The organism is Enterococcus wangshanyuanii, assembly GCF_002197645.1.
Classification (GTDB): domain Bacteria; phylum Bacillota; class Bacilli; order Lactobacillales; family Enterococcaceae; genus Enterococcus_L; species Enterococcus_L wangshanyuanii.
In genome coordinates this window covers 1,211,104-1,441,789 of the sequence record NZ_CP021874.1, presented here as the reverse complement: position 1 = coordinate 1,441,789, position 230,686 = coordinate 1,211,104, and the positions used below count along the sequence as shown (strand labels likewise).

The 230,686-nt window shown below is 37.9% G+C and carries 218 protein-coding genes, 2 tRNA genes, 1 other RNA gene, 2 pseudogenes, 1 riboswitch and 2 other annotated features (2 of these 226 running past the window's edge); of the genes and pseudogenes, 181 read left to right on the top strand and 42 right to left on the bottom strand.

Features of this window, described 5'->3' with window-relative positions; all coding sequences use genetic code 11:
- Both CC204_RS06915 and CC204_RS06910 read right to left on the bottom strand, forming a co-directional pair.
- Nucleotides 1-114, bottom strand: partial view of a metal ABC transporter ATP-binding protein gene (locus tag CC204_RS06915; protein ID WP_088269510.1) — the 5' portion only. The gene continues 642 nt to the left of window position 1, outside the view; 114 of the gene's 756 nt are visible here — the first part of the coding sequence; the start codon lies at nucleotides 112-114; its stop codon lies beyond the left edge, outside the window.
- Nucleotides 115-246: 132 nt separating this feature from the next.
- Nucleotides 247-1,440: a serine hydrolase domain-containing protein gene (locus CC204_RS06910; RefSeq protein ID WP_088269509.1), complete on the bottom strand. Its 1,194-nt coding sequence runs from the start codon at nucleotides 1,438-1,440 to the stop codon at nucleotides 247-249.
- A gap of 244 nt (nucleotides 1,441-1,684) precedes the next feature.
- Between CC204_RS06910 and CC204_RS06905 the strand changes: the two genes are divergently transcribed.
- The 5 genes from CC204_RS06905 to mnmA all read left to right on the top strand — a co-directional run bounded on the left by CC204_RS06905 (nucleotide 1,685) and on the right by mnmA (nucleotide 6,604).
- On the top strand, nucleotides 1,685-2,650 hold the full coding sequence (locus tag CC204_RS06905; RefSeq protein ID WP_088269508.1) for a ribose-phosphate diphosphokinase: 966 nt from the start codon (nucleotides 1,685-1,687) through the stop codon (nucleotides 2,648-2,650).
- A gap of 128 nt (nucleotides 2,651-2,778) precedes the next feature.
- Nucleotides 2,779-3,630, top strand: coding sequence for an EamA family transporter RarD (gene rarD, locus CC204_RS06900; RefSeq protein WP_229677497.1), 852 nt, complete (start codon nucleotides 2,779-2,781; stop codon nucleotides 3,628-3,630).
- Nucleotides 3,631-3,713: 83 nt separating this feature from the next.
- Nucleotides 3,714-4,862: a cysteine desulfurase family protein gene (locus tag CC204_RS06895; protein ID WP_088269506.1), complete on the top strand. Its 1,149-nt coding sequence runs from the start codon at nucleotides 3,714-3,716 to the stop codon at nucleotides 4,860-4,862.
- A gap of 79 nt (nucleotides 4,863-4,941) precedes the next feature.
- A complete protein-coding gene (locus CC204_RS06890) occupies nucleotides 4,942-5,283 on the top strand; it encodes a DUF1831 domain-containing protein (protein ID WP_088269505.1) in 342 nt (113 codons plus the stop codon).
- A 196-nt stretch (nucleotides 5,284-5,479) separates the two neighbouring features.
- Entirely contained in the window at nucleotides 5,480-6,604 is a 1,125-nt protein-coding gene (gene mnmA, locus CC204_RS06885; protein ID WP_088269504.1) for a tRNA 2-thiouridine(34) synthase MnmA, read from the top strand.
- Between the two features lie 213 nt (nucleotides 6,605-6,817).
- Here mnmA and CC204_RS06880 read toward each other — a convergent pair whose 3' ends face one another.
- Nucleotides 6,818-7,225, bottom strand: a complete 408-nt coding sequence (locus CC204_RS06880; RefSeq protein WP_088269503.1) for a hypothetical protein — start codon at nucleotides 7,223-7,225, stop codon at nucleotides 6,818-6,820.
- A gap of 215 nt (nucleotides 7,226-7,440) precedes the next feature.
- Between CC204_RS06880 and CC204_RS06875 the strand changes: the two genes are divergently transcribed.
- Nucleotides 7,441-7,806 carry a DUF1033 family protein gene (locus CC204_RS06875; protein WP_088269502.1) on the top strand — a complete coding sequence of 122 codons (366 nt, stop codon included), beginning with the start codon at nucleotides 7,441-7,443 and terminating at the stop codon, nucleotides 7,804-7,806.
- A 52-nt stretch (nucleotides 7,807-7,858) separates the two neighbouring features.
- Here the strand turns inward: CC204_RS06875 and CC204_RS06870 are convergent, their stop codons facing one another.
- Entirely contained in the window at nucleotides 7,859-8,566 is a 708-nt protein-coding gene (locus tag CC204_RS06870) for a DsbA family oxidoreductase (protein ID WP_088271675.1), read from the bottom strand.
- A gap of 177 nt (nucleotides 8,567-8,743) precedes the next feature.
- Between CC204_RS06870 and CC204_RS06865 the strand changes: the two genes are divergently transcribed.
- Nucleotides 8,744-10,828: a DNA topoisomerase III gene (locus CC204_RS06865; RefSeq protein WP_088269501.1), complete on the top strand. Its 2,085-nt coding sequence runs from the start codon at nucleotides 8,744-8,746 to the stop codon at nucleotides 10,826-10,828.
- A 64-nt stretch (nucleotides 10,829-10,892) separates the two neighbouring features.
- On the opposite strand, the gene CC204_RS06860 is transcribed toward CC204_RS06865, so the two are convergent.
- Entirely contained in the window at nucleotides 10,893-11,207 is a 315-nt protein-coding gene (locus CC204_RS06860; RefSeq protein WP_088269500.1) for a DUF1700 domain-containing protein, read from the bottom strand.
- A 144-nt stretch (nucleotides 11,208-11,351) separates the two neighbouring features.
- Between CC204_RS06860 and CC204_RS06855 the strand changes: the two genes are divergently transcribed.
- From CC204_RS06855 to CC204_RS06840, 4 genes are all read left to right on the top strand, one after another.
- Nucleotides 11,352-12,038, top strand: coding sequence for a response regulator transcription factor (locus CC204_RS06855; RefSeq protein ID WP_088269499.1), 687 nt, complete (start codon nucleotides 11,352-11,354; stop codon nucleotides 12,036-12,038).
- On the top strand, nucleotides 12,031-13,050 hold the full coding sequence (locus CC204_RS06850) for a sensor histidine kinase (RefSeq protein ID WP_088269498.1): 1,020 nt from the start codon (nucleotides 12,031-12,033) through the stop codon (nucleotides 13,048-13,050). Before CC204_RS06855 ends, CC204_RS06850 begins: the two co-directional genes overlap by 8 nt.
- Nucleotides 13,051-13,157: 107 nt before the next feature.
- Nucleotides 13,158-13,916, top strand: coding sequence for an ABC transporter ATP-binding protein (locus CC204_RS06845; protein ID WP_088269497.1), 759 nt, complete (start codon nucleotides 13,158-13,160; stop codon nucleotides 13,914-13,916).
- 2 nt (nucleotides 13,917-13,918) lie between these two features.
- Nucleotides 13,919-15,913 carry an FtsX-like permease family protein gene (locus tag CC204_RS06840; protein WP_088269496.1) on the top strand — a complete coding sequence of 665 codons (1,995 nt, stop codon included), beginning with the start codon at nucleotides 13,919-13,921 and terminating at the stop codon, nucleotides 15,911-15,913.
- Nucleotides 15,914-16,019: 106 nt separating this feature from the next.
- On the opposite strand, the gene CC204_RS06835 is transcribed toward CC204_RS06840, so the two are convergent.
- Nucleotides 16,020-18,743, bottom strand: coding sequence for a serine hydrolase (locus CC204_RS06835; RefSeq protein ID WP_088269495.1), 2,724 nt, complete (start codon nucleotides 18,741-18,743; stop codon nucleotides 16,020-16,022).
- 255 nt (nucleotides 18,744-18,998) lie between these two features.
- Here CC204_RS06835 and CC204_RS06830 point away from each other — a divergent pair, with 255 nt between their 5' ends.
- The 9 genes from CC204_RS06830 to cydC all read left to right on the top strand — a co-directional run bounded on the left by CC204_RS06830 (nucleotide 18,999) and on the right by cydC (nucleotide 27,951).
- Nucleotides 18,999-19,319 carry a hypothetical protein gene (locus CC204_RS06830; RefSeq protein ID WP_088269494.1) on the top strand — a complete coding sequence of 107 codons (321 nt, stop codon included), beginning with the start codon at nucleotides 18,999-19,001 and terminating at the stop codon, nucleotides 19,317-19,319.
- A gap of 26 nt (nucleotides 19,320-19,345) precedes the next feature.
- On the top strand, nucleotides 19,346-19,768 hold the full coding sequence (locus CC204_RS06825; protein WP_088269493.1) for a VOC family protein: 423 nt from the start codon (nucleotides 19,346-19,348) through the stop codon (nucleotides 19,766-19,768).
- A 353-nt stretch (nucleotides 19,769-20,121) separates the two neighbouring features.
- Nucleotides 20,122-20,667 (top strand): NADPH-dependent FMN reductase, encoded by a 546-nt coding sequence (locus tag CC204_RS06820; RefSeq protein ID WP_088269492.1) that lies wholly within the window; start codon nucleotides 20,122-20,124, stop codon nucleotides 20,665-20,667.
- Between the two features lie 143 nt (nucleotides 20,668-20,810).
- The gene (locus CC204_RS06815; protein WP_088269491.1) at nucleotides 20,811-21,287 is read left to right on the top strand and encodes a nucleoside deaminase; all 477 of its coding nucleotides are present in this window, start codon (nucleotides 20,811-20,813) and stop codon (nucleotides 21,285-21,287) included.
- A gap of 15 nt (nucleotides 21,288-21,302) precedes the next feature.
- A complete protein-coding gene (locus tag CC204_RS06810; protein ID WP_088269490.1) occupies nucleotides 21,303-21,593 on the top strand; it encodes a hypothetical protein in 291 nt (96 codons plus the stop codon).
- A gap of 439 nt (nucleotides 21,594-22,032) precedes the next feature.
- On the top strand, nucleotides 22,033-23,448 hold the full coding sequence (locus CC204_RS06805) for a cytochrome ubiquinol oxidase subunit I (RefSeq protein ID WP_088269489.1): 1,416 nt from the start codon (nucleotides 22,033-22,035) through the stop codon (nucleotides 23,446-23,448).
- A complete protein-coding gene (gene cydB / locus CC204_RS06800; protein WP_088269488.1) occupies nucleotides 23,445-24,470 on the top strand; it encodes a cytochrome d ubiquinol oxidase subunit II in 1,026 nt (341 codons plus the stop codon). Before CC204_RS06805 ends, cydB begins: the two co-directional genes overlap by 4 nt.
- Nucleotides 24,467-26,194 carry a thiol reductant ABC exporter subunit CydD gene (gene cydD, locus CC204_RS06795; RefSeq protein WP_088269487.1) on the top strand — a complete coding sequence of 576 codons (1,728 nt, stop codon included), beginning with the start codon at nucleotides 24,467-24,469 and terminating at the stop codon, nucleotides 26,192-26,194. The genes cydB and cydD overlap by 4 nt, the downstream gene beginning before the upstream one ends.
- Nucleotides 26,194-27,951: a thiol reductant ABC exporter subunit CydC gene (cydC, locus tag CC204_RS06790; RefSeq protein ID WP_162288328.1), complete on the top strand. Its 1,758-nt coding sequence runs from the start codon at nucleotides 26,194-26,196 to the stop codon at nucleotides 27,949-27,951. The genes cydD and cydC overlap by 1 nt, the downstream gene beginning before the upstream one ends.
- Nucleotides 27,952-28,275: 324 nt before the next feature.
- Here the strand turns inward: cydC and CC204_RS06785 are convergent, their stop codons facing one another.
- On the bottom strand, nucleotides 28,276-29,256 hold the full coding sequence (locus CC204_RS06785) for a polyprenyl synthetase family protein (RefSeq protein WP_088269485.1): 981 nt from the start codon (nucleotides 29,254-29,256) through the stop codon (nucleotides 28,276-28,278).
- A gap of 126 nt (nucleotides 29,257-29,382) precedes the next feature.
- Between CC204_RS06785 and CC204_RS06780 the strand changes: the two genes are divergently transcribed.
- From CC204_RS06780 to rlmN, 7 genes are all read left to right on the top strand, one after another.
- Entirely contained in the window at nucleotides 29,383-30,288 is a 906-nt protein-coding gene (locus CC204_RS06780; protein WP_088269484.1) for a prenyltransferase, read from the top strand.
- A 32-nt stretch (nucleotides 30,289-30,320) separates the two neighbouring features.
- The gene (locus CC204_RS06775) at nucleotides 30,321-31,532 is read left to right on the top strand and encodes an NAD(P)/FAD-dependent oxidoreductase (RefSeq protein ID WP_088269483.1); all 1,212 of its coding nucleotides are present in this window, start codon (nucleotides 30,321-30,323) and stop codon (nucleotides 31,530-31,532) included.
- A gap of 179 nt (nucleotides 31,533-31,711) precedes the next feature.
- Entirely contained in the window at nucleotides 31,712-34,087 is a 2,376-nt protein-coding gene (locus CC204_RS06770; protein WP_088269482.1) for a DNA translocase FtsK, read from the top strand.
- A 223-nt stretch (nucleotides 34,088-34,310) separates the two neighbouring features.
- Nucleotides 34,311-35,012: a GntR family transcriptional regulator gene (locus tag CC204_RS06765; protein ID WP_088269481.1), complete on the top strand. Its 702-nt coding sequence runs from the start codon at nucleotides 34,311-34,313 to the stop codon at nucleotides 35,010-35,012.
- A gap of 148 nt (nucleotides 35,013-35,160) precedes the next feature.
- Nucleotides 35,161-35,910 carry an ABC transporter ATP-binding protein gene (locus tag CC204_RS06760; RefSeq protein WP_088269480.1) on the top strand — a complete coding sequence of 250 codons (750 nt, stop codon included), beginning with the start codon at nucleotides 35,161-35,163 and terminating at the stop codon, nucleotides 35,908-35,910.
- On the top strand, nucleotides 35,900-37,723 hold the full coding sequence (locus CC204_RS06755) for an ABC transporter permease (protein ID WP_088269479.1): 1,824 nt from the start codon (nucleotides 35,900-35,902) through the stop codon (nucleotides 37,721-37,723). The genes CC204_RS06760 and CC204_RS06755 overlap by 11 nt, the downstream gene beginning before the upstream one ends.
- 130 nt (nucleotides 37,724-37,853) lie before the next feature.
- Nucleotides 37,854-38,936, top strand: coding sequence for a dual-specificity RNA methyltransferase RlmN (rlmN, locus tag CC204_RS06750; protein WP_088269478.1), 1,083 nt, complete (start codon nucleotides 37,854-37,856; stop codon nucleotides 38,934-38,936).
- Between the two features lie 88 nt (nucleotides 38,937-39,024).
- Here the strand turns inward: rlmN and CC204_RS06745 are convergent, their stop codons facing one another.
- From CC204_RS06745 to CC204_RS06735, 3 genes are all read right to left on the bottom strand, one after another.
- Nucleotides 39,025-39,948, bottom strand: coding sequence for a LysR family transcriptional regulator (locus CC204_RS06745; RefSeq protein WP_088269477.1), 924 nt, complete (start codon nucleotides 39,946-39,948; stop codon nucleotides 39,025-39,027).
- A 102-nt stretch (nucleotides 39,949-40,050) separates the two neighbouring features.
- Nucleotides 40,051-40,818 (bottom strand): DeoR/GlpR family DNA-binding transcription regulator, encoded by a 768-nt coding sequence (locus CC204_RS06740; protein ID WP_088269476.1) that lies wholly within the window; start codon nucleotides 40,816-40,818, stop codon nucleotides 40,051-40,053.
- Between the two features lie 16 nt (nucleotides 40,819-40,834).
- Nucleotides 40,835-41,599, bottom strand: a complete 765-nt coding sequence (locus CC204_RS06735; protein ID WP_088269475.1) for a hypothetical protein — start codon at nucleotides 41,597-41,599, stop codon at nucleotides 40,835-40,837.
- Between the two features lie 185 nt (nucleotides 41,600-41,784).
- Between CC204_RS06735 and ulaG the strand changes: the two genes are divergently transcribed.
- The 17 genes from ulaG (at nucleotide 41,785) to CC204_RS06650 (ending at nucleotide 55,846) form a co-directional block, all read left to right on the top strand.
- Nucleotides 41,785-42,849 carry an L-ascorbate 6-phosphate lactonase gene (ulaG, locus tag CC204_RS06730; RefSeq protein ID WP_088269474.1) on the top strand — a complete coding sequence of 355 codons (1,065 nt, stop codon included), beginning with the start codon at nucleotides 41,785-41,787 and terminating at the stop codon, nucleotides 42,847-42,849.
- Between the two features lie 21 nt (nucleotides 42,850-42,870).
- Nucleotides 42,871-43,329 (top strand): PTS sugar transporter subunit IIA, encoded by a 459-nt coding sequence (locus tag CC204_RS06725; protein WP_088269473.1) that lies wholly within the window; start codon nucleotides 42,871-42,873, stop codon nucleotides 43,327-43,329.
- A gap of 14 nt (nucleotides 43,330-43,343) precedes the next feature.
- Nucleotides 43,344-44,822, top strand: coding sequence for a PTS ascorbate transporter subunit IIC (locus CC204_RS06720; RefSeq protein WP_088269472.1), 1,479 nt, complete (start codon nucleotides 43,344-43,346; stop codon nucleotides 44,820-44,822).
- 21 nt (nucleotides 44,823-44,843) lie between these two features.
- Nucleotides 44,844-45,143 carry a PTS sugar transporter subunit IIB gene (locus tag CC204_RS06715; protein WP_088269471.1) on the top strand — a complete coding sequence of 100 codons (300 nt, stop codon included), beginning with the start codon at nucleotides 44,844-44,846 and terminating at the stop codon, nucleotides 45,141-45,143.
- A 102-nt stretch (nucleotides 45,144-45,245) separates the two neighbouring features.
- Nucleotides 45,246-45,884, top strand: coding sequence for a 3-keto-L-gulonate-6-phosphate decarboxylase UlaD (locus CC204_RS06710; RefSeq protein WP_088269470.1), 639 nt, complete (start codon nucleotides 45,246-45,248; stop codon nucleotides 45,882-45,884).
- Between the two features lie 4 nt (nucleotides 45,885-45,888).
- Nucleotides 45,889-46,740 carry an L-ribulose-5-phosphate 3-epimerase gene (locus CC204_RS06705; RefSeq protein WP_088269469.1) on the top strand — a complete coding sequence of 284 codons (852 nt, stop codon included), beginning with the start codon at nucleotides 45,889-45,891 and terminating at the stop codon, nucleotides 46,738-46,740.
- 1 nt (nucleotide 46,741) lies between these two features.
- The gene (locus CC204_RS06700; protein ID WP_088269468.1) at nucleotides 46,742-47,449 is read left to right on the top strand and encodes an L-ribulose-5-phosphate 4-epimerase; all 708 of its coding nucleotides are present in this window, start codon (nucleotides 46,742-46,744) and stop codon (nucleotides 47,447-47,449) included.
- 189 nt (nucleotides 47,450-47,638) lie between these two features.
- Nucleotides 47,639-48,967 carry an APC family permease gene (locus CC204_RS06695; protein WP_088269467.1) on the top strand — a complete coding sequence of 443 codons (1,329 nt, stop codon included), beginning with the start codon at nucleotides 47,639-47,641 and terminating at the stop codon, nucleotides 48,965-48,967.
- Nucleotides 48,968-49,642: 675 nt separating this feature from the next.
- Nucleotides 49,643-50,608, top strand: a complete 966-nt coding sequence (gene comGA, locus CC204_RS06690; protein WP_088269466.1) for a competence type IV pilus ATPase ComGA — start codon at nucleotides 49,643-49,645, stop codon at nucleotides 50,606-50,608.
- A gap of 1 nt (nucleotide 50,609) precedes the next feature.
- A complete protein-coding gene (gene comGB, locus CC204_RS06685; RefSeq protein WP_227011239.1) occupies nucleotides 50,610-51,608 on the top strand; it encodes a competence type IV pilus assembly protein ComGB in 999 nt (332 codons plus the stop codon).
- Nucleotides 51,605-51,889: a competence type IV pilus major pilin ComGC gene (gene comGC, locus CC204_RS06680; protein ID WP_088269464.1), complete on the top strand. Its 285-nt coding sequence runs from the start codon at nucleotides 51,605-51,607 to the stop codon at nucleotides 51,887-51,889. Before comGB ends, comGC begins: the two co-directional genes overlap by 4 nt.
- Nucleotides 51,886-52,329, top strand: a complete 444-nt coding sequence (gene comGD, locus CC204_RS06675; RefSeq protein ID WP_088269463.1) for a competence type IV pilus minor pilin ComGD — start codon at nucleotides 51,886-51,888, stop codon at nucleotides 52,327-52,329. Before comGC ends, comGD begins: the two co-directional genes overlap by 4 nt.
- Complete coding sequence (gene comGE, locus CC204_RS06670) at nucleotides 52,304-52,627, top strand: competence type IV pilus minor pilin ComGE (RefSeq protein WP_088269462.1); 324 nt, start codon at nucleotides 52,304-52,306, stop codon at nucleotides 52,625-52,627. The genes comGD and comGE overlap by 26 nt, the downstream gene beginning before the upstream one ends.
- Nucleotides 52,593-53,060, top strand: a complete 468-nt coding sequence (gene comGF, locus CC204_RS06665) for a competence type IV pilus minor pilin ComGF (RefSeq protein ID WP_088269461.1) — start codon at nucleotides 52,593-52,595, stop codon at nucleotides 53,058-53,060. Before comGE ends, comGF begins: the two co-directional genes overlap by 35 nt.
- Nucleotides 53,017-53,394, top strand: a complete 378-nt coding sequence (gene comGG, locus CC204_RS06660; RefSeq protein WP_227011238.1) for a competence type IV pilus minor pilin ComGG — start codon at nucleotides 53,017-53,019, stop codon at nucleotides 53,392-53,394. Before comGF ends, comGG begins: the two co-directional genes overlap by 44 nt.
- Nucleotides 53,395-53,624: 230 nt before the next feature.
- The gene (locus CC204_RS06655) at nucleotides 53,625-54,632 is read left to right on the top strand and encodes a class I SAM-dependent methyltransferase (protein WP_088269460.1); all 1,008 of its coding nucleotides are present in this window, start codon (nucleotides 53,625-53,627) and stop codon (nucleotides 54,630-54,632) included.
- 26 nt (nucleotides 54,633-54,658) lie between these two features.
- Nucleotides 54,659-55,846: an acetate kinase gene (locus CC204_RS06650; RefSeq protein WP_088269459.1), complete on the top strand. Its 1,188-nt coding sequence runs from the start codon at nucleotides 54,659-54,661 to the stop codon at nucleotides 55,844-55,846.
- A gap of 69 nt (nucleotides 55,847-55,915) precedes the next feature.
- Here the strand turns inward: CC204_RS06650 and CC204_RS06645 are convergent, their stop codons facing one another.
- The 4 genes from CC204_RS06645 to CC204_RS06630 all read right to left on the bottom strand — a co-directional run bounded on the left by CC204_RS06645 (nucleotide 55,916) and on the right by CC204_RS06630 (nucleotide 58,492).
- Nucleotides 55,916-56,392 (bottom strand): universal stress protein, encoded by a 477-nt coding sequence (locus CC204_RS06645; RefSeq protein WP_088269458.1) that lies wholly within the window; start codon nucleotides 56,390-56,392, stop codon nucleotides 55,916-55,918.
- A gap of 208 nt (nucleotides 56,393-56,600) precedes the next feature.
- Nucleotides 56,601-56,879, bottom strand: a complete 279-nt coding sequence (locus CC204_RS06640) for a hypothetical protein (protein WP_088269457.1) — start codon at nucleotides 56,877-56,879, stop codon at nucleotides 56,601-56,603.
- 67 nt (nucleotides 56,880-56,946) lie between these two features.
- Nucleotides 56,947-57,140: non-coding RNA, 6S RNA (ssrS, locus tag CC204_RS06635), on the bottom strand.
- A 62-nt stretch (nucleotides 57,141-57,202) separates the two neighbouring features.
- Nucleotides 57,203-58,492, bottom strand: coding sequence for a replication-associated recombination protein A (locus tag CC204_RS06630; protein WP_088269456.1), 1,290 nt, complete (start codon nucleotides 58,490-58,492; stop codon nucleotides 57,203-57,205).
- 176 nt (nucleotides 58,493-58,668) lie between these two features.
- On the opposite strand from CC204_RS06630, the pseudogene CC204_RS06625 reads away from it, so the two are divergent.
- The 27 genes and pseudogenes from CC204_RS06625 to CC204_RS06495 all read left to right on the top strand — a co-directional run bounded on the left by CC204_RS06625 (nucleotide 58,669) and on the right by CC204_RS06495 (nucleotide 86,666).
- A pseudogene (locus tag CC204_RS06625) lies at nucleotides 58,669-59,338 on the top strand (DNA-3-methyladenine glycosylase).
- Complete coding sequence (locus tag CC204_RS06620; protein ID WP_088269455.1) at nucleotides 59,304-59,789, top strand: DUF3013 family protein; 486 nt, start codon at nucleotides 59,304-59,306, stop codon at nucleotides 59,787-59,789. Before CC204_RS06625 ends, CC204_RS06620 begins: the two are co-directional and overlap by 35 nt.
- A gap of 12 nt (nucleotides 59,790-59,801) precedes the next feature.
- Nucleotides 59,802-60,749 (top strand): 50S ribosomal protein L11 methyltransferase, encoded by a 948-nt coding sequence (gene prmA, locus CC204_RS06615; RefSeq protein WP_088269454.1) that lies wholly within the window; start codon nucleotides 59,802-59,804, stop codon nucleotides 60,747-60,749.
- 1 nt (nucleotide 60,750) lies between these two features.
- The gene (locus CC204_RS06610; protein ID WP_088269453.1) at nucleotides 60,751-61,500 is read left to right on the top strand and encodes a 16S rRNA (uracil(1498)-N(3))-methyltransferase; all 750 of its coding nucleotides are present in this window, start codon (nucleotides 60,751-60,753) and stop codon (nucleotides 61,498-61,500) included.
- Nucleotides 61,501-61,517: 17 nt separating this feature from the next.
- Nucleotides 61,518-62,168, top strand: coding sequence for a deoxyribose-phosphate aldolase (locus CC204_RS06605; protein WP_088269452.1), 651 nt, complete (start codon nucleotides 61,518-61,520; stop codon nucleotides 62,166-62,168).
- Nucleotides 62,169-62,322: 154 nt separating this feature from the next.
- Nucleotides 62,323-64,536 (top strand): RelA/SpoT family protein, encoded by a 2,214-nt coding sequence (locus CC204_RS06600; RefSeq protein WP_088269451.1) that lies wholly within the window; start codon nucleotides 62,323-62,325, stop codon nucleotides 64,534-64,536.
- Nucleotides 64,537-64,547: 11 nt separating this feature from the next.
- Nucleotides 64,548-64,994: a D-aminoacyl-tRNA deacylase gene (gene dtd, locus CC204_RS06595; RefSeq protein ID WP_088269450.1), complete on the top strand. Its 447-nt coding sequence runs from the start codon at nucleotides 64,548-64,550 to the stop codon at nucleotides 64,992-64,994.
- Between the two features lie 78 nt (nucleotides 64,995-65,072).
- Nucleotides 65,073-65,280, top strand: a binding site (T-box leader).
- A gap of 482 nt (nucleotides 65,281-65,762) precedes the next feature.
- A complete protein-coding gene (hisS, locus tag CC204_RS06590; RefSeq protein ID WP_088269449.1) occupies nucleotides 65,763-67,064 on the top strand; it encodes a histidine--tRNA ligase in 1,302 nt (433 codons plus the stop codon).
- A 30-nt stretch (nucleotides 67,065-67,094) separates the two neighbouring features.
- Nucleotides 67,095-68,864, top strand: coding sequence for an aspartate--tRNA ligase (aspS, locus tag CC204_RS06585; RefSeq protein WP_088269448.1), 1,770 nt, complete (start codon nucleotides 67,095-67,097; stop codon nucleotides 68,862-68,864).
- Nucleotides 68,865-69,014: 150 nt separating this feature from the next.
- Nucleotides 69,015-69,782 (top strand): ankyrin repeat domain-containing protein, encoded by a 768-nt coding sequence (locus CC204_RS06580; RefSeq protein ID WP_088269447.1) that lies wholly within the window; start codon nucleotides 69,015-69,017, stop codon nucleotides 69,780-69,782.
- 108 nt (nucleotides 69,783-69,890) lie between these two features.
- Entirely contained in the window at nucleotides 69,891-70,766 is an 876-nt protein-coding gene (locus CC204_RS06575) for a YitT family protein (RefSeq protein WP_088269446.1), read from the top strand.
- A gap of 299 nt (nucleotides 70,767-71,065) precedes the next feature.
- Complete coding sequence (locus CC204_RS06570; protein ID WP_088269445.1) at nucleotides 71,066-72,103, top strand: sugar-binding transcriptional regulator; 1,038 nt, start codon at nucleotides 71,066-71,068, stop codon at nucleotides 72,101-72,103.
- Between the two features lie 40 nt (nucleotides 72,104-72,143).
- Complete coding sequence (gene gap / locus CC204_RS06565; RefSeq protein ID WP_086329496.1) at nucleotides 72,144-73,145, top strand: type I glyceraldehyde-3-phosphate dehydrogenase; 1,002 nt, start codon at nucleotides 72,144-72,146, stop codon at nucleotides 73,143-73,145.
- A gap of 117 nt (nucleotides 73,146-73,262) precedes the next feature.
- Nucleotides 73,263-74,453, top strand: a complete 1,191-nt coding sequence (locus CC204_RS06560; protein WP_088269444.1) for a phosphoglycerate kinase — start codon at nucleotides 73,263-73,265, stop codon at nucleotides 74,451-74,453.
- Between the two features lie 99 nt (nucleotides 74,454-74,552).
- Nucleotides 74,553-75,308 carry a triose-phosphate isomerase gene (gene tpiA / locus CC204_RS06555; protein ID WP_088269443.1) on the top strand — a complete coding sequence of 252 codons (756 nt, stop codon included), beginning with the start codon at nucleotides 74,553-74,555 and terminating at the stop codon, nucleotides 75,306-75,308.
- Nucleotides 75,309-75,467: 159 nt separating this feature from the next.
- Nucleotides 75,468-76,766 (top strand): phosphopyruvate hydratase, encoded by a 1,299-nt coding sequence (eno, locus tag CC204_RS06550; protein ID WP_069661790.1) that lies wholly within the window; start codon nucleotides 75,468-75,470, stop codon nucleotides 76,764-76,766.
- Between the two features lie 191 nt (nucleotides 76,767-76,957).
- The gene (locus CC204_RS06545; protein WP_088269442.1) at nucleotides 76,958-77,668 is read left to right on the top strand and encodes a DUF975 family protein; all 711 of its coding nucleotides are present in this window, start codon (nucleotides 76,958-76,960) and stop codon (nucleotides 77,666-77,668) included.
- A gap of 164 nt (nucleotides 77,669-77,832) precedes the next feature.
- Nucleotides 77,833-78,264, top strand: a complete 432-nt coding sequence (locus tag CC204_RS06540; protein WP_088269441.1) for a nucleoside 2-deoxyribosyltransferase — start codon at nucleotides 77,833-77,835, stop codon at nucleotides 78,262-78,264.
- A gap of 161 nt (nucleotides 78,265-78,425) precedes the next feature.
- Nucleotides 78,426-79,391, top strand: a complete 966-nt coding sequence (locus tag CC204_RS06535) for a DUF4822 domain-containing protein (RefSeq protein WP_088269440.1) — start codon at nucleotides 78,426-78,428, stop codon at nucleotides 79,389-79,391.
- Nucleotides 79,392-79,444: 53 nt separating this feature from the next.
- Entirely contained in the window at nucleotides 79,445-80,929 is a 1,485-nt protein-coding gene (locus CC204_RS06530; protein WP_088269439.1) for a sensor histidine kinase, read from the top strand.
- Complete coding sequence (locus CC204_RS06525) at nucleotides 80,922-81,623, top strand: response regulator transcription factor (protein WP_088269438.1); 702 nt, start codon at nucleotides 80,922-80,924, stop codon at nucleotides 81,621-81,623. Before CC204_RS06530 ends, CC204_RS06525 begins: the two co-directional genes overlap by 8 nt.
- A 20-nt stretch (nucleotides 81,624-81,643) precedes the next feature.
- The gene (locus CC204_RS06520; protein WP_088269437.1) at nucleotides 81,644-82,693 is read left to right on the top strand and encodes a hypothetical protein; all 1,050 of its coding nucleotides are present in this window, start codon (nucleotides 81,644-81,646) and stop codon (nucleotides 82,691-82,693) included.
- An 85-nt stretch (nucleotides 82,694-82,778) separates the two neighbouring features.
- The gene (locus tag CC204_RS06515) at nucleotides 82,779-83,066 is read left to right on the top strand and encodes an SHOCT domain-containing protein (RefSeq protein ID WP_088269436.1); all 288 of its coding nucleotides are present in this window, start codon (nucleotides 82,779-82,781) and stop codon (nucleotides 83,064-83,066) included.
- 360 nt (nucleotides 83,067-83,426) lie between these two features.
- The gene (locus CC204_RS06510; RefSeq protein WP_088269435.1) at nucleotides 83,427-84,626 is read left to right on the top strand and encodes an MFS transporter; all 1,200 of its coding nucleotides are present in this window, start codon (nucleotides 83,427-83,429) and stop codon (nucleotides 84,624-84,626) included.
- A 36-nt stretch (nucleotides 84,627-84,662) separates the two neighbouring features.
- Nucleotides 84,663-85,829 carry an amidohydrolase gene (locus tag CC204_RS06505; RefSeq protein ID WP_088269434.1) on the top strand — a complete coding sequence of 389 codons (1,167 nt, stop codon included), beginning with the start codon at nucleotides 84,663-84,665 and terminating at the stop codon, nucleotides 85,827-85,829.
- Nucleotides 85,830-86,022: 193 nt separating this feature from the next.
- The gene (locus CC204_RS06500; RefSeq protein WP_157894246.1) at nucleotides 86,023-86,274 is read left to right on the top strand and encodes a hypothetical protein; all 252 of its coding nucleotides are present in this window, start codon (nucleotides 86,023-86,025) and stop codon (nucleotides 86,272-86,274) included.
- A gap of 35 nt (nucleotides 86,275-86,309) precedes the next feature.
- On the top strand, nucleotides 86,310-86,666 hold the full coding sequence (locus CC204_RS06495; RefSeq protein WP_088269432.1) for a DUF2200 domain-containing protein: 357 nt from the start codon (nucleotides 86,310-86,312) through the stop codon (nucleotides 86,664-86,666).
- A 188-nt stretch (nucleotides 86,667-86,854) separates the two neighbouring features.
- On the opposite strand, the gene galE is transcribed toward CC204_RS06495, so the two are convergent.
- Nucleotides 86,855-87,844: a UDP-glucose 4-epimerase GalE gene (galE, locus tag CC204_RS06490; RefSeq protein WP_088269431.1), complete on the bottom strand. Its 990-nt coding sequence runs from the start codon at nucleotides 87,842-87,844 to the stop codon at nucleotides 86,855-86,857.
- Between the two features lie 172 nt (nucleotides 87,845-88,016).
- Here galE and CC204_RS06485 point away from each other — a divergent pair, with 172 nt between their 5' ends.
- From CC204_RS06485 to CC204_RS06450, 8 genes are all read left to right on the top strand, one after another.
- Nucleotides 88,017-89,528 carry a hypothetical protein gene (locus tag CC204_RS06485; protein WP_088269430.1) on the top strand — a complete coding sequence of 504 codons (1,512 nt, stop codon included), beginning with the start codon at nucleotides 88,017-88,019 and terminating at the stop codon, nucleotides 89,526-89,528.
- A gap of 20 nt (nucleotides 89,529-89,548) precedes the next feature.
- The gene (locus CC204_RS06480) at nucleotides 89,549-90,238 is read left to right on the top strand and encodes an enhanced serine sensitivity protein SseB C-terminal domain-containing protein (RefSeq protein ID WP_157894245.1); all 690 of its coding nucleotides are present in this window, start codon (nucleotides 89,549-89,551) and stop codon (nucleotides 90,236-90,238) included.
- A complete protein-coding gene (locus tag CC204_RS06475; protein ID WP_088269428.1) occupies nucleotides 90,235-90,546 on the top strand; it encodes a hypothetical protein in 312 nt (103 codons plus the stop codon). Before CC204_RS06480 ends, CC204_RS06475 begins: the two co-directional genes overlap by 4 nt.
- Nucleotides 90,547-91,100: 554 nt before the next feature.
- Entirely contained in the window at nucleotides 91,101-92,405 is a 1,305-nt protein-coding gene (locus CC204_RS06470) for a PTS sugar transporter subunit IIC (protein ID WP_088269427.1), read from the top strand.
- A 79-nt stretch (nucleotides 92,406-92,484) separates the two neighbouring features.
- On the top strand, nucleotides 92,485-92,766 hold the full coding sequence (locus tag CC204_RS06465) for a hypothetical protein (RefSeq protein WP_088269426.1): 282 nt from the start codon (nucleotides 92,485-92,487) through the stop codon (nucleotides 92,764-92,766).
- The gene (locus CC204_RS06460) at nucleotides 92,766-93,860 is read left to right on the top strand and encodes a DUF871 domain-containing protein (protein ID WP_088269425.1); all 1,095 of its coding nucleotides are present in this window, start codon (nucleotides 92,766-92,768) and stop codon (nucleotides 93,858-93,860) included. Before CC204_RS06465 ends, CC204_RS06460 begins: the two co-directional genes overlap by 1 nt.
- Before the next feature lie 49 nt (nucleotides 93,861-93,909).
- Nucleotides 93,910-95,037, top strand: a complete 1,128-nt coding sequence (gene anmK, locus CC204_RS06455) for an anhydro-N-acetylmuramic acid kinase AnmK (RefSeq protein WP_088269424.1) — start codon at nucleotides 93,910-93,912, stop codon at nucleotides 95,035-95,037.
- A 57-nt stretch (nucleotides 95,038-95,094) separates the two neighbouring features.
- Nucleotides 95,095-95,946, top strand: a complete 852-nt coding sequence (locus CC204_RS06450; RefSeq protein WP_088269423.1) for a MurR/RpiR family transcriptional regulator — start codon at nucleotides 95,095-95,097, stop codon at nucleotides 95,944-95,946.
- Nucleotides 95,947-96,079: 133 nt separating this feature from the next.
- Here the strand turns inward: CC204_RS06450 and CC204_RS06445 are convergent, their stop codons facing one another.
- Complete coding sequence (locus CC204_RS06445) at nucleotides 96,080-97,108, bottom strand: lactonase family protein (protein WP_088269422.1); 1,029 nt, start codon at nucleotides 97,106-97,108, stop codon at nucleotides 96,080-96,082.
- Between the two features lie 188 nt (nucleotides 97,109-97,296).
- On the opposite strand from CC204_RS06445, the gene clpX reads away from it, so the two are divergent.
- Together clpX and yihA are read left to right on the top strand one after the other, a co-directional pair.
- Nucleotides 97,297-98,547, top strand: a complete 1,251-nt coding sequence (gene clpX, locus CC204_RS06440) for an ATP-dependent Clp protease ATP-binding subunit ClpX (protein WP_088269421.1) — start codon at nucleotides 97,297-97,299, stop codon at nucleotides 98,545-98,547.
- Between the two features lie 119 nt (nucleotides 98,548-98,666).
- Nucleotides 98,667-99,248, top strand: coding sequence for a ribosome biogenesis GTP-binding protein YihA/YsxC (yihA, locus tag CC204_RS06435; protein WP_088269420.1), 582 nt, complete (start codon nucleotides 98,667-98,669; stop codon nucleotides 99,246-99,248).
- A gap of 39 nt (nucleotides 99,249-99,287) precedes the next feature.
- Here yihA and CC204_RS21350 read toward each other — a convergent pair whose 3' ends face one another.
- Nucleotides 99,288-99,437, bottom strand: a complete 150-nt coding sequence (locus tag CC204_RS21350) for an SPJ_0845 family protein (RefSeq protein ID WP_088269419.1) — start codon at nucleotides 99,435-99,437, stop codon at nucleotides 99,288-99,290.
- Nucleotides 99,438-99,637: 200 nt separating this feature from the next.
- Here CC204_RS21350 and yidD point away from each other — a divergent pair, with 200 nt between their 5' ends.
- The 15 genes from yidD (at nucleotide 99,638) to CC204_RS06355 (ending at nucleotide 109,715) form a co-directional block, all read left to right on the top strand.
- On the top strand, nucleotides 99,638-99,925 hold the full coding sequence (gene yidD, locus CC204_RS06425) for a membrane protein insertion efficiency factor YidD (RefSeq protein WP_088269418.1): 288 nt from the start codon (nucleotides 99,638-99,640) through the stop codon (nucleotides 99,923-99,925).
- Nucleotides 99,926-99,944: 19 nt separating this feature from the next.
- A complete protein-coding gene (locus CC204_RS06420) occupies nucleotides 99,945-100,826 on the top strand; it encodes an ROK family protein (protein ID WP_088269417.1) in 882 nt (293 codons plus the stop codon).
- A gap of 304 nt (nucleotides 100,827-101,130) precedes the next feature.
- Nucleotides 101,131-102,297 carry an ABC transporter substrate-binding protein gene (locus CC204_RS06415; RefSeq protein WP_088269416.1) on the top strand — a complete coding sequence of 389 codons (1,167 nt, stop codon included), beginning with the start codon at nucleotides 101,131-101,133 and terminating at the stop codon, nucleotides 102,295-102,297.
- A 107-nt stretch (nucleotides 102,298-102,404) separates the two neighbouring features.
- Nucleotides 102,405-103,283 (top strand): branched-chain amino acid ABC transporter permease, encoded by an 879-nt coding sequence (locus CC204_RS06410; protein WP_087641262.1) that lies wholly within the window; start codon nucleotides 102,405-102,407, stop codon nucleotides 103,281-103,283.
- Nucleotides 103,284-103,293: 10 nt separating this feature from the next.
- Nucleotides 103,294-104,262: a branched-chain amino acid ABC transporter permease gene (locus tag CC204_RS06405; RefSeq protein ID WP_088269415.1), complete on the top strand. Its 969-nt coding sequence runs from the start codon at nucleotides 103,294-103,296 to the stop codon at nucleotides 104,260-104,262.
- Entirely contained in the window at nucleotides 104,243-105,019 is a 777-nt protein-coding gene (locus CC204_RS06400; RefSeq protein ID WP_088269414.1) for an ABC transporter ATP-binding protein, read from the top strand. The genes CC204_RS06405 and CC204_RS06400 overlap by 20 nt, the downstream gene beginning before the upstream one ends.
- On the top strand, nucleotides 105,019-105,720 hold the full coding sequence (locus tag CC204_RS06395) for an ABC transporter ATP-binding protein (protein ID WP_088269413.1): 702 nt from the start codon (nucleotides 105,019-105,021) through the stop codon (nucleotides 105,718-105,720). The genes CC204_RS06400 and CC204_RS06395 overlap by 1 nt, the downstream gene beginning before the upstream one ends.
- Before the next feature lie 4 nt (nucleotides 105,721-105,724).
- On the top strand, nucleotides 105,725-106,378 hold the full coding sequence (locus tag CC204_RS06390) for a CBS domain-containing protein (protein WP_088269412.1): 654 nt from the start codon (nucleotides 105,725-105,727) through the stop codon (nucleotides 106,376-106,378).
- A gap of 243 nt (nucleotides 106,379-106,621) precedes the next feature.
- Nucleotides 106,622-107,200: a hypothetical protein gene (locus tag CC204_RS06385; protein WP_088269411.1), complete on the top strand. Its 579-nt coding sequence runs from the start codon at nucleotides 106,622-106,624 to the stop codon at nucleotides 107,198-107,200.
- A 1-nt stretch (nucleotide 107,201) separates the two neighbouring features.
- Nucleotides 107,202-107,960 (top strand): class D sortase, encoded by a 759-nt coding sequence (locus CC204_RS06380; RefSeq protein ID WP_088269410.1) that lies wholly within the window; start codon nucleotides 107,202-107,204, stop codon nucleotides 107,958-107,960.
- Nucleotides 107,961-107,978: 18 nt separating this feature from the next.
- Entirely contained in the window at nucleotides 107,979-108,833 is an 855-nt protein-coding gene (locus tag CC204_RS06375) for a hypothetical protein (RefSeq protein ID WP_088269409.1), read from the top strand.
- 84 nt (nucleotides 108,834-108,917) lie between these two features.
- On the top strand, nucleotides 108,918-109,151 hold the full coding sequence (locus CC204_RS06370; RefSeq protein WP_087641270.1) for a DUF2969 domain-containing protein: 234 nt from the start codon (nucleotides 108,918-108,920) through the stop codon (nucleotides 109,149-109,151).
- A 90-nt stretch (nucleotides 109,152-109,241) separates the two neighbouring features.
- Nucleotides 109,242-109,322 (top strand) — tRNA-Tyr (locus tag CC204_RS06365).
- 10 nt (nucleotides 109,323-109,332) lie between these two features.
- Nucleotides 109,333-109,404 (top strand) — tRNA-Gln (locus CC204_RS06360).
- 125 nt (nucleotides 109,405-109,529) lie between these two features.
- Nucleotides 109,530-109,715 (top strand): hypothetical protein, encoded by a 186-nt coding sequence (locus CC204_RS06355; RefSeq protein ID WP_088269408.1) that lies wholly within the window; start codon nucleotides 109,530-109,532, stop codon nucleotides 109,713-109,715.
- Nucleotides 109,716-110,096: 381 nt separating this feature from the next.
- Here the strand turns inward: CC204_RS06355 and CC204_RS06350 are convergent, their stop codons facing one another.
- Nucleotides 110,097-110,705, bottom strand: coding sequence for a TetR/AcrR family transcriptional regulator (locus CC204_RS06350; protein WP_088269407.1), 609 nt, complete (start codon nucleotides 110,703-110,705; stop codon nucleotides 110,097-110,099).
- 193 nt (nucleotides 110,706-110,898) lie between these two features.
- Here CC204_RS06350 and CC204_RS06345 point away from each other — a divergent pair, with 193 nt between their 5' ends.
- Complete coding sequence (locus tag CC204_RS06345) at nucleotides 110,899-115,146, top strand: 2-hydroxyacyl-CoA dehydratase (RefSeq protein WP_088269406.1); 4,248 nt, start codon at nucleotides 110,899-110,901, stop codon at nucleotides 115,144-115,146.
- A gap of 336 nt (nucleotides 115,147-115,482) precedes the next feature.
- Nucleotides 115,483-116,190: a GntR family transcriptional regulator gene (locus CC204_RS06340; RefSeq protein WP_088269405.1), complete on the top strand. Its 708-nt coding sequence runs from the start codon at nucleotides 115,483-115,485 to the stop codon at nucleotides 116,188-116,190.
- Between the two features lie 59 nt (nucleotides 116,191-116,249).
- Here the strand turns inward: CC204_RS06340 and CC204_RS06335 are convergent, their stop codons facing one another.
- The 4 genes from CC204_RS06335 to CC204_RS06320 all read right to left on the bottom strand — a co-directional run bounded on the left by CC204_RS06335 (nucleotide 116,250) and on the right by CC204_RS06320 (nucleotide 118,654).
- Nucleotides 116,250-116,756 carry a QueT transporter family protein gene (locus CC204_RS06335; RefSeq protein WP_088269404.1) on the bottom strand — a complete coding sequence of 169 codons (507 nt, stop codon included), beginning with the start codon at nucleotides 116,754-116,756 and terminating at the stop codon, nucleotides 116,250-116,252.
- Nucleotides 116,757-116,930: 174 nt separating this feature from the next.
- Nucleotides 116,931-117,695: a 3-oxoacyl-ACP reductase gene (locus tag CC204_RS06330; RefSeq protein WP_088269403.1), complete on the bottom strand. Its 765-nt coding sequence runs from the start codon at nucleotides 117,693-117,695 to the stop codon at nucleotides 116,931-116,933.
- Nucleotides 117,696-117,768: 73 nt separating this feature from the next.
- Entirely contained in the window at nucleotides 117,769-118,005 is a 237-nt protein-coding gene (locus CC204_RS06325; RefSeq protein ID WP_088269402.1) for a DUF2829 domain-containing protein, read from the bottom strand.
- On the bottom strand, nucleotides 117,995-118,654 hold the full coding sequence (locus tag CC204_RS06320) for a YigZ family protein (protein WP_088269401.1): 660 nt from the start codon (nucleotides 118,652-118,654) through the stop codon (nucleotides 117,995-117,997). Before CC204_RS06320 ends, CC204_RS06325 begins: the two co-directional genes overlap by 11 nt.
- Before the next feature lie 211 nt (nucleotides 118,655-118,865).
- On the opposite strand from CC204_RS06320, the gene CC204_RS06315 reads away from it, so the two are divergent.
- The 24 genes from CC204_RS06315 to CC204_RS06200 all read left to right on the top strand — a co-directional run bounded on the left by CC204_RS06315 (nucleotide 118,866) and on the right by CC204_RS06200 (nucleotide 143,480).
- Nucleotides 118,866-119,108 (top strand): DUF7662 domain-containing protein, encoded by a 243-nt coding sequence (locus tag CC204_RS06315; RefSeq protein ID WP_227011259.1) that lies wholly within the window; start codon nucleotides 118,866-118,868, stop codon nucleotides 119,106-119,108.
- Nucleotides 119,109-119,226: 118 nt separating this feature from the next.
- The gene (locus CC204_RS06310) at nucleotides 119,227-119,550 is read left to right on the top strand and encodes a PTS sugar transporter subunit IIB (protein WP_087641556.1); all 324 of its coding nucleotides are present in this window, start codon (nucleotides 119,227-119,229) and stop codon (nucleotides 119,548-119,550) included.
- A gap of 164 nt (nucleotides 119,551-119,714) precedes the next feature.
- Nucleotides 119,715-121,034 carry an ATP-dependent helicase ComFA gene (locus CC204_RS06305; RefSeq protein ID WP_088269400.1) on the top strand — a complete coding sequence of 440 codons (1,320 nt, stop codon included), beginning with the start codon at nucleotides 119,715-119,717 and terminating at the stop codon, nucleotides 121,032-121,034.
- Nucleotides 121,024-121,710, top strand: coding sequence for a ComF family protein (locus CC204_RS06300; protein ID WP_088269399.1), 687 nt, complete (start codon nucleotides 121,024-121,026; stop codon nucleotides 121,708-121,710). The genes CC204_RS06305 and CC204_RS06300 overlap by 11 nt, the downstream gene beginning before the upstream one ends.
- Before the next feature lie 137 nt (nucleotides 121,711-121,847).
- The gene (hpf, locus tag CC204_RS06295) at nucleotides 121,848-122,399 is read left to right on the top strand and encodes a ribosome hibernation-promoting factor, HPF/YfiA family (protein WP_088269398.1); all 552 of its coding nucleotides are present in this window, start codon (nucleotides 121,848-121,850) and stop codon (nucleotides 122,397-122,399) included.
- 244 nt (nucleotides 122,400-122,643) lie between these two features.
- On the top strand, nucleotides 122,644-125,175 hold the full coding sequence (secA, locus tag CC204_RS06290; RefSeq protein WP_088269397.1) for a preprotein translocase subunit SecA: 2,532 nt from the start codon (nucleotides 122,644-122,646) through the stop codon (nucleotides 125,173-125,175).
- A 75-nt stretch (nucleotides 125,176-125,250) separates the two neighbouring features.
- Nucleotides 125,251-126,352, top strand: a protein-coding gene (prfB, locus tag CC204_RS06285; RefSeq protein WP_120308901.1) for a peptide chain release factor 2 whose coding sequence is annotated in 2 segments (ribosomal slippage) — nucleotides 125,251-125,322 and nucleotides 125,324-126,352 — 1,101 coding nt in all. Because the reading frame shifts where the segments join, the coding sequence is not laid out codon by codon here.
- Nucleotides 126,353-126,459: 107 nt separating this feature from the next.
- Entirely contained in the window at nucleotides 126,460-127,146 is a 687-nt protein-coding gene (ftsE, locus tag CC204_RS06280; protein ID WP_087641284.1) for a cell division ATP-binding protein FtsE, read from the top strand.
- On the top strand, nucleotides 127,139-128,023 hold the full coding sequence (gene ftsX / locus CC204_RS06275; RefSeq protein ID WP_087641285.1) for a permease-like cell division protein FtsX: 885 nt from the start codon (nucleotides 127,139-127,141) through the stop codon (nucleotides 128,021-128,023). The genes ftsE and ftsX overlap by 8 nt, the downstream gene beginning before the upstream one ends.
- A gap of 103 nt (nucleotides 128,024-128,126) precedes the next feature.
- A complete protein-coding gene (gene cls, locus CC204_RS06270) occupies nucleotides 128,127-129,575 on the top strand; it encodes a cardiolipin synthase (protein WP_088269395.1) in 1,449 nt (482 codons plus the stop codon).
- A gap of 173 nt (nucleotides 129,576-129,748) precedes the next feature.
- Complete coding sequence (locus tag CC204_RS06265; RefSeq protein WP_088269394.1) at nucleotides 129,749-130,603, top strand: phosphate ABC transporter substrate-binding protein PstS; 855 nt, start codon at nucleotides 129,749-129,751, stop codon at nucleotides 130,601-130,603.
- Nucleotides 130,604-131,186: 583 nt separating this feature from the next.
- Nucleotides 131,187-132,107, top strand: coding sequence for a phosphate ABC transporter permease subunit PstC (pstC, locus tag CC204_RS06260; protein WP_088269393.1), 921 nt, complete (start codon nucleotides 131,187-131,189; stop codon nucleotides 132,105-132,107).
- Nucleotides 132,107-132,991, top strand: a complete 885-nt coding sequence (pstA, locus tag CC204_RS06255; RefSeq protein WP_087641289.1) for a phosphate ABC transporter permease PstA — start codon at nucleotides 132,107-132,109, stop codon at nucleotides 132,989-132,991. The genes pstC and pstA overlap by 1 nt, the downstream gene beginning before the upstream one ends.
- 16 nt (nucleotides 132,992-133,007) lie before the next feature.
- Nucleotides 133,008-133,808 (top strand): phosphate ABC transporter ATP-binding protein PstB, encoded by an 801-nt coding sequence (pstB, locus tag CC204_RS06250; RefSeq protein ID WP_087641290.1) that lies wholly within the window; start codon nucleotides 133,008-133,010, stop codon nucleotides 133,806-133,808.
- 10 nt (nucleotides 133,809-133,818) lie between these two features.
- Entirely contained in the window at nucleotides 133,819-134,577 is a 759-nt protein-coding gene (pstB, locus tag CC204_RS06245) for a phosphate ABC transporter ATP-binding protein PstB (RefSeq protein ID WP_069661845.1), read from the top strand.
- A 17-nt stretch (nucleotides 134,578-134,594) separates the two neighbouring features.
- Nucleotides 134,595-135,266 carry a phosphate signaling complex protein PhoU gene (gene phoU / locus CC204_RS06240; RefSeq protein ID WP_087641291.1) on the top strand — a complete coding sequence of 224 codons (672 nt, stop codon included), beginning with the start codon at nucleotides 134,595-134,597 and terminating at the stop codon, nucleotides 135,264-135,266.
- Between the two features lie 203 nt (nucleotides 135,267-135,469).
- Nucleotides 135,470-136,855: a hexose-6-phosphate:phosphate antiporter gene (gene uhpT / locus CC204_RS06235; RefSeq protein ID WP_088269392.1), complete on the top strand. Its 1,386-nt coding sequence runs from the start codon at nucleotides 135,470-135,472 to the stop codon at nucleotides 136,853-136,855.
- 15 nt (nucleotides 136,856-136,870) lie between these two features.
- A complete protein-coding gene (locus tag CC204_RS06230) occupies nucleotides 136,871-137,632 on the top strand; it encodes a tyrosine-protein phosphatase (RefSeq protein WP_088269391.1) in 762 nt (253 codons plus the stop codon).
- 67 nt (nucleotides 137,633-137,699) lie between these two features.
- The gene (locus tag CC204_RS06225; RefSeq protein ID WP_088271673.1) at nucleotides 137,700-138,638 is read left to right on the top strand and encodes a sugar-binding transcriptional regulator; all 939 of its coding nucleotides are present in this window, start codon (nucleotides 137,700-137,702) and stop codon (nucleotides 138,636-138,638) included.
- Between the two features lie 102 nt (nucleotides 138,639-138,740).
- Nucleotides 138,741-139,412, top strand: a complete 672-nt coding sequence (gene deoC, locus CC204_RS06220; protein ID WP_088269390.1) for a deoxyribose-phosphate aldolase — start codon at nucleotides 138,741-138,743, stop codon at nucleotides 139,410-139,412.
- Nucleotides 139,413-139,449: 37 nt separating this feature from the next.
- Entirely contained in the window at nucleotides 139,450-140,751 is a 1,302-nt protein-coding gene (locus CC204_RS06215) for a pyrimidine-nucleoside phosphorylase (protein WP_088269389.1), read from the top strand.
- 273 nt (nucleotides 140,752-141,024) lie between these two features.
- Nucleotides 141,025-142,623 (top strand): daptomycin-sensing surface protein LiaX, encoded by a 1,599-nt coding sequence (gene liaX / locus CC204_RS06210; RefSeq protein WP_088269388.1) that lies wholly within the window; start codon nucleotides 141,025-141,027, stop codon nucleotides 142,621-142,623.
- Between the two features lie 168 nt (nucleotides 142,624-142,791).
- On the top strand, nucleotides 142,792-143,115 hold the full coding sequence (locus CC204_RS06205) for a PspC domain-containing protein (RefSeq protein ID WP_087641297.1): 324 nt from the start codon (nucleotides 142,792-142,794) through the stop codon (nucleotides 143,113-143,115).
- On the top strand, nucleotides 143,115-143,480 hold the full coding sequence (locus tag CC204_RS06200; protein WP_088269387.1) for a phage holin family protein: 366 nt from the start codon (nucleotides 143,115-143,117) through the stop codon (nucleotides 143,478-143,480). Before CC204_RS06205 ends, CC204_RS06200 begins: the two co-directional genes overlap by 1 nt.
- 35 nt (nucleotides 143,481-143,515) lie before the next feature.
- On the opposite strand, the gene CC204_RS06195 is transcribed toward CC204_RS06200, so the two are convergent.
- Entirely contained in the window at nucleotides 143,516-144,484 is a 969-nt protein-coding gene (locus CC204_RS06195; protein ID WP_088269386.1) for a GIY-YIG nuclease family protein, read from the bottom strand.
- A 201-nt stretch (nucleotides 144,485-144,685) separates the two neighbouring features.
- Here CC204_RS06195 and hprK point away from each other — a divergent pair, with 201 nt between their 5' ends.
- The 6 genes from hprK (at nucleotide 144,686) to CC204_RS06165 (ending at nucleotide 150,056) form a co-directional block, all read left to right on the top strand.
- Nucleotides 144,686-145,624: an HPr(Ser) kinase/phosphatase gene (hprK, locus tag CC204_RS06190; protein WP_088269385.1), complete on the top strand. Its 939-nt coding sequence runs from the start codon at nucleotides 144,686-144,688 to the stop codon at nucleotides 145,622-145,624.
- Nucleotides 145,625-145,911: 287 nt separating this feature from the next.
- On the top strand, nucleotides 145,912-146,742 hold the full coding sequence (gene lgt, locus CC204_RS06185) for a prolipoprotein diacylglyceryl transferase (protein WP_088269384.1): 831 nt from the start codon (nucleotides 145,912-145,914) through the stop codon (nucleotides 146,740-146,742).
- Nucleotides 146,743-146,878: 136 nt separating this feature from the next.
- Nucleotides 146,879-147,895: an NAD(P)H-dependent glycerol-3-phosphate dehydrogenase gene (locus CC204_RS06180; RefSeq protein ID WP_088269383.1), complete on the top strand. Its 1,017-nt coding sequence runs from the start codon at nucleotides 146,879-146,881 to the stop codon at nucleotides 147,893-147,895.
- 18 nt (nucleotides 147,896-147,913) lie between these two features.
- Nucleotides 147,914-148,810, top strand: coding sequence for a UTP--glucose-1-phosphate uridylyltransferase GalU (gene galU / locus CC204_RS06175; protein WP_088269382.1), 897 nt, complete (start codon nucleotides 147,914-147,916; stop codon nucleotides 148,808-148,810).
- Between the two features lie 196 nt (nucleotides 148,811-149,006).
- Complete coding sequence (locus tag CC204_RS06170; protein WP_087641304.1) at nucleotides 149,007-149,447, top strand: DUF948 domain-containing protein; 441 nt, start codon at nucleotides 149,007-149,009, stop codon at nucleotides 149,445-149,447.
- A 21-nt stretch (nucleotides 149,448-149,468) separates the two neighbouring features.
- Nucleotides 149,469-150,056, top strand: coding sequence for a YtxH domain-containing protein (locus CC204_RS06165; protein ID WP_088269381.1), 588 nt, complete (start codon nucleotides 149,469-149,471; stop codon nucleotides 150,054-150,056).
- 44 nt (nucleotides 150,057-150,100) lie between these two features.
- Here the strand turns inward: CC204_RS06165 and CC204_RS06160 are convergent, their stop codons facing one another.
- Nucleotides 150,101-151,201: an aminopeptidase P family protein gene (locus CC204_RS06160; protein ID WP_088269380.1), complete on the bottom strand. Its 1,101-nt coding sequence runs from the start codon at nucleotides 151,199-151,201 to the stop codon at nucleotides 150,101-150,103.
- Nucleotides 151,202-151,414: 213 nt separating this feature from the next.
- Here CC204_RS06160 and ccpA point away from each other — a divergent pair, with 213 nt between their 5' ends.
- Nucleotides 151,415-152,416, top strand: a complete 1,002-nt coding sequence (gene ccpA, locus CC204_RS06155; protein WP_088269379.1) for a catabolite control protein A — start codon at nucleotides 151,415-151,417, stop codon at nucleotides 152,414-152,416.
- Nucleotides 152,417-152,470: 54 nt separating this feature from the next.
- Here the strand turns inward: ccpA and CC204_RS06150 are convergent, their stop codons facing one another.
- Nucleotides 152,471-154,912: a transglycosylase domain-containing protein gene (locus CC204_RS06150; protein WP_088269378.1), complete on the bottom strand. Its 2,442-nt coding sequence runs from the start codon at nucleotides 154,910-154,912 to the stop codon at nucleotides 152,471-152,473.
- Between the two features lie 182 nt (nucleotides 154,913-155,094).
- Nucleotides 155,095-155,436, bottom strand: coding sequence for an iron chaperone (locus CC204_RS06145; protein WP_088269377.1), 342 nt, complete (start codon nucleotides 155,434-155,436; stop codon nucleotides 155,095-155,097).
- 137 nt (nucleotides 155,437-155,573) lie between these two features.
- Between CC204_RS06145 and CC204_RS06140 the strand changes: the two genes are divergently transcribed.
- The 19 genes from CC204_RS06140 to lpdA all read left to right on the top strand — a co-directional run bounded on the left by CC204_RS06140 (nucleotide 155,574) and on the right by lpdA (nucleotide 179,633).
- Nucleotides 155,574-156,245, top strand: coding sequence for a YdeI/OmpD-associated family protein (locus CC204_RS06140; protein WP_088269376.1), 672 nt, complete (start codon nucleotides 155,574-155,576; stop codon nucleotides 156,243-156,245).
- 16 nt (nucleotides 156,246-156,261) lie between these two features.
- Nucleotides 156,262-156,714: a DUF1801 domain-containing protein gene (locus tag CC204_RS06135; RefSeq protein WP_088269375.1), complete on the top strand. Its 453-nt coding sequence runs from the start codon at nucleotides 156,262-156,264 to the stop codon at nucleotides 156,712-156,714.
- 729 nt (nucleotides 156,715-157,443) lie between these two features.
- Nucleotides 157,444-158,337 (top strand): deoxyribonuclease IV, encoded by an 894-nt coding sequence (locus tag CC204_RS06130; RefSeq protein WP_088269374.1) that lies wholly within the window; start codon nucleotides 157,444-157,446, stop codon nucleotides 158,335-158,337.
- Nucleotides 158,338-158,593: 256 nt separating this feature from the next.
- Nucleotides 158,594-158,815 carry a YneF family protein gene (locus tag CC204_RS06125; protein WP_010764461.1) on the top strand — a complete coding sequence of 74 codons (222 nt, stop codon included), beginning with the start codon at nucleotides 158,594-158,596 and terminating at the stop codon, nucleotides 158,813-158,815.
- 165 nt (nucleotides 158,816-158,980) lie between these two features.
- Nucleotides 158,981-160,732 carry an ABC transporter ATP-binding protein gene (locus CC204_RS06120; RefSeq protein ID WP_088269373.1) on the top strand — a complete coding sequence of 584 codons (1,752 nt, stop codon included), beginning with the start codon at nucleotides 158,981-158,983 and terminating at the stop codon, nucleotides 160,730-160,732.
- Complete coding sequence (locus tag CC204_RS06115) at nucleotides 160,732-162,516, top strand: ABC transporter ATP-binding protein (RefSeq protein ID WP_088269371.1); 1,785 nt, start codon at nucleotides 160,732-160,734, stop codon at nucleotides 162,514-162,516. Before CC204_RS06120 ends, CC204_RS06115 begins: the two co-directional genes overlap by 1 nt.
- Nucleotides 162,517-162,734: 218 nt before the next feature.
- Nucleotides 162,735-163,667: a thioredoxin-disulfide reductase gene (trxB, locus tag CC204_RS06110; RefSeq protein WP_088269369.1), complete on the top strand. Its 933-nt coding sequence runs from the start codon at nucleotides 162,735-162,737 to the stop codon at nucleotides 163,665-163,667.
- A gap of 273 nt (nucleotides 163,668-163,940) precedes the next feature.
- Nucleotides 163,941-164,951, top strand: a complete 1,011-nt coding sequence (locus CC204_RS06105; protein ID WP_088269367.1) for a LacI family DNA-binding transcriptional regulator — start codon at nucleotides 163,941-163,943, stop codon at nucleotides 164,949-164,951.
- A gap of 65 nt (nucleotides 164,952-165,016) precedes the next feature.
- The gene (locus tag CC204_RS06100; protein WP_088269366.1) at nucleotides 165,017-165,331 is read left to right on the top strand and encodes a PTS sugar transporter subunit IIB; all 315 of its coding nucleotides are present in this window, start codon (nucleotides 165,017-165,019) and stop codon (nucleotides 165,329-165,331) included.
- A gap of 66 nt (nucleotides 165,332-165,397) precedes the next feature.
- Nucleotides 165,398-166,732, top strand: a complete 1,335-nt coding sequence (locus tag CC204_RS06095; protein WP_088269364.1) for a PTS sugar transporter subunit IIC — start codon at nucleotides 165,398-165,400, stop codon at nucleotides 166,730-166,732.
- Nucleotides 166,733-166,758: 26 nt separating this feature from the next.
- The gene (locus CC204_RS06090) at nucleotides 166,759-167,859 is read left to right on the top strand and encodes a DUF871 domain-containing protein (protein WP_088269362.1); all 1,101 of its coding nucleotides are present in this window, start codon (nucleotides 166,759-166,761) and stop codon (nucleotides 167,857-167,859) included.
- The gene (locus CC204_RS06085) at nucleotides 167,852-169,864 is read left to right on the top strand and encodes an alpha-amylase family protein (RefSeq protein ID WP_088269360.1); all 2,013 of its coding nucleotides are present in this window, start codon (nucleotides 167,852-167,854) and stop codon (nucleotides 169,862-169,864) included. Before CC204_RS06090 ends, CC204_RS06085 begins: the two co-directional genes overlap by 8 nt.
- 15 nt (nucleotides 169,865-169,879) lie before the next feature.
- On the top strand, nucleotides 169,880-170,224 hold the full coding sequence (locus tag CC204_RS06080; protein WP_088269358.1) for a PTS sugar transporter subunit IIA: 345 nt from the start codon (nucleotides 169,880-169,882) through the stop codon (nucleotides 170,222-170,224).
- A complete protein-coding gene (locus tag CC204_RS06075) occupies nucleotides 170,221-170,475 on the top strand; it encodes a SemiSWEET family sugar transporter (RefSeq protein WP_088269356.1) in 255 nt (84 codons plus the stop codon). Before CC204_RS06080 ends, CC204_RS06075 begins: the two co-directional genes overlap by 4 nt.
- Before the next feature lie 79 nt (nucleotides 170,476-170,554).
- Nucleotides 170,555-170,722: riboswitch (M-box (ykoK) riboswitch) on the top strand.
- 463 nt (nucleotides 170,723-171,185) lie between these two features.
- Entirely contained in the window at nucleotides 171,186-173,798 is a 2,613-nt protein-coding gene (gene mgtA / locus CC204_RS06065; RefSeq protein WP_088269354.1) for a magnesium-translocating P-type ATPase, read from the top strand.
- A gap of 549 nt (nucleotides 173,799-174,347) precedes the next feature.
- Nucleotides 174,348-175,463 (top strand): pyruvate dehydrogenase (acetyl-transferring) E1 component subunit alpha, encoded by a 1,116-nt coding sequence (gene pdhA / locus CC204_RS06060; protein WP_088269352.1) that lies wholly within the window; start codon nucleotides 174,348-174,350, stop codon nucleotides 175,461-175,463.
- Between the two features lie 2 nt (nucleotides 175,464-175,465).
- Nucleotides 175,466-176,443, top strand: a complete 978-nt coding sequence (locus CC204_RS06055) for an alpha-ketoacid dehydrogenase subunit beta (RefSeq protein WP_069661883.1) — start codon at nucleotides 175,466-175,468, stop codon at nucleotides 176,441-176,443.
- 135 nt (nucleotides 176,444-176,578) lie between these two features.
- Nucleotides 176,579-178,219, top strand: a complete 1,641-nt coding sequence (locus CC204_RS06050; protein ID WP_088269350.1) for a dihydrolipoyllysine-residue acetyltransferase — start codon at nucleotides 176,579-176,581, stop codon at nucleotides 178,217-178,219.
- 7 nt (nucleotides 178,220-178,226) lie between these two features.
- Nucleotides 178,227-179,633 (top strand): dihydrolipoyl dehydrogenase, encoded by a 1,407-nt coding sequence (gene lpdA / locus CC204_RS06045; protein ID WP_088269349.1) that lies wholly within the window; start codon nucleotides 178,227-178,229, stop codon nucleotides 179,631-179,633.
- A 127-nt stretch (nucleotides 179,634-179,760) separates the two neighbouring features.
- Here lpdA and CC204_RS06040 read toward each other — a convergent pair whose 3' ends face one another.
- Nucleotides 179,761-180,075, bottom strand: coding sequence for a YerC/YecD family TrpR-related protein (locus CC204_RS06040; RefSeq protein ID WP_088269347.1), 315 nt, complete (start codon nucleotides 180,073-180,075; stop codon nucleotides 179,761-179,763).
- Between the two features lie 505 nt (nucleotides 180,076-180,580).
- Entirely contained in the window at nucleotides 180,581-181,849 is a 1,269-nt protein-coding gene (gene tyrS / locus CC204_RS06035) for a tyrosine--tRNA ligase (RefSeq protein ID WP_088269345.1), read from the bottom strand.
- A 52-nt stretch (nucleotides 181,850-181,901) separates the two neighbouring features.
- Nucleotides 181,902-182,104: a binding site (T-box leader), on the bottom strand.
- Between the two features lie 115 nt (nucleotides 182,105-182,219).
- Here tyrS and CC204_RS21805 point away from each other — a divergent pair.
- The 4 genes from CC204_RS21805 (at nucleotide 182,220) to nhaC (ending at nucleotide 187,254) form a co-directional block, all read left to right on the top strand.
- Nucleotides 182,220-182,294: a pinensin family lanthipeptide gene (locus CC204_RS21805; RefSeq protein WP_188634489.1), complete on the top strand. Its 75-nt coding sequence runs from the start codon at nucleotides 182,220-182,222 to the stop codon at nucleotides 182,292-182,294.
- 174 nt (nucleotides 182,295-182,468) lie between these two features.
- A complete protein-coding gene (gene tyrP / locus CC204_RS06030) occupies nucleotides 182,469-183,872 on the top strand; it encodes a tyrosine-tyramine antiporter (protein ID WP_088269343.1) in 1,404 nt (467 codons plus the stop codon).
- A 68-nt stretch (nucleotides 183,873-183,940) separates the two neighbouring features.
- Nucleotides 183,941-185,794, top strand: coding sequence for a tyrosine decarboxylase (gene tdc / locus CC204_RS06025; protein WP_088269341.1), 1,854 nt, complete (start codon nucleotides 183,941-183,943; stop codon nucleotides 185,792-185,794).
- An 86-nt stretch (nucleotides 185,795-185,880) separates the two neighbouring features.
- Nucleotides 185,881-187,254 carry a Na+/H+ antiporter NhaC gene (gene nhaC / locus CC204_RS06020; protein WP_373285308.1) on the top strand — a complete coding sequence of 458 codons (1,374 nt, stop codon included), beginning with the start codon at nucleotides 185,881-185,883 and terminating at the stop codon, nucleotides 187,252-187,254.
- Nucleotides 187,255-187,343: 89 nt separating this feature from the next.
- Here the strand turns inward: nhaC and CC204_RS06015 are convergent, their stop codons facing one another.
- Complete coding sequence (locus tag CC204_RS06015; RefSeq protein WP_188634483.1) at nucleotides 187,344-187,772, bottom strand: helix-turn-helix domain-containing protein; 429 nt, start codon at nucleotides 187,770-187,772, stop codon at nucleotides 187,344-187,346.
- Between the two features lie 123 nt (nucleotides 187,773-187,895).
- On the opposite strand from CC204_RS06015, the gene CC204_RS06010 reads away from it, so the two are divergent.
- Entirely contained in the window at nucleotides 187,896-189,089 is a 1,194-nt protein-coding gene (locus CC204_RS06010; RefSeq protein WP_088269337.1) for a serine/threonine-protein kinase, read from the top strand.
- 101 nt (nucleotides 189,090-189,190) lie between these two features.
- Entirely contained in the window at nucleotides 189,191-189,706 is a 516-nt protein-coding gene (locus tag CC204_RS06005; protein WP_088269335.1) for a DUF5067 domain-containing protein, read from the top strand.
- 240 nt (nucleotides 189,707-189,946) lie between these two features.
- Here CC204_RS06005 and CC204_RS06000 read toward each other — a convergent pair whose 3' ends face one another.
- On the bottom strand, nucleotides 189,947-190,984 hold the full coding sequence (locus tag CC204_RS06000) for an AI-2E family transporter (RefSeq protein WP_088269334.1): 1,038 nt from the start codon (nucleotides 190,982-190,984) through the stop codon (nucleotides 189,947-189,949).
- 214 nt (nucleotides 190,985-191,198) lie between these two features.
- On the opposite strand from CC204_RS06000, the gene CC204_RS05995 reads away from it, so the two are divergent.
- From CC204_RS05995 to CC204_RS05985, 3 genes are all read left to right on the top strand, one after another.
- Nucleotides 191,199-191,648 (top strand): MepB family protein, encoded by a 450-nt coding sequence (locus CC204_RS05995; protein WP_088269332.1) that lies wholly within the window; start codon nucleotides 191,199-191,201, stop codon nucleotides 191,646-191,648.
- A 96-nt stretch (nucleotides 191,649-191,744) separates the two neighbouring features.
- A complete protein-coding gene (locus CC204_RS05990; protein ID WP_088269330.1) occupies nucleotides 191,745-193,043 on the top strand; it encodes a Y-family DNA polymerase in 1,299 nt (432 codons plus the stop codon).
- Nucleotides 193,040-193,381, top strand: a complete 342-nt coding sequence (locus CC204_RS05985) for a hypothetical protein (RefSeq protein ID WP_088269328.1) — start codon at nucleotides 193,040-193,042, stop codon at nucleotides 193,379-193,381. Before CC204_RS05990 ends, CC204_RS05985 begins: the two co-directional genes overlap by 4 nt.
- 118 nt (nucleotides 193,382-193,499) lie before the next feature.
- Here the strand turns inward: CC204_RS05985 and CC204_RS05980 are convergent, their stop codons facing one another.
- Nucleotides 193,500-194,717, bottom strand: coding sequence for a YdcF family protein (locus tag CC204_RS05980; protein ID WP_088269326.1), 1,218 nt, complete (start codon nucleotides 194,715-194,717; stop codon nucleotides 193,500-193,502).
- Nucleotides 194,718-194,844: 127 nt separating this feature from the next.
- Entirely contained in the window at nucleotides 194,845-196,692 is a 1,848-nt protein-coding gene (locus CC204_RS05975) for a sensor histidine kinase (protein ID WP_088269324.1), read from the bottom strand.
- 109 nt (nucleotides 196,693-196,801) lie between these two features.
- Here CC204_RS05975 and CC204_RS05970 point away from each other — a divergent pair, with 109 nt between their 5' ends.
- The gene (locus CC204_RS05970) at nucleotides 196,802-197,530 is read left to right on the top strand and encodes a response regulator transcription factor (protein WP_088269322.1); all 729 of its coding nucleotides are present in this window, start codon (nucleotides 196,802-196,804) and stop codon (nucleotides 197,528-197,530) included.
- Between the two features lie 101 nt (nucleotides 197,531-197,631).
- Here the strand turns inward: CC204_RS05970 and citG are convergent, their stop codons facing one another.
- The 3 genes from citG to CC204_RS05955 all read right to left on the bottom strand — a co-directional run bounded on the left by citG (nucleotide 197,632) and on the right by CC204_RS05955 (nucleotide 200,661).
- The gene (gene citG / locus CC204_RS05965; RefSeq protein ID WP_088269320.1) at nucleotides 197,632-198,519 is read right to left on the bottom strand and encodes a triphosphoribosyl-dephospho-CoA synthase CitG; all 888 of its coding nucleotides are present in this window, start codon (nucleotides 198,517-198,519) and stop codon (nucleotides 197,632-197,634) included.
- A complete protein-coding gene (locus CC204_RS05960; protein WP_088269318.1) occupies nucleotides 198,503-199,207 on the bottom strand; it encodes a GntR family transcriptional regulator in 705 nt (234 codons plus the stop codon). The genes citG and CC204_RS05960 overlap by 17 nt, the downstream gene beginning before the upstream one ends.
- Nucleotides 199,208-199,317: 110 nt before the next feature.
- Nucleotides 199,318-200,661, bottom strand: a complete 1,344-nt coding sequence (locus CC204_RS05955; RefSeq protein WP_088269316.1) for a CitMHS family transporter — start codon at nucleotides 200,659-200,661, stop codon at nucleotides 199,318-199,320.
- Nucleotides 200,662-201,055: 394 nt separating this feature from the next.
- Here CC204_RS05955 and CC204_RS05950 point away from each other — a divergent pair, with 394 nt between their 5' ends.
- From CC204_RS05950 to icd, 13 genes are all read left to right on the top strand, one after another.
- Entirely contained in the window at nucleotides 201,056-201,385 is a 330-nt protein-coding gene (locus tag CC204_RS05950; protein ID WP_088269315.1) for an RNA-binding protein, read from the top strand.
- A 143-nt stretch (nucleotides 201,386-201,528) separates the two neighbouring features.
- Nucleotides 201,529-201,930, top strand: coding sequence for an acetyl-CoA carboxylase biotin carboxyl carrier protein subunit (locus CC204_RS05945; protein WP_088269313.1), 402 nt, complete (start codon nucleotides 201,529-201,531; stop codon nucleotides 201,928-201,930).
- A gap of 43 nt (nucleotides 201,931-201,973) precedes the next feature.
- A complete protein-coding gene (locus tag CC204_RS05940; RefSeq protein ID WP_087641346.1) occupies nucleotides 201,974-203,089 on the top strand; it encodes a sodium ion-translocating decarboxylase subunit beta in 1,116 nt (371 codons plus the stop codon).
- A gap of 33 nt (nucleotides 203,090-203,122) precedes the next feature.
- Nucleotides 203,123-203,248 carry an OadG-related small transporter subunit gene (locus tag CC204_RS21680; RefSeq protein ID WP_087641347.1) on the top strand — a complete coding sequence of 42 codons (126 nt, stop codon included), beginning with the start codon at nucleotides 203,123-203,125 and terminating at the stop codon, nucleotides 203,246-203,248.
- Nucleotides 203,249-203,261: 13 nt separating this feature from the next.
- Nucleotides 203,262-204,257 (top strand): [citrate (pro-3S)-lyase] ligase, encoded by a 996-nt coding sequence (gene citC, locus CC204_RS05930; protein WP_088269311.1) that lies wholly within the window; start codon nucleotides 203,262-203,264, stop codon nucleotides 204,255-204,257.
- Nucleotides 204,258-204,270: 13 nt separating this feature from the next.
- Nucleotides 204,271-204,579: a citrate lyase acyl carrier protein gene (gene citD, locus CC204_RS05925; protein ID WP_088269310.1), complete on the top strand. Its 309-nt coding sequence runs from the start codon at nucleotides 204,271-204,273 to the stop codon at nucleotides 204,577-204,579.
- Nucleotides 204,567-205,454, top strand: coding sequence for a citrate (pro-3S)-lyase subunit beta (gene citE, locus CC204_RS05920; RefSeq protein WP_088269308.1), 888 nt, complete (start codon nucleotides 204,567-204,569; stop codon nucleotides 205,452-205,454). Before citD ends, citE begins: the two co-directional genes overlap by 13 nt.
- A gap of 1 nt (nucleotide 205,455) precedes the next feature.
- On the top strand, nucleotides 205,456-206,985 hold the full coding sequence (gene citF, locus CC204_RS05915; protein ID WP_088269306.1) for a citrate lyase subunit alpha: 1,530 nt from the start codon (nucleotides 205,456-205,458) through the stop codon (nucleotides 206,983-206,985).
- Complete coding sequence (gene citX, locus CC204_RS05910) at nucleotides 206,978-207,520, top strand: citrate lyase holo-[acyl-carrier protein] synthase (RefSeq protein ID WP_227011237.1); 543 nt, start codon at nucleotides 206,978-206,980, stop codon at nucleotides 207,518-207,520. The genes citF and citX overlap by 8 nt, the downstream gene beginning before the upstream one ends.
- The gene (locus CC204_RS05905) at nucleotides 207,517-208,908 is read left to right on the top strand and encodes an oxaloacetate decarboxylase subunit alpha (RefSeq protein ID WP_088269302.1); all 1,392 of its coding nucleotides are present in this window, start codon (nucleotides 207,517-207,519) and stop codon (nucleotides 208,906-208,908) included. The genes citX and CC204_RS05905 overlap by 4 nt, the downstream gene beginning before the upstream one ends.
- Nucleotides 208,909-209,520: 612 nt before the next feature.
- Nucleotides 209,521-212,247, top strand: coding sequence for an aconitate hydratase AcnA (gene acnA / locus CC204_RS05900; protein WP_088271671.1), 2,727 nt, complete (start codon nucleotides 209,521-209,523; stop codon nucleotides 212,245-212,247).
- Between the two features lie 428 nt (nucleotides 212,248-212,675).
- Nucleotides 212,676-213,821: a citrate synthase gene (locus CC204_RS05895; RefSeq protein ID WP_088269301.1), complete on the top strand. Its 1,146-nt coding sequence runs from the start codon at nucleotides 212,676-212,678 to the stop codon at nucleotides 213,819-213,821.
- On the top strand, nucleotides 213,818-215,095 hold the full coding sequence (gene icd, locus CC204_RS05890; protein ID WP_088269299.1) for an NADP-dependent isocitrate dehydrogenase: 1,278 nt from the start codon (nucleotides 213,818-213,820) through the stop codon (nucleotides 215,093-215,095). Before CC204_RS05895 ends, icd begins: the two co-directional genes overlap by 4 nt.
- 46 nt (nucleotides 215,096-215,141) lie before the next feature.
- Here icd and CC204_RS05885 read toward each other — a convergent pair whose 3' ends face one another.
- The 4 genes from CC204_RS05885 to CC204_RS05870 form a co-directional block, all read right to left on the bottom strand.
- On the bottom strand, nucleotides 215,142-215,342 hold the full coding sequence (locus CC204_RS05885) for a cold-shock protein (RefSeq protein ID WP_010760878.1): 201 nt from the start codon (nucleotides 215,340-215,342) through the stop codon (nucleotides 215,142-215,144).
- A gap of 471 nt (nucleotides 215,343-215,813) precedes the next feature.
- On the bottom strand, nucleotides 215,814-216,944 hold the full coding sequence (locus CC204_RS05880) for a baeRF6 domain-containing protein (protein ID WP_088269297.1): 1,131 nt from the start codon (nucleotides 216,942-216,944) through the stop codon (nucleotides 215,814-215,816).
- A 721-nt stretch (nucleotides 216,945-217,665) separates the two neighbouring features.
- Nucleotides 217,666-218,343, bottom strand: a complete 678-nt coding sequence (locus CC204_RS05875; RefSeq protein ID WP_088269295.1) for an ImmA/IrrE family metallo-endopeptidase — start codon at nucleotides 218,341-218,343, stop codon at nucleotides 217,666-217,668.
- A gap of 4 nt (nucleotides 218,344-218,347) precedes the next feature.
- A complete protein-coding gene (locus CC204_RS05870) occupies nucleotides 218,348-218,725 on the bottom strand; it encodes a helix-turn-helix domain-containing protein (protein ID WP_088269294.1) in 378 nt (125 codons plus the stop codon).
- Nucleotides 218,726-219,022: 297 nt separating this feature from the next.
- Between CC204_RS05870 and CC204_RS05865 the strand changes: the two genes are divergently transcribed.
- From CC204_RS05865 to CC204_RS05855, 3 genes are all read left to right on the top strand, one after another.
- Nucleotides 219,023-219,202, top strand: a complete 180-nt coding sequence (locus tag CC204_RS05865) for a hypothetical protein (protein ID WP_088269293.1) — start codon at nucleotides 219,023-219,025, stop codon at nucleotides 219,200-219,202.
- A gap of 18 nt (nucleotides 219,203-219,220) precedes the next feature.
- Complete coding sequence (locus tag CC204_RS05860; RefSeq protein WP_088269291.1) at nucleotides 219,221-219,643, top strand: ArpU family phage packaging/lysis transcriptional regulator; 423 nt, start codon at nucleotides 219,221-219,223, stop codon at nucleotides 219,641-219,643.
- A gap of 152 nt (nucleotides 219,644-219,795) precedes the next feature.
- A complete protein-coding gene (locus CC204_RS05855) occupies nucleotides 219,796-220,179 on the top strand; it encodes a phage holin family protein (protein ID WP_088271670.1) in 384 nt (127 codons plus the stop codon).
- Between the two features lie 46 nt (nucleotides 220,180-220,225).
- Here CC204_RS05855 and CC204_RS05850 read toward each other — a convergent pair whose 3' ends face one another.
- The gene (locus tag CC204_RS05850; protein ID WP_088269289.1) at nucleotides 220,226-221,665 is read right to left on the bottom strand and encodes an MFS transporter; all 1,440 of its coding nucleotides are present in this window, start codon (nucleotides 221,663-221,665) and stop codon (nucleotides 220,226-220,228) included.
- 376 nt (nucleotides 221,666-222,041) lie between these two features.
- On the opposite strand from CC204_RS05850, the gene CC204_RS05845 reads away from it, so the two are divergent.
- The 4 genes from CC204_RS05845 (at nucleotide 222,042) to CC204_RS05830 (ending at nucleotide 225,847) form a co-directional block, all read left to right on the top strand.
- Nucleotides 222,042-223,364 carry a DRTGG domain-containing protein gene (locus CC204_RS05845; RefSeq protein WP_088269287.1) on the top strand — a complete coding sequence of 441 codons (1,323 nt, stop codon included), beginning with the start codon at nucleotides 222,042-222,044 and terminating at the stop codon, nucleotides 223,362-223,364.
- An 11-nt stretch (nucleotides 223,365-223,375) separates the two neighbouring features.
- Entirely contained in the window at nucleotides 223,376-224,332 is a 957-nt protein-coding gene (locus tag CC204_RS05840) for a DHH family phosphoesterase (protein WP_088269285.1), read from the top strand.
- 197 nt (nucleotides 224,333-224,529) lie between these two features.
- Entirely contained in the window at nucleotides 224,530-225,372 is an 843-nt protein-coding gene (locus tag CC204_RS05835) for a histidine phosphatase family protein (protein WP_088269283.1), read from the top strand.
- 130 nt (nucleotides 225,373-225,502) lie between these two features.
- A complete protein-coding gene (locus CC204_RS05830; protein ID WP_088269281.1) occupies nucleotides 225,503-225,847 on the top strand; it encodes a zinc ribbon domain-containing protein YjdM in 345 nt (114 codons plus the stop codon).
- Nucleotides 225,848-226,204: 357 nt separating this feature from the next.
- Here the strand turns inward: CC204_RS05830 and CC204_RS05825 are convergent, their stop codons facing one another.
- Together CC204_RS05825 and CC204_RS05820 are read right to left on the bottom strand one after the other, a co-directional pair.
- Complete coding sequence (locus CC204_RS05825) at nucleotides 226,205-226,624, bottom strand: cytidine deaminase family protein (RefSeq protein ID WP_088269279.1); 420 nt, start codon at nucleotides 226,622-226,624, stop codon at nucleotides 226,205-226,207.
- Nucleotides 226,625-226,759: 135 nt separating this feature from the next.
- Nucleotides 226,760-227,083 carry a hypothetical protein gene (locus CC204_RS05820; RefSeq protein ID WP_088269277.1) on the bottom strand — a complete coding sequence of 108 codons (324 nt, stop codon included), beginning with the start codon at nucleotides 227,081-227,083 and terminating at the stop codon, nucleotides 226,760-226,762.
- Nucleotides 227,084-227,260: 177 nt separating this feature from the next.
- On the opposite strand from CC204_RS05820, the pseudogene CC204_RS05815 reads away from it, so the two are divergent.
- The 3 genes and pseudogenes from CC204_RS05815 to CC204_RS05805 all read left to right on the top strand — a co-directional run.
- A pseudogene (locus CC204_RS05815) lies at nucleotides 227,261-228,436 on the top strand (VanZ family protein).
- A gap of 66 nt (nucleotides 228,437-228,502) precedes the next feature.
- Nucleotides 228,503-229,855, top strand: coding sequence for a DEAD/DEAH box helicase (locus CC204_RS05810; RefSeq protein ID WP_088269275.1), 1,353 nt, complete (start codon nucleotides 228,503-228,505; stop codon nucleotides 229,853-229,855).
- 161 nt (nucleotides 229,856-230,016) lie between these two features.
- Nucleotides 230,017-230,686 carry the 5' portion of a DUF7278 family profilin-like fold-containing protein gene (locus tag CC204_RS05805; protein WP_088269273.1) on the top strand. 434 nt of this gene lie beyond the right edge of the window, so only the first 670 of its 1,104 coding nucleotides appear in the window; it begins with the start codon at nucleotides 230,017-230,019; its stop codon lies off the right edge, out of view.

Below are 230,686 nucleotides of genomic sequence, written 5' to 3'. Positions count from 1 at the left end.
GATACCGGTAATTTTTCCGGCAGAAAGTTGTAATGAAATGTCCAGCAAAGCTTTTTGCCCTTGATAGCTGACAGTCAAATGCTGAACTGTAATGTTATTGTTAGTTATAGACATAAAAAAACCTCCTTTTTAGGTTTGCCTTAAAAATAGTATAAGACAAAGCTAAAATGAAAGCAAGTAATTTTTAGGTGAACCTAAAAAACTAGAAAACAATGACTGTTTTCTAGTTCGAAAGTTTATTAATGATCAGGCTTCATAGGGGCCAAGCAGATTAAATATGGCATTACTCAAATCTGAATTTGTTTTATCTTTTGGATGTTGATTTGATAAAAGAATTACCGCATCTTGTTGATCTTTAGAGAATAGGGCATTAGATTCAAAGCCAGCCTCTGATCCATGTCCTTTGATGTAAGTGGAAAAATTGTATAGGCCGCCCATGTATTTTGATTCAGTTTCAGGTGTCCATACCTTCGCGATGAGTGGTTGATCGATCAAATGACCTTCGAATAGGTTCGCATAAAAACGATAAAGATCACCAACAGTCATTGCTACATTACCTGTACCGACTTCTTGATCAAAGGTTAGGTGATTATCCGTGATTTCATTTCCCAAATCGTTGCCGTCGATTTTTTCATACGCATAAGTACGATTGAACGAATTTAGAAAATCATCGTAAAAAGAAGTGTGAGTCAATTGGATTTTTTGAACAAAAGCCTGCTCAAATAGCTCACGATAAGTTTGATTGGTCACACGCTCTAAAATCCCTGCCAAGATTCGGTAATTGACGCCGTCATATTTATATTTGTCGTAATCACCCATTCGAGCATGAGTGATTGAGAAGCGGAGAAAATCATCTTCAGACATCATCTCTGTAGGATATTCATTTTGGTACAAACCAGAACGCATAGCCAGTAGCTGTCGAATCGTTATTTTATGACTTCCAGGTACAGTAGGGTAAAACTCATCTAAGGTTTGCTCTAAGGCTAAATGACCAGATTGGACTTGTTGTAAAATCAACACAGAAGTCATTGCTTTTTGGATAGAACCAATTTGGAAGGTTGACTGATACGTATTCGGTGTATTTTCAGAGACATTTGCAGAGCCGAATCCTTTTTGCAAAATGATCTGACCTTTATGAACAACAAGAGCCGTACCAACAAAGTTTTTATCGATCAATTGTTGATTTAATCGGTCAGCAAGTTCAGAAGTGGGTTCGACCGTCTGATCAAAGTCTTCTATTCTTCTGGCATCTGTAGTTAGAGAAGTGGAAGTTTGAGTAGACGGAAGTGTTGTTTCGCTTGTATTACTTTTAGAAATAGAATGAGATTGATGCTGAAAAAATAGCAGATATATTTCCAAGCCTACAACTATGAAAAGTAGTAAAATAACGAGCATAGGTAGCCATGAGTTTGATCCTTTGTGATGTTTTGAATGCCGCATAAGCGAATCACCTCCAATATAGTTCTTATTTTACTGACGAGGAAAAGAAACGCAATGTGATTCTGTGTGAATCAACGAACAATTTTGTAAGTATTCTGTAATAAAAAAAGAGACAATATAAAAACACTTATTTTCTAACTAGAAAGAAAAAGATTCATGATTTTTTATCAAATCAATGGTAGAATGGAAAGCGAAGCTTTGAGTGGAAACACAGAGTAAAAATATCGAGAGTGCGGAGGAAATCATGACCCAAAAATACCAGGATAAAACATTACGTATATTTAGTTTGAATGCCAATCGTCCTTTAGCTGAAAAAATAGCTGAGGTTGTCGGGACTGAATTAGGAAAGAGTACGGTTCGTCAATTTAGTGATGGAGAGATTCAAATCAATATTGAAGAGAGTATTCGTGGGGACCATGTCTTTCTGATTCAATCAACCAATTTACCGGTAAATGATCATCTGATGGAACTGTTGATCATGATCGACGCGTTAAAACGTGCTAGTGCAAAAACAATCAATGTTGTTTTACCTTATTATGGCTATGCCAGACAAGACCGCACAGCGAAACCAAGAGAACCGATCACAGCTAAATTAGTCGCGAATTTATTGGAAGAAGCAGGAGCAACCAGAGTATTGACGCTTGATTTACATACGGTTCAAGTCCAAGGATTTTTTGATATTCCAGTGGACAATCTATTCACCATGCCATTATTTGCGCATAATTATCGCAAGCAAGGTAAAACTGGAGAAGACATCGTAATCGTTTCGCCAAAAAATAGTGGGGTCCAGCGAGCTCGAAGTTTATCTGAATATCTTGATGCGACATTAGCGATCGTTGATCAAGACGAGGTTGATGGCATCCGTTCAGGTTATGTGATCGGTGAAGTCAAAGATAAGACGTGTATCTTAGTTGATGATATTCTAAATACAGGAGAAACGTTGACGACTGCCGCCGAAATTCTTAAGAAAAATGGCGCAAAAGCTATTTATGCCTGCGCGTCTCATGGGTTGCTTTCCAAAGGGGCAAAACAAACACTGGACAATTCTCCGATCGAGCAGATTTGTGTAACGGATTCAGTTTTTATCTCTGAAGATCGCAGACCAGCTGCTCTGGATATTGTTTCTTGTGCAGCATTGATGGGAGAGGCAGTGAAACGCATCCACGAAAATACGCCGATGAGTCCACTGTTTCGTTTAGAAGAAAAATAATCATTATCTGTTTTTACGAAAGAAGTTCAGCTGTGTATTTATACTGAGCTTCTTTTTATTGAATAAGAAAGGGAGTTGTTTTGTTGAAAGAGGAAAAAAGAGGTGTTTTATTAGGCGTTATCGCATATATGTTTTGGGGTGTTATTCCGATTTACTGGAAGCTGATGCCGATGGTCGATCCACTGGATATTTTATGCTATCGAATCGTTTGGTCATTTTTATTTATGCTGATTTATATATTTGCTACAAAAAAATGGACCTTGTTTTTGACTGAGGTCAAGAGTGTTCTTAAAGAGAAGAAAAAATTATTTGCCATTATATGTGCCGCTATTTTGATTTCATTAAATTGGTTTACATTTATTTATACAGTGAGTCAAGGACACGTTACTCAAGCTAGCTTAGGCTATTATATGAATCCTTTAGTGAATGTGCTGCTTGCGACATTGATTCTAAAGGAAAAGTTGAACCGTTCAGGTATGATAGCCTGCGGACTAGCATTGACAGGTGTTATCTTATTAACTGTTCAAACCGGTCAGCTGCCGCTTGCTCCTTTGGTCATGGCGGTGACCTTCAGCTTTTATGGATTGATCAAAAAAGGGGTGACTGTTAGTTCTTATACAGGTTTGACGATCGAGACCTTTGTTATTTTGCCACTTGCGTTGATTTATCTTGTCTTTTTTTCTAAGCAAGGATTTATGAACTACGAAGTATCCACGAACATGTTGTTAGTCGGAGCAGGAGTGGTCACGGCAATTCCACTACTTCTTTTTGCCGAAGCTGCGAAAAAGATTTCCTATATCATTTTAGGCTTTATCCAATATGTCGGCCCAACATTGATGCTGTTATCCGCACTATTTTTATACCATGAGCCTTATTCAGCAGAACAATTTATGGCGTTTGGCTGTATTTGGCTAGGGATCGCAGTGTTCACATACGGAAATATTTATGCGTATCGAAAGGAAAAACAATTTACAAAATAAAGAGTATGACAGTAAATTTGGAGGAATGGGTGGACTTATGTTAAACTAATGCCATTAAAAGTGGCTCAGAAAGGACGAATTCAATGACTTCAATCTATTTAGACCATGCTGCAACAACGCCGATGCACCCAAGTGTCATTGAAGTAATGACAACTGAAATGACAAACACCTTTGGCAATCCATCAAGTATTCATACTTTTGGTCGTCAAGCGCATCGCAAAATTGAAAATGTACGACAAATAATCGCAGAAAGTCTTCATGTCAAACCGCACGAAATTATTTTTAACAGTGGCGGTACAGAAGGCGATAACACCGCAATCATAGAAACGGCGTTATCTAAAAAAGAGCAAGGGATGCATCTGATCACAACGGCAATTGAACATCCAGCAGTATTAGAAACAATGAGATATTTAGAAACGCTAGGATTTGAAGTGACATATCTTCCTGTCGATGAAAAGGGTCATTTATCTGTAGACAAGCTTCAACAAGAATTACGAGAAGACACAACACTAGTTTCTGTGATGTATGGCAACAATGAAATCGGCAATCTTTTACCGATCAAAGAAATTGGTATTTTATTAAAAGCGCATCCAGCTGTTTTTCATACAGATGCGGTTCAAGCATATGGGTCAGAACAAATAGCTCCTCATGAGCTTGGGATCGATCTACTTAGTATTTCAGCACATAAAATCAATGGTCCAAAAGGCGTAGGTTTTCTATATAAAAATGATGCTCTTTCTCTACCTGCTTTTTTACATGGTGGCGAACAAGAAGAAAAACGCAGAGCAGGGACAGAAAATGTGGCGGGGATCGTTGGTTTGGGAAAAGCGGTCGAGCTTTTGACAGAGAACGAAAAAGCACAGCGTCATGATGCATATAGAAGCTACCAAGAGTTGATTTTAGCAAAACTGGATCAAGCAGCGATTCCTTATCAAATCAATGGTGCACCTGAAAATAAATTAGCACATATTTTGAATCTACATTTCCCTAATGTGTCAAGTGATTTGTTACTGATGCATTTAGACCTTCAAGGGGTAGCGATTTCTACTGGATCAGCCTGCACTGCAGGGACAGTCGAACCTTCTCATGTATTGGAAGCAATGTATGGGAAAGGCCATCCAGCCATCAAAGAATCAGTAAGGATCAGTTTTGGTTTAGGTACGAATAAAGAACAAATCGAAGAATTTACTGATATTCTGATTCGAACGATTCAAAGACTTACATCAAGCTGAAAGAAAAGCTGATTAATGGTAGAAAAAAGTGACTATAACAATTATAATAGAAGAAACAATGAATAAATGAGGTGGAAAAATGGCATTTGCTGCTAAAGCAACTGTAGAAGGCTGCGAAGTCTATTACAAAGTGAATGAACAAGCAAAAAAATATACATTAAAAGATAATGGATTTGTTGAAACAAATTCAGGTAATTTTCAATTGGTTCGTCCATTGGATGCAACACCCCAAAGTAAAGAGGGGTTCAAGTTGAAAATTACGATCGCTAGCGACTTAAAAACATTGAAAATGTCTGTTACAACAGCTAACGGCTTGAAATCAATGAATATTTTCAAAGGCGATGCACATGCAATGAGTCAGGAGAAATTCTATTTCTTGATGGATGGTATGATCAGCCGCGGAGTGTTTGAAAAAGTTTAAATTAGAACGGTCTTAAACATAGTCTATGACTATTTTTAGGACTGTTTTTGTTTATTCGCAGGTTTTTAATTAAATGAGAAGAATCACTCAATACCTTTACATCTTCCAAAATCCTAGTATAATAAGTATCACTGAAAAGTTACGACCTTCAAATCGTGGATGATTTCAGAATCTAAATTGAAATGATGGTGATCAAATGACAGATAACAGCAAAACTCGTGTTGTTGTAGGCATGAGCGGCGGTGTAGATTCATCTGTTACAGCATTGCTTTTAAAAGAGCAAGGCTATGATGTCGTGGGTATCTTTATGAAAAACTGGGATGACACAGACGAAAATGGTGTATGTACAGCAACAGAAGACTACAAAGATGTAGCAAAAGTTGCCGATCAAATTGGTATTCCTTATTATTCAGTCAACTTTGAAAAGGAATATTGGGATCGAGTGTTTGAATACTTTTTAGCGGAATATCGCCGCGGCCGCACACCGAATCCGGATGTGATGTGTAACAAAGAAATCAAATTCAAAGCCTTTTTGGATTATGCAATGCAACTAGGAGCAGACTATGTAGCAACTGGTCATTATGCCCAAGTCGAACGCAAAGAAGACGGCACAGTACGCATGTTGCGCGGTGTCGATAATAATAAAGATCAAACCTATTTCTTGAGTCAACTGTCTCAAGCACAACTTTCTAAAACAATGTTCCCGTTAGGCGGCATGGAAAAATCAGAAGTTCGTGCGATCGCTGAAAGAGCGAACTTGGCAACTGCTAAGAAAAAAGATTCGACTGGTGTATGCTTCATCGGTGAAAAAAACTTCAAACAATTTTTAAGTAACTATCTGCCAGCGAAAAAAGGAGATATGGTTACATTAGATGGTGAGATCAAAGGCCAACACGATGGTTTGATGTATTACACGATCGGTCAACGCCAAGGCTTAGGGATCGGCGGGGGCAAAGGTTCACAAGAGCCGTGGTTTGTGATCGGTAAAGATCTTGAAACGAATACCTTGTATGTTGGTCAAGGTTTTCATCATGAACGCTTATACGCGACTCATTTAGATGCAAGTGAAATTCATTTCACTGTAGATACAGAGATGCCGAAAGAATTTGAATGTACAGCGAAATTCCGTTATCGCCAACAAGATGTACCAGTCAAGGTTGTTTTAACTGGTGATGGAACAACAGCGAAAGTCATTTTTTCAGAACCCGTTCGTGCAATCACTCCTGGTCAAGCCGTTGTCTTTTATGATGGGATGGAATGTCTGGGCGGCGGTCTGATCGACCAAGCATATCAAGAAGAAAAAGTTTTACAATATATATAGTAGGTTGAGACAAAAGTCGTTAAGGTTTGAGCAATTGGAGCAAAAGAAAAATAATACGTTTTTTGTAATGATTGCATTTTGAGAAATTGCCGAAGTAACCTGACTTTTAACCGTTTTTATCAAGTTTTAGAGCGAAACTGGGTCGTAACTCGTAGAGTTACGACCCAGTTCTTTTTAAAATGAATAAATGGTGGAAGCAGAAATAATTTCCGCTTATTTCTTGGAGTTTATCCCATCCTGACTGTTGCTATTACGAAAATAAGCTCTAGATTCCGGGGACACGATCAAATAAACAAATGAGCTGAATTCTGCTACACGAAAAGCAAGCATAATCATTTTTGGGAACATTCGCACCATGATCGGTGGATAAAAATACATCAAAAAAATGAAGGGAATAAATAAGCAAGAGAGGATATAGCCTTTCTTTCCGCCAGTCAAAAGACCAGCGATCACGATGATATAAACGATGAACACTAAAATCTGGTACCAAACATCTGCTCCAAAGGTTCCATCCCCTTCGACAACAGCTTTCAACGCCATGATCAGGCTAATAATGATCAAAATATTATTGTAAAGAAGTAAATAAAGAGCAATTGAATTCCAAAATACAGGTTTTTTCATAATAAACGATCCTTTCCATAGTATTCCTATTTTAGCAAATGCTTTTTCCATCCGCAATTAGATAAAAAGGAAAAATTTGACGTTATTCTCCTTTAACTTATGTTAAAATAAAAAATGAGCGTTTAAACAACAAACATTTCACAAGCACTTAAGTTGAAAGATTTCTTTTAAGTGACTAGAATAGCACTTGTAGAAAGAATTGGAGTGATTAGCGGATGTACCAAGTGATTACCATGTACGGTGATAATGAGCCGTGGTGGTTTTTTGAAGACTGGCAGGAAGATATCGAAGAAGAGAAAAGCTTTGATTGTCTGGAAGATGCAGAGCGTTACTACATAAAAAAATGGCGGGAACTTTCATCTACCCACGAATACATAAATACTAAAGTAAATTATTTGGCTGCGTTTTGGAATGAGGGCGATGAACGCTGGTGTGAAGAGTGTGATGAAGATTTACAGCAATATAGAGGGTTAGCCTTATTGAAAGACCATCAGGCGGTGACGTTTGAAAGCGGCGATGATTTTCATGAACGTCATAATGATTGTGGAAAACCTAGATGCTGTAAAACAAGCCTAGTCTAAAAAAAGAGTTGAAAAGTGGCAGATTGCTCTGTCCTTTCAACTCTTTTATTGTTTAATCACAGACCCATTTGCCATCTTCCATAGTACAAGAAGCACCAGTTGGCTGGTCCTGATCTAAGATTTCAATGACTGGACCTTCTTTTTCTTTGATTGTTTGGATCGCTTGGATGATCTGTTCAAACGGCTGGGCACCATTGATCAAGTACTTTCCATTAACGATCAACGCTGGAACACCTGATAATTGATAGCGATCGGCTAATTGAAAATCAGCTTCAACTAAAGCTAATGTTGCAGGATCATCAAATGCTTTTTGCCATTGATCAAAATCTAAAGAGCTTGCTTGAACAAGAGCGGAGATGACTGTAAGATCTTCAATATTTTGATTGTCGACAAATAACGCGTTTTGTAATGCATCGAAAAGTTCCCAGTAGCCTTCCTGTCCTGCAATGACACCAGCTGCTTTGGCAGCGACCAACCCATGTTTTGAAGTTGGGAAAAGAAAATCAGCCTGTTCCATGCCTTTGATATTAAAACGGTGCAGGTCATCATTTTGATTGGCATGCGCCCAGTGAGAAAGGATTTCTTGTTTGGCTTGCTCTCTAGAACCGAACATTTGAGCAAGATGTTCCGGCTCCCAAGCAAGCGGGAAGGAACGGTGAATGATTTTTATATCGGGAAGCTCTTTTTGAACCTCTCTCATGCGATAAGACATGGGAAAACAAAAACTGCAAATAACGTCGTGAAAAAATTCAATTGTGATCATAGTTTCTCCTTTTTTATACTTACTAATAGTAAGTATATCTCTTTATTCGTTACATTTCAATAAAAAGATTTCCAGAGACCGCAATGGTTGAAGAGAATATGTTAAAATAAAACCATTGAAATTTACAAATAAACGGACATCTATATAAAAGTCAAAGAAAAGTGAGTGAAAAAAATGGCGAATAAACAACTAATCATTGCTGAAAAACCTAGTGTAGCTAAAGATTTGAGCAAAGTGCTAGGGGCAAATCAAAAAAATAAAAGCTATTATGAAGGACCAACTGTCATCGTAACTTGGGCATTAGGTCATTTATTAGGCTTAAAAATGCCGGAGGATATCAATAAAGAATGGCAAAGCTGGCAAATGGAAACTTTGCCGATGGTGCCAAAAAATCTAGGGATCAAGCCTTTGCCAAAAACCGGCCATCAATTAAAAGCAATCAAACAATTAGCCAATCGTAAAGATGTTTCAGAAGCTGTGATCGCAACGGATGCCGGACGTGAAGGTGAACTTGTGGCTCGGTGGATCTTGGAATATGTTCATTTCAATAAGCCGGTCAAACGACTATGGATCTCTTCTCAAACAGATAAAGCAATCAAAGACGGCTTCAAAAAATTACGACCTGCTAAAGAATACGATAATTTATACTATTCTGCATTAGCTCGTGCTAAAGCAGACTGGTTAGTTGGATTGAACGTAACTAGAGCGTTGACTGTTAAATATCAGGACAGCTTATCGGCAGGACGTGTTCAAACACCGACATTGTCTTTAGTACGACAACAAGAAAAGAAAATCGAAAGTTTCCGTCCACAAGCTTATTTTTCTGTAGACCTACATGTGCAAAAAGAAAAAGCAAAATTAGTACAAAGTAATCCATACAGTTTTAAAGAACGTAATGACGTAGAAGCATTTGTCAAAAAGCTTAGTGAAACCAAAGGAAAAGTAACGGATATCCAGGAAAAAAGTAAGACAGAACAAGCACCATTGCCTTATGATTTAACAGAAATCCAACGAGAAGCGAACCAACGTTATCAATTTTCAGCTAAGAAAACATTGTCCCTTGTCCAAAGCCTATATGAATTTCATAAAATCGTCACTTATCCAAGAACAGATAGTAAATACTTGACCACAGATATGAAAGCGACGATGAAAGAGAGGCTGCAAGCAGTCAGTGATTTCGCACCAGAAGTGAAAACATATATCAAAAATGGTGCTCAAGTCAAATTGACGAAAGTCTTTCAAAATGAGAAGGTGACAGACCACCACGCATTGATTCCAACAGAGCAACGCCCGCGCTATGAAAAATTAAGTGGGGATGAACAAAAAATCTACAATATGATCGTTACACGCTTTCTAGGAATGTTCGCAGAGCCGCACCGAACAAAGCAAACGAAAATAACCGTGAGTTTTGGCAAAGAGCAATTTATTTTCCGTCAAAGCAAAGTTGAAGAAGCAGGCTGGAAGCAAGAAAAAGAAGAAGTTGTACCATCTGTTGACTGGAAGCTGGGTATGGTTATTTCACCTAATTTCACGATCAATAAAGAATTAACAAGTCCGCCCAAACCTTTAACGGAAGGAAGCTTGCTAGGTTTGATGGAAAAACACAGCCTAGGCACACCAGCTACTCGTGCTGAAATCATTGAAAAGCTGATCAAATCAGAATTAATGGAGCGCACAACAAGTGGTTTGATGGTTTCATCAAAAGGAAAGCAATTACTTGAGCTAGTCAATCCCTCGTTGGTAACACCTGAATTAACGGAAAAATGGGAAAAAGAACTTGAAGCGATCGCAAAGGGCAAACAAAGCAGCAAGGTTTTCTTGAATGAAATCGAGCAAGATACGAAAAAGCTGGTCAGCGAAATCAAACAGAGTCAAAGCAAATACCAGGACTTTTCAATTACGCAGAAAAAATGTCCGGATTGCGGCTCGAACTTGCGTGAGAAAAATACCAAAGATGGTAAAATCTATGTTTGTACCAACCAAGAGTGCAGCTATCGCAGAAGAAAAGATCCCAAGGTATCGAATCATCGTTGCTCTCAATGTCATCGCAAAATGGAGATCATCGAAGGAAAAAATGGTGCCTATTTCAAATGCAAATACTGCTCGATCACTGAAAAAATGCAAGACAAAAAAGAACGCAGTAAAAAATTGAGCAAACATGAAGAACGCAAATTAATGAAAAAATATACACAAAAAGAAGAACCAGAAGAAAGTGCATTGGCTCAAGCGCTAAAAGCAGCGATGCAAAATAATGAGTAAACAATAAAAAATAAACCTAGAGAACAGTTCTAAGAACGATCTCTAGGCCTATTTTTTTTAAAGCTCATTTATACAAACTTTGTTGATGAAAAGCAAAATACTGGATAAACAATGCTTTCACTTTGCTGGTAGCGATTTTGGCAAAGGGTAAAATCACAGTAAAGCTAAGTGTTGCAAGAGCTGCTCCTAAAACGATGCGCCAAAGCGTAAATTCCTGTAACTGTAGGAAATGTGCACCAATGACTAAAAACGGTGAAGCAATAAAAGAGTAGACGATGACCCACAAAGAGAAAATCAGTGCAATCAGTGCAATACCGAATCCAACTAAAATCAAATCTAAAAATAATAACCCAACCAGTGCTGCCCCATTTATTTTCATATAAACCTCCTGAATATCATTTGATAACCTAAGTATGACAGAAGGATCAATGGAAAACCCCCGACCTGAGACTGATTTTTTATTAATAGGAAATAATGCTAAAATAGGGAATAGAAATGAGTAGAAGGATTATGGAGGATAGGTATGAACCAGAAAATATTCATTATTGAAGACGATCCAGTGATCACAAAGGTACTGGAAGAGCATTTGACTCAATGGGGCTTTAGTTGTTGCAGTGTAGCGGATTTTCAGCGTGTCGATCAAGAGATTCAAGCGTTTGAAGCAGATCTTGTTTTGCTTGATATTTCATTACCGTTTTATAACGGTTTTTATTGGTGTCAGGAAATTCGTAAAGATTCAGAGGTCCCAATTATTTTTCTTTCATCTGCTAATGATAATATGAATATGGTCATGGCAATGAATCTTGGTGGAGATGATTTTATTCCTAAGCCATTTGATCTTTCTGTTTTAGTGGCGAAAATCCAGGCTTTACTCCGTCGTAGCTATCAGTTTGGTCAACATCAACAGGAGTATCACTATACAGAATATGAACTAAATCCGCAGGAGAATGTTGTCAAACGGCGTGATGAGTCCGTTTTACTCACACCAAACGAAAGTAAAATATTATTATTGTTATTTCAGCATGTCGGTAAAATCGTTCCTCGCGAAGAAATCATGGAAAAGCTCTGGGAGGGCGATGAGTTTGTCGATAGTAATACATTAGCTGTCAATATGACCCGTTTGCGAAAGAAGTTATCGGCTATTGGCTTGGATAAAGCGATTCAAACGGTAAAAAACAAAGGCTATTTATTGGAGGATACCGATGAGTAAATTTTTCGACGAGCTTCAGTTGTTTCGATCTTTTTTAAAAGAGCGTATTTTACTTTATGGCGGGTATCTACTCTTATGTCTGATTTTTTTATGCACCTTTTATCTCTGGGAACTTCCTTTAGAACCATTTTTTGACGGAGCAGCATTTACCTTTGTCTTGCTATTTCTTGTATCCATTGGTCGTTTTTTCCGCTATCGTCGTGTACATAGAGAATTATTACGTATAAAAAAAAATCCGGACTTTCATCCCAGTCAGCTTTCTTTATTGCCTAAAGGTAGTTGGTCATTACTTGAAGCTGATTACCGTAATTTGTTTTTAGCCGCTGTTGCACAAAAGGAAAGAGCAGAAGTAACTAGTGAAGAATTAAATCATCAATTGATCGATTATTACAGCATGTGGAGTCATCAAATCAAAACACCGCTTGCCGCCTTAGATCTTCTTGTCCAGGCCCAAGCTGAGCCTTCCTCAGCAATGAAGGCCGAGCTGTTTAAAATCGAGGAATATCTCAATATGATGCTGCAGTATTTAAGAATGAACCATGTAAATAACGATTTGGTTATAAAAACACTGGATTTAGATCACTTGATCCATTTGACTGTAAAGAAATATGCGAGCTTTTTTATACAAAAAAATTTAACGATCACAATAGCTTCAAACCTAAAAACGGTGATCAGTGATGAAAAGTGGCTGATCTTTATCCTCGAGCAGTTATTGTTCAATGCAATCAAGTATACGTCAAGTCAAGGGGAAATCAGCATTTACTTTGAAGGTGAATCTTTGGTGATCGAAGACTCCGGTATTGGCATCTTACCAGAAGATATACCACGTGTTTTTGAACAAGGATATACAGGGTTTAATGGACGGGAACATCAGAAAGCGACTGGGCTAGGACTTTATATGAGTGAGCAGATCGCTCAAAACATTGGGTTAGTCTTAACGATCGAATCTGAAATCGGTACTGGAACGAAAGTATTTATCCGTTTTCCACAGGAGCAGTTTCAAGTTGAATAACATAACCAAACTTACCATATCGTAAGTTTGGTTTTTTATCTGTAAGTAGCATCCTTTCTTACCCTGCCTTATGATAGAGCTAAGGAATGAACAGGAGGAAATGACGAATGAAGTTATTAGATGTCAAAAATATAAAGAAAACCTATCAGACACGGTTTGGTGGGAATCAGGTAGAAGCGCTGAAGCAGATCAATTTTTCTGTTGAAAAGGGAGAATATGTAGCGATCATGGGCGAATCAGGATCTGGGAAAAGTACGCTTTTGAATCTCTTAGCCACGTTAGATCAACCGACTTCTGGAGAAATCTTATTGAATGGAAGCAGTCTTTCAGCTATTAAGGAGAACGATTCAGCAGCGTTTCGTAGAGATCACCTAGGGTTTGTCTTTCAAGATTTTAATTTACTAGATACGTTTACAGCACGGGACAATATCTTTTTGCCTTTAGTTTTGGCAAAGGTTTCGGTTGCCGAGATGGAAAAGCGGATAGCGCCTTTAGCGGCTAAGCTAGGTTTGGTTGGTTTGCTGGATAAATATCCTTATGAATTGTCTGGTGGACAAAAACAGCGAGTTGCTGCAGCTAGAGCAATCATTACGAGGCCGGATATTATTTTAGCAGATGAACCAACTGGTGCACTAGATTCAAAAACTTCCGCTCAATTGTTAGCAATGTTTCAGCAGCTGAATGATGATGGACAAACCATTTTGATGGTGACTCATAGTTCTGTCGCAGCAAGTCATGCCAATCGGATCTTGTTTATCAAAGATGGTCAGGTGTTTAATCAGCTACATCGTGGACATCAAACGAACGATCAATTTCTAACGATGATTTCGGAAACGATGACCGCATTATTAACGAAGGAGGTCTAAGGATGTTCTATGTTAATTTGGCGATAACCAATTTGAAAAAAAATAGAAAAGTTTATCTTCCTTTTTTACTATCAATGATCTTTTTAGTTGTAATCAATGTGATCCTGCAAGTTTTAGTGAAAAACAAAGGGATGAATACTTTACCATCAGCTGAATCAGCGAAACAACTTTTTGGCTTTGGGCAATATGTAATCTTGATTTTTACGATTATCTTTTCTCTATACACAAATAGTTTCTTGTTAAAGCAACGGAAAAAAGAACTAGGACTGTATAACATTTTAGGAATGGGCAAAAAAGAGTTAAGACAGATGCTATTTTGTGAAACTGTTCTATCCTATTTTATCACTATCATCTGTGGAACGATCATTGGGTCTGTGTTTGCTAAATTCTGTTTTTTAGCATTAAAGAAAATGACGCAACTAGGAGAGCAATTTATCTATGATTTTTCCTTCCAAAGTATTCTCTATGTCATTGGATTATTTTTTATTATTTATACTCTACTTTTTTCGTGGAATGTTTTACAGCTGCGTTTAGCTAATCCGATTGAACTGCTTCAGGGCTCACAATATGGTGAAAAAGAGCCTAAAACAAAATGGCTAACGGCTATCATCGGACTTCTTTGTATAGGAAGTGGTTATTATATATCTGTTACGATCCAATCACCGATCAGTGCGATTTATCTCTTTTTTATTGCGGTTGTACTTGTCATTATTGGAACCTATGCCTTGTTTACGGCCAGCAGTATTGCCATTTTGAAAGTATTGAAGAAAAACAAACGCTACTATTATCGACCCAATCATTTTATTTCTGTCTCAAGTATGATTTATCGAATGAAACAAAATGCGGCTGGTCTAGCAAGTATTTGTATTCTTTGCACGATGGTACTAGTGACGATAGCGACGACAGCCAGCTTATATTTTGGTATGGAAAATGTATTGCAAAATCGTAATCCATTTGATATGACTATTGGGGCTAAAGGCCAACAATTTACCAAAGCACAAATGGAAAGTATCAATAACGAACTTGTCCATCTGGCAGAGGAACAGGATGTTAAATTGCATGATAATAAATTATTACAGGTAGATAACAGTGTACTATTGTCTAAAAAAGCAACAGGCATCTATGAAGGATTTGTTGGTGAAATGGGGGAGACAGCTTTCGTTGATTCTGCTATGTTTACCTTTATTACTGAGGCGGAATATAATCGATTAACGGAGGAAAAAATAGCTTTAGCGGATAATGAAATTGCAGTCTATATGTTGACTGGAACCTATAAACAAACAGCGATCACTATTGCTGATCATACGTATAAGATCAAGAAACAGATCGACAAGATCGAATTTTTACAGCAGAGTGATTACGGTTTAGTCGATACATTCTTTATGATTTTCAAAGATGAGGAACAGATTGCAGCGTTGATCAGTTCATTACCTGAAAAAAGTGCAAAAGGTGTAAGTTATTCTCTTTATGCAAACCTTGAAGGAAGCCAAGAGAATCGTTTAGCATTTGGAACTGCTGCACGGGAATTATTAAAACGGCAATCAACAGAGCTTGATTTTTCTTCAATCGACTTAGACAGAGAAGATTCTCTTTCATTCATTGGCGGCTTTCTTTTTATGGGGATCATTTTTGGGTTAACATTTACGCTAGCAGCAGGAATCATCATCTACTATAAACAAGTGTCAGAAGGGACTGAAGATCAAGGCCGTTACGATATCATGCAGCGTGTGGGGATGAGTCATCAAGAAGTACAGCAGACGATTCGTAGTCAAATCTTGATGGTTTTCTTTTTTCCGATTGGCTTAGCAGCACTGCACTTAGCGTTTGCTTTTCCGCTGATGCGAAAATTATTAGTTTTATTTGGATTGACTGACTGGAAATTTTTCATGCTTGTGTGCTTTATTACAGTCTTTAGCTTTTTCCTACTTTATTTACTGATGTACTGGCAAACGTCGAAAGTGTATTATCAGATCGTTGAACGAAAAGTCAGAGGTTAAGTACCTATTGCATTCATTTAGTCGAATAAAAAAAGAAGAACCTTTGATTATCAATCAAAAATAATCAAAGGTTCTTTTTTAGTTGTCGATTTTATGTTGCAGTGAGTTATTTCATGATGGCATAAATCTCTTTTGAGAGAATCGAGATCGTTTCATAAGAGACGTAATTTTTTGTCATTACACTAAGAATATACGGTTTCTTTGCATAGACGATCGCAACATCATGGCGATACTCGTCTACATCGCCAATTTTATGTCCGACTTTCACAGGTAAATATTTAGGAATTCTTTGATCATCGTAGACAGTATCTTGTAAATATTGGTTGGCAACTCCGCCGAGTTTATAAATGGCTTGAATCAGTTGCGCGTTTTGTTTGGCACTAGCCCGTAATGTCCAGCTAGTCCAGTTTCTACCGGTCAGGGCGTTTATTTCATTCAGGAAAGGTTTGTCGTATTGATTCGCTGAATAATAACCTAAGAAATTAGCGCCGACATTATCGGAATATTTTATTGTATTTCTCAGTGCTGTTTGGACCGTATAAAATTGGTAATCAGCATATTTAGGCATGATACCTGCTCCGTCGGGAGAATATGCACCGCGAAATGAATTCACTTGGGAAGTGTAAAGCAGCGGCTGCGATAATTTCATTGCACCTGAATTTATTTTTTTCTGTGTATAGTAAATACCTGGGAGTTTGCCTGTACTTGCTGCAACAAACTCAATATTGGGATTGATGGAAGCAGAACCTGTTCCGTTGGCCGGCATAACATAAATACCTAAGCTGCTGCTGTTGTATTTTGTATTCAATAAATGCTGTACTTTTTTTAGTTTATCTGCATAATCATTTTGCTGGTAGCTTTTCGATAGTGAAGGGACATATTTTCCCTTTTGGATAAGCTTGACTTCAAGTGCTTCCATGCGATAACCGTAAGCAGAAGTGCCGGCCTTTTCCCCATTTTTCGTCCAGCCTAGCCAGCCAAAGGATTGCACATGGGCGCGATAATAAATATCATAATATTTTTTTAGGTCACCAGTTAGCCGAAGTTGAACAGCTTCGATCTGAAGATTTCTACCTGTCGTTCCAGAAAGAGCGCCATTTGCAACGAATCCTTGCCAGCCAATATTTTTAATATGACTATTATATTGGATCGATCCGCTTAAATCGGAGTTGGGGATACTAAACTTAAGACCTTCCAATTGGCGTTTTTGCCCTGTTGTACCAATGATCTTTCCGCTATTATCAGGAGGCTGCCAACCAATACCTCCTACATGAGCTTGAGTCGTTAATTTAGGTGTTTTGATCGCAGGTTTCTTCACTGCTCCCGGAGCTGCCTGCCCTTTGACGACAAGCTTGATTCGAATGGCTTGGATACCAAATGAAAAACCTGTAGTTCCAGCCACTTGATCATTTTTTGCCCAATCCAGCCACCCAAAATTTGCTGCATGAACTTGATAATAGATATCGAATTTTTCAGCATACTCATCAGTCAGTTTCAATTGAACGGCTTCTACTTGTAATTTTTTCCCCGTTGTTCCTGCGGTCAGTCCATTATTCACATAGCTCTGCCAGCCGATATCTTTCACATGTGTTCTATAAGAAACTCCGCCGCTTAACGTAGGCTGTTCAAGTTTGACTCTTAATGCTTCGATTGATAACTTCTGCCCTGTTGTACCAGAAGTAGCGCCGTTTTTTACATAATTTTGCCAACCAACTGTTTGGACATGAGTTTGATAATTGAGCTTAGGTGCAACCATAGCGGGATGATCTGTGGCTCCAGGAGCTGCTCCATTTTTAGGAACAAGTTTGATTCGAATGGCCTGCATATCAAATGAAAAGCCTGTAGTTCCAGCAATTTGATCATTTTTTGCCCAGTCCAGCCAACCGAATTGAGCGGAATGCGCTTGATAGTACACATCGAATTTTTCAGCATATTCTCCAGTTAACTTCATCTGGATAGCTTCTATCTGTAATTTTTTTCCTGTTGTTCCGGCCATAGCACCATCTGTCACATACGGTTGCCAGCCGATATCTTTTACATGTGTTCTATAAGAAATTCCGCCGGAGATTTCTGAGGGTTCAAGAGTGATCTTTATTCCTTCTAGTCGTAGTTTTTTTCCTGTTGTACCAGAAGTGGCACCATCCTTTACAGGTGCTTGCCAGCCGATATCTTTGATATGGCCCTCATAGAAGATGGAAGGTACTCTTTCTGGTTCGATCGGTATTTCTTCTGTTTCTGAAGTGGACGTCTGAGTTTGCTGCTCTTGTTTTTGTTCTAAACGAGCATCGATCGTTTTTATATGTGTTGCTTGGTCGCTTTTTTCAGCTAGTTGACCGTCATTTTTCCATTCTGACCATTGCTCTTTATCAGAATAAACACGATACTTGATCGTATAATTCTCTGCTAATTCATTGGAAAGAATGAAGGAGATATTTTTAAGTGTGTGTTCTTTGAAATGCAGCGGCTCTCCATTAGTTGCTTTTAGTTGTTTTCCATCAGTCGTTTCGAGTGCATAAGTGATTCCATTTGGTATCGTTTGCACTTGTTGATTGGACAGACTTGCTTTTATTCCTAAAAGCGGTTGTTGTTCATCAAGTGAGGGCGCCCAGTTTCCCCCAAAAAGCATTGAAAAATGCAACTGGATACGCTCTGCTTCTGCAGTAGGAGTTGTGTCTGATTCTTGCGTTGTACTTTCTAATGCAGTTGACTGCTCAGTAGTGAGGCTTGGTTCACCAGAAGATTCACTTGATTCAACCGTCGTGGCATTCACTGTAGGACTTCCAGCTAGAAAGATGAAGCCTGTTAAAAGAAGACAAATAAACTTTTTCATTTTTTTATAACCATCCTTTTTTTATCTATCATAATTATAATTTATTTTGTTTTTTTAAACTAGGATAATTTAAAAGTAAGATTCAATAACGCGCTCAGGAAAATCAGCTAAAAGTAAAAAGACTTGTTTGTTATGGGAATAGTTATAAATTAAAAAATCTAATAGTAAGGAGATAAAAATTTAATGATATAATAGATTATTAAAAAGTATCTAAAATGTTGAGGTAGAATATCGCGAATAAAAAGGGGTTTTTTTATGAATAAAAGAAGAGTGCTGTTTTCTTTTTTGTTAATGGCGGTACCGGTGTTGATTGGTTTTGTGATTAGTTTTTTTATGAAGGTTCACGCATTATATATCATAGGTGGTGAATATGCGGTCATGTTCTTATTCATGCTGCCGTCGGATGTTTTTTCTAGAAGTAGCTTAGATTACAATATCAAAAGTGTTAACCCAACCTATAAACATGAATCACCAGATTATGTCGGTGGAACAAAACAACAATTGGTGAACTTTTTACTAGTTGCGTTAATGCTTGTCGGGTGTCTGTTTTTGATTTTTTTGTTAGGTGATTACTAGCTAGTAAAAGAGAGAAGGGGATACAAATGAAACAAGCAATTGTCCACATTGCATTAGTTGTCGAGGATTATGATGCAGCGATCGATTTTTATACAAAGCAGCTAGATTTTATTTTAATCGAAGATACCTACCAGCCTGAACAAGACAAAAGATGGATCGTTGTATCACCGCCAGGCTCACAAGGGACGACTGTTTTATTAGCAAAAGCCTCAAAGCCGATCCAAAAGGAATTTATCGGAAATCAGTCAGGTGGTAGAGTTTTTCTATTTTTAGGCACGGATGATTTCTTTAGAGATTATCAGAAGATGCTTGAAAAAGGAATCGAATTTGTTCGGGAACCTAAGCAAGCAGATTATGGAACTGTCGCAGTATTCAAGGATTTATATGGTAATTTATGGGATTTGTTTCAATTTAATGAAGATCATCCAATGAATGGAAGGATCGACTGATTCTAAAAAAGGAAGGAGAATAGACAATAAAAATCATTGGTCTATTCAAAGATAGGTTCACTGATTAAGTGATCTAGGAATAAAAATGGCAAAAGGCATTCAAAAAGGATGGCTTTTGCCTTTTTTTATTCGAATGGACTAGTGAGTCTATAAAGAAAGCAAAACATTAAAATAACTATCGTTATTTATATAGGTAATAATCTATTCTTTGGCTTGATTATCAGCGTATTTGATCTGTAAGTAAAAAATAATTTCGTTATTTAAATTTTTATGCTTGAATTTTTTTGAAACTGGGGGTATACTCAGTATATAAAATAAACTTACTTTTAGTAAGTGTTTGGGGGAATAAACTTATGACAAAATATGGTGTAATTGTAGGATCTACTAGAAAAAATTCTTATTCAGAAGCTGTGGCAAAAGCGATTGTAAAAGGTCTTCCCGCAGATGCAGAGGTATCTTTTTTGAATATCAAAGATTTACCATTGTACAACCAAGACTACGATGAAAATTCTCCAGAAGCATATACAACGTTTAGAAATGAAGTAGCAGCGCAAGATGCATTTATCTTTGTAACACCAGAACATAATAGAAGTATTACAGCAGCATTGAAAAATGCATTAGATGTTGCTTCAAGACCATGGGGTCAAAGCGTTTGGGGTGGTAAACCAGCCTTAGTTGCTTCACAATCTATTTCAGGCATTTCAGGTGTATTGGCTAACCATGTATTGCGTCAATCATTAGTTTTCTTAGATATGCCGACAATGCAACAACCAGAAGTTTACATCGGTCAATCTGATAAATTATTTGATGAAAACCTTGAACCTAACAATGAAGGGACAAAAGACTTTTTGGCAAGTGTTGGTAAACAATTTAGCGAATTTGCTGCTAAGTTTGCTTAGTAAAAAATTCTCTGCACTCTGAGCATTACAGTATTTGATTTAAAGTGTGAAACAAAACGGATTGTTCGTTTTGTTTCACACTTTTTTTGTTAAGCATGCTATACTTTGAGTGGATAGAAAAGATGAGGTTTGGAGGGGAAAAAATGAGTGACTCTCAAAAACAATTAGATATCAGCTTCATGAGGCAGGCACTGGAACTTGCAGAAGATGCCGCTAAAAGAGGAAATGAACCGTTTGGTGCTTTACTGGTAAAAGACAATGAAGTGATCATGACTGGTGAGAACCGTATTCATACAGAAAATGATCCTACTTATCATGCAGAGTTAGGACTGATTCGTGATTTTTGTACAACAGAAAAGCTTTCTGATTTACGTGAATATACTCTTTACACAAGCTGTGAACCTTGTTGTATGTGTGCAGGAGCTATGGTTTGGAGTTGTTTAGGTCGGATGGTATATAGCTTGTCTCACGATGAACTGGCAACGATTGCAGGTTTTAATATTATGATCGGCAGTGAAGAAATTTTTTTAAGGAGCCCAAATCGTCCGCAAGTAGTGAGCGGTGTACTAAAAGAAGAAGCGGTTCCTATTTATCAAGACTATTTTCAGGACAAGACTTAAGAAAGAGGAAAACGGATGAAAAAAAATGAGTACTTAGCTTTAGTTGCAATGGAAGAATGTGCCGAGGTTCAACAAGCATTGTCAAAAGCAATTCGTTTTGGTTTTAAAGACCACCATCCTTCTAGAGCAGATGAAACAAACGAAGAGCAAATGCTGACTGAATTTTATCAGTTGACGGCAATGATCGAAGAGCTGGAAAAGCAAGGAGTGATCAAGCATTTCCCGGAAGAGACGATCACTAAAATAAAACAAGATAAAATAAAAAAAGTCTATAAGTATATAGATTATCCAAAAAAAGAAAGATAGGGAAACTAAACTTTATTTAACTAGAGTTAATTCAGTTGAAATCGATAGTTTATCGGCTAAAGTAATAATAGAAATCTTCAGTTGAAATCGATAGTTTATCGGCTAAAGTAATAATAGAAATCTTCAGTTGAAAGTCTTCTATTTTCCCGATTATGAGAAGTTTCATTCATTTTCTGATTTTTTCAAGAAAAGTAGGCATCTTTTGATGAGAAATGAACGGAAACATTTGAATTTTCTAAATAAAGGAGTATACTCTAAATTGGAATCATTCTAAATTTAATAAAAACAGTTTTCACATTTAGTTCATAAGTAAGTTTATTTTATTCGCGGTCTGACTCTCATTTTGCAGCACCAACCAACTGTACAAATGACTCCTTCATTCGAGTAGAATCGGCTTCTTTCTTTGTGTGGAGACAGTAAAAAACAAGGGGGATTATTGATGTTTGATATTGTATCATTAGCAAGATTCCAATTTGCGATGACCACAGTCTTTCACTTTTTCTTCGTGCCATTTTCAATAGGATTAGCACTTGTTGTTGCAGTGATGGAAACGATGTATGTAGTGAAAAAAGATGAGCGTTATCGTAAAATGGCGAAGTTTTGGGGCAACATTTTTCTATTGAGTTTTGCAGTAGGTGTGGTCACAGGTATTATTCAAGAGTTCCAGTTTGGTATGAACTGGTCTGATTATTCACGATTTGTAGGAGATATTTTTGGTGCTCCTTTAGCTATTGAAGCGCTACTTGCATTCTTTTTAGAATCTACATTTTTAGGATTATGGATTTTTACTTGGGATAAAGTAAGTCCCAAATTACATTTAACATTTATTTGGTTGGTTGTCTTTGGCTCAATGATGTCAGCATTCTGGATCTTAGCAGCAAATAGTTTCATGCAGCATCCAGTGGGGTATACGCTGAACAATGGTCGGGCAGAATTGATCGATTTTGGTGCGGTGATCGCCAATCCGAAAGTCTGGTATGAATTTAGCCACGTATTGGCTGGTGCGGTCGTAATGGGCGGAATGATCGTTGCTGGTTTGGCGGCGTTCCAAATTTTGAAAAAGCGTGATGTCAGCTTCCATAAAGTGTCTATGCGTATTGGTATGTGGATCGCATTGTTTGGTTCTTTAGGCGTCTTATTAGCTGGGGACTTACAAATGAAAGCTTTGATCGAAGGACAGCCAATGAAATTTGCAGCAATGGAAGGTGCATATGAAGATTCTGGAGATCCTGCGGCCTGGACGTTGATTGCTTGGGCTGACGAAGCAGAGCATAAACAAGTATTCGGAATCCAAATTCCATATGTATTAAGTATTTTATCTTATAATAGTCTGTCTGGTTCTGTTGATGGAATGGAAACAGCGAACAAAGATTTAATTGAAAAATATGGTGATAGAGATTACTTCCCGCCAGTCAATACACTATTTTGGAGTTTCAGAGTAATGGCCGGTTTTGGCGTATTGATGTTGTTAGTTTCAGCACTAGGACTCTTCTTTACTCGTAAGAAAAAACCATCATTATATGAAAAACGCTGGATGGTTTGGATCGTTGCTTTATGTACATTTGCTCCATTCTTAGCGAATACAACAGGTTGGTTGATCACAGAATTGGGTCGTTATCCTTGGACTGTTTATGGATTGTTTACGATCGAAGACAGTGTGTCACCAAACGTTTCTGTTGCTTCATTATTAACATCAAACATTATTTACTTTATTCTTTTTGCAGGTCTTGGTTCTGTGATGGTTTACTTGATCACTGTTGAACTGAAAAAAGGCCCTGATTATGAAGAAAAGAAATTAGCACAAGCGAATGCGACTGAAGTAGATCCATTCGATAAGGAGGTCTTTGAAGGATGAGTACATTGCAGTTACTGTGGTTTGTATTGATCGGTATTCTATTTTCAGGCTTCTTCTTCCTTGAAGGGTTTGACTTTGGTGTCGGAATGTCGGTTCAAACATTAGCTCATGATGAAGAAGAAAAAGAACAAATCATCCAAACGATCGGACCTGTTTGGGACGGCAATGAAGTTTGGTTATTAACAGCAGGTGGTGCGATGTTTGCTTCGTTTCCATACTGGTATGCGTCACTATTTAGCGGCTTTTACTTGATTTTATTCATTATTCTAGTTGGTTTGATCATTCGTGGTGTGTCATTTGAATTCCGTCATCGGATGCCTGATGGTAAACGACGTAGAATCTGGAACTGGACACTTTCGATCGGAAGTTTCATAGTACCGTTTTTCTTTGGCATTTTATTTATCAGCTTAGTACAGGGAATGCCTTTAGATGTCGATGGCAATATGTCGGCTACTTTCACTGATTATATCAATGTCTTTTCTGTTGTCGGCGGTGTTGCGTTGACCTTATTATGCTACTTGCATGGATTAAACTATATTACGTTGAAAACAGAAGGTCCGGTTAGAGAGCGTGCACGTAATTATGCCTCATTCTTTTACTGGGTATTATATGTTGGTTTAGTTGTATTTGCAGCGTTGTTATATTTCAAAACAGATTTCTTTGACAATCATTTTGCTGTGACGTTAGTACTTGTTCTAGCAATCGTTGTTATGACAGTAGTTGCAAATGTCAGTGTCTTTAAGAAAAAAGAAATGGTGGCGTTTATTGCCAGCGGTTTAACCTTGGTTCTATTAGTTGCTTTATTATTTAGCGGCTTATTCCCACGTGTGATGATCGGCAGTGAAGGCTATTATGACATCTTGATCAAAGATGCATCAAGCAGCCCGTATACGTTAAAAACAATGACTTGGTTATCGTTGACGATCTTGCCATTCGTATTAGCATATACCGCTTGGTCCTATTATATCTTTAGAAAACGAATCAAACATCCGGCAATCGCTGCTTTGGGGTATGAAGGATGATCGATAAAGCCATCTTAAAGATGCCTAAAATTAAACAGACGATGATTTTGCTTGCAGGTTTTTCTCTCCTGCAAGCAGTCTTTATAATCGGGCAAGCATTTTACTTAGCTCAAGCAGTCGTTGGACTTTGGGAAGGCGGCAAACTTCGTGATCAGCTGACTGCAATCATCCTCTTCTTTTTATTTTACACAGGCAGACATGTTGTAACCTATGTACGAGAAAAAATGCTGGATCGTTTCAGTTATGCGCGTTCGCGCGAGTTGAGAGAACAACTGCTGCAAAAGATCTTTCGTTTAGGACCAACAGTCGTTCAAAAAAATGGGACCGGTAATATGGTCACTATGGCACTTGAAGGAATCAGTCAGGCAGAAAATTATCTTCATTTGATTTTGATGAAAATCATGAATATGATGATCATTCCTTGGTTGATCTTGATATTTATTTTTACACTAGACATTCGTTCCGGTGTAGTTTTACTAGTCGTTTTTCCAATGATCATTATTTTTATGATCATTTTAGGGTATGCAGCGCAAAGTAAAGCAGATAAACAGTATAAAGCCTTTCAATTATTATCGAATCATTTTATCGATTCGTTGAGAGGAATCGATACGTTAAAATTATTCGGCTTGAGTGAAAAATATGCCGGTAGTATCTATAATACGAGTGAGCGTTTTAGACGTGCGACAATGAGTACCCTTAAAATTGCTATTTTATCTACCTTTGCTTTGGACTTCTTTACGACATTATCAGTTGCTGTAGTAGCAGTCTTTTTAGGATTAAGTTTGTTAAATGGAGGGATTTTACTGTTCCCTGCTTTGACGACGTTGATTTTAGCACCGGAATTCTTTTTACCGGTACGTGATTTTGCTAGTGATTATCATGCAACCTTAGACGGGAAAAATGCGTTTCAAGCGATTCAGGCAGTGTTAGATTTAAGCGAGGCACAAGAGACTGATAAGCTTTCTCTAGGTGATTGGACAGCGTTGAGTGAATTATCTGTTGAACAATTAACGTATAGCTATGAAGAAGCACCTCAAGCTGCATTGAAGGGCTTGGATTTCAATGCTAAAGGCTATCAAAAAATAGGGATCATCGGTGCCAGCGGTTCAGGTAAATCGACTTTGATCAATGTGCTGAGCGGCTTTTTAGCACCGGATGTTGACACGATCATTGAGGTTGACGGTCAAGCAATTCCACATTTTTTGCAAAAAGAATGGCAAAAGCAGGTCGTTTACATTCCTCAAACACCGTATATTTTTCAAGATACATTGGCAAACAACGTTCGTTTTTATACGCCGGATGCTTCAGATGATCAGGTGGCAGCGGCAATTGAATTAGTTGGTCTGCAGAGACTTGTTTCAAGTTTGGATCAGGGCATGCATACACTGATCGGTGAAAGTGGTCGGGTATTAAGTGGTGGACAAGCACAAAGAATCGCTTTAGCCAGAGCTTTTTTAGATCAAGAACGTCGTATTTTACTCTTTGATGAGCCGACTGCTCACTTAGATATTGAAACAGAAGTAGAATTAAAAGAAAGAATGCTGCCTTTGATGGATGAGCATTTAGTCTTTTTTGCGACACATCGTTTGCACTGGATGGCTGAAATGGACTATATTTTAGTAATGGACAAAGGACAGCTTGTAGAGGCAGGTACTTTGGCTGAACTAACAGAAAAAAACGGCTACTATGTGCGGTTGATGAATCAAATGAGGGGGACTGAATAATGGAAAATACCCCAACAAATCAAGAATTATATAAAAAAGATCAATGGGTCAAACCATTTCTGAAAAAGTATAAGGGCTTGTTGTATTTAGCATTATTTTTAGGTTTTTTAACGTTTTTTAGTGCAGGAGCGTTGATGTTCAATTCTGGTTATTTAATTAGCCGGGCAGCCTCACTTCCTGAAAACATTTTGATGATCTATATTCCGATCGTTTTGACACGGGCTTTTGGGATCAGCCGGCCGGTATTTCGCTATATTGAACGTTTGGTCAGTCATAATTGGGTCTTGAAGATGACGTCTGACTTGCGTTTGAAGCTGTATTTGGTTTTAGAAAAAGATGCGATCTTCTTTAAATCAAAATATCAAACGGGAGATATTCTGGGCTTGCTTTCAGAAGACATCAATCATTTGCAAAACTTATATTTGCGAACGATTTTTCCAACAGTGATCGCTTGGTTGTTATATATTTTCATTATTATCGGTTTAGGGCTATTTTCGTGGTGGTTTGGTCTGTGTATGTTGTTGATGCTTGGCGTAGTAGTCTTTTTACTGCCGTTGATTTCTGTATTGGTCAATGGTGCGCGGCAAGAGCAGCAAAAAGTATCGAAAAATGAGCTGTATAAAAAGTTAACCGACAACATTTTAGGTGTTTCTGACTGGGTCTTTAGTCAGAGAGGGCATGAATTTGTTCATTCGTATGAAAAAGATGAAGCAAATCTGCGTGAGTTGGATGAGCGGATCAAACGCTTTAATCGCTTCCGTGATTTTATTCTGCAAACTGCTTTTGGCGGAATCACCGTCGCGATTTTAGCCTGGACCAGTGTGCGTTTTCAGGGAGATCATGGCGGCGCTGCAAACTGGATCGCAGCCTTTACGCTGACTGTTTTTCCGCTGATCGATGCCTTTGCTCCGTTACCGGATGCTGCACAGGAAACCAATATCTACAAAGATTCGATCAAGCGTTTAAATGAGTTGCCGGAGGTGCAGCAAGCACAGGAAGCGGCAGATTTGACCATTGTAGGCACAGAAATTCTAATCGACGATCTTTCTTTTTCTTATGATCAAACGGATCATAATGTTTTAGAAAACCTTACGTTAACGATTCAACCAAAAGAAAAGCTGGCTATTTTAGGACGAAGCGGTTCTGGGAAAAGTACACTGGCAAGCTTGATTCGCGGAGATTTGGTTCCGAGTAAAGGAACGATTACTTTGGATGGCACTCCAACAGCTGACTTTGGCGATCAGATCACACGATCGATCGGTGTGATTCATCAAGCACCATATCTATTTAGAACATCTATTTTAAATAATGTTCGCCTTGGTCGAGAAGAAGCATCAGAGGCAGAGGTTTGGCAGGTACTGGCGAGTGTCGGTCTGAAAGAAATGGTCCAAGACTTACCGGAAGGCTTGCAAACGATGGTGGATGAAGCTGGCTTGCGTTTTTCTGGCGGAGAACGTCATCGGTTAGCTTTGGCACGGATTCTGCTACAGGATACGCCAATTGTTTTACTGGACGAACCGACGACAGGACTAGATCCAATCACTGAACAACAATTACTGAATACCTTTTTTGAAACGTTAGCAGACAAAACGATCATCTGGATCACGCATCATTTACAAGGCGTTCATATGATGGATCGAGTGATATTTATTGAGGATGGGCGTTTGGAAATGAGTGGAACACCGGAAGAATTATTGGCAACGAATCAACATTATCAACAACTGTATGCCATTGATCGAGGAACGACCACCGAGTGATTTTTTACAAAAATAAAAGGAGAGCGAAACAAAACTAAAAATCAGTTTTGTTTCGCTCTCTAAATCCTAATAAACGGTGAGAAAAAAGTAGCTACTACGCTACACTTCGATCACATCAAATTCTAAGTGCTAAAGCACTAAGAGTTGAAGGCTTCGGAAATAAGCAGAAATTCACAAAAATTTGAAAAGCAATTTTCATGAATTCCTTCTTATTGCTGTAAAACACAACGAAGAATAAGTTGATGTTGCACAGTACCTACTCGGTTCTCAGAGCTAAACACTTTTGTCTCAGCCTCCTCGAACGTTTCTTTTTTGGGTAATCGATCAAAATGAGCGTTGCAGTAACAATTGTGTTAGCTGTTCAAGTTGTTCTTTACCTAAACAATCAGGTAATTTTTGAATATCGATCAGTGCTTTTTCAGTTACTTTTTTTGCAAAATTTTTGGCATCTGTCACGCCATCATATTCGTGGACCAGTTGGCCTAATTCAGCAGCTTGTTCTACTGAAATATCTGATTTTTTCTCTAAATAAGGATAGAACCGTTCAGGCACTTTTTGTATAGCAAAAATCAAAGGTAATGTATAAACACCTTGGGCTAGATCCTCTAAAACAGGTTTTTTCAATGTTTTTGTATCAGCCGAGTAATCCAAAATATCATCATAAACTTGAAAAGCGATGCCAATATTACGCCCGATACGCGCAGCTAACCGCTGGATTTCTTTATCAGCATAGCCAAAATGAGCGCCCTCTAAGCAACTTAGAGAAAATAGCTCAGCTGTTTTGCCGTTGACGCTACGCAGGTAATCAAATACAGTGATGTTCTTTTTATAGCGTGTATGCATTTGATCCAATTCGCCAAGCAACAGTCGTTTCATTGCAGAAGCATTTGTATGTAAGAAATCAGAACCATTCATTGTATCTGCCAGCAATTCAAAAAATTCAGTGAATAATAAATCACCTGTATAAACGGCGATATCTTTCCCGTAACGCGATTGAATCGTTGCTGCGCCACGTCTCAGCGGCGAATCATCGATGATGTCATCATGGACAAGAGTGGCCATATGCAGAATTTCGATCGATGCGGCGATCTTGATCAATTGTTGATGATCTTGTTTTTGTTTATCACCAATTTGAGCAAACAAGAAAAAGAAAGCAGGTCGCAATAGTTTACCACCAGAACAAGTCAGGTCGATCAACGCTTGCTCGATATCTTTATTGCGGACTTTTACTTGGTGTTTGATCAATTCACAGGTTTCATTCAATTGTTGCTGAATCACAGGGAAATCTTTCCAAAACTCATTCATAGCTTAATAATCCTTTCGGTCGTTCAATTGTTCAATACTATTGATTGTATACGAAGTTGGCTAAGAAATACAGTAAATTATTTCATGAGCATAAAACTAAAGATTAAAAGAGGAGAGTAGTATAATTTGAATAAAGAAGTATTTTTTGAACTTGTTGAACTTAAAGCAAAAACAGCTAGTGTGTTACCTTTTCTTTTAGGCATTTGTTTTAGTTGGTATCATTATCAGAATTTGCATTTATTTTATGTATTGATTTATTTTATTGCGATGTTCATTTTTAATATGGCTGTTGATATTTTAGATAATTATAACGATTATCATCATGCAAAAGAAGGGCATGACTATAAGGAAAAAACCAATATCATTGGGCGGGAAAACTTATCACTATCGATGATTCGCAGTTGGATCATTTGGATGATCGTGATTTCTGCATTGATGGGGATTGGTTTATCTGTGATCGTCGGCTGGCCCTTGTTATGGTTGGGCTTGTATTGTTACTTGATCGGAATTTTTTATTCTTCAGGTCCTAAGCCGCTGTCCAGCTTGCCGTTAGGTGAAGTTTTTTCCGGCTTTACGATGGGCTTTATGATCATGTTGATTTGTGTGTACATCAACACATTTGAATCTTTTCAGTGGACGCTGGCGAATCTTGGCAGTATCTTTTTGGTGTCGTTGCCTAATACATGCCTGATCGCTAACCTGATGCTGGCCAATAATATTTGTGATTTGGAAGAAGATGAGATGAATCACCGTTTTACTTTAGTTCATTATTTAGGAAAAAAAGCATCGATTCGTTTATTTGTCGGTTTGATCATTATTGCTTTTGGTTCGATCATCGTAAGTATGATCTTAGGCTTGATACCGATCACCATGCTTCTGATGATCATCACGGTTCCGTTTATCTGGAAGCAGACTAAGTTGTTTTTAAACGAGCAGATCAAAACCAAGACATTTATCTGCGCTGTCAAAATTTTAGCTGTCGGGGCTTTTTCACAAGTTGTTTTTTTTGCCATAGGATTGTGGTTTAAATAATAAAATCAAACAGATCAAGGGAGAGTTTTAATATGAGCAAACACGTTGTTATTTTAGGCGCTGGCTATGCTGGCTTAAGAGCGCTGCATGAATTACAAAAAGGAAATGATGATATCAAAATCACATTAGTGGATCAAAATGACTATCACTTTGAGGCAACAGATATTCACGAAGTAGCTGCTGGAATCCAAACTTCTGAGCGGATCACTTATCCAATCAAAGATGTAGTCAAAACAGCTTGCACCACTTTTGTCCAAGGAACAGTAGAAAAAATCGACAGTGAAAACCAAGAAGTTCACTTAAAAGATCAAGCACCACTTTCTTATGACTATTTGATCGTAGCATTAGGCTATGAATCAGAATCATTTGGTATTCCTGGTGTGGAAGAATTTTCATTAAAAATGGTAGATATACCAACTTCAGAAAAGGTCTATCAACATTTAACCGAGCAAATGAAGGCTTATAAAGAAACAAAAGATGAGAATTACTTGAAGATCGTTGTCTGCGGTGCTGGCTTTACTGGAATCGAGCTACTAGGTTCTTTAGTTGAAGGGAAAAAGAAACTTGCAGCAATGGCTGAGGTCGAACCTGACAAAATTCAATTATACTGTGTTGAAGCAGTGACACGTCTGTTACCGATGTTTAGTGAAAAACTAGGCGGATACGGGATCGATCATCTAAAAAAATGGGGCGTCAATTTCTTAGTCGGCAAACCAATCAAAGAGATCAAACAAGATACAGTAGTCTATTTAGATGATCAGGAAACCAATGAATTAAAAGAGTTAGCAGCAAAAACGATCATTTGGACAACTGGTGTCAGTGGTAGTCATGTCGTTGGTGAATCTGGTTTTGCAGCCAAACGCGGTCGTGTGATGGTTCAACCAGATTTGACAGATGCTGACCATAGCAATGTGTACATTATTGGTGACTGTTCTGCTGTCATGGACAAAGAATCAAATCGTCCGTATCCAACAACTGCACAAATTTCTCTTAAAATGGGAGAACATGCAGGAAAAAATATCAAAGCACAATTAAAAGGTGAACCGACAAAAGAATTTACGTTCAAATCATTAGGATCTGTGGCTTCTATCGGTAATAGCCATGCATTCGGTGAAGTCGGTAAAATGGAAGTCAAAGGCTATCCAGCATCTGTCATTAAAAAAGCGATCATGGACCGTTCGTTATTTGAAACAGGGGGCATCAAGGAAGTTCTTGCTAAAGGACGTTTTGACTTCTATCGTTAAGCAATAGGATAAGAGCCGGGTAGTCGGCATCTATACATAGGACAAAGCTGATATTCGGCTTTGTCCTATGCTTCTATTTTAGAGGGAAAAAATTAAAATTGTAAGAGAAACAATGGGGGTACTTTTGTTCGGCTCACTTTTTAGGTATAATGGATACTGAATGAAAAGAGGGATGTTACATGGCACAAAAAAGGAAACGTGCAAAAAAGAAAAAAACAAAAAAACAGCAACAACAACAAGAGCATCTGAATTTCATTTTTCTTGGAATCTTTTTTATTTTCTTTGGCTTATTCGGTCTATTAAAATTAGGCTTTTTAGGAACCTTGATTGCAAATGGCTTACGCGTTGCGATTGGGAATACATTTCCTGTCGCAGCTTGCTTATTGATGCTTTATGGGCTATCTTTGGTGATCTTTGGTCGCGAGTTTCCCATTAAGAAAACACGTCCGATCATTGGCGGAGTTGTGATCTATTTAGGGGTATTGCTGTTTTTCCATGCGTATATGTTTCGCAATGTAGGAACGCAGACACCTGATATTTTAGGCACGACATGGGATTTTCTAAAAATCGATCTTAAAGGGAATGCAGTGGCTCAAAATGTTGGCGGTGGAATGATAGGTGCTGCGCTTTATAGTATGACGTATTTCTTGATTGCACAGTTTGGCAGTTATTTGGTTGCTACATTATTGATTCTGCTCGGAATTTTTCTTATAAGTATGCTTGATGTTCAACAAGTAATGAGCGGCTTGCAGAGCATTCGCGAAAAACTGGGACATTTCTTTGCTAAAAGCGAAGCAAAACAGTCAGAGAAAGAAGCGAAGCGGGCAGAAAAACGTGCGGCCAAACAAGCTGAGGTCGAAAGGCTGGCGCAGGAACGTCTAAAAAATGATGTGCGTGAGCTGACTCCTGGTGAGAAATTGGCACAGGAATCTTGGGAACAAGAAGAAAAAGAAGGACTAGAACCAGAACAGTTGACTTTAGTACCGATCGACAGTTTTCAAAGTCAAGCTGAGCTGCAGCCTGTGCAGTCAGAACAGAGAATTACTGAACCAGAGATGGATGAAGGTGGCGATTTGGACTTTGAGATCTCAGAAGAAGCTGAAGATCGTGATTATGAACTACCGCCGTCTACATTATTAGATTCGATTCCTTCTGCTGATCAAAGCGGTGAATACCAAAAAATCGAAAAGAACATCGGTGTACTGGAGCAAACCTTCAAAAGCTTCGGAGTTGACGCTAAAGTCGTTAAAGCTAGCCTAGGACCTGCGGTGACAAAATTCGAAATTCAACCTGCTGTAGGGGTTAAAGTCAGCAAAGTCGTTAGTTTAACAGATGACATCGCTCTAGCATTAGCGGCGAAAGATGTGCGGATGGAAGCACCGATTCCAGGGAAATCACTGATCGGGATCGAGGTCCCTAATAGTACAGTCAGCACTGTTTCCTTTAGAGATATCATCGAAGCACAGCCAAGTCATCCAGACAAGTTGCTGGAGGTTCCTTTAGGAAGAGATATTTCAGGGATGGTCCAGTCGGCAGATTTAACGAAAATGCCTCACTTGTTGATTGCTGGATCGACAGGGAGCGGGAAGTCTGTTGCGATCAACGGTATCATTTCAAGTATTTTGATGCGGGCAAAACCTCACGAAGTGAAATTGATGATGATCGATCCAAAAATGGTCGAACTGAATGTTTATAATGGGATTCCGCATCTATTGACACCAGTCGTGACAAATCCTAGAAAAGCGGCGCAAGCTCTTCAAAAAGTCGTTCAGGAAATGGAATTCCGTTATGAAAAATTTGCGGCGACGGGTGTTCGAAATATTTCTGGATACAATGATTTGGTCATTCAAAAGAATTTAGAAGATGGTGAAAACCGTCCGATTTTACCATTTATTGTTGTGATCGTAGATGAATTAGCTGACTTGATGATGGTTGCCAGTAATGAAGTCGAAGATGCAATCATCCGTTTGGCGCAAATGGCTCGTGCAGCTGGAATCCATATGATCTTAGCTACACAACGTCCAAGTGTGGATGTCATTACAGGAATCATCAAAGCCAATGTACCGTCAAGGATGGCATTTGCTGTTTCCAGCGGAACAGATTCTCGCACGATCATCGATAGCAATGGTGCAGAAAAACTATTGGGACGAGGCGACATGCTGTTCTTACCAATGGGCGAAAATAAACCGATCCGGGTGCAAGGTGCCTTCATATCTGATCAGGAAGTGGAACGAGTTGTCGCTTTTGTAACTGAGCAGCAAGAAGCAGAGTATCAAGAAAGTATGATGCCGACAGAAGAAGACACGACCAGCACAAGCAGTGAAGCTTCACAAGATGAATTATATGAAGACGCGAAAGCTTTAGTCGTAGAAATGCAGACAGCAAGCATATCGTTGCTTCAAAGACGCTTTAGAATCGGTTATAATCGTGCAGCTCGTCTCGTAGATGAGCTAGAAGAACATGGCGTGATCGGACCGTCAGAAGGTAGCAAACCAAGAAAAGTATTTATTGAACCTATGCCTGAAGAAGGACTTGCCGATCATGAAATAGAGTAGTCAAAGAGAGTGGACAAGGTAGTCCACTCTTTTTTTACTGCCCTGTATTTCATTTAAATGAGTTTCAAATAGTAGTAATATTTGGTACAATGTAAGAAATAGTGATGATGGAACTGACGGAAAGTTGAATTAATTTATATTTGCGATTAAAATGAGGATAATCGTAGTTTATGACTAAATAAATCATGAAGATATATCTAATAAAAGAATAAGGATGGATGAAATGAGAAGAAAAAGTGTACTATATTTAGATGTCGCAGAAGAAATAAAAGCCAATATTATGAACGGTACATATCCAGTAGGTTCTCTTTTACCAACTGAAACAGAGCTTGAACAACTATTTGATGTCAGCAAAATCACTGTTCGCCGAGCGATCGAGCTTCTTTCATCAGAAGAATTAGTGGAGAAAAAAAGCGGCAAAGGAACTACTGTATTAAGCAATCGTCCTTATAACAAATTATCGAAAGCGGGTACATTTACGGAGTATTTGAATGATTCAGGACAAAAAGTGGCAAAGAAAATATTGAATTTGGAACAAGTAAAATTGTCAGAGGATTCACCTGTCTATGAAAATATGGGAGCAAATGTAGTAAAATTTTCCCGTTTATATACGCTAGATGGAAAACCATATATCTATTTTAATTATTATTTACCCATCACATTAGTTGATGTTCCAATGGAAGATTTTGAAAATGAGTCACTGTATCGCTTGATGGATCAGCATGGGATCGAGATTTTAACATTTGAAGATAGTTTTCAAACAGTTGAATTAACGGAAGAACAACAGCGCATTTTAGAAACAAAAGAAAAAAATGGGCTAAAAAGAATTCGAAAGTCTATGAATCCTTCCGGAAAAGTCGTTGAATTTTCAGAAGCTATCTACAATACAGCTCTTTATCCATATGTGATTGAGTATGAAGCATAAGCAAATAACAGACCGCTTACAAAAGTGTAAGTGATCTGTTATTTTTTTCTATGGTGTGTTCGTCATAATTGGATTAGACTAGCAAAGTAGAGAAGTAAGAGCTGGTTCATTTGTGAAATGAACAGTCACACATAGAGGAGCGATAAGAATGTTACAAGTAGAAAACCTATCTAAAACATATGGAGAAGAAATCAAATATGAAGCGTTAAAAGACTTGAACTTAACTGTAAATGATGGTGAGTTTATCGGAATTATGGGGCCTTCAGGAAGTGGGAAAAGTACCTTTTTGAACCTTTTAGCAACGATCGATCAACCTACTTCTGGACATATTTTACTAAACGGTAAAGATCCCAATCAGTTGAATCAAGAACAAATTGCTAAATTTAGACGCAGAGAATTAGGATTTATTTTTCAAAGTTTCAATTTGATGCCAACATTGACGGTGGAAGAAAATATTGTATTGCCATTGACTTTAGATGGGGAAAAAATTTCTGTGATGAAAAAACAATTGAATCGTTTAGCGGATCGTTTAGGAATAGCTAGTTTACTGAAGAAAAGAATCGCAGAAATATCCGGCGGACAAGCACAACGTGTAGCAGTTGCTAGAGCAATGATCCATCAGCCACAATTACTTTTAGCCGATGAACCTACAGGGAACCTTGATACGAAATCGTCAAAAGATGTTATGCAGCTATTGCAGCAGTTGAATGAAAATGAGCAGGCAACGATTTTGATGGTTACTCATGATCCATTGGCAGCTAGTTATTGTAAACGAATTGTTTTCATCAAAGACGGCCAATTGGTCGACGAAATTCATCATTTAGGGAATCAAAAAATATTTTATGATGAGATTATGATGAAATTAGCTGAGATTGAAGGTGTCGATAGTGAATTTTAGTCAATTTGTTATTCGAAATACGGTGAGAAATAAACATTTATACATGGCTTATTTCTTAAGTACTCTTTTTTCAGTGATGGTCTTTTTCACATTTACAGTTTTTGCTTTTCATCCATCATTATCTGATGGCTTGAATCAACAAGCTAAAATTGGCATGTTATCTGCAGCTATCATTATTTACGGATTTGCTTTCTTTTTCGTGTTGTACTCGATGGATGTATTTATTCAATCCAGAAAAAAAGAATTTGGTCTTTTGATGATTCAAGGAATGAGTCCAAAACAGTTGAAGAAAATGATCTTTATTGAAAATCTAGTCATCGGTTTTTTTGCAACAATCATTGGTAGTCTCGCTGGAATCGGATTTTCTCAACTGATTTTGTGGTTGAGTAATAAAATGATGCATTTGAATTTTGGTTTTTATTTCCCAATACAGGCGCTTGGGTTGACGATTATTTCATTTAGTATTTTGTTTTTGGCGATCTCATTTTTCATTCAGTTCCGTTTACCAAAATTGAGCTTACAAGAATTATTGAAAGCAGGAGATCTAGGTAAGGGGACATTCAAAAATTCCCGCATAAAAGCATTACTAGCAGTTTTATTGATCGGTATTGGTTATGCTGTGGCCCTTTTAGTCAAAGGTATGATGGTGCCTGTTGTGATGCTTCCAGTTATTTTCTTGGTGGTTGTTGGGACACGTTTTTTATTCAACCAATTAAGCGTATCGATTATTGAACGCTTGAAAAAGAAACAAACGATTTTTTGGAAGAAAACAAATATGGTGGTTTTTTCCGATCTTGCCTTTCGGATGAAAGACAATGCACGTTCCTTTTTCTTGGTTTCAATCATTTCGACGGTTGCTTTTGCAGCAATCGGGACATTATATGGTTTTCAAAACATGATTTTAGATGCAATGAATCAGGAAACCTTTGAATTTCAAATTACTGGTCCTGCTGAAGAGACAGCCCAAATCAAACAAGACTTTTCTAAACTTCTATCAGAGAAGGGAATCAGTGTTGATGAGGGAGAATTGACAGAATATGTGAATGCTGACAATATTAGCTTTGTCAAAGAATCGAATTATAATCAATTAGCAAAAATAGTCAATAAACCAACCATTAAAACCAATGGACAAGCTGTTCAACTATTGCCGCAGAACGCTGTAGATATGGAAAATGCGGCTGTACAAGAAGTTAACTTACCAGATGGTTCAACGGTAGCAGTTGAAAAACAAGAAAAAACAGCGGTGGTTTCTGCTTATGGGACAAAAGTTGTTGTTCCTGACGATACAAACTTAGAAGCTCTGGAACAGCAGACGATGACTGTATGGCAACCTAAAAACACCGGCTATGATGAATTAGTTTCAATTGGAAAATTCCAAGATAAGAACATGCCGTTTATGGCTAAAAGCTATTCTAAACAAATGATCACTGACCAATATGCACCGTTTCTATTTGTCGGTATTTTTATCGGAATCGTCTTTTTCGTTTCGGCTGGAAGCTTTTTATACTTTAGATTGTACAGTGATATGGATGTAGACGTAGAAAAATTCAAAATGATCTACAAAATGGGATTAGCGAAAAAAGAATTGAAGAAGATGATTTATCAGCAAGTTGGTATTCTCTTTTTCACGCCGATCATTATTTCCGTGATCCATGGAGCAGTTGCGTTGACAGCCATGTATCATATGTTTGATCAAGGAATGCAACTGGCGGGCTGGCAGGTTTTAGGCGTCTTTATTCTGATTCAGGTCGTGTATTATTTAGTTGCTCGTATTTTTTATTTTAAAAAAGTTTATCATCTGGTTCAATCTTGATAAGCAGGAGTTGAGACAAGCGGCGTACTTTGTCTCAACTCCTATTTTTGTTATGAGCACTTATAGACAAATCATAGACAATAAGTTATAGTATGAAGCGAATGTTTAGAAGAAATGAGGCAGAAAATCAATGGAAAAAGCATCCATTTATGGTTTAACAAAAGAGGAATTGATTGCATGGTTCATCGATCATGGCGAGAAAAAATTCCGAGCGACTCAAGTATGGGAATGGCTGTATATCAAACGAGTGACAGATTTCAAAGAAATGACGAATTTATCTAAAGAGTTGATCAGTCTTTTAGAAGAAAATTTTATCATCAACCCATTGCGTCAAGTGATCATTCAAGAAGCAAAAGATGGTACTGTGAAATATCTATTTGAATTACCTGACAAAAATATGATCGAAACGGTTTTGATGCGCCAAGAATACGGATTATCTGTCTGTGTAACGACTCAAGTTGGCTGTAATATTGGCTGTACGTTTTGCGCAAGTGGACTCTTAAAGAAACAGCGGGATTTAACAGCAGGAGAAATCGTTGCACAAATTATGCTGGTTCAGCACTATTTTGACCAGCGCGGACAAGGTGAGCGAGTGAGTCATGTTGTGGTTATGGGGATCGGTGAGCCATTTGATAATTACGATAATTTGATGAACTTTTTACATACGATCAATGATGCGAAGGGATTAGCGATTGGTGCACGCCATATCACTGTTTCAACAAGCGGTTTAGTGCCTAAGATCAAAGAATTTGCGGATAATGGCCTACAAGTCAATCTAGCTATCTCCTTACATGCACCAAATAATGAGGTTCGGACGTCGATCATGAGAATCAACCGTAGCTTCCCGATCGAAAAATTGATGGAAGCAGTTGATGAATATATCGAGAAAACGAATCGACGAATCACGTTTGAATATATTATGCTAAGTCATGTGAATGATCGACCAGAACATGCCCAACAATTAGCTGATCTATTGAAAAACAAAAAGAAACTAACCTATGTGAACCTGATTCCATATAATCCAGTCAGTGAACATGATCAATATAGCAGAAGCGACAAAGCAGATGTGCTGAAGTTTTACGATGTCCTTAAGAAAAATGGCATCAACTGTGTGATCAGAAAAGAACATGGGACAGATATCGATGCTGCCTGTGGACAATTAAGAAGTAAGCAAATAAAAAAGGCTGAAAAAAAAGCTGAGAAAAGCGTTTAGTTCTGAAAAAAGCTAGCCGAGAAAAGTATTTAGATTCATAGAAAAAGACCTAAAAAATCACTTTGATTTTTTAGGTCTTTTTCTATTTTTATTCAATAATCGTAAAACCATAATCGATAATATGCTCTTTCAAATAATGTAAATATTCTTCTGCCATTGGAGATAAAGATTTTTGAATGGGATGGATCCATCCAAGTTCCATTGTTTCATCGACCTCTAAAGGCAATGCGACAATGTTCTCATCATTTAATTCTCGACTTAAAACACCAGAGCTGATCGTGTATCCATCAAGACCGATCAAAAAATTGAACAAAGTTGCACGGTCACTGACCCGAATACTTTTTTTGTGGTACAACGTACTTAGTATTTCTTCAGAAAAATGAAATGAATTGACGCGACCTTGTTCAAAAGACAAGTATGGAAAATCTTCTAGATCAGCTAAAGTCACTGATTTTTTTCCCACCAAAGGATTTTTCTTACTAACGAAAACATGAGGTTCCGCCAGAAATAATGGATGAAAAGCCAATTGTTTTTCTTTTAAAAGTTTTCGTATCACTTTTTCATTGAAGGCATTGAGATATAGAATGCCCAGTTCACTATGGAAGGTACTGACATCTTCAATAATATTATTCGTCTGTGTCTCTCTAAAGGTAAACTCATATTCATTTTCTTCATAAGAACGAATCAGCTGAACGAATGCGTGGACAGCAAATGCATAGTGCTGGGCAGAAACAGAAAATAATCGTCGCCGCCTATCTGTTCCTTTGTATTTTTCCTCAAGAAGGTCTACTTGCTCTAAAATCTGTCTGGCATAAGCTAAAAACTCCGTGCCTTCTGTCGTGAGCACCATCCCTTTTTGTGTTCGCTGGAAAATTTGGATACCCATCTCCTGTTCTAATTCCTTGACGGCATTTGATAGGCTAGGTTGCGTAATGAAGAGATGCTTGGCTGCTTCATTGACTGATCCTAATTCAACGATTTTGATAATGTAATCTAATTGTTTGATCCGCACGAACATTCCTCCCAATTGCACCTAAAGCACCGTCTCGGTCACTTATTTTTAACTAGAGTATAGCATGGATGTGTGTTGATGTTTAGAAAAAAGGAAAAAGTATCAGACTTCAACTTGAATGACTTGTACCCCTTGCTTTTCGATCTCACGAATGACTGCAGGGGAGGCAAAGGTGTCTGTAATCAAATAATTGATATCTTTGATGTGCCCGCTGGTAAAGTTTGAAGAAACACCGATTTTTCGATAGTCTGCAACAACGATGACTAAACCGTTTGTCCGTTCGATGATTAAGGAATTGATTTTCGCTTCATGTAAAACCGGGGTAGTGATTCCATTTTCAATACTCAAACCAGAACAGCCAATGATCGAAATATCTGATGACATTTTTGAAAACGACTCAATTGCGATATCTCCGACTAAAGCTTCTTTAGGAAAACGAACTTCACCGCCAGATAAAATCACAGTTGAATTCGGATTATGATCAAGATTCGCTACTTTGACATTATTACTGACGATCGTCACGCGTTTATCTTCCAAATGTTTTAAAGCGGATAAAGCAGTTGAACCAGTGTTTATGAACAATGTATTGCCCTCAGCTACAAATTCAGCCGCTTTTTTAGCGATCGCATTTTTTAAAACCTCAATTTCTTCATTATGATCCTCTGTTCCGATTTTATTAACGATTTCAGCTGTTCCGTGGGCTCGTTTTACAAGTCCCATTTTTTCTAAAGCAGTGAGATCACGTCGGACGGTAATTTCTGACACGTTAAGTGACTGACTGATTTCTTTTACCTGTAAGCGAGTATTCTTATGTAGTAGATCGAGTAATGCATCGCGACGTTCTTTGATCATTGTATGTGAACTTTTCATTTAAATTCCTCCATTTCTATACCACCTGAGCAATCGCCAATGTATTTCCAATTGCTCTTACTTCTTTTAATAAACGATTGCCTTCATTTAATTTGTTCAATTTCAGTAGACATTGCCCTTGAAGATACAAAAGGTAGCTCAATTCACGATTATTTAAGCGTGCTGTATCGATCAGTGCCAACTCCTGTAAACACTTTTGATTTCTTTGCTGATGAAAATAATGGAAGCCCGAAATTTCATGCCAAGAAAACAATCCGCGCATCGTCTTTTTTTGTCTGTCTTTCAATTGAAAGAGTTTTTCAAAAGCGATCGTCAAATTTTTTTCATCTTTTAAAAAAGAATAGCAGTACATTTGCGTATGATAATAAATGAAGAGATAATCTAACGTTCCGTGAAAGAACTTTTGGTGTTTAGCCAAATGTGCCAGGCAATCTGTATATTTTCCCGCATCTAGTAAAAGCAGGCTGTCAAAAATAATAATAGACTGTTTGAAGCCATTAAACAAATCTTTTCTCTTTAGATGTTCTCTTAAGCGAACGGCTGCTTCTAAATCGCACTGAACGTTTAATGCATAGATCATTTTTTCATATAGGTTCTTTAGGTATTCGAACAATCCAACGATACACAAAACGACAAGACCGCTACCACCGAAGAACAGTCGAGCACTAAGTGTTTCAGAAGAAGCGACTAAAGAGTAAATATAAAGTGCAAATAACAGGTACATTGACCAAACAAACAATTTTTTTCCATAGTAAAAAATTTTCCAAACGAAATTTTTCATCGTCATCACCTCAACGCCACTATATCATATAAAAGAATATATGAACATAAAAAAAGATATATTTTTTACTATTAAAAGATAAATGATCTTAAAAACATAAAACGATCTTAAAAATAGATTGAAAACGGTTTAAAATATTGTAGAATAAAAGTGTAATCGAGATTGAGATATGATGGAGGGATTTTATGGCAACGATTCATGATGTAACGAAGGAAAGCTGGATTTTAAGTACGTTCCCAGAGTGGGGCACATACTTAAATGAGGAAATCGAGCAAGAGCAAGTGGCCGTAGGCAGTGTTTCTATGTGGTGGCTGGGGTGTACAGGGATTTGGTTGAAATCTCATGAAGGAACAAACATTTTATGTGATTTATGGTGCGGAACAGGCAAACGATCACATGGCAACGGAAAGATGAAAAAGGGACATCAAATGATGCGTATGAGTGGGTGTGAGAAGATGCAGCCTAACTTAAGAACACAACCATTTGTGATCGATCCATTTGCAGTCAAAAATGTAGATGCATTGGTCGTGACACATATCCATTCAGATCATTTAGATATCAATACGGCAGCGGCTGTTCATCAAAATTGTCCTGAAGCGCGCTTTATTGGACCACAGGAAGTTGTGAACACCTGGTTGAAATGGGGCATTCCAAAAGAGAAGACGACGATCGTAAAACCAGGCGACCGAGTATCAGTCAAAGATATAGAAATTGTTGCGTTGGAGGCGTTTGACCGTACAGCTCTAGTAACTTGCGAAGATCCGGAAGTAATCTTAAAAGGAAAAATACCGCAGGATATGGACTTGATCGCAGTCAATTATTTATTTGAAACAAGCGGTGGAAACATCTATCATGCCGGTGATTCTCATTACTCTAATTTATTTGCAAAGCATGGGAATGAACATAAAATCGATGTTTGCTTAGGTGCTTATGGAGAAAATCCTCGCGGTATTACAGATAAAGTAACTTCTGTGGATATGCTGCGAATGGCTGAGTCATTGAATGCAAAGGTTGTGATCCCAGTACATTATGATATATGGGCAAACTTTATGGCTGATCCAAAAGAAATCACCGAGATTTGGAAGTTCAAGAAAGATCGCTTAAATTATCAATTTAAGCCGTTCATCTGGCAGGTTGGAGGAAAGTTTACTTATCCAAATGATAAAGACAAGCTAGAATTTAATTTCTATCGTGGCTTTGACGATGTATTTACGACAGAGAATGATACTCCATTTCCATCATTTTTATAAAAATAAGAGAGGAGAATCTGAATGTTAAAGTATTTTTATGAGAACGACTTAATTCGATTTTGCGAAGAACGTCCTTCAAATTGGCAAGAAGCAGTTATCCTTAGCTGTCAGACATTGATAGAAAAAGAAATCATCACTCAGCAATATGTGGATGAAATCGTAGATTGTGTAAATAAATATGGCCCCTATATTGTAATAGTTCCCGGCGTGGCAATGCCTCATTCTTCAGAAGATAGTCAAGGGGTTTTGGGAACAGCAATCTCATTTACAAAAATGAAGTATGAAGTTGTGTTTGAAGAGGGAAATCCAGAAAAAAATGCCCGTTTATTTTTCACATTAGCTGCCAAAAATAGTGAAGAGCATGTAGAAAATATCTCTAAGTTGTCTGAGATGTTGATGACGGATGGGTTGATCGATGCACTGATGGAAATTGAGACGATTGCAGATTATGAGAAGGTAATGATGACGTTCGGTATGTAGAAAGAAGGGATAAAATGAAACAGGTGTTGGATTTTCTATTAGGGATTTGGGACTATTTTGCAGCGAATATTTTGACTCAGCCAGCCTTTTTGATTGGATTTATTGTTCTATTAGGCTATATCTTGTTGAAAAAACCAATCTATGAAAGTATTGCTGGGTTTTTAAAAGCTACTGTAGGGTACCTGATCCTAACAGTCGGTTCTGGAGGACTTGTTAATAACTTTCGTCCGATCCTTGTAGGGTTAAAGGAACGTTTTGATCTTGATGCGATGGTCATCGATCCTTATTTTGGACAAAACGCAGTGACTGCCGGTATTGAAGAAACATTCGGACGAACCTTTAGTGATACGATGATTTTGCTGCTGATTGCTTTTGTCATGAATATTTTATTAGTCCGTTTTAAGAAGTATACAAAATTACGGGCAGTCTTTACGACTGGAAATGTTCAGATTCAACAAGCGGCTACTGCATTTTGGATTTTATTGTTTTGTTTTCCGAGTTTAGGACAACTGCCGATTCTATTGATCATGGGTCTTATATTAGGCTGTTATTGGGCAGTCGGTTCTAATCTGACAGTAGATATTACACAAGATTTAACAGAAGGAGCAGGTTTTGCAATCGCACATCAACAGATGTTTGGTGTTTATATTTTCGCCCGACTTGCTGAAAAAATGAAGAAAGATAAAAATAATCGCAAACTGGAAGATGTTCAATTGCCTGGATTCTTATCGATTTTCAATGAAAATATGGTTGCAACATCTATTTTGATGCTGTTTTTCTTCGGAATTATTTTAATTGTTTTAGGTCCTGCGTATTTGATAGAAGCTGGTTTTATGGTTGAAGGACAAAGTTTTCTTTTCTATATTCTACAAACCGCACTGTACTTTGCTGTTTATTTAGCTATTTTACAATTAGGTGTGCGGACGTTTGTTTCAGAGCTGACAGAATCTTTCCAAGGGATTTCCAACACGTTACTTCCGGGAGCAGTTCCAGGAATCGATGTTGCGGCAACCTTTGGATTTGGCTCGCCGAATGCCGTAACGATCGGTTTTCTATTTGGTGCGTTAGGTCAGTTTATCACGATTGGTCTATTGATTTTATTCAAGTCACCGACCGTCGTTATCGCTGGTTTTATTCCGCTATTTTTTGATAATGCAGTAATTGCAGTCTACGCAAACAATCGCGGCGGGTTCAAAGCCGCTTGCCTGTTTCCGTTTATCTCAGGTGTGATTCAAGTTCTGGGATCTGCACTGATTGCTTCATTTATTGGACTTTCCCAATACGGCGGATATATCGGCATGTTTGACTGGGCAACGGTTTGGCCGATCATGACGATCGTGATGAAGTATCTAGGTTATTTTGGTATTGCTTTGGTCGTAGTTGCACTGCTGGCTATCCCGCAACTCCAATATCGTGCAAATCCAAAAGGTTACTTCCTGATTGCGGAAGATTATGACGAATATGTAAAAGAAATGAGCACAAAAAATGCGTAATAACATTAGGAGGAAATAATAATGAGAGTATTAGTATCGTGTGCAAATGGATCTGGAACAAGTTTAATGATGAAAAAAAGTGTGGAAAAAGCATTAAAAGAATTAGGATTTAGAATCACAAATATTCATCATTGTGCAATCTCAGAAGGGAAAAGTACTGCTGGTCAATATGACGTTGTTTTTTGTCCAATGAATTTTTTAAATATGTTTGAAGATGCTAAGAAAAAAGGAATCACTGTTGTAGGAGTAAAAAATGTAATGTCCGCAAAAGAAATCAGTGAGCGTGTTCAGGAAACAGATTTAGCAGCTAAATTCAAATAACTGATTAAGATAAAAAAATTTGACATAAGAAGTTGGAGCAACTGAAAATGTAACATAAATATTTGACGTTGCTCCAGCTATTATGAAGTAAGGAGAAACGATATGACGAGACCAAATTTGCAAATTGCTTTGGATCATTCTGATTTGCCAAATGCATTAAAAGATGTAAAAGAAGTAGGAGATATTGTAGATATCTTAGAAGTAGGGACGATTTTGTGTTTGCAGGCAGGAGAAGAAGCCATTCGTTGTATTCGAGCATTATATCCGAATAAAAAAGTTGTGGCAGATACTAAATGTGCTGATGCCGGTGGAACCGTTGCTGCTAACTGTCGCATGGCTGGTGCAGACTGGATGACAGTGATTTGTTGTGCAACAGTGCCAACCATGTCCGCTGCTGCAAAAGAGATAGAAGAAGTTCAGGTCGAGCTCTATGGAGATTGGACATATGAGCAAGCACAAAAATGGCTTGATGCTGGAATTTCACAAGCAATTTATCATCAAAGCCGAGATGCCCTTTTAGCGGGTGAAACTTGGGGCGAAAAAGACTTAGTAAAAGTCAAGCGATTGATTGAAATGGGCTTTCGTGTTTCAGTGACAGGCGGATTAACTGTCGAAACACTGCAATTATTTGAAGGAATTGATGTATATACTTTTATCACAGGACGGGGAATTACGGGAGCTGAGAAACCGAAAGAGGCTGCTCAAGCATTTCAAGATGAAATCAGACGTATTTGGGGGTGAAAGAATGACGACTCTGGGCATTTATGAAAAAGCTCTTCCAAAAAATATTAGCTGGTTAGAACGTTTACAGCTCGCTAAAAAATTAGGCTTCGATTTTGTTGAAATGTCGATCGATGAGACGGATCAACGACTGCAACGATTGGACTGGACGAAAGAGGAGCGACAAGAAATCAGAGTAGCTATTGAAGAAACTGGTATTCAGATTCTTTCGATTTGCTTAAGTGGTCATCGGCGATTTCCTTTTGGTTCCCAGGATAAGGAAAAACGTTCACAGGCACTTATTTTGATGGAAAAAGCAGTTGATTTGGCATCTGACTTAGGAATCCGTACGATTCAATTAGCGGGCTACGATGTTTACTATGAAGAAAAAACAGTAACTTCAAGAGCTTTTTTTATTGAAAATTTGAAAAAAGCAGTAGCGATCGCCGCTGCAAAAGAAGTTGTCTTGTCTATTGAGATCATGGATGATCCGTTTATCAATTCAATTACTAAGTTTCTAAAGATCAAGGAGCAAATTCGCTCGCCGTATCTGCAAGTGTATCCAGATTTAGGTAATTTGTCAGCTTGGTCGGAAAATGATGTTGGGTATGAATTGGCGCTCGGTATCGACCAGATTACTTGTATCCATTTAAAGGATACCCTTGCTGTAACAGAAACATTTTCAGGTAAATTTAAAGAAGTTCCTTTTGGCAGCGGATGTGTCGATTTTTTAGGTTGTTTAAAGACGTTGAAACAACTAGAGTATAATGGGCCATTTCTAGTCGAAATGTGGAGTGAAACAAGTGAAACGCCTGAAAAAGAGATCGAGCAGGCGAAAAACTTTCTTATTCCATATTTGAAGGAGGCAGGATATTAAGATGAATGAACAATTGATCAAGGAAATGAAGGAACGGGTATTTGCAGCAAATTTGACCCTACCCGATGCAGGATTAGTTAAATTGACTTGGGGCAATGTCAGTGAAATTGATCGAGAAGCAGGTATCGTTGTTATCAAACCCAGTGGTGTGCCGTATGAACAAATGAAGGTTGATGATATGGTAGTCACGGATTTAGAGGGACATGTATTAGCAGGCGCGTTGAAACCGTCTTCGGATTTAGAGACACACCTTGAATTATATAAGGCGTTTAAAGAGATTGATTCAGTTGTACATACGCATTCAAAAAATGCAGTTATGTGGGCACAAGCAGGTCGAGGAATCCCAGCCTATGGGACTACGCATGCGGATACGTTTTACGGTGTTGTTCCCTGTACACGACAATTGACGTCAAAAGAAGTAGAATCTGCGTATGAACGCGAGACCGGTAAGGTGATCATCGAGACCTTCACAAAAGAAAAAATCGATCCACTAGCAGTACCTGGTGTTTTAGTCTACGGACATGGTCCGTTTACTTGGGGAAAAACACCTCAAAAAGCCGTCGAGAATAGTATTGTTTTAGATGAAATAGCAGAAATGGCAGAGGTAACAGAAAGTGTAAATAGAAATGTTCTTCCGATTCCGCAATATCTGCTGGATAAACACTTTTTTAGAAAACATGGTGTGAACGCATATTATGGACAAGGATAGATGCTCTATCTTTTGCTGTACGAGGTTGGAACCAATTCTGCGTTCACCGATTATTGAGTTATAGAGTGCTGAACAAAACTGATTTTTAGTTTTGTCCAGCACTCATCTTTTTTTGTTTTTAAAGTACTTGAATTTAAATGAAGAACAGCTATACTAAGGGATAATATAAAAGATGGAAAGAGGATGGTTATGGAAGAAAATCAATTAAAGCGGGAAATCTCATTGTTTGGCGCTTTTTCAACGGTTATGGGAACCGTTATTGGTGCGGGTGTTTTTTTTAAAACAGCTAGTGTGGTGAGTTTTGCTCAATCGTCAAGTTTAACGATTTTCGCTTGGATACTGGGAGGCTTTTTAACACTTTGTGCAGGATTGACTAGTGCAGAACTAGCAACAGCTATTCCGAAAACTGGCGGAGCGGTCAAATATATTGAATATACATATGGAAAATTACCTGGTTTTTTATTAGGCTGGGCGCAAAGCGTGATTTATTTTCCTGCAAATATAGCAGCATTATCGATTATTTTTAGTACACAATTTCTGCACTTATTTCATTTATCTGATAGTCTGCTACTGCCAATTGCCATTGGGACTGGATTAAGCGTAACGATCGTCAATTTATTGGGAACTAGAATGGCATCGAATTTACAATCATTCACATTAGTAATCAAGATGATTCCTATTGCATTGATCGTACTCGTTGGATTGTTTATGCCAGCAGTTAGTGAGGTGTCACTATTTCCCATTCGTTCAGGGGGGAATAATGGATTTATTCAGGCATTAAGCGGATCTTTATTAGCGACAATGTTTGCTTATGATGGCTGGTTAGGTGTTGGTGCTGTTGCAGGTGAAATGAAAAGACCGGAGAGAGATTTGCCTAAAGCAATCTTTTTAGGATTGAGTTTTATTACGATTGTTTATGTCCTGATCAATTTTGTTTTTCTAAAAACACTGCCAATTCAACAAATTTCAGGTAATTTGAACGCGGCGTCTGATGCAGCAAATCAAATTTTTGGTTCAGTTGGTGGAAAAATAGTCACGATCGGTATTTTGATTTCAGTATACGGAGCATTGAACGGGTACACGATGACTGGAATTCGTGTTCCTTATGCCTTAGCTTTAGAAGGGATGATTCCTTTTAGCAGACAGTTTAAAAAGTTATCTAAACAGTTTGTAGTTCCTTATGTTGCTGGGCTATTTCAGTTTGGTATTGCTGCTGTTATGATGTTTTTGGGCAGCTTTGATTTGCTGACGGATATGTTGGTTTTTGTTATGTGGCTATTTAGTATTTTAATTTTTGCGGCTGTTTTAATCTTAAGAAAAAGGGAACCTGAGCTGCTAAGACCCTATAAAGTACCTTTGTATCCAATAATTCCAATAATTGCGATCGTCGGCGGATTGTTCATTTTGATTACAACGATGTTTACCCAAACCGTTTTAGCGAGTATTGGAATCGGTATTACATTGTTAGGTATTCCTGTTTACTATTTTAATAAGAAACTATCGAAAAAAATGGATTGAAAAAACAGTTTTGTCAAAAATTTAGTTCATTATATCAAGAATTTGAGAGAAATATCATAATTTATCAGGTATAATAGAACTGATCTAAGTCTTTATTTTAAATGATAAAGCATGGCTCCTGCTTATCCCTTTTAAGCAGGAGCTTATTTTTCTCAAAAATTTTAATAAAATTCATAATTTCTGAAAGTTATTCGGCCATTTTTTTTAGTATAATGAGTATATCAAAACGATAAACTATTTTGGGGAAGATAGTGCATCAGAACTCTTGATAAGCTGTAAATGTTGATTTTCGACGTTTGCAGTTTTTTTTTTGCTTTTTAATGACTGAAAATTTTAGAAATTGGTAAGAAGAGGACCAGGTCGTAACTACTAGAGTTATGCCTGGTCCTCTTTAAAACGAATAAACGGTGGAAGCAGAAGTAACTCCTCCGCTTCGCTTCGATCACATCAGCTAACGCATAGAGTTTCACTATTGTTCAAAGAATAAAGTGAAGCTGAAATTTCTGTAAAACACAACGAGGAACGAGTTGATGCTTTCTCGTCAAAGACTCGTCGCAGATAAACAGTGTTGCACAATACCTACTGGGTTCTCGGAGTTGAACACTTCTGTTCCATCCTCTTTTTTTTTCGATGCTTTTTCCTTTTTCTGCGTATATTACTGTAAGGAGGGAAAAAATGGATATTAAAGAGTTTTCTCTAAAATTAATTAAATGGGGAGTATCAGAGCGTTTACAGGATATTTATATTTTACCAGTGGATCAGAAAATACATGTATTTGCAAGAAAAGGGTATAGAAAACTGGTGTTTCAGGAGCTTGATGAATATGAAGGAGGAAAATTGATTTTTCACTTTAAATTTATTGGAAGTATGGACGTTGGTGAGAAACGTAAAGCTCAAGTAGGAGCTGTTACATACAGAGTCACCGATGATGAAGTTGTGCGTTTGCGTTTATCAACTGTGGGGGATTTTCGACAAAGAGAAAGCTTGGTCATTCGCTTTTTGCATCAATTTGGTCACAGTCAAGAGAATTATTTTTTACCTAAACAATTAACGAATATTCGCAAACAGATTCATAGACGTGGACTGCATCTTTTTTGTGGACCAGTGGGCTCAGGTAAAACAACATTGATGTACAAATTGGCAAAAGAAACGGATCGTTTTCAGCAAGTCATCACAATCGAAGATCCAGTAGAACTTGAAGAGCAAACCTTTCTTCAATTGCAGACGAACGATAAGATCGATCTAACCTATGATGCGCTGATCAAAGCTTGTTTACGTCATCGGCCGGATATTTTGATCATTGGTGAAATCAGGGATAGCTCTACGGCACAAGCAGCGATCAGAGCTGCACTGACCGGACATACTGTTTTTGCGACAATCCATGCAAGAAGTACTACTGGCGTTTATGAACGATTGAAAGAGCTTGGGATAAAACCAAAAGAAGCACAAGAATGTATCACAGGGATTATCTATCAGCGCTTGTTGTGTGTTCAAGGGACGAAACGATCTGATATCAGTGGACTACTCATGGATTACGATTTCTCTAAAAAGAATGTTTCCAATTGGCAAAAAGAACTTAGAAAGGTTTGGGCGTATGGATTTATTGATGATCAAACATTTGAAGAAGAAAAGGAACAATAAGTTGTCAAAAAAACAGCAACATCTTTTTATTCAGCTTTTGGCAGATTTATTAAGAAATGGATTTACCATACAAGAAAGTTTACTTTTTATGAAGAAATCACGTTCCATTTCAGAGACAGCACTCAATTATTTAACTGATGCGATGGAACAAGGCGATCGATTTTATTCAGGTTTAGTGTATCTCGGATTCAAAACAACGGTCATAACTCAAATTGAATTTGCTCAAGCTCACGGAGATCTATCCGGAACACTAGATAAAATCAAAGATCATGCTCTTCTTACAGACAAACAACACCAACATTTGCTTAAGGTTTTGAGTTATCCTGCTTTGCTATTGGTTTTTCTTTTTATAGTTTTGATCAGTATCAGGCAAATTTTATTGCCGCAACTACTAGTTAATGGAACGGTTCAGGCTAATAATCCAGGTATCCACTTCATTCAGCAAAGCCCTTATTATTTCATCGGATCGCTGTTAAGTAGTTTTTTTGTTATAGGCACCTATTATATTCATTTTAGAAAGAAAACATTTTTGGAAAAGGCACTGTTTTTTTCAAGATTGCCTCTTATTGGAAGGATGTATAAACAATATTGTTCTGCTTTTTTTGCACTTGAATGGGGGAAATTATTCTCACAAGGATTAGAAATAAAGAATGTTATTCGCTTGATGAAAACGACAAATCAGCGATCATTGATGTATGAGATTGCTGAAGAAATCGAGACAAAGGCGTTGGCAGGCACTACTTTTTATGATCAATTAAAGACATTTCCATTTTTTTCATCTGAATTGGCCTTGATTATCCAGCAGGGAGAAGTGAAAGGAAATTTAGGCAAAGAATTGATCGTATACAGTGAGTTATGTTGGCAGCAATTTTTTAGACGAGTAGAAAAAATGATTCAATTGATTCAACCAGTGATTTTTTTAGTTGTCGCTTTGATGGTTGTCGGCATCTATGCCGCTATGCTATTACCTATTTACGGTGGAATGGAGGAATATTTATGATCAAAAAAAAGAAGCAGATTAATTATAGTGGTTTTACGTTGTTAGAGATGTTAGTTGTTCTGTTGATTATTTCTGTTTTGATTTTGCTATTTGTACCAAATCTTTCGAAACATAAAGCAGGTGTGGATAAAAAAGGCAACGAAGCAATCGTCAAAATCGTTGAAACTCAGATAGATCTCTATGTGATGGAAAAGAATCAGACGCCAACTGTCGAACAATTGTTAAAAGAGGAATACATCACTAAAGAACAGTATGAAAAATATCAAGCGAGCGAGAAATGAAGAGAAAAGTGTTAAATGGTTTTACGTTGATCGAATCACTTATAGTAGTATTTGTGTGTACATTTTTTATGCTGCTGCCAGTCCTTTCAATCGAACGCTGGCAGCGTATGATAGAGATTGAACAATTTCTATCGACGTTTGAAAAACAGTTGCTGTTTACTCAACAAATGGCAATTGTTAAGATGACTGACACGCAGATAGTCTTTGAAAAAGAAGAGCAACAGCTGTACTTTGTCGTTTCAGAACATGAACAGGCACGGTTATCTGTTCCAGAAGGTTTAAATGCTTCTGGTCCAAATAAAATTGTATTTAAAGCGCAGTCTGGAAACAATGGGAAATTGGCAAAATTCACTTATGATTGGTCAGAAAAACAGCAATCGTTCGAGTTTCAATTTCAATTAGGAAGTGGTCGTTATGTCAAAAAAATCAATCAGTTATAAAGGATACATCTTGTTGGAGGGGCTGATCTCGCTGGGGATCATCGGAATTATTGTCGGTATTTTTATGTCATCAAGTACCTTTTTGTTATCTAAGAAAGCAAAAGCGACCGATGAGTTAACATTACATCGGATACTTTATGAAGAAATGAAAGGGTATGAAACTTATGGCGGAGCTATGCAAAAAAAGATTGAGCACAATGGTAGGACATACTCATTTTACATACATAAAACGAAGGACAAAATAGATAAAGTGGTGATTACAGATGGTGAAGAACAGTTTTTCCTTGAACAAAAATAAAAATTACGCCGGATTTACCTTAATTGAATGTCTGCTAGCCTTGTTTTTATTGTCTATCATTTGTCTGCTTTTTTCTGCTGTGATAAAAAATGCGAAAGTTGTGTCCGAAGTTTTAAAAAGTGAGAAAGAAAAAGAGTGGCATATTTTTGTCATTCAGTTGGAAAATGAGCTAGCTGGTTGTCAGTTCAAAGAAATTCAAGGGAATAAGATGATTTATGAAAATCCCAAAAAAGAAAGAAATATTTTGATCGAATATAAATTAGGGAAAATCATCAAAGTAGATAATGGAGGATATCAGCCGTTGCTGATCGATGTTCGTGAGGTAGATTTCAAAAAGGAGGATGATTTTGTGGTTATTCGTGCAGTCTTTAAAAATGAGCAACAATATAGTGCAAGATGGTCAATTATCAAGGGAAATGAAGAAGAAGTATAGAGGAGGGGTCTTATTTACTGCATTACTTCTAGTTTACTTATCCAGTTTTTTGTTTTTGCTAGTACTAGAAGAGTTTAAATTAGCACAACAATTTTCGCAAAAAACAAAAGACTATTATATCTCTAAAACAATGGTCAGTATGTTTTTGAGTGAAGTCAAACAGAAAAACACTCCCCTCGAACCAAAAGGATCTCAGGAATTTTCAACAGGTCAATTAACTTACAGTTATGCTCGAAAAAAACTTACTATCATTGTTAAGATAAATCATACAACCTACACTTTTGATGAAGTTTATCAGCCTAAAGTGTCTAAAGATAAAAGTAGGCATCAATGAATGAATATTTTTTGTGAAATGTGTATCAAACTATTTATAAATCAACTAATACAGAAACGTTATTTAGCTTCAGTTTCAGAAAATTGATTAAGAGCAATAGAAAAAGAACAGTTATAAAACAAGCTTTTATAAATATTGTTGGGAAATTGATTGATTATTAGTTCTTTTTTCGTTAAAATAGAACAGGTATGAAAATTGTTATACTATAGATGGAAATAGAGGTGTTATTTTTGTTCTCTGAGAAAATAGAAAAGGCTTTCGAATTAATGGAACAATCGATTCAATTACTTCAACGCTCCTTAGACACTTCTTTTTTAGATGCGTATATTGAAAATGGTGAGAACATTATTGATGATTACCAGGTACGCATTCTTGATGGCGTACCGGATGAGCAGACAGCCCAACAACTAAAAACCATTTATCAACAATTAAAAGCGATCGTTTTAACCCCTGAAGAAATCAGACGATTATCGCAGTTGGTTTTACTGAAAGGGAGCAAAACAGAGTCCTTACAAGCAAATCATCAGTTGACGCCAGATGGTATTGGTTTTTTATTTGTCTACTTGATCGAACAATTGTACAATCAGGATCAACCATTAAAGGCGTTAGACATCGCTGCAGGCATGGGCAATCTCTTGTTGACAGTTGTCCTTAATTTGTCATTGGCTAAGTATGATGTCACTGGCTTTGGTGTAGATATCGATGATACATTGTTGGCAGTTTCTGCAACAAATAACGAGTGGACGCAAGCAGCGATTCAGTTATTTCATCAAGATGGCTTGCAGGATTTATTGATCGATCCGGTGGATGTCACGCTGAGTGATTTACCAATTGGGTTTTACCCAAATGATGAAAAAGCAGCAGGCTTTGATTCTGCAGCAGAAGAAGGTCACAGCTTTGCACATCATCTATTGATGGAACAAGCGATGAAATATGTCAAGCCGGATGGCTACGGATTATTTTTGATTCCTGCAAATATTTTGGAAACAGAGCAAAGTTCTTTCTTTAAGAATTGGCTCAAGAAAAATGTTTATCTACAAGGAATAATCCAATTACCGGATGAGTTATTTAAGTCTGTTCAATCTAGAAAAAGCATTTTGCTTGTTCAAAATAAAGGCGAGCACAGCAAACAGGCAAAAGAAGTTCTGGTCGCTAAATTAGGATCATTGAAAGATCCAGCGAAAATAACACAATTTTTTCAACAATTTGAGGCTTGGAAGTCTTCAAATTTAAAATAAAACAACCGATAAAAGAGGAGAGTATTATGTCTAAAACAATTGCAATCAATGCAGGAAGCTCAAGTTTAAAATGGCAATTATACCAAATGCCATCAGAAGAAGTCGTTGCAAAAGGAATCGTTGAACGTATTGGTTTAAATGATTCAATCTTTACAATCAAATATGGTAACGATGACAAATATGAAGAAATCGTTGATATCAGTGATCATGATGTTGCCGTAAAAATGCTATTGGACAAATTGATTGAATTAAAGATTTTAGCTGCTTACGATGAAATTACAGGTGTTGGACACCGTGTAGTTGCTGGTGGGGAAGACTTCAAGGATTCAGTTGTTATTGATGCTGATGTTTTAGCAAAAATCGAAAAATTAGCTGATCTTGCTCCTTTACACAATCCGGCAAATGCGATGGGAATCAAAGCGTTCAAAAAAATCTTACCTGAGATTATTAGCGTAGCGGTATTTGATACAGCATTCCATACAACAATGCCAAAACATAATTTCTTATACAGTATCCCAACTGAATATTATGAAAAATTCTCAGCACGTAAATATGGTGCTCATGGTACAAGCCACAAATATGTTGCGCATCGTGCTGCTGAAATGCTTGGCCGCCCGATCGAAGAATTAAAAATCATTACTTGTCACTTAGGGAATGGAGCATCGATCACAGCGGTTGATGGTGGTAAATCTGTTGATACATCAATGGGCTTCACACCACTTGCTGGTGTAACAATGGGCACACGTTCTGGTGATATCGATCCTTCATTATTAGCTTATTTGATGGAAAAATTAGAATTAACAGATATCAAAGACATGATCAACATTTTGAATAAAGAATCAGGATTATTAGGTTTGACTGGCATTTCTAGTGATATGCGTGATTTAGAAGCAAATATGGATAAAGAAGCAGTACAAGTTGCTTATGATATCTTTACTGATCGTATCCGTAAATACATCGGTAGCTATGTAACAGTTTTAAACGGTGTTGATGCAATTGTCTTCACAGCTGGTATTGGTGAAAATGATTCACATGTCCGCAGTGAAGTAATCAAAGGTATGACTTGGTTTGGTTGTGAATTGGATGCTGATAAGAACAATGTTCGTGGAAAAGAATCAGTGATTTCAACAGACGACTCTAAAGTAAAAGTATTATTGATTCCAACTGATGAGGAATTGATGATTGCTCGTGACGTTGAACGTCTAAGAAAATAAAATAAGTAAGAAGAGTCCAATACAAAACTGTTTTCTAGTTTTGTATTGGACTCTTTTCGTTATAAAAAGTTATTTGTCCTCTTGGTCGACAGGGACTTTATTTTCTAAATCAGTTCTTACGACTAATACATCACAAGCCGCATGGCGGATTACATATTCAGAGACAGAGCCTATAAACAGACGTTCAACAGCATTAAGACCTGTTGCTCCCAGCATGATCAAATCAACACCTTGATCTTCTGGAATTTGTTTTGCGATCCAAGGTTTTGGTGAGCCGTATTCGATAATGCTGGAGACTTTTTCACAACCATGTTCTTTGGCTTGTTTTTTATAGCCTTCAAGTGTTTGCTTGGCCATTTCAGTTGCTTGTTCGGCCAAAACACCATCAAACGATGAAACAGATTGAAAAGCACGAGTATCGATGACATGTGCAAGTAGTAATTCTGCATCGTTTCTCATTGCCACGTTCATCGCTTTTTGAAAGGCGAGCTCTGCTTCTGCTGATCCATCAACAGCGACCATGATTTTACGATAATTTTGTAACATTTTGACCACTCCTTTCGCTCCTGCACTTAATTGCTACAGATAAGCGGTGCTGCAAAAACAGCGAATATTTTTATGAGCAAGCAGTAGGTGAACTACTAAAATACTCATAGTAGACAGTAGTAGTTATATCGAAAAAATTTTTTATCATTCTCTCTACATTAATTGTAAAGGAAAATCCTTAAAAAGGAAAACAAAAAAAGAAGAATCATCAAAGAATCTTCTTGGCAAGCATCACGCTGAATACGGTTGAAATAACAAGTAAGCCGAATATGTAAAATAAAGAAAAAAATGTCAAATTGACGATTCCTACCAAAAGACCAATGGCAGCTAGTATCAAATAGAACACGCCGAATTGGTGTAGAAATTGTCTATTTTCGTCAGGATCATCATTTGGCATCAATGGCAAAAAGACAGAGGATTTCTTTAATAAGAAAACACTGATAATCACGAGTAAAACAACAGATGCAAAAATAAGTAGGCGAATCACTATATAACCTCCATCAAATAAAAAACAATTTGCATTACAGCAAATTGTTCAACTAGCTAATAAAAAAGGAAAATCCGTCGATGCCGTTATTCGTCCTATAGTATTGAACCCGCAAATAAAGCAGGTGGGTTCCACGACTGACAGCTTCGAACTACCAAATGATAAGGCATGTTACCAGCTTAGGTACCAGAAGGATCCCAAGATATCAATAAAATGTTCGGTCAACACACAAAAAAGACAACGCGCACATCACAGATTTACCATCTTTATAATAGCACAAGATTATTTAAACAGCAACGAGAGAGCTTGAAATTGAGATCGTTTTATTTCGATTTTTTCCCAGATTTTTTCCACTCTTGAATTCGCTGGTATTGCTGATGCAAGGCCTGTTCATACTTACCAGTATCGATGGGCTCATAATAATGTGCATTTTTTATTTTGTCTGGTAAATATTGTTGATCGACCCAAGCATTTTCAAAATTGTGAGGATATTGATAACCTAGTCCTCGATTTAATTCTTTTGCTCCAAAATAGTGGCTGTCACGTAGATGATCAGGGACATCTCCTGCTTTCCCTTCACGAATATCTGCCAAAGCAGCATCTATCGCGCTGATTCCTGAATTTGATTTTGGTGATAAGCAGAGATCGATGACAACACTTGCTAAAGGAATCCGTGCTTCTGGGAATCCTAATTTTTCTGCAGCTTGAACGGCAGTAACCGTACGTGCTGCTGCTGCTGGATTTCCTAGACCGATATCTTCATAGGCAATGACCATCAAACGCCTGCAGATAATTGGTAAATCTCCAGCTTCGACTAAACGGGCCAAGTAATGAAGAGCACCATCAACATCACTGCCGCGGATCGATTTTTGAAAAGCAGAGATAACATCATAGTGAGCATCGCCATCTTTGTCATGAGTCAAAGCTTTTCGCTGAACACATTCTTCAATGATCGAAAGAGTGATGTCGATTTTCTCGTCTGTTGATTTAGGTGTGGATTTTACCGCAAGCTCAAGACCATTCAACGCACTGCGCAAATCACCATTTGTTGCGCGGGATAAATGGTGAAGAGCTTTTTCTTCTAACACGACAGGATAGTCTCCTAGACCGCGTTCAGTATCAGATAAAGCATCGTTGATCGCCTTTTTTATATCTGTTTCATTCAAAGGTTTGACTTCAAAAATTTGTGTCCTGCTTCTGATCGCTGGATTGATCGTAATATAAGGATTTTCAGTTGTTGCACCGATCATGATGATTCGACCATTTTCCAAATGAGGCAGTAAGAAATCTTGTTTTGTTTTATCTAAGCGATGGACCTCATCTAAAAGTAAAATCACAGTGCCGCTCATTTTTGCTTCTTCTGCGACGATCTGCAAGTCTTTTTTTGTATCTGTTGCGGCATTCAACATGCGAAAGGCATAGTTTGTTGAGCCGGCGATGGCACTAGCAATACTTGTTTTTCCAGTTCCGGGAGGACCATACAAAATCATTGATGATAGCATTTTGGCTTCGACCATTCTGCGAATGATTTTTCCAGGACCGACAAGATGTTCTTGACCTACGACTTCATCTAAATTACGTGGGCGCATACGATAAGCTAAAGGCTGCTGCATCGTTGAACCTCCTTTTTCGTTCTATAATTATTTATTATACCACAAAGAACATATGTTTGTTATCGCTTGAGATTTTTATGTTTATAAAGAGAAAGTCTTGATTTATCACACGAAATGTTAGTGGTTCAATGGATAAAGGCAGTTATTTCGTGTATGATAGAAAGTGGTGAAAAATAATGAATGAAACGATCCATTTTTTTAATACAAAATCAACAGAAGAAATCGCTCAGTTTTTATTGGGCATGTATTTAGAGCATGAAACAGAAGAAGGCACACTAGCTGGGTATATTGTGGATACAGAAGCGTATTTGGGTCCTGATGACGAAGCAGCTCATAGCTTTGGTTTACGAAAAACACCTCGATTAAGAGCAATGTATGAAAAACCAGGAACAATCTATTTATATACGATGCATACCCATTTAATCTTGAATATGGTCACAAAAGATAAAGGCATACCGCAAGGAGTTATGATTCGGGCGATCCAACCTGTCGAAGGACTTGAACAAATGGAGGCGAATCGTAATGGTAGAAAAGGTGCGGAGCTATCAAATGGCCCTGGGAAATTAGTCAGTGCTTTAGGCATTACCAAAGAGTCATATGGACGATCGATCTTTGATAGTACACTTAGGATCGTTCCGGAAAAAAGAAAGCAGCCGCAAAAAATTATTGCGCTTCCCAGAATCGGCATTCCTAATAAAGGAATTTGGACAGAGTTACCTTTGAGATATGTGGTTTCCGGAAACCCTTATATCTCAAAACAAAAAAGAAGTGACATCGACCAAACAACGTTTGGCTGGAAGGAAGAAGTAGAATGAAAAAACCAACAATGTTAACTTATTTGGATGAACAACTGACGAAGAAAATAACAGAATACGATGTGGCTCTTGACTGGAATACTAAAAATCATTCGATTGAAGTCGTTTTTCGTTTATTTGCTGAAAATAGTGCACATGAACAAATCGATGATGCCGCAGGAACCTTGTCAGAAGAGGAAATCATTGAATTTGAAGATGGTATTTTATTATTTAATCCTGAAAAGACAATAGTAGATGAAGAAGACTATCTAGCTGTGATCCCCTATGAAGGAAAAAAAGGGATCAAGCAATCTATTTTAGATGGTCTGGTTGACTACTTAAATGAAGTTTTAACAGAAGGTCAAAGTGACTTACTGGACTTTTTAACAGATGAAGAGCAGGAAATTTTTGAACTGAAATGGTCTGATACAGCATTTAATGAAGCAGTACAAAACTATCAAAAAGCGGATGGCGACACATATATCGCCTATCCGAGCTATTAAAGAGGTGCGTTTATGAAATGGACAGAAGTAAAGGTAGAAACAGCTAGTGAAGCAGTTGAGGCAATCTCAAATATCATGATGGAAGCTGGAGCAAGCGGCGTAGCAATCGAAGATGCATTAGATGTGGAGAACTTTCAAAGTGATTTATATGGTGAGCTTTTAGATAAAGAACAATTCACCCATATCAAAGAGGGTGCTTTAGTAATGGCTTACTTTCCTGAAACAACTTTTTTACCAGAAATTTTGCCCTTTATCAAAGAAAGTATCGCACGCCTGCCGGAATTTGGTTTGAGTATTGGTAAAAATGACATGCAGATCAGTGAAGTAGCGGAAAGTGACTGGGCAACGGCTTGGAAAAAATATTATCATCCCGTACGTGTGACTCGTTTTCTAACGATCGTACCAAGTTGGGAAAAATATAAAACGGACGATACCGCAGAAAAAATCATCACGTTAGATCCCGGAATGGCTTTTGGAACAGGGACACATCCAACCACTCGTTTGACCTTGCAAGCATTGGAAACCGTTTTGCGTGGTGGAGAGACAGTGCTTGATGTAGGTACAGGCTCTGGAGTATTGAGCATTGCTAGTAAGTATTTAGGCGCAAAAGAAGTCCATGCATTTGACTTAGATGATGTTGCAGTGACTGCAGCTAAAGAAAATATGGCGCTTAATCCAGTTGCTGATGATGTTCACGTGTCAGCGAATGATTTGCTCAATGATGTAGCAATCGAAGCAGACGTGATCGTTGCGAACATTTTAGCTGATATTATCGTTTTGATGGTGGAAGATGCCTTTCGTTTGTTGAAAAATGAAGGAACATTGATTGTTTCCGGCATTATTCAGGATAAAAAAGCGATGGTGATCGAACGCATGACAGAGGTTGGTTTTCTTGTGGATCAGATTTTTCAACAGGGAGACTGGTATGCGATTATTTTAAAGAAAACCGAGGAAGAATAGCATGCAGCGTTATTTCATGACAGAGCCCTATGAAACAAGAGAACACTACGAAATCACAGGAGAAAATTATCATCATATGGTCCGTGTGATGCGGATGGAGCCAAAACAGCAAGTTTTTCTTGTGTTCAGTGATCGAATTGCGCTTATTGCAGAAATTACTGAGGTAACGGAAGAGGCTGTTCGCTTAAAAGAAATCAGCAAAGAACAGGGTGAAAAAGAATTACCGGTCAATGTGACGATTGCTTGTGGTTTTCCTAAAGGAGATAAATTAGATTTAGTAGTTCAAAAGACAACAGAGTTGGGTTGCCATAAATTTGTGGCTTTTCCTGCAAAAACATCCGTTGTTAAATGGGATCATAAAAAATTAGTCAAAAAAGCTGAACGATTTAAAAAAATCGCAACAGAAGCTGCCGAGCAATCTCATCGCCAGTTTGCGCCGGATATTGTATTATTAGACAATAAGCTGGAATTGATCGACTCTTTTTCTGCCTATGATAAAATCTTGATCGCCTATGAAGAATCCGCAAAAACAGGAGAAAAAAGCCGCTTTGCTCAAGCGTTGGCTGAAACAAAAATCGGAGATTCGATCTTGCTTGTTTTTGGACCGGAAGGCGGCTTTGCCCCGGAAGAAATCGAAGCGTTTGAAAAAAATGACGGAATCTTATGCGGATTGGGGCCGCGGATTTTACGTGCAGAAACAGCACCTTTATATGCTTTGAGTGCAATCAGTTATCAATTCGAATTAGTGTAAGGTTTGAGGGGGTATTTATGGAGTTAGAACTGGAAAAACTATCAATCATGTTGCTTGACCCTACACTTACGGATCAGCAACTAACAGATGAACTTCTTTTTCTAAAAGATTTTTCGATTCATTCGATATTTGTTTTGCCATGCAATGTTGCTCGCGCAAAGCAGTTATTGACAGAAACAAGGATTCGGATCGGAAGTTTTACTGATTTTCCTTTGGGTGGCGGAACATTAGCCAAGAAGGCCTTTGAAACTGGAAAACTTTATCGAGAAGGCGCATCCGAAGTTTTTGTGGCGATGACACCTGATCAACTGACTTTTGGCGGGCATCAAAGCTACCAAACATTGGCACCTTTAGCATTTGGACATGACGGCTTAGGCTTTTTTATCGATAGCAGTCAGCTGAATGAGTACCAGAAGCAACAATTGACAATAGATCTTGCTAAAATGGAAAATATAAAATTTATGTCAATAGGACTTGATTTATCTATGAAAGAGGCTTTGTATGATATGAGTATTTTCAGATCAGGGGCCAAAAATCAAAGAATGTTTCAAGTCAACGTAAAAGCACCAACATTGCTGGAGATGGAATTATTGTTTCAAGCAGGGGCTTCTCGAATTGGACTTAGTAATGGGCGAGAAATCTTACCGCTGATTTCTAAATGGGATTAGAATATGAGGAATTGAAAAATTAGAGAATTTTAGTATAATAATAAGTGTTGGAAGTGCTACTGTTTCAAGTGGTACTTTTCTTTTTTTAATCGCTAGTCATTTACATAAATAAGTACTGGAATAGACGGCTGTAAGAGCCCAAGGAGTGAGAATCATGCCAAAAGAAGAAATTATGACGGGACCTGGAGTCATCAAACTTGTATCAAAATATATGGCGCCCAAGCATGTCGCGTTTGTACAAAAGGCACACGACTATGCAGAGAAAGCGCACGAAGGCCAAGTAAGACAATCTGGTGAACCTTACTTTATCCATCCAATTCAGGTTGCAGGTATTTTAGCTGAACTTAGAATGGATCCACATACAGTTGCCACTGGTTTTTTACATGATGTTGTGGAAGATACAGACGTAACACTAGAAGATTTACAAGATGAATTCGGCGCAGATGTAGCGATGTTAGTCGACGGCGTGACAAAACTTGGGAAAATAAAATACAAATCTCACGAAGAACAATTAGCTGAAAACCATCGAAAAATGCTTTTAGCGATGGCTCAGGATCTACGCGTGATCATGGTGAAATTAGCTGACCGCCTGCATAACATGCGGACACTTAAACATTTAAGAGAAGATAAACAGCGTCGGATCGCTCAAGAAACGATTGAAATCTATGCACCACTTGCTCACCGCTTAGGGATCAGCAGGATCAAATGGGAATTAGAAGATACGGCTTTACGTTATATCAATCCTAATCAATATTACCGAATCGTCAATCTGATGCAAAGCAAACGGGAAGAACGGGAAGCGTATGTTGAAGAAGCTGTTGAAGATATTCGTCTGGCAACAGAAGATTTAGATATTTATGCGGAGATCTACGGTCGTCCGAAACACATTTATTCGATCTATCATAAAATGAAAGATCAAAAGAAACAGTTTAATGAGATCTATGATCTATTGGCGATTCGTGTGATCGTGGATTCGATCAAAGATTGTTATGCTGTTTTAGGAGCGATCCACACGAAATGGACGCCGATGCCGGGACGTTTTAAAGACTATATCGCTATGCCAAAAGCAAATATGTATCAATCGATCCATACAACAGTGATCGGACCTAAAGGGAATCCAGTCGAGGTGCAGATCAGAACACACGAAATGCATCAGATCGCTGAATTCGGGGTTGCTGCTCACTGGGCTTATAAAGAAGGAAAAACTGAAAAAGTTGATGAAGATTCTGATTCAAAACAATTGAGCTGGTTCCGTGAAATTTTAGAGCTTCAAGATGAAAGTTATGACGCATCTGAATTTATGGAAAGTGTCAAGGGTGATATTTTTAGTGATAAGGTTTACGTTTTTACACCAACAGGAGAAGTGACCGAACTGCCAAAAGGCTCGGGTCCGCTTGATTTTGCGTATAGCGTGCATACGGAAATCGGAAATAAAACAACAGGTGCTAAGGTCAATGGTAAAATGGTTCAGCTGGACTATACCTTGAAAAACGGTGATATCATTGAAGTATTGACTTCGCCAAATTCATTTGGACCAAGCCGCGACTGGCTAAAAATGGTAGCCACAAGTAAAGCGCGGAATAAGATCAAACGCTTTTTCAAAGTTCAGGACCGAGAAGTCAATATCATCAAAGGGCATGATGCTATTAGTAAATATTTGACAGAACACGGCTTTGCACCAAAAGAATTTTTAAGTAAGACGAAGCTAGCTGAGGCTTTGGAGCGCTTTAATTTTCAAACAGAAGATGATTTATATGCTGCTGTCGGTTATGGAGAAATTAGTGCTCAGGTCGTTTTCAACCGTTTAACAGAAAAAGAACGCAAAGAACGCGAAATGGAGCGGCAAAAACAAGAAGCAGAAGAACTGATGTCACAGCCGGTCAAAAAAGAATCTGACAAAATGAAGGTTCGTCATGAAGGCGGTATTGTGATCCAAGGCGTGGAAAACTTATTGATTAGGATCAGTCGTTGCTGTAATCCGGTTCCAGGAGATGAAATCGTTGGCTATATCACCAAAGGACGTGGTGTTTCTATCCATCGTGCAGATTGTCCAAATGTACAGCATCAGGAAGAATTAGCACAACGCTTGATCGAGGTTGAATGGGAAGATACTGACAATCTAAATAAAGAATATGATGCTGATTTAGAAATATATGGGTACAACCGTAGCGGGTTACTGAACGATGTACTGCAAGTGATCAGTTCAATGACCAAAAATCTTGTCAGCGTAGAAGCCAAACCAACAAAAAATAAAATGGCGATGATCCATGTGACAGTTAAGATCCAAAACCTGTCTCATTTAAAAACGATCGTCGATAAAATCAAAAACATACCGGATGTATATAACGTCCGTCGAACCAATGGCTAGGAGGCGAGCAGATGAAAGCAGTCATTCAGCGAGTGACAGAGGCTCAGGTACAAATAGAAGGTAAGGTTGTCGGTAAAATCGAGCAAGGATTTATGATTTTACTAGGGATTCATGAAACGGATACGAATGAAGATGTAAATTATCTTGTGCGGAAAATCAGTAAATTACGTGTATTTGAAGATGATCAAGGAAAGATGAATCTCAGCTTGCAGGATGTTGGCGGTAGCATTTTAAGTATCTCACAGTTTACCTTGTATGCAGATACTAAAAAAGGCAACCGACCAAGTTTCATTGAAGCAGCCCGACCTGAAACTGCTATTCCTTTATATGAGGCATTCAATACTCAATTGAAAGAAATCGGTATTTCAACTGAAACAGGAGAATTTGGTGCAGATATGAAAGTGACACTAACTAATGACGGTCCTGTAACGATCATTATCGATACAAAAGACAAATAAACTTGTGAAATGAGTAGGCTATTTTTTACTGAATTCCCTTGACTTTAGTAGAGAATTTTAGTAGTTTATATGTAATATCAAAATTCGATGAAAGAACGAGTAAATTTCATTCTGACTGTATAAGAGAAAGTTGCCTAGGCTGAAAGCAGCTTCATCAGCGAAATTGAAAGACATTCTAGAGAAGAACGGAAGAAAAGCCGTTCCGTTGCGAGCGTTAATCGTTAGAGGAAAGAGCAATCTTTCGAACTTAGGTGGTACCGCGTGTGTCTATTCACTCGCCCTTGTATATATACAAGGGCGAGTTTTTGTTGTGAATCACTACGATTGGCTCCGCCAGAGCAGATGATGAACAATACTTGGCGAACAAAGTGAGCGAAGTGTCCATACTAGGAATCACGATTCAGAAAGTTAGTATCAATCAAGCGTGAAGGATTAAAATACCAATAATTGAAACGCTATAATCGGCTCTGCCAGAACAGATGATGAACAATACTTGGCGAACAAAGTGAGCGAAGTGTCCGTACTAGGAATCACGGTTCAGAAAGTTAGCTTTGATCAAGCGCGAAGAACTGAAGCTCTATAATTAGCTCTGCTAGAATAGACGACAAACCATGACAGAGCAAGTTAAGCTCACTAAGTATTACTGAAATAGACGCTCAAGATTTTCTAAAATGTAAAAACAAAAAAGCGTCAATGCAACCTTCTTTACAGTATTACACAATTTGCCAATGTTGGTAAAAAGATGAATAATAAATTGGAGATGAAAGAATGAGTTATCAAAAACCAAAAGGAACGAATGATCTATTACCAGGAACTTCCGAGAAGTGGCAGTTCGTTGAAGAAACAGCTCGCTTGATTTTTCGTGACTATCAATATGAAGAAATTCGTACACCGATTTTCGAGCATTATGAAGTGATTTCCCGTAGTGTGGGAGATACGACAGATATTGTTTCCAAGGAAATGTATGATTTTTACGATAAAGGAGAGCGACATATTACACTGCGTCCGGAAGGAACTGCACCGATCGTTCGATCATTCGTGGAAAACAAATTGTTTGGTCCAGAATTTTCTAAACCATACAAAACCTATTATATGGGACCGATGTTTCGCTATGAACGTCCACAGGCAGGGCGTCTAAGACAGTTCCACCAAATTGGAGCAGAAGCATTTGGTAGTGAGAACCCAGCTGTAGATGTAGAAAGTATGGCGATGGCGTTAGACTTTTTCAAACAATTGGGAATTCAGCAAATCAAATTAGTGATCAATTCATTAGGTGATAAAGAAACCAGAGCAGCGTACCGTCAAGCCTTGATCGATTATTTAGAACCTAAGTCGACAGAGCTGAGTGAAGATTCAAAACGCCGGCTTCATGAAAATCCGTTACGTGTCCTTGATAGTAAAGATAAGAAAGATAAAGTGATCGTTGCTGATGCGCCATCGATTTTAGACTATTTAAGCGAATCGTCTAAACAACATTTTGAAACAGTTAAAACGATGTTAACGGAATTGAATATTCCTTTTGAAGTTGATAGTAATATGGTTCGGGGACTTGATTATTACACAAACACGATTTTTGAAATCATGAGTGAAGCACCAGGAATGGGTGCCCAATCGACAATTTGTGCAGGGGGACGTTATGACGGATTAGTAGAGGATCTAGGCGGACCTGCAACTCCAGGTTTTGGTTTTGCTTTAGGGATCGAACGTGTATTGATCACCATGGAAGCAGAGCAGGTAGTTGTTCCTGTAATCAATGAAATCGACGCTTATGTTGTCGGCATTGGAGAACAAACGAATGTTGAAACCCTGAAATTAGTTCAGGCAGTCCGTAATTTTGGTTTCTCAGCAGATCGTGATTTTATGGATCGTAAAGCAAAAGCACAATTCAAAACGGCAGCGAAGCTAAATGCTAAGCTAGCATTAACTTTAGGTGAAACAGAATTAGCCGAAGGCGTTGTCAATGTAAAATCAATGGAAAGCCGTAAAGAAAAAGCATTTTCGTTATCAGATATTTATGAAAAATTTGATGAAGTTTATGATGAAATGATAACAAAAACGTTTGATGAATAACGCGTAAAAAATGAAGAGGAGCAAAAACGAATGACAAAAAGAACAGTATATTGCGGAGAAGTTTCCGCAGATTTAGTAGGACAGATCATCACATTAAAAGGCTGGGTGCAAAAACGCCGCGATTTAGGTGGAGTTATCTTTATCGACCTACGTGACCGTGAAGGCATTGCACAAGTTGTTTTCAATCCAGCCCATTCAAAAGAAGCGTGGGAAAAAGCGGATAAATGTCGTAGCGAATATGTGATTGAAATTACTGGAGAATTAACTTATCGAGATAAAGAAGCGATCAATCCGAAAATGAAAACAGGCGAATTTGAAATCATGGCAACAGATATCACGATTTTAAATACAGCAAAAACACCTCCATTTTTGATCGAAGATGAAAATAATGTTGGAGACGAACTACGTTTGAAATATCGTTATTTAGATTTGCGTCGTCCACAAATGACTGCGAATTTAAAATTACGTCATCAAGTCACTAAAACGATTCGTCACTATTTAGATGATACTGATTTTATGGATATCGAAACACCTTACCTAGGTAAATCAACACCAGAAGGCGCTCGTGACTATTTAGTTCCTTCTCGTGTTCATGCAGGTCATTTCTATGCGTTACCACAATCACCACAAATCTTCAAACAATTATTGATGAATGCTGGTTTTGACCGCTATTATCAAATCGTTCGTTGCTTCCGTGATGAAGACTTACGTGGTGACCGTCAGCCTGAATTTACCCAAGTGGATATTGAAACAACGTTCTTGACACCAGAAGAGATCCAAACGATGACGGAAGAAATGCTGGCAAAAGTCATGCGTGAAACAAAAGGAATCGAAGTGACGTTACCATTCCCGCGTATCAGCTATGATGAAGCAATGGCGCGCTACGGCAGCGATAAACCAGATACCCGTTTTGACATGGAATTGATCGACATTGCAGATGTCGTGAAAGATGTTGATTTTAAAGTGTTCCAAATGGCTTTGGAAAATGGCGGACAAGTCAAAGCACTGAATGCCAAAGGGGCTGCAGATAAATATTCCAGAAAAGACATGGATAACTTAGGAACATATGTAAGTCAATTTGGTGCGAAAGGCTTGGCTTGGCTGAAAGTTGAAGAAGATGGACTTAAAGGACCGATTGCTAAATTCTTGACAGATGTTTCTGATGACTTGATCAAAGCGACAAATGCTGAGGTTGGCGACATATTAATGTTTGGTGCAGATAAGCCGGAAGTTGTCGCTGCTGCTCTTGGAGCGATTCGTTCTCGTTTAGGAAAAGAGTTGGGCTTGATCGACGAGTCTAAATTCAACTTTTTATGGGTCGTTGACTGGCCATTATTTGAATATGATGAAGAAGCTGGTCGCTATGTGTCTGCTCATCATCCATTCACTCAGCCGAAAGAATCAGATGTAGCATTACTTTCAACTGATCCAGCTAAAGTGTACGCTGAAGCGTATGATATTGTTTTAAATGGTTACGAGCTAGGTGGAGGTTCTCTACGTATTCATAAACGTGAGCTGCAAGAAAAAATGTTCGAAACGCTTGGGTTCACGAAAGAATCAGCCCAAGAACAATTTGGTTTCTTACTAGATGCGCTAGATTATGGGTTCCCTCCACACGGCGGGATCGCTTTAGGGTTAGATCGTTTAGTCATGCTTTTAGCTGGTGAAAACAACATTCGTGAAGTGATCGCATTCCCTAAAAACGGAAAAGCAGCTGATCCAATGACAAGTGCACCAAGTGTTGTATCACCTTTACAGTTATTTGAGTTAAATATCGATGTTACAGCAATCGACGAATAAAAAATAAATGAGTTGAACATGAGTCAGGCAAAAACTAGCCGAAATCGTGTTCAGCTCTTTTTCTTTTTAAACGGGATCGACTCCGTTTATAATTTGTTTATATTTATCCTTTATACTGAATGTACAATAATTTGGCAGGAGGAAAAAATCATGGAAAGAACAAGAGTAGCTTTATTGATATCAACCAGTTTAGGACTACTTATTTTTTCTGGTTGCCAGCAAAAAGTAAGTAGTCCACAAAAAATAGAAGAGGAGTCGACGATCATGTCAAAAAAAGAAATAACAGAACCTTCAAGTAATGAAGCCGCTGAATCAAGTAAACAAACATTTCCACAAGGAACATTGCTTCAAGCGGTTAGCGATAATGATGCAAAAACAGTTCAAGAAATTCTTGCGTCAGATTATATGATCAACGAAGTAAATGGAAAAGGAGAAAGCCCACTTTTGATTGCGACACATCAAAATTTTGTTGAGATCGCCAAACAACTGATCGATGCCGGTGCTGATATCAATCAACAAGATCAAATTTCAGATAGTCCTTATCTCTATGCAGGCGCTCAGGGGAAAACTGAAATCTTGGCTTACATGCTGGAAAAAGCAACTCCTGATCAACAAAAAGTCAATCGTTTTGGCGGAAACGCGTTGATTCCAGCAGCAGAAAAAGGACATCTGGAAAATGTTAAGCTACTATTGAAAGATGGTCGATCAAACATCGACCATCAAAACAATTATGGCTACACCGCGTTGATTGAAGCTGTTGCATTAAGAGATGGTTCTGAAATGTATCAACAAATCGTTCAAGTTTTAGTAGAAGCAGGAGCAGATAAAACATTGAGAGACAATACTGGGCGTACGGCAGAGGACTATGCGAAAAGCTTAGGCTACTCAGAAATGTTGTCTATCTTAAATGTAAATTAAATTGGAAACAGAAATTTCTTTTCTTTCATTTGAAGAATTATGCTTTTTTTCTGATTGCAAAGCACGTATAATGAGAGCTAACGAATCAGAAAAAGAGAGGCCCTTTTCATGAAAAAATTTTTTGAAAGCTTGCCAGTCCATGATTATACAACAAAATTGTCCGTATCGATCGTTTATGCGATTTTAGCATCTGTTGCGATGAACTTCTTTTATCAGCCGGGCAATATTTATTCCAGCGGTATTACTGGTTTAGCTCAAATTTTGACCACGCTATCGACGCGTGTTATCGGATTTAATGTTCCGGTTTCAATTACGCTGTATGCATTGAATATCCCATTATTTTTTGTAGCATGGCTCAAAATAGGCAAAAAGTTTACGATTTTTACGGTCTTGACGGTTACTTTGACTTCCATATTTATGCAAATCGTTCCGCAGACTGTTCTTTCGAATGATCCGATCATTTGTGCGATCTTTGGTGGAGCTGTGATGGGTTCAGGCATTGGTTTTGCATTGAAGAATGGCTTGTCTTCCGGTGGTTTAGACATCTTTAGCATTACGATCCGCAAAAAAACTGGCCGTTCCGTTGGTTCGATTTCTATGTACTTCAATGGCTTGATCATTTTCGTCGCTGGCTATTTGTTTGGTTGGCAGTATATGTTTTACAGTGCCTTATCGATTTTTGTCAGTGGTAAAGTGACAGATGCAGTCTATACGAAGCAAAAGAAAATGCAGGTCATGATCATCACTAAAAATCCAGATGCAGTGATCGAAGGCATCCAGCAAAAAATGAGAAGAGGTATCACGATCATTCATGAAGCTGAAGGCGCGTATCGTCATGATAAACAAACACTCCTTTTAACAGTTGTCACACGATTTGAACTGCCGGCATTGGAAGCGGCGATGAAAGACTCGGACCCCTCTGCTTTTGTGAGTATTTCGGATAATGTCAAAATCCTTGGGCGATTTTATGAAGAGGATTTGTAAAATTCAAAATGGAGAACCTAATTTTCTTTTTTAGAGAGTAGGTTCTTTTTTTCTATTATTTCTATCAGAAAACACTTTTTACCGAAAAAAGAAGTTTGTGAATATTTCAAAAAAATAATCGCTTTTTCTTGAAAAGATAAATGAAAACTGTTAAACTATGTATGTAAGATTGAGGGACGCTTTTAAGACTGTTAAAGAATTTAACAATGAGAAAGAAGAACATCAATCCTATTTTTTTAAAGTTCATAGGTCGTTTTAAGTCTTACTTGGACGTTTTTAGACCAACGAAGGAGCGCATCATGCTGGATGAATTGAAAATGATTGAAGCTGTTGCTCCAGATTTGCTCGATGTAATGCAGGAAAGGTTTCATATTCTTCGTAATATATACTGGATGCAGCCTATTGGACGCAGAAGTTTATCAGAAAGTATGGGGATTACAGAAAGAGTCTTAAGAACTGAGACAGATTTCTTAAAAAACCTGCAGCTGATTGAGACTTCAAAAAGCGGAATGACGCTAACAGAAAAGGGTTTAGGTGTATATCAAGGCTTAGAGACCGTGATGAATCAGCTTTTGGGCATGCATCAAATCGAAAAAGAAATCAGTCAGTATTTTGGCATCAAGCGCTGTATAGTTGTTGCAGGCAATAGCGATAGTCAAGAAAAAGTCTTGTACGAATTTGGTGATATTTTAACGGATACGCTGGATTTACTTTTACCTGACGGCAATAACACGATTGCAGTCATGGGCGGAACAACAATGGCTTTAACTGCTGAACATATGGGCTCTTTGGAAACAGAGAAACGTCACAATTTATTTGTTCCAGCTAGAGGTGGTATCGGTGAAGCAATGAGTGTTCAAGCCAATTCGGTCAGTGCAGTCATGGCGAACAAAACCGGTGGACATCACCGGGCGTTGTATGTCCCAGAACAATTAAGTCCAGAAACATATAAGTCGTTATTACAAGAACCATCGATTCAAGAAGTATTGACATTGATCGAACAGAGCAACTGTGTTGTGCATAGTATTGGTCGTGCGCTGCATATGGCGGCTAGACGTAAAATGTCAGATGATGAAATGGTCATGTTAAAGCAAAATAATGCGGTAGCAGAATCTTTTGGTTATTTCTTTGATGAAGAAGGGGAAGTCGTTTATAAGATTCCTCGTATCGGACTTCAATTGAAAGATCTTCAAAAAATTCAACATGTCGTGGCGATCGCAGGTGGCAAAACAAAAGCCAAAGCCATTCGCGCTTATATGAAAAATGCACCAAAACAAACGTGGCTCATCACAGATGAAGCCGCTGCAAATGAGATTTTAAAAGGGGCAACCCTTTAAAATAAAAAAATTTTTGATTTTCATAAGGAGGAAATCTTTAATGACAGTTAAAGTAGGTATTAATGGATTTGGACGTATCGGACGCTTAGCATTCCGTCGTATCCAAGATGTAGCAGGAATCGAAGTAGTAGCAATCAACGACTTAACAGATGCTAAAATGTTGGCTCACTTGTTAAAATATGACACAACTCAAGGACGTTTCAACGGAACTGTTGAAGTTCACGAAGGTTCTTTCAACGTAAACGGTAAAGAAGTTAAAGTTCTTGCTAACCGTAACCCAGAAGAATTACCATGGGGCGAATTAGGCGTAGACATCGTTCTTGAATGTACAGGATTCTTCACTTCAAAAGAAAAAGCTGAATTACACTTAAAAGCTGGTGCTAAACGTGTTGTTATCTCTGCTCCTGGTGGAAATGACGTACCAACAATCGTTTACAACACTAACCATGATATCTTAACAGGTAAAGAAACAGTTATCTCAGGTGCTTCATGTACAACTAACTGTTTAGCTCCTATGGCGAAAGCTTTACAAGACAACTTTGGTGTTGTTGAAGGTCTTATGACTACGATCCACGCTTACACAGGTGACCAAATGACTCTTGATGGACCTCACCCAGGTGGAGACTTCCGTCGTGCACGTGCTGCAGCAGAAAACATCGTTCCTAACACAACTGGTGCTGCTAAAGCAATCGGTCTAGTTATCCCTGAATTAAACGGTAAATTAGACGGAGCTGCTCAACGTGTTCCTGTAGCAACTGGTTCATTAACTGAATTAGTAACAGTTCTTGACAAAAACGTAACTGTTGAAGAAGTAAATGAAGTTATGGCTAAAGCAGCTAACGAATCTTACGGATACAACGAAGACCAAATCGTATCTTCTGATATCGTAGGTATGACTTTCGGTTCATTATTCGATGCTACACAAACAAAAGTAATGACAGTTGGCGACAAACAATTAGTGAAAACTGTTGCTTGGTATGACAACGAAATGTCTTATACTGCACAATTAGTTCGTACTTTAGAGTACTTCGCTAACTTATAAGATTCATACTTATTATTAGTGAAATTTAAAGAACTGTGAAATAATAAGCGGGGAAGCAACGCGCTTCTCCGCTTATATTGTTTCGTTTAAAAATTTTATAGACAGGAGTACTCCATAATGGCTAAAAAAACAATCAAAGATGTTGATTTAAAAGACAAAAAAGTCCTTGTCCGTGTTGACTTTAATGTACCGTTGAAAGATGGCGTGATCACTAATGATAACCGTATCGTCGCAGCTTTACCAACAATTCAATATGTTATCGACAATGGCGGAAAAGCGATTCTTTTCTCTCACTTAGGTCGTGTAAAAACAGAAGAAGATAAAGCTGGCAAATCACTAAAACCAGTAGCAGAACGTTTAAGCGAATTATTGGGCAAACCAGTAACATTCGTTCCTGAAACTCGTGGTACTGAATTAGAAACGGCTGTTAACAATATGAAAGACGGCGACGTTTTAGTCTTTGAAAACACTCGTTTTGAAGATATCGACGGCAAAAAAGAAAGCGGCAATGATGCTGAATTGGGTAAATATTGGGCTTCTTTAGGCGATGTATTCGTAAACGATGCATTCGGTACAGCCCACCGTGCGCACGCTTCTAATGTGGGTATTGCATCAACTGGTATCCCAACAGTTGCAGGCTTCTTAATGGAAAAAGAAATCAAGTTCGTTGGTGAAGCAGTGACTGCACCAAAACGTCCATTTGTTGCTATCTTGGGCGGAGCGAAAGTTTCTGACAAAATCGGTGTGATCGAAAACTTGATCTCTAAAGCAGACAAGATCCTTATTGGTGGCGGAATGACTTATACATTCTACAAAGCAAAAGGAATGAACATTGGGAACTCTTTAGTAGAAGAAGATAAAGTTGAATTAGCGAAAGAATTGATCGAAAAAGCTGGAGATAAACTAATCTTGCCAATCGATTCGATCACAGCAGCAGAATTCTCAAATGATGTACCAACAGAAGAACATACTGGTGATGTTCCTGAAGGCCAAATGGGTCTTGACATTGGTCCTGAAACAATTGCTTTATTCGCTCAAGCTTTAGAAGGCGCGAAAACAGTTGTTTGGAATGGTCCTATGGGCGTATTCGAAATGAGCAATTTCGCTAAAGGAACAATCGGTGTTTGTGAAGCAATCGCTAATTTAGCTGATGCAACAACGATCATTGGTGGAGGAGACTCTGCCGCTGCAGCAATTCAATTAGGCTTTGCTGATAAATTCACGCACATCTCAACAGGTGGCGGCGCAAGCTTAGAATTATTAGAAGGTAAAGAATTACCTGGATTAGCAGCGATCAACGATAAGTAAAGAGATCGTAAAAAAGGCGTTTAAGCTTGAGTCATTGGATTGAACTTGCTGAACACCGTTTAACAATCCACATCATAAAATTAAAGGAAGTGTTTTTTCATGCGTAAACCAATTATCGCTGGTAACTGGAAAATGAATAAAACTTTAGCAGAAGCACAAAGCTTTGCTGAAGCAGTAAAAAATGCTGTTCCATCAAGTGATGTTGTCGATTCAGTCATTGGATCTCCAGCATTGTTCTTGGCTCCATTAGCATGGAATCTTAAAGATTCACAAGTGCAATTATCTGCACAAAACTGCTATTGGGAAAATGCTGGCGCGTTCACTGGTGAAAATTCTCCAGCTGCAATTGCAGATCTAGGTGTTCAATATGTGATCATTGGTCACTCTGAACGTCGTGAGTATTTCCACGAAACAGATGAAGACATCAACAAAAAAGCCAAAGCAATCTTTGCGAATAACATGACACCGATCTTCTGTTGTGGTGAATCTTTAGAAACCTATGAAGCTGGCAAAACAGCTGAATGGATCGAAGGACAAATCACTAATGGCTTAGTTGGCTTAACAAACGATCAAGTATCATCTATGGTCATTGCTTATGAACCAATCTGGGCAATCGGTACTGGTAAATCTGCGGATGCTAACATTGCAGACGAAATTTGCGGCGTTGTTCGTTCAACGGTCGAAAAATTATACGGCAAAGAAGTATCAGAAGCAGTTCGTATCCAATACGGCGGTTCTGTAAAACCAGAAAACATTGCTGAGTATATGGCAAAAGAAAACGTTGACGGTGCTTTAGTCGGCGGAGCTAGCTTGGAAGCTGACTCATTCTTAGCTTTGTTGGATGCAGTTAAATAAACACTGCTTATAACAATATACGCAATAAATCGAAGAATCATCGAATAATTTATGAAATATGCAAAAAATGTTTGCATAGCCTAAGATTATTCACTACAATCATAATTAAGGGAGCTCGAATCCCCTTAGTATAAAACAAACTCAAAGGAGAGACAAAACATGTCAATTATTACTGATGTTTACGCACGCGAAGTCTTAGACTCACGCGGTAACCCAACAATCGAAGTAGAAGTATACACTGAAAGCGGAGCTTTTGGCCGTGGAATGGTTCCATCTGGAGCTTCAACTGGTGAATACGAAGCGGTTGAATTACGTGATGGCGACAAATCTCGTTACTTAGGTAAAGGGGTTGTTAAAGCAGTTGACAACGTTAATAACATCATCGCTGAAGCAATCATTGGCTACGATGTTCGTGACCAAATGGCAATTGATAAAGCAATGATCGAATTAGATGGAACTCCTAACAAAGGTAAATTAGGTGCTAACGCTATTCTTGGTGTTTCTATCGCTGTAGCTCGTGCTGCTGCTGATTACCTAGAAGTGCCTTTATACCACTACTTAGGCGGATTCAATACAAAAGTATTGCCAACTCCAATGATGAACATCATCAACGGCGGATCTCATGCTGATAACAGTATCGACTTCCAAGAGTTCATGATCATGCCTGTAGGCGCTCCTACATTCAAAGAAGCGTTACGCTATGGTGCTGAAGTATTCCATGCATTAGCAGGAATCTTAAAAGCACGCGGTTTAGCTACTTCTGTAGGTGACGAAGGTGGTTTCGCTCCTAACCTTGGTTCTAATGAAGAAGGATTCGAAGTAATCATCGAAGCGATCGAAAAAGCTGGCTATGTACCTGGTAAAGACATCGTTCTTGCTATGGATGCTGCTTCTTCTGAATTCTACGACAAAGAAAAAGGTGTTTACGTTTTAGCTGATTCAGGCGAAGGCGAAAAAACAACTGAAGAAATGATCGCATTCTACGAAGAATTATGTGCGAAATACCCAATCATCTCAATCGAAGATGGATTAGATGAAAATGACTGGGATGGTTTCAAAAAATTAACTGTTGCTTTAGGCGACAAAGTTCAATTAGTTGGTGACGATTTATTCGTAACAAACACAACTAAATTAGCTGAAGGTATCGAAAAAGGTATCGCTAACTCAATCCTAATCAAAGTAAACCAAATCGGTACTTTAACTGAAACATTTGAAGCAATCGAAATGGCTAAAGAAGCTGGCTACACTGCAGTTGTTTCTCACCGTTCTGGTGAAACAGAAGATTCAACAATCTCTGATATCGCTGTTGCAACAAATGCTGGTCAAATCAAAACTGGTTCTCTTTCACGTACTGACCGTATTGCTAAATACAACCAATTATTACGTATCGAAGACCAATTAGGCGAAGTTGCTGAATACAAAGGTTTGAAATCTTTCTACAACTTAAAAAACAAATAAGAGATCTTTAGTAAAGATTCTTAGATGATCGTATAAGTAGAAGAAAAATCGCTAATCAAAAACACTATCTTTTCTATAGTTTCATAGAGAAGGTAGTGTTTTTTTTTTTGAAAAAAGAATGCGTATATTTTTTGTAAAATCTAAATATTTGTTATACTAATTGTATTAATGAAAGAAAGGAGTGAAGTTTTATGAAAACAAGAGCTGAATTAAAAACAGAAGCAAAAGCAGTTCTTCGTGGACGCTGGAAGGATAGTGTTTTGATGTCATTGGTCCCTACTTTGATTTCAATTGCAATCGGTCTTATTTTGTTTATCTTACTTGTATTACCAGTATTTCTATTTGTTCAAAACAATCCAGATGTAATGAGCAGTACCGCAAGCTATGATGGGAATTCGAGCGGCGGCGGTGGCGGCGGATTAGTCGGAGGGCTGATTGCTGCATTATTTAGTGCAGGGATTTCATGGACATATCTTGATTTGTTACGAGGAAAAAGACAAGAAATCCGTCCATTTTCTGATGCCTTTCGCGGATTTTCCGGTCCAGTGATTTTAGGCGTGATCTGTGTGTATCTATTAATGACGATTTTCATTTTCTTATGGTCGCTATTATTGGTTATACCAGGGATCATCAAAGGCTATGCTTATTCACAGGCCTATTTTGTTTATTATGATGTCTATGAAGAAACAGGAGAGCGTCCTGGCTTTTTAAACTGCATCACGCGGAGCCGTCAGCTAATGAATGGCTATAAAGGTCAATTATTCCTATTGGATTTAAGTTTCATTGGTTGGCATATTTTAGCAATTCTTACAGCTGGAATTGGCTACTTATGGTTAACTCCTTATATAACAGCTACGAAAGCAGCTTTCTATGAAAACTTACCAAAACAAGTAGTTAGTTAGAAAATGTAAAAGAGTATCAGGGCCTGAATCAAAACGGATCTTCGTTTTAGTTCAGGCTCTTTTTCTGCAGAATAGAAATAAATGTTCTTTCCGTTTCATTTGAACTTTGATAAACTGACAAGTAAGTACAGCAAATAAATGAAATCAATCAAAGGAGCATAAAAATGAAACGAGTCTATTTAGCTAGTCCATTTTTTAATGAAAAGGAAATTGCGTATGTTGAACAAGTAGAAAAAATTTTAGCAGAGAAAAATCTATCCGTCTTTTCACCAATGCGTCACCCCTTAGACAATGGTGCAAAAGTGGGTTCACGACAATGGTCGATTGAAACCTTTACAGATGATATCAAGCATATAAAATGGGCAGAAATCGTCGTTGCGATCTATCATGGAAATTATTCGGATAGTGGAACGGCATGGGAATTAGGTTATGCTTATGCGACAGATAAACCGGTGATTTTGGTTCATATCGATCCGAATGGATTGAGTAATTTGATGGTACATGAAGGAGCTCATGCTTCGATTACTCTTGATGAGCTGGCCACGTATGATTTTGATTTATTACCAGCGTCATTTTACTCAGGAAAGATGCTTTAACCCCTTAAAAAACCAGTCTAAAACGAGTGATCGTTTAGACTGGTTTTTTACATCTGCAATTGTTTATAATTTGTTTATTTTTTCGATAGAGCTAGTTTAGAATCGCCGGCTAGAATAAGAGTAGGAAATAAAAATATCTTATTTTGGAAGGAGCAAGAATCATGAATAAAAATAGCAAAAAAATAATCGCAGGGGTATCAAGTTTGGCCATTTTATTAGCAGGATGCAGTGTTGGAGCGCAAGAATCCTTAGGTGTAAAAGATAGTAATCAGCCTGCCGTTGAAAAAATGAATCAAGGAAAAGATAAAACGAAAGGCGACAAGCTGACAAAAATTTTAGGGCAAACGAACTGGCAAGGAACTAAAGTCTATGATAAAGACCACAACGATGTAACAAAAGAAAATACGAATTTTATTGGTTTAGCAAAATATGATCGTAAAACAGGTCAATATGAATTTTTTGATGCAAAAACAAAAGAAAGTCGGGGAGACCGCGGTACATTCTTTATCACTAATGATGGAACGAAAAGAATCTTGATCTCAGAATCGATGAACTATCAGGCGGTTGTTGGTATTACAGAGCTTACGAATAAGAAATTCACGTATACACGAAAAGGCAAAGACCAAGCTGGAAATGAAGTAGATGTATTTGTAGAGCATATCCCGTATAATAAAGGGAAGCTGACATTTACAGAACCAGCTAAAACACTCAATACAACAACTGGTACAATCGAGACAAAACGAAGTGGTGCATCTATTTTGGGTCAAACCTTATGGAATGGAACAAAAGTACTTGACGAGTCTGGAAATGATGTTACAGCCTACAATAAAAATTTCATTAGTTTAGCAAAATTCGATGCTGATACGAATAAGTATGAATTTTTTAATTTAGAAACTGGGATTAGCCGTGGCGATTTTGGTTACTTTGATGTATTGAACAATAATAAAATTCGCGCCCATGTTTCGATCGGACAAAATAAATACGGTGCAGCACTGGAATTAACGGAATTGAACAATAAAAAATTCACCTATAAACGGGCTGGAAAAGATCAAAACGGCAGTGATATCACCGTTTTTGTAGAGCATGAACCTTATACTGGAGACTATACTCCTGAATTTAGTTTCTAACTGTTGGTTAACGGTTGGTAAAGGGCCGGTTTATAGCGCAAAGGGAGAAAAAAATGACGATCAAAAGACGTTTTCTCATTTCATATATTGGCGGAATAACGATTGCTTGCTTATCTTTGGTATCTATTATCTGCATCGTTTTATATGTGACGACTGGGCGTATTCCCAGTCCTGGAACGTTATACCGAACCTTTACACAGCAACGTTCACTAAGCCCAGAAGAAGAACTAGCGTATGTCAAACTTCGAGGGATCGCAAAAACAGAGCCGGAACAATTATTGGATCCACAAGAAGACGTAAAAAAGATGATCCAGCAGTTTGAAGGAGAAGCTCTGGGTATCGTCGTACGTCAAAACGAAGAAATCAGTTACTATTCGAAAGAGTTGGTAGAAAAATCGTTGATCGTTCATTTTCCCAAATTCGATGCCAATAATATTGAAACCAAAGGGACGATCGATAATGCTGGACGTTTGTATCGATATATGAAATTTGATTTTTACTTTAAAGATCAGGTTCCAGGAACCCTTTTAGTATTGAAAAAAGAAAATAATATCCTTGATTTTATGACTAAATGGGGAATTTGGATCATTGTTTTTATTTTATTGCTGTCTATTGGTGGAGTACTTTTCTTAAACCAACTATTAAAGAAAACGATCATTCAACCTTTGGAAAATTTAGGCAGCGGGATGTCAGAAATAGGAACGGGACACTTACAAGCCCCAATGACAAAGCAGCCGGAAAAAACTGCTTTGGAAGTCAAGCAACTGACCGATGATTTTGAAAAAATGCGAACCGCTTTGATCAGCTCTACGAACGAACAAGAAAAGCTGGAGGTCAATCGGAAAGAGCTTGTTGCGAGTATTTCTCACGATCTAAAAACGCCAATCACATCGATCATCGGCTATGTGGAAGGCTTACTTGATGGTGTGGCGGATTCACCAGAAAAACAAGATAAGTATTTACAGACCATTCATACGAAAGCCATTGCCTTGAATGAACTGATCGAAGAGCTCTTTCTTTATTCAAAATTAGACGCTGATGCTATTGCATTTCACTTTGAAGCAATCAAGATCAATGAGTTTCTAAAGCATTTGATCGAAGAATTTCAGTTACGAAAGCAGCAGGTTTCGCTGGAGCTCATCGACCAAACAGCTTCTTCAAGTAAGGTGTATGGCGATCGGATGCAGTTGAATCGAGTCTTTACGAATTTGATTGAAAATAGCTTAAAATTCAAGCAAAAAGAACATCCACTTACAGTGAACATCAATCTTATTGACCAAGATCAGTTCGTAGAAATTCGTGTGACAGATAACGGTCAAGGAATCGCTAAAGAGCAGCTGCCTTTCGTTTTTGATCATTTTTATCGAGGTGAGGAAGCGAGACCGACACAAACAGGCGGCAGCGGACTAGGTCTTGCGATCGTTAAACAAATCGTCGATAGGCATGAAGGAAAAGTAATGATCGAAAGTGAAGTAAACAAAGGGACAGCAGTCATAATTTTATTAAAGAAAGTTGATGGAGGGCAGGTAGATGTCTGATAAAAAATCACGGATATTACTAATTGAAGATGATGCAAGTATTGCAGAATTACAAAAAGATTATCTTGAGATCAATCAAATGGAAGCTGAAATCTCTAGTGATGGAAAAGTTGGCTTGACCAGAGCGCTGAATGAGCCGTTTGATTTGATCGTAGTAGATATCATGCTGCCATCGATGGACGGGTTTGAAATTTGCAGAAGGATCAGAGAAAAAAAGAATATTCCTTTGATGATCGTTTCTGCTAAAAAAGAGGACATTGACAAAATCAGAGGATTAGGTCTAGGCGCAGATGATTACCTTACCAAACCATTTAGTCCTAGTGAATTAGTAGCCAGAGTACAGGCACATATCAAACGTTATCAACTACTAACGGGGTCGGATTCAGCGAATGAAACGATTGAAAGCGGCCAAATCGTTATTGATAAAAGTGCTCGTAGAGTCCATGTTTTAGGGAAAGAAGTCATTTTTACAACGAAAGAATTTGACTTGTTACTTTTCTTTATGACACATCCAAATCGGGTTTGGATGAAAGAACAGCTTTTTCGTCAAGTTTGGGACATGGATGAGCTGGACAGCGATATTTATACTGTTGTAGTGCATGTCGGACGTATCAGAGAAAAATTGAAAAAAGCGAATTTATCAGAGATACCAATAGAAACTATTTGGGGCAGCGGTTATCGCTTCAATACGTGATCGATAGAAAGGAAACTTAAATGAAGAAAAATTACATACTGGCAAGTTTGGTTGTCTGTGTTTTGATTGGTCTTGCTGGTTGTAAACCTGATCAAAGGAAAGAGACACAAAGATCAACTACGATCGAAAAAAAAGCCATATTTAATTCGACTGAAAAAGAACCAGTATCATCCAGTCATAAGGAGACAAATGAGCAGACGGTCAATAAGTTAAGCTTTGAAGACACATCCTATAATTATGATGTGGTGACAGGAGCGACTCAAACCACATTTGGCTCCAATCCTAAACCAATCTACACTTATGAAGAAAAGTTGAAAAAAATGTTTTGGTCAAATCAGCCGCCGTTGGGTTTACTGGAAGGAAATTATTTCACGAATGAAGGCTATTTTGATGTGGGAAATAAAGGAATCGTTGAAATCGTCACAGATGATGCGAATACGATCGTAAATGTAGAATTCAATGAGTATGGGGCTGAGAATTATTATGAATCAAAATACGCAGGAGCAAACAAACGACTGTCTGATTATGCATTTTTTCAGGCACAGAATCCTAGAACAGATGAAACGTTAGTTACAGTAGTGAATGGTATTACGTTTGTTGAAAAGCAAATGCGTGAAGAAAATCGAGTCGATGGTGATTTTAAGACAGTCAAAGGTTCATCTACAAGTGCTAGAGAAGGGCTAATGGCGATCGCCGCCGAGTTGGCAGATCAAATCCGTCAGCCGTCAGGCACAAAATATATTGGCTATGCAGAAGATTTTGGCGATGGCCTGATCGGTAGGCTTCAATTAACCGTAACTGATGGAAAAATCGATTCAGCGCGTTATGATGAATATTTTGCAGATCAGCCGCAAGCAATCAAATCTGAGCTATTGAAAAAATATTATCGTCAATCAAAATACTATTCATTGACTTATAATGAAGAAACAGCAAATGATTTTACCGAGTTTGCTGATCGTCTGACAAAAGCGATCGTCGATCAGCAGTCATTGGTGATCAATGAAAAAGAAATCACGAAGCATCCATCCTTTGCTTCCTATGAAAAATTGATCCAGCATATTTCTCTTTGAAAAACCGAGTTGAGGAATGATTTCGACACACTTTTGCCATATTTTATCTTTATACTAAGTAAAAACAGGATAGGAGAGTGTCGAAATGGGTTATTGTTCAACTTATTTAAATGGTAGCCGCGGAATGATGCGGGGAAATATATTCGGGATGGGCTTTATTTGGTGGCTATTGATTGCTGTACTGATTATTGCGGTGATTTACTTTATGAAAAATCAAAGGGATCAATCTCATGAGCCTATGATCAAAAATTCTTCAAATCCAGCTCCTACTAGTGCTCATTCATCTGCTCTTGATTTATTAGATGAAGAGTTTGTAAAAGGAACGATTTCAGAAGAAGAATACCTGCACAAAAAAGAGTTACTAAAACAATAAATCAACGTGTTATAGAAAAAGTTCGAAAGTCAAATACCCATTATTGGGGATATCTTGACTTTCGAACTTTTTTTGTGTTAGTTTAGATTGTTACTTAACTTTAAATCGGAACAAATGGTGTATATACTTAGCTTAAAATAATGTTTCGTTCACCTTTTTTTAATAATAATGCCATGTTATTCTTTTTTTTCGTTAAGTAATAGATTATACTATAAAAATGAGCAATTATTGTGGGGAAGAAAAACGTTTGTCGATCAGATTTTATTATTTAGCCGGAATAATACATATTAGTAAAAAACGACACTTAATTTTTCATTTATAGAATAAGCTCGTAAAATGTTATTTTTTAAGGAGGTCTTTATGGAGAAAAAAGAATCAAAAAGGACAGGTTTATTATTAATCGCGCTATTTTTAGGGTATACGATGGTGTATATCGATAAAATGTCAGTAGGGTATTCTTTGATCCCGATTTCAGAAGAATTTGGACTTGAACCTGCGGCGAAAGGAATGATCATGAGCGCCTTTTTCCTAGGCTATGCGTTGATGCAGATTCCAATGGGATTAGTGATCAATAAGGCTGGTTCAAGAATTGTTTTGATCGGTTCTGTATTGGGAATGGGCTTGTTTTCTTTACTATTTGGTTTTGGGACATCATTGATCATGTTTATGTCTCTTCGCTTTTTAACAGGATTTCTTGCACATTCTGGTTACGCCTCTTCGGCAAGTAAGGAAGTTACCGTGAATTTTGCACCCGAAAAGCGGACCTTTGCACAAGGGATACTGCTGTCTTCTGCTGGAGTCGCTGGGTTCATTGGGCCTTTAGTATTATCTCCGATCATCACTAAAGCAGGCTGGAAGAACGCCTATTTAATTTTGACTGTAGTCGCAGTCTTGATTGCTGTATTTCTTATTTTAGTGATTCCAAAAAAGGAGAAAATCGAAGAGCAGAAAATTGCTGTAGCGACCAAGACAGATAAGCTGTCTATTTGGCAAATCTGGTCAGATCTTCGCGTGTGGATCATATTTTTTAGCGCATTTTTCCTTAATTGTATTTTGTATGGATTATCAAATTGGTTGCCGAGCTTTTTAACAGGAGAACGAGGATTAGACTTAAATGGCGCAGCGATCGTTAGCAGTGTGGGTGGTCTATTTATGCTGATCGGCTCTATTGGTGGCAGCTATATTGTTGGTCGTTTCTTTCAAAATATGGAGAAAACGGTCGTAGCAGTTACAGCTGTTTTAGGAACTTTAGCTACTTTTTCATCATACTTCATCGGAAATCTTGTGTTATTGTCATTAGTTATGGGATTAGCTAATTTCTTTTTGATCATTTCGTTTGTTTCGATGATGAGTATTCCTTTAAAAATATTTGAAGGAGCAAAATTTGCCCCAAGTTATAGTACACTGGCTACAGGAGGAATTCTTGGCGGATTTGTTGCACCGACATTGATCGGTCAATTAGTAGAATTATCTGGAGGGCAATATATTTCGACCTTTTATTTCTTTTTAGTCGCAGGATTATTAACTGCAGTTACGATTTTATTTGTGAAACAAAAATAAATACTATGTTAGATACACCCTGAAGGAGGAACTAGAATGACAAATATCCAAGAAAAAATGCCACAGGCAGAAATGGTGAAATGGAGAAGACATTTACATCGTCACCCCGAGTTATCCTTTCATGAAGTTGAGACAGCAAAATACATTCAATCGGTCTTAGCTGAATTTCCTAATTTGGAAGTCAGCTCGTTGACAGAAAATAGTGTGATAGCGATTCTAAAGGGAAGCAAACCAGGAAAAACGATTGCATTAAGAGCAGATATCGATGCATTACCTATTGTTGAGGAGGCAGATGTTGAGTTTTCATCTGAAAACCCTGGTGTGATGCATGCCTGTGGACACGATACACATACAGCGATGCTTTTAGGTGCGGTGAAAACACTGACTGAAATGCAGGATAAAATTGCTGGTACTGTGAAATTTATTTTTCAACCAGCAGAAGAAGAACCGCCAGGTGGCGCGAAATTGTTGGTTGAAGCAGGGGTGATGGATGATGTCGATCTAGTTTTTGGTCTTCATATTGCTCCAAATATTCCTGTAGGCATGATCGGTACAAGAAAAGGTGCCGCTAGTGCGGCCTCTGATGTCTTTACATTGAAGATTCAAGGAAAAGGCTCACACGGCTCAACACCAGATCTTTCAATTGACCCAATTATGATTGGCGTAGAAGTCATCAATAATCTAAACAATATTGTTTCACGTAATATCAGCCCTTTTTCAAATGTTGTTATCTCTATTGGTGAATTTAATGCTGGAAAAACAGCAAATGTGATTCCAGATACAGCACAAATTCAAGGGACGGTTCGTACGAATGATAAAGAAATTCGTCAGTATGTCAAACAACGTATAGAAACGATCATCGATAATGTCTGCAAAATGTATGATGCCACCTATGATCTAGATTATTTGTTAGGATATAGTGAAGTAAACAATGACAGTGCCGCAACTGATTTAGTGCTGGCAGCGGCAGAAAAAGTCGTTGGAAAAGCGCAAATATTTGAAGCGCCTAAAATGATGGGCGGCGAAGATTTTTCTGCTTATACAGATGTCAAGCCAGGATCTTTCTTTATTTTAGGTGGAGGAACGGCGGCAGAAGGCTGTGGTTATATGAATCACCATCCAAAATTCAAAATCATGGAAGACTGCTTCAAAACAGGTGCAGCGATGCATACTCAAATTATTTTAGATATTTTAGGTCAATAATAAAATGAGCCAGTTAGGATAAATCAAAAAGATAGCGAGAACAAACCAGCTCTTTTTAAATTTATAGAGCAGATTTCTTTTTCTCGCTATTTTTTTAGACTTTTTCAAAAAAATTTGTCAAAATAGAGAGTAGGCTGTTAGTGATAAAAAGGATAGGTAGTGAAAAATCATGGGGTTGTGGATCATTCTATTTTTGATTTTTGTCTTGCTGCTAATTATAATAAGCAAGAGTAAAGAGAAAAAGCATAAACGTTCTATCAATACTAGTATTCAAAAAAAAGCTCAAAAAATATCTTTGGATGAAAAACTTGAGCTGGAGAAAAAAGACTATCTAAGTCGTATTGCAGGGTGTCTGAAGCAAGTTGAACAAAGAAAAACACAAGAACTATTATCAGTGATGAATCAACTCCGTCAAGAAAAGGACAAAGACGATTTTGAAGACTAAAGTAAAACACTGATCAATGAAAGGTTGTAGAAAAAATGCCTGAAAAGAAACCGAGGATTTTTGGAATGTCTTTTGCAAGTGTTTATCCGCTTTATGTGCAAAAAGCAGAGAAAAAAGGACGGACGAAAGCAGAAGTTGATGAAATTATTTTTTGGCTGACAGGCTATGATGAAAAAGAGCTGCAAGGTCAAATAGATTCAATGAACGATTTTGAAACATTTTTCGATGAAGCGCCGCAGCTGAATCCGAATGTATCTTTGATCAAAGGGGTTATTTGTGGGTATCGAGTGGAAGAGATTGAAGATGAATTGATGCAAAAAATCCGTTATCTGGATAAATTAGTAGACGAATTAGCAAAAGGAAAAGCAATGGAAAAGATTTTGCGGAAATAGATGCATTTAAAAATAAAAGAGGCTGAGACAAAAATGTTTAGCTCCGAGAAATAAGAAGGAAATCACGAAAATTATTCTTCAAATTTTTGTGAATTTCGGCTTATTTCCGAAGGAGCTGTTTTTGTCTCGCCGTTTATTCAGATCTAGAGTTTGGGATAAAACTGATTTTTAGTTTTGTTCCAAACTTTTTATTCCTCGTAGCCATTTGGATGATTTAAATGCCAAGACCAAGCGCTTTCAATAATTGAATCTAAGTCAGTATGAAGAGGTGTCCAGCCTAAGACATCTTTGATTTTTTCACTGGAAGCAATCAGTGAATGTGGATCACCTTTGCGACGCTCGCCATAATTGATTGGAATCGTCTTTTTTGTCTGCTCTTCAATTTTTTGAATGATCTCTAGTGTTGAAAATCCAACAGAACTGCCTACATTGAAAATCGTACTTTCATTGCCCTCAAGCAAATAAGCCATTGCTGATAAGTGTGCATCTGCCAAATCGACCACATGGACATAATCTCTGACGGTTGTTCCATCGTTTGTGTCATAATCGTTTCCGAAAATCGTGATGGCGTCTCTTTTGCCCATGGGAACTTCTAAGACAATAGGAATCAAATGTGTTTCTGGTCGATGGTCTTCTCCAATTAGTCCTGTCAAGTCCGCTCCAGCAACATTAAAGTAACGCAGGACAACATAGTTTATTCCATATGCTGTGTGACACCATTGAATTATTTTTTCCATCATATATTTACTTTCCCCGTAAGGATTTTTTGGTGTAACCTCAGAATTTTCCATAATCACAGATTCAGAAGAATCACCATAAACAGCTGCGGTTGAAGAGAAGATGATCGTTTTTACCGAGAATTCGTTCATGATTTCTAAAAGTGTGATGAGACCAGATACATTGTTGTTGAAATAGAGTAAAGGATCTTTCATTGATTCTTCGACAGAAGAATTTGCTGCAAAATGGAACACAACATCAAATGAATATTCAGCAAATAATTTTCTAAGTAAGGATTTATCTCTCACATCACCATGGATAAATGTCGCTGGTTTTGTTACTGCTTGTTCATGACCTGTTTGAAGATTATCTAAAACTACGATTTGATGCTCTGTATCCGCTAATTGCTTAACAACGTGGGAACCAATATAACCGGCACCACCGACGACTAAAATATTCATCCTTTTCCTCCTTGGTAAAACATAGATTAATTACTGGTGTTATCTATAGTATAGTGGAAACTATTTCTGCAGGTCATGTACAATGTCTTGGGTTATAAAAATATTAAGAATTCTAATATGGTAAAATGAGAGTATCTTTATTAGAAAATTAGATGAAACATGAGGGAAGCAAATGAACCAGTTGTTGGTATTACAAGCAGAACATGAGGGAATAAAAAGTACAGCAGATGCAGTCAAATATTGCTATCAAAAAATTATCATTGAGCAAGAGTGTCGAGAACGATATTTAGAAGATCTTGGTCATTTATTCAAAGAAGAAACACCGAAACGTTTTTTGAATACATTTAAGCAATTACGCGCTTTTTCATATGGTCGGAGTAACTGGAGCTGGCTGGAGATCAGTGAGGATAGTCTTCAGCAGCTGTCATTTAAACCTTCGGCAATCTTTTGGAGTGGGCTGACCTGTCATCCCAATGGATATATTAGAGAATTTGCTTTGACAAAATTGATTGAGGAGAACGAAGAAGTACCGCTCCGTTTTTTACTAATGATGTTGAATGACCATCTTGACTTCTTGCGGGAACGAGCATCCAAAGTGATCTGTGAAAAGAATCGATTCATTTCAGAGCAAGAATTGATTTTTTGTTTACCGTTGATCGATCAGTTGAAACAACTGACATATGAAGAAAATAGGATCATCTATAACCAGCTGCAGAAATCAGTTTTAGAACGTCCACAGTTATTAATGAATGGGCAACAAAATTTCGATATTTTTTGTGCTAGGACAGCTTTTAAGTGGAGTTTTTTACTGGATGATAGTTACCGAAAACAAACGTTGGAAAATGGACTAGCTAGCAAAGACCGAATCATTCTAGTTTGGACATTTAGGGAGATTCAAAAAGAACCATCATGGGAGGAACGATCCTTAGATGAACTATTGAACCACCATAGCTTGATCATTCGTAAATTAGCTTGTGAATGGTGTTATAATAATCGCTTGAAGGATCGACGCATGATAGCAAAACTATTAGATCAAACAACCGCAATCAAAGAATTGGCATTAGCATACGTGAGAAAGCATTTCCCAGAAGTCGACTGCAGAGCTTATTATCTTGAACAGATGAATACACAGTTAAACACTTCAGTTCATGGCTTGGCACTTTTACAAGATCGCAGAGATCAAGAGCAGATGTTGTCATTGCGTCACGCTAAGCAAAAGAAAGTTAGATTGTCTGTGTTGAACTGGTCAGTCTGTTTATCATTGGAAGAGCAGCTGTCTTTAGCTGTCGACTATGTCTCTGATTCTTCTAGAGAGGTACGCAAAAAAGCAATAGAGCGACTGAGCCAAAATTATTCGCTGGCGATCAAAGAACGACTGTTGCCAATGTTTCAAGAAAAACAAGAGCTACCTACGCAATTGTCGATCATTAAAATCTTAGCAGCTGAAAATAGGCGGGATTATTTCTTCGATTTAATAATACTTTACAAAGAGGCTGCTGCTCAGCAAGTAAAAAATCAGATCGAAAAGCAACTGGAAGACTGGTGCACAGACTGGAACCAACGTTTCTTTTTTCGATTCAGTTTAAAAGACAAGGTCGAGCTGGCTTATTTACTAAATAAAAATCATGTGCACTATTCTGGAAATCTAGTAAACCTTATTTTGACTGTTATTAAGTCTAAATAAATGATAAAAGGAGAATGAAAATGACAATTTTTAACTTTTTTAAGAAGAAACAAAAGGTTGCACCATCAAATGTATTTAATTATCCTAGAAATGAAGAAGGAATAAAGCAGGTGATCGCTTGGCTCAAAACAGCTTCAAATCTGATCATTGATATAAATGGGGATGGACATATCAGTGTTGGTAGTATGCCGGACGGAAAAATATTTTTATATGTGTACTCAGATGTCAGTCAACGTGTTCCGGCCTATAAAAAAAATGATCGCTTTATCGCATTGGATTTCGACGGTATCGCTAAGCTTTTTGAGGAGAATATAGGAATTGATTTTTTATGGCTTAATCCGAACTCAGATAGCGTACAGTTGAATCGATCTGTTTTTTCTTCTCATCATGTCATCAAACAAAATACTAAGATCCATATTGGTTTACCTGCTGAACGACCTGAGGCGATCATTGATTTTTTAGTTGATTATGCACAAATCGAACCATCGATCAGTGCTATTTATTTGGGGCTGATGAACAATAATGATGAATTTAGCTACGTTGTTTTTATTGACAGTGAAAGAGCAAAAGAGCTCGTACCTGAAATTGGTCCGAAGATTGGGGAAATTTGTGTGTCTAGCAAAGCTCTTTACCCAGTAGATTTTATCTATGATAACTTTTTAAATGAAGAACAGTACCAAATCTATGAAAAAGGAACCGTTAATAAATGAAAGTACACAATCATAACTTGAATATTCACTATACATTGCCTGATATCTATTGGACACGTCTTCAACTCCTTTATGCAGAAATGCCGCAATGGAAAGGGTACTATGAGGGGATTCCGACTTGGTTTGCTAATGATGAAAATGAAGAAATCATTGAGGTATCTGTAGAACCAAGCGGGCTGCAATTTTATGCCAGATTATGCGATGATGACTGGAATGCTTGGTTTACGCTGTTTAAAGAACAAGCAACAACTGTACTAGGGTTTGAAGTTGGAGAACCAGAAGAGGGATTTGAATTTTTTATGATTTGACGAAATAAAATGCAAACGAGGCTAAATAAAATGGAGCAGGTGCTAAGTAATAAACAGAAGAATCATTTACTTTATCGATAAATAAGTGATGTTCAATTGCTGGCTTAGATATTAAAATGACTCTTTTTTATGTTAGCCTCGTTCGTTGTTGATCGATATCGTATCAGAGCGAAGCTTATTTATGAGGAAACTTGCTTATTATTAATGACTTTTAGTAATATTATTTCTCTTTTTTTAACTTTAAGGAAATTTTATTTCCTTTTTTAAATAAAAATGTTGAAAAAAAAGTTCTTTAGCTGTATGATGGTTTTGTCGAAGAGAGGAATAAGCATTGATTGATAGAACAGGAATGTATATCAAAAGCTGTAAAACTAAAAATAATGAAGGGAGAAAACAGAGAATTAGAGAGAGGCACTAGTTCATGTTTTACAGAAAAGGTTATATTTCTTCGTACGACAGGAAATGGACAATAGTTGTGCAATTATGTTTTTTATGATTTTTTTGTAAGGGCTTTATGTAAGGGTTTTATAAATAAGATTAGTGTAAATTAGGAGATGAGTTTAGTGAAAAAGTTTACTGAGTTTATTGAAGTTCATTTAGCTGGACCAATGGCCAAGCTGGCAAATCAGCGTCATTTACGTGCGATAAGAGATGGGATCATTGCCACGTTGCCTTTGATCATTATCGGATCGTTCTTCTTGATCATTGCCTTTCCACCATTGCCGGCTAGCTGGGGTGTCACACAGTTTTTAACTGCTAATGCAGCAACGATTCTATTACCCTATCGAATGACGATGTATATCATGACGCTGTATGCTACTTTTGGTATTGGTGCAAGTTTATCTAAGACCTACAATTTGGATGTGATATCCGGCGGGATCTTATCTACGATCGCATTTCTATTGACCTTTGTTCCAGTCAATATTCCAGCTGAGGCGTTAGATGCGGCAGGAACTGCTGGTTTTGTATTGCCAATGGCTAATTTAGGCGGCGGCGGTATGTTTGTAGGGATCATTACATCGATCTTAGCTGTAGAAATTTATCGTTTAACAGATAAATCAAAATTTAAAATCACGATGCCGGAGCAAGTACCTCCAGCGGTTGCCAGATCATTTGAAACATTGACACCGACCTTGATCGTTATTTTAGGAATCTCCACATTGACTTACTTTATCGGCTTTGACTGGCATTCAACGATTTCAAAAATTGTAAGCCCTTTAGTTAGTGCTGCTGACAGCTTACCTAGTGTGTTGCTTTTGATTTTCTTGATCACTTTTTTCTGGTCTTTTGGGATTCATGGCGTATCGATCGTTGGTTCCTTGGCAAGACCATTGTGGCTACAATTATTAGATGGCAATACTGCTGCGATGGCTGCTGGAAAAGAGCTGCCAAGTATTGCAGCTGAACCTTTTTACCAATGGTTCATTTGGATCGGCGGTTCTGGCTGTACCATTGGGTTAGCCTTATTACTTGCCTTTAAGACAAAATCTCAATTTGCTTCAAAATTGGGTAAAGCTACTTTAGCGCCAGCGATTTTCAATATAAACGAGCCGTTGATTTTTGGGACACCGATCGTTTTGAATCCTATTTTGATCATTCCGTTCATCTTAACTCCGATGGTCACAGCAACGATTGCTTGGTTTGCTACACAATTAGGCTTAGTGAATCGCGTGATTTTCACTGCTCCGTGGACATTACCTGGACCGATTGGGGCTTACTTAGCAACTGGCGGTGACTGGCGGGCAGCTGTATTAAACATTATCTTGATCGTGATTTCTGTAGTGATTTATTATCCATTTGTAATGATCTATGACAGCAATGAACTTGAAAAAGAACATGCTTTAGGTGAAACAAATTAGAAAAGCTTTATACTGGAAATAGACTTAGGTGGATTTCCAGTTTCTTATTTTATTTGGTCTTAGAAAAGAGGAAACTAGAATGACAAAGGTCATATTTTTAATAGCAAGTGTTGTTTTTATTATCGTTGGTTTATTCCTGACTCATTATTTAAAAAAGAAAAATTGGCTGCCAAATCGTTGGTTAATAGGCTGTCTCGTTTTTTTGATCGCTTTAGTTCCTAGTTTACTTTTTCCGAATATGTCAGATGGACTTCGTCAGATCATTTATGGTGTAAGTGGGATATTGGCTGTAGTTTTCTTTGAAAGCAGTCGACTCGCAGCAGAACAAAAGAGAGCAACTTATGAAATGGAGCAAAAATAATGAGAAAACTTGGCCTATCGATTTACCCAAATCATAGCAGTGTGGAAGAAATCAAAAGCTATTTATCATTAGCAGCAACCTATAATTTTAAACGGGTTTTTACTTGTTTATTATCTGTTGATGAAGGCAAAGAGAAAATTGTTGCAGCATTTAAGGAAACGATTTTTTATGCTAAAGATCTAGGTATGGAAGTTATTGCAGATGTTAGCCCAAAAGTATTCAATGAACTGGGGATCAGTTATAATGACTTATCTTTTTTTAAAGAACTTGGAGCAGATGGGATTCGTTTAGATATGGGCTTTACTGGAAACGAAGAATCGATTATGAGTTTTAATCCGCAAGAGTTATCGATCGAATTGAATATTAGCTCAGGCACGCGTTATGTAGAAAACATTTTAAGTTATCAAGCAAATGCAGATAAGTTATTAGGTTGCCATAATTTTTATCCTCATCGTTATACTGGTTTGAGTTACGAGCATTTTTTGAAGACAACAAAGGTTTATAAAGAACAAGGCATCCGAACCGCTGCTTTTATCAATTCTCCTACCGCAAAAGTGGGTCCTTGGCCAGTTGAAGAGGGATTATGTACTTTGGAGCTACATCGAAACTGGCCGATCACAACACAGGCCAAACACTTGTGGGCAACGGATTTGATCGATGATGTGATCATTGCCAATGCGTTTGCTTCAGAAGCAGAATTAAAAGCATTGAGTGAACTTGATCCCTATCGTTTAACGTTTGATTGTGAGATCGATGATGAAACTCCTGTTACGGAAAAAAACATCATTTTGAATGAATTCCATTTTAACCGCGGAGATGTTTCAGATTATGTTATTCGTTCAACGCAAAGTCGTGTGAAGTATAAAGGACATGAATTTATACCGTTTAACACAGTGGATATGCAGACAGGAGATATCATCATCGAGACATCATTGTATGCGCACTATGCAGGAGAACTGCAACTAGCCTTATTACCTATGGAAAATTCGGGTAAATCAAACGTTGTTGGCAAAGTGACCACTGCTGATCAAGTTCTGCTGCCGTATATTAGACCTTGGCAGAAATTTGCTTTTCACGAAGTCACGAGTCACTAAAGCAATGGAGACATTTAAAACTAAAAACAGTATAATAGAGGTGTAAAGAATGGTGTATGCAGTTGGTTTAATGTCGGGAACTTCTTTAGATGGTATTGATGCGGCCTTAGTTGAAATCAACGGTAAGGATGAAGCGACGACCGTTGAGCTTTTAGCCTTTTCCACATTGCCGTTTGACCGTGCTGTATTGCAAAGAATTCGGGAAGCTCTGGCAATAGAAACTTCAGATGTTGAAAAAATTTGTTCACTGAATGTTGAATTAGGAGAACGATTCGCACAAGCAGCTTTATTGGTATGTGAAAAAGCAGGTATCTCAAATGAAGAGCTGGCATTTATCGGCAGTCATGGGCAAACCTTGTTTCACATTCCCTTTGCCAGAGAGGCTTTTGTTGCCTCTACACTACAAATCGGAGATCCCGCTGTTATTTGTGAGCGAACAAAGACGACTGTTGTCTCAAACTTTAGAGAAAGAGATATGGCGGTAGGCGGTCAAGGTGCTCCGATCGTTCCTTATTCAGAATATGTCTTGTATCAAAAACCGGGTGTCACAAGACTACTGCAAAATATTGGCGGGATCGGCAATGTAACAGTGCTTCCACAGTCTGGAAAACAAACGGATATGATCGCTTTTGACACAGGACCTGGAAATGTGATCATGAATGAATTGTGCGTCCACTTTTTCAATCAAGAATACGATAACGATGGTCTTTATGCAAAGCAGGGAACTGTGAATCAAGCGTTATTAGACGAATTGATGGCACATCCTTATATCAAAAAGGCCTATCCAAAAACAACTGGACGAGAAGATTTCGGTAAACAGTTCACGATGGTTTTAATTGAGAAATGGCCATTAAATCCAGCTGATTTGATAGCAACAGCAACAATGTTCACTGCAAAGTCGATCGCAGAAGCCGTTCGTCTTTTTATAAATGGAGAAACAGAACTTATTATTGGTGGTGGTGGAAGCTATAATCCAACACTAGTTATGATGATCAAAGAAGAATTACCAGAAGTTAGCGTATTGATCCAAGAAGAGATCGGTTTTTCTTCTGAAGCCAAAGAAGCTGTGGCAATGGCTGTTTTAGCAAATCAAACACTACAGCATAGAATTGGAAATGTCCCAAATGCGACTGGCGCAAAGCGAGCAGTGCCATTGGGGAGTATCACTTATTATTGAATACAAGGGGCGGATTGTGATGATTCGCCCTAATGTACATAAAAAGGAGAGCAGTAAATGAGTGGTGAAAATATTCAAGGTAGGATTATCAGTCTGTTAGATGTACTGCCAAAATCCGAGCAAAAAATTGGGAACACGATTTTAGAAGATCCTGCAAAAGTGATCGACATGACTGCAGCTGAACTAGCTAATTATGCAGGGACGAGTCCAGCAACCGTCATTCGTTTTTGTAAGAAAATCGACGTTCCTAGTTTCACTCAACTAAAAGTACGTTTGTCTGCTGAAATCGAAACACCTGTATATGAAGGGTATTCAGATATCACAGCAAATGAATCGGTTGATGAAATCAAAACAAAATTATTAGGAAACGCCTATCAATCGATGCAGGAAACGGTTGCCTTATTAAATGAAGAACGAGTAGAAACGATCGTCGATCTATTGGTCGCTGCACCGATCATTTATGTTTTTGGCATCGGAGCTTCCTATTTAGTAGCAGAAAACATTGCTCAAAAATGGAATCGGATCGGTAAAACCGTTGTTTGTGTACAGGATTCACATGTTTTAGTGACGATTCTAGTTTCAGCTCCAAAAGATGCAGTCTTTTTCTGTGTTTCTCATTCGGGAGAAACGAAGGAAGTACTGCGCTTAGTTGATGTAGCGAAAAAACATCAGCTGAAAACGATCGGCCTCTCTCAATTTGGCAACAATACGTTGACCAATAAGGTCGCCTATTCACTGCAAACAGTACGTTCAAATGAAGCCGTCCTTAGAAGTGCGGCAACAACCTCTTTACATGATCAATTTATTGTTGTAGATGTGTTGTTCTATGCGTATGCTTCTCGTAACTTTGACCGAACATTGGAGATGATCCAAGAGTCAAAAGCCGAAGTACGAACTTATGAAAAATAAAAAAAGAGAGCGAGACAAAACTAATTTTTAGTTTTGTCCCGCTCTCTAAACTCGAATAAACGGCGAGAAAAAAGCAGATCCGTCTTATTTCTCGAAGCTAAACACTTTTGTGTCAGCCTCCATTTTTCAGTTCTTATTTAAAATAGACACAAACACATTCAGGTGCATAAACATCTTTTTGGATCATTTCTAGAAGTCCAGTTTCTTCATCACGACGATAAAGAGTTAGATTGTCTGTATTTTGATTTGCAGCCACAACAAATTTACCAGAAGGATCTAAGTCAAAATCTCTTGGAATTTCACCTTCTGTTGAAATTAGCTGAATACGGTCGATCGTCCGACCATCTTCTGAAGTAGCAAAAACAGCAATCGAATCATGTCCGCGGTTTGAAGCGTAAACAAAACGTCCATCAGCAGAAATACGGATCGCAGCGCCGCCATTAAATTCATTGAATCCATCTGGTAAAGTAGATACTTTTTGTACCTGTTCGAATGAACCATCTTCTGCATTGTAGGACAAAACAGTCACTGTGCTATCTAGTTCACCAAAAAGATAAGCGATTTGATTCGTTGGATGGAAAACCAAATGACGAGGACCAGTACCAGGTTCTGCAACATATTGTGCCACTTCTGATAATTTACCTTCAGCACTAACGTCATACGTATAGACACGATCTGTTCCCAGATCACAAACAGCCAAGCGACCATCTGGTGTTAAATCTGTATAGTGTACGTGAGCATTGTCTTGATTTTCATGAGGGCCTGTTGGTTCATCATGGATGATCTTATCTGCATCCTCTAAGCTTCCATCTGCTAAAATACGATAAACATGGATGATTCCTTGATGATAATTGGCACCGAAAACCAATTGTTTTTCTTCATCGACTGAAACGTAACATGGGGGAGCGCCAGCTTCCGTCACTTTGTTGATCAAGTCAAAATGATCGTCTTTTGCCTTGTAAGCTGCCATTCCGCCTTCTCCATCTACAGATGTCACGTTGAAAAGAGCACCCTTTTGATCTATGGTTAAGTAAGTAGGACTAGTTTCTTCTACTAGTAAAGAAGCTTCCGAAAGTTTTCCTTGATCTGTATCAAGTGCAATTTGATAGATACCTTTACTTACTCGACGAGTATATGTTCCTAATAAAATCTGTTCCAGCATGAAATTCCCTCCATTTTTACTGCTGTCTAGTAAAGTTACAGCAAATCATTTTTCTATTTTAGTATAACATAAGTATCGCTTTATTTATAAAAACTTTACAAATCCAATGTTCGCATTTTCACTTGATTTGTGCTATTATATTTTAAGACTGTATGGACAGTCATTTTTAATTTAGAGAGGTGACATGCATGTACGATAATACAAATAACAATGGTGCAGTCCGCTGTTCATTCTGTGGTAAAACACAAGAAGAAGTAAAGAAGATCGTCGCTGGACCAGGTGTGTATATTTGTAATGAATGTATTGACTTATGTAAAGAGATTATTGATGAAGAGTTTTACGATGAAGCCGTACGTGAATTAACAGATGTCCCAAAACCTCAAGAAATTTTGGATGTCTTAAACGAATATGTTATTGGACAAGATCAGGCAAAGCGCTCATTAGCAGTAGCTGTCTATAATCACTATAAACGTGTAAATCAATCAGAAAAGTCAAGCTCTGAGGATGTAGAATTACAAAAGAGTAATATTTGTTTAATTGGCCCAACAGGTTCTGGGAAAACATTTTTGGCTCAAACATTAGCTAAAACGCTGAATGTTCCGTTTGCGATCGCTGATGCGACGAGCTTAACAGAAGCAGGGTATGTAGGGGAAGATGTAGAGAATATTCTATTGAAGCTATTACAGTCTGCTGACTTTAATGTAGAGCGCGCTGAAAAAGGCATCATCTACATTGATGAAATCGATAAAATTGCCCGTAAGAGTGAGAATGTTTCGATTACACGTGATGTTTCTGGTGAAGGTGTTCAACAAGCCTTACTTAAAATTTTGGAAGGAACGGTTGCCAGTGTTCCTCCACAAGGTGGACGGAAACACCCGCATCAAGAATTTATCCAAATCGATACAACGAATGTACTATTCATTGTCGGCGGAGCGTTTGACGGGATCGAAGGAATCGTAAAAAATCGTTTAGGCGAAAAAACGATCGGTTTTGGTACAAATAATAGCAAAGTCAACGAAGATGAAAGTATCATGCAGCAAATCATTCCAGAAGATTTATTGAAATTTGGTTTGATCCCTGAATTTATTGGACGTTTACCAGTAACTGCGGCATTAGAAAAATTAACAACAGATGACTTGGTTCGTATTTTAACTGAGCCTAAGAATGCATTAGTGAAACAATACCAAAAATTATTATCATTAGATGATACTGAATTGGAATTTGAAGAAGATGCCCTTCGTGCCATTGCCAACAAGGCAATTGAACGAAATACTGGTGCCCGCGGACTTCGTTCGATCATTGAAGAGATCATGATGGATGTCATGTTTGATGTGCCATCTGATGATACGATCGAAAAAGTGATCATTACAGAAATGGCAGCAGACGGGACTGGCAAACCTGCGATCGTCTACGATAAAACAGATAAAAAAGCAGGATAAATCATTTAAAATACGAAAACATTGATTGTTGCGTACATGACGAGACGAAAGTTCAGCTTATTCGGACAGACACGGAGCTGGATTTTTGTCTCAGTCTTTTTATGTTAGGAGGTCAATATATGCAAGTTCATAATGCTGAAATTATTATTAGCGCAGTTTCACCAAAACAATATCCAGAAACAGAATTGCCGGAAATCGCTCTAGCTGGGCGTTCAAATGTTGGTAAATCATCATTTATCAATACACTGATCAATCGAAAAAATCTAGCCAGAACTTCTGGCAAACCTGGTAAAACACAGACCTTAAATTTTTACTTGATCGAAGATGCATTACATTTCGTCGATGTGCCCGGTTATGGCTATGCCAAAGTCTCAAAAACTGAGCGGGCAAAATGGGGCGAGATGATCGAGACGTACATGACAACAAGAGAACAGCTAAAAGCAGTCGTTTCTTTAGTTGATTTACGTCATGCACCAACACAAGAGGATATTCAAATGTATGAATTTTTGAAATACTATGAGATTCCTGTGATCGTGGTTGCGACTAAAAAAGATAAAATTCCCCGTGGAAAATGGAACAAACACGAAAGTATCATCAAGAAAGCATTGAATTTCGATAAGTCTGACGACTTCATTCTTTTTTCTTCTCAAACCAAAGAAGGTAAGGAAGAAGCTTGGCAGGCAATTGAAAAATATTTATAAAAAAAGCTTCGACAACTCTTTCGAGAAGTCAAAGCTTTTTTATTGCTCATTTTTCTGTTCTTTTTTTTGCTCAGCTTTTGCTGCTTGTTTATCTAGCTCTTCTTTTGGCATTTCGACTTTTTTAGGATCTACCGCAAAAGCGTCGAATAATTTATCTAAATCGTCTTTTCGTTCGAATTTTAAACCCATCGTTGCTTCTCTCCATTTCATTGATTAGTGATATGTAATAAAGTTACTTGCCCCTATTTTAGCACCCTTTTAAAGATTTGAATAGTTTTCTTTTTCAGAACCAAAAAGGAATCTAAAAATGTTTTTATTTTGTTCCAGCAAACTTGCATTCACCGTCAAAACAGGGTATAGTTTTTGCGGATAGAGAAAAGAGGGACGAAATGGCAAAAAATGTTTTTGTAGGAATGGTGCGTTTTTATCAACGTTTTATTTCACCTGGGCTGCCAGCTAGCTGCCGGTATCATCCAACTTGTTCCCAATATATGATCGATGCGATTCAAACACACGGAACAATCAAGGGTGTGACGATGGGAACAGCCAGATTTTTACGTTGTCATCCGTTGACTAAAGGTGGTATCGACTATGTCCCATTAAAATTTAGCCTAAAAAGAAATCCGGATCAGGAATATCATGGTCCGTATAATTATAGAAGGAATAAGAAAAAATAGATGAGGATGGGTGTTTAGGATGGCAATTTTGACATTTGACTTTGGCGGATCAGCAGTAAAACATGGTGTATGGAATGGTCAGGCGATCATCGATAAAGGAAAGTTTACTACACCGAAAACATGGGAAGAAATGAAAGCGTCTTTATTATCGGTTTTTACAGAGACAAAGACAACGGTTGAAGGTGTTGCGTTGAGTGCACCTGGCGTAGTGGATGTAGAAAAACAGATGATCAATGGAATATCTGCGATACCTTATATTCATGGCTTCAATATTTTTGAAGAATTGGAAGCGCTATTTAAACTACCTGTGGCAATCGAAAATGATGCCAATTGTGCAGGAATGGCGGAAATTTATGAGGGTGCTGCCAAGGGAAAACAGGAAGTTGCTTTTGTTGTGATCGGGACAGGAATCGGCGGTGCAATTTTCCATCAAGGTCAAATCGCAAAAGGTGCTCATCTTTACGGCGGTGAGTTTGGACTGATGTACTTGGATCAGGGGAAAACCTTCAGTCATTTAGGAACAGCTGTTCAAATGGCTTGGCGGTATTGTAAACGAAAAGGTGTAGCAAAAGAGACTTTTTCAGGTGAAGAAGTATTTGCGTTTGCAAAAGCGGGAGATGAGTTAGCCATTGAAGAGGTCAATCACTTTTATGACTATTTGACACAAGGATTGTTTAGCATTCAATTTTCATTTGATCCGGAGATGATCGTTCTAGGTGGCGGTGTTTCGGCTAAAGAAGGTTTGTTGGATGAGATCGACCATCGAATGAAGGAGAAACTTGCTCATTTTGGTTTAAATGATTTTGTTCCTCAAATCGTGACTTGTAAATATAACAATGATGCAAACTTGATTGGAGCAGCTGCTAATTTCCAAATGATGCATCATAAAAACAGAGAATAGATTGATTTTGATTAGTCAAAAAAAGGCCGAACAGATTTCTTGTTTTGTCTTTTTTTTGATGAAATAATAACTAAATCAACAAGTGTAGAAATAAGAGATTTTTCCTAATAATTTGAATTATAGAAATTTTCTGAAAATTCATTGACATTTCTTAGGTTTTTGATTATATTTGTATACATACTCTTTAATAATTATATATGCAGGGAGAATTATTCAGAGGAAATGCAGACTCAAGTTGTGCGAGTATCTTTTTTTCACTAGTGAAAAAAGCTTGTTCAATTTTTAAACTCAAGGGGGAAACAAGATGAAAAAATTTAGTTTTTTATTCGCTAGTCTATTCTTACTAGCAGCATGTGGACCAGCAGCTGGCGGAGGCGCAAGCGGCGGTGGAAATAAAGTTGAAGGCGACACGATCAAAATCGGGATGAACATGGAACTTTCTGGAGATGTTTCAGCGTATGGAAATGCTGAAAAAGAAGGAATCAAGCTTGCGGTTGAGGAAATCAATGAATCAGGCGGTGTACTTGGTAAAAAATTAGAATTGATCGAAAAAGACAATAAATCAGAAAATGGGGAAGCGACTTCTGTTGCAGCCAACTTAACTGCAAAAGATAAAGTTGTTGCTGTTGTTGGGCCAGCAACGTCTGGTGCAACGAAAGCGACGATTCCAAATATGACTAAAGCAGCTGTTCCAGTCATCACTCCTTCTGGAACTGATGACAGTATTACAGTCGTAAATGACAAAGTACAGGAATATATCTTTAGAGCATGTTTCCAAGATACGTTCCAAGGGGTCATCTTAGCAAAATTTGCGCAAGATAATCTGGAAGCTAAAAATGTCGTGATCATTGGGGACAATTCGAGTGACTACGCAATTGGATTGACTAAATCATTCAAAGACACGTATAAAGGAAAAATTGCTAAAGAAGAAACATTCACTGCAGGTGATAAAGACTTCCAAGCAATCTTGACGAAGATCAAAGACCTTGATTATGATGCGATTTATATTCCAGGTTACTATGCCGAAGCGGGCTTGATCATCAAGCAAGCGCGTGAAATGGGCATCGATAAACCGATTCTTGGTGCTGATGGTTTTGGTGATGAAAAATTAGTTGAGATCGCCGGAGCTAAAAATGTTTCTGATGTCTATTACACAGGTCATTTCTCAGAAAAAGCACCTGCGACTGACAAGGTAGAACCATTTGTAAAAGCCTTCAAAGAAAAATACAGCAAGCAGCCATCAGCGTTCAATGCTTTAGGTTATGATTCAGTATACATGCTGAAACAAGCGATGGAAGACAAAGATTCTGCTGATTCAAAAGACATTACAGAAGGCTTGGCTTCATTGAAAGATTTCGTTGGAGTAACTGGTAAAATGACGATGGATAAAAACCACAACCCAGAAAAATCAGCTGTTGTATTAGGCTTGACAGAAGGAAAAGAAACGTCTGCCGAAGCAGTAAATCCTTAGGAAAAATCAATAGAACATTCAAAGAGGGTGAGACAAGTTTTTACGTTTTGTCCATCCTCTTTTTTCTTTAATCAAACAATTATTCTAAAATATTGGAAGTGAAAAATATGGAAGTCGTGATCCAACAATTAGTAAATGGGCTTTTTCTAGGCAGTATTTATGCGCTATTGGCACTAGGGTATACAATGGTTTACGGTATTATAAAATTGATCAACTTTGCCCACGGAGAAATCTATATGTTGGGTGGTTTTATGGGGTATTTCTTTATCAATAAATTAAATTTAGGATTTTTCCCAGCATTGATTTTATCAATGGCTGGAGCGGCTGTTATCGGTGTCGTAATTGAATTTCTAGCGTACCGCCCACTAAGAAAATCAACAAGGATCGCCGCGTTGATCACAGCGATCGGAGTATCGTTTTTACTACAGAATGGGATGATCTATTGGTTAGGTCCAGAGAAAAAATCATTTCCACAAGCAATCGAATTTAAAAACTATCAATTAGGTTTTATTCAAATTTCAAACATTCAAGTGCTTATTTTAGTGATTGCTTTAGTTTTGATGATCGCCTTACAATTGATCGTCAAAAAGACAAAAATGGGTAAAGCTATGCGGGCTGTTTCTGTTGATGCAGATGCTGCACAATTAATGGGAATCAATGTCAACCGTACGATTTCATTTACATTTGCTTTGGGCTCAGCACTTGCCGCTGCTGCGGGGATGCTAATTGGATTATATTATAACTCGATCGATCCAATGATGGGAGTTGTGCCAGGTCTTAAATCATTTGTTGCTGCAGTTTTAGGCGGCATTGGAATTATTCCGGGAGCTGCTTTAGGCGGTTTCGTGATCGGTTTATTAGAGACGATCACGATCGCTCTTGGTTTTTCTGATTATAAAGATGCGGTTGTGTACGCATTATTGATTATTATTTTATTGATTCGTCCTGCCGGAATACTTGGCAAGAACATCAAAGAGAAAGTGTAGGTGAGCGCGCATGAAAAAGAATCTAAAATATAATCTTATCTGGCTTTTAATTGCCGCTGGAGCGTATGCTTTTATTTATGTATTGTACATCACGGGTGTGATCACACCGTTTACGGAATATACGTTAATTACGATTGGGATCAATATTATGTTGGCACTGGGCTTGAATTTGATTATTGGTTTTTCTGGTCAATTTTCTTTAGGTCATGCTGGATTCATGGCGATCGGTGCCTATAGTGCTGCGATCATGACGGTGAAGTATCCAACGATGGGCGGTTTTTTCAGTGGAATTTTATTAGGAATCGTTTTATCTGGGTTTGTTGCTTTACTCGTAGGAATTCCTACGCTGAGACTAAAAGGAGACTATTTAGCGATTGCAACACTGGGTATTTCTGAGATCATTCGAATCATTATTATCAATATGAAAGAGTTGACGAATGGACCTGCTGGAATTTTCGGGATTCCCCCAATGGTCAGTTGGCCGATGGTATTTGGTTTTGTTGTGGTTGTGACATTAGTTATCGTCAATTTTATTCACAGTGGTCCAGGTCGTGCGACAATGGCGATTCGAGAAGATGAGATCGCTGCTGAATCTATGGGAGTCAATACGACAAAATACAAAGTGGCAGCATTCATCATTGGTGCTATCACAGCAAGTGTTGCTGGAGCTATTTATTCTAGCTATGTTCAAACGATTGCGCCAAAAGATTTCGGTTTTATGAAATCGATCGACATCTTGATCATTGTCGTCTTCGGTGGGATCGGTAGTGTGACAGGGACATTTATTTCAGCGATCGTATTAGGGATTTTAAATATGTTCTTACAAGATGCTGGGGCATTAAGAATGATTATTTATGCATTAGCTTTGATCATCATTATGATATTCAAACCGGGCGGACTTCTAGGGACATGGGAATTTTCTGCTAAAAAATTATTCAAACAAAAGGAGGAAAAATCAAATGCCTCTATTGAACGTTAGTAATTTAACTAAAAACTTTGGTGGACTTGCGGCTGTTTCAAATGTCAATCTTTCGTTAGAAAGCAATGAATTGATTGGTCTGATTGGGCCAAACGGCGCTGGAAAAACAACTTTATTTAATCTTTTGACAGGCGTTTATGAGCCAAGTGAAGGCACAGTGACACTTGATGTACTGGGAAAAGAACATCAACTTAATGGAATGAAGCCCTATAAAATCGCCGACATGGGATTATGTAGAACATTCCAAAATATCCGTCTTTTCAAAGATTTAACAGTAATGGATAATGTGCTGATTGCAATGAACAGTAAAAATAAAGAAGGAATTCTATCCAGTATTTTACGTTTACCGACATTTTATAAAAAAGAAGAAGCAATGGCAGAAAAAGTCCATGAATTATTAGTGATCTTTGGGTTGGAAGATAAAGTTGATACACTAGCTAAAAACTTACCATATGGCGAACAAAGACGCTTAGAAATCGTTCGTGCATTAGCGACACAGCCTAAAGTGTTATTTTTGGATGAACCAGCGGCAGGAATGAATCCGCAAGAAACAGCTGACCTAACTGAGCTTATTCGTAAAATCCAAAAAGAATTTCAGATCACGATCGTCTTGATCGAACATGATATGAGTTTGGTCATGGAGGTTTGTCAACGAATCTATGTGCTGGAGTATGGCAGAATCATCGCGGAAGGTGATCCGGAAGCAATCAAAAATGATCCCCGAGTGATCGAAGCTTACCTTGGAGGTGAACTATAATGCTGACTGTTGAAAATCTATCCGTACATTATGGTGTGATCCAAGCGGTACGTGATGTAAACTTTAAAGTAGAACGAGGGGAAATCGTTTCCTTGATTGGAGCCAATGGTGCAGGGAAAACCACGATTCTGCGAACCATTTCGGGCTTGAACCGTCCATCAAACGGAACCATTACATTTGAAGGACAAGAAATCCAAAAAGTAGTGCCTCAAAAAATCGTCGCATCTGGCCTTTGCCAAGTTCCGGAAGGGCGTCATGTCTTCTCGGGATTAACGGTTCAGGAAAATCTTGAAATGGGGGCTTTTCTAAGAAAAGATAAACAATTAAAAGAAGATTATGAGATGATTTTTGAACGGTTTCCCATTTTAAAGGAACGTAGAAATCAAGATGCTTCTACCTTATCAGGTGGTGAACAGCAAATGCTGGCAATGGGCAGAGCATTGATGTCTAAACCTAAATTATTATTACTAGATGAACCTTCAATGGGCTTGGCACCTATTTTTATTCAAGAGATCTTCAATATTATTCAGGAAATCAATAAACAAGGAACGACCGTTTTGCTGATCGAACAAAATGCAAAAATGGCATTATCGATCGCTGATAGAGGCTATGTTTTGGAAACAGGGGAAGTAGTACTGAGTGGACCAGGTAAAGAACTATTAGAAAGTGAAGAAGTCAAAAAAGCATATTTAGGAGGATAAAAGCATGAGCGTTAGTGATTTTATGACCAAAACATTGATTGTAGCACAGCCGCAAATGAAGATTTTTGATGCGGTCGATCTAATGAAAAAAAACAATATCCACCGTTTACCTGTTGTTGAAAAAGAACGGATCGTAGGGTTGATCACAGAAGGAACCATTCAATCTGCAATGCCGTCCAAAGCAACGAGTTTAAGTGTGTATGAGGTAAACTATCTGCTGAACAAGACAACAGTTGCCGATGTTATGGTAAAGGAAGTTCAGACGATCAAACCAGAGGCCTCTTTAGAAGATGGTATTTATCAAATGCGTCAAAATAATATCGGAGTTTTACCAGTAGTTGATACAAATGAACAACTGGTCGGGATCATTACAAATAATGATATCTTTGATGCGTTCTTAAAAATCACAGGTTACAATGATGGCGGGACAAGAATTCAACTTCGAATTCCTGAAGACCATAAAGGAATATTAGCAGATATTACTAAATTATTAGCAGAAAATGATTTTAGTATATTAACTGTTGTCGTTAACCGAAAAGAATTAGAAACGATCATTGAACTTCAGATAGAAAGTCGTGAAACAGCCAAAATCGAACAAATTCTAAAGACTGCTGGTTATGACGTTTTTGAAGCCGTATTACTATCTAAAAAGACATAAATAGGTAGTAAAGTCAAGGGATGATAACGTTTATTTTCCTAGAAAACAGTTTGACTATTGCAAATGCATATGATAATTTTATATAGTGAAGACTTTTGTATTTTTGAAAAAAGAGTGTATTTTGTTGCACTATTTCTGATACATATGTTTTTCTATTGCCTTAAAAATAAGGTGTTGTTGAGGGTATAATTGTTACAGCTTTACTGTAATTGATTATAAATATATAAGATAGGAGGAATGAAAATGAAAAAGGTTATCGGATTTGTCGTTGCTTTAGTAGTCGTATTAGGTTTTGCAACTCCTGCATTGGCAGACGGTGCAATTTCGGCAGTTGAACAACCAATACTTAATGAATTGAATGCTGGCGCTACAATCGGCGGCAAGAAATTTGCTTTTGGTGCAGCTGAGATCAATGCAGCAGAAAATCACTTGAAACGTGTTGACTTAACACAAGCTCAAGCGGATGAAGCAATCAAAAACATTCAAGCAGCGCGTGCGTTAGTTGAAGGTGTTTCTGTAGATGCTTCTGGTGCAAATACACTTGGAGATGCGCTTAGATTATTGCCGGCAAATGTCATTTCTCAGTTGCAAAGTTATGTTGTAGCAGCTGGAAATGCAATCGGTGTGAAAATTACTTTTGGTGCTGGCGGAAGTTACTCTGCAGTGACTGTCACTGACACTAAAGGTGCACCTGTATACAGCACTGGAACACCAGTCAAAAATACAGGCGCAAATTACGCACTTAGCGGTATTACTTTTGGTTCACTAATTGTTGCTGCAACAGGTGCAGTATTTGTGAGCAGAAAGAATAAACTAGCTTAATATGAAAAAATTGAAAAGAGTAGGGGCATTTATTTACGTGCCTCTTCTCTTTATGTTTTTCGGCTATCTTATTATTTACATTATTGGTGCACCTGTCATTAATTTTGCTTCTTCTGCTGTGGAATTGATTTCGTTGAATGACGCGCCTTCTTTTGAACAAAAAGGAAATAATCTATTTGCCAAAAGAGCTCAAGAAACAAAGCAATCGTCAGAAACACAGAACTCAAAAAATCAGACAGCAGATCCTAGTGAAACACAGCAATCCAACGAAACAAAGGGGACACAATCATCTGAAACAGGAGCTTTAGCTTCTACAAGTGTCGTCTATCCGACAGGAGGAGATCTGTTCGGGGAAGTTGTCATTGATAAAGTTGGAATTAATGAACCATTGTATTATGGAGATAGCGAAGAAATTTTGCGTTTAGGCGCAGGTCAATATATTGGCAGTATGATTCCAGGAGATTTAGGAACAACATTGATTGGCGGACATAATATGCCTTCTTTCGGGAAAATCTATTATTTAGAGCCAGGAGATGAGGTCAAGGTTCATACTCATTATGGGGATTATACATATCAAGTAACGGAAGTCAAAGTTGCGAATTATAAAGATCCATCAATCAATACTAAGCTGGGTGATCGCACGAAGCGCTCACTGATTCTATATACCTGTTATCCACTGGATGCGATCGGCTTAACACCAGAACGTGTATTTGTCTCTGCAGATTATATTTCTGGACCGATTATTGATGAAAAATCGTAAAAAAGGAGAATCAGTGAAATGAGAAATCGGGGTCATCTGATGAAGGTGCTTTCGCGCTTTTTGATTGCATTTTTATCCTCTGTCTTTTTGTTTGCTTTTTTGATTTTACTTGCATTGAGATTGACTCTTTTTAGTGAAAACTATATAACAAAGCAAGCTGCTAATGCTGATTATTACACAGAATTAGCAGGAGAAATCAATCGGCAAATTGAAAATAGTGCTTTAGGAAGTAATATACCGGAAGGCGTGCTGGATCAAACAGTCAGCAAAGCTCTGGTTCAAAAAGATGTTGATGCATATTTCAAAGCAATGTATCATTCAGGAACCAAATACTCAATTTCTAATGAGAAGCAAATTCATGCGGCTGTCTCTGAGGCAATTATGGCTTACATGGAAGAGAAAAACATTGAAGTGACTCCAGAGTCAGAAAAAGCAGTGAATGATTTAGGAGAAAATGCCGTTACGATTTATAAAGGCTATATCGAATTGCCTTTCTTAGTCTCTTATGGACGAAAAGTAATGAACTATAAATCGACACTCGTCATTTTCATGGTCATTTGCGGCGTTTTATGGGGATTACTAAGTCTTTCTCTTTATTCATCACTACGTGGCTATTTCCATCGTTTATTGAGATATTGGTCGTATATAGCCATTGGTAGTGGATTGATGATGGTCGTTGTTCCTGCTGCTATTTTAATACAGGGATTTCTGAAAAAACTAGGTATTCAATCGAAAGCGATGTATGATTTCATTCAAACGTATTTATCAAGCTTTTTATGGCTATTTATTACTATTGGCATTGTGTCGATCATAGCTGGGATTGCTTTTGGTTTAATGAGTGAAGTCAAACGGAAACAATTGTTTAGTACCTAAATTCAAAAATATCGGGCATCTATCTTAAATGATAGGTGCTTTTTTTTACGAGACATGATAACATAGAGGCTTGGAGGGATGAGAATGTCTAAAAAGAATAAAGATATAGAAGTACGAATCGAAGAGAGTCAAAAAAAGATCAACGGGGAACAATTGACCATCAATACCTTAATGATTGGTAAAAAAGAAATCGGTCAAGTAGTCACTCAAGCGGAAAAAAAATTCGCAGTATTGATTGATGGACGAAATGAAGCAACAGTCAAAACGCTGGATGAAGCGATTGAATACGTGATTCGTCAGTGGAATTTGAACGACTAAAATAAATAACAACTTTTTTTCGAAAAGTGCTTGCAATTTACTCGAAAATTTTGTATTATAACTAAGTCAGGTTTTTTACTAAAACCTTTTGGAGGAATAGCGAAGTGGCTAAACGCGACGGACTGTAAATCCGTTCCTTAGGGTTCAGTGGTTCGAATCCACTTTCCTCCATTTTTATTATTGGGGTATGGCCAAGCGGTAAGGCAACAGACTTTGACTCTGTCATGCGTTGGTTCGAATCCAGCTACCCCAGTCTTATCAAAACAACTCAGATGAGTTGTTTTTTTTATTCATAAAAGGCAGAGAGCTTTTGTTCTCTTTTTCAAAAATATATGATAAAGTGAAAGAAACAAAAGAAACATATGAGGAGTGAAAATAATGAACATCAAAGAGAAAATAACTGAAACAGCTGAAAGACTATATGATTTAGCCAGTGAAGGAAAATATGATGTGAAGGTCAATCTTTTTTCTAAAAAGAAAAATGGAGAGAAAGCTTCCAGTGTTAAAATCATCTCTTCTAGAGATACAGCACATACGAAAAAATGGCGTGCAAAAAATCGTTAAACAAAAAAGAGCTGAGACAAAAAGCGTTTAGCTTCGGGAAATGAAGAAGGAATGGACAAAAATCGTTCTTCAAATTTTTGTGACCAGGTAGGTACTGTGCGACACTGTTTATCTGCGACGAGTCTTTGACGAGAAAGCATCAACGCGGTCCTCGTTGTATTTTACAGCAACTTCAGCTTATTTCCGAAGCCTTCAACTCTTAGTGCTTTAGCACTTAGAATTTTGCTAGCTTCACTTTGTTCTTTGAACAATAGTGAAACTGTATGCGTTAGCTGATGTGATCGAAGCGTAGCGTAGTAGTTGCTTTTTTCTTGCCTTTTATTCGAATTTAGAGCCCGAAACAAAACTGATTTCTAGTTTTGTTTCGGGCTCTTTTTTTGATTATTTATCGATCTCGATCCCAAGCACAGTTAAGTGCCCATTTCCAACTAATTTAATAACAAGTCTAGCTAGATGATTTGGTGACATATCTGTGTCACTTGTAATCCACCAGTGAAGGGTTCCGATGAAGATCGATGTCATGTATTCAATAATGAAATCGATCGGTACTTCGATCTCGTTTTCAGTGATCTTTAACTTACAGAGAATGTCTGCATATTTTTCATAAATGATCTCAGCCAATTTTTTTCGCAGTAATTCATTAGAGCTGCCGTCCATGATCGTTAAGAAAAAGTTCTTATTTTTTTGAATATTGATATAAATATGTGTAAGAAGAAATTCGATCTGTTTGACCTTGATTCGATTTTTTACAATGATTTGTTCTGTATCGATGACAGAAGTAAAGGCATTGACGGCAAAATCAAAAATTTGTTCATAAAGATCCTGTTTATCTTTAAAATGAGCATAAAAAGTCGCGCGATTGATCATCGCTTCATCTGCAATGTCTTGGATCGTGATACAATCATATCCTTTTTCCTCAACTAAATGAAAGAAAGCTTCGATGATCATTTTGTGTGTTCGCTTTACCCGCAGGTCTGTTTTCTTCGACATATAAAAATTCCTTTCAAAATAATCAACAGATTTGATAAGTTTGTTGCTTATCTCACAAATTTGGGTGTTTTGCTTGTTGCAAATAAATTAGAATCTTTCTAAAATATACATAAGTATTATATCAGACACCTTGTAGGATAATCAACAAAGTGTTGGGAAATAAAAAGGTATGGACAATAAGGAGATAAAACAAATGACAATAAGAGCAGGAATAGATGTCGGTTCGACAACTGTGAAATTGGTAATTATCGATGAAGAAAATCATACCAAATTCGCAAAATATGAACGACATTACTCAGATGTGAAAGCAGCCACAGAAAAAGTTTTGATAGAAGCAATGAATGTTCTTGGTGAAAAAACACCTCTCACGATGACGATCACAGGTTCTGGAGGAATGGGGCTCGCAGATGTCCTAAACATTTCTTTTGTTCAGGAAGTGATCGCTTGTACAAGAACTGTAGAAGAAATTATTCCCGAAACCGATGTTGCGATCGAACTAGGCGGAGAAGATGCAAAGATCACCTTTTTCGATGGTGCGTTAGAGCAACGGATGAATGGCAGCTGTGCTGGTGGGACGGGAGCTTTTATCGATCAAATGGCCGTCTTATTAAAAACAGATGCAAACGGAGTCAATGAACTGGCGAAAAATTATCAAACGATTTATCCGATCGCTTCAAGATGCGGAGTATTTGCTAAAACAGATGTTCAGCCGCTGATCAATGAAGGGGCAGCAAAAGAAGATATTGCAGCTAGTATCTTTCAAGCGGTGGTCAATCAAACCATTGCAGGGTTAGCGGCAGGAAGAAAAATCAAAGGAAAGATCGCTTTTTTAGGCGGACCGCTTTTCTTTATGTCAGAGCTTAGAAAACGATTTATTGAAACGTTGGATATCCAGCCGGGAGATGTCATCTTCCCGGAAAACCCTCAGTTATTTGTTGCGATGGGAGCAGCCATTTATTCTGAAGGCGCGAATTTGACTACTCTAGAAGAGCTGATTCAGCGTCTAACGCAGGGAGATCAGGAACAATTGAAGCCAACCGATACCTTGGAACCGTTATTCCAAGATGAAGAGGAGTTAAATGCATTTAGAGCCCGCCACGATCAGGCTAAGGCGCAAGAAAAGCCTTTATCTGAACATCAAGGTGTCGCATTTTTAGGGATCGATGCAGGATCTACAACAACGAAAGTCACGTTGATCGATGAAGATGGTAATCTGTTGTTCTCATTTTATGGAAATAACCAAGGGCAGCCTTTAGAAACGACGATGGAAGTCTTGAAAGACTTGTATCAGCAAATGCCAAAGGATGTCTTTATCGGTAAGGCAGCAGTGACAGGTTATGGCGAACATTTGATCAAAAATGCTTTGAAGGTCGATATCGGTGAAGTAGAAACGATGGCGCATTATAAAGCGGCAGATCATTTTCAACCAGGTGTAGATTTTATTTTAGACATTGGCGGTCAGGATATGAAAGCGATGACGATCAAGGACGGTGTGTTATCCTCGATTCAACTGAATGAAGCTTGTTCATCAGGCTGCGGTTCGTTCATTGAAACGTTTGCCAAGTCGTTGAATTATGATGTAAAAGATTTTGCCATTGAAGCGTTGAGTTCAAAAGCACCGGTAGATTTAGGCTCACGCTGTACCGTATTCATGAATTCCAAGGTAAAACAAGTTCAAAAAGAAGGTGCTTCTGTTGGAGATATTTCAGCAGGTCTGTCCTATTCGGTTATTAAAAATGCGATTTATAAAGTAATCAAGGTTCGTCGACCAGAGGAGTTAGGAAAGAAAATCGTTTGTCAGGGCGGTACTTTTTATAATGAAGCTGTTTTACGGGCGTTTGAAATGATCAGCGAGCGCGAGGTGGTTCGTCCTTCTATTGCGGGACTGATGGGTGCTTACGGTGCTGCATTGATCGCTTTAGAAAACTATGAATTAGGACAAGAGACAACAATGCTTGCTTTAGACGAGTTGGACACATTTACTGCAGAAAAGGAATTTACACACTGTGGTCTTTGTGAGAACAATTGTATGATGACGGTCACTATATTTTCAGATGGTCGTCAATTTGTGACTGGCAATCGTTGTGAGAGAGGCGCTAGAATCAAAGTCAAAAGAGAAGACCGAAAAGTCAATATGATCGACTACAAATATCGGAAGCTCTTTAAATACCGTCCATTAAAAGAAAAAGATGCGAAATATGGTCGGATCGGGATCCCTCGTGTATTGAATATGTATGAAAATTATCCGCTATGGCATACGTTCTTCACTGATTTGGGCTTTAGGGTGGAATTATCACCGCGTTCAAATAAAGAGCTATATGAACAAGGCATGGAAACCATTCCTAGTGATACGGCCTGTTACCCAGCGAAAATTACTCATGGACATATTCAAGCGCTGATCGACGCAGAGATTCCGATGATTTTTTATCCAGGTGTTGTGTTTGAACGTCAAGAATCGGCAGAAGCGGACAATCATTTTAACTGTCCGATCGTTCAAAGCTATCCAGATGTGATTCGCAATAATGTTGATGATATTAGAGACGGTAAAGTTGATTATCGTAATCCATATATCAATTTAGCTGACGAGGCATCTGTTGCCAAAGTCCTGAGCGATACTTTTGCTGATTTGGGCATTTCCGCAGAGCAGGTTACTCAAGCGTTACGACATGGCTATGAAGAGCTCGATGCCTTTAAAGAAGCAATTCGTAATAAAGGGGAAGAAACCCTTGTAATGCTGAATCAAAAAGGCGAAAAAGGGATCGTTCTTTCTGGTAGACCCTATCATTTGGACCCGGAAATCAATCATGGGATCGCAGATGTGATCACACAAGAAGGATTTCATGTATTGACGGAAGATAGTATTTCTCATTTAGGTGATGTAGGCAATTTACGTGTCGTCAATCAGTGGGTCTATCATTCTCGCCTATATGCTGCTGCTCGTGTCGTTGCTAAGTCTAAAAATCTAGAACTTGTTCAGTTGAATTCATTTGGCTGCGGGCTGGATGCAGTAACAACGGATCAAGTAGAAGAAATCATGGAACAATATGGCAAAATCTATACAGTCTTGAAAATTGATGAAGGATCTAACCTGGGCGCAATTCGAATTCGTTTACGTTCACTCAAGGCGGCAGTTGGTGAAAGAGAAAAAATGAACTTTGAGCCGAAATTACAGCACGAAGAACCAGAAAAAATCGTATTTACAAAAGAGATGAAACGAACGCATACGCTACTTTTACCAATGTTAAGTCCGATCCATCAATCAGGATTAGTTGATGAAGCGCTAAAAGCATCAGGATATAATGTGGTTTGTCTGCCCGCTGATGACCGTGAGGCAGTCAACGTTGGATTGAAGTATGTAAACAATGACGCTTGTTATCCTGCGATCATTTCAATTGGGCAGCTTGTTGAAGCACTTGAGAGCGGTGAATATGATTTAGATCATGTGAGTGTGATGATGACACAAACCGGTGGCGGATGCCGAGCAACGAATTATATCCCGCTGCTTAGAAAAGCTTTGAATGATGCTGGATTCCCGCAAGTACCTGTTGTTTCTGTTTCGATGGGCAATAAAGGAGTAGAATCGAACCCTGGATTCAAATTTACTTTACCTATGTTGAAGCGTCTAGCAGTTGCTTTCTTATATGGTGATTTATTTGAACGAGTTGTTTATCGGACTCGTCCTTACGAGACAGAAGTAGGCATGATCGATGAACTTCATGAAAAATGGTTGAAGCAAGTAGAAAAAAATGTTCGCAATGGTTCGTTAACGCTATTTAATCGTAATATGAAAAAAATCATCAAAGAATTTGATGAAGTCCCACTACTGGATATTCAAAAGCCGAAAGTCGGCGTAGTTGGAGAAATCCTAGTCAAATATTCCCCAACAGCAAATAATGATATCGTCCGTTTGCTGGAAGCAGAAGGTGCTGAGGCAGTTGTTCCAGATATCGTTGGTTTCATGAACTATTCTTTATACAACCAAATTTTTAAATACGAGAATCTTGGTATGTCGAAGCAAAGCAAAAACTTAGCAAAATTTGCGATACGAATGATTGAATATGTTGAAAAACCAATGGACAAAGCTTTGAGCAATTCGAAGCGTTTTGATGGAATCAACTCTATTCATGAGCTGGCTGAAGATGCTGGAAAAATTTTATCGATTGGGAATCATACAGGAGAAGGCTGGTTCTTGACCGGAGAAATGATCGAGCTCTTGAAATCAGATGTAAACAATATAGTCTGTATGCAGCCGTTTGGTTGTCTGCCGAACCATGTAGTAGGTAAAGGGGTCACAAAAGAATTAAGACGGCAGTATCCTAAAGCAAACATAGCACCGATCGATTATGATCCAGGAGTATCCTTAGTCAATCAGTTAAATCGTATTCGTTTAATGATGGCTACTGCGCATAAAATGATGGATGAAGAAAAAATCCATTCATAACACAAAGGTAATCGAGTTCGGGATAAAACTAGAAAAATAGTTTTGTCTCGGACTTTAATTCTTAATAAACGATGGCTAAAAGTTAGGTTCTTCGGCAATGGTAAAAAATCGTTCGAAATTCGGCAATTTTACCTCATCCTCGTTGTTTTAAGACGTTAGTGAGTGAAAGTTATAAGCATCCAAAAGATTTCTTTCTTTTCGCAACAAACGAAATGAAACAGGCATACCAAATAGTATTAGAAAACCTCTCGATACCTTGTTTTTAGAACTTTTAGTTGTTTATAAGGTATATACCAGTTATAATAGAAAGGAAGAGAATAACGAGGAGGAAATCAGATGGTGTCGAGTTTACCAGTTTATATACAAATTCATGATAAAATCAAAAATGACATAGAACACGGAGTTTGGAAGATTGGGGACAGGCTTCCATCAGAACGTGAACTTGCTACGCAATTTGGCGTGAGCAGAATGACCTTGAGACAAGCGATTCAAACGTTGGCAGATGAAGGGATCTTAGAAAGAAAAATCGGTTCAGGAACCTATGTAGCCCGTAAAAAAGTACAGGAAAAAATGACAGGAACCACCAGTTTTACAGATATCATGCTTTCGCAAAATCGAGTACCTTCTAGCCGTACCGTTTCTTATTACGTAGCTAAGCCAAGTTCAAGTGAAATGGAAAAATTGAATCTAACAGAAAATGAACAAATCGTCCGTATGGAACGAATTCGTTTTGCTGATGACCTGCCTATTTGTTTTGAAGTTGCCAGTGTCCCATACTCATTAGTAGACCGCTACAGTAAAACGGAGATCACGAATTCTTTTTATAAAACCTTAGAGGAAAAAGGCGGCAATAAAATCGGTCATGCAAATCAAACGATTTCTGCTATGCTGGCTTCAGAACAAATTGCTGATTATTTAAAAATCAAACGCGGCGATGCTATTTTACGTTTGCGTCAGATTTCTTACTTTGAAGATGGTACACCATTTGAATATGTTCGTACACAATATGTTGGTAACCGTTTTGAATTTTATTTAGAAAAATAAGCGAGATAGAAATCATTGATCTTTCAAAAAGAAAGTATCAGAGATTTCTATCCCGCTTTTTATTTTGTTAGATCAATTTTTTTACTGATCCAGTATATCAATAGACCACCGATCGACATGGACAAAAGTTCACCTAAAGCCACAGTCAACCAAGTGTAGAAAAAAGGCAACTGATAGAAAAAGGTAAGTTGACCGGCTACTGTGAACATCGATAAAGAACAAAGAAAGGCAGTCATTATCATTTTTTTGCGCAGACTTTTGACGCGTCGTGTTAGATAATAGGAAAGCTGTAAAATCAATAGTGTGGATAAACTCCCGATCACGACATCCACTAATCCCAAAGGCGATGCAAGATTAGCAATAGCAACACCTAGAGTGACTGCCCAAATGTAACGTTTATTGAATAGAGGCAGGTAATTAAACAGTTCAGAAAACCTAAGCTGAACTACTCCAAAACTAAAAGGTGCAAGAAAAATTGTAACAGCAATATAAAGAGCTGTCACTAATGCCATTTTTGCGATAGAAACGGTAGACCATGGCTGGGTCTGTGTGTTTGGTTGATTCATTTGTATTCTCCTTTGTAAAACAGGCAGGCCCGTTTTAGTAATAACTATGACCAAAGGAAGTGACAGCATATTCTGCCAACTGAAGTGTCATAGTGTGAATCTCTTCACTGCTATCCATGTTACCGAATCTAGAGATATTTGTAAATAGATAATGCATTGAAATAGATCATCTATTTACTTCACAAGCCAACCACCGTCAATTGTCATCACTGTTCCGTGAATATAATCTGCCTGCTGGCTAGCTAAGAACAAACTCAATGAAGCAACTTCTTCAGGCTTGGCCCAGCGTCCTGCAGGTGTTTCGCGTGCAACCCATTCGGCCATTTGACCATCACCAGCAAAATCTGCCGCATTCATTGGCGTCTTGATCGCACCAGGCGCAATCGCATTTGTGCGAATTCCTTTTTTGGCATAGTCATAATCTAATTGTTTTGTATAGCCGATGATCGCATGTTTTGAAGCAGTATATGCTGCACCGCCTCCGCCAGCGACCATCCCTGCAATAGATGCCATATTGACGATAATGCCATGTTGCTGTTCGATCATCTGGGGCAAAATGAGGTTAGTAACTAAAAACATGCCTTTTAGGTTGATGTCTAACACGCGATCCCACATTTCCTCCGTCGTATCTAGACTGGGCGTATAATCATCAAGAATACCAGCAGTATTGAGCAGAACATCGATAAAACCAAAGCATTCATTCGCATATTTGACTGCAGCAAGAATCTCATCCTTTTGTGTAACGTCACCAGTATAGCTGATAAAAGTACCTATTGTTTCGGCACTTTTTTTGGCGGTTTCTGCTAATCCCGCTTGATCAAGATCAAAACCAAAGACATTCGCACCTTGAGCAGCAAATGCTACAGCTTGTGCTTGACCGATCCCGGAAGCAGCCCCTGTCACAAAAATAGTTTTTCCTGTATATTCGTCGAAGTGCATGATTCATCCTCTTTTCTACTCAGTATAAAAAGCTAGGCAACTTCTCTCAAGTTTCCTAGCATAGTCAGCATATTTATTCTGCTGTTACGATCTTCCAATCATCAGCCAATACATCACAAGGCGTCGGTGAAAACATACTGTATCCCTCGTCAGATGTTTTGATCAAAAAATAGGGAGTGACCTGGAGAAATGAACCATCAGATGTACCGATTTCGTCCCTTAACTCAATATATAATTCAAACTCGCTCCAACCTGTTCTGACCGCTTTTGCGCCTTTTTTAATCTGTGGTAATACTTCTTCAAATGTCATCTGTTTCCTCCGTTTTCGTAATAGGTATTTCGTGGTATGAACAGTCACCTTTGACGAATGTTACCTGACCATTCAATTGTTCCGTAATTTCTGTTTCAAATTGTTCTATTTCTGCTTCATCTACCAAACAGATCACCTCAACTTGCTCTGCATAGAGAGTTTCTTTTAGCGTATAAAGGCTATGCTCCATAAAATTTTGGACTTTGCCTAGATTAGGGTAATTGATCTGTAACCGTATCTCCTGCTGTAGTTTCCCTTCGACGAGTCCAATATCAGTCAACGCATGAGAGACAGCGTGGCTATATGCCCGAATCAGTCCTCCAGCACCGAGTTTAGTTCCGCCAAAATAACGAGTAACGACAGCAACTACGTTGATCAATTCCTTTTTCTTTAAGACTTCAAGCATCGGAACACCAGCTGTTCCGCTAGGTTCGCCATCGTCACTACTTCTTTGGATCTCACTTTTATCACCGATCACGAATGCACTGCAATTATGATTCGCTTTCCAATGCTCTTTTTTCTTTTCGGCGATAAATGCTTTCGCTTCCTCTTCGGAATAAACTCGTTTAAGCGCACAGATAAAACGAGATTTTTTGATCTCGATTTCACTTTCGCCATCAGATTGAATGGTAAAATAACGTTCAAGCATTTTCTCATTCCTTTACTTAAATAGTATCCTAAGTATAAAAAAAATAAGAAAGAGAAGCAACCATCTACAAAAAAAGGTTGAAAATAAATGACCTTCGTTTGCTTCTGCGTTTATTTATGAGATAATAATGAAAAGCATACTGGAAGATAAAGGAGTGGAAAATTTGGCAAAAGAGCGGCAGAAGAAATATGATAGCGTTACCCATTATTTAATGAACAACGGCGGATCTCAAGTTACTTTAACGTTTACTCAATTTGATGAGTTGCTATTTCCCCATTCAGGTCTTCCTAAAACAGCTCGAACAGAAATCGATTGGTGGGCCAATGACCACAAACATCCCGAAAAAGGTGCTTATGGCTGGTTGAATGCGGGATATCAAGTCGTTCAGGTGAACATTTTAAAGGAGTACGTTGTTTTTAATAAACTACTAAAATCCAACTGGCTTTTCGAATAATAGTGTGTGATCATATATAAGTAGTAAGCGTTGACAAAATAGACGGTTCTACTATAATAGATGTAAAGAAGTGAGTGAAAGGTGTTATATTAATAAAGAAAAGAAGGGATGATTGAAGATGGCTAAAAAAACAATTATGTTGGTTTGTTCTGCAGGAATGAGCACAAGCCTACTCGTAACAAAAATGCAAAAAGCGGCAGATGCTCAAGGATTGGAAGCAGACATTTTCGCTGTATCCGCATCTGAAGCAGATAATAACTTAGAGAGTAAACCAGTAGATGTTCTACTATTAGGCCCCCAAGTCCGCTTTATGAAAGGTGATTTTGAAAAACGTCTTGAACCAAAAGGTATCCCGCTCGATATCATCAATATGGCGGATTACGGCATGATGAACGGAGAAAAGGTATTACAACAAGCGTTGAATTTGATTGAGAATAAATAAGTTTAAAAATAGACAAGACTAAAACCTGAGTCAATAAGAAAAAGCGTTTCTTATGATTATTTAGTTTTTAAGAACTTGAGCATAACTCTTTTAGTTATGCTTGAGTTTTTTTTTGCAAAAATAATAACGAAAAAAATGCGTAGTTTATTAGTGGAGGGGGGAACATGAAAGAATTATGGGGAAGAAAAGTTTTGCTCAAAGAAATAAAGCAGCTAACCAATCACTATCAATGTTTGCCAACGATGAAAGAAAGGACAATTAAATCGATCGAATGTCTTCGCTGCGGACAAATTCATGAGAAACATACTGTAAGCCTTTTTAACGGCGTTTATTTTTGCCCCGCGTGCATTCAATTAGGACGTGTGGATACGGGGCAGTGTTTTTATCATCTTCCCGAACCTGAACTGATACCAAGAAGCGTTGATTTTTCTTGGGAGGGTGAACTTACTAAAGGGCAACAGGAAGTTTCTGATAGCTTATTGACTTCAGCAGATAAAGGAGAATCTAAAATGATTTGGGCCGTCACAGGTGCTGGTAAGACCGAAATGTTGTTTAAAACGATCTATGATTGTTTGAGTAAAGGAAAGCGAGTAGCAATTGCTTCACCACGAGTCGATGTTTGTATGGAACTATTTCCTAGAATACAGGCAGTTTTCCCGAACGAAGAGATGATTTTACTTCATGGGAAAATGGAAGAAGACTATCGATATACCAAGCTCTTAATCTGTACAACACATCAATTATTACGCTTTTTTCAAGCATTTGATCTACTGATTATTGATGAAGTGGACGCTTTCCCGTTTGTTGGCAATCCGCTATTGCAGTATGGCGTAACTCAGGCAGTCAAGTCAAATGGCTCGCTTGTTTATTTAACTGCTACTCCGACTAAAGATTTAATGAAAAAGACGAGCCAAAATCAGCTTAAGCTAAGTATTTTACCAGCACGCTATCATCGAAGAAGCTTGCCTGTTCCAAAATTAAAATGGTGCAATCGTTGGCAAAAGAGAGTGACACGTGGAAAAGCTCCCAGTGGATTGGTTGCGTTGATCCGTCAATTGATCGCTAATAATGACCTGTTGATTTTTTGTCCCAGCATTGTGTTGATGGAACAATTAGAAAAAACGCTTAGGAAAACATTTTTGGATATACCCTTAGCTTGTGTTCATTCTCAGGATGCAGAAAGAATCGAAAAAGTTCTGAACATGAGGAACAAAGCATATCGTATTTTGATCACCTCTACGATTTTAGAAAGAGGAGTGACATTTGACGGGGTCTCTGTGATTGTATTAGGCGCAAATCATTCCGTATTTTCTACCGCTGCTTTAGTTCAGATCGCTGGCCGTGTGGATCGCAAGATGAAATATACTGCTGGAGAAGTTTGGTTTTTACATGATGGCTGTACGCAAACGATCAAGGCAGCTGTTCAACAAATCAAAAAAATGAATAGAATCGGAAGAGAGCGTGGACTGATCGATGAGCTGTAATTATTGTCATCAACAAATAACTAGAAATTTAACATTGGCCGAAATTTTTCTGCCTAAGCGGATAATCACTGAGCAGTTATGCTCACAATGTAGTAAAAAATTCCGACGTTTGACTCAAAAAAACAGTTGCAAAGGCTGTCAAAAACAACAGAGCAAAGAGTTCTGTACAGACTGCAGTCAATGGCAAAAGTTATTTCCAGATTACGAGTTTCACCATGAAGCACTCTTTTCCTATGATCAAGCAATGCAAGAGTGGATGGAAGAATATAAATTTAAAGGGAATTATCAGCTTCGTCATAGCTTTGCTTTAGAACTAAAAGCATATTTCAAAAGAAAATCCAATATGATTGTGATCGCTGTACCTGTATCAAAAGAACGCATGGCTTCGAGAGGATTCAATCAAGTCGCTGGGTTGTTAGATGCCGCTGGAATCGCTCATGAACCTTACTTAGTGCGTTTTTCCAATGGTTTATCTCAAGTTCAAAAAAATAGAAAAGAGCGTATGAGCTTAGAGCAGCCCTTTAAATTGACTGAAACAGCTGAACGCGTCATCAATAACCAGGAGGTTTTGCTCGTGGATGATATCTATACAACAGGTCGGACGATTTTTCATGCCGCCGAAGTTATTTTAGAAAAAAGACCCGCAAAACTGCATACGTTTTCTCTCGCGAGATAACAGTAAAATTAAAATCAAAAATCGACCGCAATTTTGTTGGCAAAAGAAGGATAGTTCGTTATAATAGAATTAAGAAGAAGGATAACAGAGTGGTCCTTTTATTCCTTCTTTAGTGTCAGATGAAAGGGGTAATTGTTATGTTTAGATACAATGTGCGTGGAGAAAACATCGAAGTTACTGAAGCTATCCGAGACTATGTAGAGAAAAAAGTAGGGAAATTGGAACGCTACTTCAGTGATTCACCTGAAGCAACTGTTCATGTAAACTTAAAAGTATATACAGAAAAAACAGCAAAAGTTGAGGTTACGATTCCTCTACCTTATTTAGTTTTACGTGCCGAAGAAACATCACCAGATTTATATGCAAGTGTTGATTTGGTTGTAGATAAATTAGAACGGCAAATCCGTAAGTTCAAAACAAAAATCAATCGTAAATCTCGCGAAACTGGAATGAATACTGCGAAAGCAGCGATTTTCCTTAACGGTGAAGAAACACAAGAAGAAGCACCAGAACTAGATATTGTTCGTACAAAACGTCTTTCATTAAAACCTATGGATAGCGAAGAAGCTGTTTTACAAATGAACATGCTAGGACATAACTTTTTCATCTTTGAAGATTCAGAAACAAATGGAACAAGCATTGTTTACCGTCGTAAAGATGGCAAGTATGGCTTGATTGAAACAGACTGATCGATTAGAGTAACGTTGATCGATGATATTTTGAGATATTGAAGAGACTGAAGCAAGACGGCAGACGTTTTGCCGCAGTCTCTTTGCTCATTTTAGTACTATTTACATAATAAAAATGCTATAATAAATCGTTAATATTGATAGAAGTTATTTCCTTTCTGGTCAACTAATGATAAAATGGAAAGGATGATTGTGCATTTGGTGCAAAAATAAATAGAGTTTATTGAAAGGAACACTTAAAAACATGGCAAATTTTTTGAAAAAGATGATCGAAAATGATAAAAAAGAATTGAAACGATTGGAAGGTATTGCGGCTAAAATAGAAAGCTTTGCATCTTCCACTGAAGCATTGAGTGATGAAGAATTAAAAGCAAAAACGGCTGAATTCAAAGCGCGTTACCAAAAAGGCGAAACCTTGGATCAGTTATTACCAGAAGCTTTTGCTGTTGTTCGTGAAGCAGCGAAACGTGTATTAGGTTTATATCCATACCCTGTTCAGCTGATGGGTGGGATCGTATTACATGATGGAAATATCCCTGAAATGAGAACAGGTGAAGGGAAAACCTTGACTGCGACAATGCCGGTTTACTTGAATGCTTTAACTGGTGAAGGCGTACACGTTGTAACCGTCAATGAATACTTGGCAACACGTGACTCAGACGAGATGGGTGAGCTTTACAATTTCTTAGGTCTGACAGTGGGTCTAAACATCAATTCAAAAACATCAGAAGAAAAACGTGATGCTTATAATTGTGACATCACTTACAGTACGAATAATGAATTAGGCTTTGACTATTTACGTGATAACATGGTCGTGTATCGCAATCAAATGGTACAACGTCCGTTAAACTATGCAATCGTGGATGAAGTGGATTCGATTTTGATCGATGAAGCACGTACACCATTGATCATTTCAGGACAAGCAGAAAAATCAACTGCTCTCTATACACGTACGGACAATTTTGTAAAACGTCTAAAAGAAGAAGAAGACTATAAAATCGATGTCCAGTCTAAAACAATTGGTTTAACAGAAGCGGGAATCGAAAAAGCTGAAGAAAATTTTGGCTTAGAAAACTTATATGACATTGAAAATACAGCCTTGACTCACCATATGGATCAAGCTTTGCGTGCCAACTACATCATGTTACGTGACATTGATTATGTGGTTCAAGAAGGTAAAGTTCTAATTGTTGACCAATTTACAGGACGTATCATGGATGGTCGTCGCTATTCTGATGGTCTACACCAAGCGATCGAAGCTAAAGAAGGTGTAGAGATCGAAGATGAAACAAAAACAATGGCAACAATTACATTCCAAAACTATTTCCGTATGTACAAAAAACTTGCGGGGATGACAGGGACAGCAAAAACAGAAGAAGAAGAGTTTCGTGAAATTTATAATATCCAAGTATTCCAAATTCCAACAAACCGTCCAATCATTCGTGACGACCGTGCTGATTTACTCTATCCAACATTGGATAGTAAATTTAAAGCAGTCGTTCAAGATATCAAAGAACGCTACCACAATGGTCAACCAGTATTGGTTGGTACAGTGGCTGTTGAAACATCAGAGCTGTTATCAGAATTACTGAATAAAGAAAAAGTACCGCATGAAGTTCTAAATGCGAAAAATCACTTCAAAGAAGCGGAAATTATTATGAACGCAGGTCAAAAAGGCGCAGTAACGATCGCGACCAACATGGCTGGACGGGGAACAGATATCAAGCTCGGCTTAGGCGTTATTGAACTTGGCGGATTAGCTGTTATTGGTACAGAGCGTCATGAATCACGCCGTATCGATAACCAATTGCGTGGACGTGCTGGTCGTCAAGGAGATCCAGGGGTTTCTCAATTCTACTTATCTCTTGAAGATGACTTGATGAAACGTTTCGGTTCTGAACGAATCAAAGCGTTCTTGGATCGTATGAATATTGAAGAATCTGATGCAGTGATCCAAAGTAAAATGCTAAGTAAGCAAGTTGAGTCAGCACAAAAACGTGTAGAAGGAAATAACTATGATACACGTAAAAACGTGCTACAATACGATGATGTAATGCGTGAGCAACGTGAAGTTATCTATGCGCAGCGTTTAGAAGTAATCATGGAAGAAAATGAATTGACAGAAACGTTATTGAACATGGTAAAACGCACAATTTCACGTGTTGTAGAAAGCCATACACAGCTTGAAAAAGAAAATTGGAACTTAGAAGGAATCGTTGATTTTGCCTCTTCAACACTCGTTCACGAAGACTCTATTTCAAAAGCGGACATTGAAGGCAAATCACCAGAAGAAATCAAAGAATATTTGGTTAAACGTGCTCAGGAAGTTTATGATACGAAAGCTGAACAATTAAATGGGACAGAACAACTGCTTGAATTCCAGAAAGTTGTTATCCTAAGAGTTGTAGATACAAAATGGACAGATCATATCGATGCAATGGATCAATTACGTCAGTCTGTTGGTTTACGTGCTTACGGACAAAACAATCCATTGGTTGAATATCAAACAGAAGGTTATAACATGTTTGAAGAAATGATCGGTGCGATCGAATATGAAGTGACTCGTCTGTTTATGAAATCAGAAATTCGTCAAAATGTTCAACGTGAACAAGTGGCACAAGGGGAAGCTAGTCATCAAGGCGATGATGAAGAACCGCAAAGCAATACAAGTGCAAAGAAAAAACCAGTACACGTTGAAGAAAAAATTGGAAGAAACGATCCATGTCCTTGCGGCAGCGGTAAAAAATACAAAAATTGCCACGGCAAAGATATGTAATAACCAATGAAGGTGAGGTGGCCCCTCACCTTCATTAATTATGTTAGCGAGCATAATCGAAAGGAAGAAATGGTCATGGAAAATGCTGAAATTCGAACACTTTTAGATGAAATGAATCAATCAATCACAAGCTTCAGGGGGTCTCTTTGACTTAGATCAGTTGGAAGAAGATATTGCAGAAGCCGAAAACAGAATGGCGGAACCTGGATTTTGGGATGACACAGAAACAGCTCAGCAGCTGATCAATGAAACAAATATCCATAAAGAAAAATTCCAGCAATTTCATCAATTTGCAGATGAACTGGAAGAATTAGAATTGATGAGCGAGATGCAGCAGGAAGAATATGATGCTGAGACTCAGACGGAATTAGAAGAACGATTACTGGCGTTGAAAGAAAAGTTAAGTATTTATGAACTCTCTCTTTTATTAAACGAACCTTATGATAAAAATAATGTCATCATGGAATTACATCCAGGAGCTGGTGGAACCGAGTCGCAGGATTGGGGCAGCATGTTACTTAGGATGTATACTCGATGGGCAGAAAGTCATGGTTTCCAAGTAGAAATTCTTGATTATCAGGCTGGAGATGAAGCTGGGATCAAAAGTGTGACGCTTCTAATTAAAGGATATAATGCCTACGGCTATTTAAAATCTGAAAAAGGTGTCCATCGTTTAGTTCGAATTTCTCCTTTTGATTCTGCTAAACGTCGCCATACTTCATTTTGCTCTGTGGATATTATGCCTGAGTTGGATGAAAACGTGGAAATCGATATCAATTCGGATGACTTGAAAATCGATACGTATCGTGCAAGTGGAGCCGGTGGACAGCATATCAATAAGACAGAGTCAGCCGTTCGGATCACCCATATTCCTACTGGAACAGTCGTTGCCAGTCAAGCTCAACGTTCACAATTAAAAAACAGAGAGCAAGCAATGGGGATGTTAAAAGCAAAACTTTATCAACTGGAGATGGATAAAAAGGCGCAAGAAGCTGCTGCGTTACGTGGAGAACAGCTAGAAATCGGTTGGGGCTCCCAAATACGTTCTTATGTTTTTCATCCTTACTCAATGGTTAAAGACCATCGAACTAATTTTGAAACTGGAAATGTACAGGCTGTAATGGATGGAGATTTAGATGGTTTTATCGATGCGTATTTAAAACATCAACTAAATTGAGATGTTTACATAAATGAAACAAAATTGTAAACTCTTGAAAGAGCCTTGAAACAAAGACATGTTATAATGATTGATAGTCTAGAAAACAGAGATGGAGAGAATACCCCATGATTGAAATGAAAGATGTAATGAAGAAATATTCGAATGGTACAACAGCTATCCGCAATATTTCAGTAGAAATTAACCAAGGTGAATTCGTTTATGTGGTTGGTCCTTCAGGTGCGGGGAAATCAACATTTATTAAATTGATGTACCGTGAAGAAAAAGCAACAAAAGGGCGCTTGAAAGTTGCCGGCCATGATTTAATGAAAATAAAAAATGCGGAAGTCCCATATCTTAGAAGAGAAATCGGGATTGTCTTTCAGGATTATAAACTATTGACGAAAAAAACAGTTTATGAAAATGTAGCCTATGCAATGCAGGTTATTGGCCGTAAGCCAAGGGATATCAAAAAACGAGTAATGGAAGTTCTTGATTTAGTTGGACTAAAACATAAAGTTCGTGTTTTCCCGAGTGAATTATCTGGTGGGGAACAACAGCGTGTATCAATTGCACGGGCAATTGTAAATACACCTAAAGTTCTGATTGCAGATGAACCGACAGGAAACCTTGACCCTGAAAACTCATGGGAGATCATGAAATTATTGGATCGGATCAATGCTCAGGGAACGACAGTCGTAATGGCGACACATAATAGTACGATTGTAAACACGATTCGTCATCGCGTTATTGCCATTGAAAATGGTCGTATTATTCGAGACCAAGCGGAAGGAGAGTATGGCTACGATGATTAGAACGTTCTTTACTCACGTCCTGGAAAGTATTAAAAGTTTAAAACGTAACGGCTGGATGACGATTGCTTCTGCCAGTGCAGTTACGATTACTTTAGTTCTTGTTGGGATTTTTATGGCAGTGATCTTCAATGCGACCAAGTTAGCAAAAGATATCGAAGAAAACGTAACTGTTTCGGTCTTTGTTGATATTGGTACGACACCAGAAGAAATGCAAAAATTAGAAAAAGAATTAAATAAAATCGATAATGTTGAAACGATCTCTTATTCAAATAAGGATCAACAATTGAAAAAAATCCAACAACAAATGGGTGAAGCATGGAACCTATTTGAAGGGGATAGCAATCCATTATATGATGTTTACTATGTAAGTGCGAAAGAACCATCAGATACGAAGAAGATTTCGCAAAAAGCAGCAAAACTGCCAAATGTCTTTAAAGCAGATTACGGTGGCGTATCATCCGATAAGATCTTTAGTATTGCCGGCAAGGTTAGAACTTGGGGATTAGGGGCAGCAATTTTACTATTGTTTGTCGCTGTGTTCTTGATTTCTAACACGATTCGTATTACGATTCTTTCTCGTCAAAGAGAAATCCAAATCATGCGATTAGTTGGTGCAAAAAACGGATATATCCGCTGGCCATTCTTTATTGAAGGGGCTTGGATCGGATTAATCGGGGCAATCATCCCGATTCTGTTATTAACATTTGGCTATCAACAATTTTACAATTTATTCAACCCTCAATTATTGCGCTCAAATTATTCACTATTAAAACCAGAATCATTTGTTTGGCAATTAGATTTATTGATGGTCGTGATTGGGATGACGATTGGTTCATTAGGTTCGATCATTTCAATGAGACGTTTCTTAAAAATTTAATAGAAAAAAAGCAGACGAATTTCGTCTGCTTTTTCTTTACTTATTTTCATAAGTTCGTTATGCTTTAAAAGGGGATCAATGGGTTTGCGGATTGGGGGAATAGATGAAGTTTTTATATGAGAATTTATTTGTTATTATTTTTATTGCGAATATGCTTTTATCATTGATTATTGTATTTCGTGAAAGAAAGCAAACAGCACAAACATGGTCTTGGCTGTTAGTGCTGATGTTTATTCCTGTGTTAGGTTTTATTTTATATATATTCTTAGGTCGAGGAATCTCCAAAGATAAGATCTTTGATATGAAAATGCAGCCTAAAATCGGGATGAACGCTGAAATAGAATCAGAAAAACAATCATTGTTGAGAGGCCTATTTCCGCATCCGGCAACAGGTGATGTTGATCCAAAGCAGTTGATCTATATGCTGACGGTATTTGAAAGTTCATTGTATACAACAAATAATGAGCTTCTTCTTTATACGGATGGACGGGAAAAGTTTGACGGCTTAATTAAAGATATTCGAGAAGCAGAGCATCACATCCATATGGAATATTATATTTATCGTGGAGATAATTTAGGTAAAGAACTGCGGCAGGAACTAGTTAACGCAGTGAAACGAGGCGTTAAAGTTAGGTTACTCTTGGATGCCTGGGGTTCAACTCAAGTAAATATGAAATTTTTTGAAGAGTTGCGCCATTTAGGAGGAGAAGTTGCCTTCTTCTTTCCATTATTTGTACCTTATTTAAATCCTAGGATCAATTACCGGAACCATAGAAAGATCGTTGTGATCGATGGGAAAATTGGTTATACTGGCGGCTTTAATGTTGGCGATGAATATTTAGGCAATGTAAAAAAATTCGGTTATTGGCGTGACAATCATTTACGGATTCACGGTGAAGCTGTTTACAGTTTGCAGAATCGCTTTTTGATGGACTGGAACTCACAACATAGAAAAGAATTAAGCTATGATTCAGCATTTTTTCCACCAATTCATTCTAAAGGAAAAAAAGCAGCTCAGATCGTAACCAGTGGACCAGATTCAGAGCATGAGCAAATCAAAATGACTTATTTAAAAATGATTTCGATTGCTAAAAAAGAGATTTTGATCCAGACACCGTATTATATACCAGATGCATCGATTCATGAAGCTCTGAAACTAGCTTTACTGTCTGGTGTCAAAGTTCGTATTCAGATTCCCAATAAACCAGATCATATGCTGGTGTATTGGGCGACATATTCATTTTCTGCAGAACTATTAGAGTATGGTGCGATTATTGAAACATATGAACATGGGTTTATTCATGCGAAGACAATGATCATTGACGGTGGTATTGTTTCTGTAGGTTCGGCCAATATCGATGTACGCTCTTTTCGCTTAGATTTTGAAGTAAATACAATTATTTATGATCAATCTTTTGCAGAAGAAGTTCGCTCGGCATTTTACGAAGATTCTAAAGTATCGGAATTATTAACAGAGGAGAAATACCGCAATCGAGGGGTCATTATTAAGCTCAAAGAAGGGTTAGCACGTTTGATTTCGCCATTATTATAAGAATCTATTGAAGAGACTGACACAGCACTCATTGAGTTGCTATGTACAGTCTTTTTTTATGTGAAATGTTATTTAATTCGTGAAATAAGCTAATTTGGAAACTTATAATTTTCAAGTTAAAAAGTTAATGTTAAAATAAATTGATGAATTGAGTTTGGAGGAATATAAGCTAAATGAAAAAGAAAATGCTATTATTTTTTAGTTTAATCGGATTAGTTACATTATCAGGATGCGCGAAATGGATCGATCGTGGCGAATCGATCACGGCAGTTGGCTCTTCAGCGTTGCAGCCGTTAGTAGAAACTGCTGCTGAAGAATTTCAAAGCCAAAATCCAGGTCGTTTTATCAATGTCCAAGGCGGAGGAAGTGGAACAGGACTGAGCCAAGTTCAATCAGGTGCTGTTGATATCGGAAATTCTGATTTGTTCGCTGAAGAAAAAAACGGGATCGATGCAGCTAAGCTGACGGATCATCGAGTAGCCGTGGTTGGTATTACACCGATCGTTAATAAAAATGTTGGTGTATCAGATATTTCATTAGAAAATCTGAGAAAGATTTTTTTAGGAGAAATCAAGAATTGGAAAGAAGTTGGCGGGAAAGATATTCCAATCGTTATGCTCAATAGAGCTGCTGGAAGTGGGACAAGAGCAACGTTTGAAAAGTGGGTGCTTGACGGGAAAACAGCGATTCAGGCACAAGAGCAAGACTCAAGCGGTATGGTTCGCTCGATCATTGCAGATACGCCTGGAGCAATTAGCTACACGGCATTTTCATACGTGAATGATGAGGTAAACACGCTAAGTATTGATGGCGTAAAACCGACAGATGAAAATGTCACCACAAATAAATGGATTATCTGGTCCTATGAACATATGTATACGTTAGGTACGCCCAAACAACTAACAGAAGAGTTTTTAGCGTTTATGCTATCAGATGATGTACAAGAAAAAATCATTGGTCAGTTAGGATATATCCCCGTTTCTAGAATGGAAGTGGAACGTGATTGGCAAGGAAATTTAGTCAAATAAACGGCCTTTACACAAAATTTACAAACTTAACACAAGCTTTACATGTTATTAAACGCAAATTTATGTTGAAAAGATACACTTGATTTGTTATGGAAAATGTTTTGAAAAGCGCTGGATTGACTGACTAAAAAAAGAACTGAATATGAGCGGAAATATCATTTTTCCTATTTTTCAGTCAAGAAGGAATGAGCCTATTCAGCTTTTAGTCTATCTAGCTTTACAGGCTGGTCTTTCGGAAAAAAGATAAAAATGGAATGAGACAGAGAGCGTCTCAATCAATTTTTCCTATTTTTCAGTCAAGACCGAACGATCCTGTTCAGCTTTTAGTCTATCTAGCTTTACAGGCTGGTCTTTCGGAAAAAAGATAAAAATGGAATGAGACAAAAAGCGTCTCAATCAATTTTTTCTATTTTTCAGTCAAGACCGAACGACCCTGTTCAGCTTTTAGTTTATCTGGCTTCACGGGCTAACTCTTGATGAAAAGATGAAATAGATTATATCAGAGAGTGCGATAGTTGATATTTCTATGTTCCTATCAGAGTCGAATGAGTTCGTTATGCTTTTAAAATAAGGAGGAATTTTCTTGGAAGATGTGCAGAAAAAATTGTTAACTAAATCAAAACGTGCCAAGATGGAACAACGAGGAAAGTTCATTAGTTTCCTTTGTATCGCTTTGATTGTTTTAGTCGTATTATCGATCTTTTATTTCGTAGCAAGCAAAGGATTGGCAACCTTCTTTACAAATAAAATCGGTGTTTCAGACTTTCTATTTGGAAAGAATTGGAACCCTAGTGAGACAGGAACAGATGGAAAACCAATGGTTGGTGCCTTGCCAATGATCACAGGGTCATTTATTGTTACGTTTTTATCTGCAATCATTGCGACACCGTTTGCAATTGGAGCAGCGGTTTTCATGACAGAAATTTCTCCTAAAAAAGGTTCGAAAATTTTACAGCCTGTAATTGAATTATTAGTAGGGATTCCCTCAGTTGTTTATGGATTTATTGGGCTATCGGTAATCGTACCTTTTATTCGTTCACTTTTTGGCGGAACTGGTTTCGGGATTTTAGCCGGTACATTTGTCCTTTTTGTTATGATTTTACCAACAGTGACGACAATGACGGTCGATGCATTGAAATCAGTGCCGCGTCATTATCGTGAAGCTTCACTAGCTCTGGGTGCCACACGTTGGCAAACGATTTATAAAGTTGTGTTACGTGCTGCTGTGCCTGGGATTTTGACCGCTGTTGTTTTTGGGATGGCACGTGCATTTGGTGAAGCACTGGCAATTCAAATGGTCATCGGAAATGCAGCTATCATGCCATCAAGTTTAACGACACCAGCATCAACGTTGACAAGTATCTTAACAATGGGGATTGGAAATACGATCATGGGCACAGTGGAAAATAATGTCCTTTGGTCATTAGCATTGATCCTATTATTGATGTCATTGTTCTTCAATATTGTTATCCGAATCATAGGTAGGAAAGGAGCCTTGAAATAATGAATGCAAAAAAAGCAGATAAATTTGCAACAGGTGTCCTGTATTTTATTTCAGGCGTGATCGTTTTGATCTTGGCAGCGCTGCTCCTGTATATTTTAGTCCGAGGAATTCCTCATATCTCGTGGGATTTTCTGACAAAACCTTCTAAAGCCTATCAGGCTGGCGGTGGGATTGGTATCCAGCTTTTTAACTCTCTTTATTTATTGTTGATCACAATGTTGATCAGCTTTCCGATTTCTTTAGGCGCAGGCATCTATTTGTCTGAGTATGCTAAGAAAAACTGGGTAACAGATGTCATTCGTACATCTATTGAAATTTTAAGTTCATTACCTTCAGTTGTAGTTGGTTTATTCGGTTTCTTGATTTTTGTTGTGCAAATGGGGTATGGATTTTCAATTATTTCAGGTGCTTTAGCTCTAACATTCTTTAATTTACCCCTCTTAACTAGAAATGTTGAAGAATCGTTAAAAGCCGTGCACTATACACAGCGTGAGGCGGGGTTGTCTTTAGGACTATCGCGTTGGGAAACCGTCACTAAGGTGGTTGTTCCAGAGGCTTTACCTGGTATTTTGACTGGGGTGATCTTAAGCTCTGGTAGGATTTTTGGTGAAGCGGCAGCCTTGATCTATACAGCAGGTCAAAGTGCACCAGCACTTGATTTTACAAACTGGAACCCATTAAGTGTGTCTAGCCCAATCAGTATTTTCCGACAAGCTGAAACGTTAGCTGTTCATATTTGGAAAATCAATACAGAAGGAACAATGCCTGATGGTGCGGCTGTTTCTGCTGGAGCTTCTGCAGTCTTGATTTTAGTCGTACTATTATTCAACTTCGGAGCTCGTTTTATTGGAAACAGATTGTATAAGAAAATGACATCAGCCTAAGGTTAGGGGAATCAGAATGAAAGAATATAATTTGAATGAAACCAATATTATCAAGGTGCCGGAACCGGTTGCTTTACATACAGATGATCTACATGTCTGGTATGGGGATAATGAAGCGATCAAAGGTGTCGATTTAGCCTTTGAAAAAAATAAAATCACTGCACTTATTGGACCTTCCGGTTGTGGAAAATCAACCTACCTACGTTCGTTGAATCGAATGAATGACGGGATCGCTAATACAAGAGTAACAGGGAACATCATGTATAAAGGTGTGAATGTCAATACCAAAGAAGTGGATGTCTATGAAATGCGTAAACGAATCGGTATGGTCTTTCAACGACCAAATCCATTCAGTAAATCGATTTATGAAAACATCACATTTGCTTTAAAACAGCACGGTGAAAAAAATAAGAAAAAATTGGATGAAATTGTTGAAACTAGTTTAAAGCAAGCCGCCCTTTGGGATCAAGTCAAAGATAATCTTGATAAGAGTGCATTGGCATTATCCGGCGGACAACAACAGCGCTTATGCATTGCTAGAGCGATCGCGATGAAACCAGATATCTTATTGCTAGATGAGCCAGCAAGTGCTTTAGATCCGATTTCAACCGGTAAAGTTGAAGAAACCCTAGTTAATTTGAAAGATGATTATACGATTATTATCGTGACACATAATATGCAACAGGCTGCTCGTATCAGTGATTACACTGCCTTTTTCTATCTTGGTAAAGTGATCGAGTACGATGAAACCAGAAAAATCTTTACACGACCAAAAATTCAAGCCACAGAAGATTATGTTTCTGGACATTTTGGTTAGGAGGAACAAGATGACAAAAGAGATTATTTCATCAAAGGATCTACATCTATATTATGGTAAAAAAGAAGCGCTCAAAGGGATCGATCTAAGCATCAATCAGGGTGAAATCACTGCGATGATCGGACCTTCAGGTTGTGGAAAATCGACATATCTTCGTTCATTAAACCGGATGAATGACTTGATTCCAGGTGTGACGATCACTGGAAGTGTGGTTTATAAAGGAAAAGATATTTATGGACCTAAGACAGACACGGTTGATTTACGTAAAGAAATCGGGATGGTTTTTCAACAGCCGAATCCTTTCCCATTTTCAGTTTATGAGAATGTTATTTACGGTTTGCGCCTAAAAGGTGAAAAAGATAAGCAAGTACTGGATGAAGCAGTTGAAACCAGTTTAAAAGCCGCTGCAGTTTGGGATGATGTGAAAGATAAACTGCATAAAAGTGCGTTGTCTTTATCCGGTGGGCAACAACAACGGGTTTGTATCGCCCGCGTATTAGCAGTAGATCCGGAAATTATTTTATTGGATGAACCGACAAGTGCTCTTGATCCTGTTTCAAGTGGGAAGATCGAAAATATGCTTTTGACCTTAAAAGAAAAATATACAATGATCATGGTGACGCATAATATGTCACAAGCGTCTCGAATTTCGGATAAAACAGCTTTCTTTTTACAAGGAGAATTGATAGAATTTAATGACACAAAGAAAATATTCTTAAATCCAAAAGAACAACAAACAGAAGACTATATTTCTGGGAAATTTGGATAAAAAAAGGAGGAAAGCACATGTTGCGTAGTCAATTTGAAGAAGAATTATTAAACTTGCATAATCAGTTTTATGAAATGGGAATGATGGTAAGTAATGTTGTACATAAATCGGTACGTTCTTACATCAACCATGATAAAAAAATCGCTAATGAAGTCATTGATTATGATGTTGAAATCAATGACATGGAAGTCAAACTTGAAAAGAAAAGTTTTGAAATGATCGCGTTACAACAACCAGTAACTACAGACTTGAGAATGATCATCACGGTCATGAAAGCCAGCTCTGACCTTGAAAGAATGGCAGACCATGCGGTGTCTATTGCCAAGTCAACGATTCGTCTAAAAGGGGAAACGCGTATTCCTGAAATCGAAAAAGAAATCTCAGACATGTCCGATTATGTAAAAAAAATGGTCGATAATGTGTTGATCGCATACGTGAAAACAGATCAAAAAGATGCTCGAATGATTGCCAAAATGGATACTCGAGTAAATGAATATTTTGATAGTATCTACAGCCACTGTATTGAAGCAATGCAGTCTAATCCTGAAACAGTAGTCAGTGGAACGGACTATCTTCATGTAGCAACGTATTTAGAACGTATCGGTGATTACGTAACAAATATTTGTGAATGGATTGTTTATCTGGCGACTGGTAAGATCACCGAACTCAATAGCAATCACGACGAATGATTTATACCGATCAATAAAAAAATTTAGGTGAATACAAAGAAAAGCATCTCAACCATGATAGTTTGGTTGAGATGCTTTTTTTGTTAAAAAATAATATTGAACAAAATTTCAATAGTTATTTACATTTGTTCTATGGTCGTGTATGATACAACTATATTGGAAAGCGCTAACCATTATAATTTATTTTTTCGAGGTGAGATAATTTGAAAGAAACGAATGAAGTTGTTGGTAAACAAACTCAGTTGACCTTGACTGAACAAAGAAAACAATGGTTCAAAGAATTTATGAAACCGTTTTTGGTCGTTGTTGTCATTTACATCACGATGTATATGATCCGAAATAATTTTAAAGCAGCACAGCCGTTGCTAAAAAGTCAGTTAGGACTGACTACAACGGATTTAGGTTATATTGGTTTTGTCTTTTCTATCGTATATGGTTTTGGTAAATTTATCGTGGGCTATATCGTCGATGGAAAAAATACAAAGAAAATTTTATCTATATTGTTGCTATTATCATCGATCACCGTTTTATGTATGGGAATTCTTTTTACAATGAATAATGTCCCAATGGGCTGGATCGTTGTTTTGTGGTCATTGAACGGACTTTTCCAGTGCGTAGGTGGACCAAGTTGTGCTTCTGTCATCACACAATGGACGACTAGAAGCAATCGAGGTAGATACATTGGCTTATGGAATGCTTCACATAATATTGGTGGTGGTTTTGCAGGGATTTTTGCTGTGTGGTGTGCACAAACCTTTTTTAAAGGTCAGGTTGCAGGTATGTTTATCATCCCAGCATTAGTTGCAGCAGTTGTTGCGATCGTGACATTCTTTATCGGTAAGAACAGACCAGAAGATCTTGGCTGGAATTCAAGCGAAGAAATCTTTGGTGAACCAGTTGAGGAAGCGAATGTAGATGCTGAGAATTTAACGAAATGGCAAATTTTCAAGAAATATCTTTTAACGAATCCATATATTTGGGTACTTTGTGTAGCAAATGTATTTGTCTATATTGTTCGTATTGGTATCGATAATTGGGCACCATTGTACGTGACAGAGCATTTGAATTTTTCTCAGGAAGCTGCAGCTCAAACCATTTTCTACTTTGAAATGGGTGCTTTGATCGGGTGTCTTGGTTGGGGCTATATCTCAGATTTATTAAAAGGTAGACCTGCTTTAGTTGCAACGATCAGTACTATTTTGTTACCGATCGGAATCATTGCATATCAGGTTGGCACCACAGAATTAGTGATCAACGGAGCGTTGTTCATTTTAGGTATGATGATTTTTGGCCCACAGTTGTTGGTCAATCTTTCAATGTTAGGTTTTGTACCAAAAAAAGCAACAGTTGTATCTGGTGGATTGCTTGGTGCATTTGCTTACTTGTTTGGTGATTCGATGGCAAAAATTTTATTAGCTAAAATCTCAGATCCATCTAAAAACGGAGTGAACTTCTTTGGACATGTTCTGCATGGCTGGAATGATACATTTATCATTTTTTACATTTCGATCGTGATCATCGCAGTTCTTTTAGGGATCGTTGCATTTGCAGAAGAAAGAAAAAGAAAAAGAAAACAAGTAAGCGTATAAAGGTGGAATAGATGAATGAATGTACAAATCACAAATTTTAGAGATTTAGGCGGTATCAAAAATAAAAACGGGAAAAAAGTAAAACCAAGAAAATTATTGCGTTCGGGTCATTTGGTGAATTTAGACCAAGTAACACAAGACTTACTTGTTGATACGTTCAATTTGACAAGGATCATCGATTTCAGACGAGATTTTGAAATCAGTGAGTCGCCAGATACACCGATCGAAGATGTTGAGTATATCAATTTAGATTTATTAGGTAAAATGAACGCTAAAAGTTCGAGTTTGGCAGATTTTGCTCAATTGAAATCGATCACCGCTGTTGATCAGCACATGTTAGGTGTTTACGAAGATTTGATTTTAAATCCAGGAGCGCAAGAAGGCTTTACCGAATTTATGGATTATATTCTAGCGAATAAAACAGGGGCAACGATTTTCCATTGTTTCGCTGGTAAAGATCGAACCGGATATGCTTCTGCATTGCTATTATTACTTTTAGATGTAGAAAAAGAAGAAATCTACAAAGACTTTTTGATTACTAATACAGAAAGAAAGCAAGCAAATGATGAACTGATCCAACAATTTAGAGAACAAGGTTTTGACGAAGAACAGTTAGAATCTTTAGCAACAGCCTTGTATGTCAAAGCGGATTATTTGGATCATGCATTCAAGTTGATTGAGAAAAACTTCGGTACAGCTGAACAGTATGCTGCGGAATGTTTAAATATCGATCAGGAAAAATTAAATGAATTAAGAGCGATGTATTTGACAGATTAAGCAGGTATTTGTTTTCCCAGTTTGTTCTTGATATAATGAAACAAATAAAAAAGAACGGACAATGGGTATGGATAAAGAAAAACAAAAGCTAAGTATCGAAGTTGCAAGGCTTTACTATCAATCTTCGCTTAGTCAGCAGGAGATTGCAGAAAAATTAAATGTATCGCGTCCAACGATTTCAAGACTATTGAATTACGCGAAGGAAAAAGGCTATGTTCAGATTACGATTTTTGATCCTTTTTCAGATTTATTTGAGATCGAACAGAAACTAAAAGAGAAGTACCATCTATCTGACGTTCAGGTCGCATTCTCTCCAGATCCAGAATATAACTCTATTTCTGAATATCTGACTTCGTATGCTGCAGAGTATCTGGAAGGGATCATCAAAAGTGGAGATATTATTGGGATCAGTTGGGGAACAACGATGCATAAGACAGTATCTAAGATGAATCATTTAGATATCAAAGGTGTTGAGGTTGTCCAATTAAAAGGTGGTATCGCCTATTTTGATGTCAATAACTATGCATTTGAGACATTGACATTGTTTGCTGAAAAGCTGAATACTAAAGCAAAGACCTTCCCTTTACCAGTTATTTTAGATAGTAAGATCGCGAAAGATCTAGTTGTCGAAGATCGGCATATCAGTAAGGTCATTAGTTTAGGAAGACAGGCGAATATCGCTGTATTTACAGTTGGAACAGTTCAAAGTGAATCGCTTCATTTTCGCTTAGGCTATTTTACTGAATCGGAAGAAAAAGCGTTGAAGGAAAATGCTGTAGGAGATATTTGCTCTAGATTTTTTGATGAAAATGGAAAGATCAGTGATGAAGAGATCAATAGCCGAACGATTGGCATCGAACTTGAAGAGTTGAAGAAAAAGGAAAAATCGATTTTGATTGCCGGTGGTGATCGAAAAGTCAAAGCGATTCACGGGGCGTTAGTTGGAGGATATGCAAATGTCCTTTTGATCGATAAATTTACAGCAATGAAATTGTTGAATTATTAAGTAAGATAGGTGAGTAGAAGCAGCTTTTCTACTCTTTTATAAATTTTATGAATGAACGAAATTTCGTTATTATAGAACGGAATTTCTAATAAGGAGAAGACGATGAACGTAAACAAAATGATCGACCACACATTATTGAAACCTGAGGCAAATGAAGAAGCCTTACTGACTCTCATTGAAGAAGCAAAGAAATATGACTTTGCTTCTGTCTGTGTTAATCCATATTGGGTGGCGTTGGCAAGTAAAGAATTAACTGGAACATCTGTTGAGGTATGTACTGTGATTGGATTTCCATTGGGCGCGAATACGACTAGTGTCAAAGCTTTTGAAACAGATGATGCAATCAAAAACGGTGCGACAGAAATTGATATGGTGATCAATGTAGGCGCATTGAAATCCGGTGATGAAGAGACTGTGCTGAAAGATATTCAAGGTGTTGTTGAAGCTGCCAAAGGAAGAGCACTTGTCAAAGTCATCTTGGAAACCTGTCTTTTGACTGATAGAGAAATCGTTACAGCTTCAAACTTGGCAGTTCAAGCAGGTGCTGATTTTGTCAAGACTTCCACTGGTTTTTCAACAGGTGGAGCTACCGTAAAAGATATTGCTTTAATGCGTAAAACTGTGGGTCCTGATATCGGGGTCAAAGCTTCCGGCGGTGTCCGAACTGCTGAAGATACAAAAGCAATGATCCATGCAGGCGCATCAAGAATCGGAGCTAGCTCTAGTGTTGCAATCGTTGATGCAACAATCGAAAATACAACAGATGGTTACTAAAACAAGAAAATAAATAAGAAAGTGAGGCAGTTTAGCTATGAGAATGGTAGATATTATTGAAAAGAAAAGAAATGGCAAAGAGCTGAGCAAGCAAGAAATCGAATTTTTTGTTAACGGCTACACAAACGGTACGATTCCTGATTACCAGGCAAGTGCTTTTCTTATGGCAATCTATTTTCAGGATATGTCAGATGAAGAACGGGCCAATTTGACTTTGGCGATGGTCGCTTCAGGTGATGTGATCGATTTATCGAATATCGATGGAATCAAAGTCGATAAGCATTCTACAGGTGGCGTTGGCGATACAACGACCTTAGTACTAGCACCGTTAGTTGCGGCGTTAGATATTCCTTTTGCTAAAATGTCAGGTCGTGGTTTGGGACATACAGGCGGTACGATCGATAAATTAGAAGCCTTTTCTGGATTCCACGTAGAATTGACTGACCAAGAATTTATTGAAATGGTCAATCGTGATAAAATTTCTGTGATCGGGCAATCCGGAAATCTAACACCAGCAGACAAAAAATTATATGCTCTAAGAGATGTTACAGCAACTGTTAGTTCGATTCCTTTGATTGCCAGCTCAATTATGAGTAAAAAAATCGCTGCAGGTGCAGATGCCATTGTTTTGGATGTCAAGACGGGGGCAGGAGCTTTCATGAAGACCGAAGAAGAAGCAGCAGAACTTGCCTCAGCAATGGTTCGTATCGGCAATTTAGTTGGACGAAATACAATGGCAATCATTTCAGATATGTCTCAACCTTTAGGTAATGCGATCGGCAATTCACTAGAAGTTAAAGAAGCGATTGATACACTGGAAGGCAATGGTCCAGAGGATTTGACAGAATTAGTATTGACCTTAGGTAGTCAGATGGTCGTACTTGCCGGCAAAACGGATTCCTTAGTAGAAGCAAGAGAAATGCTGAAAGGAGTTATCGAAGACGGTTCAGCACTTACTAAATTCAAGCAATTCATTAAAAATCAGGGCGGAGATCCTAGTTGGATCGAAGATCCAGAGAAATTACCACAAGCAGAGTATGAATTTGAAGTTTTCGCTGATGAAGATGGGTTTGTTTCTGAAATCGTGGCAGATAATATCGGGGTTGCAGCAATGAAACTAGGAGCTGGACGAGAAACGAAAGAGGATGATATTGATTTAGCTGTTGGACTAGTTTTACGTAAAAAAGTAGGAGATCCAGTTAAACAAGGAGAATCTCTAGTTACGATTTTTGCCAATCAAAAAGATGTCACCGATGTTGAAAGGATGATCAAAGAAAATATCCGTATCGGTAATGATATTCCAGAAAGTAAATTGATTTATAGAGAGATCCATTCCTAGTCTATAGGAGATCAAATAAGACGCGCATGTTTATAAAAAGAAAGCCTGAATCAATGCAACGTTGATTCAGGTTTTCTTTTATGCTTATCGTTCAATTTCTACCTATAATATACTTATAAGTAAGGGACGTATAAATAATAGAAAGAAATCGTTGCACTTGAGGACTATCGAAAATTCATTCTTAAGTCCTATGACAAATAATTAAAAAGAAGGCATAATAGGTACATAAGGAAAACACCCTTGGGTGAAAAATTTGCTAAGGAGGCAATTTCCATGAAAGAAAGAGAAAGAGTATTAGACTTAGTTAAAAAAGGCATCCTGTCTTCTGAAGAAGCTTTAGTCTTATTAGAAAATATGGCAACTGAAAAAGATGAGAAACAAATCAAAAAAGCGGCCGATCAAGTAAACGTAACTGGTGCAACTGTTGACTCAAAAGAAAATGATAAAGTCGTAGATTTAGTAGATAAGTTAGAGCAAAATGCAGATGAGAGCATCGAACCTGAAGTTTCAGATGAAGATGTACAAGCAAAAGAAGCAGAAGATCGGGAACGATTAGAAAAAATTCTTGATGATCTTGCAACAGAAGCGAATCGAGCATCTGTAGAATTAGACGAAATCAATGCTGAAATCGCTGGTGTGAAAGAGGAAATCAAAGAAGCACAAGAAAAATTGATGGAATTGAACACCAAAGAAGAGCTTAGTGAATTAACAAATGAAGATTTAGAGTTAAGAACGTCATTAGAAACTGAAATCAAAGAGTTAGAAGATTCTTTAGACGAAAGAAACCAAGAAAAAATTAGATTAGAAGCAGAATTAAAAAATATTCGCAAAGAACAATGGTCAGAAACAAAAGATCGTGTCGCTTCTAAGTTTGATATTCCTGATGACTGGAAAGAACAAGCCACTGATACGATCAATCAGGTGGGTGAAAAAATGAGTGAAGCCGGTTCTCAATTAGGCTCATTCCTTAAAAAGACCTTTAATTCTTTTAGCGAAACGATGAATGACAATATGGAATGGAAAGACGTGAGTTTTAAAGTTCCAGGTGTTGCAACGACAAAATTTGATCATGAATTTAACTATCCATCACCACTTGCAAGTTTGATCGATGTCAAAGTAGCAAACGGAAATATTGTTTTCAAAACTTGGGATAAACCAGACGTTAAAGTAGAAGGGAAAATTAAATTATATGGCAAGATGGATGCAGAAACACCATTAGAAGCATTCCTAGAAAGAAGCCAAATCGATGTAGACGACGAAGTCATTTCCTTCCAGATCCCGAATAAACGTGTTCGTGCAGATTTAGTTTTCTATTTACCAGAACGCACCTTTGATCACGTATCAATTAAATTGCTGAACGGGAACGTTCTTGTTGAATCATTGAAAGCAAAAGATGTTTATGCAAAATCAACAAATGGCTCGATCACATTCAACGAAATTGATGCAACAATGCTTGAAATCGAAGGGGTAAACGGAGATATCAAGGTCTTAGATGGAGAAATCCTAGACAATATCATCGAAACAGTTAACGGAACAGTAACAATTGCTGCAACTCCGCAAACAGTGGCTGTATCATTGATCAATGGAGATGTGCGCATTACTGCAAAAGAAAATACATTACGAAAAGTTGAAGCAAGTTCTGTTAACGGAAACGTAAAAATTGCTTTACCAAAAGAACTTGGTATCGAAGGAACGGTCAAAACAAGCTTAGGCAGCATCAATAGCCGTTTAAGTGAATATGACGTTATCCGTGAGAAAAAGGAAAGAACCAATCAATTATTACAATTCAGACGCTTGAATGATGAAAATATGGCACAAATCAATGCTTCTACAACAACAGGAAATATTTATTTAAAAGATACAGATAAATAAATAGTAGAATCATTGACCAGTGTGAGTAATCGATAGATTTGGGTAATGGTTGAGATGATAGGGCAAAGGAACTTGGCTACTTTCTCGACCATTATTCAAATAAAAAGAAAAAAAGGGTGATTCTTCATCCATTCTATTGTAAAATCATAAAGATGAGAGGTGAAAAAAATGAAAAGACCATTGACGAAATCTTCTAATAACGTAGTATTAACAGGAAGTTTAGCGGGGATTGCAGAATGGATCGGTGTAGATCCAACGATCGTTCGTGTGATTTATGTGATTCTTGCAATATTCTCAGCAGGATTCCCCGGCTTTTTACTTTATATCGCATTAGCTGTCCTACTTCCTTCTGGAAGACGTAATAATCAAGGCGGATACGGACATCAAAACCCTTATAATCGTAATACTCGTAATCCAAATCCATATGCAAACGGACAAAAACCAAGAAAAAATGCTGAAAAAGTGGATGATGATGACTGGAGTGACTTCTAATGACATACTTTCAACGTTTAGTTGTTAATACGTTGACCTTTGTGTCACTCTCAGTGATGTTTCCTAACATGATTTTTGTAAGAAGTATTGGCATGGCAATCATTGCGGCCTTTGTACTTTCTGTTTTGAACATGCTGGTAAAACCAGTTCTAACGATTTTGTCATTGCCGTTTACACTGCTTACCTTTGGGTTATTCAGTTTTGTTGTAAACGCAGCGATGTTAAAAATGACCTCCTCTTTTGTAGGAGAAATGAACTTTGGTTTTTCAAGTTTTGGTGCAGCGATTTTAATGGCAGTGATCATGTCATTAGTCAATGCAATCGTTAGTGAACGCAACTTAGATAAATATAGTAAAAAAGGATAAAACTCAGACGACTTTCGTTTGGTTTTATCCTTTTTTTATGCAAATGGATCATTCAAATCAATTAATCGGCATTCGTTATGCTGATTGATATAGCTATATAAAATATTGATAAAATCGACTTGGTCTTTTGAAAATTGTTTGAAGTGTGGCGGTTTTGATTTAGGCAGTATTTTTTGAGCTAGTTCTGCCGCAGTATATTTATGAAACGTCTGTTTTGTATAAATCCGACTACTGATGACCAATCCTTGATAGATTAAATAATATTTTATTTTTGAATCATATGGTAGCCAAAGCAGCTGCCAGTCTGTTTGGCTGGCGAGGATCAGCTTTTTATTTTGGTTGAAAAAGCGAGTTAGAAATTGCCATTCTTCATGCATTTTTCCAGCACGTTCAAATGAGAAATTCTCAGAAGCTAATAGCATGTTTGTTTCCAGTCTCTTTTGTGGTTGTCGACCGTTCAAAGTAAAGGCTTCAAGCAGCTCTCTAATGATCACGTCTCTATCTAAAGTAATTGTTGACTGATCCGAAAAGGTTTGATGCCAATAATTATTTTTATTTAATCCGTATAGTTCTTCTAAAATTTGCTTCACTTGATCAAGCTTTCTATGGATAGAGAAAGGGCCAAAGCAATTTTTTTCTGTTGGAGCCGGTAAGATATTGAGTTGGATATCGTTATCTTCTATATTGATCTCAAAATATTTATACTTTTCGAATGTGTTCATCTGACGGTTATAAATGGGGCGATGAGTTTGGATCAGCTCGCATTCTAATAAGAGAGCATCAAGTTCAGTTGGAACATCGATCGTATAAAAGCTTGTCAATTGTTGGATCATCCGCAATGTTTTTTTAGAATGCTGTTTATTTTTGATAAAGTAACTGCTGACTCGTTCGCGTAATTTTTTTGCTTTGCCAACATAGATGATGTCTCCATGTTTATCCTGCATTAAATAAACACCAGGCGTAAGTGGCAATTCCTTTGCCTGATTCTTCAAAGTATCGTTCATACTGGCTCACATCCCATATTTTTTTGGCTGATGGATGGTATACAAGTTAAGTATACAAATTAATCGTTGATAGTCAATGAGCAGATCTAAGCTGCTTTATGGTGTAAAACAAATAGGGACAATCTTGCTTGTTAATGGCTAGTAACTTCCTGCTCGAAATGATAAAATGAAACGAGTAGAGAACAAGAAGGGATGACGAAGATGGAAGAAGTTGTAAAAATTCATCAACTGGTAGAAAAGCTTTCTTTAGAAGTCGTTTATGGCGATGAAGAAAGTTTAAATAGAGAGATCACAACAGGAGATATTTCACGTCCTGGTTTAGAATTGACTGGTTACTTTAATTATTATCCCCATAATCGCTTACAATTATTCGGCAGTAAAGAAATCACCTTTGCTGAGCGGATGATGCCGGAAGAACGCTTAATGGTCATGCGTCGTTTATGTGAGAAAGATACGCCGGCCTTCATTATTTCTAGAGGATTAGAAGCTCCGGAAGAAATGGTGCAGGCTGCGAAAGAAAAAGGGTTAGCTGTATTACGTTCACCGATCTCGACGTCACGATTATTGGGTGAAATTTCCAGTTATCTGGATGGTCGTTTAGCTGTGAGAAGCAGTATCCATGGTGTATTAGTCGATGTGTATGGTTTAGGTGTATTGATCCAAGGTGATAGCGGCATCGGCAAGAGCGAAACGGCATTAGAATTGATCAAACGTGGACATCGCTTGATCGCAGATGATCGGGTCGACGTCTATCAGCAGGATGAGCTGACAGTGATCGGTGAGCCGCCAAAAATACTGCAGCATCTAATCGAGATCCGCGGCATTGGGATCATTGATGTAATGAATTTATTCGGTGCCAGTGCTGTTCGTGGCTTTATGCAGGTTCAACTGGTTGTGTATCTAGAAGCGTGGGAGAAGGATAAAAAATATGATCGCTTAGGTTCAGATGATGCCATGATCGAGATTGCTAATGTGGATGTCCCACAGATTCGTATCCCTGTAAAAACAGGTCGAAATGTTGCGATCATCATTGAAGTAGCTGCGATGAATTTCCGTGCGAAAACAATGGGCTATGATGCGACGAAAGCATTTGAAGAACGATTGACACGTTTGATCGAAGAAAATTCAGGAAACGTTTAATGTACAAAAATATTCGAATCTTAAAAATAATTTAGTTTCAAGAGCTAATCTCTCGGGAAAAAGATAAAAAAGTGAGTGAGGCAAAGAACGCCTCAATCATTTTTTCCTATTTTCCATTCGAGGTATAAAGAGCTCTTTCAGCTTTTAATTCAATCTAGCTTCACAGGCCAGCTCTTCGGAAAAAAGATAAACTAAGTGTGTGTCAAAAAGCGCCACAAACTTATTTTCCTATTTTTCAGTCAGAGCTATACGAGCCTGTTCAGCTTTTAATTCAAGGAGGTAGCCAAATGTTAGGTCAGGTAAATCCAGTTGCATTCAATCTTTTTGGAATAGCAGTTTACTGGTATGCAATTATTATTGTATCAGGAATAGTACTAGCTGTTTGGCTAAGTAGTAGAGAAGCAGTTCGTGTCGGTTTAAAAGAAGATGATGTGATCGATTTTATGTTATGGGGCTTGCCGAGTGCGATCGTTGGTGCCCGTTTGTATTATGTCATTTTTCAGTGGCAGGATTATGTAGATAATCCGATAGAAATCATTTTGACTAGAAATGGTGGTTTAGCAATTTACGGCGGCTTGATCGGAGGAGGTTTGGCGTTATTCTTCTTTGCAAGACATCGGTTTATCTCAACTTGGACATTTTTGGATATCGCAGCACCTAGTGTGATTTTAGCTCAGGCTATCGGACGTTGGGGAAATTTCATGAATCATGAAGCATATGGTCCAGCAACAACACGCAGTTTTTTAGAGGGACTGCATTTGCCTAAATTTATCATCGACAATATGAATATTGACGGCACCTATCATCAGCCGACGTTCTTATACGAGTCTATTTGGAATGTTTTAGGTTTTATTGTTTTAGTTCTTTTGAGAAGAAAGAAAAATTTCTTGAAAGAAGGAGAGGTATTTTTAGGTTACATTATCTGGTATTCATTTGGCCGCTTCTTTATTGAAGGCATGCGGACAGATAGTCTATATGCATTTGGCAGTATCAGAGTTTCTCAATTAGTGTCACTTGTGCTGTTTTTCGGTGCGATCGGCTTAATGATTTTCCGTCGCAAAAAAGGAGCGATCAAGTTTTATGATCGGGAAAAAGGAACGATAAAAAAAGCAGAATAGAACTGCCTATTATGGCTGTGCTATGGTAAAATATAGATTGGGTATGAAAGTAATAAAAGTAGTAAATTTAGTAAGTAATTATAAATAAAGGCTGATGATATTTAGCTCAGCTTTTCTGTAAAGGAGATTTTCACCAATGAAACAAAAAGTTGCTGTCTTAGGTCCTGGTTCATGGGGAACAGCATTGGCACAAGTTTTAGCAGAGGATGGCCATGAGGTTCGCATTTGGGGCAATAATAAAGCACAAATTGATGAAATCAATATGCATCATACCAATCAACACTATCTTCCTGATCTGGTGATTCCAGAATCTATTCAAGGAACGTTATCATTGGAAGAGTGCATCGACAACGTAGATGCTGTTTTATTCGTGGTCCCAACTAAAGCAATTCGTTCTGTTGCACAGGAATTTACAGCGAAATGTAAAAATCAACCATTGATCATACATGCTAGTAAAGGCTTGGAGCAAGGCAGCCATAAACGGATTTCTGAGGTATTGATGGAAGAGATACCAGCTGAAAAGCGTCGTGGCGTGGTTGTTTTATCTGGACCAAGTCATGCAGAAGAAGTTGCTGTACACGATATTACAACAATTACTGCTGCATGTGAAGATTTAGACCAAGCTTGCTATGTTCAGCAATTATTTATGAATGATTATTTTAGAATTTATACAAATGATGATGTGATCGGTGTCGAAACAGGTGCAGCATTAAAAAATATCATTGCTTTAGGAGCAGGAGCTATTCATGGTCTAGGCTTTGGTGATAATGCCAAAGCTGCGATCATGACTCGTGGCTTGGCAGAAATCAGCCGTTTGGGTGTGGCAATGGGTGCTAATCCATTAACGTTTATCGGCTTGAGTGGTGTAGGTGATTTGATCGTGACATGTACAAGCGTCCACTCTCGTAACTGGCGAGCAGGAAATCTGCTTGGAAAAGGACATAGTTTAGAGGAAGTTCTTGAAAACATGGGCATGATCGTTGAAGGGGTTTCGACAACAAAAGCGGCTTATGAACTGGCACAACAATTAAACGTTGAAATGCCGATAACAGCGGCCATTTATAGTGTGCTGTATGAAGGCAAGGACGTGAAGCAAGCAGCAAAAGAGATCATGTTGCGTGATGGGAAAACAGAAAATGAGTTTTCTGTATAAAGTAGGAGGAAAGATAAAATGAAAGTAAGAAAAGCGGTTATCCCGGCAGCTGGGCTGGGTACAAGGTTTTTACCAGCGACCAAAGCTATGGCAAAAGAGATGCTGCCGATCGTTGATAAGCCGACGATTCAATTTATCGTAGAAGAAGCATTGGCTTCTGGTATCGAAGATATCTTGATCGTTACAGGTAAGGCAAAACGTCCGATCGAGGATCATTTTGATGCAAATTTTGAATTAGAGAGTAATCTTCGTGAGAAAAATAAAACAGAATTATTAAAATTAGTAGAAGAAACGACGGACGTCAACCTTCATTTTATTCGCCAATCTCATCCAAAAGGATTAGGTCATGCAGTATTACAGGCAAAGGCTTTTGTTGGAAATGAACCATTTGTTGTCATGTTGGGCGATGACATTATGGAAGATAAGATTCCTCTATCTAAGCAATTGATGAACGATTATGATTCAACTCATGCGTCAACGATAGCAGTGATGAAAGTACCTCATGAAGAAACATCAAAATACGGTATTATCAATCCAGAAGCAGAAGTTTCAAATGGCTTATATAATGTGAATAGTTTCGTTGAAAAACCGACACCAGAAGAAGCGCCGAGTGACTTAGCGATTATCGGACGTTACTTACTAACACCAGAAATTTTCCATGTGCTTGAAACGCAAGAGCCTGGTGCAGGTGGAGAAATTCAATTGACGGATGCAATCGATACGTTGAATAAAACACAACGTGTATTTGCACGTGAATTCACAGGAAAACGTTATGATGTAGGCGATAAATTTGGTTTTATGAAAACCAGTATTGAGTATGGCTTAATTCACCCAGAGGTAAAAGACAATCTTCGTAACTATATTATTGAGCTAGGTGAAGAGCTTTCGAAAGAGCAAGCATCAAAAAAGAAATAGCATAAATTAGTATTATGATGAAAGACAGGACAATTGTTCTGTCTTTTTTATTATTTTACGAAAAACTACAAAGGAAGATGGAGAGTTTCAGGTTAAATTGTTATAATTGAAAAAATAAAGTAACTGAATAATTTGAGAAAAAAGCTAGTTGATGTTATTCTAAAAGTGTATAACAATTGTGGAGAGGAGCAGAAATATGACAGGTGGAGAGGTAGCAGCAGTTATTGCAGCAGTAGCATTTGCTGTATTAGTCGTTTTCATTATTTTAGTATTGATCAAAATTGGCAAAACTGTAGAAAAGGTTTCAACAACAGTTGATGAAGCAAATAAAACAATCGAAATCGTGACGAAAGATGTGGATATTTTATCTAGACAAGTAGAGGGACTTTTAGTAAAAAGTAACGAATTGATCGAAGATGTCAACAAGAAAGTGGCAACGATCGATCCATTATTTGCAGCAGTAGCGGAGTTGAGTGAAAGTGTGTCTGATTTGAATTACTCAAGTAGAAATTTACTAGGTAAAGTAGGCTCCGTGGGAAAAACAACGGCGAAAGCTGGTGTAGTAAGTAAAGTAGGTGGGGCGGCATTTAAAGCTTTTCGCCCGAAAAAGAAAACAAAAATTGAACCAACAAAATAAAAAAATAATGGAGGAATAACGATGGCAAAAAAAGGTGGATTTTTCTTAGGAGCAATCATCGGTGGAACTGCAGCAGCAGTGGCAGCACTATTATTAGCACCAAAATCTGGAAAAGAATTACGTGAGGATTTAGCAAACCAAGCGGATGACTTAAAAGACAAAGCAACAGACTACACAGACTATGCCGCTCAAAAAGGAGCTGAGCTTTCTTCGATTGCAAAAGAAAAAGCAAGTGCTTTAGGAGAACAAGCAGGTGATTTAGCTGGCAATGTCAAAGATAAAACAAAAGACTCTTTTGGTAAAGCACAAGGAGTATCAGATAACGTCTTGGAATCATTCAAAAAACAAACTGGAGAGCTATCTGATCGTTTTAAAAAGACTGCACAAGACGTGAATGATTCAGTAGATGAATTAGGTGATATCGCTGAAGATGCTTCAGATGATATTTTTATCGATGTGAAAGAATCAGCGAAAAAAGCAAAAGAGACTGTGTCAGAAGGGGTATCTGAAGCGAAAGAAGTAACAAAAGATGTTCCTGAAAAAGTAGAGGAAGCAAAACAAGATACGAAAAAAATTGCGAAAGAAACTGCTGAAAATATTAAATCATAATAAAAAAGCCGAGACTCCTTGAAGAGTTTCGGCTTTTTTTCGTATTAATCGATGATTTGTAGTTCTTTTGTGGTTTTTGTAAAGGCTTCACAGCCTGTTTTAGTCACATGAAGACAATCTTCGATCCGTACGCCGACTTTGCCTGGGATGTAAATACCGGGTTCAATAGAGAAACACATACCTTCTTCTATCACTAAGTCATTACCGGTAACCAGAGAAGGATATTCGTGAACAGTCGTTCCGATTCCATGACCTAGACGGTGATTAAAATATTCTCCATAACCATAACCGCTGATCACACCCCGAGCGACATCATCTAATTCACCAGCTGTCACACCAGGTTTTACAGCATCCATAGCTTTTAACTGCGCTTCTAAAACAATGGAATAAATTTCTTTTTGGAAATCTGTTGGTTCTTTATAAGCGACAGTTCTAGTTACGTCACTACAATAGCCATTATAGACAACACCTAAATCAAACAAAACAAGATCCTGTTTGGCAACAGCTGTATTTCCAGGGTTTCCATGTGGACTTGCAGCATTTTTTCCAGTTAAGACTAGCGTATCAAAACTCATAGAACGGATACCCTGACGTTTCAATTGATATTCAATTTCAGCAAGGATCTCCTGTTCTTTAGCTCCTTCAGCAATCGCTTTAAATCCAATTTCTAATGCCACATCGGCCCAATTTCCGGCTTCCATCAGTTTGTTCACTTCAGTAGGTGTTTTTAAAAGCTGTAGTTTTTCAATGACAGGAGTGACACTGATTGAAAAATCACTTGAAGGAAATGCTTGGTTCAAGCGTTCGAAGCGAGAAACACTCAACGCTTCTTTTTCTGTAGCTATTTTACGTGGATTGCCATTTTTCTTGATCAGCTGAGTGATTTTTTCCCATGGATCTTCACTATCTAAGTAACCATAGACGGGTTCACTCCAAGAACTATTTTCAGCATCCTCAACTTCTAATGCTGGGGTGAATAAGAATGATCCGCTGTTCAATGAAATAAACAAAGCTAAAACTCTTTCGTGAGGATCACTGTGATAGCCGGAAAAATACGCAATGTGACCAGGATCACTGATATAGGTCAGATCGATTTGTTCTATTTCCATCCATTTTTTTAAGTCATTGATTTTTTCTTGATTCATAACTCTCCTTCTTTCTGCAAAACTGATGATAAGAAAATTGTATCTTTATCATACCACGAAAACACGTAAAGCGCTTTTTGAAATATATAGTAAATTTTCATGAAAATGAGATTAAAACGGTTGCAAAAACAAAAAAAGTCTGCTATTCTTAGTGAGAAATGTAAACAGCGTTTTCAGAAAATAGAAAAATTATAATTATTTAGGAGAATAATCATGGAAAAACAAACAATTACGATTTATGATGTTGCTCGTGAAGCAAATGTATCTATGGCAACCGTATCGCGTGTAGTGAATGGTAACCCTAATGTGAAGCCAGCTACTCGGAAAAAAGTCTTGGAAGTTATCGACCGTTTAGACTATCGTCCTAATGCAGTTGCTCGTGGTTTAGCAAGTAAAAAGACAACAACTGTTGGCGTGATCATTCCGGATGTGAGCAATATCTTTTTTGCTTCATTAGCACGAGGAATCGATGACGTAGCGACGATGTACAAGTACAATATTATTTTAGCAAATTCTGACGGCAACGATCAAAAAGAAGTCAATGTATTGAATAATCTTTTAGCAAAACAAGTCGATGGAATCATTTTTATGGGACATCATATCACAGATGAGATTCGTGGAGAGTTTTCACGCTCTAAAACACCTGTTGTTTTGGCAGGTTCAATCGATCCTGATGAACAAGTTGGTAGTGTGAATATCGATTATGCAGAAGCAACGAAAGATGCAACAACGATGCTGGCAAAAAATGGCAACAAAAAAATCGCATTTGTCAGTGGTGCGCTGATCGATCCAATTAATGGACAAAACCGCATGAAAGGCTACAAACAAGCATTAGCAGATAATGGGTTAACGTACAGTGAAGGGCTTATTTTTGAATCTGAATATAAATTCAAAGACGGAATCGCCTTAGCTGAACGTGTTCGTAATAGTGGGGCAACTGCTGCTTATGTGACTGATGATGAATTAGCGATCGGTTTATTAGATGGTATGATCGATGCTGGGATCAAAGTACCAGAAGATTTTGAAATCGTCACAAGCAACAACTCATTACTGACAGAAGTATCTCGTCCACGTCTTTCAAGCGTGACACAACCGTTATATGATATCGGTGCTGTTTCTATGCGTTTATTGACAAAATTAATGAATAAAGAAGAAATCGAAGATAAAACTGTTATCTTACCTTATGGTATGGATCAAAAAGGATCGACAAAATAATCGAATTTATTTGATAAAAATACCGACAACTGAGCACTCAGTTGTCGGTATTTTTTAATTATTCTCTTTTTTGTCATCCTCTTTTTTATCGTCTTCTTTTTTCTCAGAAGAAGAAGGCGTTGTGTTATTCGAATTCGATGATGACGGTGTTGTTGTTCTAGAATTATTAGAACCCGATGTAGCATAACGGCCCCAGTAAGCACTATAATTAGCATCTGATCCACCGTAACCAAATTTATATTGGCTCTTCGGCGCACCGTCTTTGGCATAAAGTGATTCTGTATTTGGACCAGGAGCCGTGTAAGTACCACCATTATAAGTGAATGTTCCAGGCTTTTCACCAGTAAAACTAGAGACGGTCGATTTAATGACATCATCTGAAAGGGTGAATTTTTGCCCTACTCCGAATAAATCTGGTCTAACAGAATAGACAGCATTGATTAGGTTAGCAAGATAGTTACTATTTTGATCACCGCTATTTGGGCTCATTGCAGTAGGAATATCATAGCCCGTCCAAGAACCTAATGTGATTGTCGGTGTAGAAACAACCAGCCAAGAGTCTTTGTAATAATCTGTCGTTCCTGTTTTACCGATCCAGTCTACATTCGCTAAATCAGGATTTAGTCCAGAAACAGTAGGTTTAAATGGCGTGGTTATCTTTGAATCCAGAACAGAGCGCATCATATCATTCATAATAGAAGCAGTTGCTTGAGAGTATACCTGCACAGGTTCATTTTTATGTTCATAGATGACTTTACCACTGTTGTCTGTGATTTTATCGATCATGTAGCCTTTTTGGTACTGTCCTTTATTTGCTAAGGTTTGGAATCCGTTTGTTTGAGTAAGTACGGTTGCTTCCACAGCTCCTAATGGTGCGGACTCATAAGCCCAAGCGTCAGATGCGGGATAATTCATTTTGCTTAAATACTGATTATAAGAAAAATTATCATCACCCATTTGTTGTTTCATCGCTTCATTTAAGTGATACACTGGAATGTTGTATGACCATTCCAATGAATAGCGAACAGTATCAAAAGTATTTGTACCGGAATTTGTAGCATTCGTCAATTCCCGACCATCTCTGTAAGAAGTGGGATAGTTGGCTAAACGGCTCTCAGAACCGATCATTCCCTGATCGATTGCCGGACCGTAAACGGAAATCGGCTTGATGGTCGAACCAACTTGTCGAACAGTATCTAGCGCGTGATTACTTTGGCTGACATTATAATCACGTCCCGCTACAAAACCTATGATTTTACCAGTTTGGTTATCCATCAGTACATTTCCTGTTTCAACAAGACCCGCGCCGTAACCATCATCAAGCATATATCCATAGGCAGCAACTGCATTTTGCATCGTGTCATAAACGGTTTGATCAATCGTAGATTGAATCGTATACCCACGATTTTGGATTTCTCTGCGGGCCTGTTCTTCATATTGTGAAAGTCCCAACTCATCTAACTCTTCTTTTTTGACACCCGCTTTTTCGATGTTGATATCCATGATTGCTTCAACGGCTTTGTCTAAAACAGCATAATATAAGTAGCCTTCAGTATTTTGGTTGGCTGCTTGCTGTGGTTGGAAATCTTGTTTTAGATCATAGCTTTTAGCTGCATCGTATTCTTCTTTAGTGATCGCTTTTTCTCGATACATACTGAACAGTACAAAATCTTTTCGTTTCATACCATATGAAAGGTTTTCATCATCCTTCAGCTCGCCTGTATTTGTATATGGCGTATAGATGATCGGACTTTGCGGAAGACCGGCAATAAAGGCCGCTTGGGCTAAGGTTAGATCATTTGCACTTTTTCCAAAAAGACCTTTCGCTGCTTCTTCGACACCTGCGATGTTTTCACCTTTATTATTACGCCCGAAAGGAGAAACGTTCAAATAAGTTGTGACGATTTCATCTTTTGAAAAATAGTTTTCAATACGATACGCTAACAGGATTTCATTTGCTTTTCGCTTGAAGGTTGTTTCGTCTGTTAAAATCTGTTGCTTGACTAGTTGCTGTGTTAAAGTCGAACCGCCGGAAGAACCGCCGATCCCTGTGGCGTCAGATACAAGGGCACGAATCACGGCCTTTGGTACGACTCCTTTGTGTTCTTCAAAATATTCATCCTCGGTAGAGATGATCGCTTTTTTTAATAGAGGAGAAATATGTTCACTATCCACCCTAGTTCGCACCAAATCAGATTTGATCATGGCAATATTTGTGCCATCAGCATACGTCATTTTAGAAACTTCAGTGATATCACTGATCTCAGTTTGAAGCTCTTCTTTGGTTGGTGGTTCAGTGTCTTCTACAAGAAAGGCAAAATAGCCCATACCGATCCCTAAACCTAATGCACCGCCTAACAACAGCATGACAACTAAAAAGACAAACAAGGACTGCAAAACACGAATAACCACGTTAAAGCCCATAATGATCTTTTTCTTTTCAGGTATCTTATAAGAATGTCGTTCCGTTTGATTGGAATTATTCTGATTATCCAAAAGCTTCACCTCAATAAAATGTTACATTCCGTGATATTATAGCAAAAAAACTCTATAATGAACAGTTGTTCAAATGTTTCTATAATTTTAAATATAAAAACTTAATAGTAAGCATCGTAAAAGTTTTACACATAGTTCAAAAAAAGAATAAAATGGACGAGTAGTATTCGTCCATTTTGGCATCAAGATTGTGTATTCTCACCGACACGAAACAAAACGATTTCTTTGATCAAGTCCATCGGTAAAGGCGAATCTAAAGGAAACTGAATTGCTCCTTTACTTGTCTTATACACTGATAATTCTTCTTTAAATGCTGTAATTGCAGAAGGTGCAGGATAAAATCCTATGTGATTTTTAGCATTAGCAAAGTGAACTAAATTTCCATTTAAATAGAAGGTAGGCATGCCATAGGCCATTTTTTCCGTTGCTTGGGGAACTAGCTCCTTGATTTGGTTATATAATTGTTGTAACTTTTCTTGACGTTCTGGTGGGCATTCAGAGATATAGGTTTCAATGACGGTCATCGTTATTTCCTACTTTCTAATTTGTTTCTTTTAGTATATCACGTAACAATCAGTTATCGTTTGTTTTTGGTTGTAAAAGCTTTACACATTTATGTTACACTAGCAATAACTATTTAATTAAATAAAAGGATGAGAGCATGGCAAAATCGGTCACTGAAAAATTGAAATTAATGACATACCCAACAAAAGCAATCGTCGATCGTCCCGATGAAAGTTATCTGACTGAATTAAAGGACGCACAGCTGGATTTTCCTACTAAGCCTGTAGATTTTTTGTTTGTATTTGTGAAGACGATGGAAGAGTTTAAGAAAGTTGTACATGTAACGATAGAAAAAGAACTGCTGAATAAAGAGGGCGTCCTTTTTGTTGCCTATCCAAAAAAAGGGAATAAAAGATATTCAACCTTTGTTCATCGGGATGAAATTTTTCCAGCTTTAGACGTAGACGATAGTGACGGGTACGTAGGGAAAAGTACATTGAAATTTAATCGGATGGTCAGCTTAGATGAAGTGTTTACAGTAACTGGTTTGAAAAATACTGAAAGAAAAGCACCTAATTCAAAGGCTACTAGTGCGAGGGTGGAGGATTATGTTCAATTTATCCCTCAAGTCGAAAAACTTTTAGAAAAACAGTCAAAAGCGAAAGTACTATTCGATGGTTTGACGCCAGGATACAAAAGAGATTGGGCAAGATATATTTTTAGTGCAAAACAGCAAACAACACAGGATAAGAGAAAAGCAGAAATGATCGATATTTTGGAAAAAGGGTTTAAATCAAAAGAGTTGTATCGTCAATCTTTATCAAAATAAAAAATGGAGAGAAGTTATGGAGCAAATAGAAGAATATGTTGAAGAGGTAGATGAGAAGTGGCAAGCTGCATATAAAATGTTGGCTCAAACTATTGCTGAAAATATACCTGAGGGTTTTGTCTTACAGATGCAGTATGGCATGCCAACTTATGTGGTACCGCTAAGTATTTTTCCAGAAGGCTATTTGAATCGTAACGATGAACCATTGCCGTTTATTAGTCTGGGCGCTCAGAAAAAGCATCTTGCACTTTATCATATGGGAATCATGGGAAATAAAGAGTTACTACAATGGTTTCAAGAAGAATATAAACAAACAGTTCCAACTAAATTGAATATGGGAAAGAGCTGTATTCGATTTACAAATACGAAGACGATTCCTTATGCGTTGATCGGAGAATTGGTGAGTAAAATCTCGATGGATGAATGGATTGCCAGCTATAGTCGATATAAAACGAAAAAAGGACAGTGATCAAGAAGCAAAAAGATTGTCTTTTATCAGTGATTCACGTACTCTTTTAGAGGATGGGTGTACTGTGGAACACAGTGAAAGAGATGAACTGATATAGGTCAATACGAGACATTCGTAGTGGATCATTTGCTGAGAATCACAGCGAAAGATGTTGAGCTGATGATGAACAGTACAAGACTTTCAAAGAAAGTGTTGATCATTTATATTATCTAGCTGCACAGCTCAGCCTTTCTGGAAAAAGATAAAAATGAATTGTGACAAAAAGCGCCACATTTCATTTTTCCTATTTTCCGGTCAAGGCTAAGTGACCTGTTCCGCTTTTGCTGAGAATCACAGCGAAAGAAATTGAGCTGATGATGAACAGTACAAGACTTTCGCAAGAAAGTGTTGAACATTTGTTTTATCCAGCTGTATGAGCCAGTCTCTCGAGAAAAAGATAAAACCTGAATGAGGCAAAAAGCACCTCAGTCATGTTTTCCTATTTTCTAGTCGAGACTAAACAGGCTCATTCCGCTTTTGCTGAGAATCACAACGAAAGAAATTGAGTTGATGATGAACAGTACAAGACTTTCGAAGAAAGTGTTGATCATTTATGTTATCCAGCTGCACAAATCAATCCTTAGGAAAATAGATAAATTGCCAGTGTGGCAAAGGACACCACAAAGTCAATTTCCTAATTTTCTACAGGATTAAGCGATTTGTTCCGCTTTTATTTTAAGGAGGATTTTTATGTTATTAGGTTCGCATGTGAGTATGAGTGGTAAAAAAATGTTATTAGGAGCTGCTGAGGAGGCTGCTAGTTATGATGCTACAACGTTTATGATCTATACAGGTGCACCTCAAAATACGCGCCGTAAACCAATTGAAGAGATGAATATAGAGGCAGGTCAAAAATTTATGGCTGAGCATCATTTGAGCAATATCGTTGTTCATGCACCATATATAATTAATTTAGGTAATACGATCAAAGTAGAAAATTTTGGTTTTGCAACGGCTTTTTTACGTCAGGAAATTGAACGAGCACAAGCTTTAGGCGCCACACAAATTACCCTGCATCCGGGAGCTCACGTTGGAGCTGGTGTCGATGCTGGGTTAAAACAAATTATCAAAGGTTTAGATGAAGTGCTTTGGAAAGAGCAAGTTCCACAGATCGCGTTAGAAACAATGGCTGGTAAAGGGACTGAGCTGGGGCGGACATTTGAAGAATTAGCGACGATCATCGAAGGCGTTACATTAAATGACAAATTATCGGTAACGATGGATACATGCCATATCAACGATGCTGGTTATAATGTAAAAGAGGATTTTGATGGTGTCTTGGAAGAATTTGACAAAATTATCGGGTTAGATCGCTTGAAAGTCGTTCATGTGAATGATTCTAAAAATCCGATGGGGTCTCATAAAGATCGTCATGCAAATATCGGTTTTGGAACGATCGGGTTTGATGCATTGAACAAAGTCGTTCATCATGAAACATTGACAGAACTGCCAAAAATTTTAGAAACGCCTTATGTTGGTGCAGATAAAAAGACAAGTAAAGCACCTTATGGCTATGAGATTGCTATGTTAAAATCGCAAACATTCGATCCAGATTTGTTAGAGAAAATAGAAGCACAAAAATAAAAATGCTACAGTCATTTTATCTGCAGCAAATATGAGAAATGGCTATTCATAAATTTCTTGTGAATAATATAGTAAAATAGCTTTTCTTTTCACCAGCTTTCTAGTAAAATGATTTCTTGAGAGCAATTTCATTAAAAAGAGGATAAAGTCCTCAATAAAATTAGAAATAATGAGTTCAACAAAAGCATTGACTGCGTAATTGGTTTAGAGTGCAGAAACTTTTGTCTGGCTTTTCTATGAGAAAGGAGAGATTTATATGTCAACAGGTTTAGTAGTGTTAATCGCGATTATCGCTTTATTAGCAGGTGCAGCAGGCGGATTTTTCCTTGCGCGCAAATATATGCAAGATTACTTTAAAAAGAATCCTCCCGTTAATGAGGATATGTTACGAATGATGATGATGTCTATGGGACAAAAACCTTCTGAGAAGAAGATACGTCAAATGATGCAGCAAATGAAGAACCAAGGCGACAAATAGGTTCTTTTAGAAGCTATTCAGATTTCAAGAGCACAACGGGCTGATTTTTTAGCCCGTTTTTTTTGCACTTATTTTTAAGAAATGAAAGGAGTTGTATAGATAATGGGAAAACAACAGAGAAATGATGTGAGTGGCAAGTAGCAAGTTTAGAAGAGGAGAATGTACATGTCTATATTTAAAAAATTAGGTTGGTTTTTTAGGCAGGAAAAGAAAAGTTATGTTATTGGGGTTTTTTCATTGATCATAGTTGCCCTTGTACAGCTAGTTCCGCCGAAGGTCATTGGGATCGTGGTTGATGAAATCGCTGCTAAAAATATAGCGATTCAGTCGATTTTATTTTGGGTAGGTGTATTATTGGCAGCAGCTTTAGCACAATATATTTTTCGTTATATTTGGCGTTTGCATATTTGGGGAAGCGCTGCCCGACTTGAGAAAAATTTAAGAAGGCAATTATTTCATCATTTTACAAAAATGGATGCTGTCTTTTATCAAAATTATCGCACGGGGGACTTGATGGCACATGCAACAAATGATTTGAACGCGATTCAAAATGTTGCGGGTGCAGGTATTTTAACTTTTGCGGATTCATTGATCACTGGAGGCGCCACGATCATCGCGATGATCTTGTTTGTCGATTGGCGGTTGACGCTGATCGCCTTGATTCCATTGCCTTTATTAGCAGTGACATCGCGAATTTTGGGTTCAAAACTGCACGATGCATTCCGTGATTCGCAAGCCGCGTTTTCGACGATCAACGATAAAACACAGGAAAGCATCACAGGAATGAAAGTAATCAAAACGTTTGGACAAGAAAAGGAAGACATTGCAGATTTTACTGAAAAAATCAATGATGCGATCATTAAAAATAAACGGGTAAACTTTTTAGATGCATTATTCGATCCGTTCATCACACTGATTATTGGCATTTCATATGTGCTGACGATCATAATTGGCGGGCGTTTTATTATGGATGGCACAATTACGATCGGTCAACTGATCTCTTTTATTAGTTATATCGGCATGCTGATTTGGCCGATGTTTGCAATCGGACGTTTATTCAATGTTTTGGAGCGCGGGAATGCCAGTTATGATCGGGTCAATGAACTGCTTCATGCAAAGTCACATATTGTTGAGCGAAAAGATGCGATTCAGACACCAGCTAAGGGAGAACTGGCGATCGAAGTTGCAGAATTTAAGTATCCAAAGGATAAAGAAACAACCTTAGAGCAAATCAAATTTGTCTTAAATGAAGGGGAAACATTAGGAATCGTTGGGAAAACAGGAGCAGGTAAGACAACGATCTTAAAACTATTGATGCGTGAATATGATAATTATCAAGGCCAAGTGTCATTTGGCGGACACAATATCAAAGATTATTCGTTGGATGCTTTGATGCATTCAATCGGTTATGTGCCGCAAGATCATTTTCTATTTTCAATGACGATTCGCGAAAATATTCGGTTTGCTAACCCTGATTTTTCAGATGAACAAGTGGAACAAGCGGCAACAATGGCGTTTATCAACAATGAGATCAAAGCTTTTCCAAAAGGGTATGATACCTTAGTTGGAGAACGTGGGGTGTCGTTATCTGGTGGACAAAAACAACGGATTTCGATTGCTAGAGCATTGATCGTCGATCCAGAATTACTGATTCTTGATGATGCGTTATCTGCTGTGGATGCTAAAACAGAAGAAGCAATTCTGTCGAATTTAAAAGAAGCACGTAAAGAAAAAACAACGATCATTGCAGCTCACCGATTAAGTAGTGTGATGCATGCGAAGGAAATCATCGTCTTAGATGAAGGAAAGATCATTGAACGGGGAACGCATCAAGAGTTATTGCATTTAGCAGGCTGGTATAAACGGATGTGGGACAAACAACAACTGGAAGCTAAAATCGAAGGGAGTGACGCCTAATGGAAGAAAAATATGAATCAGAATGGACAAAATCGATACCGCTAAAAGAACAAGTGACGATCGTAAAACGGCTGCTTAAATTTGCTAAGCCTTTTCGCCGAACCTTTTTATCAGCTATTTTCTTTGCACTGATTCTTTCTGTCATCAATATTATTTTGCCACGAATCATTCAATTGTTCATGGATGATTATTTAACACCAAAAACAGCAACGAATCAAGTGATTTTCTTTTTTGCCGGACTGTATTTATTTGGGATCATCGTGAAAAGCATTATTTGGTTTTTTCAATGGTTTTTGTATTCAATGGCGTCATTAAAAACCTATCAACATATTCGAGTGAAGTTGTTTGAAAAGCTTCAGACTCTGGGGATGAGCTACTTTGACCAAACACCGGCGGGATCAATCGTTTCCCGTGTGACAAATGACACAGAAACGTTGTTTGAATTTTGGTATGTCTTTTTGATGGTTTTGACGGGTATTTTTGCAGTCGTTTCTTCATTTATCGCAATGTTTCAGATCAATGGGAAAATTGCTTTATATAACTTGATCTTCTTACCGATTTTATTGATCGTTATTTGGTATTATCAAAAATTTAGTTCTAGAATTTACCGAAGCATGCGGGAAAAACTGAGTCAACTGAATACAAAATTAAATGAATATATTTCAGGCATGCAGATCATTCAGCAGTTTAGACAAGAAACGCGTTTGGAAAAAGAGTTTGAAGAAACAAATGATGAATATTTACGAACTCGTTTTTCGATGATTCGCACGAATTCATTGCTGTTAGGACCAATCATCAATTTTCTGTATACGCTGGCAATTGCTTTGTCTTTGACCTTATTTGGGTATGATGCGCTGCATTCTCCGGTAGAAGTTGGGATGATTTATGCTTTTGTGACCTATGTTCAGGCCTTCTTTAATCCGATGACGCAAATGATGGATTTTTTGAGTGTTTTTACAGATGGTATGGTTGCAGGAAGTCGGATCCTTAAAATTTTTGATAATCAAGAAGTTACACCGCAACAAAATCCCTGTGCTGATGCCACGATTACAGAAGGCAAAATCGAGTTTCGAAATGTTAGTTTTTCTTATGATGGAGAAAATAATGTGCTGGATCATATCAGTTTTATTGCTTACCCAGGAGAAACAGTAGCTTTGATTGGACACACAGGTAGTGGAAAAAGCTCGATCATCAATGTATTGATGCGCTTCTATGAATTTTACGAAGGCGAAATCTTGATCGATGATCGGGATATTCGTGAATATCCATTGCCAGAGTTGCGTCAAAAATTAGGCTTGGTTTTACAAGACGCCTTTATGTTTTACGGAGATATCGCTGGGAATATTCGGATGCTGAATCCTGATATTACAGATGAACAAATCAAGGCTGCTGCAACGTTTGTTCAGGCGGATAAATTTATTGAGACATTGCCTGGAAAATATCATGCGAAAGTGATTGAACGTGGTGCAAGCTATTCCAGTGGACAGCGTCAATTGATTTCATTTGCACGAACGATGGTCACTGATCCGAAAATTCTTGTACTGGATGAAGCAACGGCGAATATCGATACAGAAACTGAGGGGTTGATCCAAGAAGGTTTGGCTAATATGAGACAAGGAAGAACGACGATCGCGATTGCTCATCGTTTGTCGACGATTCGGGATGCTGATCTCATTTTGGTTTTAGATAAAGGTCGAATTGTAGAACGTGGGAATCATGAGCAACTGCTAAAGAAAAATGGACTTTATGCAGATATGTATCAACTACAGAATGGTGAAGGATAATAAGGAAACGGTCAAGATATCTTTATTTTGACCGTTTCTTTTTTATTGTTCAATCTAGTATTTAAAGACAGAATGAACCATGATATAATAAATCACGTTGATGCTAATGAAAGAAAATAATGTTTGGCTAGAAAAAGTAGGCTCGGGCAGAAAGATAGACAATCGTCTATCTAAGTAGTAAAGTAAATGTACTTGAAAATTCGGAGGTTGAAAGACTTATGTATGATGTGATTATAATCGGAGCAGGCCCTGCGGGGATGACCGCTGCTTTATATGCGTCTCGTTCTAATCTTTCTGTATTGATGATTGAACGTGGAGCACCAGGTGGACAAATGAATAATACGGCAGAGGTAGAAAATTACCCAGGATTTGATTCGATCATGGGACCTGAACTAGCCTATAAAATGTATGAAAATGTAGAAAAATTCGGTACAGAAAATGCTTATGGGATCGTAATGGATATCAAAGATCAGGGAACGTATAAAGAAGTGATCTGCGATGATAAAACCTACCAAGCAAAAACAGTCATTATTGCGACTGGCTGTGAGCACCGTAAATTAGGTGTGAAAGGCGAAGAAGAATTTGCTGGACGCGGTGTTTCGTACTGTGCTGTCTGTGATGGTGCTTTTTTCCGTAATAAAAAATTATTGGTGATCGGCGGCGGAGATTCAGCCGTAGAAGAAGCAATCTACTTAACTCAGTTTGCTTCAGAAGTAGTCATTGTTCATCGTCGTGACGAATTACGTGCTCAAAAAATCATTCAAGACCGTGCATTTGCCAATGAAAAAATCTCATTTGAATGGAATACTGTTTTAGAAGAAATTACCGGTAATGATATGGTTGTCACTGGCGGACAATTAAGAAATGTTGTTACTGATGAAGTAAAATCGATCGATGCAGATGGTGTGTTCATTTATGTTGGACTTGATCCGTTGACAGAACCATTCAAAAAAGCGGGTCTTACAAATGCGGAAGGCTGGATCGAAACAGATCAAGATATGAAGACAAGTATGCCTGGTGTTTACGCAATCGGAGATGTTCGTGAGAAAACATTACGTCAAATCACAACAGCTGTTGGTGAAGGCGGAATCGCAGGGCAACAAGTGTACAAATATATTGAAGATATGGCAGAAGTTGAAGAAGTAAAATAAGTTACTGATACAGCTTTGCTGTTGTTTCAATGAGGACCTGAGTCAAAGGCTTGATTTTGACTCAGGTCTATTTTTGTCAATGATAAAAAATGCTAAGTTTTTTTGGGGATGAAAAGTAAATCTATCAGACACAGCAAACGTTTCTTTTGAGTGAACCGCTCCCTAGGCTATAAATGAATAAAAATATCTAACAATACGCTATTTATGATTGAAATAATTTTAAACCTTCGTTAGTATGTAGATAGTACGTTGTAGGAAGGAGCAAATGATAACGTGGCAACGATTAGAGAAGTCGCAAAAGAAGCGGGTGTTTCTTTAGGCACAGTTTCTAGATATTTAAATGGGCATCAGCTGAAAAAGACCAATATGGATAATATTCGTGCGGCAATTGAAAAGCTTGGGTACGAAGAAAATATTATTGCCAAAGGACTTAAAAATAATAAGAGCCTTTCTATTGGTGTGGTCATCAATACGTTGACAGATGTGTTTGCAACGTCGATCGTTACCTATCTGGAATCTTATTTGGAAGAAAATAATTACAGTCTGATTCTTTGTGACTACCAAAATGATCTACAGAAGTTAGAAAAAAAATTAGAATTTTTGCGCTCGCGTTCGGTTGATGGTGTGGTTATTTTTCATCTGGAAGAAAAGTTAGCTGTCTTGGATAAATTTAGAAATGAAGGAATCCCGATTATTGCAGTAGATGCACCAATTGCTGATTTTCAAACGGATACAGTTTTAGTGGATAATTATCACGCCTCTTACACTGTAGTAGAGAAATTGGCTAAATTAGGACACAAGAAAATTGGCGTCATAGCAGGAAGCCAAGATCGTTTTATTGGTAGAGAACGTTTGAATGGTTATGTAGATGCTATGAAAAACTTGGATCTATATGATTCTTCACTTGTTAAAATCGGTGATTATAAAAAAGAATCTGGCTATGTAAAAGCTGGAGAGTTATTAGCTGAAGGGGAAATCACTGCTTTATACAGCACGAATTACTATATGACCCTTGGGGCTGTTCAAGCAATTTACGAGCAGCAATTAGTTATTCCCGAAGATGTTTCTGTTATTGGCTTTGATCATTTTGAACTGAGCGACATTTTACAGCCAAAATTAACAGTAATTGAGCAACCTGTTCAACAAATCGGTGAGACTATCGGAACGTTACTCATAAAAAAAATAAAAGATTCTGATAGTGCTGAAAATGCAGTTGTAGAGCTACCTACGACCCTTCTTTGGCGGGATTCAACAAAAAAAATACAAAAAGGGCTTGAAAATTAAGCGTTTGCATATTATAATTACATCGTAAAATTGAAACGGTTCAAAAACGAGAGGGAGGAAATTTTATGAAAGTATTATTAGCATGCGGCGGTGGGATGAGTTCTTCGATCTTAGCAGAAAACTTAGTAGCAGAAGCCAAGAAAAATGGTGATGAAGATTTTTATATGGAAGCAACAGGAACAGAAGCAGTCGGACTTAAAATGCAGCAGGAAGACTGGGATGCATTGCTTTTAGCTCCTCAAGTCAGTTTCAGAAAAGCTCACTTACAAAAGGAAGCAGATGCGAAAGGGATCCCGTTGATTCCAATTGAAGGTGTTCTATATACACCAATGGGGATTCCGGATTTATATCGTTTGGTAAAAGACTCTGTAGGAAAATAAAAGAGCGCGTTCTTTTATTTTCTTACACAATAATTGAAACGGTTCAAAAATAGAAGGGAGAACAAAATGAATACAAAAGCAAGTAAGTTCAACTTTAACAAAGTGGTTGAAGTGATGGGGAATATTGCCAATAATCGGTATTTAACAGCGGTCAGAAATGGGATGAGCGTAATCATTCCAGTTACGATCATTGGATCAGTTTTTATTATCATGCTGAATTTACCGATCGATGCGTGGAAAGAGTTTATTGCCCCGTTTGCAGAGCAGTTAAAAATCCCAATGGTCTTTACGATGGATTTCATGTCTGTTTATGTGTGTATCGGGATTGCATCTAGTTTGTGTGAAGATTATAAACTGGACAAAGTTTCTACCAGTGTTTTAGCAGTTTTAGCCTTTTTGATTGCGGCGATCACACCAGGCACGATCGATGCTGATGTCGCTGAAAAAGCTGGCTTGACGATCAGCGGAACGGTATTGCCAATGGGTAATTTTGGCGCAGGGGGATTATTTACAGCAATTATTATTTCGATTTTTACCGTAGAGGTTGTGCGTTTCTGTGTGAAAAGAAACATGGTCATCAAAATGCCTCATGGAGTACCTACATCAGTGATCAATTCTTTTGCAGCATTGATCCCAGGGGCAATCGTGATCGTCACAGCTTGGGTGATCAAAGTCGGCTTGAATTTTGATATCAATAATGCACTTCAATGGGTCTTTTCACCGATCCGCTATTTCGCAGGAGACAATGTTCTTTCTGTGATCGTGCCGATTTTATTGATCACGATCGTTTGGATTTTCGGTATTCATGGGATGATCATTGCTACACCGATTTTGTATCCTTTCTGGTATGAAAATTTGAATGCCAATATCAATGCGGCAGCAGCTGGTACTGCGGTTCCACACTTTATGACAGAACAGTTCTTCCAATGGTTTATCTGGATCGGCGGAGCAGGTGCAACGTTATCGCTAGCTTTTTTGATGGCCTTTTTCGGGAAATCTGAGTTTTGTAAAAAAATGGGTAAATTCACATTAGTCCCTGGGATTTTCAACATCAACGAACCATTGATTTTCGGTGTACCGATCGTGATGAATCCGTTCTTTGCTATTCCTTTTATCGCAGCACCAGTTGTTATGGGAATCATCACTTATTTAGCGATGGGCGTTTTTCATCTAGTGAATTATCCAATAGCGATTGCTCCTTGGACGTTGCCTGCACCAATCGGCGCAATGATGGCAACAGGTCTTGATTGGCGAGCAGCCGTTTTAGCAATCGTCAATATCGTAGTTGCAGGATTCATTTATTTGCCATTCTTTAAAGCCTTTGATAAAAGTATGATGGAAAAAGAAATCGAAGCAAAAGCTCAAGATGAAGCGTCAAGCAAAGAAACAGCAGCTGTATAAGCATAGTAAAGAAAGCAGGAATGATCATGTTAGGAATTTCAATTTATCCATATAAAGAAAAACAGGAAGAAACACTGGCCTATATCGACTTAGCAGCAAAATACGGTTTTGGTCGTGTATTTACCAACCTTTTGATGATCGAAAAAGGACAGGAAGAAAGGGTCCTTCAATCATTGAAAAAAGCGATACAGCATGCACGAAGCCAGCAAATGGAAGTGATTTTAGATTTAAATCCAGCAGTATTCGATCAGTTGAATATTAGCTATCATGATCTTTCTTTCTTCAAGGAAATGGGAGCAACTGGCATTCGCTTGGATTCAACATTTGACGGTTTGGTAGAATCGTTGATCACGTTTGATCAGACGGATTTGGATTTGGAAATCAATATCAGTAATGATACTTATTATTTAGAAAATGTTCTTTCTTATCAGCCAAACAAAAAACGGATCATCGGCTGTCATAATTTTTATCCTCAACGTTTTACAGGGTTAGATTATGAGTACTTTATCAAATGTTCTGAAAAATATAAAGCATTGGGTTTAAGAACGGCCGCATTCGTTAATTCTCACGAAGCAAAACACGGACCGCATCCATATACGGATGGCTTGTGTACACTTGAATCGCATCGTGATCTAGCGATTACGCTTCAGGCAAAACATTTGATCGCAACAGGCTTGATCGATGATATCATCGTAGCGAATGCATTTGCTTCAGAAGCGGAATTAAAAGCTTTGAGTCAGCTGTTGACGAATCAAGTACAATTTGACGTGATTTTCGCTGAAGGAGCAACGGAATTAGAAAAAGAAGTTGTTTTAAATCATCAGCACTTTAATCGTGGTGATATCAATAGTTACAGTATCCGCTCAACGTTCGTTAAGCTAGAGTATCAAAGTAGTGACATCCCTGCGAATAATACCGCAGAACAAGTTATAAAAGGAGATATTACGATCGGCAATAATTCGTTTGGACAGTATAAAGGTGAACTGAATATTGTAAAACAATCTATGCCAAATCATGCTGGAGAGAAAAATGTTGTAGCTAAAATTGTTCCCGATGAACTCTTTTTACTCCCTTATATCAAGCCTTGGTCAAAATTTCAGTTTCGGGAGGCAGGTCAAAATGAGTAAGTTAGCTTCACGACAAATTCATTTAGATTTTCATACACCTGCCTTGCCTTTTGAACTTGGTAAAAATTTTGACAAAAAAATATTCCAGCAAACCTTGTTGAAAGCTGAAGTTAACTCGATTACATTAACGGGTAGATGTCACCATGGGCATATTTATTATCAAACAAAACTGCCGGCAAAGCATCCTCAAATGAAAAAAGATTTCCTGATGGAGCAAGTCGATGCTTGTCATGAGATCGGGATCAATGCACCTATTTATTTAAGTGTTGGTTGGGATGCTTACGCTGCAGATCATCATCCCGAATGGCTGGAAAGAAAAGCTGACGGAAGTATGTACGGGTTTGAAGACTATGGGCAACTAAAGCCAGGCTGGAAAACATTATGCTTTAACACCCCCTATCTAGAGTATCTAAAAGAACAGATCCAAGATACGATGCAGCATTTTGGAGAGAAATTGGATGGCTTATTCTTTGATATTGTTTGGCAGGATGATTGCTGTTGTAATGACTGTATCAAAAAAATGTTGGACCAAGGTTATGATCCTGAAAGTGAATCTGACCGTCTAGCTTTTGCTAAAGAAACAGAACAGTATTTAAAGACGGAAATTCACCATACGATCAGAAATCTAGATCCTGATTGTCCAATTTTTTTCAATGAAGGGAATATTTTACCAAGTATTCGTCCAAATCTTGAGCAATACAGTCATTTAGAGATTGAATCATTACCTAGTGGAGAGTGGGGTTATCAGCATTTTCCGACGATTGTCCGCTATGCCAAAAATTTAGGGAAAGAATATTTGGGGATGACTGGGAAGTTTCATAAGGTTTGGGCTGACTTTGGCAGCTATAAGAATCAAGCTGCGTTAGAGTATGAAACATTTTTGGCTCTAGCTCATGGTGCAAAGTGTTCTATTGGTGATCAGATGTATCCCGATGGAACATTACAGGAAGCAACCTATACGTTGATCGGGGCTGTTTACGATCAAGTCAAAGAATTAGAGAGCTACTCTTTAAATAGTCAAGCAATCACTGAAATAGCTATCTTACATCCTGGAATTGTTGCTGCCAGCAAGGAGAAAGTGGATTTGTCCTTGGCTGGAGCAGTTAATATGCTGAATGAAGCCCATTATCAATTTGATATTGTGGATCAGTGGATGGATTGGACTCCATATAAACTATTGATTTTACCGGACAAGCTTGTTTTAACACAGGATTTAGCTGAAATGATCGAGGGATATGTTGAACAAGGCGGAAAAATTTTAGCAAGTTATCATAGCGGATTGATCAAAGGAGAACGATTTACTCAAAGCTTGGGACTTATTTTTACAGGAGAACATGGAACAACACCGATGTATGGCTATTTTGATTCAGATCTATTTTCTAAATTGCCTCAAGGTGAACTTGTTATGCACGGCCAAGGAACGATCGTTCAGGCAGTTGCTGCTAATGTTAAAGGAGAAGAAGCGGCACCTTTAGTAGAACGAAAGTATCACCATTACTATTCACATTTTCAAGCTCCTGTTGGAGAAAAAACGGGTAATCCTGTTGTTACAATGAATGACCAAACGATGTATTACACATTTCCGTTATTTGAAATGTATAAAGTACAAGGAGTAAAAGCCTATAAAGAATTGATTCTAGCTGGGATCGATCATTTATTAAAAGGTGAAAAAGTGATCAGCAGCGAGTTACCAACATCAGCAGATGTGATTTTGAATCATCAGGCATCAGAAAAAAGACTGATTTTGAATTTACTGCATTATATTCCAGAACGTCGGGCGCTGACCTTAGATACGATCGAAGATAAAATTCCACTATATAATCAGCGGGTCGAATTAGATCTATGTATAATTAGGAATAAAATAAGTCTAGATAATCTGATCATCAAACAAGTGAATCAAGTAAAATCAAATCAGTCTTTAGCTTTTGAAATAGTAGAAGACAAGGTGATCTTTACAGTACCAAAAATTGTTGGCTATGAAGTGATCGCTATTAATTATGAATAGAAAGAAGTGAGTGGAATGGATGGATTAGAATTAGTTGCATTTAATATTATCAGTACAGTTGGAACGGCGAAGTCAAAGCTGATGGAAAGTATGTCTTGCTCTAGAAACGGTCAGTTTGTCGAAGCTGAAATATTGATCAATGAAGCAAATGAAGCTTTACAGGCTGGAGAAAAGGAGCACTTCACAGTGATCACAAAAGAAGCAAAGGATAAAAAAAGCGAACTAACCTTACTTTTTATCCATGCGGAGGACCAGTTGATGACGACCGTTGTGTTAAGAGATCTGGCGAATGAATTACTGGAAATGAATAAGAATTTTTATGAATTGAAACAAAAAGTTGAAGAGCTAGAGAAGAAATGATCACGTTATTAGGTATAATTGCAGGAATCTGCACGAGTATATCCTTTATTCCGCAAGCAATCCAAACGATCAAAACAAAAAACACCGAAGGGATTTCATTGATTACGTATATTCTATTTTTCATAGGGGTTTCTTCATGGGTTGTGTACGGAGCATTGAAATGGGATCTGGCGGTATTACTGACAAATGTTGTAACATTGGTTCCTTGTTCAGTTATTTTAGGCTTGAAACTGAAGTCTTTATATCTATAAATCTTTTTCTGAAAATTTATTTTTTGTTTTCTTTTGACAATAGTACAAATATGAACTATGATAGTTAAGGATAAAAAAACTGAATAATTGTTAGGTGAGGCTCCTATATGGACACAGGCTGCTGCCGCGAAAGAATCGAGAGACTCTTAGTTGGTTGAACAGGAATGATCGTGAAGGTCATTCATAACGTAGCTGATAAGAAATTATCTACGCCCTATAGTGCTAAAGCTCAACGATAGAGATACTTTTATTAAAGTTGCTATTTTCACGCACACTCTATTGTTGAGTGTGCGTTTTGTTGTTTTACACAGATTGCTTTGCAATCTGTGTAAAACAATACAAGGCGATTGAAAAGAGCGTTGTGACCTAAGTTTGAATCACTATGATTGGCTGCGGAGCAGACAGAATAGATGATGAAAAATCCAAAACAGTTAATAACATCGAGCTAGCAGAGAAAAAACAGCACAACCAACCACCTCAACAATTATTGAAAAGTTCCATCGTTTTATCTAAAAAAACATTAAAAGAGAGGAAGAGTCACATGGAAGACCCCAGTCATTCGAGCAATAAAATAAATGTAGCCTTCATCTTAGAAACGATGGAATCAAGCAGAACTATTCCTTCCACTTTCTAAAAAGATGAAGCGGGCAAAATTTTCTATTTCATAATAATAGAAAGCTTACCCCTTACGTTAGAGGAGGAAAAAGGAAATGATGAACAAAAAATCAGCAGAATTGAAAAAAGTAACCAAAGATCAAGAACTAAGAAAATTAGCAATGTTATCTGAGCGGGAATTGATGATGGAACTTCGTACTTCTGAAAAAGGCCTGTCAGAAGAAGATGCTAGAAACCGTTTAGAAGAATATGGACCAAATGAAGTTTCAGCTCAAAAACCAACGCCGGCAATTATTATGTTTTTAGAAGCATTTAAAGACCCGTTTGTTTATGTATTGGCCTTATTGATGGTCGTTTCAACTGCAACAAAAGACTTTGAAGCGGCAATCGTTATGGGGATCATGATTTTAGCCAGTGTGATCATCGCATTTATTCAAGAATATCGTTCTCAAAAAGCCAGCTTGAATTTAAAAGAACTGATCGAAAATACGACAGCTGTCACGCGTGAAGGTCAAGTCAAAGAGATTCCAATGGATGAAGTAGTGCCAGGAGATATCGTAACCTTGGCAACAGGAGATATGATCCCAGCGGATGCCGTATTGATTTGGACCAAGGATTTATTTATCAATCAATCTTCACTAACAGGTGAATCAATGCCGGTAGAAAAATTTGTTGACGCAGGGATCGACAAAAATTCTGATACTGTTTCCGCGCTGGATATGCAGGATTTGATCTTTATGGGCACCGATGTTTTAAGTGGACAAGGAAAAGCCATTATTTTAAAAACAGGTCAAAATACCTTTTTTGGAGATATTGCTAAGAATGCGACAACGCAACGTGGTAAAACCTCTTTTGATATCGGATTGACCAAAGTCAGCAAGTTTTTATTACGGATGGTCATGGTACTATTTCCAGTAGTATTTTTGATCAATGGGATAACCAAAGGTGAATGGGGCGATGCGTTTTTCTTTGCCATCGCAGTTGCTGTAGGCTTAACTCCTGAAATGCTGCCAATGATCGTGACAAGTAATTTAGCAAAAGGTGCGTTGAGCTTGTCAAAACATAAAGTGATCGTAAAAGAACTGCCGTCTATTCAAAACTTAGGCAGTATGGATATTTTATGTACGGACAAGACAGGAACGATCACAGAAGATCGTGTTGTGTTAGTACAGCATTTAGATCCACTAGGTGAGATCAATGATCAAGTGTTAGATATGGCTTTTTTGAATTCTCACTATCAAACGGGCTGGAAAAATTTAATGGATATCGCGGTAATCAATTTTTATGAGGAAAATAAAGTTGAAAGTCCTTATAAGAAAGTGACGAAACTAGATGAAATTCCGTTTGACTTTTCTCGTCGTCGTTTGACTGTCGTGGTAAATGCGGACGGCCACCAATTTATGATCACTAAAGGTGCTGTGGAGGAAATGGAAGCAGTTTGTACACATGCTGAGATCAATGGCGAAATTGTTCCATTGACACCAGAACTTCAAGATAGAATGCGCGAAGTGAATATCCGTATGAATGAACAAGGGATGCGCGCAATAGCTGTGGCAGTAAAAATGGATGTTCATAGTGAAGCGGTTTATAGCGTAAACGATGAACAAGGAATGACTTTGATCGGTTTTATGGGCTTTTTAGACCCAGCTAAAAAATCTGCGATCACAGCGATCAAGTCTTTACATGAACATGGAGTCAACGTAAAAGTATTGACTGGAGACAACGATATCGTTGCAAAAAAAGTTTGTCGAGATGTTGGGATCGAAGTCTCACACGTTGTGCTTGGTTCTGAAATCGACAATATGTCTGATGCACAAATGAAAGAAGAAGTCGAAAAGACGAATTTGTTTGCTAAATTAAATCCGATGCAAAAATCAAGGATCATTGAAACTCTACAAGGAAATGGTCATACGGTAGGATTTATGGGAGACGGTATCAATGATGCCCCAGCATTACGTAAAGCGGATGTGGGTATTTCTGTTGATACAGCTGCAGATATTACAAAAGATGCAAGTTCGATCATTTTACTAGAAAAAAGCTTAAATGTATTAGAAAACGGAGTCATCGAAGGCCGCAAAGTTTTCAGTAATATGATGAAGTATATCAAAATTACGATCAGTTCCAATTTTGGTAATGTCTTTTCCATTTTGATCGCTAGCGCCTTTTTACCATTTTTACCAATGGTATCTATTCAACTATTGATTCAAAATTTGATTTATGATATCGCACAACTTGCGATCCCATGGGACAACGTAGATGAAGAAGATTTGTTGAAACCAGTTAAATGGGAAACAAACGGTTTGATGAAATTCACGTTATGCATAGGACCTGTCAGCAGTATTTTCGATATTATGACGTATTTGGTAATGTGGTTTGTCTTTAGTGCTAATACGGTTGGCAGCCAACAGTTATTCCAAACAGGTTGGTTCGTCGTTGGATTAGTGAGCCAAACATTAGTTGTTCAAATGGTACGAACAAGAAAATTACCGTTTATTCAAAGCATTGCATCACCTGCTGTGATCCTTTCCAGCTTAGGAGCAGTTCTGATGGGATTTGTGATCGTTTTGACACCGATTCGGGACGTTTTCGACTTTGTGAAACTTCCAGCTAATTACTGGGGCTGGTTTATTTTGATCATTGTACTATATTTGATCACTGTAGAAATCGCCAAACGAATTTATATCCATCTGACCAAAGAGTGGATCTAAAAATTAAAAGTAACCAATTGAATTTTTAAGTGAAGCATTTCGTTCAAACACTTATTAAGGAAATAAATGAAATTTAAGCGCTAATAACGAAATATTTCAACGATCAGATTCAATATATTCGTGAAATTTATTTAAATAGAGAATAAACGATTAAAACATTCGTTTTTTAAGGATATAAGAGAGACAGAAGAAGTTTCTCCTATATCCTTTTTTTGCCGCTTGAAACAAATTTTAGAAAAGAATTTCTGACTTGTCTTTTATCTGTAGCATAACAATATAGCAGACGACTATAACAGAGGCTTGTCAAAGGATATGATTCCGAAAGCTTTTTATAAAACGGTTTCTTCTTTGTGATGTTTATCACTAACCTTTGATATGAAAGGTTTTCGGTATTTTTGTGAAATTTTGACAAATACTAACTTTTTACTTGCGCTTTTGATCGATTAGTGATAATTTGTAAGTGTAGTCGATAAAAAGTAATACAGTTTTAGATGCTGTTTTATTTTTATTCGAAAAAAAGAAACGTAACAGAGAGGATTGTGTGACAAAATGGCAAAGGCAAAGAAACAAAAACCTATTGACTTTAAAGCACTTATGGAAAAAGTCGACGCAGATTTCCCAACATTTCAAGTTTTAGATAAAGATGGGAAAATCGTAAACAAAGATGCTGTACCGGATTTATCAGATGACGAACTAGTAGAATTAATGACTCGTATGGTTTGGTCACGTGTGTTAGACCAACGTTCAACTGCCTTGAACCGTCAAGGTCGTCTAGGATTCTTCGCTCCAACTGCTGGACAAGAAGCAAGCCAGTTAGCAAGTCAATTCGCAATGGAAAAAGAAGATTACCTATTACCAGGTTACCGTGATGTGCCTCAATTGGTTCAACATGGCTTACCATTGGCTGAAGCTTTCCTTTGGTCTCGTGGACATGTAGCGGGTAACCACTACGCTCCTGAGTTGAATGCTTTACCACCACAAATCATCATCGGCGCACAATACATCCAAGCAGCAGGAGTTGCTTTAGGAATGAAAAAACGCGGCAAGAAAAATGTTGTCTTCACTTATACAGGTGATGGCGGTTCTTCACAAGGTGACTTCTATGAAGCAATCAACTTTGCTGGTGCTTATCATGCAAATGGTGTCTTCATCATCCAAAACAATGGTTTTGCGATTTCAACACCACGTGAAAAACAAACTGCAGCGAAAACTTTAGCACAAAAAGCTGTCGCAGCAGGAATCCCAGGAATCGTCGTTGACGGAATGGATCCATTAGCTGTTTATGCGATTGCTAAAGAAGCACGCGAATGGTCTGCAGCAGGTAATGGTCCTGTCTTGATCGAAACATTAACTTACCGTTATGGTCCACATACATTATCAGGTGACGATCCAACTCGTTACCGTTCAAAAGACATGGATGACGAATGGGTACAAAAAGATCCATTAGTTCGTTTCCGTAAATATCTAGAAGACAAAGGTCTATGGTCTGAAGAAAAAGAAAACGAAGTAATCGAAAAAACAAAAGAAGAAATCAAAGTAGCAATTGCAGAAGCAGATAAAGTTCCAAAACAAAAAGTATCTGATTTCTTGAAAAACATGTTTGAAGTTCAACCTCAAAATATCAAAGAACAAATTGCATTCTACGAAGCGAAGGAGTCGAAATAATCATGGCACAAAAAACAATGATCCAAGCAATTACAGATGCCTTAGCTCTTGAAATAGAGAAAGACGAAAACGTACTAGTCTTTGGTGAAGACGTTGGTAAAAACGGCGGAGTTTTCCGTGCAACTGAAGGCTTACAAGAAAAATTTGGCGAAGACCGTGTTTTCGATACTCCTTTAGCGGAATCTGGAATCGGCGGTTTAGCATTTGGTTTAGCTTTAGAAGGTTACCGTCCAGTTCCTGAAATCCAATTCTTTGGATTCGTATTTGAAGTCTTTGACGAAATCGTTGGTCAAATGGCTCGTACACGTTACCGTATGGGCGGTACTCGCAACATGCCTATCACAGTTCGTGCGCCTTTTGGTGGAGGCGTTCATACACCAGAACTTCACTCAGATAACTTAGAAGGATTGATCGCTCAATCTCCAGGTATCCGTGTGGTTATCCCATCAAACCCATATGATGCAAAAGGACTATTGATTTCTTCTATTAGAAGTAACGATCCAGTTGTTTATTTAGAGCACATGAAACTTTACCGTTCATTCCGTGAGGAAGTGCCGGATGAAGCATATGAAGTTCCTTTAGATAAAGCGGCTGTGACTCGTGAAGGTACAGACGTATCGATCATCACTTACGGTGCAATGGTTCGTGAAGCAATTAAAGCTGCTGACAACTTAGCAAAAGACAATATTTCTGCTGAAATCATTGACTTACGTACTGTAGCTCCTTTAGATGTAGAAACGATCATCAAATCAGTTGAAAAAACAGGTCGCGTAGTCGTTGTTCAAGAAGCACAAAAACAAGCTGGCGTTGGTGCTATGGTTGTTTCTGAAATTTCTGAACGTGCTGTATTATCATTAGAAGCGCCAATTGGCCGTGTATCTGCTCCAGATACAATCTTCCCATTTGGACAAGCAGAAAACATTTGGTTGCCAAATGCTAAAGATATCGAAGCGAAAGCAAGAGAAATCGCAGAATTTTAATTAGAAACTGAATAGATTTGCTCTAAACGGCATGCCTAAATTTTCACGTGAATTTTTCATGTGGAAATTTAGAGCTGTTGTTTTCCGCAATTTGCGAGTTAAACAGATACGATAAAGGAAGGGAAGGCTTAAAAAATGGCTTATCAATTTAAATTACCAGATATTGGTGAAGGTATTGCAGAAGGCGAAATCGTAAAATGGTTCGTTAAAGCAGGAGATACCATCAATGAAGATGATACATTATTAGAAGTTCAAAACGATAAATCTGTAGAAGAGATTCCATCTCCAGTTACAGGAACAGTTAAATCAATCGTCGTACCAGAAGGCACAGTAGCAAACGTTGGAGATGTCTTGATCGAAATCGATGCACCTGGACATCCTGAAAATGATGCAGCACCTGCAGCTCCGGCTCAAGAACAAACGCCTGCACAACCAGCAGCGACTCCAGAAGCACCAGCAGCTGATAATGGCGGCGGTGTGTTCCAATTTAAATTACCAGATATCGGTGAAGGTATTGCAGAAGGCGAAATCGTAAAATGGTTCGTTAAATCAGGCGATACAATCAACGAAGATGATACATTATTAGAAGTTCAAAACGACAAATCTGTAGAAGAAATCCCTTCACCAGTTACAGGAACAGTTAAAAACATTGTTGTTCCAGAAGGTACAGTAGCAAACGTTGGAGATGTATTGATCGAAATCGATGCACCAGGACATAATTCTGCACCAAGTGCATCTGCTCCTGCAGCAAGTGCACCTGCTCAAACAGAACAAGCAGCTCCTGCACCAGCAGCATCAACAGGTGTTGTGGCAGCAGCAGATCCAAACAAACGCGTCTTGGCTATGCCATCAGTACGTCAATTTGCTCGTGAAAAAGATGTTGATATCACACAAGTTGCACCAACAGGAAAAGGCGGCCGTGTCACAAAAGCGGATATCGAAGCCTTCATTTCTGGTGGTGGACAAGCAGCAGCGCCAGCACAAGCTGAACAAACTGCCGCAACTCCAGCAGCAACAGAAACAGCAGCTGCACCAAAAGCTCCTGCAAAACCATTTGTATCTGATTTAGGTGAAGCTGAAACACGCGAAAAAATGACACCAACACGTAAAGCAATCGCAAAAGCAATGGTCAACAGCAAACACACTGCACCGCACGTTACGTTGCATGATGAAGTTGAAGTGTCTAAATTATGGGATCACCGTAAGAAATTCAAAGATGTGGCAGCTGCGAATGGTACAAAATTAACATTCTTACCATACGTTGTAAAAGCATTGACAGCAACTGTTCAAAAATTCCCGATCTTGAATGCTTCAATCGATGATGCAGCACAAGAAATCGTTTATAAAAACTACTATAACATTGGTATCGCAACAGATACTGATCATGGTTTATATGTACCAAATGTTAAAAATGCGAATACGAAGAGCATGTTCGCAATTGCAGATGAAATCAACGAAAAAGCAGCTCTTGCAATCGATGGTAAATTAACTGCTGCGGATATGCGTGATGGTTCAATCACGATCAGTAATATTGGTTCAGTTGGCGGCGGCTGGTTCACACCAGTGATCAACTACCCTGAAGTTGCAATTTTAGGGGTTGGTACAATCGCTACTCAACCAGTTGTAAATGCAGACGGAGAAATCGTTGTTGGACGTGTCATGAAACTTTCAATGAGTTTTGACCACCGTATCGTTGATGGTGCAACTGCTCAAAAAGCAATGAACAACATCAAGCGTTTATTAGCTGATCCAGAATTATTATTAATGGAAGGATGATTATCAGATGGTAGTAGGAGATTTCGCCATTGAATTAGATACAGTCGTAATTGGTTCAGGCCCTGGAGGATATGTTGCAGCGATTCGTGCTGCTGAAATGGGTCAAAAAGTTGCGATCATTGAGCGTGAGTTTATCGGCGGTGTATGTTTGAACGTTGGATGTATTCCTTCTAAAGCATTGATCGCTGCAGGACATCACTATCAAGAATCACTAGACTCAACAATGTTTGGTGTAACAGCTAAAGGTGTTGAATTAGACTTTGCAAAAACACAAGAATGGAAAGACAATAAAGTTGTTAATACATTGACAAGCGGTGTTGGTTTCCTTCTAAAAAAACATAAAATCGAAATCATTGAAGGAGAAGCTTTCTTCGTTGACGAAAACACATTACGTGTGATCCATCCGGACTCAGCTCAAACTTACTCATTCAATAACGCGATCGTAGCGACAGGTTCTCGTCCAATCGAAATCCCAGGATTTAAATTTGGCGGACGTGTCTTAGATTCTACTGGCGGGTTAAACTTGAAAGAAGTTCCTAAAAAATTCGTGATCATCGGTGGCGGTGTCATCGGTGCAGAACTTGGTGGGGCATACGCTAACCTAGGTTCTGAAGTAACGATCTTAGAAGGTAGCCCTTCAATTTTACCAACCTATGAAAAAGATATGGTTAAACTTGTAACTGATGATTTCAAGAAGAAAAATGTTACAGTTGTCACAAAAGCAATGGCTAAAGAGGCTGTTGATAATGGCGATAGCGTGACTGTTAAATATGAAGTAGACGGCAAAGAAGAATCTGTAACTGCTGATTACGTAATGGTAACAGTTGGACGTCGTCCAAATACAGATGATCTAGGTCTTGAACAAGCGGGCGTTGAAGTTGGCGAACGTGGTTTAGTTACTGTCGACAAACAAGGTAGAACTAATGTATCAAACATCTTTGCAATCGGAGATATCGTACCAGGTGCTGCTCTTGCTCACAAAGCAAGCTACGAAGCAAAAATCGCTGCAGAAGCAATCTCTGGTAAAAAGGTAGAAGTTGACTACAAAGCAATGCCTGCTGTAGCCTTTACTGATCCTGAATTAGCAAGTGTTGGTATGACGATTGCTGAAGCAAAAGAAGCGGGCTTAGAAGCAACTGCTTACAAATTCCCATTTGCTGGTAACGGACGTGCGATTTCTTTAGGTAAAACAGAAGGATTTGTTCGTTTAGTTACGACAAATGAAGATAATGTGATCATCGGAGCACAAATCGGCGGAGTTGGCGCAAGTGATATGATTTCTGAGTTATCACTAGCTGTTGAATCTGGCATGAATGCAGAGGATATTGCATTAACGATCCATCCACACCCATCTTTAGGGGAAATTACTATGGATGCTTCTGAGTTGGCTTTAGGTTTGCCAATTCATATTTAGCATAGATTGTCACACAAAAGAAAGACCGAGCTGGCCAGGCTCGGTCTTTTGTTTTGCTTTTAAATAAAAGACCCTAAAAAGTAATTTAAGCGTATCATTACTTTTTTCAGGGGTAAGATTATCTGATCTAGCGATGAAGCTCGCTATCGTCCTCTTCATCGATTCTATGAACCATTTCAAGCAAACCGCCATTTCCTTCATCTAAAATCCGTTTCACTCGAGAGATAGTCGTAGTACTGCTGCCGGTCGCTTCAGCGATATCGGTATACGTTTTATTTAATAGAAGTAATTTTGCCACCTCAAAACGCTGGATCATCGAATCTAGTTCCTTCAATGTCATCAAATCATCAAAATAATTATAACAATCCTCTAAAGTTTCTAAAGCAAGTAGAGAACGGAAAAACTCATCGCCATGACCGTCTTGAATTTTATCGATTTTCATAAGTCCCTCCTAAATTTAAAAGCGGAACAAATCGTTTAATCCTGTAGAAAATTAGGAAATTGACTTTGTGACGCTCTTTGTCACACTGACAATTTGTCTATTTTCCTAAGGATTGATTTGTACAGCTAGATAACACTAAAAACGGAACAGGCTCGCTCAGCTCTGACAGAAAAATAGGAAATGTTGATTGAGATGCTCTTTGTCTCACTCAACATTTGTCTTTTTTCCGAAGAGCTAGCCTGTGCAGCTGGATAACACAAATGATCAACACTTTCTTTGAAAGTCTTGTACTGTTCAACATCAGTTCATTTTATTCGCTGTGTTTCTCAGCAAAAGCGGAACAAGCTGACTATTGAACTCCATATTCATAAATCGTGCGTTATAAATATCGCAACCATTTTCCTATTATAAAACTTTTTTTTCTTTTGTCCAGTACCCAAGAGAAAAAAGCACGAAACAAGACTAAAGAACTCTTGTTTCGTGCTTTTTTGAGTTGTTACAGTGATTATTTTGCACCTAATTTAACTAATGTGTATTGTTTTTTCCCTTTTCTAACAATGATGAATTTACCATCGAATGATTGATCAGCTGTTACTTCAAAGTCTACTTCGCGAATACGGTCGCCGTTGATTGAAATAGCGCCATTCGTAACATCTTCACGTGCTTGACGTTTTGAAGGTTCGATGCCTAATTCGATCAGCCAATCAACAATATTTTGGTTGATTGCCTCTGTTTCAACTGTCGGCATATTTTTGAAGCCTTCTTCGATTTGTTTTGAAGTTAAGTTTTTAACGTTACCAGAGAATAGGGCTTCTGAAATGGCTAAAGCATCGTTCAAGTCTTCTTCACTATGCACAAATTTTGTCATTTCCGCCGCTAATACACGTTGTGCTTCACGTAAATGTGGCTCAGTTTCTACTTTGACTTCTAGCGCTTCGATTTCTTCTTTTGTTAAGAAGGTAAAGAATTTCAAGTATTTGATAACATCACGATCATCTTGATTGACCCAGAATTGGTAGAATTCGTAAGGGGTTGTTTTTTCTGGATCGAGCCAAACTGCCCCACCAGCTGTTTTACCGAATTTTGTACCGTCTGCTTTTAGCATCAATGGAATCGTTAAACCAAAGGCTTTCGCATCTGCGCCTTCTTTTTTACGAATCAAATCTAATCCAGCAGTGATATTGCCCCATTGATCGGCACCACCGATTTGCATGCGGACATTATTATTTTGGAATAGGTGTAAAAAGTCCATTGATTGTAGGATTTGGTATGTGAATTCTGTAAATGAGATTCCTGTTTCTAAGCGACTTGCCACGATATCTTTAGCAAGCATAGTGTTGATATTGAAAAACTTACCAAAATCTCTTAGGAAATCTAAAAGTGTTAAATTGTGTGTCCAGTCGTAGTTGTTTACTAAAGTCAATGTATTGTCCGTATCGACAGCAAACAGTTTTTCCATTTGGCGTGTCAAAGAATCGACGTTGTGCTGAACAGTTTCCATTGTTTGTAATTGACGTTCTGTTGTTCGACCACTTGGATCGCCGATCGTACCAGTCGCTCCACCGATCAAAATAAACGGATGGTGTCCAAAAGCTTGGAATCTTTTTAGCATCATAAATGGGATCAGATGTCCAATATGCATACTATCTCCTGTAGGATCCACACCGCAATATAGTGAAATGCTGTTGGTTTCAACGTACTCACGCAAACCTTCGCTATCTGTTTGTTGGTTGATGGCGCCACGCCATTCTAGTTCATCAATAATGTTTGTCATGTTTCTTCATCCTTTCCTATATAAAATAAAAAACGCCCCATAGGCGATTAGCCTATGGGACGAACTTCTCCGTGTTACCACCCAAATTGTATATGTAAAAACATATACCTCTCAAATCTGTATCGTAGATAGACGCCTACTTACGGTAGGAAACTAAAAGTGTAATTCACAAAAAATGTATATGCCAACTCTCACTAAATGCTGACTCTCTGAAATAGGGACATCTTTGCTACTTCGCTTTATTAAAGTTTGATATGTGATTTTGTGGTAATTCTACGACAAATCGATCGACTTGTCAAATCCTTCTTTTTTCTTTTTATTATTTTTAAATGAAAGGATTCTCATATTAGTGTAAATTACTTTCATTTAGATTTTTTTAAAAGAACTAAAGCTGAAATCATTTGTGACAAATTTAATAAATGAAGTGACTAATTGCTTTTTTTAAGCAGAAATACTTTAACGTAGTAAAGCGCTGACGCGCCGAATAGAAAATAAAAATGTTAAATAACGAGCTTTTTTTTTAATTCTGCTCTTTTTGACTTAGGTCTCTATGGTACCTATACTTTGAATGTGATTTCACATGTGGGAACAAAAAATAAATTTAATCAGGAGGTCAAACATGAATAAGAAATTGTCATTATTTGGATTGATTGGAATTACCATGGCCTTTTTTGGAACGGTTCGTAGTGTTCCAACATTAGCTTCGACAGGCTGGGCACAGATTTTTTATATGCTGATTGCTGCTTGTTGTTTTGCATTACCGATCGCATTGATTTCGGCTGAGCTGTCAACAGGCTGGCCAGAAGAGGGCGGTCCTCAGGTGTGGGTGCGCAATGCATTCGGTGAAAAATGGGGCTTTGTTACATCGTGGCTATTATGGGTCCAAATGTTTTTTGGAATGGTCATGGTTGCTTCAACGGTCGGAGTGTTACTTGGATATGTTATCAATCGTCCAGATTTAGGACATAACAATTTATTTATTTTCATTATGATCTTGCTTTCCTATTGGAGCATTACATTATTGAATTTGAAATTTGATATGGTCAAAATCGCTGGTGACTGGGGCGCTGTGATCGGTGTTTATATTCCATTCGTAGCCTTAGTTGTTTTAGGAATGATGTATATGGCAAAACACGGAATCAATCAAGACAGCTATTTAGGTCACTTTGAAGCAGCAAAACTGTTGCCTGATTTTAGCGATTTAGGTAGTTTACCAACGTTGACAGGGATCATCTTTATCTTTGCCGGGGTTGAAATTTCTTCGGTTCATGCCAATAACATCGATAATCCTAAACGGAATTATCCTATCGCAGTTATTGCGTCTGTTTTATTACTTGTTGTATTCAATTTGGTTGCGGGGCTAAGTGTTGCTGACAGTGTACCAGCTGGTCAAATGGAATTAGCTAACATTACACAACCGTTTGTGATCATGACTGAAGATCTGGGTATCCCAGCAATCTTTAATAATATTGTTTCATTGATGATTTTAATCGGTGTGTTAGTTCAATTGAGTGCTTGGGTTTTAGGGCCAAGTAAATCAATGATCAAAGTGGCAGATGAAGGGAACTTGCCGCCATTCTTCCAAAAACGTAACGCAAAAGGAATTCCAATCACTTTCGTGATGATCCAAGCAATCGTTATTTCTCTTGTTTCATTCTTATATGTTGTCGTACCTGATATAAGTGAAGCATTTTTGATTATTACAATTACTACAACGATTTTATATTGCGTCGTTTATCTATTGATTTCTTTATCCGCAGTTAAACTGCGTTACAGTATGCCGTCTGTTGAACGCCCGTTTAGATTAGGAAGTAAAGGCAATGGCTTGATGTGGGCTGTGGCTTCATTGGCAGTCGTGAGTGTGATCGTTACCATGTTGGTCAGTTTGATTCCACCAACCTCTGTTCCCCAAAGCGGTCATGTCGCATACGTGATTTTCCAAGTTGCTGCCACATTGATCATGATCGGCATTGCTTTACTCATTTATAAGAGAAAAAAACCAGAATGGAAAAAAACAAAGTAAACGGTACAAACAGTTTATCAAGAGGCTGATTAGTCTGACTTATTTTGAAACTATTGGAGGAAATATTCATGAAAAATTTCAATACAGATGATACAAATTTAAAAGCACTATTTATCGGTGATAAAGGTGAAAACGTTGATCTATTCAAAGAATTATTGAATAAAATGATCGATGAACACATCGGCTGGAGACAAAACTACATGCCCCAAGATATGCCTGTCATCACTCCCCAAGATAGAAGCTCTAAAAGCTTCCAAGAAACAGCAGACAACATGCGGACTGTCTTTAATACGTTATCTTCACGTTTACGTACAGAATCATTACCATGGCATTCAGCAGGTCGTTTCTGGGGTCATATGAACGCTGAAACATTGATGCCTTCGATTATTGCCTATTCAGCAGCGATGCTTTGGAATGGAAATAACGTAGCGTATGAATCTTCACCAGCAACTTCACAAATGGAAGAAGAAGTTGGGATGGAATTTGCCAGCTTGATGAGCTATCAAAACGGTTGGGGACATATTGCAGCAGATGGTTCGATCGCAAACCTTGAAGGTCTGTGGTATGCCCGTAACATGAAATCTTTACCATTTGCCATCCAAGCAGTTGCACCAGAAATGGTTGCTGGAAAAACAGAGTGGGAATTATTAAATATGTCAACAACAGAAGTATTGGATATCTTAGATAAAGTTCAAGATAAAATGGACGAAATCAAAGCTCATTCAGCCCGTAGCGGGAAAAATTTAGACAAATTAGGAAAATGGATCGTGCCTCAAACGAAACACTATTCTTGGTTGAAAGCAGCCGACATCATCGGTATTGGGTTAGATCAAGTGATTGCTGGTGAAGTAAACAGCGAATACCGCATGGATATCGAAAAATTAGAAGCACAAATTCGTGACTTAGCAGCGCAAGGAATCCCAACGCTAGGGGTAGTAGGGGTAGTGGGTTCCACAGAAGAAGGACAAGTTGACCGTATCGATCAAATCATTGCGTTACGTGAGAAGTTAGCCCAAGAAGGAATCTACTTCTATGTTCATGTCGATGCAGCTTACGGTGGTTATGGTCGTTCAATTTTCTTAGATGAAAATGACCAATTTATTGAATGGGACAAAATCGATGAAGTATACGCCAAACATAATATCTTCCAAGAAAAGAATGATTGGTTGACACAAGATATTTATGATTCGTTCAAAGCGATCGAACAAGCAGAATCCGTAACGATCGATCCACATAAAATGGGGTATATTCCTTATTCAGCTGGTGGTGTCGTGATCAAAGATATCCGCATGCGTGACGTGATTTCTTATTTTGCCACTTATGTATTTGAAAAAGGGGCAGATATTCCAGCGTTGCTTGGTGCTTATATTTTAGAAGGTTCAAAAGCGGGTGCAACTGCTGCTGCTGTTTGGACTGCGCATAAAGTATTGCCATTAAACGTAACGGGTTACGGTAAATTGATGGGCGCAAGTATTGAAGGAGCGTATCATTTCTATCACTTTATCGATGGATTAGAATTCCAGGTAGGAGATAAAACAATTGAGATCCATGCATTAACAAAACCAGACTTTAACATGGTGGACTATGTTTTCAATGAAAAAGGCAATACAGATCTTGTGAAAATGAATAAATTGAACCACGATTTCTACGATTACGCTTCTTATGCTAAAGGCGGCTTATACAACAATGAATTCATTACATCACACACAGATTTTGCGATCGAAGAATATGGCAATAGCCCATTTGAATTCGTAAATAGCTTAGGCTTTTCTCGTGCTGAATGGGAACGTGCTGATAAAGTAACGATTTTACGTGCTGCTGCAATGTCTCCATATATGAATGATAAAGAAACATTTGATGAATATGCAGTAAAAATCAAACAAGCGATCCAAGAAAAATTAGAAGCGATTTACGCAGAATAATCGTTTTTCAAAGAGCGTCTGCGGCGATTTTTTGCCGCAGGCATTTCTTGTTTTAACAGGTTGAAGGATTCTATAAGATGTGAGGAATGTATATGAAAAAATATCAAGTAAATTTTAATGAAGCAGCGTTTCTTTTGATTACTTTAGTTGTAATGATCGGCGTTAGTATTATTGGTTTTGATATCCCTGCCCATGTCGCTTTGTTGCTTGCAATTGGTTATTTGATGGTGTTTGCTGTTTATAAGAAATTTTCTTGGGATTTTATTCATGAGGCACTTGTTGACGGCGTCTCCTCCGGCATTATTCCAATTGTGATTTTTATTTTGATCGGCGCATTGATCAGTGTTTGGATCGCAGGCGGAACGATTCCAACGATCATGGTTTTAGGTTTTTCTTTTCTGTCTGTGAAGTATTTCGTGCCGACGGTCTTTTTCGTGTGCGGCATCGTAGGCGGTGCTGTCGGCAGTTCCTTTACGACGGTTTCAACGATCGGGATTGCTTTTTTAGGGATGGGCAGCTTGATCGGTGTTGATCCAGCGTTGACAGCAGGGGCGATTGTTTCTGGTGCTTTTTTGGGAAACTCGATTTCACCACTTTCAGATACCGTGAATCTCGCGGCAGCTATTGCGGAAGTAGATTTATTTGATCATTTAAAGAATACATATAAAACAGCATTACCAGCAGCTGTGATATCGGTCATTTATTTTTTTGTGACAGGCTTACGCTATGATGGTGCGTTGGATAGCCATAGTATTCATGAAATCGTCAGCACGCTGAATGAGTATTTTACTATTTCTTTTGTTTCATTGATCCCATTAGCCTTGCTCTTTGTCTGTGCATGGAAAAAAATTCCGGCGATCCCTACCTTATTAACAAGTATCGGAACATCGCTAGTTCTGATGTTTTTTACAACACCGCATTTATCATTGGTTGAAACAGCAACGATGCTGCAAAATGGGTTTGTTTCTCAAACGGGAAATATTCAGGTGGATGAATTGTTGACTCGCGGAGGGATCCAAAGTATGATGTGGTCCGTTTCTTTGATCATCTTGGCGTTATCATTAGGCGGCTTGCTAGTGAAAATGGAGATTATTGATTGTTTACTTCAACGTTTTGAAAAAATAATTGATTCTCGCCAAAAACTGATTTTGATTACAATGTTGAGTTCTGTTGGGATCAATGTATTGATCGGCGAGCAGTATCTGTCGATCATTTTACCTGGAAAATCATTTATCAATAAGTTTAAAGAAAAAAAAGTTCCTCTTACCTTGTTATCAAGAGGCTTGAATGATGCGGGGTCTGTAGTAAATCCGTTGATTCCATGGGGCGTAAGTGGTGTTTTCATTTCCGGAACGTTAGGTATTTCAACGATCGAGTATTTGCCTTATGCTGTTTTCTGTTATTTATTGCCAATTTTATCCTGCTTTATTACCTTAAATAGTAAGCGTCAGAAAAAGTAATTGAAAAGAGACCAAACAAAACTGATTGTTCGTTTTGTTTCGGTCTCTTTTACGTCGATCATTACTCAAATCTAAGTAATTTTTGTCAGTTATTCACCAAACGTTTTAAGTCCTGCTTCATATAAATAATCATCAATTTCTAAAATCGTTAGTCGATGTGAGAGCCCGTAGATGACCACTGCATCCCAAGGGTGTTTTGGATAGAGCTGAGCATAACTCGTTTTTTTCAGTAACTCATTGGTTTCTTCCAACGTTAAGGAAAAGCCGATCGCTAAAGCGATTATTTTTTCTCTGGAAGGATTTCGTTTGCCATCAAAATATTGGTAGCCTGTCGCTTCAGTGATCCCTGCTTTTTTTAAGACAGCACTTTTTGTTGTTTGTTTGGCCTCAAGCCATTGATTTAGGAATTTTTTAGCCGTTTGATCGATCGTATGGGGTGCCGTTTCTGCAAGCGCAGTTTGAAAATTTTCTGCTTTTTTTAATGAATGGAGCAGCTTTTCCGTATCTATTTCCAGCATGTCACGAGTCTCCTCTTTCTTAAACTCTTCACTTCATTATACCTCGATTTTACTAAAGTGAGAACGCATTTAACGGATTTCTTTGCTATAATGAAACAAGCAAACAAATAATGGAGAATGATGATGGAAAATGTAACAGAAGAACGAGTTAGTCTATATAAAGAAATCGAGCCTTTGACAGACAAGCCCAATGGTCCTGTTTTGGTCAGAAATAGGGAAACAAAAGAATTCTTTGTCAAAAAATACTATCCGCTATTTCTAAAAGAAAATTTGCTCACCCTTCAAGAACTCGATCACACTCATTTACCAAAAATCCAAGAAGTATTGGTTGAAGATGGGAAGCTTTTTTTGTATGAAGAATTTATTCATGGAAAGACATTGACGCAAATTATTCAACGGTCTGAAATGATCGAAATAGAAACACTCTTAAAAATGACGCTAGAATTGTTGGATGCCCTAATTGCTTTGCATAGCAAAGGGATCATCCATCGGGATGTTAAGCCCGGAAATATCATGTTGACGAATGATGGTCTATTGAAATTGATCGACTTTGATGCTGTTCGGACTTTTGACGGCGGAAAAGAAACAGATACTGTTCAGTTGGGGACGATCGGTTTTGCCTCACCGGAGCAATTTGGTTTTGCTGAATCAGATAGACGAAGTGATCTGTATTCTGTAGGGGTTGTGATGAATGTTTGCGCCACGAAAAAGTACCCGAAAGAGCAGTTAAGTACGAATAAATTTTTACGACCGTTGATTCTAAAAGCAACCAAGCTAGATCCTAACGATCGCTATCAATCAGCCTTAGAAATGAAGTGGGAAGTTGAAGAGCAGTGGAAAAAACTGAAGTTCAATTATCAGTCTGAGGAAAAAGAGACCAAGAAAGCTAGTCAGGAAGATCGCATAAGAGAAATTCTTGAAAAAAATGCGGCGAACAAAGAGCAGCAACAAAATATCTCACAGAAAGTTGTCAAGACATATCCTTCTTCTATATTAAGAAAATATGTGCCGGGATTTCGAACGGATATTGTATGGAAAAAAGTGATTGCAGTGATTTATTATGTATTCATTGGATTAGGTCTACCGTTGGATATTATGAGAAATGGAAGTTCTAATGGTCGATCAGGGCTAGTAGTTGAAGATCTGCTTTATTTTGTTCTTCCTGTATTTTTATTTACTAATTTTATGGATTTTCATAGTAAACTTCCTTTATTAAAGTCAAAAAAACGTATAGTTAGAATTTTTGGCTATATCTTACTGGGGCTTTTTTGGCTTGCACTTTGTTCACTACTTCGTGGTGAACAGCGAGTACCATAAAATAATTATTTCTAACTATGCTCGATGCATAAGATTTTCCTTTGGTTATTCCGTATGATCAAGATGTATCAACGGACTAAATAACAAAGGAGACAAAAAACATGAACATGAAGAAAATCGTTTTGATAGGTATTGGTGTATTAGTTGTGGGTGGAGTGTTAGTCAATATGGGCTCTGATGACAAAAAAGAGACGCCTTCCAAAAAAGAAGAAACAACAAGTACGGTTGTCAAAAACAAAGAGTCAGAAGCTCCAGCAGTGACAGATGCTGGTGATTTGGGTGAGTATCACGTAGCGATCAAAGAGTTTACTTTTGCTAAAGATTACAGTGGTGCAGATGTTGGTGTCGTGGAGTATGAATTTACGAATAATAGCGATACAAATGCAATGTTTTTGACCTCGATCACAACGAAAGCTTTCCAAAATGGCGCGGCATTGCAATTGGCAATTATGGCTGAAGAGGGGTATGTAGATTCAATGACAGAAATTCAGCCAGGAGCAACACTGAATTTAAAAGTACCTTATAAGTTAAGTGATTTAAGTGCACCGGTTTCTGTAGAGGCAACGAAATTATTCAGTAATAAAGAAAAGTTGTCTAAAGAATTTATTCTACAATAAAAAGGGTGGTTCAGCTAGTGTTCTTGAAAAGGAACAGCCTAGTTTTTGCTTCAGAGGAAGCAAAGGAATTGATTTTCCTTATATATGGCAGTGTATTGGGATCTTGGACAGGTAGCTGAAACAAGCTAGTTATTTAGTCCGAAATCAATTAGTCTTTGCTTCCTGACTGATTTTCCAAGTACAAAAACCTGCTAAAACCACAAAAAAGTGATGAACAGATTAGTCTGTTCATCACTTTTTTTATATAGAATTGTCTAGTTGTTCGTTTGCTGAATGGATCGGTTTGACCTTTAAGATATCTAAAAAGAAGGTGAAAATCGGAATTCCAACAATCAACCCCCAAACACCAAAAAGTCGTTCACTGACCAATAAGATGACAAATGTATAAAAAATCGGCAAATCTGTTTTACTGGACATGAATTTAGGATTCAATACATAAGATTCAAATAAATGTACGATAAGAATCACCGCTAAAATATAAATCACATCATTGATCCCGCCTTGAGAATAGGCGATAAAACTCAACGGAATACAAGAAACGATCACGCCAGCTACAGGAATCAGACTTAAAATAAAAATCATGATCGCCAGACTTGGCAACTGAGAAAAACCGATCAATGCTAAACAAATCGTTGTGATTGCAGTATTAACGACGGCAATAAAAAATTGGGCTTCCATTACAACAACAAAGGTATTGACGAACTTATCTGCAAAATAGTAAATATCTTGGAAGAACCAATCAAAATCACTTTTAAGAAATAATTTAGAAAAATCAGCCATCTGTTTTTTTTCGATCATAAAAAAGAAACTTAAGATAAATGAAAGAACTACAGACAGTCCAAGTGAACCAATATCCTGAACATAACGCAAGAGCGTGCTGGCGCCATTTTGAATCTGAGACGTGAGGTTTGATTTTTCCAAATAATCATCAATGACTGCAAGCAGCTGATTATCGCTATTTGCAGGATTTTGATAAAAATGGACGACCGAATTATACATTTGAATGGTTTGTTTTGCTAAGACAGGTACATATTTAGTGATTGCCAGATAGACCAAAAAGACAATCAGAGAATACGTGATCAAGACAAGAACTAGAGATGGAATCTTCGCAAAGTGCTGAATGAACTTTACGAGATGAAGCGCCAAAAAAGTAAAAATAAAGGTCAATAAAATCATTGTGATCATACTTTTGGCTAAAAAAAGAATAAAAATAATGACGGCTAAAACAAAAAAACGTCTAAGACGGATATTGTGAATAAATTTTTCATAAAAAGACACATGCTTCACTCCTTAAGCAACTACTTTGTAAGATAACTATAAAGCTTTTTTTCTTTTTTAGATAGCAATTTTATCGATAAATTGAAAAAAATATAATATTTGTAAATTTAAAAAGATGTTCCCCTTTACAAAAAGAACGTACGTTCGTATAATTAGATTGTGTTAGAAACTGAATAGATGATTACCACAAGTCAAATAGAAGAAGGAATTTTTAATGCAGTCAATGGATATTCTAAGAAGAGAATTCGGTCATTTTGAACGATGTGATTACGAAAAACAGAATAAAGAATATGAGGGGGCAGTGTTTACTCTTAGTGAGTCCAAGATCAGAATTAGAAGTAGACTAGGCAAAAAAACACTTAAGAAGCCCGGGTACTTTGTTGCCTTTTGGGAAAAAGATGAGACACAAAAAAATAGACCTTTCCAAGCGATAAATAGTCCAGAAAAATTAGTGATCGTCCTATGTGATTCTAATAAAAGGGGAATGTTTATTATTCCTATAGAAGTGGCGATAGAAAAGCAGATCCTGTCTACTAAGGATCAAGTTGGAAAAATGGCTATGCGATTTTATCCACCGTGGTGTTCTGGATTAAACCGAACGGCTCTGGCTACACAAAAATGGCAATTGAATTATTTTAAAGACTATTCTGATACTGATTTTTAGAAAGAAATTAATTTTGAAGGAGGATAGTATTTTGGCTATTGAACCAATTGAATCAATTAGCTATGAGTGATGAAATGAATCAAGGAGAGGATTATGATGTTTTTTGAGTATGAAAAAGAACCTCGAAGGACGATTTTTTGTATAGATGTCAAGTCATTTTATGCTTCTGTGGAATGTGTTGCACGTGGGTATGATCCTCTTGAAAAAATGCTCGTGGTGATGAGTCATGCTGAAAATTCTGGAGGATTGGTGCTGGCTTCTTCACCAAAAGCAAAAGAAATCTTGGGCATTACCAATGTAACGAGAAAATATGATGTTCCCAATCATCCAGAACTTGAAATTGTTCCGCCAAGGATGAATGAGTATATCAAGGAAAATATGAAAATCAATGACATCTATTCTAACTATGTAGCAGATGAAGATTTACATATTTACTCGATCGATGAATCTTTTTTAGATGTAACTGCCAGTTGGAAATTATTTGGCCAATCGCCGGTCGAATTAGCAAGAAAAATTCAAAAACGAATCCAAAAAGAAACGGGACTCTATATTACGATCGGAATTGGTGATAATCCATTGTTAGCGAAACTTGCAATGGATATCGAAGCAAAACATACTGATGAGCGATTAGCTGAATGGCATTATGAGGACGTTCCTGAAAAGGTTTGGACGATCGAACCAATGACTGAGATGTGGGGAATTGGCCATCGTTTGGCAAGACGCTTGAATAATTTAGGGATTCGTTCCGTTTATGAGCTTGCTCACACCGATATCAATAAACTAAAAAGAAACTTAGGCATTATTGGTGAGCAGCTTTATGCTCATGCACATGGGATCGATCGCAGTCGGCTCTCTGAAAAATACATACCAGAAGAACGTTCCTTTAATAATTCACAAATTTTAATGCGGGATTATTTGAGACAAGAAGAAATTGAAGTGGTGATTCGTGAAATGGCCGATCAAGTAGCTGCAAGACTTAGAAAAGCACATTGTCAAACCGAATGTGTCCATCTGTCTGTCGGTGTTTCTAGAGGGACAAAACAAGAGAATACTGGGTTTTCACGGCAAATGAAGGTTCCTTTAACGAATAGCAGTAAACTATTGATAGATTACTGCCTGATGATTTTCAGACAATACTGGAGAGGCGAGGAAGTACGACATATTGGAATCACATATTCCAAATTAAACTACAATACTTATGTACAACTGGATTTATTTCATGAACCAACAGAGCAGCTAAAAGAGTTGGAGCTGGATCATGTGATCGATGATATCCGTCAACGCTTTGGCTATGTTTCTTTAGTTCATGCTAGTTCAATGACAAAAGGCGGAACAGCAATTTCTAGAGCATCATTGGTTGGTGGGCATGCTGGAGGATTGGAGGGCTTAGAATGAGCAAAGAAAGAGATTATTATTTTGAACAATACCAAGATCGAAAAATGAAAAAGTGGGCAGGCTTTTATTTATCCGAGCACACAGCAATTATTGCAAAAGAACAAAACAAACGGCCACCCGAACAAAAAGTACAAATGAGCTGGATCGAAATTGATGCTATATTAGCTAAAGCTTTTCAAGAGCAGCTTCTTGTGGCTATTCAAAAAGAGGAATTAGACAGTGAAGGAAACTACGGTGAAGACATTAAAGGATTGATCCAAGGGCATGACGAGTTAGGCATCTATATTGCTGACCAAAAAGTTGGATACGATGAAATCAGACATGTAGAGATCAGCTGAAAACGTGAGCGGGACAAAACCAAAAATCAGTTTTCTTTCACTCTCTAAACCTGATAAACGCCAAGAAAAAAAGCAGCCCCTTCTGATTCTCGGAGCTGCTTTTTTCTTGGTCTCGTTTTTAATAAACAGGACCTACATAAAAATAATCAAATAGAGTCAATGCGATCATCGCCAATACAATCAATCCGCAAATAATCATATGCCGACGTTTTCTCATGACAACGATTGCGATAAACTCTCGTAAAAAGGCATTAGGTAAAAAATAGAAAGCTGTTTTAGCCCCCACACCATTTGCATCTAGGTTAGCCATTTTAGCAAACATACCTGCACGGAATAAATGAAAATTATTCGTTGTGAAAATCGCTCGATACGCAGCCGAACCAACAGACTGTTTGATGATTTCTTTAGAAAATTTCATATTTTCCAAAGTATTTTTAGAATTTGCTTCAACAAGAATATCTTGTTCAGGTATTCCTTTTTCTAGAGCATAAGCCTTCATAGCAGCTCCTTCAGCCAAATGCTCATCGTCTCCTTTTCCACCAGACATGATGATTTTAGGTGCTCGTTGTGTTGCTTCTTTTTGAGCTTGGTAAAATTGAATCGCTTTATTGATCCGATTTCCTAAAAGAGGAGGTACTGTTTTCCCATCGATCAAGCCAGAGCCAAGTACGATAATAAAATCTTGGTTATACCTAGGTTGATTAAATTGATAGATGACAGAAATCGTTAAAAAGTTGTGAAAAACAACTGAAAAATAGATCAATATAGCTGGTAAAATACCAAATAGGGTGACTGCCCATTGCGGCAAAATACTCGTAGAGAAGTAACTAAAAATCAAAAAAACAGTCAAACCAATAGCTAGTAGTAAAGTCAGTAAATTTGCCAACGACCGGCCTTCTTTTTTCATGACTATGATCGCATTCCAATATAAAAAGACAAGCAATGCGTACAGCCCGATCAACAACAGTAAAAATAAAAAGACCCAGGTAACTACCGCCATGACAACTAGCAATGGATTAATTGTTCGGAGAACTAAGAAGCCTAAGTAGCTCATCCCGACAACTAAAAACAAATTAAACAACAATCCATTGACCAAGCGCCGTTTTTCTTTGAAATAACTAAATAGAAAGATCATAAGAAAGAGCGATGGAATCAAAAAATAAAAAGAATGTAGCTGGGCCTCTAAAAAGATGACGTAACAAATGAAACAAATTGAAAACCAAAGGATTTCAAAAAACTTCCAATCTTTGTCCACTTTGTTTTTGCGCCATTTTGGAATAATGACTGCACCAATCAAATAGATCAGGCCAAGTATGATCGTAAAATAAGTCCCCATAATAAAAACTCCTTTAATAACTGATATCTTCTTTAGTATAACGAAAATCAGGGAAAAACAATACTAAAAAACGTTGAATCAGTAGTATAAAAAAGCTGATTCAACGTTTCATCGATCAAAATAGATTTTATTGAGGCGGACGGACAGGAAGAATGATCAAAAAAGTTGTTCCTTGATTCGATTCTGACCGAACATCCAAGTACCATTCGTATTTGGCGATGATAGACGCTACTGCGAATAATCCAAGACCTGTTCCTTCATCAGCAGATTTTGTCGTGAAGAAAGGTTCGAAGATTTTTTCTCTAATGTCAGAAGGAATTCCTGGACCATTATCAGTAATTTCCAAAGTCACAAAATGTTTTTCTGATTGAATTCGTATATTGTCTTTCTTGATGTCTTCTGCAACTTCTTTAGGTGTTGGAGCTACAGTGACCTGAATTTTAGGAGTCTTTGACTGCTCTTTGGTTGCTTGGTATGCGTTTGTGATCAAGTTATAGATTAGATTTTGGATATCGATTTCTTCAAATTTGGCTGTACCGAGATTTTCTTGGATTGAAATCGATAATTGAACATTTTTAGGGATGATTTCCTTGATCAAATGGGTTGCAACACCGATCGCAGCAGAAACATCCAGCCATTCTTGGACACTTTGTTGTGTTTTAGAAAAGCGTAGGACATTGGCTGACAATTGTTGCCCTTTTTGTGCAGAATGAAGAATATCTTCTAAATCTTCTTCTAGTACCGGATCATCTGAATATTCTTCTAAAAGTAGTTGTGTATTTCCAATGATTGGTGTCAGAAAATTATTCATATCATGAACGATAGAAGTCGTCAGTAAGCCGACCGTTTCCATCTTATTTCGCTGATAAAGCTCTAATTCTAATTGATGCTGTAATTTTTGCTGCTTCTGCTTTTCGATCAGCTGTTTGTTTTCTTCTTCGATACGTTCTTTTTTTCTAAAATTATGAATAAATAGAGAAAAAATACCCACGAGTAAAAGTAAAACCACTAAAAGCAAGGAGAGCATGATGACAAAATTGATGATATCATCGTTTCGTTCATTATAATCAGCATTGATTGCGACGACCCAATGAGCTAATCCGACATCGATCCACTCAAATGCGCTGATTTTCAAGACTTCCTTAGGGACATCTTCATCCCACCAATAAGATTTATAGGTCAATTTTCCAGAAGAATGACTTAGTTGATATTTTTCTAATTTTTTTAAGTCAGAGTAGTCTAGATCAGGATAAAGTTTTTCACGATCATTGACGATATCTAGACCAACTTGCTCGGCAACAGGATGCATGACGACCGTCATCGACTGATCTTTGATCATTGGATAGCCTTTGTAATCTAGTTCAAAATCTTGTAGAAAGTTCTGATAGAACGTTTGTAAATGTAAAGGCAAAATCAAGTAGCCGTCCACTTTGCCATCCGCCGTTTTAATTTCCTGATAAAAATTGAGGTAGGCTTTTTTATCGATAAAATAAGAGGCGCTGTTTTGAGCTGTCGGCTTATCTAATAATTGCTTTAGAGATAAATCGTGATTGAGATAAGGCTGAATAGTTTGAGTATCTGTGATCGTTACAGTCTTTTTTTCTGAGTCCCAATGAAAGGCGTAAATCGGTGTTCCGTTAGGATCGATGTAAAAAAGAGCATCAGCTTCTCCGTTCAGTGAATCAAAGAAAGTCGTTAGAGTTGATTCACTGTTCTTTAAGTAAACGGCAGGATCATCGCTATTTTTTAAATTTCCGTCAATAGCCAAATAATTCAGTGCTTGATGACGGTTTTTCATAGAAAGCTGGATCACTTTGCCGACATACTCAGTTGATTGTAAAAGAAAATCTTGTCCGCTGGCAGTCGTCGTTTTACGAATGACCGAAAAACCACGGATCGCAAAGAACACGGAAACGATGATAAAAAGCGTCATTGCAATGATCATAAGGTTCACGATCTTATTTGTGCGTTTCATTTGGCTAGCTCCTTTTAAAGTATGTTCATATCATAACAAGTTCAAGTTGAAATTTGAAGACAATTCGGCTATTGTATAGGTATGTAAAATGGACAATGAGGTGTATATCGTGCGAAACGAAAAAATCTTAGTGGTCGATGATGATCCGGCGATCCGCCGTTTGATCTGGAAATCACTACAGTCGACGGGATTACTGGTCTATCAAAGTGATACGATCGAAAAAACCCTAGAGATCATGAAGCGGGTCGATTTCCAGTTATTTCTTTTAGATGTCAGCTTGGAGCACGAAAATGATGGCTATCATTTAGCACAATTGATTCGAGAGCATCAACCGTTGACACCGATCATTTTTGTCAGTGGGAAGAAAAGCGAACAAGATATTATCAGCGGTTTAGAGTCTGGAGGCGACGTGTATCTTTCGAAGCCGTTTGCGCCAAACGTATTAAGAGCTCAAGTTATCAGCACGCTGAATCGAACGGAACAATTACTGACTTTAAGAGAACATAGTGAAGAAGCAACGTTGACGGAAGGTATTTTTTCCTTCAATAAGCATCAATATCAGTTTAGTAAAAATGGTGAAGTAGTCAATATGACCTCTAAAGAGATCATGATGATCTTGTTCTTTATGGAAAATCCTCAGCAAGTGTTCAGTAAAGAACAAATCTATGCCAATGTTTGGAATGATGGTGAAATCGACAAGAACTTGATCACGGTGTATATTAACTATTTACGCAATAAAATTGAAGACGATCCTAAAAAGCCAAAATATCTTCAAACTGTATGGGGAATCGGGTATCTGTTCAATCCAGAAGGAAAAGAGGCTGAGACAAGCATTTGACTCTTGAAAGTAAAACAGCATTCACAAAAGTGATTCGTTCATTTTTGTGAATGCTGTTTTATTTCTTAAGTGTCAGCTTTTTCTTAGCCTCCAATTAACGTTTAAACAAGTCCTTCCAGCTGACTAAAGAAATAGCTTAGTGCGAGTAAATCAGCAGAGCCTCCCGGACTCAGATAATCTTGGATCAATGCTCGATCGAATGCGACTAGCTTACGCTCCAATTCATCGATAGAAGGATCTTCTGAAAGCGACTGTGTCTGTTGCGCTGCCATCTTTTGGACCTGCTGCCAAGCACCGATCCCTCCGCGGTTGATCAAGTTAGAATCCTCAACGGTCGCCATTAAAGATAAGAGTAAAAGCAGAAAGTTTTTTCGTTCATTTGGCGACCGTCTTTGTCTTAAGAAGGGGAGCGCTGTTTCCTGAAGTGATGGATAGCCGGCTGCCGCTTCGCCTCTAATACCGGTAAAACCATGATCGAGGTATAATTTTTCACCATTCGTCAGTTGTTTTTTCTTCGTTAGGTTTGAAAAATCTCGGGCTATAAGTTCACTTGTCATTTGCTTCGTATAGTCAAAAACAGCTCTAGTGTCAGCTTCGGAAAAAGGGAGTGACAGTTGTTCATTTTGAAGCATGTTTCCAATACTGGCTAAAATCAATGCGAAAGAAAAATTAGCTCCTTTATGAGTATTGATTCCTTTGGTTTTTTTGAGCATCTCTTGTTCAGCCAACTGACCGGTAGAACGAACCTTTTGAAACAATGCTTCAGGTGTTCCTTGATGTGCTAGACCTAGTTCAAGATAATCAGTGAAAAAGGGTGCCAATGCTTGGCTGCTGTCAAGAAAAGTCCCGTAATCCATATCGTTATGAGCACCCGAACTGATCGGGTCAACGAGACCAGGTTTAGGATATAAAGCTGCTTCAAAAAGTAAGGACTGTAAAGCGAAATTACTAATTTTTTTTAGAAGTTCCAGATTAGTTGTTTGAGTCATTTAAATGTTTTTCCATTTCTTTGATAATAAAGGTTTGGGAATACGTTAGATGCTCCGTAATCAGCAATTCCAACTGCTCTTTTTCTTGATTTAGCATACAATAGTAAATCAACCAATGCTCCTTCAACGCTTTATCCCGACGTTCTTTTGAGCGAATAGAGATATCACGGAAATAGATCAAATATTCTCTAAGTTTCATTACGATCGATTTAAGTCGGCGCATTTGGCTTTTTTCATAGATCAATTCATTGAAGTCTGAAAATTTTTGCAGCACTTGATCGATTTCATTGGCTTCGTTCAACCGTTCAGTTTCCTCTAACAATTCTCTCAACTCTTCAAAGTCCGCTTCATTCATTTCGTTCATCGCAGTCAAGGTAGCTAATACATCTAATGATTTTCTGATGGCATAAATTTCATGTGCATCGTTGATAGATATTCCTTTGACGATGATACCAACACCGGGAACATGATCCACTAAATCTTCTTCGACCAGTTTTTGTAGAGCGTAGCGGATCGGTGTGCGGCTGATATTCATGACTTCTGAAAATTCTTTTTCATTGATCCGCTGCCCCGCTTGAATTTCTCCTAAAATAATTGTTTTGCGAAATGCTTTGTAAACCAACTCTTTTAGTGGTTCATTAAGACTTAGATCTAGATTTTTTCCGACAGCCTCTGATATTGTACTCATCTTCCAGTACTCCTTTTGCTGATATAGTAGGAAAAATATACACTTCTTTTCCTTTAGACTCCTTAAAAAGAACTAAGAAATCTAAGAAAGTTTTATACATGGCAATGTCATTATTGAGGGATGTATAACGGCATATGACCAGTTAGAACGATCGTCACAACAAAGATAATGAAAATTCCCAAGGCCCATTTTGCCGCTTCTTTTTGCCATTGTCCCATGTCTAAACCTGTTAAACGAAGTAATAGATAGATGAAGGCAACCAATGGACTCAATAAGTGGAACGCTTGTCCCATCAATGATGCTAACGCCATTTGCATATCTGTAAATCCATACGCACGTCCAGCTTCTGCTAATACAGGCAGTACACCGAAGTAAAAACCATCATTTGAAATAAAGAAGGTACCTGGTGCTGAAATCAAGGCGATGACTAAGCCCCAGAAGCCAGCTAATTGATTTGGAATGATTTTTGTGAAACTTTGAGCTAATGCATCTGCCATACCAGTACCTTGGAACAAGCCCATAAAGACACCGGCTGCAAAGACTAAAATAACGACTTGAACGGCATCTCCGCCGTTAGCACCGATCCGCGATGATTGATCTTTTAAAACAGGGTAGTTGACCATCAAAGCAATGACCGTACCAGTTAAGAATAAGAATAACGGTGGTAAACCAAGTCCAACAAATGAATCTGTTACTAATAAAGCAATCAAGCCAATCGTCAAAATCGCATTGAATAGCCAAATTTTTGGACGACGAATCGCTAATGTTTCTTCATCTGTCACAGTGGTCATTTCATCGATTTCAGCATCTGTCAGCTGCTTGACACCCAAACGGGCACGTTCTTTTCGTCCCATTGAAGGAGCAACAATGAAGATGACATATAAAAGAGCAATGATCATACCAGGAATCAGATAAGCTAAAATTTCCGCTCCAACATTTAAAACACTCATTGCACGAGCAGTAGGTCCGCCCCATGGTAGTAAATTCATGATCGTATTTTGTAAGATAACCAAAACACCCAAATTCATCAATTTCATATCCAGCTTTTTATAGATAGGAATAAAAGCAGAACAGCAAATCAATGTAGTCGTTGTTCCGTCTCCGTTAAGAGAAACAGCAGCAGCAACAACCGCCGTTGCGATCAATACTTTCATTGGATCACCTTTGGCAATGTGGATCATTTTTTTAGTGATCGGATCGAACAAACCAGCATCCAACATGATTGAAAAATAAAGAATCGCGAACAAGAGCATAATACCTGTAGTAGAAGTTGTCTTGATTCCTTCCATTACAAAGTCTCCGATAGATCCTTTGTTTGAAACACCAGTGAAGATGGCGATCAGGGCAAAGATCAGTGGAATCAAAACTAGTGCTGTAAACGGTGACATTTTCTTTTTCATGATCACAAACATAAAGACGATGATCATAACGTAAGACAAAACAGTAAGTAACATTTTTTCTCTCTCCTTTGATAATAAAATTGTTGTCTGAAACAATCAGAGAATTAGAATAGCAATTGAAATAAGATAACAATATAACTGATTATGAAAACCCTTTCTTGTTTCGTTTAACAAGCTTAGTGTAAAGGAAGTCTGTTGAGATAAATAGTTGGCAAGGAGAAAAAGAACACCAAAAAAACAGGAATGATAACGGTTTCTTAAAGAGATGTTAATAAGATGTTAATAAAATATTAAATGCTTGGAAACGCTTATATATCAATGTTTCCTGTAAGTTTGCTCGGAAATGTCTACTAAGAAACAACAAAAGAACAATTTGAAAACACTGATATTGTTTTTTTGTCGGAAATTTTACCTATAATGAATTTATAAGCAGAAAGGATGTGAGTTCATGGGTCTGTTTGAACGGCTGTTTAATAAAGAAAAGACGGAAATAAAAACGGATGAAGTACGACTTTCTCCTATTATAGAAGAACAAAATGAATGGCAGGAAGTTGCTGGCTACATTCCAGTAGAAAGCGCAGAATATCAAATTGTTTCACTGATCGCCACAGCAATTGCTGCTGGAGATCAACCAGAGAGTGAGTTTATTGTTAAGCGAATTTCAAAAAGAAACCCAGAAGCACAACTGGTTTCTGTGATCGCTACCAGTATTGCATCGGCTGATCACGCAGAGAATCAGTTTGTCATTCGATCGATCAAGGAGAAAAGAACGAGTTAGTTTTTAGATCACTTGATAGCATCGGTCAGTTTGTCGGGAAAGAGAAACGAGTGAATGAAGCAAAAAGAAGTTGCGACATAGTTATCAATTTTTCAATCGAACCAAATCGAGCCCACTATACTTTTAATTTTAGGAGGAAAAAAATGTTACGTAAGTTTAAAATTTCAATTGATGGAAAAGAGTATTTAGTAGAAATGGAAGAAATTGGTGGAGTGCCGCAAGCACCAGTTGTTGCACCAACAGCTCCGGCTGCACCTGTAGCAGAAGCAACACCAACGCCTGCACCCGCACCTGTTGAGCAAACCGAACCAACAACAAGTACACCAGCTGGCAGTGATGCAATGCCGTCACCTATGCCTGGAACGATCTTGAAAATTTTAGTAAATGTCGGGGATACGGTACAGGAAAATCAACCGCTGATGATTCTTGAAGCAATGAAAATGGAAAACGAAATTGTTGCTGGAAAAGCTGGTACAGTTACAGGTATCCATGTTCAACAAGGCGAGATGGTCAACCCAGGAGAGCCGTTGATTACAATCAAATAAATAGAGAAAAAAGAGTTTAATTTTAAAAGAGGAAGTGACGTTTGTGGAAACATTAATTGAAGGTGTAGTAGGGATGGGACAGGAACCTGGTCGTATTGTCATGATGCTGATCGGAGGCATCTTGATGTACTTAGGGATCAAAAAAGAGTACGAACCTACCTTGCTAGTACCAATGGGATTAGGAACGATGTTAGTTAACTTTCCCAACACAGGGGTATTAAGTGCCGGCGGAGAAGCTGGTCCATTTCAAGTATTGTTTGATATGGGGATTTCAACGGAATTATTTCCATTGTTACTATTTATCGGAATAGGCGCTATGATCGATTTCGGGCCGTTATTACAAAATCCATTTTTATTATTGTTCGGTGCAGCCGCTCAATTTGGGATTTTCTTTACGATCATTGCTGCAGTACTATTAGGGTTTGATTTAAATGATGCCGCTTCTATTGGGATCATTGGAGCAGCAGATGGACCAACATCTATCTTTGTTGCAAATACATTGAATTCAAAATATATGGGCGCGATCATGGTAGCTGCTTATTCATATATGGCCTTGGTTCCAATCATTCAACCTGTAGCGATTAAAGCTGTTACAACGAAAAAAGAACGTAAGATTCGTATGACTTACCGCGCCGGTGAAGTTTCACAGACAGCGAAAATTTTATTCCCGATCGTGATTACGATCGTTGCTGGCTTGGTGGCACCCGTTTCTCTACCATTAGTTGGGTTCTTGATGTTCGGGAACTTACTACGTGAATGTGGCGTTTTAGATCGTTTATCTGTTACAGCGCAAAATGAGCTAGTAAACATCATCAGTATTGTATTGGGACTGGCGATTTCAGTGAAAATGCAGTACGAAGAATTCTTACAAGTTGATACCTTGATGGTTATTGGTCTTGGCTTAGTTGCCTTTGTGATGGATTCAGTTGGCGGTGTCTTATTTGCAAAATTATTGAATCTGTTCAGAAAAGAAAAAATCAATCCGATGATTGGTGCGGCTGGGATTTCAGCATTTCCAATGTCAAGTCGCGTGATTCAAAAAATGGCAACAGATGAAGATCCTCAGAACTTTATTTTAATGCATGCAGCCGGTGCGAATGTATCTGGGCAGATTGCGTCTGTTATCGCCGGCGGATTATTATTAGCCTTGCTTGCGTAGGATTTTATAGAAAAAAGGGAGAGGAGTTTGTTTATGTCAGCTGATTTACTAAAATCATTAGAGCTATTGATTTTTGGTTGGGGCGGCGTGTTTGTTGTCATTTTTGTGATCTATTTTGCGTCTTCGATGTTGAATAAATTATTTCCGCCAAAAAAGTAGGAAGTGATAAGCCATGAATATCAGAAGAATTTGGCTCGACCGAGATCCGTCAGGCAAACAGCAGTGGGCAGATTTTTTGGTAACTGCGGGTCTAATCCCTGATGAGCAGTTGGATTATACGATTGGGATCTACGATCAGGAAAAGCTGATCGGAACAGGATCGATCTTTAGGAATATTTTAAAATGTATAGCCATTGACGCTTCTTATCAAAATGAAAACCTGCTTTCTCAGATTGTTCAAGCGTTACGAGAACGACTGCGGGATATCGGCTATCAACATTATTTTTTGTATACAAAGCCAAAAACGAGTCGATTGTTTCATTCTTTAGGATTTACTGAAATCACGGCAACGACAGATTTAGTTTTTATGGAGCAGGGCTTTCCAGATTTTAATGACTATTTAACAGAGCTCAAAAAGCAGCAACGAAAGACAAAAAACAATGCAGCAATTGTCATGAATGCCAATCCGTTTACAAACGGTCATTTATATTTAGTGACAGAAGCTGCTAAAAGTGTTGAAACAGTTTATCTGTTTGTTTTGTCTGAGGAACGTTCGCTATTTGATACAAAAACACGTTTTGAACTGGTAAAAAAAGGAGTTAGTCACTTAGAAAATGTTGTTGTTTTACCGACGCGAGAGTACATGGTATCCAGTGCAACCTTTCCATCTTATTTTTTGAAGGATCAGGCAAAAGCTAGTATTGCACAAGTCCAGGCTGTTTTGGATGCCACGTTATTTAAAGAAAAAATTGCTTCTGCCCTGTCGATTTCTACTAGATTTGTGGGAGAGGAGCCCTTTTCTGAAGTAACAGAAATATATAATCAGGCGATGAAAAAGACCTTTGGATCTGCACTAAAACTAGTTATTTTACCAAGAAAAAAAAGTGGTGAAGAAGTGATCAGTGCCTCTAGAGTTCGTGCTTTAATGGATGAGAAAAATTATGCAGCGATCAAGGCTCTTGTTCCGCCTGCAACTTTTGAAGTAATAACCAAACAAAAAAATAAGTAATGAGGTGTACACTTTGGAAATCAAACAAAACGCATCTGCTGGAACAACTGAATCAAGCGATATCATGATTACAATTGGAAAAAATAGTGGACAAGGAATTCTAATTGAACTGGACAGCAGTGTTGAAAAACAATTTGGCCGTCAAATTCGTGAAAAAATACAGGAAACCTTGGATAAACTATCTGTTACTGACGCGAAGGTCCAGGCAGTTGATAAAGGTGCATTGGATTGTACGATTCAAGCTAGAACAGTAGCTGCAGTTTATCGAGCAGCTGCTGAAGAAAATGTAGACTGGCAGGTGTTAAATACATGGAACGCTTAAGAAGAACGATGATGTTTGTACCAGGAGCTAATGCCTCTATGCTTAGAGATGCTACTTTGTATGGAGCCGACTCATTGATGTTTGATTTGGAAGATGCTGTTTCGTTAAAGGAAAAAGACAGTGCACGTTTACTTGTCTACAATGCCTTGCGGACATTCGATTATTCAATGGTGGAGACCGTTGTGCGGATCAACGGCTTAGATACAGTTGGTCATCAGGATATCGAAGCAATGGTTTTAGCTGGCGTAGATGTCATTCGTTTACCTAAAACAGAAACGGCTCAAGATATCATCGATGTAGACTATGTTATCACCGAGATGGAAACGAAATATGGGATCAAAATCGGCACCACCAAAATGATGGCAGCGATCGAATCAGCGGAAGGTGTGCTGAATGCACGTGAAATCGCTAAAGCTAGCGACCGGCTGATCGGTATTGCATTAGGTGCAGAAGATTATGTGACGAATATGAAAACACATCGCTATCCTGATGGACAGGAACTATTTTTTGCTCGCAGCTTTATTCTGCATTCTGCCAGAGCGGCAGGAATTGCCGCAATCGATACGGTTTACTCAGATGTTGATAATACAGAAGGTTTCTTAACAGAAGTTGAACACATCAAACAACTAGGCTTTGATGGCAAATCAGTGATCAATCCACGCCAAATACCTTTAGTAAATAGTGTTTATGAACCAACTGCTAAAGAGATCCAACAAGCTAAAGAAGTGATCTGGGGCATCCGCGAAGCCGAAGCCAAAGGTTCTGGTGTTATTTCAGTCAACGGAAAAATGGTCGATAAACCGATCGTTGAACGAGCAGAACGTGTCATTGCTTTAGCGATCGCAGCAAAATTGATTTCTGAGGAGGAAGTCTAGAATGAAAAATAATGTAGGCAAAGAAATTCCAGATAATTATGCTGAAAATTATGGTGTGTTTTCCGGTGAGTTCACGAATATCCATGAATACAAAGAATCAAGCCGAACGATCCAGCCGGTTAGACCACGTGATACAAAATTACTTGGAAGCTTAAGAGAAGCGATTGAAAAAACAGGACTAAAAGACGGAATGACGATTTCATTTCATCACCATTTCCGTGAAGGTGATTTTGTCATGAATATGGTTTTAGAGGAAATCGCAGCAATGGGGATCAAGAACTTATCGATCGCACCAAGCTCGATCGCCAATGTTCATGAACCATTGATCGATCATATTAAAAATGGAGTCGTTACAAATATCACTTCCAGCGGTCTTCGTGATAAAGTTGGAGCAGCGATTTCAGAAGGTATTATGGAAAATCCAGTTGTTATTCGCTCTCATGGTGGTAGAGCCCGCGCAATTGCTGCAGGAGACATCCACATCGATGTTGCCTTTTTAGGTGCACCAAGCTCGGATGCGTATGGCAATGTCAATGGAACAAAAGGAAAGGCAACTTGTGGTTCTTTGGGTTACGCGATGATCGATGCGAAGTATGCTGATCAAGTAGTGATTATTACGGATAGCTTGATGCCATATCCGAATACACCGATCAGTATTCCGCAAACAGATGTCGATTTTGTTGTTGAAGTTGATGCGATCGGTGATCCAGCAGGGATCGCAAAAGGTGCTACTCGTTTTACTAAGAATCCTAAAGAACTTTTGATTGCAGAATATGCAGCGAAAGTAATCACTCATTCACCTTATTATAAAGCTGGTTTTTCATTCCAAACAGGAACAGGTGGAGCAGCATTAGCTGTATCTAGATTTTTAAAAGAAGCGATGATCAAAGATGGGATCACTGCAAGCTTTGCTTTAGGCGGTATCACGAATGCAATGGTCGAGTTGTTAGAAGACGGATTAGTAGAAAAAATCATTGATGTCCAAGATTTCGATCATCCATCAGCAGTATCATTGGGTGCTAATGACAATCATTATGAGATCGATGCAAATATGTACGCATCACCACTAAGTAAAGGATCTGTGATCAATCAACTCGATACAGCGATTCTTTCAGCGCTTGAAATCGATACGGATTTTAATGTCAATGTTATCACCGGCTCTGACGGTGTAATTCGCGGAGCATCTGGCGGACACTCAGATACAAGTGCTGCTTGTAAGATGAGCTTAGTTATTGCTCCTTTGATTCGCGGCAGAATACCGACGATCGTTGAGGAAGTCAACACGGTTGTTACACCAGGCAGCAGTATTGATGTTGTGGTAACAGAGATCGGTATTGCTATCAATCCAGAACGTGAGGATTTAGTGAAACATTTTGAAGGACTTGATGTGCCTAAATTTACAATAAAAGAACTGCAAGAAAAAGCATACAGTATCGTTGATCGTCCAGAAGCTATTCAATACGGAGAAAAAGTCGTTGCCTTGATCGAATACCGTGACGGTTCGATCATCGATGTGGTCAGAAATGTGTAGAACTTATTTTGAAGGTGAAGAAGTTGAACTGATCTATATGCTGGATGCAAGAGAAAAACGCGTATCGATTCAGCGTGAACTTTTAGGTAAGCATCCGCATGAAACATTGTTGAGTGCAACCATGAATATTCCTGGTCCTGTAAAAACGAATGAGCAACTCAAAGCCGCTTTTTTAACTGTCATTGAAGCAATCGATCGGCTGATTCCTCCTGAAAAAAGAGTTGCACGTAAATACCGTGACGTAAAAACAGGACCTGAATATTATTTGGTCATTAGAGAGACACCTGAAGGATTAAAAAAACAACTGATCGATTTAGAAGAGAACCATCCTTATGGTCGCTTGCTGGACTTAGATGTTCTCTATCAAAAAGAGCAACAACTACTTTCAATTAGTCGGACAGAGTTGGGTTATCCTGTGCGTCATTGTTTTATCTGTGAAGATGAAGCAAAGATTTGCGGGCGCCAACGACGTCATAGTATAGAAGAAATGCAGCAAGCAATTAGTCAACTCATTGAGAAAGGAAAGATGAAATGACAAAAGAAATACTTTTTACAGAAACCGTTCTGCGTGATGGGCAACAAAGCCAAATCGCTACACGGATGCCGACAAGTGATATGCTGCCAATTATCCAAACTTTGGATGAGGCTGGTTTTCATGCATTAGAGATGTGGGGCGGCGCGACTTTTGATGCGTGTATTCGCTTCTTGAACGAAGATCCGTGGGAACGATTACGAGCAATTAGAAAGGCCGTAAAACATACAAAATTACAAATGTTGTTAAGAGGACAAAATTTATTAGGGTATAAAAACTATGCAGATGATGTTGTTGAAGCCTTCGTACAAAAATCGATCGAAAACGGAATCGATATCATTCGCGTTTTTGATGCATTGAATGATACTAGAAATCTGCAAACATCGATTGAAGCGACAAAGAAATATGGTGGACACTGTCAGCCTGCAATTTCTTATACAACAAGTGAGTTTCATACAATCGACTATTTTGTGAATCTAACCACTGAACTTGAAAAAATGGGAGCAGATTCAATTTGTATTAAAGATATGGCAGGAATTCTGACACCAGATGATGCGTACCGTTTAGTAACAGAAATCAAAAGCAACATTCAAGTGCCTTTAGAAGTCCATACACATGCGACAAGCGGGATCGCTGAAATGACATACTTAAAAGCAGTTGAAGCGGGTGCAGATATTATCGATACAGCAATTTCCTCTTTCTCAGGAGGGACTAGCCAACCGGCAACAGAATCTATGGCTTTGGCTTTAGAAAATCTAGGCTATGATACACATTTAAATATGAATAAAGTTGCAGAAATCGCAGATTATTTTAATCCGATTCGCGATAGTTTTAGAGAAGAAGGCCTTTTGAATCCGAAGGTCAAAGATACAGAACCTAAAACATTACTTTATAAAGTACCTGGCGGCATGCTGTCTAATTTGTTGAGCCAATTAACAGAGCAAGGACTTGTTGATAAATATGAAGAAGTATTGAAAGAAGTACCGAAAGTCCGAGCTGACCTTGGATATCCGCCATTGGTAACGCCATTGTCACAAATGGTGGGAACGCAAGCGGTAATGAATGTTATTAGCGGTGAACGCTATAAAATAGTACCAAAAGAAATCAAAGATTATGTCAAAGGTTTATATGGGAAACCACCTGTAGCGATTTCTGAAGAAATGACTAAATTGATCATTGGAGACGAAGAAGTGATTACCGTTCGTCCTGCAGATTTACTAACACCTGAGATGTCGACGTATGAAGCAGAAATCAAGGAGTATGCGAAATCAACAGAAGATGTCTTGATGTATGCCTTATTCCCGCAGCAAGGAAAAGACTTTTTAGGTAGAAGAGAAGACCGTTTTTATGATATTCCGATTCAAGAAGTCACTGTGACATTGGATATTTAAAAATCTGGCAAGACTAAGAAGTGTTTGATTTGGATATATGGAGTTGATATTTGTCTTTAGAGGTTGAAACAGAAGTGTTGGACTCAAAAAATAAGCTGGAGTTGCTTCTGTATCCGCCATTTATTAAGTTTTAGAGTGCGAAACAAAACTGATCGTTAGTTTTGTCACGCACTCTTATTTTTACTACAAAAATAAAAAAAATTCATCTTACATGAAATTGATAAAAATACATAAGACTAACTGAAATACGTTCCAAATGATGTAAACTAAACCAAACAAATATCCGGGACACGAAAAATGTATATATGGTTAAAATAAAATGTGTAAATCATGTAAAATAGCTAATTTTAAAAGGTCGTATAAGTGACAAATGCCTTTTTTTAGCATTTTTATGCCTCTCTCTATCTTACGTAAATCTGACATAGTAAAGTTAATTAACCTAACTTTTCTCATTTGTTTAAGGGTTTACATTCAGTTATAATGCCGTTATAATAGCTAAAATTAGATAATGCATAAATACTTCTAATCAAAGATTAATGAAAGATGTCACAAATTTTTTCTTTGTTTTACAGTAGAAGTGCTGCACAACGTGCAAATTTAGGAGGGATGATTTTGATTTCTAACCAGCAATCGGCAGAAACATTTTTTTACTATGGTGATCAAAAATATCATTATTATGAGTTAGCTTCACTTGAGACACAACAAAATCCATTTGTTTCAAGCTTGCCATTTAGTATTCGGGTACTATTAGAATCTCTACTGCGGCAGAAAAATGGAACTGGCATCACACAGCAGCATATCGATCAACTGGCAAAATGGTCTGCGAAAGAAAAAAATATAGGAGAAGTCCCATTTAAACCTGCGCGTGTGATTCTTCAAGATTTTACTGGCGTTCCAGCTGTTGTCGATCTAGCGTCATTAAGAAAAACGATTGCGGATTTCGGTGGTGACCCGACTGCGATCAATCCAGAAGTACCTGTTGATCTAGTGATCGATCATTCTGTCCAAGTTGATGTGGCAGGCGTCAAACAAGCCTTACAGCTTAATATGAACATGGAATTTCAACGCAATCAGGAGCGGTATCGCTTTTTGAGCTGGGCACAAAAAGTTTTCGATAACTACCGTGTTGTACCGCCAGCAACAGGTATCGTTCATCAAGTAAATATCGAGTATCTTGCTTCTGTTGTGATTCAAAAGAAAATGGACGATCGATCCACTCTTTTATACCCAGATACATTGGTTGGAACAGACTCACATACGACGATGGTCAATGCTTTAGGTGTTTTAGGCTGGGGAGTTGGCGGTATCGAAGCTGAAGCAAGTATGTTAGGCGAACCTTCTTATTTTCCGATTCCAGAAGTTGTCGGTGTACGATTTGTCAATGAACTTTCCCGGGGAGCGACTGCGACAGATTTAGCTTTAAAGGTAACACAAGTGTTACGTGAGCAAAAAGTCGTTGGTAAATTTGTAGAATTCTTTGGCCCAGGATTGGTAAATTTGAGCTTAGCAGATCGGGCAACCGTTGCGAATATGGCACCGGAATATGGGGCTACTTGTGGCTTCTTCCCTGTAGATGATGAGACGATTCGTTATTTGCGTTTGACCGGAAGAGAAGAGCATGCAGTGAATGTCGCAGAATATTATTTAAAAGAAAATCAGCTATTTTACGAACCATTAAATGACCCAGAACCAAGCTACACTAATGTCATCGAAATTGATTTAAGTAAAATAGCAGCAAATTTAGCTGGTCCTAAAAGACCTCAAGATTTGATTCCCTTATCAGAAATGAAAAGTAGTTTTGAAGAAGCGATCAATGCACCAAATGGACTTCAGGGATTTGGTCTGTCTAAGGAACAGCAAGAACAATCTATTCCTTTAGATCTAGAAGGAGAACACCATGAATTAAAGCCAGGTGTATTAGCGATCGCAGCGATCACTTCTTGCACGAATACATCTAATCCTTTTGTGATGCTAAGTGCGGGTCTAGTCGCTAAAAAGGCTGTAGAACTGGGGTTAATAGTACCTAATTATGTGAAAACGTCATTGGCACCAGGTTCAAAAGTCGTGACGGCTTACCTTGAAAAAGCTGGGTTGCTCCCTTATTTGGAGACATTAGGGTTTCATCTTGTCGGTTATGGTTGTACTACCTGCATAGGAAATTCAGGGGCATTAAAACAAGAAGTAGAAGAAGTAATTAAAGAAAATGACTTGCTGGCTGCTGGGGTCTTAAGCGGAAATCGTAATTTCGAAGGGCGGATCCATCCTTTGGTCAAGGCGAACTACCTTGCCTCACCACCGCTTGTTGTTTTATATGCATTAGCAGGAACTGTGGCTATCGATGTGTTTAATGAACCAATAGGAATCGATAATAACGGCATACCAATCTATTTCAATGATTTATGGCCTTCTAGAGAAGAGGTTCAGCATTTGATCGATCAGTGTGTCACACCTGAATTATATAAACAGGAATATGCAGGTGTGTTCAATGACAATGAAGAGTGGAATAAAATTCAAACGACTGCAGAGCCCTTGTATGCTTGGGATCAAGCTTCAACATATATTGCAAATCCTCCTTATTTTGAAGGAATGTCTCAGGAAAGAACCGTACGAGAACCATTAAAAAATCTAGCAGTTTTAGCTAAATTTGGAGACTCGGTGACTACTGATCATCTTTCACCAGCCGGAAATATTCAAAAAAATAGCCCAGCAGGACAGTATTTGACTGAACAAGGGGTCGAAGTTCGGGCGTTTAATTCTTATGGCGCAAGAAGAGGCCATCATGAAGTAATGATGCGGGGAACACTAGCCAATATTCGAATTCGCAACCAGTTAGTACCAGAAATAGAAGGCGGTTATACCATATTCCATCCTACAAAAGAGACAATGCCGATTTATGATGCAGCAATGAAGTATCAGGAAGAAGGAACCAAGCTTGTGATCTTAGCTGGCGATGATTATGGAATGGGTTCTTCTAGAGACTGGGCAGCAAAAGGTGTGCAGTTATTGGGTGTAGAGGCTGTGATCGCCAAAAGTTATGAGCGAATCCATCGTTCGAATTTGGTGATGATGGGTGTATTGCCGTTACAATTTTTAAAAGGTCAAGATGCGAATAGTTTAGGTTTAACAGGAACTGAACAATTCGATATCGAGATCGATGAAACAAAAGGGATTTTAGATACAGTGAAGGTCATAGCGAGAAAAAGTTCGGGTGAAACGATTGAATTCGACACACTGTTGCGCTTTGATTCCGCAGTTGATATTACGTACTATCAGCATGGCGGTATATTACCGATGGTCATTCGTAAAAAGCTGGAACAAATGGCTGAAAAATCTAGCTAGCCTCTCGGAAAAAAGATAAATGTTGAGTGAGACAAAGAGTGTCTCAATCAACATTTCCTATTTTTCTGTCAGAGCTGAACGAGCCTGTTCCGCTTTTGCTGAGAAACACAGTGAATAAAATGAACTGATGTAGAACAGTACAAGACTTTCGAAGAAAGTGTTGATCATTTGTATTATCCAGCTACACAAATCAATCCTTAGGAAAATAGACAAATTGTCAGTGAGGCAAAAAGCGCCTCAAAGTCAATTTCCTAATTTTCTACAGGATTAAGCGATTTATTCGGCTTTTACTGTTATCCAGCTACACAAATCAATCCTTAGGAAAATAGACAAATTGTCAGTGAGGCAAAAAGCGCCTCAAAGTCAATTTCCTAATTTTCTACAGGATTAGACGATTTGTTCCGCTTTTATTTTAAGGAGGGATTTGGATGGAGATCCATAGAGGTTTAGATGGTGTCGTGGTTTCTGAAACAAAGATCAGTTCGATCGTCGAAAATCAGTTGTTATTTGCTGGTTTTAATATCGATGATTTAGTTGCTGAAAATGTTCAGTTTGAAGAAGTGATTTATCTTTTATGGTATCTTAAAGTGCCAAATGCTCAAGAACTGTTTAAGTTTAAACAGGATTTAGCTGCTGCCATGCCGATCTCAGACACAATAGTAACCTGTTTGAAAATCCAGACACGGCAAAATCTTCATCCGATGAGTGTTCTTAGGTCGACCATTTCACTTTTAGGAGTATTTGATCCAAATGCAGAAGAGACAGATGAATCTTCATCCTACCAACAAAGTATCGCTTTGCAGGCTAAAATGCCAACGATTATTGCGGCTTATGCACGATTAAGAAAAGGTCTGGATCCAATCACTCCTAGAAGTGATTTATCGATCGCGGCAAATTTTCTTTATATGCTCACTGGCAAGGAAGCGAAAGCTATACAGGTAGCAGCAATGAATCAAGCGTTGGTTTTGCATGCCGATCATGATTTAAATGCCAGTACCTTTACTGCGCGAGTCTGTGCATCGACATTGTCAGATGTTTACTCTTGTATTACCGCTGCGATCGGTTCTTTAAAAGGACCGCTTCATGGCGGAGCGAATGAGCGAGTGTTTGATATGTTGATGGAAATTGATTCTGGTGATTTAAGTGTTAAAGAGTATTTGAATCAAAAATTAGATCGTAAAGAGAAAGTGATGGGCTTTGGACACCGAGTGTACAAAACGGAAGACCCAAGAAAAAAACATTTGAAAAAACTGGCAAAAGAACTAACAGCATTGACTCAAAAAGAACAGTGGTATTTTTTATCCTGTCAGGTTGAGTGTTATTTAAAAGAAACAAAGGGATTGATTCCTAATGTTGATTTTTACTCAGCGACCGTTTATCACTGTTTAGACATTGAAAGTGACCTGTTCACATTGATTTTTGCGATGAGTCGAGTTTCCGGCTGGTTGGGTCATATTTACGAACAGAAGCAAGAAGATTGTTTGATTCGCCCGCGATCACATTATGTTGGGCCAAAGAATCTGACTTATCAGGCACTTAACGAAGAATTACGTTCAGGAGGAGTAGAAGCATGACTAAAGGGGAAAAACTTGTTTTCAGTAACGGCCAACTTGTTGTTTCAGATTATCCGATCATTCCATTTATAGAAGGGGATGGCATTGGACCGGAAATTTGGCAAGCGGCTAAAACTGTCTTTGATGCTGCTGTAGAAAAGGCTTATCAGGGGAAAAGGAAAGTTGTTTGGCAAGAGGTATTAGCTGGAGAAAAGGCGTTCAATCAGACGGGAGATTGGCTGCCGGAAGAAACGTTAGAGACGATCAAAAAACATTTAGTTGCAATCAAAGGTCCACTTACGACACCGATCGGCGGTGGTTTTCGTTCTTTGAATGTCACATTAAGACAAGAATTGGATCTGTATATTTGTTACAGACCTGTCCGTTATTTTACTGGTGTGCCTTCTCCGCTAAAGCATCCGGAACATACAGATATGATGATTTTTAGAGAAAATACAGAAGATATTTATGCGGGGATTGAATTTCCTGCTGAAAGTTCAGATGCGGAAAAATTGATTAGCTATTTAAGAACAGAATTTGGGGTTGAAAAGATCCGCTTTCCTAAAACATCAGCGATTGGAATCAAACCTGTTTCAAAAGAAGGAACAGAACGTTTGGTTCGGGGCGCCATTGAGCACGCGTTGAAACATCAGCGTAAATCAGTAACACTTGTGCACAAAGGCAACATCATGAAATTTACTGAAGGTGGATTTAAAAAATGGGGTTATACATTAGCTGAAAGAGAGTTCGGTGATCAAGTTTTTACTTGGGAAACTTATGAGAAAGTTAAAAAAGAACTGGGAAAGACAGAAGCTGAACATCAATTGTTAGAAGCCGAAAAGGCAGGAAAATTGATCATTAAAGATCGGATCGCAGATATTTTCTTACAAGATATTTTATTGCATCCAGATAAATATGATGTAATTGCAACCTTGAATTTAAATGGAGATTACATCTCAGATGCTCTGGCTGCTCAGGTTGGCGGAATCGGAATTGCACCTGGCGCAAACTTAAACTTGCAGACGGGTCATGGCATTTTCGAAGCAACCCATGGAACAGCACCTGAATTTGCTGGTTTGAATCAGTTAAATCCATCCTCATTATTATTATCCGGTGCACTGATGTTTGAGTATCTTGGCTGGGATGCGGTCAGTCGATTGATCACCGAGAGCATTGAACAGGCACTTGTGAACAAAACTGTAACAAAAGATTTCGCTGATCAAATGGATCAAGCAACGTTGTTGAGTTGTTCCGGTTTTGGTGAAGAGTTAGTTCGTTTCATTCAGACAACATAAAAAAAGCTGACGAGTAATCGTCAGCTTTTGAGTTTACTAAGGTTAATTATGCTTTGTTAACGTTAGTAGCTTGAGGTCCACGTTGGCCTTCTTCTACGTCGAAAGTCACTGCTTGACCTTCTTCTAAAGTTTTGAATCCGTCGCCTTGGATAGCTGAGAAATGTACGAATACATCGTTACCGTTTTCTGCAGTGATAAATCCAAAACCTTTGTCTGAGTTAAACCATTTTACTGTACCTGTTTCCATAATAAAAAATCCTCCTATGTGTGTATACACGTATTTTGCAATTACTTGAAAGGTGAAAATGTGGAAGATGTTTATTTGAAACAGCTACACATATATTACCGACCAAAAACTACACTCTTATAATAGCATATTTCCTTGTTCTTGACTAGTGATATCTCTTTGAAATTGTAAAAATTTGTTAAGAAATAAAGATTAATTGTCAAAAAAAACTTAGTTCTGTTATAGTATAGAGGTATTAAGCGTTAAATATGAAAGTAATGATAGAGTTATATCGTTGAAATCTATTCCGAAGGCGCAGTCTTGGAACTGCATAGATTTGAAAGTAGGAAGGGTTCAAATTGTATAGATGAGAATAAGGTTATCCTTACTAATAGATAGTTTCACTTGGTTTATAGCTAACAAAATATTTAAACATCTTAATTAAAGAGCCGCTCAACGCGTTAGTTGAGCGGCTCTTGTCCATTTTAGCTACTAATAACGTAAAATCGCAACTAAGGATTTTTCATCAGGTGAGGCTTTTTGATCTAGAATGAATACTTTACCACCTGTTTTTAAAATTTTATTTGTCACTTTATTCAAGACTTTTCTACGGTCAAATTCTTCGTTAGACATTTCGGTCGTTTTATCAACGAGATTTGCTGTTGAGATAAAGAAATGTGAGATTTTTCCCTCTTCTGCAGCAGGAGCGATGTCTGCAAGTTGATCTACGTATTTTTTATCTAATAGGAGATTATAGGTTGTTGTCTCATTTTTTTCTAAGTCTTGATTGATTTTTTCCGCCGCTTTCTCAATTTCAGTGATTGAAGCTTGAGCTGGAGAAGAGGTAACAGCCGTATCTGTTTTTAAATAAGCGTTTTTGGCAATTTTTTTGAATAGGGTTTGATTTTCAGGCAACGCATACAGACGGATCGGCAACTGGTCAGGGTTGACAAATGTATCTTTTAGGTAATTATCGATTGCTTGATAATAGTTTGTCCAGTCGATCTGCACCTCTTGATCTTTTGTATTGACACCGTGATAGGCTACTCCTTCTTTAGAAGAACCATTATAACCTGAGCCGCCTTTAGTGGAGTAATTTAAATTTCCGCCGGTCAATTCATCACCTAGGGTTCCAACTAAATCTGTCGGAGCATCCTCAGGTAATTCAACTTTTGTCACATGACTATTTTCAACTAGGTATAGCTGCATCGAATCACGATTTAGCGCCAGTAGATAATAACGATAGTTGAATTGGTTGTTTTTGATGATCCCTAAAAGATAAGGTCGATCGTCAACATAATATTGGTCGTTAACAGGAACATCTAAACGATGGATAAACACATCATTTTCAGTGAAAATGATCGACACACTTTTCGTTGCATTGCGCCAAAATGAGGAATCTGCAAGTAACGCATCGATCTTATCTTGGAACGGTGCCCATGAGCGTGTCGTGTATTTTTTTTCAAAGCGGACTTTTGCAGCTTTTCCAAAGTTTTTGAAAGCTAGAGAATCTTTTTCAACATCTTGATGTGCAACGTGTGTGTTTAAAATAAACGTTACAAAGGGACCGTGAACATCATCAGAGAATAAAACAGAAAGTGTGTCTTTTTCTTGATTTACCATAATACATTCCTCCTAAAATTTAAAAGCTGAATGAGCTAGTTCAGTTTAAGCTGGCTTAAAAGTAAAATAAAAAGCGGATCTCCGCATACTCATTTACGTTTTCAGCAAAACTGGTTCATGGAGCTAGTGACATTGAAACGGTTGATTACTTCTATTAAAAGTGTAGCACAGCCTTATCAATGTTGGAACTAATATGGTTTATAAACGCAAGTAGAATAAGTTGGTAAAAATTGCGTTATATGAGTATTTACTAATGGTTTTTTTATGAAATACAAAATAGCTGTTCATAATTATTTTAGATGAGGATGTTAATATACTTTCATGCCAATTATCCCGAATTGGTTTTTCATACTTACTCCTACCAAGAGTAAATAACAACCTTCATTTCCACCACAGACGACGGTCGTGGTGGTTTTTTTTATTGTTTTGAATGAAATAAATTGGCTTACTCCTAGATAATGGATAAGCGCGGATGTAGTTGAATCAAAAGAGAGCGGGCAAAACTAAAAATCAGTTTTGTTTCGCTCTCTAAATCTGAATAAACGGCGAAAAAAAAAGCAGCTACTACGCTACGCTTCGAATACATCAAATTCTAAGTGCTAAAGTACTAAGAGTTGAAGTCTTCGGAAATAAGCCGAAATTCACAAAAAATTGAAAAGCAATTTTTGTGAATTCCTTCTTAATTATCGGAGCTAAGCACTTTTGTCTCAGCCTCTTTTAGTTATAAAGCCTCAATAAACCGATTTGTTTTGAAAAGCCTTGTTTCCAGATTGGTGCCAAGTTCGATCGCTGCCCGTTGCCCTTTTCCACTAAATTTATAACGGATTGCATCAGCATTCATTTTTGCTGCAACAAAGGAAACACCAAAGTTCGCTTGCATGGTTTGAATCAAGCGGACGTATAAGGCACTTTCAGAAATCCCAAAATGTTGCGACAACTGGGCTAAATTCCAGCCGTCCTTTAAAAAGCGGAATAAGACGACATCAGGAACGAGGATAGCTGATGCACCGATGTTTGCCTGAAATTCATGAAGCTCTTCATTATAAGAATAATGTAAGCTACGTTCAGTATCTGTGAAAATTGTTTTGCCGTCACCCATATGAAATAAATAATGAGTGATTTCATGGCTGATCGTAAATTTTTTTCTCTTCTCACTCATATGTTGATTATACCCAATGGTTGTTTCTAAAGCATCTTGGACGATCATACCAGAAATGCGGTCTTTTGCTACACCGTCGAAAGGGAATCCTCGCATATAGACTCCTTTTGATTTAACATAATCCCACAGATAGGAACAGTTATAATGTTCATAGCCGATATTATTAGCAACCATCACAGCAGAAATATAATCGTTGATTTGATCTGAAAAACTAAGGTATTCATCAATTTGCTCTGTCATCCAATCACGCCTTGTCGTCTTGTTTTAGTTCGCGTTCACGCTCGATTTCAGACCTCCTGAATCGAAGAAAACGGTCCACTTCATCTTTCAATTCATCTACCTCAGCTTCTGACAGCCCTTCAGTATTCATTCGAAACATGATCTGCGAAGAAAGAGCATCTTCAGGAAGTTGTTCTTCAAGTGCTGGAGTATTTGATCTCCCTAGTAGATAATCTGTAGAAACATCAAAATAATCAGCGACCTTTTGAATGTTTTCTATTTTAGGAGAAGAAGTGTCCCAACGGCGGATTTGTCCATTAGAAATTCCTGTATTCCGTTCAATTTCAGCAAAAGTAACTTTCTTTTGATCAGCCAGCTCTTTGATTCTGTAAGTTAAACTCATGTTTTTCAACCTTTCATAAGCCTAAATGAAAAATAAATTAGCTTTTAAGCTATTTTTAATTGACAATTAGCTTTTAAGCTATTATACTGTTCTTATAAGCTAATTTATAAGTAAGCAGTTACTCAAGCGATTCCTTTACCTGACCGCAAAAATAAAAAGTGGTGTAAGTAGAAATAAGCTTGTTTAACTATACCTATATAATAGCGTAAATGCTATTTAAAGTCAATTTTTTTACTTAATATTAGCAAATTCACTAAATTGATGAAGATAAAAATGATTTTCTAGGAGGTGTACGAGATGAATAAGCGAAGAGTAAAAAGTAAATTACTTGTTTACTTTTTACATTTAGCAGAATTAGGTGATCTGCAAGCAGAAGCACAAGCAAAAGAATTGGCAAAAGAAATTTTCTATGAGGAACAGCAAATAAAACAGACAAAAGAAGTTTTACCAGATCAGCTAACGTTAGAAGAAGACTAATTATAAAGGAGAGGATAAATGATGATATTATTTCCCGAAATCGATCGAAAGAAAACGAAAAAAAAGGTTCATGAGCTGTTGAGTACCTACCGCTCATTATTGAGAATTGCCGGAGAGAAGAATGTTCCTAAAATCACTGCTTCTTATGTATTTGAAGTGAACCAAAATACGAATAATCCAATACAACGAGCTGAAACGATCATTGACCGAAAAAGACTGGCTGCTAATGAGTTGACAAAAATTACGAATGCAATGAATCAATTAGATCGATATGATCGGCAATTGCTCTATGACAAATATATGGATCGTCAGTTTACCACAAATATTGCATTATATATGACTTACCATATGAGCGAAAGTAAGTTTTACCGTGAGCTGGATAAGGCAATGATCCGTTTTGCAGAGTCTTATGAAAGTGGGCAGCTATTGATAGAAAAATGACATGATTCTGGGAGAAAAACGGCAGCCGGATCGAATGAAAAACAGGTAAACTAACAGTACCCATTAGCAAATGAAGAGAAAGAGACTAAAATAAGGCATTCATTAGACTATTGGAGAATCTTATAAATAAAGAAAAGGTGGTAATTATGAAAATGTTTGAGTATTTAGATCGTTTTCTAGTAGATGCTGATCACAAAGCAATTTATGTGTTGGCTTTGATTTGTGTTGCAATGATCATAGATTTTTTAAGCGGTAGTTTAGCAGCTAAAATCAATCCAGATATTCATTTTTTAAGTAAAGTGGGGATCAATGGGATTTTAAGAAAGATTGCGAGCATGGTATTGCTCATGTTTTTTGTACCATTGGCTCCGCTGATCCCTGGCGGAACAGGAGTTGGTTTGATTTATGTATTATATATCGGCTATCTATTGATGGAATTGAAGTCTATTTTAGAAAACTATAAAAAAATGGGCATCGGCACAGAGTTATTTGAAGACTTTCTTAAAAATTTCAAAGATGACAAAGACGAAAAGTAATCATGGGCGAACTGAAAAAAAGGAAACTGAAGCAGAAGTCCTGCAGTCAGTTTCCTTTTTTTAGTTTTAATGAACGATAGAACGTCAATCCCAGTGCTGATAAGCAGAGGATAAATGAACCTAGAAAAGTTATTCGCATACCGAAAATAAAAATATCAGGCCGCTCATTGATGTAAGTTGTGACACGAGCGCCATACGCAACACTCATCGAATGATACAAAATAGTTGTTGCTAAAGCGATTCCCAGAACCATCCCTAAATTTCGAGCAAATGAATTCATGCTCCCAGCGACACCAAGATCCTCTTTAGCAACACTGCTCATGACAGTCGTATTATTTGGTGATTGAAAAAGCGCATTGCCAAGTCCCATGATGCCGGTCGCTAGAATATAGTACCAGATCGGTGTTCCTTGATTTAGGAACATATACATCAAAGAAGTAATGGATAGTAAGACCAATCCAGCAAAAGTTAACAACTTTGTTCCGATTTTATCTGTCAAATAGCCGCTGATCGGAGAACCGACGACCATCAGTAAAGGAAAGACCATCATCAAAAGTCCTGCTTTACTGGCAGGCAATCCTCGTGCATTTTGTAAGTAAAAAGGAATGACGACATTTACAAAAAAGTTTGAAGAAAAAATTAAAACAGCTGTGATCAAACTCATGGTAAAAACTTTATTTTGAAAAATCTTAAATGAAATAAGTGGTTGTGCGATTTTCTGTTCTATACGTAAAAAAGCTATTAAAGTAACTAGTGCTAAAATAAATAAGCTGAGCGGCAATAAAGCAGTGAACCCAAGTTCCTGCCCAATAAAAATAGCACCAAAAAAAGTCATGATAAATGCCGCAAATAAACCAAATCCGACCATATCAACCTTTTTCCCGCTTTTTGTGATATCCTTTGGCAAGAATTTTTCACAAATCAAAATCGTGATGATCCCAACTGGAACATTGATCCAAAAAATATACGGCCAAGAAAATTGCGACAAGATCAATCCGCCGATTCCAGGACCTGCAATTGAGCCTAATGAAACAAATGCACCGATCGATCCCAATGCTCGTCCACGTTCTTTTAACGGAAAAACTTCTGTGATGATTCCGGAATTTGTTGCCATCGTCATACTCGAGCCAATCCCTTGAACCATTCGCGCAAATAAAAGAAACCCTAGTGAATGGTTGAATCCGCACAACAATGAGCCAATCGTAAAAATGATTGTCCCAATTCGGTAAACTTTGATTTTTCCAAAGCTATCCCCAATTTTCCCAAACAGTAGTAGACAGGCACAAACGATGATCAAATAAATTGAAACGATCCATTCGGATTGATTCATCGGCACACCCATATCTTTTGAAATCGTTGGTAAAGCAATGTTGACGATACTGGCATCCAAAGTCGACATAAATGTAAACATGGCGACAGAAACCAAAATCCACCATCGATTTTTTTGAACGATCGGATTTTCTTGAAAACTATTTACTGATTCCATTTCTTCATCTCCTTAAAAATAATCCGATTCTATAGTACTCCTTTTTTCTAATAAATGTCAGTAAAAATGAAAAAAAATAAGTAATGTAAACTAATAAGAAGCTATTTTAAAATAAAATGGGAAAAATTGCCTGACGGATTGACCGTTGTTCGTCTATTTATGACTTCTGTTATAATAAATGAGGAAAAACTGTACTAAAAAGTTCCATTTTTTGTTATACTTTTTTTAAGAAGTCGATAAATAGGGAGTCAAGACTGTTTTAGTATGGAGCTATTAGGAATTAAAACAGTGTCTTTTTATGAAAACTAGTCAAGATGAGTTGAAGAAATAGAAAAGTGGATAGATGCTTAAGAACATAGCGTTTTAGGAGGATATTATGGCGACAAAACACGATCAAATATTAAAATACATTGAAGGTTTGCCGATCGGCGACCGCATCTCAGTTCGAAGTATCGCAAAAAATCTTGGTGTTAGTGAGGGAACGGCCTATCGTGCCATCAAAGATGCCGAAAACATCGGATTAGTTTCGACTATTCAGCGGGTTGGAACGATCCGAATTGAGCGGAAATTAAAAAAGCATATTGAAAAGTTGACCTTTGGTGAAGTAGTTCGAATCATTGAAGGCGATGTGTTGGGCGGATCTGCTGGTTTAGATAAAGTTCTGAATAAATTTGTCATCGGTGCGATGACAGAAAAGGCGATGACGCGTTATATTACACCTGGTTCGCTGATGATCGTGGGGAACCGCCAAGGGGTGCAAAAGCTGGCACTGGAAAATGGCGCAGCAGTGTTGATCACCGGAGGCTTTGATACAGAAAAAGAAATTGCTGAACTAGCAGATGAACTAGAAATGCCTGTACTTAGAACGACGTATGATACATTTACAGTTGCCACGATGATCAATCGCGCGTTGAGTGATCAATTGATCAAAAAAGATATTATGTTGGTCAGTGATATTTATACCAGTTTGGAGAAAACGAATTATTTGTTTTCAACAAATACGATCGCCGATTATCAAAAATTATCTGAAAAAACCCATCATTCCCGATTTCCTGTCGTGAACAAGAGTTTACGTTTAGTGGGAATCGTCACAGCCAAGGACGTTCTTGGAAAAGCGGAGACCTTGACAATGGACAAAGTCATGACCAAAGATCCGATCATCGTCAAAAAAATGATGAGTGTCGCAAGTGTGAGTCATCAGATGATTTGGGACGGACTAGAAGTGATGCCGGTCGTTGAAGATGACTTGTCGTTGGTTGGATTCGTTTCTAGACAAGATGTGATGAAAGCCATGCAGCTCGTTCAAAGACAGCCTCAAATCGCAGACACGATCTCAGATCAAATTTCGGGAGAAGTAATGCCGGTCGATGATACAGACAAGAATGAAGAGGGGCAATTTAGATTTACAGTGACACCGCAAATGGTCAACAGCGTAGGAACAATTTCCTTTGGTGTTTTAAGCGAAATCATTTCAAACGTGACACAGCGAACGATGATTACTAACCAGAGAAGAAATGTTTTGATTGAACAAATGAGCCTGCACTATTTACGTTTGATTCAACTGGAAAGCGAACTTGATATAAGACCGCGTGTACTGGAAATTGGACGACGTTCAGCAAAGCTTGATATCGAGGTGTACTTAGAAAATGCACTAGTGGCGAAAGCAATCGTGGTTTGCCAAGTCATGGAACGAACATAGGAGGAATGAAGATGGATGTTTTAAAAGAGATTTTAACAACGATCAAAGCATATGAAACAATTATTATACATCGCCACCAGCGACCTGATCCAGATGCAATTGGTTCCCAGGTTGGGTTGGCTGAACTATTACGTACTAGCTTTCCGGAAAAAAAGATTTACCAAGTCGGCGGACCTGTTGAAGGATTAGAATTTTTAGCCACGATGGATGAAGTTTCTGATGAAGACTATGAAGATGCACTTGTGATCGTCACAGATACAGCCAATTCGCCTAGAATCAGTGATGACCGCTATAAGCTAGGAAAACAATTGATCAAAATCGATCATCATCCTAATGATGAGCCTTATGGTGATTTGGTTTGGGTCAATACAGAAGCTAGTAGCTGCAGTGAAATTATTGTTGATTTTTATCATCATAATCAAGCGGAGCTAACGATGAATGATGAAGCAGCAAGACTGCTATATGCAGGGATCATTGGCGATACTGGCCGATTTTTATATCCGGCAACGACTTCTCATACTTTAGAGGTAGCAGCAGAATTAATGACCTATGACTTTGACCCAACTGATTTAAATCGTGAGCTGGAGCAAATGCCTATGAATGTTGCCAAATTAGCAGGTTACGTGTACCAAAATATTGAGGTTGACGAAAATGGTGCTGGAAAGGTCATCCTACCGCAAAGTTTGCTGGATGAATATGGCATCGTTGATTCAGAAACTGCGGCTATTGTCTCTTTACCTGGAATGATCGATGAAGTGCTAGCCTGGGGAATTTTTGTACAACAGCCAGAAGGCTATTACCGTGTACGCTTAAGATCAAAAGGGCCTGTGATCAATGAATTAGCGAAAGAGCATCATGGCGGTGGCCATCCTTTGGCTAGTGGAGCTAATGCTAAAGACGCTGCTGAAGTTGCTGTAATCTATCGTGAAATTCAACAATTGTGCAAAAAGTTTAAAAATAACGTATGAAAGCATTTACAATTTATTGATAATCCATTATACTAATGTTAGTTGAATAGTGGATAGTGATTGTCTTAGACAAGCTAAACCTGATTATACCAAGTATTTTTATTTGGGATAGTTGGGTTTTTTTTCTTTTTTAAAGGGACGGTTACTGTTATTTCTATTCAATAAAAAATAATGTTTAGGATAAAGGAGAAAGAAAAATGAAATTGAAAAAATTGTTTGTTGGAGCAGCATTAGTATCAATGGTATTAGCAGGATGTAATAGTGGAACAGCAACAGAAGAGAAGAAAGCAGATACGAAAGAAAATAAAAATTCTGAGGTCGTGATTTATCTTGCTCGTCATGGGAAAACGATGTTGAATACGGTCGATCGTTCCCAAGGCTGGATCGATGCACCTTTAACACCAGCAGGAGTTGAAGTAGCTGAGCATTTAGGTAAAGGGTTATCGGACGTAAGCTTTGATAAAGTCGTAACTAGTGATAGTGGTCGTGCGATCGAAACGGCTGAGTTAGTCCTGCAAAATAATGGACAAGAAGATATGATCAAGAAAATGACAAAAGACAAACGTTTAAGAGAATATAATTTTGGTACCTATGAAGGATTGATGAATGAAGAAATGCTGACAGCAGTTGCAAAAGAGCAGGGAAAAACATTCGAAGAATATAATGAATGGATGCAGGAAGTCGGTTTCTATAAAGGAATTCTTGATTTTGCAGATGTGTTATCTAAGTTAGACAAGAAAAATGTTGAAGAAGGTGTCAATTGGCCCGCAGAAGATAGCCAAACGATTATTGATCGACTGACAAATGCGTTGGATGATTTAGTGAAAGACGCTCAAAAAGAAGGTGCAAATAATGTTTTAGTCGTGTCTCACGGGATGAGTATCATCACTTTATTGGGAGAATTGGATTCAAATGCTGACTTACCAGATGGCGGTTTAAAAAATGCGAGTGTCTCAAAAGTCACCTACAAAGATGGCAAATATTCAGTTGACAGTGTGAATGATCTTTCCTATGTAGAAAAAGGGCAAGAAGCAAAATAAGTTGTAAGCCACTACGGCTTCCCGCGGGGCTTTCCTTTCACTACAAAATACGATAGAATAAAGAAGAATGAGGGCAATCAGGTTGCTATAACTGGTTGCTTTCTGACTGATTAGTTAAAGGAGAAATGAAATGGAAAATTTACCAAGTTGCCCTGAATGCGGCTCTACTTATACTTATGAGGATCGCGGCATGATGATTTGTCCAGAATGCGGACATGAATGGTCGACAGAAGAAGCTGCTGAAGATACAACAGCTGTAATCAAAGATGCTAATGGAAATGTATTGGCAGATGGTGATAATGTCACAGTCATCAAAGATCTAAAAGTCAAAGGTGCCAGTGGTGCAATAAAACAGGGAACGAAGGTCAAAGGCATTCGTTTAGTTGCAGATGCAGCTGATGGACACAATATTGATTGTAAAGTAGAAGGCTTTGGTCCGATGAAATTGAAATCGGAATTTGTGAAGAAGAATTAGGAATGTGATAATTTGTTTATAAGATTTCATTGAGTAATTAGATAGCTATCTAGTTACTCTTTTTTGATATTTTATGTTTTGATAATACAAGATATATAGTTAGTTGTATCTTGTAGCAACTCTATATTTTTTATTGTGTACTATGTCCAATGGAGTTCGAATGAAAAATGTATAGTGATATTATCTATTCATTTCTATTTTACGAATTAAATATACTGAATTGAATACCCTAGCTCAACGGGAACAGAAGAAATTTTTTGAATTTTATTTTCATGAAAAAATGTGAATAGTGCGTAATTAATAGGAGAAAGCGAGAGCGTATTGTTTCTCGTTTTTTTTAGCAAATGTCAGAACCTATTAATTTTCATATCTCGACCAACCCCACCAATTAGGAACTAACTCTTCAAGTGTAATCGTTTCTCGTTTCTGATAATCAACCATGATTTCTGTCTCTTTATTTTTAGGAGAAAACTGTAGCAATAGTTCTCTACAAGCGCCACACGGCATTCCACCCAGTCCTTCAGGTGCTTCACTACGAAAGGTTATGATGCGTTTTATAACGGTTTGACCACTATTCATATACATATTTAATGCGGCTGTCCGTTCAGCACATAAATCCATCACGCCACTGCAACTTTCAATACAAAAACCAGTGTAAATTTCACCGTTTTCGCTTTCTAAAGCACTGACTACATGGTGCGCATAAATAAATGAGGTGACTTCTGTGGGATAATATTCTTTTTTCGCTTTTTCGTACAAGGTTTTCCAGATATCCATAAATTTACCTCTGTTATTTAGTGATAATCTTAATTATAGCAAGTGGCTACTATAAAAAGCAATGAAGGGTTATAATTAAAAAAGGCTGGAATGGAGACGTATCTTCATTCCAGCCACATACTTTCTATTTATTTTTTAATTGGATTCATCACGAAAAGACTTTACCCTCTTTACACCTCTCAAGAGATTGAGAATTGCCAACACTGCACCTAAAATAAGTGGAAGCCACAATAATTCTGGTGAATAGCCTAATTTTTCTAGTTGTTCAGTGGCATGATTTTCTTCTAACGTCCATAATCCTTGAAGGACTTGAAAACTGAAAGCCATCATAAAGACTCCGATCAATAAAAGGACAAAACCGATGTAATGAATCTTACTTTTTTTCCGAATAATAGCGAAAATAATATATAAAAAGACTAAAAAAACAGGAACGCCAAAAGCAAAATAAGCATTTAACATAAAAAAACCTCCTCGAATAAACGTTCATAGAACGGGCTAAATAATTATATCAGGCTATCTATTTCAATCATACTGCAATTTTTTTGATTTGCAAAATATATTTTTTCTTAAATAGACTTATTATGAATGACAAAGTAGTCATTTTCTACTACACTGAAAGTGAGGAAGTGAGTCGACATGTCAGCTTATACAGTACCGATCAAAACGGCAATGATCGTTTTTCCATTCTTAGCATTTGCGATTTCGTTTGTTCTGGTGATTCGAGAGTACCGCAAATACGGCACATTTTTATTATGGCGGGCAATTATTCTTTATTCATTTGTCTTTTATCTTCTCTGTGCCTATTTTTTAGTTATTTTACCCTTACCGCCTAGAGCAGAGGTTGCTCAATATACGAGTCAATATTTAGAGTTACGTCCGTTTTATTTTGTAGAGCGTTTCTTGAATGGAACAGTGTTGAATATCCATGAGCCAAGTACATTTGTTCCTGCATTAAAACAAGGAGTTGTGTTGGAGCCTGTATTTAATATGTTGCTTTTGATGCCTTTCGGAGTGTATCTGCGGTACTATTATAAATTTTCCTTTAAAAAAGTTGTGCTTGCTAGTTTTCTGCTCTAGTTATTTTTTGAATTGACTCAACTGAGTGGTCTGTATTTTATTTATCCTAGGCCTTATCGCTTAGCGGATGTGAATGATTTGATCAACAATACATTCGGCGGTATCTTGGGCTATGCGATCACACCGATGCTGACCTTTTTATTTCCAACGAGAGATGAATTGGATGAAACAGCCTATGAAAAAGGACAGTCTGTTAGTCTGTTTAGACGTTTTGCGGCGTTTTTGATCGACTGGTTTGTTATTTCGATCGTTCAAGGTGTGCTGATCTTTTTACTCAAATTGATTCCTGAATATCGGACTCTTTTGTCAGAGTATCCGTTTCTGGAAGATCGTATTTGGTTTTTTGTGATGGTTTTCGTTGTATTTATGATCCTTCCAACTGTGACAAATGGCGAAACGCTTGGTAAAAAGATCGTACGAATCAAAATCGTACAAGAAGGACGTGAGAGAATCAGCTTTAAAGCGTTATTCGTCCGCTATGGCTATTTGTATTTTGTCTATGGTTTAATCAGCTTATTCATTTCCGGACCAGCTGGATTACTCAACTCGTCGAATCGGATGCTTCAGTTGGTCACACTGATGCTGTTTCTTTTCTGTCTATTTTTACTATTTTTATTCGCAATAAATGTAGTTTATGTGCTTTTTTCTAAGAAGCGACGTCTGTTTTATGAAAAAGCCAGTCATACGTATACGATCAGTACGATAAAAAGAGAGAAAATGATCGAAAATGACTAAGGCTTAATGGATTTTATGGTATAATGCATGAGGACTTAGACAACAAGGATAGAAAGCGGTGAGAAAATGAGTTCATTTAAACAATTTCAATTCAATGATTTTATTATGGAAGCATTAGCAGATAAAGGGTTTGAACAGCCAACAGAGGTACAGGAAAAATTGATTCCTGTAATCAAAAAAGGCAAAAGTGTGATCGGTCAATCTCAAACAGGAAGTGGAAAGACCCATACATTTTTACTACCTTTGATGAACAAAATAAACCCTCAATTAGATGAGGTACAAATCTTGATCACAGCGCCAAGTCGTGAACTGGCGAATCAAATTTATCAGGAAGCAAGCCAAATTGGAAAATTCAGCCAACCAGAAATTCGTGTGACTAATTTTGTTGGAGGAACTGATAAACAGCGTCAACTGGCTAAGTTGAAAAATCAGCAGCCGCATGTTGTGATCGGTACACCAGGAAGAATTTTGGATCTGATCAATGAGCAGGCCTTAAAAGCACGCACAGCGTTTGCCTTTGTCGTTGATGAAGCGGATATGACTTTAGATATGGGCTTTTTAGAGGATGTCGATCAAATTGCTGGTCGCTTGCCAAGTAATTTACAAATGCTGGTCTTCTCAGCAACGATCCCTGAAAAATTGAAACCATTCCTTAAAAAGTATATGGAAAATCCTGTCGTTGAACACATTCAGCCAAAAAATATTATTTCTGAAACGATCGATAACTGGTTGATTTCAACGAAAGGCAAAGATAAGAACCGTTTGATTTATCAATTGTTGACAATCGGTCATCCCTATTTAGCGATCGTCTTTGCGAATACGAAGCAGCGTGTGGATGAGATCACGGAATACTTGAAAGGTCAAGGCCTAAAAGTAGCAAAGATCCATGGTGATATTTCTCCAAGAGAACGTAAACGCGTGATGCGTCAAGTTCAGGATTTGGAATTTCAATATGTTGTGGCTACTGATTTAGCGGCACGAGGGATCGATATCGAAGGCGTGTCCCATGTAATCAATGCGGAAGTGCCAAGTGATTTGGATTTCTTTATCCATCGGGTGGGAAGAACAGGTCGAAACGGACTTGACGGAATTGCAATTACACTCTATTCACCAGCCGATGAGGAAGCAATCTCAGAAGTAGAGCAGCTGGGCATCAAATTCCAGCCAAAAGAAATTAAAGACGGTGAAGTCGTTGATACTTATGACCGTAACCGTAGAACAAAACGCGAAAAAACGAAGGATGCGCTTGAAGATCCAACATTGATCGGTTTAGTTAAAAAGAAAAAGAAAAAAATCAAACCTGGCTATAAGAAAAAAATCGATTGGGCTATTTCCGCCAGCAATAAGCAAAAGCGTAAAGTTGAACGTCGGCAACAAACAAGAACAGCCAAAAAGTCAAAAAAAAATAGTTATAAATAGTCAGACTGAGATAAAGGTGATCGTTACTTTTATCTCAGCTTTTTTGTTTTTAAAGAGAAGCACCATGTGATGAAACAGTTGGTGATTTTTCTTAATGAAAATCCTTTTCAATGGTATACTTGAGGTAACTGACAGTTTTATAGGAATGAGGAGGAGCCGTTTTGGAGCTATTTGAACAAATTGAATGGGCACAGTGGAAAAAATTGACCGATACTGAAAAGACAGCTTGTTTGCAGCAATTATTAATGTATTTTATTCCTCCGAAAGTAGATATTACGATGATTGAGCTTGTTGATTTTGAGCTCTATGGGATTAAATGTCGTACTTTTGAAATTGAGCTAGATGGAGAGTTATTTGTTTTTATTCCTAAAAATAGTAAAGCGATCTTAGGTTGGGATTTAGGGGCAGAAGGATTGCGCCCTCATGAGCTTTTAAATTTTGATGTTACAAGTCTTGAACAAACACAATTTAAAACAACATTGACGAATGAAGCAATCGATTCTAATGCTCAATGGCTTGAGCCAGAAGAGCTTTATGATTTGCATACGCTAGAAGGCATTTCAACTTATATTAATGACCATACAACATCGCTAAGAAAAGCAGAGGTTCCTGCGATGTTTGTGCAAAAATATGCCTTACCAGCCGGCACGGAGTTTTTAGGCATTATCGATACGATCACTGGTGCCTTTGAAGGAGAGGTTGAAGCGTTTGCTTCTTGTGAAAAGAAAATTTGTGAGGCCATCTTTCCTAAACTAACAGCAGTCGAAAGTTTGACCTGGTCTTTTCCTCAAACGGTTTTAGAAGAAAATCAGTTTTATTTAGAATTTGTTC

What these genes read in the sequence shown, in the direction of transcription:
- CC204_RS06910 (WP_088269509.1), bottom strand. Translation starts at nt 1,440, where the DNA reads ATGCGGCATTCAAAACATCACAAAGGATCAAACTCATGGCTACCTATG.
- CC204_RS06905 (WP_088269508.1), top strand. Translation starts at nt 1,685, where the DNA reads ATGACCCAAAAATACCAGGATAAAACATTACGTATATTTAGTTTGAAT.
- rarD (WP_229677497.1), top strand. Translation starts at nt 2,779, where the DNA reads ATGTTTTGGGGTGTTATTCCGATTTACTGGAAGCTGATGCCGATGGTC.
- CC204_RS06895 (WP_088269506.1), top strand. Translation starts at nt 3,714, where the DNA reads ATGACTTCAATCTATTTAGACCATGCTGCAACAACGCCGATGCACCCA.
- CC204_RS06890 (WP_088269505.1), top strand. Translation starts at nt 4,942, where the DNA reads ATGGCATTTGCTGCTAAAGCAACTGTAGAAGGCTGCGAAGTCTATTAC.
- mnmA (WP_088269504.1), top strand. Translation starts at nt 5,480, where the DNA reads ATGACAGATAACAGCAAAACTCGTGTTGTTGTAGGCATGAGCGGCGGT.
- CC204_RS06880 (WP_088269503.1), bottom strand. Translation starts at nt 7,225, where the DNA reads ATGAAAAAACCTGTATTTTGGAATTCAATTGCTCTTTATTTACTTCTT.
- CC204_RS06875 (WP_088269502.1), top strand. Translation starts at nt 7,441, where the DNA reads ATGTACCAAGTGATTACCATGTACGGTGATAATGAGCCGTGGTGGTTT.
- CC204_RS06865 (WP_088269501.1), top strand. Translation starts at nt 8,744, where the DNA reads ATGGCGAATAAACAACTAATCATTGCTGAAAAACCTAGTGTAGCTAAA.
- CC204_RS06860 (WP_088269500.1), bottom strand. Translation starts at nt 11,207, where the DNA reads ATGAAAATAAATGGGGCAGCACTGGTTGGGTTATTATTTTTAGATTTG.
- CC204_RS06855 (WP_088269499.1), top strand. Translation starts at nt 11,352, where the DNA reads ATGAACCAGAAAATATTCATTATTGAAGACGATCCAGTGATCACAAAG.
- CC204_RS06850 (WP_088269498.1), top strand. Translation starts at nt 12,031, where the DNA reads ATGAGTAAATTTTTCGACGAGCTTCAGTTGTTTCGATCTTTTTTAAAA.
- CC204_RS06845 (WP_088269497.1), top strand. Translation starts at nt 13,158, where the DNA reads ATGAAGTTATTAGATGTCAAAAATATAAAGAAAACCTATCAGACACGG.
- CC204_RS06840 (WP_088269496.1), top strand. Translation starts at nt 13,919, where the DNA reads ATGTTCTATGTTAATTTGGCGATAACCAATTTGAAAAAAAATAGAAAA.
- CC204_RS06835 (WP_088269495.1), bottom strand. Translation starts at nt 18,743, where the DNA reads ATGAAAAAGTTTATTTGTCTTCTTTTAACAGGCTTCATCTTTCTAGCT.
- CC204_RS06830 (WP_088269494.1), top strand. Translation starts at nt 18,999, where the DNA reads ATGAATAAAAGAAGAGTGCTGTTTTCTTTTTTGTTAATGGCGGTACCG.
- CC204_RS06825 (WP_088269493.1), top strand. Translation starts at nt 19,346, where the DNA reads ATGAAACAAGCAATTGTCCACATTGCATTAGTTGTCGAGGATTATGAT.
- CC204_RS06820 (WP_088269492.1), top strand. Translation starts at nt 20,122, where the DNA reads ATGACAAAATATGGTGTAATTGTAGGATCTACTAGAAAAAATTCTTAT.
- CC204_RS06815 (WP_088269491.1), top strand. Translation starts at nt 20,811, where the DNA reads ATGAGTGACTCTCAAAAACAATTAGATATCAGCTTCATGAGGCAGGCA.
- CC204_RS06810 (WP_088269490.1), top strand. Translation starts at nt 21,303, where the DNA reads ATGAAAAAAAATGAGTACTTAGCTTTAGTTGCAATGGAAGAATGTGCC.
- CC204_RS06805 (WP_088269489.1), top strand. Translation starts at nt 22,033, where the DNA reads ATGTTTGATATTGTATCATTAGCAAGATTCCAATTTGCGATGACCACA.
- cydB (WP_088269488.1), top strand. Translation starts at nt 23,445, where the DNA reads ATGAGTACATTGCAGTTACTGTGGTTTGTATTGATCGGTATTCTATTT.
- cydD (WP_088269487.1), top strand. Translation starts at nt 24,467, where the DNA reads ATGATCGATAAAGCCATCTTAAAGATGCCTAAAATTAAACAGACGATG.
- cydC (WP_162288328.1), top strand. Translation starts at nt 26,194, where the DNA reads ATGGAAAATACCCCAACAAATCAAGAATTATATAAAAAAGATCAATGG.
- CC204_RS06785 (WP_088269485.1), bottom strand. Translation starts at nt 29,256, where the DNA reads ATGAATGAGTTTTGGAAAGATTTCCCTGTGATTCAGCAACAATTGAAT.
- CC204_RS06775 (WP_088269483.1), top strand. Translation starts at nt 30,321, where the DNA reads ATGAGCAAACACGTTGTTATTTTAGGCGCTGGCTATGCTGGCTTAAGA.
- CC204_RS06770 (WP_088269482.1), top strand. Translation starts at nt 31,712, where the DNA reads ATGGCACAAAAAAGGAAACGTGCAAAAAAGAAAAAAACAAAAAAACAG.
- CC204_RS06765 (WP_088269481.1), top strand. Translation starts at nt 34,311, where the DNA reads ATGAGAAGAAAAAGTGTACTATATTTAGATGTCGCAGAAGAAATAAAA.
- CC204_RS06760 (WP_088269480.1), top strand. Translation starts at nt 35,161, where the DNA reads ATGTTACAAGTAGAAAACCTATCTAAAACATATGGAGAAGAAATCAAA.
- rlmN (WP_088269478.1), top strand. Translation starts at nt 37,854, where the DNA reads ATGGAAAAAGCATCCATTTATGGTTTAACAAAAGAGGAATTGATTGCA.
- CC204_RS06740 (WP_088269476.1), bottom strand. Translation starts at nt 40,818, where the DNA reads ATGAAAAGTTCACATACAATGATCAAAGAACGTCGCGATGCATTACTC.
- CC204_RS06735 (WP_088269475.1), bottom strand. Translation starts at nt 41,599, where the DNA reads ATGAAAAATTTCGTTTGGAAAATTTTTTACTATGGAAAAAAATTGTTT.
- ulaG (WP_088269474.1), top strand. Translation starts at nt 41,785, where the DNA reads ATGGCAACGATTCATGATGTAACGAAGGAAAGCTGGATTTTAAGTACG.
- CC204_RS06725 (WP_088269473.1), top strand. Translation starts at nt 42,871, where the DNA reads ATGTTAAAGTATTTTTATGAGAACGACTTAATTCGATTTTGCGAAGAA.
- CC204_RS06720 (WP_088269472.1), top strand. Translation starts at nt 43,344, where the DNA reads ATGAAACAGGTGTTGGATTTTCTATTAGGGATTTGGGACTATTTTGCA.
- CC204_RS06715 (WP_088269471.1), top strand. Translation starts at nt 44,844, where the DNA reads ATGAGAGTATTAGTATCGTGTGCAAATGGATCTGGAACAAGTTTAATG.
- CC204_RS06710 (WP_088269470.1), top strand. Translation starts at nt 45,246, where the DNA reads ATGACGAGACCAAATTTGCAAATTGCTTTGGATCATTCTGATTTGCCA.
- CC204_RS06705 (WP_088269469.1), top strand. Translation starts at nt 45,889, where the DNA reads ATGACGACTCTGGGCATTTATGAAAAAGCTCTTCCAAAAAATATTAGC.
- CC204_RS06700 (WP_088269468.1), top strand. Translation starts at nt 46,742, where the DNA reads ATGAATGAACAATTGATCAAGGAAATGAAGGAACGGGTATTTGCAGCA.
- CC204_RS06695 (WP_088269467.1), top strand. Translation starts at nt 47,639, where the DNA reads ATGGAAGAAAATCAATTAAAGCGGGAAATCTCATTGTTTGGCGCTTTT.
- comGA (WP_088269466.1), top strand. Translation starts at nt 49,643, where the DNA reads ATGGATATTAAAGAGTTTTCTCTAAAATTAATTAAATGGGGAGTATCA.
- comGC (WP_088269464.1), top strand. Translation starts at nt 51,605, where the DNA reads ATGATCAAAAAAAAGAAGCAGATTAATTATAGTGGTTTTACGTTGTTA.
- comGD (WP_088269463.1), top strand. Translation starts at nt 51,886, where the DNA reads ATGAAGAGAAAAGTGTTAAATGGTTTTACGTTGATCGAATCACTTATA.
- comGE (WP_088269462.1), top strand. Translation starts at nt 52,304, where the DNA reads ATGTCAAAAAAATCAATCAGTTATAAAGGATACATCTTGTTGGAGGGG.
- comGF (WP_088269461.1), top strand. Translation starts at nt 52,593, where the DNA reads ATGGTGAAGAACAGTTTTTCCTTGAACAAAAATAAAAATTACGCCGGA.
- CC204_RS06650 (WP_088269459.1), top strand. Translation starts at nt 54,659, where the DNA reads ATGTCTAAAACAATTGCAATCAATGCAGGAAGCTCAAGTTTAAAATGG.
- CC204_RS06645 (WP_088269458.1), bottom strand. Translation starts at nt 56,392, where the DNA reads ATGTTACAAAATTATCGTAAAATCATGGTCGCTGTTGATGGATCAGCA.
- CC204_RS06630 (WP_088269456.1), bottom strand. Translation starts at nt 58,492, where the DNA reads ATGCAGCAGCCTTTAGCTTATCGTATGCGCCCACGTAATTTAGATGAA.
- CC204_RS06620 (WP_088269455.1), top strand. Translation starts at nt 59,304, where the DNA reads ATGAAAAAACCAACAATGTTAACTTATTTGGATGAACAACTGACGAAG.
- prmA (WP_088269454.1), top strand. Translation starts at nt 59,802, where the DNA reads ATGAAATGGACAGAAGTAAAGGTAGAAACAGCTAGTGAAGCAGTTGAG.
- CC204_RS06610 (WP_088269453.1), top strand. Translation starts at nt 60,751, where the DNA reads ATGCAGCGTTATTTCATGACAGAGCCCTATGAAACAAGAGAACACTAC.
- CC204_RS06605 (WP_088269452.1), top strand. Translation starts at nt 61,518, where the DNA reads ATGGAGTTAGAACTGGAAAAACTATCAATCATGTTGCTTGACCCTACA.
- CC204_RS06600 (WP_088269451.1), top strand. Translation starts at nt 62,323, where the DNA reads ATGCCAAAAGAAGAAATTATGACGGGACCTGGAGTCATCAAACTTGTA.
- dtd (WP_088269450.1), top strand. Translation starts at nt 64,548, where the DNA reads ATGAAAGCAGTCATTCAGCGAGTGACAGAGGCTCAGGTACAAATAGAA.
- hisS (WP_088269449.1), top strand. Translation starts at nt 65,763, where the DNA reads ATGAGTTATCAAAAACCAAAAGGAACGAATGATCTATTACCAGGAACT.
- aspS (WP_088269448.1), top strand. Translation starts at nt 67,095, where the DNA reads ATGACAAAAAGAACAGTATATTGCGGAGAAGTTTCCGCAGATTTAGTA.
- CC204_RS06580 (WP_088269447.1), top strand. Translation starts at nt 69,015, where the DNA reads ATGGAAAGAACAAGAGTAGCTTTATTGATATCAACCAGTTTAGGACTA.
- CC204_RS06575 (WP_088269446.1), top strand. Translation starts at nt 69,891, where the DNA reads ATGAAAAAATTTTTTGAAAGCTTGCCAGTCCATGATTATACAACAAAA.
- CC204_RS06570 (WP_088269445.1), top strand. Translation starts at nt 71,066, where the DNA reads ATGCTGGATGAATTGAAAATGATTGAAGCTGTTGCTCCAGATTTGCTC.
- gap (WP_086329496.1), top strand. Translation starts at nt 72,144, where the DNA reads ATGACAGTTAAAGTAGGTATTAATGGATTTGGACGTATCGGACGCTTA.
- CC204_RS06560 (WP_088269444.1), top strand. Translation starts at nt 73,263, where the DNA reads ATGGCTAAAAAAACAATCAAAGATGTTGATTTAAAAGACAAAAAAGTC.
- tpiA (WP_088269443.1), top strand. Translation starts at nt 74,553, where the DNA reads ATGCGTAAACCAATTATCGCTGGTAACTGGAAAATGAATAAAACTTTA.
- eno (WP_069661790.1), top strand. Translation starts at nt 75,468, where the DNA reads ATGTCAATTATTACTGATGTTTACGCACGCGAAGTCTTAGACTCACGC.
- CC204_RS06545 (WP_088269442.1), top strand. Translation starts at nt 76,958, where the DNA reads ATGAAAACAAGAGCTGAATTAAAAACAGAAGCAAAAGCAGTTCTTCGT.
- CC204_RS06540 (WP_088269441.1), top strand. Translation starts at nt 77,833, where the DNA reads ATGAAACGAGTCTATTTAGCTAGTCCATTTTTTAATGAAAAGGAAATT.
- CC204_RS06535 (WP_088269440.1), top strand. Translation starts at nt 78,426, where the DNA reads ATGAATAAAAATAGCAAAAAAATAATCGCAGGGGTATCAAGTTTGGCC.
- CC204_RS06530 (WP_088269439.1), top strand. Translation starts at nt 79,445, where the DNA reads ATGACGATCAAAAGACGTTTTCTCATTTCATATATTGGCGGAATAACG.
- CC204_RS06525 (WP_088269438.1), top strand. Translation starts at nt 80,922, where the DNA reads ATGTCTGATAAAAAATCACGGATATTACTAATTGAAGATGATGCAAGT.
- CC204_RS06520 (WP_088269437.1), top strand. Translation starts at nt 81,644, where the DNA reads ATGAAGAAAAATTACATACTGGCAAGTTTGGTTGTCTGTGTTTTGATT.
- CC204_RS06515 (WP_088269436.1), top strand. Translation starts at nt 82,779, where the DNA reads ATGGGTTATTGTTCAACTTATTTAAATGGTAGCCGCGGAATGATGCGG.
- CC204_RS06510 (WP_088269435.1), top strand. Translation starts at nt 83,427, where the DNA reads ATGGAGAAAAAAGAATCAAAAAGGACAGGTTTATTATTAATCGCGCTA.
- CC204_RS06505 (WP_088269434.1), top strand. Translation starts at nt 84,663, where the DNA reads ATGACAAATATCCAAGAAAAAATGCCACAGGCAGAAATGGTGAAATGG.
- CC204_RS06495 (WP_088269432.1), top strand. Translation starts at nt 86,310, where the DNA reads ATGCCTGAAAAGAAACCGAGGATTTTTGGAATGTCTTTTGCAAGTGTT.
- galE (WP_088269431.1), bottom strand. Translation starts at nt 87,844, where the DNA reads ATGAATATTTTAGTCGTCGGTGGTGCCGGTTATATTGGTTCCCACGTT.
- CC204_RS06485 (WP_088269430.1), top strand. Translation starts at nt 88,017, where the DNA reads ATGAACCAGTTGTTGGTATTACAAGCAGAACATGAGGGAATAAAAAGT.
- CC204_RS06480 (WP_157894245.1), top strand. Translation starts at nt 89,549, where the DNA reads ATGACAATTTTTAACTTTTTTAAGAAGAAACAAAAGGTTGCACCATCA.
- CC204_RS06475 (WP_088269428.1), top strand. Translation starts at nt 90,235, where the DNA reads ATGAAAGTACACAATCATAACTTGAATATTCACTATACATTGCCTGAT.
- CC204_RS06470 (WP_088269427.1), top strand. Translation starts at nt 91,101, where the DNA reads ATGAGTTTAGTGAAAAAGTTTACTGAGTTTATTGAAGTTCATTTAGCT.
- CC204_RS06465 (WP_088269426.1), top strand. Translation starts at nt 92,485, where the DNA reads ATGACAAAGGTCATATTTTTAATAGCAAGTGTTGTTTTTATTATCGTT.
- CC204_RS06460 (WP_088269425.1), top strand. Translation starts at nt 92,766, where the DNA reads ATGAGAAAACTTGGCCTATCGATTTACCCAAATCATAGCAGTGTGGAA.
- anmK (WP_088269424.1), top strand. Translation starts at nt 93,910, where the DNA reads ATGGTGTATGCAGTTGGTTTAATGTCGGGAACTTCTTTAGATGGTATT.
- CC204_RS06450 (WP_088269423.1), top strand. Translation starts at nt 95,095, where the DNA reads ATGAGTGGTGAAAATATTCAAGGTAGGATTATCAGTCTGTTAGATGTA.
- CC204_RS06445 (WP_088269422.1), bottom strand. Translation starts at nt 97,108, where the DNA reads ATGCTGGAACAGATTTTATTAGGAACATATACTCGTCGAGTAAGTAAA.
- clpX (WP_088269421.1), top strand. Translation starts at nt 97,297, where the DNA reads ATGTACGATAATACAAATAACAATGGTGCAGTCCGCTGTTCATTCTGT.
- yihA (WP_088269420.1), top strand. Translation starts at nt 98,667, where the DNA reads ATGCAAGTTCATAATGCTGAAATTATTATTAGCGCAGTTTCACCAAAA.
- CC204_RS21350 (WP_088269419.1), bottom strand. Translation starts at nt 99,437, where the DNA reads ATGGGTTTAAAATTCGAACGAAAAGACGATTTAGATAAATTATTCGAC.
- yidD (WP_088269418.1), top strand. Translation starts at nt 99,638, where the DNA reads ATGGCAAAAAATGTTTTTGTAGGAATGGTGCGTTTTTATCAACGTTTT.
- CC204_RS06420 (WP_088269417.1), top strand. Translation starts at nt 99,945, where the DNA reads ATGGCAATTTTGACATTTGACTTTGGCGGATCAGCAGTAAAACATGGT.
- CC204_RS06415 (WP_088269416.1), top strand. Translation starts at nt 101,131, where the DNA reads ATGAAAAAATTTAGTTTTTTATTCGCTAGTCTATTCTTACTAGCAGCA.
- CC204_RS06410 (WP_087641262.1), top strand. Translation starts at nt 102,405, where the DNA reads ATGGAAGTCGTGATCCAACAATTAGTAAATGGGCTTTTTCTAGGCAGT.
- CC204_RS06405 (WP_088269415.1), top strand. Translation starts at nt 103,294, where the DNA reads ATGAAAAAGAATCTAAAATATAATCTTATCTGGCTTTTAATTGCCGCT.
- CC204_RS06400 (WP_088269414.1), top strand. Translation starts at nt 104,243, where the DNA reads ATGCCTCTATTGAACGTTAGTAATTTAACTAAAAACTTTGGTGGACTT.
- CC204_RS06395 (WP_088269413.1), top strand. Translation starts at nt 105,019, where the DNA reads ATGCTGACTGTTGAAAATCTATCCGTACATTATGGTGTGATCCAAGCG.
- CC204_RS06390 (WP_088269412.1), top strand. Translation starts at nt 105,725, where the DNA reads ATGAGCGTTAGTGATTTTATGACCAAAACATTGATTGTAGCACAGCCG.
- CC204_RS06385 (WP_088269411.1), top strand. Translation starts at nt 106,622, where the DNA reads ATGAAAAAGGTTATCGGATTTGTCGTTGCTTTAGTAGTCGTATTAGGT.
- CC204_RS06380 (WP_088269410.1), top strand. Translation starts at nt 107,202, where the DNA reads ATGAAAAAATTGAAAAGAGTAGGGGCATTTATTTACGTGCCTCTTCTC.
- CC204_RS06375 (WP_088269409.1), top strand. Translation starts at nt 107,979, where the DNA reads ATGAGAAATCGGGGTCATCTGATGAAGGTGCTTTCGCGCTTTTTGATT.
- CC204_RS06370 (WP_087641270.1), top strand. Translation starts at nt 108,918, where the DNA reads ATGTCTAAAAAGAATAAAGATATAGAAGTACGAATCGAAGAGAGTCAA.
- CC204_RS06355 (WP_088269408.1), top strand. Translation starts at nt 109,530, where the DNA reads ATGAACATCAAAGAGAAAATAACTGAAACAGCTGAAAGACTATATGAT.
- CC204_RS06350 (WP_088269407.1), bottom strand. Translation starts at nt 110,705, where the DNA reads ATGTCGAAGAAAACAGACCTGCGGGTAAAGCGAACACACAAAATGATC.
- CC204_RS06345 (WP_088269406.1), top strand. Translation starts at nt 110,899, where the DNA reads ATGACAATAAGAGCAGGAATAGATGTCGGTTCGACAACTGTGAAATTG.
- CC204_RS06340 (WP_088269405.1), top strand. Translation starts at nt 115,483, where the DNA reads ATGGTGTCGAGTTTACCAGTTTATATACAAATTCATGATAAAATCAAA.
- CC204_RS06335 (WP_088269404.1), bottom strand. Translation starts at nt 116,756, where the DNA reads ATGAATCAACCAAACACACAGACCCAGCCATGGTCTACCGTTTCTATC.
- CC204_RS06330 (WP_088269403.1), bottom strand. Translation starts at nt 117,695, where the DNA reads ATGCACTTCGACGAATATACAGGAAAAACTATTTTTGTGACAGGGGCT.
- CC204_RS06325 (WP_088269402.1), bottom strand. Translation starts at nt 118,005, where the DNA reads ATGACATTTGAAGAAGTATTACCACAGATTAAAAAAGGCGCAAAAGCG.
- CC204_RS06320 (WP_088269401.1), bottom strand. Translation starts at nt 118,654, where the DNA reads ATGCTTGAACGTTATTTTACCATTCAATCTGATGGCGAAAGTGAAATC.
- CC204_RS06315 (WP_227011259.1), top strand. Translation starts at nt 118,866, where the DNA reads ATGAACAACGGCGGATCTCAAGTTACTTTAACGTTTACTCAATTTGAT.
- CC204_RS06310 (WP_087641556.1), top strand. Translation starts at nt 119,227, where the DNA reads ATGGCTAAAAAAACAATTATGTTGGTTTGTTCTGCAGGAATGAGCACA.
- CC204_RS06305 (WP_088269400.1), top strand. Translation starts at nt 119,715, where the DNA reads ATGAAAGAATTATGGGGAAGAAAAGTTTTGCTCAAAGAAATAAAGCAG.
- CC204_RS06300 (WP_088269399.1), top strand. Translation starts at nt 121,024, where the DNA reads ATGAGCTGTAATTATTGTCATCAACAAATAACTAGAAATTTAACATTG.
- hpf (WP_088269398.1), top strand. Translation starts at nt 121,848, where the DNA reads ATGTTTAGATACAATGTGCGTGGAGAAAACATCGAAGTTACTGAAGCT.
- secA (WP_088269397.1), top strand. Translation starts at nt 122,644, where the DNA reads ATGGCAAATTTTTTGAAAAAGATGATCGAAAATGATAAAAAAGAATTG.
- ftsE (WP_087641284.1), top strand. Translation starts at nt 126,460, where the DNA reads ATGATTGAAATGAAAGATGTAATGAAGAAATATTCGAATGGTACAACA.
- ftsX (WP_087641285.1), top strand. Translation starts at nt 127,139, where the DNA reads ATGATTAGAACGTTCTTTACTCACGTCCTGGAAAGTATTAAAAGTTTA.
- cls (WP_088269395.1), top strand. Translation starts at nt 128,127, where the DNA reads ATGAAGTTTTTATATGAGAATTTATTTGTTATTATTTTTATTGCGAAT.
- CC204_RS06265 (WP_088269394.1), top strand. Translation starts at nt 129,749, where the DNA reads ATGAAAAAGAAAATGCTATTATTTTTTAGTTTAATCGGATTAGTTACA.
- pstA (WP_087641289.1), top strand. Translation starts at nt 132,107, where the DNA reads ATGAATGCAAAAAAAGCAGATAAATTTGCAACAGGTGTCCTGTATTTT.
- pstB (WP_087641290.1), top strand. Translation starts at nt 133,008, where the DNA reads ATGAAAGAATATAATTTGAATGAAACCAATATTATCAAGGTGCCGGAA.
- pstB (WP_069661845.1), top strand. Translation starts at nt 133,819, where the DNA reads ATGACAAAAGAGATTATTTCATCAAAGGATCTACATCTATATTATGGT.
- phoU (WP_087641291.1), top strand. Translation starts at nt 134,595, where the DNA reads ATGTTGCGTAGTCAATTTGAAGAAGAATTATTAAACTTGCATAATCAG.
- CC204_RS06230 (WP_088269391.1), top strand. Translation starts at nt 136,871, where the DNA reads ATGAATGTACAAATCACAAATTTTAGAGATTTAGGCGGTATCAAAAAT.
- CC204_RS06225 (WP_088271673.1), top strand. Translation starts at nt 137,700, where the DNA reads ATGGATAAAGAAAAACAAAAGCTAAGTATCGAAGTTGCAAGGCTTTAC.
- deoC (WP_088269390.1), top strand. Translation starts at nt 138,741, where the DNA reads ATGAACGTAAACAAAATGATCGACCACACATTATTGAAACCTGAGGCA.
- CC204_RS06215 (WP_088269389.1), top strand. Translation starts at nt 139,450, where the DNA reads ATGAGAATGGTAGATATTATTGAAAAGAAAAGAAATGGCAAAGAGCTG.
- liaX (WP_088269388.1), top strand. Translation starts at nt 141,025, where the DNA reads ATGAAAGAAAGAGAAAGAGTATTAGACTTAGTTAAAAAAGGCATCCTG.
- CC204_RS06205 (WP_087641297.1), top strand. Translation starts at nt 142,792, where the DNA reads ATGAAAAGACCATTGACGAAATCTTCTAATAACGTAGTATTAACAGGA.
- CC204_RS06200 (WP_088269387.1), top strand. Translation starts at nt 143,115, where the DNA reads ATGACATACTTTCAACGTTTAGTTGTTAATACGTTGACCTTTGTGTCA.
- CC204_RS06195 (WP_088269386.1), bottom strand. Translation starts at nt 144,484, where the DNA reads ATGAACGATACTTTGAAGAATCAGGCAAAGGAATTGCCACTTACGCCT.
- hprK (WP_088269385.1), top strand. Translation starts at nt 144,686, where the DNA reads ATGGAAGAAGTTGTAAAAATTCATCAACTGGTAGAAAAGCTTTCTTTA.
- lgt (WP_088269384.1), top strand. Translation starts at nt 145,912, where the DNA reads ATGTTAGGTCAGGTAAATCCAGTTGCATTCAATCTTTTTGGAATAGCA.
- CC204_RS06180 (WP_088269383.1), top strand. Translation starts at nt 146,879, where the DNA reads ATGAAACAAAAAGTTGCTGTCTTAGGTCCTGGTTCATGGGGAACAGCA.
- galU (WP_088269382.1), top strand. Translation starts at nt 147,914, where the DNA reads ATGAAAGTAAGAAAAGCGGTTATCCCGGCAGCTGGGCTGGGTACAAGG.
- CC204_RS06170 (WP_087641304.1), top strand. Translation starts at nt 149,007, where the DNA reads ATGACAGGTGGAGAGGTAGCAGCAGTTATTGCAGCAGTAGCATTTGCT.
- CC204_RS06165 (WP_088269381.1), top strand. Translation starts at nt 149,469, where the DNA reads ATGGCAAAAAAAGGTGGATTTTTCTTAGGAGCAATCATCGGTGGAACT.
- CC204_RS06160 (WP_088269380.1), bottom strand. Translation starts at nt 151,201, where the DNA reads ATGAATCAAGAAAAAATCAATGACTTAAAAAAATGGATGGAAATAGAA.
- ccpA (WP_088269379.1), top strand. Translation starts at nt 151,415, where the DNA reads ATGGAAAAACAAACAATTACGATTTATGATGTTGCTCGTGAAGCAAAT.
- CC204_RS06145 (WP_088269377.1), bottom strand. Translation starts at nt 155,436, where the DNA reads ATGACCGTCATTGAAACCTATATCTCTGAATGCCCACCAGAACGTCAA.
- CC204_RS06140 (WP_088269376.1), top strand. Translation starts at nt 155,574, where the DNA reads ATGGCAAAATCGGTCACTGAAAAATTGAAATTAATGACATACCCAACA.
- CC204_RS06135 (WP_088269375.1), top strand. Translation starts at nt 156,262, where the DNA reads ATGGAGCAAATAGAAGAATATGTTGAAGAGGTAGATGAGAAGTGGCAA.
- CC204_RS06130 (WP_088269374.1), top strand. Translation starts at nt 157,444, where the DNA reads ATGTTATTAGGTTCGCATGTGAGTATGAGTGGTAAAAAAATGTTATTA.
- CC204_RS06125 (WP_010764461.1), top strand. Translation starts at nt 158,594, where the DNA reads ATGTCAACAGGTTTAGTAGTGTTAATCGCGATTATCGCTTTATTAGCA.
- CC204_RS06120 (WP_088269373.1), top strand. Translation starts at nt 158,981, where the DNA reads ATGTCTATATTTAAAAAATTAGGTTGGTTTTTTAGGCAGGAAAAGAAA.
- CC204_RS06115 (WP_088269371.1), top strand. Translation starts at nt 160,732, where the DNA reads ATGGAAGAAAAATATGAATCAGAATGGACAAAATCGATACCGCTAAAA.
- trxB (WP_088269369.1), top strand. Translation starts at nt 162,735, where the DNA reads ATGTATGATGTGATTATAATCGGAGCAGGCCCTGCGGGGATGACCGCT.
- CC204_RS06100 (WP_088269366.1), top strand. Translation starts at nt 165,017, where the DNA reads ATGAAAGTATTATTAGCATGCGGCGGTGGGATGAGTTCTTCGATCTTA.
- CC204_RS06095 (WP_088269364.1), top strand. Translation starts at nt 165,398, where the DNA reads ATGAATACAAAAGCAAGTAAGTTCAACTTTAACAAAGTGGTTGAAGTG.
- CC204_RS06090 (WP_088269362.1), top strand. Translation starts at nt 166,759, where the DNA reads ATGTTAGGAATTTCAATTTATCCATATAAAGAAAAACAGGAAGAAACA.
- CC204_RS06085 (WP_088269360.1), top strand. Translation starts at nt 167,852, where the DNA reads ATGAGTAAGTTAGCTTCACGACAAATTCATTTAGATTTTCATACACCT.
- CC204_RS06080 (WP_088269358.1), top strand. Translation starts at nt 169,880, where the DNA reads ATGGATGGATTAGAATTAGTTGCATTTAATATTATCAGTACAGTTGGA.
- CC204_RS06075 (WP_088269356.1), top strand. Translation starts at nt 170,221, where the DNA reads ATGATCACGTTATTAGGTATAATTGCAGGAATCTGCACGAGTATATCC.
- mgtA (WP_088269354.1), top strand. Translation starts at nt 171,186, where the DNA reads ATGATGAACAAAAAATCAGCAGAATTGAAAAAAGTAACCAAAGATCAA.
- pdhA (WP_088269352.1), top strand. Translation starts at nt 174,348, where the DNA reads ATGGCAAAGGCAAAGAAACAAAAACCTATTGACTTTAAAGCACTTATG.
- CC204_RS06055 (WP_069661883.1), top strand. Translation starts at nt 175,466, where the DNA reads ATGGCACAAAAAACAATGATCCAAGCAATTACAGATGCCTTAGCTCTT.
- CC204_RS06050 (WP_088269350.1), top strand. Translation starts at nt 176,579, where the DNA reads ATGGCTTATCAATTTAAATTACCAGATATTGGTGAAGGTATTGCAGAA.
- lpdA (WP_088269349.1), top strand. Translation starts at nt 178,227, where the DNA reads ATGGTAGTAGGAGATTTCGCCATTGAATTAGATACAGTCGTAATTGGT.
- CC204_RS06040 (WP_088269347.1), bottom strand. Translation starts at nt 180,075, where the DNA reads ATGAAAATCGATAAAATTCAAGACGGTCATGGCGATGAGTTTTTCCGT.
- tyrS (WP_088269345.1), bottom strand. Translation starts at nt 181,849, where the DNA reads ATGACAAACATTATTGATGAACTAGAATGGCGTGGCGCCATCAACCAA.
- tyrP (WP_088269343.1), top strand. Translation starts at nt 182,469, where the DNA reads ATGAATAAGAAATTGTCATTATTTGGATTGATTGGAATTACCATGGCC.
- tdc (WP_088269341.1), top strand. Translation starts at nt 183,941, where the DNA reads ATGAAAAATTTCAATACAGATGATACAAATTTAAAAGCACTATTTATC.
- nhaC (WP_373285308.1), top strand. Translation starts at nt 185,881, where the DNA reads ATGTATATGAAAAAATATCAAGTAAATTTTAATGAAGCAGCGTTTCTT.
- CC204_RS06015 (WP_188634483.1), bottom strand. Translation starts at nt 187,772, where the DNA reads ATGCTGGAAATAGATACGGAAAAGCTGCTCCATTCATTAAAAAAAGCA.
- CC204_RS06010 (WP_088269337.1), top strand. Translation starts at nt 187,896, where the DNA reads ATGGAAAATGTAACAGAAGAACGAGTTAGTCTATATAAAGAAATCGAG.
- CC204_RS06005 (WP_088269335.1), top strand. Translation starts at nt 189,191, where the DNA reads ATGAACATGAAGAAAATCGTTTTGATAGGTATTGGTGTATTAGTTGTG.
- CC204_RS05995 (WP_088269332.1), top strand. Translation starts at nt 191,199, where the DNA reads ATGCAGTCAATGGATATTCTAAGAAGAGAATTCGGTCATTTTGAACGA.
- CC204_RS05990 (WP_088269330.1), top strand. Translation starts at nt 191,745, where the DNA reads ATGTTTTTTGAGTATGAAAAAGAACCTCGAAGGACGATTTTTTGTATA.
- CC204_RS05985 (WP_088269328.1), top strand. Translation starts at nt 193,040, where the DNA reads ATGAGCAAAGAAAGAGATTATTATTTTGAACAATACCAAGATCGAAAA.
- CC204_RS05980 (WP_088269326.1), bottom strand. Translation starts at nt 194,717, where the DNA reads ATGGGGACTTATTTTACGATCATACTTGGCCTGATCTATTTGATTGGT.
- CC204_RS05975 (WP_088269324.1), bottom strand. Translation starts at nt 196,692, where the DNA reads ATGAAACGCACAAATAAGATCGTGAACCTTATGATCATTGCAATGACG.
- citG (WP_088269320.1), bottom strand. Translation starts at nt 198,519, where the DNA reads ATGACTCAAACAACTAATCTGGAACTTCTAAAAAAAATTAGTAATTTC.
- CC204_RS05960 (WP_088269318.1), bottom strand. Translation starts at nt 199,207, where the DNA reads ATGAGTACAATATCAGAGGCTGTCGGAAAAAATCTAGATCTAAGTCTT.
- CC204_RS05955 (WP_088269316.1), bottom strand. Translation starts at nt 200,661, where the DNA reads ATGTTACTTACTGTTTTGTCTTACGTTATGATCATCGTCTTTATGTTT.
- CC204_RS05950 (WP_088269315.1), top strand. Translation starts at nt 201,056, where the DNA reads ATGGGTCTGTTTGAACGGCTGTTTAATAAAGAAAAGACGGAAATAAAA.
- CC204_RS05945 (WP_088269313.1), top strand. Translation starts at nt 201,529, where the DNA reads ATGTTACGTAAGTTTAAAATTTCAATTGATGGAAAAGAGTATTTAGTA.
- CC204_RS21680 (WP_087641347.1), top strand. Translation starts at nt 203,123, where the DNA reads ATGTCAGCTGATTTACTAAAATCATTAGAGCTATTGATTTTTGGTTGG.
- citC (WP_088269311.1), top strand. Translation starts at nt 203,262, where the DNA reads ATGAATATCAGAAGAATTTGGCTCGACCGAGATCCGTCAGGCAAACAG.
- citE (WP_088269308.1), top strand. Translation starts at nt 204,567, where the DNA reads ATGGAACGCTTAAGAAGAACGATGATGTTTGTACCAGGAGCTAATGCC.
- citF (WP_088269306.1), top strand. Translation starts at nt 205,456, where the DNA reads ATGAAAAATAATGTAGGCAAAGAAATTCCAGATAATTATGCTGAAAAT.
- citX (WP_227011237.1), top strand. Translation starts at nt 206,978, where the DNA reads ATGTGTAGAACTTATTTTGAAGGTGAAGAAGTTGAACTGATCTATATG.
- CC204_RS05905 (WP_088269302.1), top strand. Translation starts at nt 207,517, where the DNA reads ATGACAAAAGAAATACTTTTTACAGAAACCGTTCTGCGTGATGGGCAA.
- CC204_RS05895 (WP_088269301.1), top strand. Translation starts at nt 212,676, where the DNA reads ATGGAGATCCATAGAGGTTTAGATGGTGTCGTGGTTTCTGAAACAAAG.
- icd (WP_088269299.1), top strand. Translation starts at nt 213,818, where the DNA reads ATGACTAAAGGGGAAAAACTTGTTTTCAGTAACGGCCAACTTGTTGTT.
- CC204_RS05885 (WP_010760878.1), bottom strand. Translation starts at nt 215,342, where the DNA reads ATGGAAACAGGTACAGTAAAATGGTTTAACTCAGACAAAGGTTTTGGA.
- CC204_RS05880 (WP_088269297.1), bottom strand. Translation starts at nt 216,944, where the DNA reads ATGGTAAATCAAGAAAAAGACACACTTTCTGTTTTATTCTCTGATGAT.
- CC204_RS05875 (WP_088269295.1), bottom strand. Translation starts at nt 218,343, where the DNA reads ATGACAGAGCAAATTGATGAATACCTTAGTTTTTCAGATCAAATCAAC.
- CC204_RS05870 (WP_088269294.1), bottom strand. Translation starts at nt 218,725, where the DNA reads ATGAGTTTAACTTACAGAATCAAAGAGCTGGCTGATCAAAAGAAAGTT.
- CC204_RS05865 (WP_088269293.1), top strand. Translation starts at nt 219,023, where the DNA reads ATGAATAAGCGAAGAGTAAAAAGTAAATTACTTGTTTACTTTTTACAT.
- CC204_RS05860 (WP_088269291.1), top strand. Translation starts at nt 219,221, where the DNA reads ATGATGATATTATTTCCCGAAATCGATCGAAAGAAAACGAAAAAAAAG.
- CC204_RS05855 (WP_088271670.1), top strand. Translation starts at nt 219,796, where the DNA reads ATGTTTGAGTATTTAGATCGTTTTCTAGTAGATGCTGATCACAAAGCA.
- CC204_RS05850 (WP_088269289.1), bottom strand. Translation starts at nt 221,665, where the DNA reads ATGGAATCAGTAAATAGTTTTCAAGAAAATCCGATCGTTCAAAAAAAT.
- CC204_RS05845 (WP_088269287.1), top strand. Translation starts at nt 222,042, where the DNA reads ATGGCGACAAAACACGATCAAATATTAAAATACATTGAAGGTTTGCCG.
- CC204_RS05840 (WP_088269285.1), top strand. Translation starts at nt 223,376, where the DNA reads ATGGATGTTTTAAAAGAGATTTTAACAACGATCAAAGCATATGAAACA.
- CC204_RS05835 (WP_088269283.1), top strand. Translation starts at nt 224,530, where the DNA reads ATGAAATTGAAAAAATTGTTTGTTGGAGCAGCATTAGTATCAATGGTA.
- CC204_RS05830 (WP_088269281.1), top strand. Translation starts at nt 225,503, where the DNA reads ATGGAAAATTTACCAAGTTGCCCTGAATGCGGCTCTACTTATACTTAT.
- CC204_RS05825 (WP_088269279.1), bottom strand. Translation starts at nt 226,624, where the DNA reads ATGGATATCTGGAAAACCTTGTACGAAAAAGCGAAAAAAGAATATTAT.
- CC204_RS05820 (WP_088269277.1), bottom strand. Translation starts at nt 227,083, where the DNA reads ATGTTAAATGCTTATTTTGCTTTTGGCGTTCCTGTTTTTTTAGTCTTT.
- CC204_RS05810 (WP_088269275.1), top strand. Translation starts at nt 228,503, where the DNA reads ATGAGTTCATTTAAACAATTTCAATTCAATGATTTTATTATGGAAGCA.